The organism is Streptomyces adelaidensis (assembly GCF_016598475.1).
Lineage (GTDB): Bacteria > Actinomycetota > Actinomycetes > Streptomycetales > Streptomycetaceae > Streptomyces > Streptomyces adelaidensis.
Genome location: NZ_JAEMUX010000009.1, coordinates 1 through 178,050 on the forward strand (window position 1 = coordinate 1; position 178,050 = coordinate 178,050).

General features: G+C 70.8%; 139 protein-coding genes and 9 pseudogenes. 79 read left to right on the plus strand and 69 right to left on the minus strand.

Annotated elements, in window-relative coordinates:
- Nucleotides 1-280: 280 nt before the first annotated feature.
- From I8N67_RS07025 to I8N67_RS43760, 5 genes and pseudogenes are all read left to right on the plus strand, one after another.
- Nucleotides 281-1,096: an oxidoreductase gene (locus tag I8N67_RS07025; protein ID WP_200301716.1), complete on the plus strand. Its 816-nt coding sequence runs from the start codon at nt 281-283 to the stop codon at nt 1,094-1,096.
- A gap of 64 nt (nt 1,097-1,160) precedes the next feature.
- Nucleotides 1,161-2,213, plus strand: coding sequence for an NmrA family NAD(P)-binding protein (locus I8N67_RS07030; protein WP_234045251.1), 1,053 nt, complete (start codon nt 1,161-1,163; stop codon nt 2,211-2,213).
- Nucleotides 2,214-2,444: 231 nt separating this feature from the next.
- On the plus strand, nt 2,445-3,209 hold the full coding sequence (locus I8N67_RS07035; RefSeq protein WP_200301717.1) for a GAF and ANTAR domain-containing protein: 765 nt from the start codon (nt 2,445-2,447) through the stop codon (nt 3,207-3,209).
- Nucleotides 3,210-3,465: 256 nt separating this feature from the next.
- Nucleotides 3,466-3,720, plus strand: a pseudogene (locus tag I8N67_RS43755) (GAF domain-containing protein); the annotation flags it as partial.
- A 12-nt stretch (nt 3,721-3,732) separates the two neighbouring features.
- Entirely contained in the window at nt 3,733-3,987 is a 255-nt protein-coding gene (locus I8N67_RS43760; RefSeq protein WP_267912681.1) for an ANTAR domain-containing protein, read from the plus strand.
- Nucleotides 3,988-4,061: 74 nt separating this feature from the next.
- On the opposite strand, the gene I8N67_RS07045 is transcribed toward I8N67_RS43760, so the two are convergent.
- From I8N67_RS07045 to I8N67_RS07060, 4 genes are all read right to left on the minus strand, one after another.
- Nucleotides 4,062-6,179 (minus strand): SpoIIE family protein phosphatase, encoded by a 2,118-nt coding sequence (locus I8N67_RS07045; RefSeq protein WP_200301719.1) that lies wholly within the window; start codon nt 6,177-6,179, stop codon nt 4,062-4,064.
- A 97-nt stretch (nt 6,180-6,276) separates the two neighbouring features.
- Nucleotides 6,277-6,723: a hypothetical protein gene (locus I8N67_RS07050; protein ID WP_200301720.1), complete on the minus strand. Its 447-nt coding sequence runs from the start codon at nt 6,721-6,723 to the stop codon at nt 6,277-6,279.
- On the minus strand, nt 6,720-9,224 hold the full coding sequence (locus I8N67_RS07055; RefSeq protein ID WP_200301721.1) for a molybdopterin oxidoreductase family protein: 2,505 nt from the start codon (nt 9,222-9,224) through the stop codon (nt 6,720-6,722). Before I8N67_RS07055 ends, I8N67_RS07050 begins: the two co-directional genes overlap by 4 nt.
- Before the next feature lie 40 nt (nt 9,225-9,264).
- Nucleotides 9,265-10,479 (minus strand): baeRF2 domain-containing protein, encoded by a 1,215-nt coding sequence (locus I8N67_RS07060; RefSeq protein WP_200301722.1) that lies wholly within the window; start codon nt 10,477-10,479, stop codon nt 9,265-9,267.
- A gap of 250 nt (nt 10,480-10,729) precedes the next feature.
- Between I8N67_RS07060 and I8N67_RS07065 the strand changes: the two genes are divergently transcribed.
- A complete protein-coding gene (locus tag I8N67_RS07065; protein WP_200301723.1) occupies nt 10,730-11,290 on the plus strand; it encodes a hemerythrin domain-containing protein in 561 nt (186 codons plus the stop codon).
- 170 nt (nt 11,291-11,460) lie between these two features.
- On the opposite strand, the gene I8N67_RS07070 is transcribed toward I8N67_RS07065, so the two are convergent.
- The gene (locus I8N67_RS07070; RefSeq protein ID WP_200301724.1) at nt 11,461-11,880 is read right to left on the minus strand and encodes a CBS domain-containing protein; all 420 of its coding nucleotides are present in this window, start codon (nt 11,878-11,880) and stop codon (nt 11,461-11,463) included.
- 197 nt (nt 11,881-12,077) lie between these two features.
- Here I8N67_RS07070 and I8N67_RS07075 point away from each other — a divergent pair, with 197 nt between their 5' ends.
- The 3 genes from I8N67_RS07075 to I8N67_RS07085 all read left to right on the plus strand — a co-directional run bounded on the left by I8N67_RS07075 (nt 12,078) and on the right by I8N67_RS07085 (nt 18,149).
- On the plus strand, nt 12,078-15,236 hold the full coding sequence (locus I8N67_RS07075) for an FAD-binding and (Fe-S)-binding domain-containing protein (protein ID WP_372443655.1): 3,159 nt from the start codon (nt 12,078-12,080) through the stop codon (nt 15,234-15,236).
- 2 nt (nt 15,237-15,238) lie between these two features.
- Nucleotides 15,239-17,041 (plus strand): thiamine pyrophosphate-requiring protein, encoded by a 1,803-nt coding sequence (locus tag I8N67_RS07080; protein ID WP_200301725.1) that lies wholly within the window; start codon nt 15,239-15,241, stop codon nt 17,039-17,041.
- A 76-nt stretch (nt 17,042-17,117) separates the two neighbouring features.
- Nucleotides 17,118-18,149, plus strand: coding sequence for an SDR family oxidoreductase (locus I8N67_RS07085; RefSeq protein ID WP_200301726.1), 1,032 nt, complete (start codon nt 17,118-17,120; stop codon nt 18,147-18,149).
- Nucleotides 18,150-18,222: 73 nt separating this feature from the next.
- On the opposite strand, the gene I8N67_RS07090 is transcribed toward I8N67_RS07085, so the two are convergent.
- Entirely contained in the window at nt 18,223-18,930 is a 708-nt protein-coding gene (locus I8N67_RS07090; protein WP_200301727.1) for an ANTAR domain-containing protein, read from the minus strand.
- Between the two features lie 127 nt (nt 18,931-19,057).
- On the opposite strand from I8N67_RS07090, the gene I8N67_RS07095 reads away from it, so the two are divergent.
- The gene (locus I8N67_RS07095; RefSeq protein ID WP_200301728.1) at nt 19,058-19,384 is read left to right on the plus strand and encodes a MarR family transcriptional regulator; all 327 of its coding nucleotides are present in this window, start codon (nt 19,058-19,060) and stop codon (nt 19,382-19,384) included.
- A 369-nt stretch (nt 19,385-19,753) separates the two neighbouring features.
- Nucleotides 19,754-21,319: a serine/threonine-protein kinase gene (locus tag I8N67_RS07100; RefSeq protein WP_200301729.1), complete on the plus strand. Its 1,566-nt coding sequence runs from the start codon at nt 19,754-19,756 to the stop codon at nt 21,317-21,319.
- A 23-nt stretch (nt 21,320-21,342) separates the two neighbouring features.
- Here the strand turns inward: I8N67_RS07100 and I8N67_RS07105 are convergent, their stop codons facing one another.
- The 7 genes from I8N67_RS07105 to I8N67_RS07135 all read right to left on the minus strand — a co-directional run bounded on the left by I8N67_RS07105 (nt 21,343) and on the right by I8N67_RS07135 (nt 28,176).
- Nucleotides 21,343-22,011 (minus strand): potassium-transporting ATPase subunit C, encoded by a 669-nt coding sequence (locus tag I8N67_RS07105; RefSeq protein WP_200301730.1) that lies wholly within the window; start codon nt 22,009-22,011, stop codon nt 21,343-21,345.
- Nucleotides 22,012-22,045: 34 nt separating this feature from the next.
- On the minus strand, nt 22,046-24,175 hold the full coding sequence (kdpB, locus tag I8N67_RS07110) for a potassium-transporting ATPase subunit KdpB (RefSeq protein ID WP_200301731.1): 2,130 nt from the start codon (nt 24,173-24,175) through the stop codon (nt 22,046-22,048).
- Nucleotides 24,172-25,836, minus strand: coding sequence for a potassium-transporting ATPase subunit KdpA (gene kdpA / locus I8N67_RS07115; protein ID WP_200301732.1), 1,665 nt, complete (start codon nt 25,834-25,836; stop codon nt 24,172-24,174). The genes kdpB and kdpA overlap by 4 nt, the downstream gene beginning before the upstream one ends.
- A 7-nt stretch (nt 25,837-25,843) precedes the next feature.
- Entirely contained in the window at nt 25,844-25,933 is a 90-nt protein-coding gene (gene kdpF, locus I8N67_RS07120) for a K(+)-transporting ATPase subunit F (RefSeq protein ID WP_189422075.1), read from the minus strand.
- Nucleotides 25,930-26,118: a hypothetical protein gene (locus tag I8N67_RS07125; protein WP_200301851.1), complete on the minus strand. Its 189-nt coding sequence runs from the start codon at nt 26,116-26,118 to the stop codon at nt 25,930-25,932. Before I8N67_RS07125 ends, kdpF begins: the two co-directional genes overlap by 4 nt.
- An 893-nt stretch (nt 26,119-27,011) precedes the next feature.
- Nucleotides 27,012-27,335, minus strand: coding sequence for a hypothetical protein (locus tag I8N67_RS07130; protein WP_200301733.1), 324 nt, complete (start codon nt 27,333-27,335; stop codon nt 27,012-27,014).
- A 19-nt stretch (nt 27,336-27,354) separates the two neighbouring features.
- A complete protein-coding gene (locus I8N67_RS07135) occupies nt 27,355-28,176 on the minus strand; it encodes a VOC family protein (RefSeq protein WP_200301734.1) in 822 nt (273 codons plus the stop codon).
- 146 nt (nt 28,177-28,322) lie between these two features.
- Here I8N67_RS07135 and I8N67_RS07140 point away from each other — a divergent pair, with 146 nt between their 5' ends.
- Nucleotides 28,323-29,192: a PaaX family transcriptional regulator gene (locus I8N67_RS07140; protein WP_307835170.1), complete on the plus strand. Its 870-nt coding sequence runs from the start codon at nt 28,323-28,325 to the stop codon at nt 29,190-29,192.
- An 85-nt stretch (nt 29,193-29,277) separates the two neighbouring features.
- Here I8N67_RS07140 and I8N67_RS42370 read toward each other — a convergent pair whose 3' ends face one another.
- From I8N67_RS42370 to I8N67_RS07155, 3 genes are all read right to left on the minus strand, one after another.
- A complete protein-coding gene (locus I8N67_RS42370) occupies nt 29,278-29,454 on the minus strand; it encodes a hypothetical protein (protein ID WP_234045253.1) in 177 nt (58 codons plus the stop codon).
- Nucleotides 29,455-29,670: 216 nt separating this feature from the next.
- Nucleotides 29,671-31,866 (minus strand): SpoIIE family protein phosphatase, encoded by a 2,196-nt coding sequence (locus I8N67_RS07150; protein ID WP_200301735.1) that lies wholly within the window; start codon nt 31,864-31,866, stop codon nt 29,671-29,673.
- A gap of 114 nt (nt 31,867-31,980) precedes the next feature.
- Nucleotides 31,981-32,667: a TetR/AcrR family transcriptional regulator gene (locus I8N67_RS07155; RefSeq protein ID WP_200301736.1), complete on the minus strand. Its 687-nt coding sequence runs from the start codon at nt 32,665-32,667 to the stop codon at nt 31,981-31,983.
- A 64-nt stretch (nt 32,668-32,731) separates the two neighbouring features.
- On the opposite strand from I8N67_RS07155, the gene I8N67_RS07160 reads away from it, so the two are divergent.
- From I8N67_RS07160 to I8N67_RS07170, 3 genes and pseudogenes are all read left to right on the plus strand, one after another.
- Nucleotides 32,732-33,700 (plus strand): alpha/beta fold hydrolase, encoded by a 969-nt coding sequence (locus I8N67_RS07160; RefSeq protein ID WP_200301737.1) that lies wholly within the window; start codon nt 32,732-32,734, stop codon nt 33,698-33,700.
- A 69-nt stretch (nt 33,701-33,769) separates the two neighbouring features.
- Nucleotides 33,770-34,129 (plus strand): annotated as a pseudogene (locus I8N67_RS07165) (MerR family transcriptional regulator); the annotation flags it as partial.
- A gap of 148 nt (nt 34,130-34,277) precedes the next feature.
- Nucleotides 34,278-36,410, plus strand: coding sequence for an ATP-binding protein (locus tag I8N67_RS07170; protein ID WP_200301739.1), 2,133 nt, complete (start codon nt 34,278-34,280; stop codon nt 36,408-36,410).
- Between the two features lie 26 nt (nt 36,411-36,436).
- On the opposite strand, the gene I8N67_RS07175 is transcribed toward I8N67_RS07170, so the two are convergent.
- Genes I8N67_RS07175 through I8N67_RS07185 form a run of 3 tightly spaced genes read right to left on the minus strand, consistent with a single transcriptional unit; the run spans nt 36,437 to nt 37,412 of the window.
- Nucleotides 36,437-36,847, minus strand: a complete 411-nt coding sequence (locus I8N67_RS07175; RefSeq protein WP_200301740.1) for a hypothetical protein — start codon at nt 36,845-36,847, stop codon at nt 36,437-36,439.
- Nucleotides 36,844-37,050: a hypothetical protein gene (locus I8N67_RS07180; protein ID WP_200301741.1), complete on the minus strand. Its 207-nt coding sequence runs from the start codon at nt 37,048-37,050 to the stop codon at nt 36,844-36,846. Before I8N67_RS07180 ends, I8N67_RS07175 begins: the two co-directional genes overlap by 4 nt.
- Nucleotides 37,047-37,412: an alpha/beta fold hydrolase gene (locus I8N67_RS07185; protein ID WP_200301742.1), complete on the minus strand. Its 366-nt coding sequence runs from the start codon at nt 37,410-37,412 to the stop codon at nt 37,047-37,049. The genes I8N67_RS07180 and I8N67_RS07185 overlap by 4 nt, the downstream gene beginning before the upstream one ends.
- Nucleotides 37,413-37,682: 270 nt before the next feature.
- Between I8N67_RS07185 and I8N67_RS07190 the strand changes: the two genes are divergently transcribed.
- Nucleotides 37,683-39,323, plus strand: coding sequence for a serine/threonine-protein kinase (locus I8N67_RS07190; RefSeq protein ID WP_200301743.1), 1,641 nt, complete (start codon nt 37,683-37,685; stop codon nt 39,321-39,323).
- Between the two features lie 32 nt (nt 39,324-39,355).
- Here I8N67_RS07190 and I8N67_RS07195 read toward each other — a convergent pair whose 3' ends face one another.
- Complete coding sequence (locus I8N67_RS07195; RefSeq protein WP_200301744.1) at nt 39,356-40,831, minus strand: hypothetical protein; 1,476 nt, start codon at nt 40,829-40,831, stop codon at nt 39,356-39,358.
- Between the two features lie 349 nt (nt 40,832-41,180).
- Here I8N67_RS07195 and I8N67_RS07200 point away from each other — a divergent pair.
- A pseudogene (locus I8N67_RS07200) lies at nt 41,181-42,107 on the plus strand (alpha/beta fold hydrolase); the annotation flags it as partial.
- 123 nt (nt 42,108-42,230) lie between these two features.
- Here I8N67_RS07200 and fxsT read toward each other — a convergent pair.
- The 8 genes from fxsT to I8N67_RS07240 all read right to left on the minus strand — a co-directional run bounded on the left by fxsT (nt 42,231) and on the right by I8N67_RS07240 (nt 54,405).
- Complete coding sequence (fxsT, locus tag I8N67_RS07205) at nt 42,231-46,223, minus strand: FxSxx-COOH system tetratricopeptide repeat protein (RefSeq protein WP_200301745.1); 3,993 nt, start codon at nt 46,221-46,223, stop codon at nt 42,231-42,233.
- The gene (gene fsxC, locus I8N67_RS07210; RefSeq protein WP_200301746.1) at nt 46,220-47,557 is read right to left on the minus strand and encodes an FxsC protein; all 1,338 of its coding nucleotides are present in this window, start codon (nt 47,555-47,557) and stop codon (nt 46,220-46,222) included. Before fsxC ends, fxsT begins: the two co-directional genes overlap by 4 nt.
- Nucleotides 47,558-47,561: 4 nt before the next feature.
- The gene (locus tag I8N67_RS07215; RefSeq protein ID WP_200301747.1) at nt 47,562-48,227 is read right to left on the minus strand and encodes a TIR-like protein FxsC; all 666 of its coding nucleotides are present in this window, start codon (nt 48,225-48,227) and stop codon (nt 47,562-47,564) included.
- 172 nt (nt 48,228-48,399) lie between these two features.
- Complete coding sequence (locus I8N67_RS44155) at nt 48,400-50,775, minus strand: FxsB family cyclophane-forming radical SAM/SPASM peptide maturase (RefSeq protein ID WP_200301748.1); 2,376 nt, start codon at nt 50,773-50,775, stop codon at nt 48,400-48,402.
- 34 nt (nt 50,776-50,809) lie between these two features.
- Nucleotides 50,810-50,965 carry an FxSxx-COOH cyclophane-containing RiPP peptide gene (gene fxsA / locus I8N67_RS07225; RefSeq protein WP_200301749.1) on the minus strand — a complete coding sequence of 52 codons (156 nt, stop codon included), beginning with the start codon at nt 50,963-50,965 and terminating at the stop codon, nt 50,810-50,812.
- A 416-nt stretch (nt 50,966-51,381) separates the two neighbouring features.
- Entirely contained in the window at nt 51,382-52,293 is a 912-nt protein-coding gene (locus tag I8N67_RS07230) for an ATP-binding cassette domain-containing protein (protein WP_200301750.1), read from the minus strand.
- An 8-nt stretch (nt 52,294-52,301) separates the two neighbouring features.
- A complete protein-coding gene (locus I8N67_RS07235; RefSeq protein WP_200301751.1) occupies nt 52,302-53,378 on the minus strand; it encodes an ABC transporter permease in 1,077 nt (358 codons plus the stop codon).
- A 7-nt stretch (nt 53,379-53,385) separates the two neighbouring features.
- On the minus strand, nt 53,386-54,405 hold the full coding sequence (locus I8N67_RS07240) for a sugar ABC transporter substrate-binding protein (RefSeq protein WP_200301752.1): 1,020 nt from the start codon (nt 54,403-54,405) through the stop codon (nt 53,386-53,388).
- Nucleotides 54,406-54,736: 331 nt separating this feature from the next.
- Between I8N67_RS07240 and iolC the strand changes: the two are divergent.
- From iolC to I8N67_RS07260, 4 genes and pseudogenes are all read left to right on the plus strand, one after another.
- A pseudogene (gene iolC / locus I8N67_RS07245) lies at nt 54,737-55,709 on the plus strand (5-dehydro-2-deoxygluconokinase).
- Nucleotides 55,710-55,926: 217 nt separating this feature from the next.
- The gene (locus I8N67_RS07250; protein WP_200301753.1) at nt 55,927-56,805 is read left to right on the plus strand and encodes a Cgl0159 family (beta/alpha)8-fold protein; all 879 of its coding nucleotides are present in this window, start codon (nt 55,927-55,929) and stop codon (nt 56,803-56,805) included.
- A gap of 71 nt (nt 56,806-56,876) precedes the next feature.
- Nucleotides 56,877-58,754: a 3D-(3,5/4)-trihydroxycyclohexane-1,2-dione acylhydrolase (decyclizing) gene (gene iolD, locus I8N67_RS07255; RefSeq protein WP_200301754.1), complete on the plus strand. Its 1,878-nt coding sequence runs from the start codon at nt 56,877-56,879 to the stop codon at nt 58,752-58,754.
- A gap of 81 nt (nt 58,755-58,835) precedes the next feature.
- Nucleotides 58,836-59,606: a GntR family transcriptional regulator gene (locus I8N67_RS07260; protein WP_200301755.1), complete on the plus strand. Its 771-nt coding sequence runs from the start codon at nt 58,836-58,838 to the stop codon at nt 59,604-59,606.
- A 50-nt stretch (nt 59,607-59,656) separates the two neighbouring features.
- On the opposite strand, the gene I8N67_RS07265 is transcribed toward I8N67_RS07260, so the two are convergent.
- Nucleotides 59,657-60,808 (minus strand): Gfo/Idh/MocA family protein, encoded by a 1,152-nt coding sequence (locus I8N67_RS07265; RefSeq protein ID WP_200301756.1) that lies wholly within the window; start codon nt 60,806-60,808, stop codon nt 59,657-59,659.
- A gap of 143 nt (nt 60,809-60,951) precedes the next feature.
- Here I8N67_RS07265 and I8N67_RS07270 point away from each other — a divergent pair, with 143 nt between their 5' ends.
- The gene (locus tag I8N67_RS07270; RefSeq protein WP_200301757.1) at nt 60,952-61,956 is read left to right on the plus strand and encodes a LacI family DNA-binding transcriptional regulator; all 1,005 of its coding nucleotides are present in this window, start codon (nt 60,952-60,954) and stop codon (nt 61,954-61,956) included.
- Between the two features lie 274 nt (nt 61,957-62,230).
- Here the strand turns inward: I8N67_RS07270 and I8N67_RS07280 are convergent, their stop codons facing one another.
- On the minus strand, nt 62,231-63,454 hold the full coding sequence (locus I8N67_RS07280; RefSeq protein WP_200301758.1) for an RNA-guided endonuclease InsQ/TnpB family protein: 1,224 nt from the start codon (nt 63,452-63,454) through the stop codon (nt 62,231-62,233).
- 25 nt (nt 63,455-63,479) lie between these two features.
- Here I8N67_RS07280 and tnpA point away from each other — a divergent pair, with 25 nt between their 5' ends.
- Nucleotides 63,480-63,896, plus strand: a complete 417-nt coding sequence (gene tnpA / locus I8N67_RS07285; protein ID WP_200301759.1) for an IS200/IS605 family transposase — start codon at nt 63,480-63,482, stop codon at nt 63,894-63,896.
- A 102-nt stretch (nt 63,897-63,998) separates the two neighbouring features.
- Here the strand turns inward: tnpA and I8N67_RS07290 are convergent.
- From I8N67_RS07290 to I8N67_RS07295, 3 genes and pseudogenes are all read right to left on the minus strand, one after another.
- Nucleotides 63,999-64,295: pseudogene (locus I8N67_RS07290) on the minus strand (transposase); the annotation flags it as partial.
- 90 nt (nt 64,296-64,385) lie between these two features.
- A pseudogene (locus I8N67_RS44980) lies at nt 64,386-64,487 on the minus strand (MarR family transcriptional regulator); the annotation flags it as partial.
- A gap of 16 nt (nt 64,488-64,503) precedes the next feature.
- Complete coding sequence (locus tag I8N67_RS07295) at nt 64,504-65,784, minus strand: cytochrome P450 (protein WP_200301760.1); 1,281 nt, start codon at nt 65,782-65,784, stop codon at nt 64,504-64,506.
- A gap of 252 nt (nt 65,785-66,036) precedes the next feature.
- Between I8N67_RS07295 and I8N67_RS07300 the strand changes: the two genes are divergently transcribed.
- A complete protein-coding gene (locus I8N67_RS07300) occupies nt 66,037-66,498 on the plus strand; it encodes an SRPBCC family protein (RefSeq protein WP_200301761.1) in 462 nt (153 codons plus the stop codon).
- Nucleotides 66,499-66,536: 38 nt separating this feature from the next.
- Nucleotides 66,537-67,184, plus strand: a complete 648-nt coding sequence (locus I8N67_RS07305) for a class I SAM-dependent DNA methyltransferase (RefSeq protein WP_200301762.1) — start codon at nt 66,537-66,539, stop codon at nt 67,182-67,184.
- 30 nt (nt 67,185-67,214) lie between these two features.
- Here the strand turns inward: I8N67_RS07305 and I8N67_RS07310 are convergent, their stop codons facing one another.
- The 6 genes from I8N67_RS07310 to I8N67_RS07335 all read right to left on the minus strand — a co-directional run bounded on the left by I8N67_RS07310 (nt 67,215) and on the right by I8N67_RS07335 (nt 74,998).
- On the minus strand, nt 67,215-67,976 hold the full coding sequence (locus I8N67_RS07310) for a hypothetical protein (RefSeq protein WP_234045255.1): 762 nt from the start codon (nt 67,974-67,976) through the stop codon (nt 67,215-67,217).
- A gap of 74 nt (nt 67,977-68,050) precedes the next feature.
- Nucleotides 68,051-69,205 (minus strand): XdhC family protein, encoded by a 1,155-nt coding sequence (locus I8N67_RS07315; RefSeq protein WP_200301763.1) that lies wholly within the window; start codon nt 69,203-69,205, stop codon nt 68,051-68,053.
- Between the two features lie 54 nt (nt 69,206-69,259).
- Nucleotides 69,260-70,735 carry an NCS2 family permease gene (locus I8N67_RS07320; RefSeq protein ID WP_200301764.1) on the minus strand — a complete coding sequence of 492 codons (1,476 nt, stop codon included), beginning with the start codon at nt 70,733-70,735 and terminating at the stop codon, nt 69,260-69,262.
- A gap of 371 nt (nt 70,736-71,106) precedes the next feature.
- Nucleotides 71,107-73,494: a xanthine dehydrogenase family protein molybdopterin-binding subunit gene (locus I8N67_RS07325; protein WP_200301765.1), complete on the minus strand. Its 2,388-nt coding sequence runs from the start codon at nt 73,492-73,494 to the stop codon at nt 71,107-71,109.
- Between the two features lie 2 nt (nt 73,495-73,496).
- Nucleotides 73,497-74,099: a (2Fe-2S)-binding protein gene (locus tag I8N67_RS07330; RefSeq protein ID WP_200301766.1), complete on the minus strand. Its 603-nt coding sequence runs from the start codon at nt 74,097-74,099 to the stop codon at nt 73,497-73,499.
- The gene (locus I8N67_RS07335) at nt 74,099-74,998 is read right to left on the minus strand and encodes an FAD binding domain-containing protein (protein ID WP_200301767.1); all 900 of its coding nucleotides are present in this window, start codon (nt 74,996-74,998) and stop codon (nt 74,099-74,101) included. Before I8N67_RS07335 ends, I8N67_RS07330 begins: the two co-directional genes overlap by 1 nt.
- Before the next feature lie 399 nt (nt 74,999-75,397).
- On the opposite strand from I8N67_RS07335, the gene I8N67_RS07340 reads away from it, so the two are divergent.
- Nucleotides 75,398-77,080, plus strand: a complete 1,683-nt coding sequence (locus I8N67_RS07340) for a PucR family transcriptional regulator (RefSeq protein WP_200301768.1) — start codon at nt 75,398-75,400, stop codon at nt 77,078-77,080.
- Between the two features lie 150 nt (nt 77,081-77,230).
- Nucleotides 77,231-77,995: a hypothetical protein gene (locus tag I8N67_RS07345; RefSeq protein ID WP_200301769.1), complete on the plus strand. Its 765-nt coding sequence runs from the start codon at nt 77,231-77,233 to the stop codon at nt 77,993-77,995.
- A gap of 154 nt (nt 77,996-78,149) precedes the next feature.
- Here the strand turns inward: I8N67_RS07345 and I8N67_RS07350 are convergent, their stop codons facing one another.
- Nucleotides 78,150-79,004: a GntR family transcriptional regulator gene (locus I8N67_RS07350; RefSeq protein WP_200301770.1), complete on the minus strand. Its 855-nt coding sequence runs from the start codon at nt 79,002-79,004 to the stop codon at nt 78,150-78,152.
- Nucleotides 79,005-79,216: 212 nt separating this feature from the next.
- On the opposite strand from I8N67_RS07350, the gene I8N67_RS07355 reads away from it, so the two are divergent.
- Nucleotides 79,217-80,083, plus strand: a complete 867-nt coding sequence (locus I8N67_RS07355) for a (2Fe-2S)-binding protein (protein WP_200301771.1) — start codon at nt 79,217-79,219, stop codon at nt 80,081-80,083.
- Between the two features lie 301 nt (nt 80,084-80,384).
- Nucleotides 80,385-81,437 (plus strand): DUF2637 domain-containing protein, encoded by a 1,053-nt coding sequence (locus I8N67_RS07360; protein ID WP_200301772.1) that lies wholly within the window; start codon nt 80,385-80,387, stop codon nt 81,435-81,437.
- Between the two features lie 144 nt (nt 81,438-81,581).
- Here the strand turns inward: I8N67_RS07360 and I8N67_RS07365 are convergent, their stop codons facing one another.
- Together I8N67_RS07365 and I8N67_RS07370 are read right to left on the minus strand one after the other, a co-directional pair.
- Nucleotides 81,582-82,034, minus strand: coding sequence for an ATP-binding protein (locus tag I8N67_RS07365; RefSeq protein WP_234045258.1), 453 nt, complete (start codon nt 82,032-82,034; stop codon nt 81,582-81,584).
- Nucleotides 82,035-82,507: 473 nt separating this feature from the next.
- Nucleotides 82,508-84,199, minus strand: a complete 1,692-nt coding sequence (locus I8N67_RS07370; RefSeq protein WP_200301774.1) for a protein phosphatase 2C domain-containing protein — start codon at nt 84,197-84,199, stop codon at nt 82,508-82,510.
- 505 nt (nt 84,200-84,704) lie between these two features.
- Here I8N67_RS07370 and I8N67_RS07375 point away from each other — a divergent pair.
- Complete coding sequence (locus I8N67_RS07375) at nt 84,705-85,697, plus strand: helix-turn-helix transcriptional regulator (RefSeq protein WP_200301775.1); 993 nt, start codon at nt 84,705-84,707, stop codon at nt 85,695-85,697.
- A 36-nt stretch (nt 85,698-85,733) separates the two neighbouring features.
- Nucleotides 85,734-86,216, plus strand: coding sequence for a DUF456 domain-containing protein (locus I8N67_RS07380; RefSeq protein ID WP_200301776.1), 483 nt, complete (start codon nt 85,734-85,736; stop codon nt 86,214-86,216).
- Between the two features lie 58 nt (nt 86,217-86,274).
- Here I8N67_RS07380 and I8N67_RS07385 read toward each other — a convergent pair whose 3' ends face one another.
- The 3 genes from I8N67_RS07385 to rsgA form a co-directional block, all read right to left on the minus strand.
- Nucleotides 86,275-86,787, minus strand: a complete 513-nt coding sequence (locus I8N67_RS07385; protein WP_200301777.1) for a methylated-DNA--[protein]-cysteine S-methyltransferase — start codon at nt 86,785-86,787, stop codon at nt 86,275-86,277.
- 37 nt (nt 86,788-86,824) lie between these two features.
- Nucleotides 86,825-88,297, minus strand: coding sequence for an AlkA N-terminal domain-containing protein (locus tag I8N67_RS07390; RefSeq protein ID WP_200301778.1), 1,473 nt, complete (start codon nt 88,295-88,297; stop codon nt 86,825-86,827).
- 169 nt (nt 88,298-88,466) lie between these two features.
- The gene (gene rsgA / locus I8N67_RS07395) at nt 88,467-89,576 is read right to left on the minus strand and encodes a ribosome small subunit-dependent GTPase A (RefSeq protein ID WP_200301779.1); all 1,110 of its coding nucleotides are present in this window, start codon (nt 89,574-89,576) and stop codon (nt 88,467-88,469) included.
- 227 nt (nt 89,577-89,803) lie between these two features.
- On the opposite strand from rsgA, the gene I8N67_RS07400 reads away from it, so the two are divergent.
- The 6 genes and pseudogenes from I8N67_RS07400 to I8N67_RS07425 all read left to right on the plus strand — a co-directional run.
- On the plus strand, nt 89,804-90,022 hold the full coding sequence (locus I8N67_RS07400) for a hypothetical protein (protein ID WP_200301780.1): 219 nt from the start codon (nt 89,804-89,806) through the stop codon (nt 90,020-90,022).
- A complete protein-coding gene (locus I8N67_RS07405; RefSeq protein WP_200301781.1) occupies nt 90,009-90,626 on the plus strand; it encodes an NUDIX domain-containing protein in 618 nt (205 codons plus the stop codon). The genes I8N67_RS07400 and I8N67_RS07405 overlap by 14 nt, the downstream gene beginning before the upstream one ends.
- A gap of 181 nt (nt 90,627-90,807) precedes the next feature.
- On the plus strand, nt 90,808-91,536 hold the full coding sequence (locus tag I8N67_RS07410) for an SDR family oxidoreductase (protein WP_200301782.1): 729 nt from the start codon (nt 90,808-90,810) through the stop codon (nt 91,534-91,536).
- Between the two features lie 58 nt (nt 91,537-91,594).
- Nucleotides 91,595-91,726 (plus strand): annotated as a pseudogene (locus I8N67_RS43775) (helix-turn-helix domain-containing protein); the annotation flags it as partial.
- A 19-nt stretch (nt 91,727-91,745) separates the two neighbouring features.
- Nucleotides 91,746-92,057 (plus strand): hypothetical protein, encoded by a 312-nt coding sequence (locus tag I8N67_RS07420; protein ID WP_200301783.1) that lies wholly within the window; start codon nt 91,746-91,748, stop codon nt 92,055-92,057.
- Between the two features lie 180 nt (nt 92,058-92,237).
- A pseudogene (locus I8N67_RS07425) lies at nt 92,238-92,711 on the plus strand (dioxygenase family protein); the annotation flags it as partial.
- A gap of 15 nt (nt 92,712-92,726) precedes the next feature.
- Here I8N67_RS07425 and I8N67_RS07430 read toward each other — a convergent pair.
- The 3 genes from I8N67_RS07430 to I8N67_RS07440 all read right to left on the minus strand — a co-directional run bounded on the left by I8N67_RS07430 (nt 92,727) and on the right by I8N67_RS07440 (nt 97,075).
- The gene (locus I8N67_RS07430) at nt 92,727-94,265 is read right to left on the minus strand and encodes a cellulose-binding domain-containing protein (protein ID WP_200301784.1); all 1,539 of its coding nucleotides are present in this window, start codon (nt 94,263-94,265) and stop codon (nt 92,727-92,729) included.
- 227 nt (nt 94,266-94,492) lie between these two features.
- Nucleotides 94,493-95,839: a radical SAM protein gene (locus I8N67_RS07435; protein ID WP_200301785.1), complete on the minus strand. Its 1,347-nt coding sequence runs from the start codon at nt 95,837-95,839 to the stop codon at nt 94,493-94,495.
- 228 nt (nt 95,840-96,067) lie between these two features.
- Nucleotides 96,068-97,075, minus strand: a complete 1,008-nt coding sequence (locus I8N67_RS07440; protein ID WP_200301786.1) for a hydroxyacid dehydrogenase — start codon at nt 97,073-97,075, stop codon at nt 96,068-96,070.
- 190 nt (nt 97,076-97,265) lie between these two features.
- On the opposite strand from I8N67_RS07440, the gene I8N67_RS07445 reads away from it, so the two are divergent.
- The 11 genes from I8N67_RS07445 (at nt 97,266) to I8N67_RS07495 (ending at nt 111,363) form a co-directional block, all read left to right on the plus strand.
- Nucleotides 97,266-98,513, plus strand: a complete 1,248-nt coding sequence (locus I8N67_RS07445; RefSeq protein WP_200301787.1) for a D-arabinono-1,4-lactone oxidase — start codon at nt 97,266-97,268, stop codon at nt 98,511-98,513.
- Between the two features lie 194 nt (nt 98,514-98,707).
- The gene (locus I8N67_RS07450) at nt 98,708-99,961 is read left to right on the plus strand and encodes an ROK family transcriptional regulator (protein ID WP_234045259.1); all 1,254 of its coding nucleotides are present in this window, start codon (nt 98,708-98,710) and stop codon (nt 99,959-99,961) included.
- Nucleotides 99,958-100,158 (plus strand): hypothetical protein, encoded by a 201-nt coding sequence (locus I8N67_RS07455; RefSeq protein ID WP_200301789.1) that lies wholly within the window; start codon nt 99,958-99,960, stop codon nt 100,156-100,158. The genes I8N67_RS07450 and I8N67_RS07455 overlap by 4 nt, the downstream gene beginning before the upstream one ends.
- A 257-nt stretch (nt 100,159-100,415) precedes the next feature.
- Entirely contained in the window at nt 100,416-101,681 is a 1,266-nt protein-coding gene (locus I8N67_RS07460) for an ABC transporter substrate-binding protein (protein ID WP_200301790.1), read from the plus strand.
- Nucleotides 101,682-101,701: 20 nt separating this feature from the next.
- The gene (locus I8N67_RS07465) at nt 101,702-102,667 is read left to right on the plus strand and encodes a carbohydrate ABC transporter permease (RefSeq protein ID WP_200301791.1); all 966 of its coding nucleotides are present in this window, start codon (nt 101,702-101,704) and stop codon (nt 102,665-102,667) included.
- The gene (locus tag I8N67_RS07470; RefSeq protein ID WP_307835172.1) at nt 102,664-103,563 is read left to right on the plus strand and encodes a carbohydrate ABC transporter permease; all 900 of its coding nucleotides are present in this window, start codon (nt 102,664-102,666) and stop codon (nt 103,561-103,563) included. The genes I8N67_RS07465 and I8N67_RS07470 overlap by 4 nt, the downstream gene beginning before the upstream one ends.
- Before the next feature lie 18 nt (nt 103,564-103,581).
- Nucleotides 103,582-106,458, plus strand: coding sequence for a glycoside hydrolase family 2 TIM barrel-domain containing protein (locus tag I8N67_RS07475; RefSeq protein ID WP_200301792.1), 2,877 nt, complete (start codon nt 103,582-103,584; stop codon nt 106,456-106,458).
- Nucleotides 106,459-106,611: 153 nt separating this feature from the next.
- A complete protein-coding gene (locus I8N67_RS07480; RefSeq protein ID WP_200301793.1) occupies nt 106,612-107,697 on the plus strand; it encodes a glycoside hydrolase family 10 protein in 1,086 nt (361 codons plus the stop codon).
- A 204-nt stretch (nt 107,698-107,901) separates the two neighbouring features.
- Complete coding sequence (locus I8N67_RS07485; protein ID WP_200301794.1) at nt 107,902-109,221, plus strand: jacalin-like lectin; 1,320 nt, start codon at nt 107,902-107,904, stop codon at nt 109,219-109,221.
- An 86-nt stretch (nt 109,222-109,307) separates the two neighbouring features.
- Complete coding sequence (locus I8N67_RS07490; RefSeq protein WP_200301795.1) at nt 109,308-109,889, plus strand: TetR/AcrR family transcriptional regulator; 582 nt, start codon at nt 109,308-109,310, stop codon at nt 109,887-109,889.
- 70 nt (nt 109,890-109,959) lie between these two features.
- Entirely contained in the window at nt 109,960-111,363 is a 1,404-nt protein-coding gene (locus I8N67_RS07495) for a hypothetical protein (RefSeq protein ID WP_200301796.1), read from the plus strand.
- On the opposite strand, the gene I8N67_RS07500 is transcribed toward I8N67_RS07495, so the two are convergent.
- Nucleotides 111,308-113,083, minus strand: coding sequence for a DUF2264 domain-containing protein (locus tag I8N67_RS07500; protein ID WP_200301797.1), 1,776 nt, complete (start codon nt 113,081-113,083; stop codon nt 111,308-111,310). The genes I8N67_RS07495 and I8N67_RS07500 overlap by 56 nt on opposite strands.
- Before the next feature lie 75 nt (nt 113,084-113,158).
- Nucleotides 113,159-114,202 carry a rhamnogalacturonan acetylesterase gene (locus I8N67_RS07505; RefSeq protein WP_200301798.1) on the minus strand — a complete coding sequence of 348 codons (1,044 nt, stop codon included), beginning with the start codon at nt 114,200-114,202 and terminating at the stop codon, nt 113,159-113,161.
- Nucleotides 114,203-114,392: 190 nt separating this feature from the next.
- Between I8N67_RS07505 and I8N67_RS07510 the strand changes: the two genes are divergently transcribed.
- Nucleotides 114,393-116,108 carry a rhamnogalacturonan lyase B N-terminal domain-containing protein gene (locus tag I8N67_RS07510; protein ID WP_372443658.1) on the plus strand — a complete coding sequence of 572 codons (1,716 nt, stop codon included), beginning with the start codon at nt 114,393-114,395 and terminating at the stop codon, nt 116,106-116,108.
- A gap of 15 nt (nt 116,109-116,123) precedes the next feature.
- Here the strand turns inward: I8N67_RS07510 and I8N67_RS07515 are convergent.
- Nucleotides 116,124-116,240, minus strand: a pseudogene (locus tag I8N67_RS07515) (RICIN domain-containing protein); the annotation flags it as partial.
- Between the two features lie 173 nt (nt 116,241-116,413).
- On the opposite strand from I8N67_RS07515, the gene I8N67_RS07520 reads away from it, so the two are divergent.
- The 4 genes from I8N67_RS07520 to I8N67_RS07535 all read left to right on the plus strand — a co-directional run bounded on the left by I8N67_RS07520 (nt 116,414) and on the right by I8N67_RS07535 (nt 119,963).
- Nucleotides 116,414-117,493: a tyrosine-type recombinase/integrase gene (locus tag I8N67_RS07520; protein ID WP_200301799.1), complete on the plus strand. Its 1,080-nt coding sequence runs from the start codon at nt 116,414-116,416 to the stop codon at nt 117,491-117,493.
- Nucleotides 117,490-117,819, plus strand: coding sequence for a helix-turn-helix domain-containing protein (locus I8N67_RS07525; RefSeq protein WP_200301800.1), 330 nt, complete (start codon nt 117,490-117,492; stop codon nt 117,817-117,819). Before I8N67_RS07520 ends, I8N67_RS07525 begins: the two co-directional genes overlap by 4 nt.
- A gap of 973 nt (nt 117,820-118,792) precedes the next feature.
- The gene (locus tag I8N67_RS42380; RefSeq protein ID WP_234045262.1) at nt 118,793-119,434 is read left to right on the plus strand and encodes a hypothetical protein; all 642 of its coding nucleotides are present in this window, start codon (nt 118,793-118,795) and stop codon (nt 119,432-119,434) included.
- A 13-nt stretch (nt 119,435-119,447) separates the two neighbouring features.
- Entirely contained in the window at nt 119,448-119,963 is a 516-nt protein-coding gene (locus I8N67_RS07535) for a GNAT family N-acetyltransferase (protein WP_234045264.1), read from the plus strand.
- A 219-nt stretch (nt 119,964-120,182) separates the two neighbouring features.
- Here the strand turns inward: I8N67_RS07535 and I8N67_RS07540 are convergent, their stop codons facing one another.
- From I8N67_RS07540 to I8N67_RS07550, 3 genes are all read right to left on the minus strand, one after another.
- Nucleotides 120,183-121,349: an IS630 family transposase gene (locus I8N67_RS07540; RefSeq protein ID WP_307835173.1), complete on the minus strand. Its 1,167-nt coding sequence runs from the start codon at nt 121,347-121,349 to the stop codon at nt 120,183-120,185.
- A 208-nt stretch (nt 121,350-121,557) separates the two neighbouring features.
- Nucleotides 121,558-122,211, minus strand: a complete 654-nt coding sequence (locus I8N67_RS07545; RefSeq protein WP_307835174.1) for a hypothetical protein — start codon at nt 122,209-122,211, stop codon at nt 121,558-121,560.
- 40 nt (nt 122,212-122,251) lie between these two features.
- Complete coding sequence (locus tag I8N67_RS07550; protein WP_200301801.1) at nt 122,252-123,325, minus strand: DNA polymerase III subunit beta family protein; 1,074 nt, start codon at nt 123,323-123,325, stop codon at nt 122,252-122,254.
- A 322-nt stretch (nt 123,326-123,647) separates the two neighbouring features.
- Here I8N67_RS07550 and I8N67_RS07555 point away from each other — a divergent pair, with 322 nt between their 5' ends.
- Nucleotides 123,648-124,064 (plus strand): hypothetical protein, encoded by a 417-nt coding sequence (locus I8N67_RS07555; RefSeq protein WP_200301802.1) that lies wholly within the window; start codon nt 123,648-123,650, stop codon nt 124,062-124,064.
- 196 nt (nt 124,065-124,260) lie between these two features.
- Here I8N67_RS07555 and I8N67_RS07560 read toward each other — a convergent pair whose 3' ends face one another.
- Entirely contained in the window at nt 124,261-124,482 is a 222-nt protein-coding gene (locus tag I8N67_RS07560; protein ID WP_200301803.1) for a DUF397 domain-containing protein, read from the minus strand.
- Nucleotides 124,479-125,342: a DUF5753 domain-containing protein gene (locus I8N67_RS07565; RefSeq protein ID WP_200301804.1), complete on the minus strand. Its 864-nt coding sequence runs from the start codon at nt 125,340-125,342 to the stop codon at nt 124,479-124,481. The genes I8N67_RS07560 and I8N67_RS07565 overlap by 4 nt, the downstream gene beginning before the upstream one ends.
- Before the next feature lie 243 nt (nt 125,343-125,585).
- Between I8N67_RS07565 and I8N67_RS07570 the strand changes: the two genes are divergently transcribed.
- The 3 genes from I8N67_RS07570 (at nt 125,586) to I8N67_RS07580 (ending at nt 126,932) form a co-directional block, all read left to right on the plus strand.
- Nucleotides 125,586-126,035, plus strand: coding sequence for an ATP-binding protein (locus I8N67_RS07570; protein ID WP_200301805.1), 450 nt, complete (start codon nt 125,586-125,588; stop codon nt 126,033-126,035).
- Nucleotides 126,032-126,496 carry a hypothetical protein gene (locus I8N67_RS07575; RefSeq protein WP_200301806.1) on the plus strand — a complete coding sequence of 155 codons (465 nt, stop codon included), beginning with the start codon at nt 126,032-126,034 and terminating at the stop codon, nt 126,494-126,496. Before I8N67_RS07570 ends, I8N67_RS07575 begins: the two co-directional genes overlap by 4 nt.
- A gap of 220 nt (nt 126,497-126,716) precedes the next feature.
- Nucleotides 126,717-126,932: a hypothetical protein gene (locus I8N67_RS07580; RefSeq protein ID WP_200301852.1), complete on the plus strand. Its 216-nt coding sequence runs from the start codon at nt 126,717-126,719 to the stop codon at nt 126,930-126,932.
- 15 nt (nt 126,933-126,947) lie between these two features.
- Here the strand turns inward: I8N67_RS07580 and I8N67_RS07585 are convergent, their stop codons facing one another.
- Nucleotides 126,948-128,360: an RICIN domain-containing protein gene (locus tag I8N67_RS07585; RefSeq protein WP_200301807.1), complete on the minus strand. Its 1,413-nt coding sequence runs from the start codon at nt 128,358-128,360 to the stop codon at nt 126,948-126,950.
- Between the two features lies 1 nt (nt 128,361).
- On the minus strand, nt 128,362-129,471 hold the full coding sequence (locus I8N67_RS07590) for a glycoside hydrolase family 43 protein (protein ID WP_200301808.1): 1,110 nt from the start codon (nt 129,469-129,471) through the stop codon (nt 128,362-128,364).
- A 233-nt stretch (nt 129,472-129,704) separates the two neighbouring features.
- On the opposite strand from I8N67_RS07590, the gene I8N67_RS07595 reads away from it, so the two are divergent.
- The gene (locus tag I8N67_RS07595; protein ID WP_200301809.1) at nt 129,705-131,831 is read left to right on the plus strand and encodes an autotransporter; all 2,127 of its coding nucleotides are present in this window, start codon (nt 129,705-129,707) and stop codon (nt 131,829-131,831) included.
- Nucleotides 131,832-131,942: 111 nt separating this feature from the next.
- Here the strand turns inward: I8N67_RS07595 and I8N67_RS07600 are convergent, their stop codons facing one another.
- The gene (locus I8N67_RS07600) at nt 131,943-133,406 is read right to left on the minus strand and encodes an amino acid permease (RefSeq protein ID WP_200301810.1); all 1,464 of its coding nucleotides are present in this window, start codon (nt 133,404-133,406) and stop codon (nt 131,943-131,945) included.
- A gap of 139 nt (nt 133,407-133,545) precedes the next feature.
- On the opposite strand from I8N67_RS07600, the gene mmuM reads away from it, so the two are divergent.
- Both mmuM and I8N67_RS07610 read left to right on the plus strand, forming a co-directional pair.
- Complete coding sequence (gene mmuM / locus I8N67_RS07605) at nt 133,546-134,499, plus strand: homocysteine S-methyltransferase (protein ID WP_200301811.1); 954 nt, start codon at nt 133,546-133,548, stop codon at nt 134,497-134,499.
- Nucleotides 134,500-134,625: 126 nt separating this feature from the next.
- On the plus strand, nt 134,626-135,711 hold the full coding sequence (locus tag I8N67_RS07610; protein WP_200301812.1) for a LacI family DNA-binding transcriptional regulator: 1,086 nt from the start codon (nt 134,626-134,628) through the stop codon (nt 135,709-135,711).
- Nucleotides 135,712-135,725: 14 nt separating this feature from the next.
- On the opposite strand, the gene I8N67_RS07615 is transcribed toward I8N67_RS07610, so the two are convergent.
- The 7 genes from I8N67_RS07615 to I8N67_RS07645 form a co-directional block, all read right to left on the minus strand.
- Complete coding sequence (locus I8N67_RS07615; RefSeq protein WP_200301813.1) at nt 135,726-137,309, minus strand: carboxylesterase/lipase family protein; 1,584 nt, start codon at nt 137,307-137,309, stop codon at nt 135,726-135,728.
- Between the two features lie 149 nt (nt 137,310-137,458).
- Nucleotides 137,459-138,739 carry an alginate lyase family protein gene (locus I8N67_RS07620; RefSeq protein ID WP_200301814.1) on the minus strand — a complete coding sequence of 427 codons (1,281 nt, stop codon included), beginning with the start codon at nt 138,737-138,739 and terminating at the stop codon, nt 137,459-137,461.
- A gap of 26 nt (nt 138,740-138,765) precedes the next feature.
- Nucleotides 138,766-142,095, minus strand: a complete 3,330-nt coding sequence (locus tag I8N67_RS07625; protein WP_200301815.1) for an alginate lyase family protein — start codon at nt 142,093-142,095, stop codon at nt 138,766-138,768.
- A gap of 15 nt (nt 142,096-142,110) precedes the next feature.
- A complete protein-coding gene (locus I8N67_RS07630; RefSeq protein WP_200301816.1) occupies nt 142,111-143,907 on the minus strand; it encodes an Ig domain-containing protein in 1,797 nt (598 codons plus the stop codon).
- 57 nt (nt 143,908-143,964) lie between these two features.
- Nucleotides 143,965-144,825, minus strand: a complete 861-nt coding sequence (locus I8N67_RS07635) for a carbohydrate ABC transporter permease (protein WP_307835175.1) — start codon at nt 144,823-144,825, stop codon at nt 143,965-143,967.
- Between the two features lie 68 nt (nt 144,826-144,893).
- Entirely contained in the window at nt 144,894-145,886 is a 993-nt protein-coding gene (locus tag I8N67_RS07640; protein WP_200301818.1) for a carbohydrate ABC transporter permease, read from the minus strand.
- Entirely contained in the window at nt 145,883-147,241 is a 1,359-nt protein-coding gene (locus I8N67_RS07645) for an extracellular solute-binding protein (RefSeq protein WP_200301819.1), read from the minus strand. Before I8N67_RS07645 ends, I8N67_RS07640 begins: the two co-directional genes overlap by 4 nt.
- 638 nt (nt 147,242-147,879) lie before the next feature.
- Here I8N67_RS07645 and I8N67_RS07650 point away from each other — a divergent pair.
- The 9 genes from I8N67_RS07650 (at nt 147,880) to I8N67_RS07690 (ending at nt 160,993) form a co-directional block, all read left to right on the plus strand.
- Nucleotides 147,880-148,893 (plus strand): hydroxyacid dehydrogenase, encoded by a 1,014-nt coding sequence (locus I8N67_RS07650; RefSeq protein ID WP_200301820.1) that lies wholly within the window; start codon nt 147,880-147,882, stop codon nt 148,891-148,893.
- A gap of 181 nt (nt 148,894-149,074) precedes the next feature.
- Nucleotides 149,075-150,154, plus strand: a complete 1,080-nt coding sequence (locus tag I8N67_RS07655; protein ID WP_200301821.1) for a LacI family DNA-binding transcriptional regulator — start codon at nt 149,075-149,077, stop codon at nt 150,152-150,154.
- A 68-nt stretch (nt 150,155-150,222) separates the two neighbouring features.
- Nucleotides 150,223-152,295, plus strand: a complete 2,073-nt coding sequence (locus I8N67_RS07660) for an NAD(+) synthase (RefSeq protein WP_200301822.1) — start codon at nt 150,223-150,225, stop codon at nt 152,293-152,295.
- Nucleotides 152,296-152,689: 394 nt separating this feature from the next.
- The gene (locus I8N67_RS07665) at nt 152,690-154,030 is read left to right on the plus strand and encodes an ABC transporter substrate-binding protein (RefSeq protein WP_200301823.1); all 1,341 of its coding nucleotides are present in this window, start codon (nt 152,690-152,692) and stop codon (nt 154,028-154,030) included.
- An 11-nt stretch (nt 154,031-154,041) separates the two neighbouring features.
- Complete coding sequence (locus I8N67_RS07670) at nt 154,042-154,926, plus strand: carbohydrate ABC transporter permease (protein WP_200301824.1); 885 nt, start codon at nt 154,042-154,044, stop codon at nt 154,924-154,926.
- Nucleotides 154,926-155,852 carry a carbohydrate ABC transporter permease gene (locus I8N67_RS07675; RefSeq protein WP_200301825.1) on the plus strand — a complete coding sequence of 309 codons (927 nt, stop codon included), beginning with the start codon at nt 154,926-154,928 and terminating at the stop codon, nt 155,850-155,852. The genes I8N67_RS07670 and I8N67_RS07675 overlap by 1 nt, the downstream gene beginning before the upstream one ends.
- Before the next feature lie 31 nt (nt 155,853-155,883).
- Entirely contained in the window at nt 155,884-157,569 is a 1,686-nt protein-coding gene (locus I8N67_RS07680; protein WP_200301826.1) for a glycoside hydrolase family 43 protein, read from the plus strand.
- A 263-nt stretch (nt 157,570-157,832) separates the two neighbouring features.
- Nucleotides 157,833-158,873, plus strand: a complete 1,041-nt coding sequence (locus I8N67_RS07685; RefSeq protein ID WP_200301827.1) for a LacI family DNA-binding transcriptional regulator — start codon at nt 157,833-157,835, stop codon at nt 158,871-158,873.
- 191 nt (nt 158,874-159,064) lie between these two features.
- On the plus strand, nt 159,065-160,993 hold the full coding sequence (locus I8N67_RS07690) for an alkaline phosphatase family protein (RefSeq protein WP_200301828.1): 1,929 nt from the start codon (nt 159,065-159,067) through the stop codon (nt 160,991-160,993).
- A 4-nt stretch (nt 160,994-160,997) separates the two neighbouring features.
- Here the strand turns inward: I8N67_RS07690 and I8N67_RS07695 are convergent, their stop codons facing one another.
- Nucleotides 160,998-161,657 carry a hypothetical protein gene (locus I8N67_RS07695; RefSeq protein WP_200301829.1) on the minus strand — a complete coding sequence of 220 codons (660 nt, stop codon included), beginning with the start codon at nt 161,655-161,657 and terminating at the stop codon, nt 160,998-161,000.
- Nucleotides 161,658-161,886: 229 nt separating this feature from the next.
- On the opposite strand from I8N67_RS07695, the gene I8N67_RS07700 reads away from it, so the two are divergent.
- Nucleotides 161,887-163,581, plus strand: a complete 1,695-nt coding sequence (locus I8N67_RS07700) for a serine/threonine-protein kinase (protein ID WP_200301830.1) — start codon at nt 161,887-161,889, stop codon at nt 163,579-163,581.
- 89 nt (nt 163,582-163,670) lie between these two features.
- Nucleotides 163,671-164,072 (plus strand): VOC family protein, encoded by a 402-nt coding sequence (locus I8N67_RS07705; RefSeq protein WP_234045265.1) that lies wholly within the window; start codon nt 163,671-163,673, stop codon nt 164,070-164,072.
- Here I8N67_RS07705 and I8N67_RS07710 read toward each other — a convergent pair.
- Together I8N67_RS07710 and I8N67_RS07715 are read right to left on the minus strand one after the other, a co-directional pair.
- On the minus strand, nt 164,052-164,741 hold the full coding sequence (locus I8N67_RS07710) for a helix-turn-helix domain-containing protein (protein ID WP_200301832.1): 690 nt from the start codon (nt 164,739-164,741) through the stop codon (nt 164,052-164,054). The two genes, I8N67_RS07705 and I8N67_RS07710, sit on opposite strands and share 21 nt — an antisense overlap.
- A gap of 100 nt (nt 164,742-164,841) precedes the next feature.
- On the minus strand, nt 164,842-165,966 hold the full coding sequence (locus I8N67_RS07715) for a YihY/virulence factor BrkB family protein (RefSeq protein WP_200301833.1): 1,125 nt from the start codon (nt 165,964-165,966) through the stop codon (nt 164,842-164,844).
- A 557-nt stretch (nt 165,967-166,523) separates the two neighbouring features.
- Between I8N67_RS07715 and I8N67_RS07720 the strand changes: the two genes are divergently transcribed.
- The 8 genes from I8N67_RS07720 (at nt 166,524) to I8N67_RS07755 (ending at nt 177,688) form a co-directional block, all read left to right on the plus strand.
- On the plus strand, nt 166,524-169,031 hold the full coding sequence (locus I8N67_RS07720; RefSeq protein ID WP_200301834.1) for a Pls/PosA family non-ribosomal peptide synthetase: 2,508 nt from the start codon (nt 166,524-166,526) through the stop codon (nt 169,029-169,031).
- A 13-nt stretch (nt 169,032-169,044) separates the two neighbouring features.
- Nucleotides 169,045-171,510: a non-ribosomal peptide synthetase gene (locus I8N67_RS07725; RefSeq protein WP_200301835.1), complete on the plus strand. Its 2,466-nt coding sequence runs from the start codon at nt 169,045-169,047 to the stop codon at nt 171,508-171,510.
- Nucleotides 171,507-172,661 carry a TauD/TfdA family dioxygenase gene (locus I8N67_RS07730; protein ID WP_200301836.1) on the plus strand — a complete coding sequence of 385 codons (1,155 nt, stop codon included), beginning with the start codon at nt 171,507-171,509 and terminating at the stop codon, nt 172,659-172,661. Before I8N67_RS07725 ends, I8N67_RS07730 begins: the two co-directional genes overlap by 4 nt.
- Nucleotides 172,658-173,698 carry a 2,3-diaminopropionate biosynthesis protein SbnB gene (sbnB, locus tag I8N67_RS07735; RefSeq protein ID WP_200301837.1) on the plus strand — a complete coding sequence of 347 codons (1,041 nt, stop codon included), beginning with the start codon at nt 172,658-172,660 and terminating at the stop codon, nt 173,696-173,698. Before I8N67_RS07730 ends, sbnB begins: the two co-directional genes overlap by 4 nt.
- A 46-nt stretch (nt 173,699-173,744) precedes the next feature.
- Nucleotides 173,745-174,755 (plus strand): 2,3-diaminopropionate biosynthesis protein SbnA, encoded by a 1,011-nt coding sequence (gene sbnA / locus I8N67_RS07740; protein ID WP_200301838.1) that lies wholly within the window; start codon nt 173,745-173,747, stop codon nt 174,753-174,755.
- 56 nt (nt 174,756-174,811) lie between these two features.
- Nucleotides 174,812-175,162, plus strand: coding sequence for a hypothetical protein (locus I8N67_RS07745; RefSeq protein WP_200301839.1), 351 nt, complete (start codon nt 174,812-174,814; stop codon nt 175,160-175,162).
- A 192-nt stretch (nt 175,163-175,354) separates the two neighbouring features.
- Complete coding sequence (locus I8N67_RS07750; RefSeq protein WP_200301840.1) at nt 175,355-176,566, plus strand: IS4 family transposase; 1,212 nt, start codon at nt 175,355-175,357, stop codon at nt 176,564-176,566.
- Between the two features lie 546 nt (nt 176,567-177,112).
- Nucleotides 177,113-177,688, plus strand: a complete 576-nt coding sequence (locus I8N67_RS07755) for a P-loop nucleotide/nucleoside kinase family protein (protein ID WP_200301841.1) — start codon at nt 177,113-177,115, stop codon at nt 177,686-177,688.
- Nucleotides 177,689-178,050: the final 362 nt, after the last annotated feature.

A 178,050-nucleotide genomic window follows, 5' to 3' on the forward strand; every position in this document is an offset into this window, starting at 1 on the left:
TCTCGCGTTCTCGCGTTCTCGCGTTCTCGCGCTTCACGCTTTCGAACGGGCCCGGCGCCCAATGCGCGCCCCGGATCGACACACGCCTGCCCAGCGCCTCGTCCGGCCGCCCCGGACCCCTTCGAGCGCCTCGGGGTGCGCCGAGAGCAGCCGCGCGCAGGCACGGACGACGCTACGGCTCCCCCTCCGCACCGTTCCCCACTCGGACTTGCGCCCGGAAACCGATCGGTTTACGCTGATGGAAACCGATCGGTTTCTCGATGAGCCCAGGAGGTCCGCGATGACCACATACCGACCGACCGCACTCGTGACGGGCGCGTCCTGCGGCATCGGCGAAGAAACCGCGCTCGCGCTGGTCGCGGCGGGTTTCGACGTGGTCGGCACAAGCCGCGACACCTCGCGCGTCACCCCGGTCAGCGGTGTGACGTTCATCGACCTCGACGTGGCCAGTGACACCTCGGTGACCGCCGCGGTCCAGGAGGTGATCGAACGGTTCGGACGGATCGACGTCCTGGTCAACAACGCCGGCGTCGGCTCGATGGGCGCGGCCGAGGAAACCTCCGTCGCGCAGGCCCAGAGCGTCTTCGACACCAACGTCTTCGGCGTCATGCGCATGGTGACGGAGGTCCTCCCGTACATGCGCGGTCAGGGACGCGGACGCATCATCAACATCTCGTCCGTACTCGGGTTCATGCCCCAGCCCTACATGGCCGTCTACGCCGCGTCCAAGCATGCGATCGAGGGCTACTCGGAATCCCTGGACCACGAGGTCCGTGAGCACGGCGTCCGGTCGCTTCTCGTGGAACCCGCCTACACCAGGACCGGATTCGAGGCGAACAGCGCGAAGCCCGACATGCCCCTGCGTGCCTACGAGAAGCAGCGGCACATCGTCGACGGCGTGCTGGCGGAGGCGGTCAGGGACGGCGACGCCCCCGCCGTCGTCGCCAAGGCGATCGTCGCGGCAGCGACCGACGCGAAGCCGAAGCTGCGCTACACCGCAGGCCCCACGGCCGGACGGGTCAGCACACTGCGCCGCCTCGTACCGGCCCAGGCCTTCGACAAGCAGATCCGCAAGATCAACCGCCTGGCCGGCTGACGCGCACGCACCCCCTGCGCTTTGCGAACAGCTGACCTGCCCCCACCAGACAGAGGACACCTTGATGCCCGAGCGCAACCCCATCCTGATCACCGGTGCCGCCGGTGAAATCGGTGGTGTGAGCCGAACGATGGTCGACATGCTGCTCGGACAAGGGCACCCGGTGCGCGCGTTCGTGCGCCAGGACGACCAACGCGCGCACTCGCTCCGCCAGGCCGGGGCCGAGGTCTTCGTCGGTGACCTGCTCACCATCGCCGACGTGAGCGCCGCGCTGAAGGGCGTCCGGCGCATCTACTTCAGCATGAGCCTGTCGCCGTACTACACCGACGCCGTCAGCCTGATGGCCGCGGCGGCGCGGGCCCAGGGCGACATCGAGGTCTTCGTCAACATCTCCGAGTACGAGCAGTCGTTCATGACGTTCGACAAGATGACCGCACCGGAGGAGGAGCGGCGTGCGTGGCTCGGTGGACTCGTCGCGAACTGGTCGCCGCAGCAACGGGCCCACTGGATCGCCGAGCAGGTGCTCGACTGGTCCGGCCTCCCGACCGTCAACATCCGGGGGGCCATGTTCGTCGAGAACCCCCTGATGACCTGGCTGGCGCTGGAGCCGCTGAGCCGCGGTGAACTGCGCCTGCCCTTCGGCGACCACCCGCTCGCGCCCATCGCGGGTCACGACGTGGCGGAGCTGTGCGTGAAGATCCTGCTCGACCCGGCGCCGCACCTCTCGAAGTCCTACGACCTCAACGGCCCGGAACTGAAGGACATGCACGGGTTCGCGGAGGACTACACGGCCGTACTGGGACGCCCGGTCACCTACGTTCCCGAAGACGTCGAAACCTGGAACGAGACCTACGTGGACACGGCCCTGGCCGCGTTTCCGCACACCGCCGAGCATCTGAAGACCCTGACCCGGCTGATGGGCGGCGGCGGGTACCGCGGCGCGACCGACCAGCTGGAAACCCTGCTCGGGCGCCCGCCGAAGACCGTGCGATGGGCGCTGGAGAACCACCCGCGCATCCAGAAGCCGGCGTCCGCCCTTCGGGGCGGCCACGTTTCCCGGCAACACCCAGGGGAAACTCGGGGCGGTGACAGGGTGAACCGACGAGCCGGGCTGTGACGGGCCCGGTGCAGAGAGAAGTTGAGGCGCGGTGATCACCGAGGCCGAGAAGAGGACTGCTTCCCTGTCAGGGCGGGGCCGTCGCGCCTCGCCGGACCCGGCACCGCTCAGTCGCCGACAGCCGGGCCGCCCGCGTGGGGGCGTGGTACGGCCGTGGCCGCTCCGGCTCCCCGTTGTGCCAAGATCGAGTACCGCTCGTTTGTTCAGGTCGACCGTGGGGAGGTGACGCTCATGGCCGGGGACGACGTGTTGGGCGGCGGGGACGCCGAGCAGGAGACGGAATTCGAGCGTGCCCGCATCGCCCACGAACTCATCTCCGCGGTCCGCGGGACACCCCCCTCCGAGGTGCCCGACGCGCTGGGCCACGCCTGTATCTCCCTGCTCCCGGCGGCCTCGGGACTGTCCGTGTCGGTCCTCGGTGACGGCTCGGACATGGGAGTCGTACTGTGCGCGAGCGACAGCGTCGCCGCGCGGCTGGCGGAAATCCAGTACACCCTCGGCGAAGGCCCCTGCATGGAAGCCGTCCGGCTGCACGCCCCGGTGTTCGCCACCGACCTGACCCGCCCCCCGGCCACCCGCCGCTGGCCCCTGTTCGCCATGCAGGCCGCCAAGGCCGGCGCCGAGGCGGCCTTCTCCCTGCCGCTGGCGGGCGCCGGAAACTCCCTGGGCACCCTCGACCTGTACCGCGAACGGGCCGGATCACTGAGCGGCGACCACATCCGCACCGCCCTGCTGGTCGCCGACGCCGTCACGCTCGCCGTCATCGCCCTTGATCACGCTTCCCCCCACCCCGAAGGAGTCGTAACGTGGCTGGCAGGAGCGGAGGCGGACCGGGAGGAGGTGCACCAGGCCACCGGGATGATCATGGTACGGCTGGGAGTGAGCGCCGAGGAGGCGCTGCTGCGCCTGCGCGCGCGGGCCTTCGCCCAGGGCCGCACCTCCACCCAAGTCGCCCGCGACATCATCGACCGCGTCATGGACCTGGGCGATGACTGAACGGCCGGTAGCAGCAATGACGGTGTCCGGGAGGCGGGCATGAACCGCGAGCGACAGCTGGCGCAGGCGTTCGTCGCCCTTTCCGACACCTACGCGGTGGCATTCGACCCGCTGCAGCTCTTCCAGCGCCTGGTCCACACCTGCCAGGAACTGCTCGACGTCGACGCGGCGGCCGTGATGATCGCCGACGCCCGGGGCAGCCTGAAGACGATGGCCGCGACCGACGAGGACGCCGCCTTCGCCGAACTGCTCGCAGGTCCAGTACGGCCAGGGCCCCTGCATGGAGTGCTACCGCACCGGCGAGCCGGCGAGCGTCTTCGACATCTCCGCCGAGTACGAGCGCTGGCCCAGGCTGGCCACGGCCATGGTCGAAACCGGGTACGACTGTCTCCAGGCGGTCCCGCTGCGCCTGCGCGACCGCCCCCTGGGCACCCTCACCCTGCTGCGCAGGCGGGCGGGACATCTGCCGGAGGACGACGTCCATGTCGCCCAGGCCCTCGCCGACTCCGCGACCCTCGCCCTGATGCACTGGTCGACCGAACCCGCCCGCGGCGACGACGTCATCACCCGCGTGCAGAGTGTCATCGCCGCCAAAGCCACCCTGGAGATCGCCAAAGGCATGGTCGCCCAGCACACCGGGCTCACCGTCGGAGAGGCCGCCCGGCTGCTCAGCGCCTACGCGATCCGCCGCCGCGTACGCCTCACCGAGACCGCCTACTCCCTCGTCACCCGCGGCCTGGAACCGGCCGCCGTCGTCGACGGACAGCCCCTGCACTGACCCGGCCCCCCGCAGCAGCGACGGCACGCCGACCGCCACCGCCACCGTCTCCGTCTCCGCCTCGCTCTCGCTCGTCAGGTCGCTTCGGTGCGGAGCACGAGCAGCGCTATGTCGTCGAGCCGCTGCGAAGTGGAGCCGACCTGCTCCAGCAGCTCATCGATGAGCAGGTCCAGGTCGTGGTCGTCCGCGCGGGCGAGATGGTGGGCGAGGTCGGCCATGGAGTCCTCCAGGTCGATTCCCGGTCTTTCGATGAGGCCGTCGGTGTAGAAGGCGAGCATCACCCCCGTGGTGAGCGGGATCTCGGTCACCGGGAAGACGGCCTCGGCGGTGATTCCCAGGAGCGGTCCTGGCTGGACGTCGACGGGACGGGTGTCGTGGTCGGGGAGGCGTCGCAGGGGCGGCGGGTGCCCGGCGCTGGCCAGGGTCGCGCGGCCGTCGGCGAAGTCGAGGTGGGCGTACAGGCAGCTGGTGAACAGGTCGGGGCTCAGATCGGTGAGGAGCCGGTTGGTTCTGGAGAGGATCTCGTCGGGGGGCGTACTGAGGGTCGCGTGGGCGTGGACAGCGGTCCGGACCTGCCCCATCAGCGCGGCGGCGGCCACGTTGTGGCCCTGGACGTCGCCGATGACGGCCGCGACCGCGCTGTCGCCGAGGCGGATCAGGTCGTAGAAGTCCCCGCCGATCTCCATGCCCCGGGTGGCGGGCAGATAGCGGGCGGCGACCCGCAGCCCGGTGACGGCGGGCAGGGTGCGGGGGAGCAGCGCCTGCTGGAGGCCCTGGGAGAGCTCGTGTTTGGTGTCGTACAGGCGTGCGCGGTCGAGAGCCTGGGCGATGAGCCCGGCGAGCGACGTCATGACGGCGCGTTCCTCGGCCGGGAACTCGTGGGGGCTCTCGTAGGACAGGACGCAGCAGCCGACGGGCCGGCCGGAAATGATCAATGGCAGGAAGGCCCAGGCCTGTTTGCCGCTGATCAGCGGGGCCTCCAGGTAGATCCGCTTCATGTCCTGCGGGTGGGAGAAGAAGGCGGGGATGCCGCTGCTGAGGGCGCGCCCGGCCGGGGTGAAGCGGGTGTCGAGGGGCAGGCCGTCGAGGCGGTCGATGGTGCGGGAGTCGTAGCCGCGGTGCCCGATGATCCGCAGCCGGCCCGCCTCGGCGGTGGACAGGACCAGGCCCTGTGCTTCGAAGGCGGGCATGATCTGGTCGGCGACAAGGTCGATGACGTCCTCGACGCCGACGACCTCGGTCAGCGCGGCGGCCAGGTGCGTGAGCTGGTAGAGCTGGCCGGCGCGGGCGGCTGTGGTGGTCCGCGCGGGTTGGCGGGGCGCCGGGGAGGGCGGGCCCGGTGCGCCGCTGGGAACGATACGGACGCTGATGCCGCTGGCGTCCGGGTAGAGATGGAACTCCAGCCACTGGTCGGGGGGTCGGCACGCGACGAAGGAGACGGGCTCGCGGCTGATCACCGCGGCACGGTAGCGGTCCTCGTAGGTGGGGTCGTCGAGCCAGCGCACGGACTGCCACGGCAGTGTGCCCAACAGCCGGTCGGCGTCGATGCCCAGCAGGTCGCGGGCCCCGGAGCTGACGTAGGTGACACGTCCTTCCAGGTCCAGGGCGCAGCTGCCGCCGGGCAGGCGCTCGACGAAGTCGGCCGCGGCCATCGCCGGACGCGCGGGCCTGCGGCCGGTCGCGACGGGGAGTACGTGGGGCCGGTCACCACGGCCGGGGGGTCTGCCGGACCGGACCGCCTCCTCGATCAGCCCGGCCAGCCGTCGGCAACTGGACACGATGTGGCTCTGCTCCCGCCGGGTCGAGTACGGCGGTCGGGTGGCCGGCCACATGAGGAGCAGGGCACCCCACCGCCGGACGCCGACGACCGGCGCGGCGACCAGCACCAGCGGGTAGGGAAGGACCATGGCGGTGCGCGGGTAGGAGTGGGCCATCTCCTCCTGGCTGCCCACCCACACCACGCGTTCCTCGCGGACCGCGTCGGCCATCGGCGCCGGAGCGGCCAGCGGGACCCTCGCCCAGGGGGCGGCGAACTCGGCCGGCGCCCCGTACAGCGCGTGCAGCCGCAGCAGTTGTTCGTCCGGTGTGAGCACATAGAGGGCGCCGATGGACGCCCCGGTCCGGCGCACCGTCTCCGCGAACGCGGTATCCAGCTCGTCGATATCGGTGGCCGGTTCACCCGTGCTGGTCACGAGGGACCTCCAGCGTTCCGCCCGACGTGGTGGGCTTCACCCCTACCGCGACGTTACGCCGCCGTGGAGCGGCCGGCAGGCCGTCGGCCCGTCCTCGTCACAGGCTCGTCAGCGCCTGGGGCGAGAGGTTCTTGATCATGGTGTTGGTCCAGCGCATCTGCCGCAGGGTCTGTGGGTGGCAGGCGGAGGCCAGGGCGAGGAGTGCGTCGTCCCGGGTGGCCTGTGCGACCTGCGCGAGCATCTCCCAGTGGAGCGAGTTCCGCGCGGCCCGGAGGTGGAGGTCCCGCAGGTCGTACAGGAGGAGCAGCGGGGCGGGCTCCGGCGGATCGTCGAGGGGCGCCGGGCGATCGTCGAGGTTCAGGCCCCGGTCGTGGGCGGTGTCGGCCAGGCGCCGGGTGTGTTCGTGGGACCAGTGGGCGAGGTCGGTGGCGACGTGGTGGACCTCGTGGTCGGCACGGTGGCGGTCGGCCACGGCCGTCAGCTCGTCGGCCAGGCGGCTCTCGCCGTGGTGGAGGGCGCGGAGGACGAGATCGATGCCGTTCATCGGGCGTCCTCCCCGTGGCTTCGGCTGTCCCCGGTCGCGTCGGGCGACTCAGGCGACTCGGTGGCGAGGGCGGAGGGGCCGCCCGTGGTGGCCGGTGCGGCGTCTGCGCGGGCGGGGGCGGATGCGGTGGTGGTCGGCGCCGGGGCGTATCGGCCGTCGCCCCGCTCCACCCGGCGCAAGACGGCCGCGGCCGTCTTGAACAGGGGCTGCTTGGAGGCCGGGTCCCAGTCGGTGGTCGTCGTCTCGTTCGCGGCGCGGCCGGGTGTGTCGCCGTCGGGGCCGTGGCCGGCCTCGGTGTCCCAGTAGCCGTAGTGGAAGGGCACGAACAGCAGTCCCGGGCGAATGTCGGTCACGCGCAGCCGGCCGCGCATGGCGCCGCGCGGGGTGGTCACCTCCACCAGGTCCCCTTCGTCGAGTCCGAGGGCTGCCGCGTCGGAGGCGGAGGCCTCGACCCAGACGTCGGGGGCGGCGGCGTTGAGCTGGGGTGCCCGCGCGGTCTTCGTACGGGTGTGGAAGTGGTAGAGGGTGCGGCCGGTCGTCAGCTGGAACGGGTGGTCGTCGTCGGGTGCCTCGTGGGGCGGCAGGTATCCGGCTGCCTTGATCACGGCCTTGCCGTCGGGGTTGAGGGAGCGGTACTCGACGACGTCGTCCGTCGCGCCGGTGATCAGGTCCTTGCCGTAGCTCTCGCAGAGGTCCGGGTGGGCCCAGGTGATGCCATCGGTGTAGAGGCGTTCCGTGCCGTCCGGGGACTGTTCGGTGCAGGGCCACTGGATGCCGCTGCCGCCGCGCAGCCGGTCGTAGGTGAGGCCGGTGTAGTCGCAGGGGCGGCCCGCGCTGCACCGTTTCCACGCCTCGAACGCGGACTCCGGGTCGTGCCAGGTGATCAGCGGGCCGCCGTCCTTGTCGCGGAAGTCCATGCGGGCCGCGTAGTCGAGGAAGATCTCCAGGTCCGGTTTCGCCTCGCCGGGCGGGTCGACGGCCTGGTCGGACAGATGGACCGTGCGGTCGGCGTTGGTGAACGTACCCGTCTTCTCACCCCAGGTGGCGGCGGGCAGCACCACGTCGGCCAGCTGGGCGGTCTCGGTGAGGAACAGGTCCTGTACGACGACGAAGAGGCGGTCCTGGGCGAGGATCGAGCGGATGCGGGACAGCTCGGGCAGGGAGACCGCGGGGTTGGTGCCGCTGATCCAGAGCATGCGGATCGAGCCCTGCTCGGCGTAGCGGAACATCTGCATGGCGTGGGTGGGCGGGGCGTAGTGCGGGATCGTGCTCGGGTCGACGTTCCAGACCTTCGCCAGGTCGGCGACATGGCTGTCGTTCTGCCAGTTCCGGAAGCCGGGCAGGTCGCCGTCGGCGCCGCACTCGCGGGTGTTCTGAGCGGTGGGCTGCCCGTTCATCTGCAGGACGCCGGCGCCCGGCCGCCCGAGCATGCCGCGGATCAGGTGCAGGTTGTTGACCTGTACGGCGGCGGCCGTGGCCTGGTGGGACTGGTAGACCCCTTGCAGCACCGTGGACAGCAGCCGCTCGGCCGTGCCGAGGATCTCGGCGGCCTCGCGGAGGAGAGCGGCCGGTACGTCGCAGATGCCGGCCGCCCACTCGGGGGTGGAGTCCTTCACCCGGGTCGCCAGCTCCTCGAAGCCGACGGTGTGGGCCTCGATGTAGTCGTGGTCGACGCGGTCGGTGCGGATGATCTCGTGGAGGAGGGCGTTGAGCAGCGCGAGGTTCGTGCCGGGGCGCGGCGCCAGGTGGACGGTCGCCCGGCGGGCCACCGGTGTGGGGCGGGGGTCGACGCACACGATGCGGGGCTGGTCGGCGCCTTCCAGCCGGTCGAGGATCCGCATCCACTGCACGGGCTGGGTCTCGGCGATGTTGTGTCCGAACAGCGCGATCGCGTCGGCGTGGTCGAGGTCGTCGTAACTGCCGGGCTGCCCGTCGCAGCCGAAGGACTCCTTCAGCGCCTCGGCGGCGGTGGCGGTGCACAGCCGGGTGTTGCCATCCAGGTGGCTGGTGCCGATCCCGGCCCGGGCCAGCACCGCGAGTGTGTAGTACTCCTCCAGGAACAGCTGGCCCGTGGTGTAGAAGCCGATCGACCCCGGACCGCGCTCGTCCAGCAGCTCCCGGGAGCGGGCCGCGATCCGCTCCGTCGCGGTGGCCCAGTCGCACTCCACGAGGCGCCCGCCTTCGCGGACCAGCGGCCTCGTCAGCCGGTCCGCGGAGGCGTTCGCCTGCCAGCCGAAGAGGTCCTTCGGGCCCAGTCGGCCATGGTTGACCCGGTCCCCCGCGCGGCCCCGGACGCCCGCCATGCGCCCGTCCACGACCGCGATGTCCATCGCGTCCCCGTCCGAGTGCAGGACCGACGCGGTCTGCACCCAGCGCCGCACCGCCGCCGGGTCGACGCCGGCCGCCAGGAAGGTGTCCACGCGGACGGGCCACGGCTCGTGGCGGCCGTAAGGGGTACGGCCGCCCCATGGCCGCGCGATCCGATCCACCGACGCGTCCATGTGCGCCTCCGCGAGTTGTCGGGTGGGGCCGGGGCCGCTGTTACGCCGGGGCCGGTTCGTAGGTCCAGCGCAGCAGGGCTCCCATGCCCCCTGTCGGGATGTCCCAGTTGGTCTCGTCCGACGGAGGTGACGGGTCCGACGGGTCCGACGGGTCCGAGGAGTCCGAGGGGTCCGAGGGGTCCGAGGGGTCCGGCGGAGGGACGACCAGCACGTCGGCGGCTGTGGCGGCGGCAGCGCGCAGCAGCGCGTCGTCCGCGCGTACCGGGGCCGGATCGCTCTCGCCGAGGGTCTGCGCGTCGGTCCGGCGCACCGCCACCTGATCGGGTCGGGCGCCCACCCACGTCTCCCGGCCGAGTTCTCGTCCGCCGGGACGGACGAGCAGGGTGCCGATGCGGTGTTCGCGTGCCGCCTCCACCAGGGCCGGGATGCCTTCCACCGCGTCGGTGGGCCGGTCGCCGCCCACGCGTCCGGCGCGGAAACGGTCGAGTGCCTCGTCGATACGACGGCGGGTGTACGCCTGCCGGGCATGCTCGATGGCCTCTTCCAGGGCGGGGGAGGAGGAGCCGGCCGCGCGACCGCCGTGCTCGGTCTCCACGGTGACCTCACGGAGGGCCGCCGGGAGCTTCTCGTGTACGGCCGGGCGCTCGCGGAGGTCTCCGACCAGCACCACCAGGTCGGCGCCGAGTTCCTCGTACGCCCTGCTGAGCGCCTCGGCGATCTCGCCGGCGTTGCGCTCCCAGGTGTTCTCCACCTTGAGCTGGAAGTGCCGCTCGGACCAGTCCGACGACGTCGTGCGGTGAACGGGATACCGTTTCCCCTCGACCTGCCCCGCGGTCTGCGGGCCGACCGCCCCACGGAGCTGGAAGTCGGCGCCGGTCCGGTCGATGTACGCCACGATGCAGACCGGGTCCTGGCCCGACAGTTCCAGCAGCGGCGTCAGGCGGGGCAGCGGGCCCCAGCAGGTGATCAGGCGCTGCGGTGGGCGGGACAGCCGGTGGCTGAGCACCACCTCGCCGCGGGCGGCGAAGACCACTCGGCCCGCCGGGTCCTCCACAGGCCGGATCCGCGTGAGCGCGTCACGTACCGCTTCCGTGGTCGCGCGGTCGGCGCTTTCCCGCTCCAGCGTCCGGCAGGCCTCGCGTACGGACAGTTCGTGCTGCTTGGCACCCGACTCGTCGTTCCGCGCCGGGCCGAAGTACACGGTGGCCCACGGTCCCGGGCGGTCGAAGAGCGGTTCCAGGAATGACAGCCGCACGTCTTCCTCCTTCCTCGTCCCCGTTGTCGTTCGTCCCCGTTGTCGTTCGTCCCCGTTGTCGTTCGTCCCCGTTGTCGTTCGTCCCCGTTGTCCGCCGAGTGCCCGATGGGCGGCGAGAGACACACGGTGGGCGTGACGCGCGCGCCGACCACCCACGCACTGTTTGCGCCCATGGGGCCAGGGATACACGTTCATCGCATTCCGGCCGCCACAGGACTGTTCCGGTCGTCACGGGAAGGAGATACGCCCCATGGGACATGGTGGAGATGTCATCGCGGAGCTGACCACCGATCACCGCGAGGTCGAGGAGCTGTTCGGACGGATCGAGGCACTGGCTCCGGGGGACAGGCAGCGCGAGGTGTACGCCGAGCAGGCCGTGATCGAGCTGGTGAGGCACTCGGTGGCCGAGGAGGAGTACCTCTACCCGGCTGTGCGGGAGTTCCTGTCGGACGGTGACAGCGTCGCGGACAAGGAGATCGAGGACCACGCCGAGGCCGAACGGACGATGAAGGAACTCGAAGCCGTGGACGCCGACGACCCACGCTTCGACCGGCTCGTCGGCGAGCTGATGACGGAGATCCGCGCGCATGTCCGCGACGAGGAGGACACCCTTTTCCCCCGGCTGCGGAACATGGCCTCCGGGGACGTCCTGATGAAGCTGGGCGACAAGGTCCGCCGGGCGAAGAAGACCGCGCCGACCCGACCGCACCCGTCGGCCCCGGACACCCCGCCGGCCAACAAGTTGCTGGCCCCCGGCGCGGGCATGGTCGACCGTCTCAGGGACACGTTGACGGGACGCGGCAAGGACTGAGGAGGCAGGGCCCGCCGCCGGACCGCCCGGACCGACAGCCCGGACGGACAGCCGGCACGGACAGCCAGGACAGCTCGCTCGGAAAGTGCGCCCGTCGGCCGTAGCCCCGGCCGACGGGCGCACCCGCGCGTCGGGCCCGGTGCGCCGGAGGGTGAACCCCACCTATTCGACTACTTGTTCGACCGTGCCGCGCTGATGTCCCCGAGCGCCGATTCGGGATCGCGTTCCATGGCCAGGTCGCCGAGTGCGACGATGCCGACCGGCGTGTCGCCGTCGACGACGGGCAGGCGGCGTACGGCGTGCTCGCGCATCACCTGTACCGCGCGGCCGAGTTCTTCGTCGGCGCCGACGGTGACGAGTTCGGCGCTGCACACCTGGGCCACGGTCGTCTGGCCTGGGTCCGCGCCCTCCGCGAGCGCGCGGACGACGAGGTCGCGGTCGCTCACCAGACCACGCAGGTGGTCGTGGTCCGTCACCAGGACCGCGCCGATGTCCTGGTCCCTCATGAGCCGGGCGACCGCGGTGACGGACGCCTGTGGTCCGACGGTCACGGGGGACCCGGTCATGATGTCGCGTACATGCTGAGGCATCTGTCGCTCCCATGGTCGCGGCGGTGCCGTTCACCGCTTCACGGCCGCCGGGTACCCGCCCCGCACCCACCTGCACACGGCCCGCGCCAGGAGCCTCGCCGCGCCCCGGGGCGCGCTTCCGGCCGGCGAACATTTACCCGCGCGATGCGGGGGTACCCGGGGCGCGGACACGGTCAGCCGCACTCCATGGGAGGCCCTTGGTGAGCACCGCGCCGACGGAACGCGCGGCCGAAGTCGACGTGACCGGCCTGGCGGCGGCCCTGCGTGAGGAGGCCGACGCCGAGGTCCGCTTCGATCGCGGCAGCAGGGGCGCGTACGCCACCGACGGCTCCAACTACCGGCAGCTGCCGCTCGGGGTCGTCGTGCCCCGGAGTGTGGAGGCCGGGGCGCGTGCCGTTCACGTGTGTACGCGCTTCGGCGCACCCCTCCTGTCGCGGGGCGGCGGCACCAGTCTCGCCGGGCAGGCGACCAACACGGCCGTCGTCATCGACTGGACCAAGTACTGCCACGCCCTGGTCTCCGTCGACGCCGGCGCCCGGACCTGTGTCGTGGAACCCGGAATCGTCCTGGACGAGCTGAACCGGCGGCTGTCCGGCCACTCCCTCCAGTTCGGCCCCAAGCCGTCCACGCACAGCCACTGCGCGCTCGGCGGCATGATCGGCAACAACTCGTGCGGCGCCTCCGCGCAGGCGTACGGCAAGACGGTGGACAACGTGCGCCGGCTGGAGGTCCTGACCTACGACGGGACCCGCATGTGGGTGGGCCCCGCCTCCCGGGCCGAGCGAGCCGGGATCGCCGCCGAGGGTGGGCGCCGGGCCGAGATCTACGACGGGCTGGACCGGATCGTCGCCGAGTACCTCGGGGACATCCGGCGCGGCTACCCGAAGATCCCGCGCCGGGTCTCCGGCTACAACCTCGACTCGCTGCTCCCGGAGAACGGCTTCGACCTCGCCAAGGCCCTGGTCGGCAGCGAGGGCACCCTGGTGACCGTCCTGCGCGCCGAACTGGACCTCGTCCCCCTCTCCCCGTTCCAGTCGCTGCTGGTCCTCGGCTACGGCGACATCTGCCGGGCCGCCGACGACGTGCCTCGCCTGCTGGAGCACTGTTCGCCCAGCCAGTTGGAGGCGCTGGACGGGCGGATGGCCCAGCTGATGCGGGAGGAGCATGTGCACCTCGACTCGCTCAGCACGCTGCCCGCGGGGGAGAGCTGGCTGCTGCTGCAGTTCGCCGGTGACAGCCAGGAGGACGTGGACGAGCAGGCCCACGCGCTGCTGAACGCGCTCGGCCGCACCACGCAGGACCCCGCCGTCGCGTTCTCGGACGACCCCGGCCGCGAGCAGCGGATGCTCTGGGCCCGGGAGGCGGGTCTCGGTGTGACCGCGCGTCCGCCGGACGGCCGGGACACCTGGGAGGGCTGGGAGGACTCTGCCGTGCCGCCCGAGCGGCTGGGCGACTATCTGCGCGATCTGAAGGGTCTGTTCGCCGAGTTCGGCTACGGCCGTCCCTCCCTGTACGGCCACTTCGGGCAGGGGTGTGTGCACACCCGTATCCCCTTCGGGATGCGGACCGCCGACGGCGTGGCGGACTTCCGCCGCTTCCTGGAGCGGGCCGCGGACCTCGTGGCCTCCCACGGCGGCTCGCTGTCCGGCGAGCACGGTGACGGGCAGGCGCGGGGCGAACTGCTGACCCGGATGTTCGGCGAGCGGCTGGTGACCGCGTTCGGCGAGCTGAAAGCCCTGTTCGACCCGGACGACCGGATGAACCCGGGCAAGATCGTCGGCCCGAACCCGGTCGACGGACAGCTCCGGCTCGGCCCCGCCTGGCGTCCCGCCACCTCCGGCACCCACTTCGGCTACCCGAAGGACGAGCACTCCTTCAGCCGCGCGGTGCTGCGCTGCGTGGGGATCGGCAACTGCCGTACTGAGCGGGGCGGGGTGATGTGCCCCTCGTACCGGGCCACGCGGGAGGAGGAGCACTCCACCCGGGGCCGGGCCCGGCTGCTGTTCGAGATGCTCGACGGGCACCCCGACTCGGCGGTCGGCGACGGCTGGCGCTCGACCGAGGTGCGCGACGCGCTCGATCTGTGCCTGGCCTGCAAGGGCTGCAAGTCGGAGTGCCCGACGGGCGTCGACATGGCCACGTACAAGGCGGAGTTCCTCGCCCACCACTACGCCGGGCGGCCCCGTCCGGCCGCGCACTACTCGATGGGCCGGCTGCCTGTGTGGGCCCGGTTGTCCCAGGTCGCGCCGGGATGGGTCAACAGCGTGCTGCACGCCCCCGGGCTCGCCCGGGTGGGCAAGCGGCTGGCCGGAGTGGACGGCGCGCGGACGGCCCCGCTGTTCGCCGGGGAATCCTTCCCACGGTGGTGGCGTGCTCATGGAAGGGGACAGCCGGACCCGGCGGATCCGGCCACCGTCGTGCTGTGGCCGGACACCTTCAGCAGCTACTTCCACCCGTCGGTGGCGATCTCGGCCGTACGGGTCCTCAAGGACGCCGGCTTCAAGGTCGCCGTGCCCGAGGCGCCCGTGTGCTGCGGGCTGACGTGGATCTCCACCGGACAACTGGCCGTCGCCAAGAGGGTTCTGCGCCGTACCCTGCGCGTCCTGCGTCCCTACCTGGACGCGGGCACCCCGGTCATCGGCCTGGAACCGTCCTGCACCGCCGTCCTCCGCTCCGACGCCCCCGAACTCCTCTCCGGCGACGGCGACGGCGACAGTGACAGTGACAGTGACAGTGACGGCAACGGCAACGGCGACGAGGACGTGGCGCGGCTCGCGCGGCAGGTCCGCACCCTCGCCGAGCATCTCGTCGAGCACACCCCCGAGACATGGCGGCCACCCCGGCTGGACCGGAACGCCACGGTGCAGACGCACTGCCACCAGCACGCGGTCCTGAAGTTCGACGCCGACCGCGAACTCATGCGCCGCGCCCACCTCGACGCCGACGTCCTCGACGAGGGCTGCTGCGGGCTGGCCGGCGACTTCGGATACACACACGGGCACCACGAGGTGTCGATGGCCGTCGGGGAACTCGGCGTCCTGCCCGCCGTCCGCGCGGCGGCCCGCGACCGGCTGGTGCTGGCCGACGGCTTCAGCTGCCGTACCCAGATCGAACAGGGCGGCACCGGCCGACAGGCCGTGCACCTGGCCGAGGCACTGGCCCTCGGACTCGACGGCCCGCTGCCCGGCGGACGCCCCGAGCGCCTGGTCCGGCGCCCCGAGGTCCCCTCACGCGCGGCCCGGTGGACGGCCTTGGTCGGCGCCGCCGCCCTCACGACCGCCGTCGGACTCCGCGCCGCGCGGCACTTGACGCATCGGCCGAACAGCCGTGCCCGCCCCACTCAGGAAAGGTTCTGAACATGTCCACGAAGGTCTCCGATCACGTCCTGCGGCGGTTGCGCGAATGGGGCGTGGACCATGTCTTCGCCTACCCCGGGGACGGCATCAACGGTCTCCTCTCGGCCTGGGGCCGGGCGGAGAACCAGCCCCGGTTCATCCAGTCGCGCCACGAGGAGATGTCCGCCTTCGAGGCCGTCGGCTACGCCAAGTTCTCCGGCCGGGTCGGCGTCTGCGCCGCGACCTCCGGCCCCGGCGCCATCCACCTCCTCAACGGCCTGTACGACGCGAAGCTCGACCATGTGCCGGTCGTCGCGATCGTCGGGCAGACCAACCGCAGCGCCATGGGCGGCTCGTACCAGCAGGAGGTCGACCTGCTGAGCCTGTACAAGGACGTCGCCTCGGACTTCTGCGAGATGGTCACCGTCCCCGAGCAGCTCCCGAACGTCCTCGACCGGGCCTTTCGCACCGCGCTGGCACGCCGCTCGGTGACCGCCGTGATCATCCCGGCCGACGTCCAGGAACTCGACTACTCCCCGCCCGAGCACGCCTTCAAGATGGTCCCCTCCAGCCTCGGCCTGTCGCACTACGCGCCGGTTCCGGGCGACGACGACCTGCGGCGGGCCGCCGACGTTCTCAACTCCGGTAAAAAGACCGCCATGTTGATCGGTCAGGGCGCGCGGGGCGCCCGGGCGGAGGTGACGGAGGTCGCCGACCGGCTGGGTGCGGGCGTGGCCAAGGCACTCCTCGGCAAGGACGCCCTCGACGACGACCTGCCCTTCGTCACCGGCTCCATCGGCCTGCTGGGCACCCGGCCGTCGTACGAGATGATGCGGGACTGCGACACCCTGCTCGTCGTCGGTTCGTCCTTCCCCTACACGCAGTTCCTGCCCGAGTTCGGCGAGGCGCGGGCCGTGCAGATCGACATCGACCCGCACATGGTGGGGCTGCGCTATCCCTTCGAGGTCAACCTCGTCGGCGACGCCGCCACGACACTGCGCCGGCTGCTGCCGCTGCTGGAACCGAACGGGGACCCGGCCTGGCGCGAGCGGATCGAGGGCAATGTGGCGCGCTGGGCGGAGGTCATGGAACGGCGGGCCGCCGTCGACGCCGATCCGATCAACCCGGAGTACGTCGCCCACGCCCTCAGCGGTCTGCTGCCGGACAACGTGATCCTGGCCGCCGACTCCGGTTCGGCCGCGAACTGGTACGCCCGTCATCTGACGCTGCGCGGCGACATGCGCGGCTCGCTGTCGGGCACCCTGGCGACCATGGGGCCGGGCGTGCCGTACGCCATCGGCGCCAAGTTCGCGCACGGCGACCGGCCGGCGATCGCCCTGGTGGGTGACGGGGCGATGCAGATGAACGGCATGGCCGAGCTGATCACCGTCGCCAAGTACTGGCAGGACTGGGACGATCCGCGGCTGATCGTCGCCGTCCTCAACAACCAGGACCTCAACCAGGTCACCTGGGAGATGCGGGCCATGTCGGGCGCCCCGCAGTTCCTGCCCTCGCAGTCGATCCCCGACGTCGCCTACGCCGACTTCGCCCGCTCCCTCGGCCTGGCCGGCGTACGGGTAGAGAAGCCGGACGAGGTGCTGGGTGCCTGGGAGAGCGCGCTCGCCGCCGACCGGCCGTGTGTGCTGGACTTCGTGACCGACCCGGCCGTACCGCCCATCCCGCCGCACGCCACCCTGGACCAGATCGAGGCCGCCGCGGCCTCCGTCCTCAAGGGCGACAGCGACCGCGCCGCCATGGTGCGCCAGGGCTTCAAGGCCAAGGTCCAGGAGTTCCTGCCGCACCGCCACCACGCGGGCCGGCGGTGACGGTGACGGACCGGCCCGTCGTGGAACGGGTGGACAGCGACGCCGGGCGTGCTCGGCCTTTCCGGAGGAAATGACCATGACCGAGACCGTCGTCATCACCGGAGCGAGCGCCGGGATCGGCCGGGCCGCGGCCCTGCTCTACGCCCGGCGCGGCGCCCAGGTCGTCCTGATCGCCCGGGGCCGGGCGGGACTCGAGGCAGCGGCCAAGGAGGTGCGGAGGCTGGGCGGCCAGGCCCTCGTACAGGTGGCGGACACCGCCGACGGGCGGCAGGTGGAGCGCGCCGCCGATGCCGCCGAGGAGGCGTTCGGCCCCATCGACGTATGGATCAACTCCGCGTTCACCAGCGTGTTCGCGCCCTTCGACCGGATCACGCCCGAGGAGTACGGGCGGGTGACCGAGGTGACCTACCTCGGCTTCGTCAACGGCACCCGGGCCGCCCTGCGGCGGATGCTCCCCCGCGACCGGGGCACCGTCGTCCAGGTCGGCTCGGCCCTCGGTGAGCGTGCCATCCCGCTCCAGTCCGCGTACTGCGGAGCCAAGCACGCCATCAACGGCTTCACGTCCTCGGTGCGGGTCGAACTGCTCCACCGGGGCAGCCGCGTACACATCACCGTCGCCCAGCTGCCCGCCGTCAACACGCCCCAGTTCTCCTGGGTCCGCTCCCGGCTCCCACGCCGCCCCCGGCCCGTACCGCCGATCTACCAGCCCGAGGTGGCCGCGCGGGGTGTCCTGCATGCCGCCGACCACCCCGGGCGCAAGCAGTACTACGTCGGGGCCACCACCCTGGCCACCGTGTGGGCCAACCGGCTCGCGCCTGCCCTGCTCGACCGCTACCTGGCCCGCACCGGATTCGACGCCCAGCAGACCGACGATCCCGCCGAGCCCGGCCCCGACAACCTCCATGCCCCGCTCGACGCCGCGGCGGGCACCGACCACGGCGCCCACGGCACGTTCGACGACATCTCCCACGCCCGCTCCTGGCAGGCCGCCCTCGCCCGCCACCCGGTCGCCACCGCCGCCACGACCGCGGCGGGCGCGGGTCTGGCCGCGGTCGCGGCGGGTGCCCGTCGGCGGATACGGGCCGATCAGCCAGCCGGGAAGAGGTGAGGCGTACAAAGGGGCAAGGGGTAAGGAGGGGTAAGGGGTAAGGCGTAAGGCGTACAGGCCGTCGGGATACGCGTCAGCCGGAAGCGGCGTCGCCGTCGCGGAGCGCGCCCACCGCCGCGGCCAGCTGGATGCGCATCGCGTCGGGCAGTGGTTCACCGTGCACGGTCGTCAGGACCACGTCGGCGATGCGATGCAGCTTGGTGTTGGTGTTCTGGGAGACCGCGACCAGCACGGTCCAGGCGTCCTCCGGGCTGAGCGAGAACGTGGCCATCAGGATGCCGGTGGCCTGGTCGATGGCCGGGCGCGTGCGCATGGCACGGCGCAGCTGGGTGACCTCCGTCTGCAGTTTTTCCTCGTCCTCGCTCAGGGCGTCCCCCGTCGGCCGGGTGACCGCGAACAGCGGCCACGTATCCGTATTGACCAGGAGTGTCTTCGCCGCTGGGCTGACCGCCCGCACGGTGAGGGTCTTGCCGTGTCCCACCGCGTGCCGCCGCGCGGCCAGCAGTGCGTTCAGCCCGGAGCAGTCGCAGAACGTGACCCGGCTCAGGTCCAGCTCCACGTGGTCCACGGACCGGCTGACGGCGTCCTTCAAGGCTCGCCTCAGCGGTCGCTCGCTGACCACGTCCAACTCGCCGCAGAGCTCGACGGTCACATTGCCGTCCCGCGCCGACGTGCAGACCACCGGCTCGGACGGCGGGGCCGCCCACGGGAGTGGTGACCCATCGGCCGCCGCTGTGTCCGCGGTGTTGTCGGCACGGTGCCGGATCCGTAGCTGTTGCATGGCCGCCTCCACACCGTCGCACGGGCTCTCCCTCAGAGTCCTCCGTCCCACCATTGCACGTCAATAGATACCGGAAATGCAATTCAGGCTTTGAAATGCGCGAATGACGTGTCGTACCCTAGGTCGTATGGGACAAGTGCCTGAGCCGCACAGCGGCTGGACGTTTCTCACCAACCACGCCCGCGTGCTGGCGGCCATCGCGGGCAACCACTCCACCCGCATCCGCGACATCGCGGCGGGCTGCCGGCTCACCGAGCGAGCCGTGCAGAAGATCATCGCCGACCTGGAGGCCGACGGCTATCTCGCCCACACCCGTGAGGGCAGAGCCAACGCCTACCACATCAAGTCGGAGACCATCCTCCGGCACCCGGCCGAAGCCGGCCTCACCGTCGCCGAGTTGCTCGTCTTCCTGCTTCAGCACGACGCCGGCCGCAGCGAACAGGCATCCATCTGAGTCCCTGCTCGGCTCGGGCTCGACTCGACGCTCGGCTGCGGCCACCTGATGCACCCGCGAGGTCCTTGGCCGGCGCTCGGGGGCGGGGCGGCGTGGGCGGGGTGGGTGGCGTGGGCGGGGTGGCGTGGGCGGGGTGGGTGGCGTGGGCGGGGTGGGCGGGGTGCGGTGGTCGGGCACGAGGCGCTGGGCGCGGAAGGCGTCCAGTCCCCGGGGAACGCCTCGTCGGCAGTCCCCGTCAAACTCCGTCCCGCGCACGGTAGTTGACGACCTGCCATCACGAGGTGCTCCGCTATGCTCGGCCCCGTTCGGATCGATGATCTGTTCGAACGAACGACGGCTGGTGGGCGCCCAGTCCGCCGAGAAGGAAACGTGAGAGAGCTCGTGATATCCGGAGATGGCGATCACCAGGCGGCGACACACGCGGGACGCGGCTCGGAACGGCTGATCGCCGGTCGGTATCTGCTCCACGGCGTGCTCGGCAGGGGCGGCATGGGCACCGTCTGGCGTGCCCGGGACCAGCTGCTGGACCGTCCGGTCGCCGTCAAGGAACTGCACATCCTGCCCCACGGCGACGAGGAGCAGCGCATCCGTGTGCGCCGCGCCATCCGTGAGGCGCGCGCGGTCGCCCGGGTGCCGCACCCGCACGCGGTCGGCATCCACGACCTGGTCGAGGCCGAGGACCGGCTGTGGATCGTCATGGAACTCGTCGAGGGCCCCTCGCTGGCGCACCGGATCGCCGAGACCGGGCCGCTCGCACCGCGGCACGCGGCCACCTTCGGTCTGCAACTGCTCGACGCGCTGGAGGCCGTGCACGCCGCCGGCACCCTGCATCGCGACGTCAAGCCCGCCAACGTCCTGCTGCGCCCGGGCGGCGACGCCGTCCTCACCGACTTCGGCATCGCGGCCCTGGACGACGGCGAGTTCCTGACGACCACCGGTGAACTGGTCGGTTCGCTGGAGTTCATGGCGCCGGAGCGGGTGATGGGAGCGGAGGTCGGTCCGGCCTCCGACCTGTGGTCGCTGGGCGCGACCCTCGCCACGGTCTGCGGCGGGCAGTCCCCGTTCCGCAGACCGGCGCGGCCCGCGACGCTGCACGCGGTGGCGTACGAGGCCCCCGTCCTGCCGGACCGGCTCGGCCCGCTGCGTCCGGTGGTCGAGGCGCTGCTGCGCAAGTCCCCGGACGAGCGCCCCTCGGCGGCCGGTACGCGTGCCGCGCTGCGGCGGGTCGCGGCGGGAGAGGCGGACGCCGGGCCGCTGCCGTCGGCGACCGAGCGCGTGCTGCGGCCGTCGGCGCCGGTGGCCGACGCGGACACGGTGACCAGCGGCCCGGGGCGGCTCGTCCCGGCCGGTGGGACCGTGCCGACGGCGTCGCACACCACGTCACTCAGGCCGTGCCCCGGGCAGCCGTCCCGTCCGGCGGGTCCGCGGCGAGTGCTGTGGGCACTGGCCGGTACGGCCGTCCTCGCGGCGGGCGTCGTGGGCGGCCTCTTCCTCGGCGGGGTACTGCCGCTCAAGGCGGACCCGAAGACGACGACCGCCGGCCGGACCGTCGAGTCGGCGACCGGTTGGCAGCCGGTGAGCGGAGTCTCCGTCCAGCAGGGAGACAAGGTCACCGTGCGGTTCCTCTCGGGCGAGTGGACCGCCGACCACCGGAACATGCCCATGACCGGGCCGGCCGGTTACGACGCCGACACCGACCGGTTGCTGGACGGGGCGAAGGACTGCAAGGTCAAGCCCGCGGCCCCGTTCGGCACCCTGCTGGCGCACCTCGTGGGCGAGCGGGACTTCCCCGTCCACTCCGTCGGCCGGAAGCTCACCTTCCGGGCTGCCGGGGACGGCACCCTGCACCTGGGCATGAACGACGCCGCCGGCTCCTGTTCCGAGGACAACAAGGGCACGATGACCGTGCGGGTGAGCGTCACGCATCAGCCTTGATCACCGCTCCCTCCCAAAAGCCGTCAGCTCCCGGCCACGAGTTCCCTGAGCGCGATGTTGAGCTCCAGGACGTTCACCCGGGGCTCTCCGATGAAACCGAGGGTGCGGCCCTCGGTGTGGTCCTTGACCAGCTTCTCCACCCGGGTCGCCGAGAGGCCGTTCCTCTCGGCGACCCGGTGGACCTGGATCTCCGCGTACTGCGGGGAGATGTCCGGGTCCAGGCCGGAGCCGGAGGATGTCACCGCGTCGGCGGGCACCTCGGACGCCCTGACCGTGTAGCCGGTCACCGAGTTGTCCTTGACGACGGCGGCCTTGGCGTCCTTCACCCACCGGATCAGCTCGGCGTTGTCACCGGAGCGGTTGGTCGCGCCGGAGAGGATCAGCTTGTACCGGGTGTTGACGCTGTTGGTGCCGAGGCCGTTGCGCGGTCGGCCCTGGAACCACTTCAGGTCGGGCTCGGGGGTCTCCTGGCCCTTCTTCAGCGGCAGGTCGTACGACTGCCCGATCAGCGACGAGCCGACGACCTCGCCGTCCGCCTCGATCTCCGAGCCGTTCGCCTTGCCGCTGAACAGGGCCTGGGCGACGCCGGTGACGGCGAGCGGGTAGAGGACGCCGGTCACCAGGGTCAGTACGAGCAGTGCGCGCAGGGCCGCCCCCAGCAACCGGGCCGTGTTCGATACCGAGTTGTTCATGGTCGATCAACACGCTTTCGTAGGGCTACCAGGGCTACAGCCCGGGGGCGAGGGCGATGAACAGGTCGATGAGCTTGATGCCGATGAACGGGGCGATCAGTCCGCCGAGGCCGTAGATCCCGAGGTTGCGCCGGAGCAGCCGGTCCGCGCTCACCGGCCGGTACCGCACGCCCCGCAGCGCGAGCGGCACCAGCGCGATGATGATCAGCGCGTTGAAGACGACGGCGGAGAGGATGGCGGAGTCCGGCGAGGACAGCCGCATGATGTTCAGCCTGTCCAGGCCCGGATGGACCGCCGCGAACAGCGCCGGGATGATCGCGAAGTACTTGGCCACGTCGTTGGCGATGGAGAACGTCGTCAACGCGCCCCGGGTGATCAGGAGTTGCTTGCCGATCTCGACGATCTCGATGAGCTTGGTGGGGTCGGAGTCGAGATCCACCATGTTCCCGGCCTCCTTGGCGGCCGAGGTGCCGGTGTTCATGGCGACGCCGACGTCCGCCTGGGCGAGCGCGGGCGCGTCGTTCGTGCCGTCGCCGGTCATCGCGACGAGCTTGCCGCCGGCCTGCTCCCGCTTGATGAGAGCCATCTTGTCCTCGGGGGTGGCCTCGGCGAGGAAGTCGTCGACGCCCGCCTCCTCGGCGATCGCCCTGGCGGTCAGCGGGTTGTCGCCCGTGATCATGACGGTTCTGATGCCCATGCGCCGCAGTTCCTCGAACCGCTCCCGCATGCCGTCCTTGACGACGTCCTTGAGGTGGATGACGCCCAGTACGCGGGCCCCGTCCACGTCGTCGACCGCCACCAGCAGCGGCGTACCGCCCGCCTCGGAGATCCGGTTCGCGAGTGCCTCGGCGTCCTCGGCGACGGTGCCGCCCTGCTCCCGCACCCAGGCGACGACCGAACCGGCCGCGCCCTTACGGATCCTGCGCCCGTCGACGTCCACGCCCGACATCCGGGTCTGCGCGGTGAACTCGATCCACCCGGCACCCGTCAGCTCCCCCTGGTGCCGCTCCCGCAGCCCGTACCTCTCCTTGGCGAGTACGACGACGGAGCGGCCCTCTGGGGTCTCGTCGGCCAGCGAGGAGAGCTGGGCGGCGTCCGCGACCTCGGCCTCGGTCGTACCGCCCACCGACAGGAACTCCGACGCCCGGCGGTTGCCGAGGGTGATCGTGCCCGTCTTGTCCAGCAGGAGGGTCGACACGTCACCGGCGGCCTCCACGGCCCGCCCGGACATGGCGAGGACGTTCCGCTGGACCAGGCGGTCCATGCCCGCGATGCCGATGGCCGACAGCAGGGCCCCGATGGTGGTCGGGATCAGACAGACCAGGAGGGCGACCAGGACGACCAGGGTCAGATGGGTGCCCGCGTAGTCCGCGAACGGCGGCAGGGTCGCCACCGCGAGCAGGAACACGATGGTCAGCGACGCGAGCAGGATGTTGAGCGCGATCTCGTTCGGTGTCTTCTGCCGGGCCGCGCCCTCGACCAGGTTGATCATCCGGTCGATGAAGGTCTCTCCCGGCTTCGTCGTGATCTTGATGACGACGCGGTCGGAGAGGACCTTCGTGCCCCCGGTGACGGCGGACCGGTCGCCGCCGGACTCGCGGATGACGGGCGCCGACTCACCGGTGATCGCCGACTCGTCGACGGACGCGACGCCCTCGACGACGTCACCGTCGCCGGGGATGATGTCGCCGGCCTCACAGACGACGAGGTCGCCGACGCGCAGCTCGGTGCCGGGGACGCGTTCCTCGGCGGAGCCGTCGAGGCGCCGCGCCACGGTGTCGGTCTTGGCCCTGCGCAGGGTGTCGGCCTGCGCCTTGCCGCGCCCTTCGGCGACCGCCTCCGCCAGGTTGGCGAAGATCACGGTCAGCCAGAGCCAGGCACTGATCGTCCACCCGAACGGGTCGCCCGGGTCCCGGAAGGAGAAGAGCGTCGTCAGGACGGACCCGACGAGCACGACGAACATGACCGGTGACTTGATCATCACCCGTGGGTCGAGCTTGCGGAACGCGTCCGGCAGGGACTTCACGAGCTGTTTGGCGTCGAACAGGCCCGCGCCGACACGGCCTTCGGCGGGTTTCTGACCGGTGGGCGGGTCGCTGTGCGGCGCCCGGGCCGGGGTGGCTGCGGACATCGAGTCCTCTTGCTTCGTCACGTCGGTTGTCATGCCGCCAGCCCCTCGGCGAGCGGGCCCAGCGCCAGCGCCGGGAAGTAGGTGAGGCCGGTGATGATCAGGATCGCGCCCACCAGCAACCCGGTGAACAGCGGCTTCTCGGTCCGCAGCGTGCCCGCTGTGACCGGCACCGGGCGCTGCTCCGCGAGCGACCCGGCGAGGGCCAGCACGAAGATCATCGGCAGGAACCGTCCGAGCAGCATCGCGATGCCGAGCGTGCTGTTGAACCACGGTGTGTCGGCGTTCAGCCCGGCGAAGGCCGAGCCGTTGTTGTTGGACGCGGACGTGTAGGCGTACAGGATCTCGGAGAATCCGTGGGCCCCGGAGTTCGTCATCGAGTGGCCGGGGGTGTGCAGGGCCATGGCGGTGGCGGTGAGGACGAGGACCAGCGCCGGGGTGATGAGGAGGTAGCAGGCGGCGAGCTTGATCTCACGGATGCCGATCTTCTTGCCCAGGTACTCGGGCGTCCGGCCGACCATCAGTCCGGCGATGAACACCGCGATGACCGCCATGATCAGCATGCCGTAGAGGCCGGAACCGGTGCCGCCGGGCGCGATCTCGCCGAGCATCATGCCGAGCATGGTGATGCCGCCGCCGAGACCGGTGTAGGAGGAGTGGAAGGAGTCGACCGCGCCGGTCGAGGTGAGGGTGGTCGACACCGCGAAGATCGACGAGGCGCCGACGCCGAAGCGGACCTCCTTGCCCTCCGTCGCCCCGCCCGCGATCTCGAAAGCCGGGCCGTGGTGCGCGAACTCGGTCCACATCATCAGCGCCACGAACCCGACCCAGATGGTGGCCATGGTGGCGAGGATCGCGTAGCCCTGCCGCACGTTGCCGACCATGACCCCGAAGGTCCGCGTCAGCGAGAACGGGATCACCAGGAGCAGAAAGATCTCGAAGAGGTTGGTGAACGGGGTCGGGTTCTCGAACGGGTGCGCGGAGTTGGCGTTGAAAACGCCGCCGCCGTTGGTGCCGATCTCCTTGATGGCCTCCGTCGAGGCGACGGCGCCGCCGTTCCACTGCTGCGAGCCGCCCATGAACTGGCCGACCTCGTGGATCCCGGAGAAGTTCTGGATCGCGCCGCACGCGAGGAGCACGACGGCCGCGATCACCGACAGCGGCAGCAGGACGCGGGTGACACCGCGGACCATGTCGGCCCAGAAGTTGCCCAGTTCACCGGTCCGCGAGCGGGCGAAGCCCCGTACGAGGGCGACGGCCACCGCCATGCCGACGGCCGCGGAGACGAAGTTCTGCACGGCCAGACCGGCGACCTGCACCACATGCCCCATGGTCTGTTCGCCGTAGTACGACTGCCAGTTGGTGTTCGTCACGAACGACGCGGCCGTGTTGAACGCCTGGTCCGGGTCGACGGAGGCGAAGCCCAGCGAGCCGGGCAGGACGCCCTGCAGCCGCTGGAGCAGATACAGGAACAGCACCCCGACGACCGAGAAGGCGAGCACTCCGCGCAGATACGCGGGCCAGCGCATCCCGGCGTCCGGGTTGGCGCCGATGCCCTTGTAGAGCCACTTCTCCACCCGCCAGTGCCGGTCGGTGGAGTAGACCCCGGCCATGTGGTCGCCGAGGGGGCGGTAGGCGAGCGCCAGCGCCGCGATGAGCGCGAGCAGCTGGAGCACGCCCGCGAGTACGGGTCCCATCCGGCTCTCAGAACCTCTCCGGGAAGATCAGGGCGAGGACGAGACAGCCCAGCAGGGCCACGGCCACGACAAGGCCGACGACATTCTCGGCGGTCACAGCCGCGTCACCCCCTTGGCGACGAGAGCCACCACCGCGAACACCGCGATCGTGACGACGACGAAGGCCACATCGGCCATCGTGAGCTCCTGGATGAGATTCGAAAGACGTACGGATGAATCGAGGAAAGCGCCTTTCCCGCCGGATGCGAGCGGCGTTGACGGCTCCCTTACGGCGAGCGACACACCCTTGACGCACCTTTGACGCGGGGTCCCTGCCGGGGGCTCGACGGACCTCAGCGCTCGGCCACGACGGGCGGCCCCGCCTCGTGGGGTACGACGGACGGCCCCCGCCTCGTGGGGTACGACGGGCGGCCCCGCCTCGTGGGGTACGACGGACGGCCCCCGCCTCGTGGGGTACGACGGACGGCCCCCGCCTCGTGGGGTACGACGGACGATCACCGCCTCGTGGCGGTACGGCGGACGATCACCGCCTCGTGGCGGTACGGCGGACGATCACCGCGTACGTGGCCCGGCAGGAGGCATCGGCAGACGCGATCACCGCGCCGCGCCGCGCGGCTCCGGCGACAGGCACTTTCCGCGGTCGGCCGAGCGCGGCACGGTGACACGCCTGCCGGGACCGGCACCGGCCCTCGCGGGCGCCGGCGGTCGGCGGTCGGCGTGGCCCGCCACCCGACCGGAGCGCCGAACGGGCCACACCGGCTCGACAGCCGCCGCTACCCCAAGGGGGTCGGCGCCGGCGTGGCCCGCCACCCGACCGGAGTGCCGGGAGGCGCCGGCGGCGCACGGCCTTGTTGTGGGCGGTGGTGCTCGTCTGCGGCGTTCAGCTCGACGTCGGTCGGCGGTCAGCTCGACGTCGGTCGGCGGTCAGCTCGACGTCGGTCGGCGGTCGGCGGTCGGCGGTCGGCGGTCGGCGGTCGGCGGGTGCCCGTTACGTCCGCCGGCTCGGTGGCGCGTTCGCCGTGCTGCCGCTCGGGAGTGCCGACGAGATCGGTCCGTCCGCGTGGAGCGCAGCACGAGCACGGTGGTGGTGTTGACGGCGTTGAGGTCCTGGGTGTCGGCGCCGGGTGACCAGCGGGGTCAGCCGGGCCTCCGCGCACCGGGGGCAGGGCCGCCGATCACCACGACACGTCCGGGTCGGCGGCCGGCCGGGCGGCCGCCTCTGCGGAGCCCGCCGCAGTGCCGTGGTCGTCGGCGGTGCGCAGCAACACGAGGTCGACGGTGCGGCGGAGTCGTGGTTGTGCTACTCGGCGAGGCGGGCGCCGCGCGCTCCTGGGGCGCGTGGAGGGGGCGTCCGGGCTGCCGAGCAGCACGATCACGCGCCCGGAACGGGGGGCGGACCCGGTGTTCGGGGACGCATCGGGGCTGCCCCACCGCCACCACGCGCCCGCCCCGGCCGTGGCGGTGGCGGTGACACCGAGCGCGGCCCCCGCGACGAGCACGCGCCGCCGGGCAGACGGGTCAGCTCTGGGCCGGGGTGAGGAGTACGAAGTCCGCGTTCGACGGGTCGAGGCAGACGGCCAGCCGGCCCACACCTTCCGCGTCCTCCGGCCCCATCTGCACGCTGCCGCCGTTCTCGGTGACCTTGGCGACCGCGGCGTCGCAGTCGGTGACGGCGAAGACCGGGTGCCAGTAGGGCCGCCCGTTCGCCAGGGCGAGGTCCTGCTCGCGGAGCTCCATGAGCCCGCCCTGCATACGCTCCTCGCCGAGTCCGGCGGGCGTGATGAGGCTGTACGCGCCCCCGCCGCCCGGCAGCGCCATGTCGGCGAACTGCCAGCCGAAGACACCGCCGTAGAACTTCTTCGCGGCCGCGGCGTCGGTCGTGTACAGCTCGGTCCAGGACAGCGAGCCCGGCGCGTCCGCCACCTCGAAGCCCTTGTTCTTCCCCGGCTGCCAGGCGGCGAACTGGCCGCCGAGCGGGTCGCTGTACTGCGCCATCCGCCCCCAGTCGCCCAGATCCCTCGGCGCCACCCGCACAGTGCCGCCCGCGCTCTCCACGGCCCGGGTCGTGGCGTCCGCGTCGGTGACGCTGTAGTAGATCATCCAGGCCGAACGCGCACCCTCCTCGGTGAGCCGGCCGAGCCCGGCGACGATCTTGCCGTCCTTCCGGAACGCCCCGCCCTCACCTTCTTGGTCGCCTTCCGCGCCCTCCCCCTCGCCCTCGCCCATGGCCTCGTACTCCCAGCCGAGCACCGCGCCGTAGAAGGACGCCGCGGCACCGACGTCGGGGGCGCCCAGGTCGAGCCAGCAGGGGGAGCCGGGGGTGAGATCAGTGGTGATCACAGGGATTCCCTTTCGCAGGTTCCGGGCTTTCAGCGTGACATCGGACGCCGACGGGCGCGCGTCGGCGCGTGCGACGAGGGAGCGGGGACGAGGGCGGCGACCACCCCCTACCTGCGCCCTTGGGCTCTCGCCGTACTCTTGCCCCTGTGGCGGACCACGACATCCTGGACACCCCGGACAACGACGCTTCGGACGGCCCGCAGCCGCGCCCGCAGTCGCTCATGCTCGCGTTCTTCGGCAATCACGTGCTGGAGGAGGACGACCGTGACGTGTGTGTCTACTCGGGCAGCATCATCGACGTACTCGGCCGCGTCGGGGTCGGCGAACAGGCCGTGCGCTCCACGCTGACCCGCATGGTCAACCGGGGCCTGCTGCGGCGCCGGCGCGAGGGCCGCCGGATGTACTTCGGTCTCACCCCGCAGGCGACGCGCGTCCTGTGGGACGGCCGCACCCGCATCTGGAAACAGGGCGCCGTGAACGACGACTGGGACGGCACCTGGACCCTCCTCGGCTTCTCCCTCCCCGACTCCTGGAAGCGGCAGCGTCACGATCTGCGCTCCCGGCTCAACTGGTCGGGCTTCGGCGCCCTGTACAGCGGACTGTGGATCGCCCCCGGAAACGTCGACATCACCGGCGTCGTCGCGGAACTAGGGCTCACCGACCACGTCAAGGTCTTCCACGCCCAGGCCGACGTGGCCACCGACATCGAGCTGATGATCCGCGACACCTGGGACCTGGAGAGCATCGCCGCCCGCTACGTCACCTTCGACAAGCGCTGGACCGCCCAGCTGGGCGCCGGCTCCGGGGACGACCCCATCGGCACCCGGCTGCGGCTGGTCAGCGAATGGCTCTGGACCATCCGCACCGACCCCCGGCTCCCCGCCCGCCACCTTCCCCCGGCCTGGCCGGCCCGCGCCGCCGAGGAGACCTTCCGGCAGGTCGCCGAAGAGACCGCAGCCCCCGCACGGGACCTGGCCCGCCGGCTCCTGGACACCGTTCCGGGACAACCGGCCTAGTCTCGGGGCCCGTTGAGCGGGGAGCCCGTCGAGGGCACCGGCACCATGGCGTCGACGAAGAAGCTCGCCCGACTCACCTACCCAGCTACCAGGTACTCCGTCCAGGGGTGCAGGCGCCGGCCCCGTCAGGAGACGGCGGCGGGGCCCGCCCCAGCGGCCCGTTCAGCCCCGGCGCCGCCAGGGACTCGGCCGTCGCCGTGATCTGTTCCGGTGAGGCGGGCCAGGGCCTGCCGAGCCGGCGGGCGAGGGGCACGTCCAGCATTCCGGAGACGGGAGGGACGAAACCCCGCCGTCCTCGCCCACTCCGGCCTGGAGGCCCACTCCACCGCCTACGGGTGGTCCGCCGCCTTCTTCGTCGCGGGCCTGGCCATCAGCTTCCTGCTCTACCGACGCGGGGCTCCCGTCCACAGCCCGGACGCGGCAACCGTGGTGCACAGGTGAGGTGAGGGCTGCAGAAGGACGGTGGCCCCGGGAGCGCTCAGCTCTCCAAGTGGGCGGCGGAGTCGTTCAGTTCGGCCCAGACCGTCTTGCCCTGCCGGGCCCGGCGGGTTCCCCAGTGCTCGGCGAGCTGGGCGACGAGGAGGAGCCCGCGGCCGCCCTCGTCGAAGACCCGGGCCCGGCGCAGATGCGGGGTGGTGGCGCTGGTGTCGGACACCTCGCACATGAGGGCGCGGTCGTGGATGAGGCGCAACCGGATGGGCGGCCGGCCGTAGCGGATGGCGTTGGTGACCAGTTCGCTGACGACCAGCTCGGCGGTGAACTCCAGCTCCTCCAGGTCCCATTCGCCCAGCTGCCGCGACACGTTCGCCCTCGCCCGGGCGACGGCCGCGGGTTCGGCCGCCAGGTCCCAGGTCACGACCTGGCCCGCGCCGAGGGCCCGCGTCCGGGCCAGGAGCAGCGCGACGTCGTCGGGCGGTCTGGCGGGCAGCAGCGCTTCGAGTACGGCGTCGCAGGTGGCCTCCAGGGAGGGGGCGGGCCGGGCGAGCACGTCGCGGAGTCTGCCGAGGCCCGCCCCGATGTCGTGGTCCCGCGCCTCGATCAGGCCGTCGGTGTAGAGCGCGAGCAGGCTCCCCTCGGGCAGCTCGAACTCCGCCGCCTCGAACGGCAGCCCGCCCAGGCCGAGCGGCGGACCCGGCGGCAGATCGAGAATCTCGATGGCTCCGTCCCGCGCCACCAGGGCAGGCGGCACATGCCCCGCCCGAGCCAGCGTGCAACGACGCGAGACGGGGTCGTACACGGCATAGAGACAGGTGGCGCCCAGGTCTCCGGCGCTCGCGGCGGCATCGGCGGCATCGCCCGCTTCAGGCAGGTCGGGCAGGTCGGGCACGTCAGACACTTCGGCTTCCGGCAGCTCAGGCGCCTCCCACGACTCCACCGACTCGGCGGCCAGGCGGATCACGACGTCGTCCAGGTGCGTGAGGAGCTCGTCCGGCGGCAGGTCGATGTCGGCGAGGGTGCGTACGGCGGTTCGCAGGCGGCCCATCGTGGCGGCGGCGTGGATGCCGTGTCCGACGACGTCGCCGACGACGAGGGCGACCCGGGCTCCGGAGAGCGGAATGACGTCGTACCAGTCACCGCCCACCCCGCCGTGGGCGTCGGCCGGCAGATAGCGGAAGGCGACGTCGACGGCGGACTGGCGCGGCGTACGGCGCGGGAGCAGGCTGCGTTGCAGGGTGAGGGCGGTGGCGCGGGCGTGGGTGTAGCGGCGGGCGTTGTCGACGGCCACCGCCGCCCGCGCCGCGATCTCCTGGGCGAGGAGCAGATCCTCGTCGTCGAACGCGTCCGGATCACGGTGCCGGCTGAACTGCGCGACGCCCAGCGTGGCGCCCCGGGCCCGCAGCGGCACCACCAGCGCGGAGTGGACCGGGTTGGCGTCGGCGGGGCGGTGCCGGCACGGCTGCCCCGTGGCGAGGGCGCGGGCCGGCGGTGATCCGGCCGGAAAGGTGTGCGGCTGCCGCGCTGCGGACGTGGCGGCCGGGTCGGGTTCGACGACCGACCGCTGGGCGGCCCGGCGCAGTACGAGCGGTACGGGCGGGTCGTCCGGCGGGGGGTCGTGACCGGCGAGCGCGGAGTCCAGCAGATCGACGGTGGCGAGGTCGGCGAAGTGCTCGGTGGCGAAGTCGGCCAGCTCCTGGGTGGTGCGGGCCACGTCCAGGGTGGTGCCGATGCGCATGCTCGCCTCGTTCACCATCGACAGCCGCCACCGCAGCCGGCGGTCCCGTTCCTCCTCGTACGCCACGGCTCCCTGCTCGAAGCTGCGCTCCACGTACCCGGTCGCCGCCGCGATCAGGCCGCGCGCGGCCTCGCTGATCAGCTCCGCGTCGTCGGTGCACCGGGGCATCTCTTCGAGCAGCCGGTCGAGGATGACGCTCTCGCCGAGCCGGAAGGCCCGCAGCACCGAGCTGACGGGGATGCCGTGCCGGGCCAGTCGGCGGGCGCCCGCCAGTTCGGAGGCCGGAATCTCCATGCCGTCCGGATCGACACCGTGTTCGAGGCCGGACAGTACGGTGATCACGTGCTCGGTGACGTGCTCCGTGGCCATGGCGTCCGGGTGCTCCCACAGCTCCGGCATCTCGCGCCGCAGGCTCCGCACCACCTCGGCGACCAGCTCGTCCGCTCTCGAAGCGAGCTCACGCGCGACGCGGGACACAAGACCGTCAGCGGTGGGGTCCACAGTCACGACGGTACGCCGAACAGCCGCGCACGCCCCACCGCGCGGCCCGCGACGCGGCCTCCATGGACCACCCCCCGCAGCCCCCGCAGCCCTCGCCGCTTCCCGCCGCCCCCGTCAGGTCCGGAAGACGCGGTTCAGGCAGTGGTCCAGCGCCGCCACGGCGGACTCCTGGCTGCGCTGGCCGACCAGAACGCTCGTACCGAGCCCCGCCGACATGGCGAGCAGGCCGATCGCGTCCAGCCGGGGATCCGCGCCCGGCCGCAGCAGATCCGCGTCCCGCGCCTGCCGGAGAAGTCCGGCCAGGGCCTCCTCGGCGGCGTCGGGCCGCTTGATGAAGGGCTGGGCCGCGAGCGAGGGATCGGTCACGGCGAGGACGGCGTACGAGGTGTAGAGGTGGTGGAAGGTGCGGCTCTCGTCATCGGTCGGCAGGGCCGCCAGAAGCAGCGCCTCGACCGTCGCACGCGGACCGGTGCGGCCGCCGGTGCCACCGCCCGGGCCACCGCCGCTGCCGCCGCCGGGGCCGCCGCCGGGGCCGGGGTCGGGGCCGCTGCCACTGGCGTCCCCGGCCGCCCGCAGGCGCTCGGAGACCCGCTCCCCGAACCTCTCGGTCAGCTGCTCCAGCACGAAGAGCAGCAGCTTCTCCTTGGTCTCGAAGTAGTACTGCACGAGCCGCAGCGAAACGCCCGCCTCCGCCGCCACCTCGCGCATCCCCACCGCATGCAGCCCCCGCCGCCCGGCGACCCTGACGAGCGCCTCGGCGATCTCGGTACGCCGTTGTGTGTGATCCACCCGTCGGGGCATCGGCCCGTTCTCCGCTCTCGTAGTCCGTGACGCCGATTTTTGATGGTACAGCCGTACCAACATCATGGTACGTTCGTATCACGAAAACGAGAGCCCGGAGGTGTTCGTGTCCACGACCGTTACCCGCACCCCTGCCGATGTAGGCCGCTATGCGAGCGATGCCTTGCGCGACGATCACTTCGCGGCCTGTGACGCGGTCTACGCGCTGGGCGCGACCGCCCTGGCGGAACAGGACGTGGACACCTCGTTCGGGACCACGCATGTCTACCGCTACGGCCCGGCCTCCCCTGCGGCCCGGTCCCGGACCCCCATCGTGCTGGTCCACGGAGCGGGCTCCTGTTCCGCCATGTGGTACCCGAACACCCCCGACCTCAGCGCCGAACGGCCCGTCTACGCCCTCGACACCCCCGGCGACCCCGGGCGCAGCGTCCACCGCGCCCCGCTCCACCGGCCCGAGGACGCCGCCCGATGGCTGGAGGAGACACTCGACGGGCTCGGGCTCGACCGTGTCCATCTCGTCGGCGCCTCCTACGGCGGCTGGCTCGCCCTGAACCAGGCGCACCGCGCCCCCGGCCGCCTCGCCTCGGTCACCCTGCTCGACCCCGGCGGACTGGAGAAGGTGGGGCTGCGCTTCTTCGTGTGGATCTTCGCGAGCCTCTTCGCGACCTACGCCCCCAAGTCGATGCGCCCGCGGCTGGCCGCCTGGCTGGAACAGCCGGTCCTCGTCGTGCCGGAGCTGCGCACGATGATCAGAACGGCCGTCCGCGCGTATCGCGTCCGCCGCCCGGCCCCGCTGCCCCTGACCGACGACGAGCTGTCCACCCTGCGCACCCCGCTCTACCTGGCGCTCGGCAAGCGCAGCCTCCTCGTGCACGCCCAGCGGCAGTTGGAGCGTGTGCCGCGTCTGGTACCGGGCGCCCGGGCCGAGATCTTCACCTCCACGGGCCACGCCCCGTGGATGGACCACGCCCGTGAGATGAACCGCCGGATGCTGGACTTCATGACCACCGCCGAGTCGGACGCCGCCAGTTGATCGTGCCCTCACACGCGGCCATGCGAAAATCATCGGCCTTCACATCGGTCCGAAGGTCGAGGAGTGGCCATGCTGATCGGGGAGTTGAGCCGGCGGACCTCGGTCGCCGCGCATCTGCTGCGGTACTACGAGGCACAGGGGCTGCTGCGGCCCGCTCGCAGCGCCGGCGGCTACCACGAGTACACCGACGACGCCGTCCTCACGGTGACGCAGATAAGAAAGCTGCTCGAAGCCGGGCTCTCCACACAGGAGATCGCCTTCACCCTGCCGTGTGCGACCGGCACGGCCCCCGAGTTGGAGGGCTGCCCCGAACTGCTGGACGTCCTGCGGGCCCGGCTGGGCGAGCTGGACGAACGCATCGACACGCTGACGCACTCCCGCCGGGCCCTCCACGACTACATCGACGCCACCGAGCGCCGGGCGGATCGCGATCCGGCCTGCCCGGACTCGTCGCGGGCCATCTCCCCTACCGCGGAAGGCGGTTGCGCCGTCGGGGCGGGCAGAAATGACGCGGGACGAGGTGAACCCACGCGCGTAACCGGACCATCTGGAGGGGCACAGCCCAACGGAGGTTCGGATGAGTGTTCGTAGCGAACGGCGTGAGCGGCATGAACGGCGTGAAGTGATCGAGGACGGACAGCGCGAAGGCGGCTGGGGCGGCGGCCGGGGACCGGTGATCGGACAGGTCCTGGCCGTCGGCCGGGATCAGGCGTTCGTGGGCCGGCAGGAGGAACTCGCCCTGTTCCGGGCGGCGTTGGCCCGGGACCCGGTGGGCGGGGTCGTGCACTGTCTGCACGGTCCTGGCGGCATCGGCAAGTCCATGCTGCTGCGCCGCTTCGCACACGAGGCCCGTACGGGCGGCCGTACGGTCGTCGAGGTGGACGGCCGGACGATCACGCCGACGCCGGAGGAGTTCGCGCGGTCGGCGGGCCGGGCCGCGGACGAGCCGGGGACCGTGCTGCTCGTGGACACCTTCGAGCACTGTCAGGGGCTGGAGGGCTGGCTGCGGGAGCGGTTCCTGCCCGCCCTGCCGGTCGGTGGCATCGTTGTCATAGCGGGCCGGACCGCCCCCGACCCCCTGTGGCCCGCCGACCCGGGCTGGGCCGATCTGCTGCGGGTCACCGCGCTGCGCAATCTGGACCCCCACGACGCCGCCGCGTTCCTGCGGGCCCGCAGCGTGCCCGGCAGCGCCCACAAGGCCCTGCTGTCCTTCACCGGAGGCAACCCGCTGGCCCTCGCCCTCGCCGCCGCCGTGGCGGTACGGGACGAGGCGGCCGCCCCGGGCTGGAAGCCCAGCCAGGACGTCATCGCGACCCTGCTGCCGCAGCTCGTCGGGGACACCCCGAGCCCCCTGCACCGCCGGGCCCTGGAGATCTGCGCCCACGCGAACGTCACCTCGGAGTCGCTGCTGCGCGCCATGCAGGGCGACGACGCCCCCGAACTGTTCTCCTGGCTGCGCCGCCAGCCCTTCATCGAGTCGACCGCCGCCGGGCTCTTCCCGCACGACGCGGTCCGTGCGGCGCTGGAGGCGGACCTCCGCTGGCGGGACCCGGAAGGGTTCGCCGCCATGCACCAGGAGATGCGCGACCATCTGCTCGAACGGGTCTCCTCGGCGCCGGAACAGGCCATGCTCCAGGCCACCGCGGAACTCACCAGTCTCTACCGGACCGACGGACGCATGGCCCACTTCTTCGACTGGCGCGAGGCGGGCCTGGTACGGGAGCAGCCGTACGTGACGGCCGAACGGGAGCGGGTGCTGGAGCTGATCCGGGAGGCCGAGGGTGACCGGTCGGCGGAGATCGCCGCGTTCTGGCTCGACCGGCAGCCCGAGGCGTTCTCGCTGCACCGCTCCACCCGGACCGGCGAGGTCGTCGCCTGCGCCGCGTGGCTCCGGCTGACCGGGCCGGAGGGCACCGACGTCGATCCCGTCGTCGCCACGGCCTGGGAGCACGCCCGCTCGCACGGACCGCTGCGGCGCGAGGAGTACCTGGGGCCGGCCCGTTTCGCCGTACATCCCGAGGCGTACCAGCGCCCTTCGGCACCGATGACGATCATGCAGTGGCGGGCCGTCGGGGAGTGGATCCGCGACCCGCTGCTGGCCTGGTCCTACCTGGTGATGCGCGACGACGGCTTCTGGGACGACCACCTGCGGCACAACGGGATGCCGGCCATCGGGGCCGGCCCGCGGGTCGGTGACCACGCCTACGCGCTGTTCGGCCGCGACTGGCGGGTGGGACCGGCCGACCAGTGGCTGCAGGCCAAGAGCACCGCGCTGCTCACCGGCGCCTGCGACCCCGACACACCGCGGCCGGGCCGCACCGACCTGTCCACCCTGGCCGTGCTGTCCCGCCCCGAGTTCGACACCGCGGTCCGCGAGGCGCTGCGCGCGGTACGGCGCCCCGACCGACTCGCGCGGAACCCGCTGAGCCGCAGCCGGCTGGTCGTCGAGAGCGGCCAGGGGCTGGCCGACGTGCTCGAAGGGGCCGCCCGCGCGCTCCTCGACGAGCGCGGCGGCGACAAGCGGCACCGCGCCGTCGTCGTCTCCTACTTCAAGGGCGCCCCCACCCAGGAGGCCACCGCCCAACGCCTCGGCCTCCCCTTCAGCACCTACCGCCGCCACCTCACCACCGGCATCGAGCGCATGTGCGAGCTGCTGTGGCAGCGGGAGCTGAAGGGTACGGTCGCAGGCGGCGCCGAACCGCCGGGTTGACCGGCACCCCCCGCCTTCGGCTCCGGCTACTCCCCCGCCTGCGGCTGTTCCTCCGGCACGCCCGCCGCCGCGAGCAGTTCGGCCCGGGTCGGGCCCGGCCCGGTGTAGAGCGGGACGCCGGCGCCGAGTCGTACGACGCGTTCCACCAGGCCGGTCCGGATGAGGGCCTCGTCCAGGCCGGTCCGGATGAGGGCCTCGTCGGCGGTGCGCGGCACGGAGGCGACGTCGCCCACGGCGCGGAGCACCTGGGGGGCGCGCAGCCGGACGGCGTCCAGTGTGTTGCGCAGATGCCAGTTCTCGTCGTCGGTGGTGTACGTCCGGCCCTGCTTCTCCTCCTCGATCTCGGCGAGCCGGTGCCGGTCCCAGGCGTTGCTGGCCTCCCACAGCGGCACGAGGGTCTCCTCGGTGGCCTGGTCGTGAGCGAGCACGAGCTTCACCGGGTCGTCCGTGCCCGTCCCGCGCAGCTGGTCGCGGAGGAGTACGCCCTGCTTCCCGCTGGAGGCCACGCCGCCGGGTGCCCGTGCCGCCGGGTGCCCGTGCCGCCGATGACACTCACCCCGGCGAGCGCTTCTCCCCCGAGCCAGTCGGCGAGCTGCGGATACAGGGCGGCCGCCCGGTCCCAGGCGTCGGTCTCGGTCATGAAGGACTCACCGTCGCCGGGCGACTGCCACAGCCGGCCAGGTCGTGCCAGACGTAGGACTCGTCGAGGATGTCGGCGACATCCGCGGCCCAGCTGCGCAGCGGCACGTCGAACACGGTGGCCACCCGGTAGGTGAGCAGCGCGCCCCAGTCGTGGCCGACGAGGTCGACCGGGCCGGGCACGGAACGCAGCCGCTCCACGAGCCAGGCGACGTGGTCGTCCTTCCCGCCGCCGAACCCGGGCGGCACCGGAGCCCCGAACCCCGGGAGGCTCAGCGCGACGCTGTCCCGGTCGAGGTTCTCACGCAGCCTGTCCCAGACCCTCGCGGTCTCGGGCACACCATGGACGAGGACGACCGTCATGACTCTTTCTCCCCCAGCGACGCGGTTGGGCCATGGCAGTAGGTTCATCGGCGGATGTCACCGGTTGGGTTTCACCGACCCGCACACCGTGGCTCCGCGCACTGCTCACTTACCAGTCCGATCGGCTGTTCAACGCGGCCGCCGACTGCTCACCGCCTGCCCCGTACCGGGCCGAGGGGCCCGGCAGGCATGATCCGCCCGACGGCCTGCGACCCGGGCCGGTTATTGTGACGAGGCGAATCGAACGTATGCAGGGCTGGCGGAGGGCACGTGGTGTCGGACGTAGGGCGGCTCGTCGCCGGGCGCTACCGGCTCACGGAGCAGATAGGCCGCGGCGGCATGGGCACGGTGTGGCGGGCGGAGGACGAGGTCCTCGACCGCCAGGTCGCGCTGAAGCAGCTGCACGTACAGCCGCACCTGTCCCCCGAGGACCTCGCCACCCTGTACGAGCGCACCCGCCGCGAGGCGCGCAGCGCGGCCCGGATCGCGCATCCCAATGTGGTCGTCGTCCATGACGTGGTGGACGACGATCACGTGGAGGGCGCCGACGGCACCGGGGGCGGCCGGCCCTGCATCGTCATGGAGTACGTCCCGGCGCCCACCCTCGCCGATCGCCTCACGGACGGCCGGACCCTCTCGCCCGAGGAGGCGGCCCGTATCGGCCTGGGCATGATCGCCGCGCTGCGCGCCGCGCACACCGCCGGCGTACTGCACCGGGACGTCAAGCCCGGCAACGTACTGCTCGGTGCCGAGGGCCGCGTCGTCCTCACCGACTTCGGCATCGCGATGACCGCCGACGCGTCGACGCTCACCAAGACCGGCGAGATGGTCGGCTCCATCCACTACATGGCCCCGGAGCGGATCCGCGGCCAGAAGCCCGGCCCCGCCTCGGATCTGTGGGCCCTGGGCGCCACGCTGTACCAGGCGGTGGAGGGCCGTCCGCCGTTCCGGCGTCTCACCGCGATGGAGGCCGCGTACGCCATCGCGGTGGACCCCCTGGAGCCCATGAAGCGGGGCGGCGCCCTGGAACCCCTCGTCGAGGCCCTCCTCACCAAGGACCCCGCCGACCGCCCCACCACCGAGCAGACGGAACGGGCACTGCGCGCCGTGGTCTCCGGAGCGGCGACGGCGGCGCTGCCGACGTCGGCCACCGGGGGCGCGGCCGGCGGGTGGGAGACCAACGGGTCGAAGACCGGCGGGAACGCGGCCCGGGAGCCGGGAGCGAACGGGGACACCGGCAGCGGAACGGGCGGAGAAGGTGGCAACCGCGGCCGCACCGCCCCAGCGGCGGACCGCCCCTCCCGCCGTGCCCGGGGAAAGCGTCGCCGTCGCGTCCTCGTTCCGCCGGCCCTCGCCGTGACCGTGGCCGCCACCGTCGTCGGAGCGGTGCTCTACACGTCGAACCCCGACGGTGATTCCTCGCGGAAAAGCGGCGCGGCCACCCCGGCCTACTCGCCCTCCCCCGTCCCCGCCGGCTACCACCTGGTCACGGAGCGGAGCCTCGGCGTCTCCTTCCCCGTCCCGGACGGCTGGACGCGCGACACGCGGACGGCCGAGCAGGTCACCTACACCGACGAGACGAAACGGGTCGGCATCACGATCGGCATCGTGGACCCCGCCGGCTCGCACCCCATGGCCCACTTCAAGGACATCGAGGCGAACACCAAGCTCAACTACTCCACGTACCGGAAGCTGCGCATGCAGAAGACCACCTTCCGGGGACAGCCCGCGGCCATCTGGGATTTCACCTTCCAAGGACGGGCCCGCACCTACCGCGCCATCGACCTCGGCTACGGCCGGGCAGGCGAACGGGAGTACGACATCTACCTCTCGGCCCCGGAGGCCGACTGGGACACCTACCGGCCCGTCTTCGACAAGGTCAGGGACGGGTTCATCACCGACACCTCCTGAGCCCAGGGCGCGTCGACGCCGGCGCCTCGCGCTCACCGAGCCACGACCGGCGCCACATGCAGCCGGAACCCGGCCGCCCGGTGGGCGGGCCAGTCCCGGGCGAAGCCGGGTGGGCCGCCGCCGGGGGCGACGAGGGCGGCGACCGGGATGTGTTCGGCGGTCCGCAGGATGTCCTCCCGGGTGGTGTTGGCGTTGTTGCCGTGGGTGTGGGCGGAGGCGCAGCCGGCGTAGTACGCGATGGGGATGGCGTAGTCGCCGGTCAGCAGGCAGGGCGGTCGCACCCCCAGCCGCCGCAGTTCGGCGGCGGTGCGCTCCCAGTCGCGATGGAACGCGGTGGTGCGCTCGACGACGCGCGCCAGCACCGCGTACTGCACCGCCAGATGCCCCACGAGCCCGAGCACCACCACCGCCCCGACGACCGGCCGCCAGGCCCCGCCCGGCCCCGTGACAAGGCCGAGCAACGCGTCGGCGACGGGGAGCGCGAGGAGGGCGTACGCGGGAAGCAGGAACCGTGGCGCGGCGTATCCGATGAGGAAGAGGTACGGAACGGCGGCCGTCGCCGCGCAGACCAGCAGCACCGCGGTGGGCGTCCCGCGCCCGGCTCTGAGTGCGACGGCCAGCCCGAGCGCGGCCAGCACCGGCAGCACGAACCACCACGCCATGACCGCCACGTGCGGCAGATCACCGGTGCACGGACGGCACAACGTACGCCCCACCAGACCGCGCAGCTGGTCGTCGACGGCGAAGTTCCAGCCCAGCCCGCCCTGAACCCGGGACGCCTCGGCCAGCCGCCGCGCCAGACCGCCGTACTGGGCGTACGCCTCCAGGACCCACGCCCCCGCCCCGGTGCCGAGCCCGGCCGCCATCGCCACCAGCAGCCGCGGCCGCCGCCACCCCCGTACGCCCACCAGCAGCGCGAACAGCGGCAGGGTCACCCACACCGTGTCGGTGGGCCGCATCCACGCCATCAGGGCGGTACCGGCGGCGGCTCCCCACAATGCCGTCCGGTCGGCGGAGCCGTCCCGCGCGCGCAGGAAGCACCCCACGACGACGAGCGCGCCGACCGCGACCCAGTAGTTGGGCATGGCCTGCGGGCCGTAGAAGAGGGTCATCCACAGCGACGCGAACAGCGCGCCCCCGAGCACCAGTACACGCACCGGGAACAGCCCCCGCCAGGCGCGCAGCGCGAGGTACAGCCCCACCCCGGACAGCACCGCCAGATAGACCCGCAGCACCACGGTGGACGACGACCACACGGCGACCGGCGCGACCAGCAGCGGCACACCTCGGGCCCGCGGCGCGCTGAAGAAGGCCGCCGGCGCATGCGGGCTGACCTGACTGACATACACCGACTCGTCCCAGCCGAGCCCCATCCACGGCGGCACGAGCAGGAGTTGGGCCAGCGTGAACAGGCCCGCCAGCACGGCGAGGGGGGTGAGGGCCGACGCGGCGGCCGAGACGGCGACGGGCACGGCGGGCGGAGCGGCGACGTTCGAACTGATGCGCATGAGCCATCCCGGAAAATAGGGAGAAAAGCCGCTAAATAGACAAGAGCATGAGCCCTTCCCTCCCGGTCGGAAGACACGGCACACCGACCCGAGCGCCCTCCTTCACCCACCCGGCCCACTTCCTCCCCTCGCTCGCGTCACTGGGTCACCACGAATTCGCCCCTCCACCGGCGGCCCGTGTGCGGGTGCACTACCTTGGGGCGTGAACAGCCGAGCGGCCCACGTTTACCCAGTTCTTGCCACATGAAGCCAGAACGGCTGAGCACCTACTAGGAGCGGGACCTCCCATGCGCGATGCTGGGAGGTCCCGCGCTCCAGACCACAGCCGCTGGCAACGGGAAGGCATCGGGTGGTTAAGACAGTGCCGTACGGCGGGCGGACGATCGCCTACGAGACATGGGGCGATCCGGACGCACACCCGGTGTTTCTGCTGCACGGAACTCCCGGAAGCCGACTCGGGCCCCGCCTGCGCACCTTCGATCTGCACAAACTCGGCGTACGCCTCATCGCCTACGACCGACCGGGGTACGGCGGCTCCAGTCGCCACCCGAAGCGCCGAGTCGTCGACGCCGCCGAGGACATCAACGCCATCGCCGAGGCCCTGGATCTCAAGAAGTACTCCGTGGTGGGCAGATCCGGCGGCGCACCGCATGCCCTGGCCTGCGCGGCACGGAATCTCGGCAGCCAGGTGGCGAGTGTCGCCGCGTTGGTCTCGCTCGCCCCGCCCAACGCCGACGACGACGGGCTCGACTGGCACCGGGGCATGTCCGAGTCCAATGTGTCGACGTACGACCTGCTCGACCGGCACGCCCCCGACGTGACCGAGCTCGGTGCGCTGCTGGCCCGCAACGCCGAGACCATCCGGCGCGATCCCACCCTGTTCCTCGCGGCCCTCCGTGACGAGATGCCGAGCGTGGACCGGGTGATCGTGGAGGACGCCGGAATCCGCCGGCTCCTCCTCGTCAACTACCTCTCCGCGGTGGGCCGGGCCGAGCAGGGCGCGGGTGCGACGGTCGATCCGCGTGCGCCGATGGGCTGGGTGGACGACCTGGTCGCGTTCCGCTCACCCTGGGGGTTCGATCTCAAGGCCATCGACCGCTCGGTACCGGTGATGCTCTGGCACGGAGAGCACGACGTCTTCGCCCCGGTCGCCCATTTCCGCTGGCTGGCCAGGAAGATCCCCAGCGCCAAGGCCGTACTACAGCCGTCCGCCGCCCACTTCGCGGCATTGCCGGCCCTGCCGCAGGTGCTCGCCTGGGTGCGCGACCAGGCCGGGCTGACCACAACTGCCGTGACGCCTCCGGCCGTTGCCGAGACCGGCGACGGCCGCACCAACTGGCTCACCACACTCAAGCACAGCCAGGCTCACCACGGTCAGGCACAGCCCGGCTCGCGTCGGTCAGATCGGGTGCGGCTCCAGGTCGAGACAGCTGAGGTCCCACTCCTGGAGGGCCAGCACCCGGGGGTGCTCCCTGCCGATGCGCTTGCTCAGCGCGGCTAGCGTGTCGTGATGCCTGGTCCGGGCCTCGTCGGCCCGGCCCAGCCGGCTCAGGATGACGGCGAGGTTCCCCGCACAGGTCAGCGTCGACGGATGAGTGGGCTCAAGGACCTCGTCGAGCAGCTCGCACGCCTCGACGCTGGTCCTGCGGGCTTCCTCCCACTCACCGAGCGCCGCCTCGGCGACGGCCAGGTTCGCCCGGCAGATGAGTACATAGGGATGGCGGTCGCCGTTGAGGTCGCAGAACCTCCGCTCGGCCAGGCGCAGCAACTCCCCTGCCTCGGCGGCGGCTTCGGGACGGATGGTCTTGATGTCGTCGAGCAGCAGAACCGCGGTGTTGACCGAGCAGGCCACGGTCTGGGAGTGGCCCTCGCCCAGGCTGTCCCTCAGGTCCTCCTGCACCTTGCGCATCATGCTCAGCGCCTCGACGACACGGCCCTGGGCGGCCATGTCGCCGGCCAGGCTCATCTCCAGCAACAGCCGCTCCGAGGACGACTGCTTCTCCCCGTCGGGAGTGCTGCGCAGCACATGGCGGACGAGTTCCTCGGCCTCCACGGCCCGGCCGGCCCGGCGCAGTGAACCGGCCAGCCCCTTGGCCGTGTTGAGCACGGTCGGCGACCCCTGGGTGAGACGCGGGTTGCGCAGGCAGCGCTCGTAGGCGCGCTTCAGCAGGGTGACGGACTCCTCGTAGTCTCCGCAGTCCCGCAGGTCACGGCCCAGGTTCACCGCCGACTCGATGGTCAGAGGATGGTCGTGGAGCTGGATCTCCTCACGCAGTTCCAGCGTCCTGCGGTCCAGTTCGCGGGCTTTGTAGTAGTCGCCGGAGAGCCGCAGGGCGACGGCTAGGTTGTTGGCCGCGCTGAGGGTGCGCGCGTTGTCCTCACCGTAGATCAGCTCGTACCTCTGGTACGTCTCCTGGTCGTACCGCAGTGCCTCCGTCAGCCGGCCGAGCCCTCGCAGGTCGGCCGCGATGCTGCTGGTGGTCATGAGGATGTGCTGGTCGTCGATGTCGTCGAGTACGGCGAGCTGCCGCTCCAGGACCTCCTGGTCGAGGGCGAGCGACTCCTCGTACCTGCCCTGGGCGCGCAGGATGTTGGCGATCTGGAAGCGCATGTGCAGCGTCCAGCGTTCGTCCGGCTCGCCTTCGGCGGACCAGGTGGCCACCCGCCGGTTGCTGTAGTCCATGGCCTGGGTCAGCTCGCCCCGGCGGCGCAGCTGGCGGACCCGGTCCGCGAAGAGTTCCTTGATGCCTTCGTCGGGAGCGGTCTCGGCCCACGGGGTACCGAGGTGCGGCCAGATGATGCGGTACTTCTCCCAGGTGTTGGGGTTCTCGGGGTCGTCCCCGCTGGGCCTGGCGGCGACCAGTGAGCGGTAGACGACCTCCTGCGCAGCCTCTCGCTCCGCTTCGGTCATCTCCTCGCGCATGGCGATCTGCATCATCCGGTGCACCGTCACGCTGCGGGCCTTGCGGTCCACCGAGACCAGTGAGAACCGGCTCAGCTCCTTGTACGCCCGGGAGACCGTGCGGACCCCGCCCAGTGCTCTGGAGACCTCGAAGCCCTCCAGCAGGTCCATCGAGATGGGCTCGGGACTGTAGTACGAGCAGATCTGCAGAAGCTGCACCGCCGGCGGGAACTTCTCCCTCAGTTGCCCGAGGGCGAACTCCCAGGTGTGGGTGCTCGACTTGACGACTTCGCCCACCGTGTTGTCGGCCGGGGCGCCGGTGGCATGGGGCTGGAGCTGCTTGATGTAGCTGCGGACGTCGACTCTGGTCTGCTCGATGTAGGCGGCGGCCCGTTCGATCGCGATCGGCAGGTCGCCCAGGGCCTCCGCGATCTGGTCGGCCTCGGGCCAGCCGCAGTCGGGCAGCCGGCTGTGCAGGTGGGCGATGCTCTCGCTCCGTTCGAACACCGGGACGTCGACGATGTCCACGAAGCGTCCCCAGCCCTCGGAGCGCTGGCTGGTGATCAGGATGTGGCCGGCCCGGCCGTCCATCATGAACTCGGGGAGGTTGTCGGCCTCCGTGACGTTGTCCAGGATCAGTAGCCAACTGCCGTACGGCTCGCCCTGGTTGAGGGTGCGGTACACGGTGTTGGCGGTGTCGGTCGGATTGGTCCGCTCCGGCAGACCGAGCGATTCGGCCATGCCCGCGTACTGCTCGACCGCCAGGATCTTCTGCTCGGCCTGGATGTGCCAGATGAGGTCGTAGTCGCTCTTGTACCGGTACGCGAACTCCTGGGCCAGCAAGGTCTTTCCGACCCCGCCCATGCCCTTGAGCACGAGCGCACGGGTGTCGTCCTTCCACAGTTGCTCCCGGATGCCTTCCAGGAGTTCCGTACGGCCGGTGAAGGACGCCGTACGGATCGGGACCGAGAAGACCGGAGGCTCGGCACCGGGGTAGCGGGGCAGTTTCTGCTCGCCACCGGTGAAGTGACTGCGCGTGAGCGACTCCGCCGACCGGCCGAAGCTGCTCAGCAGGGCCTCCCGGCCCGCTTCCGCGGTGTCGCAGTGGGTCATGTCGGCGAGCTGTTCCGTGAAGGGAGCGTCCAGGGACAGCTTGCGGTCGATCTGCATCGAGACCAGTTGATGCGAGCGCCGGTCGCCCTCGGCGTAGACCGCCTCCCAGGTCGTGCGGAAGCGGGACGACCTGAGGTAGGCCTCGGAGAAGATGACCAGGGTGTGCGAGGCGGACTCGACGCCGCGTTCGATCTCGTCCCTGCGCTGCGCGCCCTCGACCGTGCCCTCCTGCGCCAGATGCACCTTGAAACCGGCGTGCTCCAGGACCGCGCCCGCCCAGTTGGCCCAACTCCGGTCCTGCGGAACGAAGCTGACGTAGACATCGGAGATCCGTGGCGGGCGGTGGCGGGTGTACCGGTCGAGGGTCTTGCGGCGCAGCGGCTCGTCGATGCGCGGCATCGACTCGACCTGTCCGTCGGTGATGACCTTGGTCAGTCGTTCGTAGGCGGAGAGCAGGCTCTTGGGGTCCCCTGGCTGCTCGCGGAACGGCGCCAGCGTCTCCTCGTAGGAGTAGATCGGCCGGTAGGGGATCTCCACGCTGCCCCAGTAGTCCTCCGGATCCTGGTCGGTGATGTGCTTGCGCACGATCCGGTCGAAGCGGTACTGGATCTGCCCGCGGGCGGCGTCCAGCCGGTCCGCCTCGGCGTTCTCGACCCGCATGGGGACGGGCAGGATGCGGATGTCCCGGTTGCGGTACAGCATCCCGTCGATGCGCTCGGCGACCCCGGCCGCGCCCTCGATGCTCTGGCTGCTCGGCGTGAAGCAGGTGACCAGGGTGTGCGGCAGATTGACGGTGCAGATGTCGGAGATGTCGTTGAGTCCGGTACGGCTGTCGATGAGGACATAGTCGAAGTTCTCGACGAACTCCCGCTTGAGTCCTTCCAGGAACCTGGTCGCCAGCGGCCCGTCCATGAAGGGCTTCCAGTCGAACTGCGAGAACGCCGAGAGGTAGCCCTTGTTCTTCGTGCCGGCCGGGAGGTAATAGAGCTGGCCGCCCGAGGGAAAGGCCCAGTCGACCTGGATGAGGCAGCTGTTGAGGGAGATGCCGTCGGCGGCCCAGCTGTCGGCCATCGCCGACAGTTCGGAATCCAGCTCGTCCTGATGCGTCTGCTCCGCGATGTGCGAGGCCTGGAGCATCAACTCGGTGGAGCGGCTGACCAGTTCGAGCACGCCGGGAGTGGTGCGCAGTTGACTTTCACTCAGGAAGGGGTGCAGGAAACGATCCAGGCCCGGGGCGTCGAGATCCCAGTCGACCACCAGGACACTCTTGCCCGAAGAGGCCAGGATCCATGCCGTGTTGGCGAGCGCCATCGTCCGTCCCGTACCGCCCTTGTACGAGTAGAACGTGATGATCCTGCCAGCATCCTCGCCGGTCATGGCCTGCCCTCCACGCGACGTCCGTCGCTCGATGCCCCGTTGTCCCGGCCGGCGTCGGGCCGTCGGGACAGGTCCGCACCGGATTCCGGAACATCCCGGACGCCACTTCCACTCCGGGACAATTGCGAATGAATGTACCGCAAGAAGCGGATCTTGGTTGCCTCGGCCAGCTCGCCGAACCAGCGGGTGAAGACGTCCGCTCCGGCCAGGCCGCGCACCGCCTCCTGCTCTCCCGCCCGGCCCTCGGTGAGGAAACGGGGGAAGTTCGCGGTCAGCAGTCCGCGCAGCCGGTCGGACTGCTCCTTGGTCTGCAGATCGTCCCCCGCCAGAGTACTCAGCACCGCCGTCCATGGACGGCGGGCCCTGTCGAACTCCCTTGCCTGACCCGCCATTTGGGGATTCTCCAGCGCCCAGGGATCCACCACCAGGATCCACGGCGCGGACGGGAGTTCGGTTCCCCTCAGCTCCGTCTGGGTCTTGTGGAACGGCAGCACGGTGGGAGCGAAGCCGAGATTGCGGGCCAGTGCCTCCATCTGCTCGACCAGCGGTCCCACCGCCTGGCCGTAGGGGCGCCAGTCGTCGACGCGCGGTCCGTAGCGGGTGTTGTCGCGGCCTACCGGTAACTGTTCCTCGGTGGGGGCGAGCACCGTGATGTGCAGCGGGGAGGCGAAGGGCGGGTCGGCGAAGGCGTCGTCCAGCCCGGCCAGCGTCACCGGCGCCGTCTCCGGCTCCGTCGCCCTCCCCGAGCCGGAGGGTCGCCTCGACGGCCCGGTCGCCTTGGCCGCCTGGTCGACGATGCGTTTGGCGAGCCAGTCGGTCACCTGGGCGACCTGGGCGGCCACGTCCTCGTCCTCCGGGTCCGTCCCCTCGGTCAGGTCGAGCATCTGGTCGAGCAGCCGGAGCAGTCCCATGGAGGCGTAGCTCTCGGCCGCTTCGCCGATGCCCTTCGGCACCTCGGGGTACGCCTTGACCTTCTTGGGGAGCGAGGTGGGCGAATGCGGAGTCCACAGCACCGGGACGATGCCCGGCCCTGCGCCCTGCGCGGCCCGCTGGGTGACGGCGGTCCACTGGCGCCCGCACTGCGGGTTGCTGAAGTACCGTTTCGAGTACAGCGGAACGAAGACCTCGGACCCGTAGAGGGCCTTGATCGACTTCTCTCCCGGTGTGCCGGGGCGCTCGACGAAACCCGCCTCCTCGCGGGGCACTCGTGCGTGGCGTGCCACTTTCCCGCACAGTTCGTCGAAGAACTGGAAGACCAGGCGATTGGGATCCTGCGAGGCGTCCCGGTGTCGGGGAGCAGGGACCCGCGCATAGCTCATGAAGAACATCGGCATCCTGCTATTCCCCCTCGTCGAAGACGTTCCGGAGGTCTTTGAACAGCTCCACGTCGCACGGTTCCAGGCTGGTCTGCTGAGCCACTTTGACAATCATCTGGGCGAGCGCCCATACGGAGCTGCGGTACTTGAGATGGCGTCCGGCCTGCTTCAGCCCGTAGAGACCGGACTGCAGGTACTCCTTACCCAGATCGGGGTGGGAGTACTGCACCTTCCCCGCGACCTGCGGCAATGGCAGCGTCAGATGCTGCGGCCCGACCCAGAGGACGGGGACGATCGCGTTACCCGTGTACGGCCGGGTGCGGAGCTGTTCCTCCTGACGCCGCGCGAAGGCGTCCCATTCCTTTCCGCACCATTCTCTTCTGAAGTACCGGCTGTTGTAGATCGGTACGAAGACCCGGCAGGTGGCCAGGGCGTGTTTGAGTCTGTTCTCCCAGTCGGCGCCGACGCCCATTCTCTGGTCGAGGAATCCGGGCGATTCCTCGCCGTCATGGTCGGTCAACTGCATGATGTCGCTGCATAACTGGGCATGGAACTGTTCCAGTGCCATATCCGACGCGTCTTTCTTCGCCCGCCCTCCCGTCATCGGGGTCCGGGCATAGCTCATGAAAAACACGTACGGATCGGAGGAAACCGTCGACCGGGTCGCTTGAGAAGCCGGATGAATCATGGACTCGCCTTTCCCCTCCCCCGTCGCCCACCTCGGGCCTCCCAGGCCCCGAGCATCGCGGCTGGATCTCCTCCAGGATCCATTGGAACGCGAAAACTACTGCCGGTGCCAGGGGTTGGCCGGAGCAAGTTGTACCGGACACCGTTACGAAAGAGCGGGAGTTGGCCCACCATTACACCGCGAGGGGGCCGCTTTCGGCCACTCCGCCCAGGGTTTCCGCCTCGTCCCGGAGTCCGCGCACGAAACGGCGGCCCAGGGCGGTCAGTGAGCCGGCTCCCGCCACGGTGTCCAGGGCGTCGAGCACCGCCGTACGCCACTTGCCCGCCTCGGCGAGGGAGCGTTCGTGCAGCGTGGCGCCGACGTCCGCCGCCCCGCGCCGGACCCTGAGCCGCCAGATGTCGGCGACCGCGAGGTGGGCGTAGGCGCCCTGGACGATGGCGTCGAGGGGCCTGGGATCGGGTCGCCAGAGCACCGGGTAGCGGCGCTCGTCGAGGCCGTCGAGCAGGTCGAACATATCGAGCATCGCGCCCAGTTTGACGTGCTGGAACTCGTGGACGATCAGCAGCGCCAGGTCCTCGGCGGAGCGGGGCAGCGCGATGCCGACCGCTGCGAAGGCGTGCCGGGAGGTGGCGCTGACGTCGTCGCCGGAGGGCTCGGGCGCGAGCGGGGTCACCGCGGTCAGGCCGGCGGCGATGCCCTGCGCGTAGTCGGGGTACTCGGCGCGGATCAGCTGCCAGGCCTCGCCGAACATGGCCTCCCACTGCCGGAATTCGGCCTCGGGCAGCCGGGGCAGCGGTTGGTACCCGTAGCAGTCCCGGGAGGGGTCCACATCGTCCAGGACCACGGCCAGGCCCTCCGCGGACAGCCGCCGCAATGGCTGCCAGACCATGCCGTCGGGCGGCCGCTCCCGGCCCAGGGTCCGCCCTTCCACGGTGATCGCGGCATCGGAGGCCGTCACGGTGACGGTCCCGGACCGCCGGTCGCGGCTCCCGGCGCCCAGCAACAGCCGCCCCATGCCGGGCAGATGGATCGCCGAGCCCTCGGGTCCGTGCCGCAGCGGGACGGGCAGGGTCAGCTGCCCGCCGGTGCGCGCGACGGCCGACAGCGCGGCCTCCGCCGGGTGGCCCTCGGCCCGCCGCCGCACCGACTGCCCGCAGGCGAGGGCCCACACGCGGAGATAGGGGTCGGCCAGCAGCACGTCCAGCGCGGCGGTGGGCAGGGCGAGGATCGCCTCCCAGCCGGGTGCCGAGTCCGCCGAGCCGAGAGGGGCCGGGGAGTCCGCGCGGCGGGCGGCGGCCAGCAGCGCGCGGCGCTGGCTGCTCTGGGCCGCGGCGAGCGACCGGACGGCCGCGGTGCTGCCGTGGCCGGCGGCCAGTTCGTCGAAGTGGGTCCAGGACAGGCCGTGCCAGCCGTGCCGGACGTCGATGTCGTCGCGTTCCGTGCCCTGGACGTACTCGATGATCTTCAGCAGGTCCGTGCAGTAGACGGACGGGTTGTCGAAGCCGTTGGCCTCGCGGTGGCGGTGCCCGTACAGGCCGCCGCCGCAGACCGAGACGACGGGGCATGCCCTGCACTGCGCGCTCAGCCCGTCCAGCCCGGCGCGGCGGGCCTGGATGCCCCGGTGTTCGGCGGCCTCCTCCAAGCGGTGGGTGGCGATGTGCAGGCCGGTCTCCGGGGCTCCCGGATAGGCCGTCTTGAGCCAGTCCGCCTGTTCGACGGCGCCGTCGGTCTCCACCACCAGCAGGTCCGAACTGCCCAGCCCCAGCGCCTCGGTGAGGCTGCCCCGGCCTCGGGTCAGCCGGCTGATCGACTCGAACATGCGGATCCGCATCGGCATGCCGTCCGCGGTCCACCGCTTGTGCACGGCGATCAGCCAGTCTGCGTAGTCGGAGCCGGTCCCGCCGTCGGGGCGGGGCGGCGGATACTCCCAGGTGGCGTGCGGCAGCAGGAAGTCGACGGCGGGCGGGCGCAGTGCGGCGAGCGACCGGTAGACCTCCACCGGGTCGTTCTCCACGTCGATCGTGCAGAGCAGTCCGCCGAAGGCGCTCCGGTGGGCGGGGGCGCCCAGGTGGCCCACGGCGGCCACCACGTCCCGGTAGGAGCCCGAGCCGTCCCGTCTGATCCGGTGGCGGTCGTTGGACGCCTCGTCGCCGTCGAGCGAGATGCTGGTGACGATGGACTCCTGCGCGAGCATCGCGCAGAACGCGTCGTCCAGCCGCAGCCCGTTGGTCTGCATCCGCAGATCGAGTTCGGCCACGCCGTGCAGCGCGGAACGCAGTGCCCGCGCGAAGCCGCGCAGCCGCTCCCGGCCGGCGAGCAGGGGTTCGCCACCGTGCAGGACGACGTGTACGCGGGTGAGCCGGTGCGCGGCGGCGTGCTCGGCGATCCGGTCCGCCGTACGACGGAACGTCTCCTCCGACATGGTCACGGGACGGCCGCGCCAGCTCTGGTCGGCGTGCTGGTACACATAGCAGTGGTCACAGGCCAGGTCGCAACGGCTGTGCACTTTGATCACGAACTGGCGGAAGGGCCGCGTCGCCGCGATCACCGGTACCGTTCCCCTGAGGTTCCGGCCGGCCTGGTCAGAGCGACGACTGGAAGGCGGCCACCGGTTCTCCGCCCCCCGCGAGCATCCTTGCCAGAGCCGATTCCTGAGCGGACTGAGGTACCTCGTCAAGCGAGGTGTCGTGCAAGTCCCTGACGACGCTCGTGGCGAAGGGCTGCTCGTAGCTGTCCATAGGCGTCTCCTCGGCGTACGGCTCCGGGCGGCAATCCTCATGGTGACGGCCCGGTAACCGAACAGCAAGGCGATCGCCAGCCAAGTCCGGTCCAAGGAGCTGTCGTCGAGCGCCGTTGTCCCGGCGGGGCGGCAGGCCGCTCGATCGTCTTCTACTTCAGCACGCGCGACACAGAGGCCGAGTCAAGCACCTTGAAAACTAGGGAACTTGGGGTGACTCCGGCTTTTCCGGCCGTACCCGGAGGGGACGGGGGGCAGGAAAGGGAGGATCCCAACGGGGTGCGCGGGGGCCGAAATTGACTGTCCTTCAACATGTTCGGCATGGCCCCCGCCGAGACGACGTGACCGCCCGCGAAGACGACGTGGCCGCCCGGAGAGGCGGCCACCTTCATCGTGCGGTCCCGACGGCCGCGTCGGTCACGCAGCCCCGTCCTTCGTCGCTGTCGCTGTCGCGGTTGCGGTTGCGGTGAGGTCTTCGGCTTCGGGGAGTTCTTCGACGTCGACTCCGCGTACTTGTGCGAGTTCGTGTTTGAGGGCGGCGAGTTCGGTGCCGCCGGCCATGTGGTTGGTGAGTTCTTCGAGGCTGACCTGGTCGCGGGCGGCGGAGAGTTCGAGGGTGCCCAGGCGCAGGACGCTGAAGTGGTCGCCGACCATGTAGGCGTGGTGGGGGTTGTGGGTGATGAAGATGACGCCGAGGCCGCGGTCGCGGGCGGCGGCGATGTATTTGAGGACGACGCCGGACTGTTTGACGCCGAGGGCGGCGGTGGGCTCGTCGAGGATGAGGACGCGGGCGCCGAAGTAGACGGCGCGGGCGATGGCGACGCACTGGCGCTGGCCGCCGGAGAGGGTGCCGATGGGCTGGTCGAGGTCGTCCAGGACGATACCCATGTTGCGCAGTTCCTGTCCGGCGGTCTCCTTCATCTTCTCGATGTCGAGGCGGCGCAGGGGCCAGGGGCCTTTGGTGATCTCGGAGCCGAGGAAGAAGTTGCGCCAGACCGGCATGAGGGGCACGGTCGCCAGGTCCTGGTAGACGGTGGCGATGCCGGCGTCCAGGGCCTCGCGGGGGGTGTTGAAGCGGACGGGGCGGCCGTCGACGAGGAATTCGCCTTCGGTGTGCTGGTGCAGTCCGGAGATGATTTTGATGAGGGTGGACTTGCCGGCGCCGTTGTCGCCCAGGACGCAGGTGACCTTGCCGGGGTGGACGCTCAGGCTCACGCCGTGCAGGGCGCGGATGTTGCCGTAGGCCTTGCCCGCGTTGTCCAGCTCGACGACGGGGGCACCGTCACTGACGGCGGTGCCGCTGACGGCGGCTTCGCTGGTGTTGGTCATGGGGTCATTCACCTCCGGGTCGCTTGGCTGCGGACCCACAGATTGACGAGGGCGGCGATCAGGAGCATCACGCCGAGGAAGGCCTTGAACCAGTCGGGGTTCCAGTTGGCGTAGACGATGCCCTGGTTGACCATGCCGAAGATGAAGGCGCCGATGACCGGGCCGATCGCGGAGCCGTAGCCGCCGGTGAGCAGGCAGCCGCCGATCACGGCCGCGATGATGTAGAGGAACTCGTTGCCGACGCCCTCGTTGGACTGCACCGTGTTGAAGGAGAACAGCAGGTGCATGCCGACGAACCAGGCGCCGACGCCGACGCCCATGAACAGGGCGATCTTGGTGAAGGCGACGGGGACACCGACCGCGCGGGCGCTGTCCTTGTTGCCGCCGACGGCGAAGATCCAGTTGCCGAACTTGGTGCGCAGCAGCAGCCAGGTGGCGATGGCGGCGAAGACCAGCCAGTAGAAGATGGTGATCTTGAAGTCGACGCCGGCGAGGGTGACCTCCGAGGCGAAGACGCTCTTGGCCTGCTCGAAGCCGTCCATGTCCGCGATCGAGTCACTGGCCACGTTCTCGGTGAAGATCTTCGTGATCGCCAGGTTGGAGCCCTGCAGGATCAGGAACGAGCCCAGGGTGACCAGGAAGCTGGGCAGGCCGGTCCTGATCAGCAGCCAGCCGTTGAACGCCCCCACCGCCAGGGAGACGATCAGCGCGACGAACACGCCCGTCCACACGTTCACGGTGAGCTGGAAGCTGATGATCGCGGCGGTCAGCGCGGAGGTGGTGACCGCGACGCCGGCGGACAGGTCGAACTCCCCGCCGATCATCAGCAGCGCCACCGGCAGGGCCATGATGCCCATCACCGACGCCTGGTAGAGCACGGTCGACAGCGAGCCCAGCTCCCGGAAGGAAGGGGCGACGGAGAAGAAGAACAGGTACACGCCGATGGCGGCGATGAGCGCGCCGACCTCCGGGCGGGCCAGCAGCCGCCGGCCCAGGGAACGCTGCGCGGTGCGGCCGTCCTTCTGGGCGGCCGGCGGAGCCGGCAGCGAGGAGGAACTCGCCGCCGGTGCCGTTGCTTGGGTCATGATCAGATCACCGGGTGCCCTTCGCGGCGTACTCGGCGACCGCGTCGACGTTGTCCTTGTCCACGAACGCGGGACCGGTCAGCACCGGCTCCTCGCCACCACCGCTGTAGTTGCCGTTGTTCTTGTAGAGCCACAGCGAGTCCACCGCCAGGTAACCCTGGAGGTAGGGCTGCTGGTCGACGGCGAACTCGATGTCACCCGCCTTGATCGCGTCCGTCAGCTCCTTGTTCAGGTCGAACGTCGCCACCTTCGCCTCGCTGCCCGCGTCGTCCACGGACTGCACGGAGGTCAGGGCGATCGGCGCGCCGAGCGTGATGACCTCGTCGATGGAGGTGTCCTGCTTGAGCTTGGCCGTGACGGTGGACTTCACCGAGGGCATGTCCGTGCCGTTGACGTAGAGGTTCTCGGTCTCGCCCTTGAAGGTCTTCTTCACGCCGGCGCAGCGCGCCTCCAGCGAGACGTTGCCCTGCTCGTGGATGACGCAGACCGCGTGCTTGGCGCCGGTCTCGTTGAGCTTCTTGCCGAAGGCCTCGCCGGAGACCGCCTCGTCCTGACCGAAGAAGGAGAGCAGACCCTCCTCCTGCCAGACGTCCATACCGGAGTTCAGACCGACGACGGGGATGCCGGCCTTCTCCGCCTTGGCGATGACGTCCTTCATCGCGTCGGGCTTGGCGAGGGTGACCGCGATGCCGTCGACCTTCTGGTCGATCGCGTTCTGGACGAGGTTGGCCTGGTTGGCCGCGTTCGGGTCGTTCGAGTAGACCAGCTTGACGTTGTCCTTGGCGGCGGCTGTCTGCGCGCCCTTGCGGACGATGTCCCAGAAGGTGTCGCCCTGGCCGGCGTGGGTCACCATCGCGACCGTCATCTGGGGGGTGTCGGCCTTGCCCGCAGAGGCGCTCGACCCACTCTCCTCGGCCTCCTTGCCACCGGAGTCGCTGGAGCAGCCGGCTATCAACAGCGCGGACGCCGCGGCCATGACGAAGAAGGGGGCCACTCTGCGCGAGCGGGGGTGAAACGTGCGGTCCATCTTTCCTGCACCTCACTGTGCGACGGGGGGAAAGGGAACGGGACAGCGTCGGGCGGAGTGCCCGCGCGGGCCCGGACATCGAAGTCCGGATCATTGTGCCGGTAGGCCGACTGCGCTGTTTCGTTGGGACGGGATACAACTCCTGACAAACCCGCCTGTCAAGACTTTGTTAAGACATCATTTCACAAGCAGGTCCGAATGTCCGTACAAATCCTTGACAGAGGGCCGTCTCGGGTCCTACACCTGGGACACATCCGGACCCGTGTGCTCGCATCCCCCGCGTGCAGTGGGTCTCCGGTGGCCCGCATCCCCCACCCGAGGAGCGACGCGCATGCCCGAGTCCGCCGATTCCTTCGACGTGATCACCATGGGCCGTATCGGAATCGATCTCTATCCGTTGCAGACCGGCGTCCCCCTCGCCCGCGTCGAGACCTTCGGGAAGTTCCTCGGCGGGTCGGCGGCCAATGTCGCGGTGGCGGCCGCGCGGCTGGGCAACGCCTCCGCCGTGATCACCCGGACCGGCGACGACCCCTTCGGCACCTTCCTGCACGAGGCCCTCAAGGAGTTCGGCGTCGACGACCGGTTCGTCACCCCGGTCGCCACCTGCCCGACCCCGGTCACGTTCTGCGAGATCTTCCCGCCGGACGACTTCCCGCTGTACTTCTACCGCCGCCCCAAGGCCCCCGACCTGGAGATCCACACCGACGAGCTGGACTTCTTCGCCATCCGCGCGGCACGCGTCTTCTGGATCACCGGCACGGGACTGAGCGAGGAACCCAGCCGCTCGGCCACCCTCGCCGCCCTCAAGGCCCGCGACAGATCCGGCATCACCGTCTTCGACCTCGACTGGCGCCCGGCGCTTTGGAACGACGCGGCCTGGGCGGACCCCGAGGCGGCCCGCCCGTACTACGCCGAGGCCCTGCGGCACGCCACCGTGGCCGTCGGCAACCTCGACGAGTGCGAGATCGCCACCGGCGTACGCGAACCCCGGGCCTGCGCGGAGGCCCTGCTGGAGGGCGGGGGTGGAGCTGGCCGTCGTCAAACAGGGACCCAAGGGTGTCCTCGCGGTCCATCGCGACGGCACGGTCGCCGAGGTACCGCCCGTGCCGGTGGAGGTCGTCAACGGCCTCGGCGCGGGCGACGCGTTCGGCGGCGCCCTCTGCCATGGGCTGCTGCGCGGCTGGGAGCTGGAGCGCACCATGCGGTACGCCAACGCCGCGGGCGCGATCGTCGCGTCCCGGCTGGCCTGCTCGTCGGCGATGCCGACGGAAGGGGAAGTGGCGGAACTGGTGGCGGGCGCGTGACGGTGCGTTGCCGGGTGCGGGTTCGGTGGGGGCTGGTCGCGCAGTCCCCCGCGCCCCTGAAAAGCAGGGGCTGCGCCCCATGCTTTTCGCCTTTGGGGGCGCGGGGGACTGCGCGAGCGACCACAACGCACCCGCACCCGCCACACCCACCTCACCACCCGATCCCTGACGCGCCGACCGGGGTCGAAGGGGCAGCGCCCCTGGAACGGAGCCCAGCTTGACCATCCGCATCCCCGACCTCACCACCGTCCGCGCCCGCCACCCCGAGGCCATCGCCGAGGCGGCAGCCCACCGCGTACGGCGCCCCCTGATCGGCGACAGCGGCCGGCTGATGATCGTGGCCGCCGACCACCCCGCCCGCGGCGCCCTCGGCATCGGCGACCGCCCCCTCGCCATGGCGGACCGCGCCGATCTCCTCGAACGGCTCTGTGTCGCGCTGTCCCGCCCCGGCGTCGACGGCGTGCTCGCCACCGCCGACATCCTGGAGGACCTGCTGCTCCTCGGCGCCCTCGACGACAAGGTCGTCATGGGCTCCCTCAACCGCGGCGGGCTCGCCGGCGCCTCCTTCGAGATGGACGACCGTTTCACCGGCCACCGCCCGCAGGACATCGAGCGGCTCCGCTTCGACGCGGGCAAGCTGCTGCTGCGCATCGACTACGACGACCCGGGTTCCCTGCGGACCCTGTACTCCACGGCCAGGGCGGTAGACGACATGGCGGCGCGCCGACTGCCGCTGTTCGTCGAACCGTTCATCTCCCGCCGCGTGGACGGCAAGGTCCGCAACGACCTGAGCGCCGAGGCCGTCACCCGCTCCATCGCCATCACGGCCGGGCTCGGCGGCACCTCCGCCCACACCTGGCTGAAGCTCCCCGTCACCGACGACCCCGACGCCATGGCCGAGGTCCTGGAGACGTCCACCCTGCCCGCGGTGCTCCTCGGCGGCGAAGTGGGCAAGGATCAGGAGGGCGCCTACGAGAAGTGGCGCAAGGCCCTGCGACTGCCCACCGTCCAGGGCCTGGTCGTCGGGCGCTCACTGCTCTACCCCGCCGAGGGCAGCGTGGAGACGGCGGTGGACACCGCGGTCGGGCTGCTCTGAAGCCCCGAACAGCACCGAACCCGTAATCACCACCCGCAATCACCGAACTTCTTCGCCCCAGTGAGGTCCCGATGTCCCAGTCCCCCACCCGCCGTCTGACCGTCGCCCAGGCGCTGGTGCGGTTCCTGTCCGCGCAGTACACCGAGCGTGACGGCGTACGCCACCGGCTGATCGCCGGGACCTGGGGCATCTTCGGCCACGGCAATGTCGCGGGCCTCGGCCAGGCCCTGCTGGAGGCCGGCGAGGAGTCGATGCCGTTCCACCAGGGCCGCAACGAGCAGTCCATGGTGCACGCCGCCGTCGGCTACGCCCGCCAGCTGAACCGCCTCTCCGCGCAGGCCGTCACCACCTCCATCGGCCCCGGCGCCACCAACCTGGTCACCGGCGCCGCCCTGGCCACCGTCAACCGGCTGCCCGTACTGCTCCTGCCCGGCGACTACTTCGCGACCCGCGCCGCCGACCCGCTGCTCCAGCAGCTGGAGCACCCGACCGAGGCCGATGTGTCGGTCAACGACACCCTGCGCCCGGTCTCCCGCTACTTCGACCGGATCACCCGCCCCGAGGCGCTGATCCCGGCCGCCCTGAACGCCATGCGGGTCCTCGCCGACCCGGCCGACACCGGCGCCGTCACCCTCGCCCTGCCGCAGGACGTCCAGGCGGAGGCGTACGACTGGCCGGAGGAGTTCTTCGCCGAACGCGTCTGGCGCGTACGGCGTCCCGTGCCCGACCCGGTGGAACTGGCGGAGGCCGTACGCGCCATCCGTGGCGCGCGCAGGCCGCTGATCGTCGCCGGCGGCGGTATCCACCACAGCGAGGCCGAGGAGGCGCTGAAGGCGCTGGTCGACGCCACGGGCATCCCGGTCGCGTCCACCCAGGCGGGCAAGGGCTCCCTGCGCCACGACCACCCGGGTGACCTCGGCGGCATCGGACACACCGGCACGGCGGTCTGCGACGACCTCGCCCGCACCGCCGACCTGATCGTCGGCGTCGGCACCCGCTACACCGACTTCACCACCGCCTCGAACACCCTCTTCCAGGCCCCCGACGTCCGCTTCGTCAACCTCAACATCGCCGCCTTCGACGCCCACAAGCTGGCGGCCCGCACGGTGGTCTGCGACGCGAAGGCCGGCCTCACCGCGCTCACCGAGGCGCTCGCCGGCCACCGGGTGAGCGAGGCGTACGAGGCCGAGTACCAGGTCGGCAAGGAGCGCTGGGAGCGGGTCGTCGAGGCCGCCTACAGCGCGGCCGACGAGCACGCGGTCCCCACCCAGAGCCAGTTGCTCGGCGCCCTGGACTCGGTCGTCGGTGACGAGGACGTCGTCATCAACGCGGCCGGTTCGCTCCCCGGCGACCTGCACAAGCTGTGGCGGGCCCGCAGCCCCCGCCAATACCACCTGGAGTACGGCTACTCCTGTATGGGCTACGAGATCCCGGCCGCGATCGGTGTCCAGCAGGCGGCCCCCGGCACGGCCGTCTGGTCGCTGGTCGGGGACGGCACGTATCTGATGATGCCGACGGAGATCGTGACTGCCGTCCAGGAGGGCCTGCCCGTCAACCTGGTCCTCATCCAGAACCACGGATACGCCTCCATCGGCGGGCTGTCCGAGTCGGTGGGCGGCGAGCGCTTCGGCACCGCCTACCGCTACCGCGCCGCCGACGGCACCTTCTCGGGCGCCCCGCTCCCGGTGGACCTGGCGGCCAACGCGGCCAGCCTCGGCATGGACGTCATCCGCGCCAAGACCGTACGGGAGCTGCGCGACGCCCTGGCCGCGGCCCGCGCCTCGGACCGGCCGACCTGCGTGTACGTGGAGACCGACCCGACCCCCACCGCTCCCCCGGCCGAGGCCTGGTGGGACGTGCCGGTCGCGGCGACCGCCTCCCGCCCGGCCGCCGTCGAGGCGCGCGTGACCTACGACCGCGAGGTGGCCAACCGCCGCCGTCACCTCTGAGCGAAGGCCTCTCATCGGGACGGTCATGTAAGGACAATGCGATGACAGGGGTTCCTGTCATCCGAACGGACGGATACCCTCATGGGCGTGACCAGCGCGACTACGGGGAGTACAGGGAGTCTCGGCCTCAGTGTCGACCGGAGCAGCCCGGTGCCGCTGTACTACCAGCTTGCCCGGCAGCTGGAGTCGGCGATCGAGCACGGTGCGCTCGGCCCGGGCAGTCTGCTGGGCAACGAGATCGAGCTCGCGGGCCGTCTCGGCCTGTCCCGGCCGACCGTCCGGCAGGCCATCCAGTCGCTCGTCGACAAGGGCCTGCTCGTACGCCGCCGGGGCGTCGGCACCCAGGTGGTGCACAGCCAGGTCAAACGGCCGCTGGAGCTGAGCAGCCTGTACGACGACCTGGAGGCGGCCGGTCAGCAGCCCACGACCCGGGTACTGCTGAGCGAGCTGCGGACGGCGTCCGCCGAGGTCGCGGCCGCCCTGGGCATCGCCGAGGGCGCCGACGTCCACCTGTTCGAGCGGCTGCGCCTGACCCACGCCCAGCCGGTGGCGTTCCTGTCCAACTACGTCCCGGCCGGGCTGCTGAACCTCGACACCGAACGCCTGGAGTCGACGGGCCTCTACCGGATGATGCGCAACGCCGGCATCACCCTGCACAGCGCCCACCAGAGCGTCGGCGCCCGCCTCGCCACCCCCGAGGAGGCCGAGCGCCTCGACGAGCCCGAGGGTGCCGCACTGCTCACCATGCAGCGCACGGCGTACGACGACACCGGGCGCGCGGTCGAGTACGGCACCCATGTCTACCGGGCGTCGCGCTACTCCTTCGACTTCCAGCTGCTCGTCCGCAACTGACCTCCGGCCGGGGGCTGTTCAGGGCCTGGACCGGTTCACGGGGTCAGAGGTCAGAGGTTCACCCATGCCCCGGTCTCGGCCGAGCGGCTCATCGCGTCCAGTGCGGTGGCGCTGTGCACGGCGTCGTCCAGGGTGGCGCCGTGCGGGGTGCCCTCGGCGATCGAGCGCAAAAAGTTGTACGCCTCGACGACCTTGAGGTCGTCGTAGCCCATGGCGTTGGCGGCGCCCGGCTGGAAGGCGGCGAACGCGCCGTGGCCGGGGCCGACGAAGAGGGTGCTGACGGACTGGTCCTGGTAGGCGTCGCCCTTGCTGACGCCCAGTTCACCCATGCGGCGGAAGTCCCAGAAGACCGCGCCCTTGGTGCCGTGGATCTCGAAGCCGTAGTTGTTCTGCTCGCCGACGGAGACCCGGCAGGCCTCCAGTACACCGCGGGCGCCGGAGGCGAAGCGGAGCAGGCAGTTGACGTAGTCCTCGTTCTCCACGGGGCCGAGGTCGCCGCCCGAGGCACGGGTGTGGCCGGCGGTGGCGCCGGTGGGCCGGGCCCGCTCGGGGACGAAGACCGCGGTGTCGGCGGTGAGGGAGGCGATGTCGCCGAGCAGGTGACGGGCCAGGTCGACGCCGTGCGAGGCGAGGTCGCCGAGGACCCCGCTGCCGCCGCGCTCACGCTCGTACCGCCAGGTCAGAGCGGATTCGGGATGGGCGGCATAGTCACTGAAGAGGCGGATGCGGACGTGGGTGACCGTGCCGATCTCACCGGCGGCGATCAGCTCGCGGGCGGCGGCGACGGCGGGCGCGTTGCGGTAGTTGAAGCCGACGGCGCCCTGGACGCCGGCCTTGGCGACCGCGTCGGCGACCGCGCGGGCGTCCCCGGCGGTGAGCCCGACCGGCTTCTCGATCCAGATGTGCTTGCCGGCCTCGGCCATGGCGACACCGATCTCCCGGTGCAGGAAGTTCGGCGCGGTGATGCTGACCGCCTGGACCCGGGGGTCGGCGGCCACCTCACGCCAGTCGCGGGCGGTCGCGGCGAACCCGAACCGCTCGGCGGCCTCCTCGGCGCGTCCGGGCACCTCCTCGACGACGGTGACCAGCTCAGGCCGTACGGACAGCTGCGGGAAGTGGTGCGGCACCCGGGCGTACGCCTGGGTGTGCACCCGTCCCATCCAGCCGAACCCCACGACGGCGACACCGAGCGCACCCACCATGACTGCCCTTCCTCGGACCCTCACTGGAATCACCGGACCGCTTTTGGACCGTTCCAGAACGTACGCCGCTCACCATGAAGGCACGTCTTCACCGCTGTCAACCCCTTTGACAACCGCGCCGGGGCTGTGGAACGGTCCACGCCATGAGACCTCCGACGATCCGCGATGTCGCCGAGCGGGCCGGCGTGTCGAAGTCACTGGTCTCCCTGGTACTGCGCGGTTCCGACCAGGTGCGCGCCGCGAAGCGGGAGGCCGTGCTGACGGCCGTGGACGAGCTGGGCTACCGGCCGAACGCCGCCGCGCGCAGCCTGAGCGAGCGCCGCACCCGCACGGTCGGCGTCCTCCTCAACGACATGCGCAACCCCTGGTTCGTCGACCTGCTCGACGGTCTCAACTCCCGTCTGCACGACAACGGCCTGCGCACACTGCTGGCCGACGGCCATCTCAACCGGCGGCTCGGCGAGGATCTCACCCGCACCTTCACCGAGCTGCGGGTCGACGGGCTGATCGCGGTCGGCACCCTGCCGCCGTCCGAGGCCCTGCGCACGGCGGCGGGTCGTATCCCGACCGTGGTCGCGGGCGCCCGCGAGCCCACCCTTCCCCATGTGGACGTCGTCGCGGGCGACGACCAGCACGGGGCCCGCCTCGCCACCGAGCATCTGATCGGCCTCGGGCACCGGCGGATCGCGCACATCGCGGGGGACGGCGTGGTCGGCGCGCTGCGCCGCCGCAGCTTCGAGACGGTGATGCGCGAGCACGGACTGTCCGACACGGCGGCCGTCGAGCGCGGCGACCTGACCGAGGAGGGCGGCTACCGCGCCACGGTCCGGTTGCTGGGCATCCCCGAACGCCCCACCGCCATCCTGGCGTTCAACGACATGGCCTGTGTGGGCGCGCTCTCCGCCGCCGAGGAACTGGGCCTGAAGGTGCCGCGCGACCTCTCCCTCGTCGGCTACGACAACACCTACGTCTCACGCCTGCGCCACCTCTGGCTCACTACCGTGGACAACGCGAGCCACGACGTCGGCCGCCGCGCCGCCCAGTGCCTCCTCGACCGCATCGCCGAGCCGACCCGCCCCGGCCAGGTCGTCCTCATCACCCCGACCCTGGAGATCCGCGGCACCACCGGCCCGCCGCCGGGCCACTGAGACTCTCCGCGCAGCGAGCGAGCCGTCAGTTCGGCGGCAGCAGACAGCGGTCCTCCGGCGCGACGGTCTGCCAGATACGCCGCCCGATGTCCCGCAACTGCCGCTGCTGGGTCTTGCTGAGCGCGTCGAACACACAGCGCCGTACGGCGTCGGCGTGGCCCGGCGCGCTCTCGACGGCCTTGGCGTGGCCGGCGTCCGTGAGGATGGCCAGCGTTTGACTTGCTCCTCGGGCTGAAGCCTGAGGATTCTGGCCTTCTCGATCGTTGCTGTGCCGCTACGCGGCACGGGCTTGGGTCGGGAATCCGTGGCTTCCTGTTTCTTCGCGCTGTGCCGGGATTGCTCCTGGTCTTACCGGCGCTCCGCAGGCCGATACCGCCAGTCCGGCGGCCGTCTTCACGTTGATCGCGGCGTTGGTGTCCCGGTCGTGGACGGTGCCGCAGGCGGTACAGGTCCATTCCCGGATGTTCAAGGGTTTGGGTCCGTCCTTGAGGCCGCAGGTCGAGCAGATTTGGGAGGTCGGTGTGAACCGGCCGATCTTGACCAGGGTGCGGCCGTACCGGGCCGCTTTGTACTCCAGCATGCTGATGAACGAGGACCATCCGGCGTCGTGCACGGACTTGGCCAGCTTCGTGCGGGCCAGTCCCGCCACCGACAGGTCCTCCACAGCGATCCCTTGGTTCTCGGAGATCAGCCTGGTGGAGAGCTGGTGGTGGAACTCATGACGGGCGTCGGTGACCTTGGCGTGGGCGCGGGCGACCTTCAGGCGGGTCTTTTCGCGGTTCTTGCTTCCCTTCTGCTTGCGGGACAGCTCCCGTTGGGCCTTCTTCAGCTTCTTCTCCGCGCGCCGCAGGAAGCGCGGGGAGTCGATCTTCGTGCCGTCGGACAGGACCGCGAAGTGGGTCAGGCCGAGGTCGATGCCGATGGTGCGGTCGTTTTCGGGCATCCGGGCCTGGTCGGCGGCGGGGTCGGTGTCGATGACGAAGGAGGCGAAGTACCGCCCGGCCGCGTCCTTGATGACGGTGACGGAGCTGGGGGTGGCGGGCAGGGTCCGGGACCATTTCACCTTCACCTTGCCGATCTTCGGCAGGTTCAGACGGCCGCTGTCGGTGATGTTCCAGCGGGCGTTGGCGGTGAACCGGATCGACTGCCTGGCATCCTTACGGGACTTGAACCGTGGTGCTCCCACCTTCGGTCCCTTGCGATCGCCCTTGAGGGAGGCGAAGAAGTTGCGGTACGCGGTCTCGACGTCCCGCAGGGACTGCTGGAGCACCACCGCGGATACCTCACCCAGCCAGGACCGCTCCACCGTCTGCTTCGCCTCGGTAATCAACCTCTTCGACAGCTCTGCGGCCTTGGGGAACGGCTGCTCGGCCTTTCGGGCGTCTTCACGGGCTCGGACCGCGTCGTTGAACACGACTCGGGCGCACCCGAACTCCCTCGCCAACGCCCTCTGTTGGCCGGTGTCCGGGTACAACCTGAAGGAGTACCGGAGCTGCATGGCCATCACGATACATACTTGGGTTATGGGCGACATGCAGAAGATCAGAACTGGTAGGCACTGCGTTTTCGTGATGCATGTTCACTTGGTCTTCGTGACCAAGTTCCGGCACGAGGTGTTCACCGATGCCCACTTGAGGCGCATGGAAGAGATCATGCGGTCGGTGTGTACGGACTTCGAATGCGAGCTGGTGGAGTTCAACGGCGAGAACAGCCACGTCCACCTGCTGGTGAACTTCCCGCCCAAGGTCGCCGTGACCAAACTGGTCAACTCCCTCAAGGGCGTCTCCTCCCGCCGCCTACGCCAGGAGTTCCCCGACCTGGTACGCCACTACTGGCGGGCCAACAAGCTCTGGTCCGGGTCCTACTTCGCCGGAACCGTCGGAGGCGCCCCGCTCAGCGCGGTCAGGCAGTACGTCGAACAGCAGAACCGGCCCGTATGAGCACCACCCGGCTCCGCCGGGAGAAGCCCTCGCGACGCTCCGCGCCGCAGGCAAAGAATTGCGGTGTCCGGCTCCGCCGGACCTGAATCCGCGACGCTCCGCGTCTTCCAGCTCCAGGCCGAGCAGAAACTTCCAGTCCATCCGGGCCCGCACCTGGTCAGCGGCCTGCCGATCGGTCAGCCCCTCCGCATACTGCAACACCGACACCAGCGCCAACGCCCCAGGTGAAACGGCAGGACGCCCCCGGGCAGGAAACGCCCCGGCAACCGCCTCGTCCTCAAACAACGGGCCCAACGCCTCCCGGATCCGCACCGCGAACGTCCCCTTGGGAAACGCCGCCCGCACCACCCGCGCCGTCAGCTCCGGCACTCCCTGACCAGCCCGCCACTCCAGCGACATCCTTCCCGGCCCTCCCGCCCACGACCACGACCACGACCACGACCACCATGGAGGACCATCGACACAGACCCTGCTCGAATCACGCTTTTCTCAGCAGAGTCCTGAAGGCCGATGCACTGCAAGTGAATTCCGGTAGCGCCCGTCGGAGGGGTCCGGCGTACGGCGCACCCAGCCGCTCTTCTCCAGCCGCTTCCGGGACGGGAGAGAGTCACCAGGCGAGTTCGAGGCGCTCCGGGGAGCGGTGGATCAGTGTCGGGCGCATCGTGATCTGTTGGCCCTCCGCGAGCCGTAGGCCAGGAAGGCGGCTGGTCAGGAGTTCCAGGGTGATGCGAAGTTGTTCGCGGGCGAGTTGGGAGCCGGGGCAGGTGTGGACGCCGAAGCCGAAGGAGAGGTGGCGGCCGGTGGGGTGGCGGGTGATGTCGAAGTCGTCGGGGCGCGGGTGGCGTGCCTCGTCGCGGTTGGCGCCACCGAAGGCGAGGAACACCTGTGCCCCGGCCGGGAGTTCGGTGCCGGCGAGGGTGACCCGGCGGGTCGTGATCCGGCGGAAGCCCTGCAACGCGGTGTCGTAGCGGGCGGCTTCCTCGATGGCGGCCGGGATGCGCTCCGGTTCGGCGCAGAGCAGTTCCCACTGCCTGCGGTCGCGCAGGAGGTGCAGGAAGGTGGTCCCGATGAGGGCCGTCGTGGTCAGGTGCCCGGCGATGAGCAGGTTCTGCAAGTGGCCGACGACCTGGTGTCGGTGATCGAGTGTCAGCTCGTCCTCGTCCGGGCCCGTGACGGACGCGATGAGTTCGCTGCCCAGATCCTCGCGCGGGTCCGCGTGCCGGGCGCGGACGAACGCGTCGAGACGGTGGGCCGTGGCGACCACGTCCTCGGCCGTCGCGATCTGTTCGGCCTCCGTCATGGGCCGGAAGAGCAGTTGCTCGGCGCGGTGGCCGCCGTCGACCAGCGCCGGTACGTCGTCCGGGTCGAAGCCGACGAGGCGCCCGATGACATCCCCCGGCAGCCGGCCGGCGTAGGCGGACATCAGCTCGACCCGGCCGCCCTCGCCGTCCGGTACGCCCGGTCCGTCCTCGCCGTCCTCCTTGTGCCGCGCGCCGTCCTTGATGAAGCCGTCGATCAGGGCGGTCGCCCGCTCCGTGGCGTACGGCACGACGGCCGCGACCCTCGCCGGAGACAGGCCCCGCACGATGGGGGCCCGAAGCTCCTGATGCAGGGTCCCGTCGGCGGAGACCACGACGGGGCGGCCGCCGAAGCCGCCGGCGAGGACGGCCAGGGCGGCGGGGGCGGGCAGTACGTCCGGGCGCAGTGCGTTGGCGGACGAGAAGTCCTCCGGGCGCCGTAACACCTCTCGTACGTCGGCGTCCCGGGCGACCAGCCAGGAGTCCAGCTCGGGGACATGGGTCAGGCCGTCCGCCGCCCGGGCCCGCGCGTAGTGCGGGTACGGGTCCCGCTGCAACTCGTCGAGCTTGTCGTGCGGTTCGGAGTCCACGGGAGCACCTTCCGGCCGGCGGAGCGCGGGGCGTGCGGTCGCGCTCATGGTGCCGTATGGCGAGGTGGCGCGGTAGAGGATCCGCCGCGGAACGGCCCGGCGGGTCGGCCGTCCGGGGCGGGACGGTCAGAACACCACGGTCGAGCCTTCGCGGCCGGTCGCGGGTGCCGAGTTGGGCGCCGTCGGTGAAGGGGTCGGACGACGCTCTCGGGGCGCCCGTACCGTCCATAATTGTTCGCTTACGATCACCCTGTGGTTCTCATCCTCCTCGAACGCCTCCCCCGGCTCCCCGCCGACCGCGCCTGGCAGCGCCTCACCGACTGGCACCGGCACGCCGAGGTCGTCCCGCTGACGCGCGTCACCGTGAGCACGCCTGCGCCGACCGGCGCGGGCACCGTGTTCGTGGCCCGTAGCGGCCTCGGCCCGCTCGCCTTCGACGACCCGATGGAGGTCGCGGTCTGGCAGCCGCCGGAGGGTGCGGTCGCGGGGAGGTGCCGCCTCGTCAAACATGGTTCGTTCGTGACCGGGTGGGCGGAGATCGAGGTCCATCCCCGCGGCGACGGCGCGTCCCGCGTGGTGTGGCGCGAGGACCTGCGGGTGCGGTGGCTGCCGGGGCTCTTCGACCGGCCGCTGGGGTGGCTGGCCCGGCAGATGTTCGGGCGGGCGATGGACGGGCTGCTGAGGACTCCGGAAGGGCGTCCCCTCGGCCGGTGACCGCGTCATTGTCAGACCCTCCGGCTAGCGTCCCGACCATGACCACTCACCATCCGCACGCCACCCGAGACTCGTACGACACCGTCGCCGCCGACTACGAGAAGCTGCTGAGAGACGAGTTGGCGAACAGCCCGTTCGAGCGGGCCATTCTGGGGGTGTTCGCCGAGCGGGTGCTGGGCGCCGGGGGCGGACGCGTCGCGGACCTGGGGTGCGGTCCGGGGCGGGTCACCGGGCATCTGGCCTCGCTGGGGCTCGACATCTGCGGGATCGACCTCTCACCGGAGATGGTGGCCGTGGCCCGCTGGGCCCACCCCGGGCTGCGGTTCGACGTGGGCACGATGACCGCGCTCGACTTCGAGGACGGCTCCCTCGCCGGCGCCCTCGCCTGGTACTCCACGGTGCACACCCCGCCTGCCGAACTCCCGGTGATGTTCGCCGAGTTCCACCGTGTCCTTGCCCCGGGCGGCCTCCTCGCCCTGGCCTACAAGGTCGGCGACGAGTCCGTACACCTGTCGCACGCGTACGGCCACGCCCTCGACCTCGACGTCTACCGCTTCCCACCGGAACGGATCGCCGAACTGCTGGGGGACGCCGGGCTGGTCGAGTCGGCGCGGCTGGTGCGGGAGGCCGACGGGCCGACGGCGAATACCCCGCAGGCGTATGTGCTGGCGCGCAAGCCGGAGTGAACTGTCGGGAGCCCGGCGGACGGGGCCGGGTCAGGAGGCGCTCGGGTCCCCGTTCCGGCCGGCGGCCAGGCCGTCCCGGCGATCGCGGTCGCCGTCGCCCGTGGTGCTGAGGAGGGTGTCGCAGATCTCGCGGAGCTTGTCGGTGGCCTGCTTGGAGAAGAGTCCGCAGAGCCCGGCGATGCCGGAGAAGCCGTACGGGTTGGTCGCGCCGGCGCCGGAGCTGCCGGCGAACAGGCCGCCGCGCAGCAGGAGATAGACGAGGAGGGCCAGGGCCACGCCGATGCCCGCGCGCAGCAGGTACCACCACAGCCAGCTCGCGTACAGGCGCCGGTTGCCGACGTAGGTCGCGAACGAGGTCGCCGCGTGGACGAAGCTGCCGAGCGCGCTGCACACGACCACGGCGAGCAGCATCGCGGTGTCGGCGGTCAGCGACCACTCGCCGAGGCCGAAGGGCGACCATCGCGCGGTGGCCGTGACGCCGGCCCCGGGCTCGACCGTCGTGAGCACGACCGGCCAGAGGGTGACGAGGGCGCCGCAGACGAAGACGACATCGGCCAGGAGGAAGAGCCCCAGCACGGTCGTCGCCGTCGTCGACAGCCGCCTGTCCCGGGTGCCGCCACCCTCGGCGCCGCCGTCGGCACCGGCCTCGGTCGAACCGTTGTCCGCGCCCGAGCCGGAGCCCGAGCCGCCGTCCTCGCCGTGCGGGCCCTCCGGCCCCCTACCGCCCTCCGGACCGTCCGGGCCCTCGTCCATGTCCCCGCTCGTGCCCCGCTCGATGCTCGTCGTGCTCAAGTGTCCGCCCCCGATGTGCTGTTGCCGTATCGCAAACGGTCGACCCTGCCGCCCCGGCGGTCAAGTCACGAGTCTCAGGAGACCCGCAGACTCGGCAGTTCCACGACGCCGGGAGGGCCGTCGTGGTGGATCGGTGTGTGCGCGCCGGTCAGTGGCACTCCGCTGCCGCCACGCCGGTCGGCGACGATCTCGGCGGCGATGGACAGGGCCGTCTCCTCCGGTGTGCGGGCGCCGAGGTCGAGGCCGATGGGGGACCTGAGCCGCGCCAACTCCAGCTCGGTGACGCCGACTTGGCGCAGCCGGGCGTTGCGGTCGAGGTGGGTGCGGCGGGAGCCCATGGCGCCGACGTAGGCGACGGGGAGCCGCAGGGCGAGCCGGAGGAGGGGTATGTCGAACTTGGCGTCGTGGGTGAGGACGCAGAGGACCGTGCGGGCGTCCACCGCTGTCCGCTCCAGGTATGTGTGGGGCCACTCGACGACGATCTCGTCGGCCTCCGGGAAGCGGGTGCGGGTGGCGAAGACGGGGCGGGCGTCGCAGACGGTCACGTGATGGCCGAGGAACTTGCCGACCCGGACCAGCGCGGAGGCGAAGTCGATCGCACCGAAGACGATCATGCGGGGCGGTGGGACGGACGACTCGACCAGCACGGTGAGCGGTGCTCCGCAGCGTGAGCCCTGCTCTCCGATCTCCAGGGTGCCGGTGCGGCCGGCGTCGAGGAGGGCACGGGCCTCGGCGGCGACCGTGCGGTCCAGTTCGGGGTGCGCGCCGAACCCGCCGTCGTACGAGCCGTCCGGGCGGACCACCAGGGCGAGGCCCCCGAGGTCCGCCGGGCCGGACACGATCCGGGCCAGCGCGGCGGCCTCCCCGCGCACGGCGGCCGCGAGCGCGGTGGCGACCACCGGGCGGACGGGGTCGCCGACGCGCACCGGGGTGACGAGGATGTCGATGACGCCGCCGCAGGTCAGGCCGACGGCGAAGGCGTCCTCGTCGCTGTAGCCGAACCGTTCGAGGACCGGCTCGCCGTCCGCCAGCGCCTGCCCGCACAGCTCGTGGACGGCGCCCTCCACACAGCCGCCGGAGACCGAGCCGATCGCCGTGCCGTCGGCGTCCACCGCGAGAGCGGCGCCCGGCAGGCGGGGCGCGCTGCCGCTGACGGCCACCACGGTGGCCACGGCGAAGTCACGTCCCTGCTCGACCCACCGGTGCAGCTCCTCGGCGATGTCCAGCATCTCTCGGTCTCCTTAAGCGCGGTTGTTGCGTGGACGGTACTTGGCGGGCGGCCTCTAGTGGACGCCCAGCCAGCCCTCGATCGGGTTGAGGGCGAAGAAGACGAGGAAGACCGCCGTCAGGCCCCACATGAAGGCGCCGATCTCCCGCGCCCGGCCCTGGGCGAGTTTGATGGCGACGTAGGAGATGACCCCGGCCGCGACGCCCGCGGTGATCGAGTACGTGAACGGCATGATCACGACGGTCAGGAAGACCGGGATCGCGGTGGCCCGGTCGGACCAGTCGACGTGCCGGGCGTTCATCATCATCATGGCGCCGATGACGACGAGGGCGGCGGCCGCGACCTCGCCGGGGACGATCGCCGTGAGCGGGGTGAAAAACAGACAGGCCGCGAAGAACAGGCCGGTGACGACCGAGGAGAGGCCCGTACGGGCGCCCTCGCCGACCCCGGTCGCCGACTCGACGAACACCGTCTGGCCCGAGCCGCCGGCCACGCCGCCGATCGCGCCGCCCGCGCCGTCGATGAACAGCGCCTTGGACAGGCCCGGCATCCGGCCCTTGTCGTCGGCCAGTCCGGCTTCCGTCCCTACGCCGATGATGGTGGCCATCGCGTCGAAGAACCCGGCGAGTACGAGGGTGAAGACGATCATGCCGACCGTCATCGCGCCCACGTCGCCCCAGCCGCCGAACTCGACGTGGCCGAGGAGCGAGAAGTCCGGCATCGAGACCGCGCTGCCGTGCAACTCCGGTGCACCGCCCGCCCATTGCTCGGGATCGATGACGTCGAGGGCGTTGAGGAGCACGGCGAGGAGCGTGCCGCCGACGATGCCGAGCAGGATCGCGCCGGGGACGCCGCGCGCCTGGAGCATGAAGATCGCGAGGAGGGTGACCGCGAAGAGGAGGACCGGCCAGCCGGCGAGTTCGCCGTTCGGGCCGAGGGCGACCGGGGTCGCCTTGCCCTGGTGCACGAAACCGGCCTTGTAGAAGCCGATCAGGGCGACGAACAGGCCGATGCCCATGGTGATCGCGTGCTTCAGCGCCAGCGGGATGGCGTTCATGATCAGCTCGCGGAGGCCGGTGACGACCAGGAGCATGATGACCACGCCGTACATCACGCACATGCCCATCGCCTGCGGCCAGGTCATCCGCGGGGCGACCTGCGAGGCGATGACACCGGAGACGGAGAGCCCGGCGGCGAGGGCGAGCGGCACCCTGCCGACGAAGCCCATCAGGAGCGTGGTGACGGCCGCCGCGAGCGCGGTCGCCGTGATCAGGGCCTTCTGGCCGAGGGTGGCGCCGGCCGCGTCCGGGCCGGACAGGATGAGCGGGTTGAGCAGGTTGAGCAGGTTGAGCAGGAGGATGTACGCCATCGCCATGAAGGTGGTGACGCCGCCGCGGACCTCGCGGGCGACGGAGGATCCTCGGTGGGTGATGTGGAAGTACCGGTCGAGCCAGGGCCTGCCGGCCGGGGGGCGGGGTTCTGTGGCCGCGTCCCCGGCGGCGGGGGTTGGTTTCAGTGACTGCTGGGTCATGTGGGCCTTCTCCCAAGGTTCACAGGGGCACCCGGCGTCGCACTTGGCGTTGGCCGGGATTTGGGAAGGTGCACGACCCGGGGGACGGCCCGAGACGAACGTGGTGCCTGCGGTGCTTGACCGGCATTGGGGTGGCCGGGGGGGGACTGTTGCCCGGCGGTGGGGTTGGGGTGCTATGAGCTCGGGGGTTCGGATTCGTCGGCGGGTGCGGGTGCGATGTGGTTGCTCGCGCAGTTCCCCGCGCCCCTTAAAAGCGCCGGGCGAGCCCCATGCCGTCCAGGGGCGCGGGGAACTGCGCGAGCGGCCCCCACCCACCCGCACCCGCCGACGAACCGCGCCGCCCGAGCTCAAACGCGCCGCGCCCGGACCGACTACGCCGTGCCCGTGAGGTGTTCCGGGCGTACCGGCGTCCTGTTGAGGTCCAGTCCCGTCGCGTCGCGGATCGCCGCGAGGACGGCTGGGGTCGATGACAGGGTCGGGGCCTCGCCGACGCCGCGCAGCCCGTACGGCGCGTGGTCGTCGGCGAGTTCGAGCACGTCGACGGGGATGGTCGGCGTGTCGAGGATCGTGGGGATGAGGTAGTCCGTGAAGGACGGGTTGCGGACCTTCGCGGTCTTCGGGTCGACGACGATCTCCTCCATGACCGCGATGCCGAGGCCCTGGACGGTGCCGCCCTGGATCTGCCCGAGGACGGAGAGCGGGTTGAGGGCCTTGCCGACGTCCTGGGCGCAGGCCAGTTCGATGACCTTGACCAGGCCCAGCTCGGTGTCGACCTCGACGACCGCCCGGTGCGCGGCGAAGGTGTACTGGACGTGGCCGAAGCCCTGCCCGGTACGGAGGTCGAAGGGTTCGGTCGGCCGGTGCCGCCACTCCGCCTCGACCTCGACGGCCTCGTCGCCGAGTACGTCCACCAGGTCGGCGAGGACCTCGCCGGCGTCGGTGACGACCTTGCCGCCCTCCAGGAGCAGCTCGGCGGTCGCCCAGGCGGGGTGGTACGTACCGAACTTGCGGCGGCCGATCTCCAGGACCTTCTCGCGGACCAGCTCGCAGCTGTTCCTGACCGCGCCACCCGTGACGTACGTCTGCCGGGACGCGGACGTGGAACCGGCCGAACCCACCTGTGTGTCGGCCGGGTTGATCGTCACCTGGGTGACGCCCAGCTCGGTGCGGGCGATCTGCGCGTGCACGGTGATGCCGCCCTGGCCGACCTCCGCCATGGCCGTGTGGACGGTGGCGACGGGCTCGCCGCCGACGACCTCCATACGGACGCGGGCGGTCGAGTAGTCGTCGAAGCCCTCGGAGAAGCCGACGTTCTTGATGCCGACCGCGTAGCCGATGCCCCGGACGACGCCCTCGCCGTGCGTGGTGTTGGACAGGCCGCCCGGCAGCTGTCGTACGTCCGGCGCCTCGCCCGCCGTGAGCCACTGCTGCTCGGGCGGCAGGGGCATCGCCTTGACGCGGCGCAGGAGTTCGGCGACCGGGGCCGGGGAGTCGACGGCCTGGCCGGTGGGCAGCAGCGTGCCCTGCTCCATGGCGTTGAGCTGCCGGAGCTGCACCGGGTCCATGCCGAGCTTCGCCGCCAGTTTGTCCATCTGCGCCTCGTACGCGAAGCACGCTTGGACCGCGCCGAAGCCTCGCATGGCGCCGCAGGGCGGGTTGTTGGTGTAGAGGGCGATGGCCTCGATGTCCACGTCGTCGATGACGTACGGGCCGGCGCCGAGCGAGGAGGCGTTGCCGACGACCGCCGGGGAGGCGGAGGCGTAGGCGCCGCCGTCGAGAACGATGCGGGCCTTGAGGTGGGTGAGCTTGCCGTCGCTGGTCGCCCCGTGCTCGTAGTACAGCTTCGCGGGGTGGCGGTGGACATGGCCGAAGAAGGACTCGAAGCGGTTGTAGACGATCTTCACCGGCTTGCCGGTGCGCAGCGCCAGCAGGCAGGCGTGGATCTGCATCGACAGGTCCTCGCGCCCGCCGAAGGCGCCGCCGACACCGGCCAGCGTCATGCGGACCTTGTCCTCGGGCAGGCCGAGGACGGGCGCGATCTGGCGGAGGTCGGAGTGCAGCCACTGGGTGGCGATGTAGAGGTCGACGCCGCCGTCCTCGGCGGGCACGGCGAGGCCGGACTCGGGGCCGAGGAAGGCCTGGTCCTGCATGCCGAAGACGTACTCGCCCTCGACGATCACATCGGCGCGTTCCCGGGCCGCCGCGACGTCGCCGCGGACGATCGGCTGACGGTGGACGATGTTCGGGTGCGCGACATGGCCGATGTGGTGGTCGGTGCGGCCCTCGTGGACGTGGATCGCGTCCGGCGCGGTGGCGGAGGCCTCGTCGGTGATGACCGGCAGTTCGCGGTACTCCACCTTGATCTTGGCGGCGGCGCGGCGCGCGGTCTCCGGGTGGTCGGCGGCGACGATCGCGACGGGCTCGCCGTGGTGGCGGACCTTGCCGTGGGCGAGGACCGGGGTGTCCTGGATCTCCAGGCCGTAGTGCTTCACCTCGGTCGGCAGGTCGTCGTACGTCATGACGGCGTAGACGCCGGGGGTGGCGAGGGCCTCGGCCGTGTCGATGGAGAGGATCTCGGCGTGGGCGACCGTGGAGCGCAGGATCTGGCCCCACAGCATGTCCTCGTGCCACATGTCGGACGAGTACGCGAACTCGCCGGTGACCTTGAGGACGCCGTCCGGGCGGAGCGTGGACTCGCCGATGCCGCCCTTGGTGCGGGAGCCCTGGGTGAGGTTGGTGGGCAGGCCGGTGGTTCCCATGATCAGACCTCTTCGGACTGCCGGGCGGCCGCGAGGCGGACCGCGTCCATGATCTTCTCGTAGCCGGTGCAGCGGCACAGGTTGCCCGACAGGGCCTCGCGGATGTCCGCGTCGCTCGGGTTCGGGTGGCGCTCCAGCATCTCGTCGGCGGCGACGAGCAGCCCCGGTGTGCAGAAGCCGCACTGCACCGCGCCTGCGTCGATGAACGCCTGCTGGACCGGGGAGAGTTCGCCTCCTTCGCCGGTCTGGGAGTCGATGCCCCGGGCGGCCCACCGCTTGGCCTCGTCGAGTGAGGTCCCGGCCGTTCTGGAGGAGTTGCAGGAGTCCGTCCCGCAACCGCCGTGCTCCGACCGCTGCTTGGCGTATTCCGCCAGCCCCTCCACCGTGACGACCTCGCGGCCCTCCACCTGTCCGGCGGCGACCAGACACGAACACACCGGTTCGCCGTCCAGGCGGACGGTGCAGGAGCCGCACTCGCCCTGCTCGCAGGCGTTCTTCGAGCCGGGCAGGCCGAGGCGCTCGCGCAGCATGTACAGCAGGGACTCGCCCTCCCATACGTCGTCGGCCTCCTGCGGCCGGCCGTTGACCGTGAAATTGACGCGCATTACGCGGCGCCTCCCATCCGACGTGCGGCGCGGTCGGTGCCGCGGTACGACTCCCAGGTCCACATGAGCGTGCGCCGGGCCATGACGCCGACCGCGTGGCGGCGGTAGCTCGCGGTGCCCCGGACGTCGTCGATCGGGTTGCAGGCGCCGGCGCACAGGTCGGCGAACTGTTTGGCGACCGACGGGGTGATGATCCGCCCGTTGTCCCAGAAGCCGCCCTCGTCGAGCGCCGCGTTCAGGAACTCCTCGGCGGCCTTGGCCCGGACGGGGGTCGGCGCGGCCGAGCCGATGCCGGTGCGGACGGTCCGCGTCCCGGGGTGCAGGGCCAGGCCGAACGCGCACACGGCGATGACCATGGCGTTGCGCGTGCCGACCTTCGAGTACTGCTGCGGCCCGTCCGCCTTGTCGATGTGCACGGCGCGGATCAGCTCGTCCGGCGCGAGGGCATTGCGCTTCACGCCGGTGTAGAAGTCGTCGATCGGGATGAGCCGGGAGCCCCGTACGGACTCGGCCTCGACCTGGGCGCCCGCCGCGAGGAGGGCCGGGTGGGCGTCACCGGCCGGGGAGGCGGTGCCGAGGTTGCCGCCGACGCCGCCGCGGTTGCGGATCTGCGGAGAGGCGACCGTGTGCGAGGCCAGGGCGAGGCCCGGCAGCTCGGGACGGAGGTTCTCCATGATCCGCGTGTACGGGACGGAGGCACCCAGGCGAACCGTTTCCTCGCCGACCTCCCACTCGGACAGTTCGCCGACGCGGTTCAGGTCGAGCAGGTACTCGGGCCGTCGGTGGTCGAAGTTGATCTCGACCATCACATCGGTGCCGCCGGCGATCGGCACAGCGGTGGGGTGCTCGGCCTTCGCGGCGAGCGCCTCCTCCCAGCTGGCGGGGCGAAGGAAGTCCATCTGACCGGCTCTCTTCTTCGTCTTGTGTCGTTCCGTTCGAGCCAGATCGGGTGCGGCGGGCCCGGCTCTCCCAGGTGCTGTTCACCTGGATCGAACTCAGTACACAGCGCCCTCCACCAGACCGGTCAGTCACGGAAAACATGAAGGAGTTGGCTGGCCAGGGGGCGCATCTTGTAGATTCGTATGAACGGGGGCCATCAGCAACCTCCGCGTTTTCCTCCGGAAACATCCGGAACACATCTGGGGTGCTGCCAGCCGAATCCGAAAACCCCAGGCCACGCCCTGGATCCGCCCGCCGCCTCCGAGAACACCATCCTCCGGAAGCCGGGGGCGCGCCCCCGGAGCGAACCGAACGTTGATTTCTGGACACACGACGACACAAGAACGGCGGCGACGAGAATGCGCCTGCGCGCACTGCTGGACACCGACGCGCTGGGTCTGCGGCTGCTCGGTGGCGAGGACGAGCTGGACCGCACCGTGCGCGGTGTGATGACCACCGATCTCAGGGACCCCAGCCGCTACCTCTCCGGCGGCGAGCTGGTCCTCACCGGCCTCGCCTGGCGCCGCGGCGCCGCCGACTCCGAGCCCTTCGTGCGGCTCCTGGCCGGCGCCGGGGTGACCGCCCTGGCCGCGGGCGAGGCCGAGCTGGGGGCCGTCCCGGAGGACCTGATCGTGGCCTGCGCGCGGCACCGGCTGCCGCTGTTCGCGGTGAACGAGTCGGTGGCCTTCGCGACGATCACCGAGCACGTCGTACGGCAGGTCTCCGGCGAACGCGCCGGGGACCTGGCGGCCGTGGTGGACCGCCACCGCCGGATGATGACCTCCGGCCCGGCGGGCGGCGGCCCGGACGTCGTCCTGGACCTGCTCGGCTCCGACCTGGACCTCGGCGCGTGGGTGCTCTCCTCCACCGGCCGGCTCATCGCCGGGCCCGGGGCCACCGGGCCCGCCCTCCCCGCCGAGCTGTGCGCCCGGCTGGCCGCCGAACACCTGGCGGCGGCGCGTACGGGACGGCGCGGGCCGCACCGGGTGGCCGCCGGCTCCACGACGTACTCGCTCTTCCCGATCAGTTCCACGGGCCGCGGCCCGGGTCCCACCGGCGGCGCCGGTGACGTGCGCCGGACCGTGCTGTCCGACTGGCTCCTCGCGGTCGAGGCCGACGCCGGCGACTGGCCCGCCGAGCGGCTCGACCTGCTGTACGGCGTCACCCAGCTGATCGCCGTCGAGCGGGACCGCCGCGACGCGGCCCGTACGGTACGGCGGCGGCTCGCCCAGGAGGTGCTGGAGCTGGTGCAGGCCGGGGCGGCCCCCGCCGAGATCGCCGCCCGGCTGCGGGTCGCCGCGCCGGTGCTGCTGCCGGGCCTCGGCGCGGCACCGCACTGGCAGATCGTCGTGGCCCGGGTCGAGTGGGACGGCGGTGAGGTGGACTCCGGCCCGGCCGCCCAGTCGCTCCTGGAGGAGATCCTCGTCGATCCGCTGGCGACGGGCCCCGAGCCCTCGGACCGTATCGCCGTCGCCCACACGGGTGAGGAGGCCATCGCCCTGGTCCCCCTCCCGGCGGTCTCCACCGAGCACGACGGCTCCGAGTCCGGCATCCACGCAGACACGCTCCTCGCGGCCGTACGCGGCCCGCTGACGGCCGGCCTCGACGACGACGGACGGCTCACCCTCGGCGTCAGCGCGGCCGTGCACTCTGCCGAGGGCCTGCGCGGCGCCCTGGAGGAGGCCCGGCACGCGCGTCGGGTGGCGGCGGCGCGCGCCGGCCGGGTGTGCGCGGCCGGCCATCAGGAGCTGGCGTCGCACGTTCTGCTGCTGCCCTTCGTCCCCGACGACGTACGCCGCGCCTTCACCGCCCGTCTCCTCGACCCCCTCCGTGACTACGACCGCCGCCACCGCGCCGAACTGATCCCCACCCTGGAGGCGTTCCTGGACTGCGACGGCTCCTGGACGCGCTGCGCCACCCGCCTCCACCTGCACGTCAACACGCTGCGCTACCGGGTGGGCCGTATCGAGCAGTTGACGAGCCGGGACCTCTCACGCCTCGAGGACAAGCTCGACTTCTTCCTGGCACTGCGCATGAGCTGAGGTCATGGGGTTGTGGGCGAAGGTCCAAGTGCGCCGTCCGCACCCCATGACTTTGTGAATTCCTTCACCCACCCCCTTGGCCGGGCCCCGGAATCCGTGCTGAGATGCCGCAACCACTCAAAGCTCAAAGGCGTGCTCGGGGAGGGCAACGTGGCGCATACCGCCATGTCTGGTAATGGAACGACCGCTGGTGACGATCCCCTCCAGACCGCGGTGTGGCGGCTGCGCTCACGCGCCTGCTGGGTCGACGCGGCCGCCCTCATCCAACCCGTCACCCCACAGTCCTCGCTCCAGCGGACCGCGCTGCTCGTGGAGCGCTGTCTCTACACCGAGCAGGGCTGGGAGGAGGCCGAGGACGCGCTGCGCACGGCCGAGGCGCAGGCCCGGAGCGACGAAGAGCGCGGCGCGGCGGCCTGTGAGCGCGGCCAACTGGCGTACGCGGCCACCGTGCTCGGCGTTCGGGACCGCGCCGACGAGGCGCGGGCCGCGCTCGGCCGGGCGGCGGCCCTGATCGCTCCCGGCGCGCCCGGCCGGGCTCTCCTGGACTTCCGCCGGGGTGTCCTCGCCGAGAACCTCGCCCACTCCCCGCAGTCCGCCCGCGCCGCGTATCGCCGCGCCCACGCCGGCGCGACCGCCCACGGCGACCTGCTCCTGCAGTCGTTCACCTGGCGCCACCTCGCCGGACTCGCCCTGCGTGACGGCGAGGTGGCCGAGGCCCGCCACGGCTTCGCCGAATCCCTCCGCATCCGCGAGGAGTTGGGCTACCTCGTCGGCACGGCCCCCGCCCTCGCCTCCCTGGCCGACACCGAACCCGAGCCCGAGGCCTCCCACCTCCGCGAGGAGGCCCGCCGCCTCTTCCGCCTCCTGGGCGGCGTCCCGACCTGGCTGGCGAGGCAGTTGGCCCCGGCGGCGTGAGTACTTAGGGGTCACTGGCAACCGCCGGACGACGACAGCGCCCTGAAGGGGCGCGGGGAACCGCGCGACCAGCCACAACGGACCCGCGGCGACAAACACTCCGCGCCCCCGACGGCGCTGAATCCGCCACGCACGCCGCGCCTACACGCCGCGCCTACACGCCGAAGTGCTTCTCCACCAGACAGCAAGCGGCGTCCAGATCCTCCGCCACCAACGCGTCCACCAACGCGAGATGCTCCGCCGCGTCAGCCATCAACTCGGTACGCCCGCCACTGCCCGCCCCGCCCAAGTGGCCGACGTTCCGTGGCAGTTGCGTACGCCGGTGCAGATCGTCCGCGATCTGCGTCAGCTGCTCGTTCCCGGCCAGCCCCAGCATCCCCCGGTGAAAGGCCCGGTCGGCCTCCCCGTACGTGGCCCGGCACCCGGCGGACGCGGCCCGCGCCGACTCCTCGGCGAGCGGCCGCAGTTCGGCCCAGTGACCGGCCGGCACCGTACGCGCGAGCCGCAGGATCACCGGCACCTGGAGCAGCGCCCGCACCTCCGCGAGCTCGGCCAGCTCCCGGGCGCCCCGCCGCACGACACGGAACCCGCGGTTGGGTACGACCTCGACCGCGCCCTCGATGGCCAGTTGCTGCATCGCCTCGCGCACAGGGGTCGCGGAGACCCCGAACCGCTCGCCGAGCACGGGCGCCGAGTACACCTCCCCCGGCGTCAGCTCACCGCCCGCGAGAGCGGCCCGCAGGGCGTCGAGGATCTGGCCGCGTACGGAGGCTCGCTGAAGGACCGGGCGCTCGTGTGCACGGGGCAGCGGGATCGGCGTCTCGCTGTGCGTGTGCTCGCCGCGGGCCGCGTCGGCGACGGGGCCGCCGTCCATCGCGATGCCCCGCGCCCGGTCCACGTCCGCGACCGCGAGCTGCGCGGGCACGCGGTAGGCCGTCGCCGCACGGGCGGCGGCGTCCGGCGCACTCGCGGCAGCGGCCTGGCGCGAGTGCGGTCCGGCCTGCTCCACGGGTCCTCCTCCGAGCCGGTCGTGTGGTCCAGTCGTGCGTCGGGTCGTACGCCGAGTGGTGCGGCCGACCGGTACAGGGGGGCGCTTAGGTCACTACTGGGGTTGTTACCGGTCGTAAAGCACCATAGGCGCACATGCCCTCAGTTCAAACCTCGACCACCTTGGGTAAGGTGAGCCTTACTTGGCAGCGATGGTGAAACGGCGGTCTCCGTATGCCTCACTCAGCACCGGCACCGACCCTGGTCTCGCGCACGTCGCCGGTCACGGCCGCCTACGCCCGCCTGACCGAGGTCCTGCCGGTGATGAGCGTGACAGAACTCTCCCGCACCGATCCATTGCCCGATGGTGAGGGGTGGGTCTCGGCCGCCGGGCTCGCGGCCGCCGGAGCGGAGCTGGACGCGTTCCTCGCCTGGGACGAGGCGCAGATACTGCGGGACCACGGCCACCCGGGCCGCCCGGACGTCGTGGCGACCTTCGGACTGCACCGGTACTCCTGGTACGCCTGTCTGCTCTTCACGGTCCCCTGGTTCCTGCAGCGCCGGGTGCCGCGGTTCCCCGCCGGGCAGGTCGCCTTCCAGCGCGAGCGGAGTCGGCTGGTGGTGCGAGGCGAAACGTTCAGCTGCCTGCCGGGCGATCCGGCGGCCGGCGAGCCGGGCGCCCGGGTGGTCCCGGACGAGGAGGCGCTGCGGGCCGAGGTACGGGCGGCGTTCGCCGAGCACATCGAACCGGTCCTCGGCGGCTTCGGTCCGCGTATGCGGCGGCGCGGGCGCGCGCTGTGGGGCATGGCGACCGACGAGATCGTCGAGGGGATCTGGTACATCGCCGAACTCCTCGGCGCGGACGAGCAGGAGCGCTGCCGACGCGAACTGGAGCTGCTGCTGCCGGGCGCGACCCGCCCGTACGTCGGCGCCGCGGGCTTCCGTGAACTGAGCGGACCCGGCGGCGAGTCGATCCCCACCCGGGACCGGGCGAGCTGCTGCATGTTCTACACGCTGGCCCCCAAGGACACCTGCGTCACCTGCCCGCGCACCTGTGAGACGGAGCGGATCGCCAAACTGACGGCCGCCGCCACCACTTGACGACCCCCCGGACGGCCTCCGGGGCAGGTGCCGTAAGATCAACTCCGGGTGGGACCCTCGTTGGGTTACAGGTGGTTCACAAATTCCTCACTTGTCGCAGGAACTTTCCGTGGAACCACCCGAACAGGTAATCTCACTCGCACTCAACTCCCGTCCCTCGCGCGGTAGTTCGAGCAGAATGCCGCCTTGCGTCACTCAATGCACTTCTTTGGCGGTCTCTTGCCCCGAAACCCCCTGAGGGCCGTGAGGATTGGGCCACTATGGCGGGCGTTACGCCCTATCCCAATGCAAGGGACCCCTGATGAGATTGACCGACATATCGCTGAACTGGCTGCTTCCGGGCGCCGTACTGCTCCTGGGCATGCTGGCGGCGGTTGCGGTGCTCGCGCGCGGCAAGCGCTCCGGGGAGCATGCGAAGACCGAGGACTCGTGGGAGCGCAGCGAGGAACGCCGCAGGCGCAAGGAGGCCCTGTACGGCACGGCCTCCTACATCCTGCTCTTCTGCTGTGCCGCGGTCGCCGCCGCGCTCTCCTTCCGCGGCCTGGTCGGCTTCGGCGAACAGAACCTGGGCCTCACCAACGGCTGGCAGTACCTGGTTCCGTTCGGCCTTGACGGTGCCGCCATGTTCTGCTCGGTGCTCGCGGTGCGCGAGGCCAGCCACGGTGACGCGGCGCTCGGCTCGCGCATACTCGTGTGGACGTTCGCCGGTGCGGCGGCCTGGTTCAACTGGGTGCACGCGCCCCGTGGCCTCGGCCACGACGGCGCCCCCCAGTTCTTCGCGGGCATGTCGATGTCCGCCGCGGTGCTGTTCGACCGTGCGCTCAAGCAGACCCGCCGTGCCGCCCTGCGCGAGCAGGGCCTGGTGCCGCGTCCGCTGCCGCAGATCCGCGTCGTCCGCTGGATGCGGGCCCCGCGCGAGACGTACAGGGCCTGGTCGCTGATGCTCCTCGAGGGCGTGCGCAGCCTGGACGAGGCCGTGGACGAGGTACGCGAGGACAAGCGCATCAAGCAGGAGAGCCGCTCGCGCAAGCGTGAGCAGGAGCGTCTGGAGCGCGCCCACCTCAAGGCGATCAGTCGCGGCCACCGGGGTCTGCCCGGTCGTGGCGGCGGTGGCGGTGGCGGACGCCAGGTGGACACCACGGTGGAGCGGGTGCCTGCCGCCCAGGTCGCCTCGGAGCCTGCCATATCGGCGGCGGAGCTGCCCGTGCGCAGTCGGCCCTCCCTCCAGCCCGTCCGTAACGGCGCGGACAAGTCGTTCACCGTCGACCTCACCGCGGAGGACGACACAATGGCCCTGCCGCGACTCGACTCGCTGGAGCGCAAGCTCAAGGACCTTGAGCAGCAGTTCGGCTGATCGACGAACCACACAGCACACACCGGACAGGGGCGCGGCTCAGGCCGCGCCCCTGTCCGTTGCGCGTCGCCCGCCCTACGTCATCCGCCCTACGTCATCCGCCATCCGCCACGTCCGGCGTCCCCACGCCGACGGGCCGGGTCGCTACGTCAGCCCGCCGTCCAGGTCGAACCACACCGCCTTGCCCACCCCGTGCGCCCGTACCCCCCAGGCGTCGGCGAGGGACTGGACCAGGAGGAGGCCGCGTCCATGGATGCCGTCGTCGGCGTTCGGCAGCCGCGGTTTGGGCCTGCGACCCACGAAGTCCCGTACCTCCACATGGAGTCCGCGCGGTGAGACGGTGGCGGTCAGCACCGCGTCGTGGTCGGTGTGGATGAGCGCGTTGGTGACCAGTTCACTCGTCAGCAGCTCCGCTATCTCCGATCTTCCCGGCCGCCCCCATTGCCGTAGCAGCTCCCGCAGGGCTCTGCGGGCCTCGGGAACGGCCCGCAGATCCGCCCGCCCGAGTCTGCGCCTGAGTTCCCCGGCACCGGACCGGTCCGTCGCGTCGCCGGTCGCTTCCTCCACCACCTCTGCCGAGAAGGCCCCGACCGCCATGGGACCGCCCCCTCGCGCCTGCCTCTTCATGACCCCCGCCCACACGCCGATGCCGATTCCCCTCCTGCTCGAACACGTTCACGGAGATCCATGCCCCGTCCGGAACGCGGCACTCATGTCGAATCGTCAACGACCCTCCGTACGCTTTCAAACGCACAGGGTCAAGCCAGCTACCGGCACCGTGTGAGAGCGCTTCCTCCCCGGGAAAACCCCCACACACGCCGCCGATCCCGACGTCTCGCACCACCCGGGCCCCTCGGCCCGGCCACGGCCGCCGGGCGCAACCGCCCATGCGGGACGGCCGATCCGGCCGTACGCCCAGGGGACACGGCTGCCCTACGCACCCGGCGCGCCCGCCCGGGATCGCCCGCTCGGCGCGATGATGTCCATTGGCCGGAATCCTGCGCTGGTACAGGCCAACTCGCGGCCGAGTCCAGCCGGTTGACACCCGTCGTGATCCGTCGGGTCGGGGATCAGGCCTCCCAGACGGCGGCGGCCGTACGGTCGTCGGCGTAGCCCTTGACCCTGACCTGGGCGTCGGCGAGGAAGGCGGCGAGGCCGGGCGGCTCGGCGACTCCCCAGCGGACGGCCAGATGCTCGGCGAGCGGGGCCTCTCCGCGCAGCGGCTCGGCGAGGCCGCCGGTGCACAGGAGCAGCACGTCCTCCTCGCGGGCCACGGAGGCACGGAAGCGGAAGGGTTCGCGGGGCGGCGCGGGGGCGGGTTCGTACGGGCTCGGGGGTGTCGTGATGCCGAGGTCCATGGTGAGGCGGTCGCCGTCAGGGGTCTCGTGCGGCAGCGAGCCGAAGCCGACCACCGGCGCGCCCGCCGTGTCGGCGACCCGGGGCTCTATGTCCTGCCACTCGCCACCCCGCAGCCGGAACAGTCCGCCGGCCCCGACCCCGAAGAACACGCGCGTACGGCACCGGGGGTCGGCCGGGAGCAGCAGACAGCGCAGGCTCGCCGTGTACTCCTCCGGGTCGAGCCCCTGCTCGACGGCGCTCGCGCGCAGCTTGCCCAGGCTGCGGTCGGTGAGCCGGTGCAGCCCGGACTTGAGGTCGCCGCGCCGGGCCGCCCGGATGTCCTCCACCAGCCGCGCGTGGCTGCGCCCGACGGCCTGCCCGATCCACCGGCATGCCTCGGCCGCCGCCCGATGCGCCCCCGGCGTGGCCCGGGCGCCCGTCGCCATGGCCACCAGCACGAGCGCCTGCTCGCCCACACCGAAGCGTGCGGTCAGCAGGGAGTCCCGGCGCTGCTCGCCCCGGTAGCGCGACGAGTCCCCGCGCATGGAGGCGGCGCGCAGCGTGCACGCGCCGTAACGCGCCCCGTCCAGCACCGTGTCCGCGACCAGATCACCCAGGTCGTCCGGGTCCGCCGGCGACAGCGCGGTCGGCTCGGCGTCGTACGTGGGCGGCCCGGACCCCACGTGGTCGACCCGCTCCCGCGCCTGCCGGCCGCTGCCCGTGACCAGGGTGATCTCCTGCGCCTGAAGGGTGGGGAGGTCGCGGTGGGTGGGGGGCCGGGCGTCGGAGGGTGCGGCATCCGCCGGGGCGGGCGGGACGGCGTCGGCGGGCTGCCGGGCCGCGGAGGGGCGCGCCCACGGGCTCGCCGGCGCGCCCTGGCCGGGCGTACGGCGCCGGGAGGCCGCCGCGCGGAAGCCCGGCGGAGTGGGCCCGGGCGGGAAGGTCGAGGGGGCCGACGGCTGGGCGGACGGTGGTTCCCAAGGGGCCGGCTGCGGGGTGAGGCCGCTGCGGCGCAGGGCATCGGTGGTGGGGTCGGGGGGCGGGGGGTCGCTGGGTCGGCCGCCTGGTCCGCCTGGTCCGCCTGGTCCGCCTGGTCCGCCTCGGCTGCCGGGTCCGCCCGGCGGGCCTTGGGCGGGCACCCTGTCCGAGAGGGCGCCCGGGGAGTCCCGCACGGGGCGCGGTCCGCCCTGCGTACCCGGCGTACCCGGCGGAGTTTCCGGAGTCGACGGTGTTATCGGAGTCCCCGAAGCCGTCGGAGTCGTCGGAGTCCTCGGCGGCTTCCCGACCGTTCCCGCCGCCGAGGCGAAGCGGTCGTCGAGGGAATCGGCCGCGACCGAGGGGCCCGTGTCCCCGTTGGTGTCGTCGTACAGCTGTCGCCACCAGTCGTCCTCGTGACCGGTCGGCCTCTCCCCCTGCTGGCTCATGCCCCTAATTGTCCACCTCAGGAGCCGTATGAAAACGGGGCATCCGGAAAATCAGCCCACCGGACCGACGAGTCCACGGCGTGTCGGACTACATGTCGAACTCCGGTGCGGGACAAGGGAGTCGGGAGATATCGGGAGGGAGCGGAGGATTCTGCCGGGGCTCGGGGTGGCTCCGGGGGGCGGCTCGGGGTGGCCCGGGATGGCTCGGGGTGGTTCGAGGGTGGCTCGCGACGGGATCTCTCGGGGACGGCCGAACAAGACCGCCGGGCGGCGCCACCCCCCACAGGAGAAACCGCCCGGCGGCGCCGGGGTGACCGGTGTGTGCTGCGTGGTGCGGTGCGCATGGGCCGGTGGCCCGAGTGTGGGGCATGTTCCTTGGATTCGGCTGTGCGACCCCGCCCTGTCGGTCGGAGGTGCGGTGCGGTGATGATATGCCGAGGCGGATGGGGCGCGCGGGGGCGCGGGTCCGCCGGGAACAGCACAGCGAGGGGAGGGACGTCGCCGCATGCTGGGAGCGATCGGTCTCGACGAGACGCACGAGTCGGCGTACCGGGCGCTGGTGTCCGTGGGCGCCGCCGATGTGCCGGATCTGGCGCGCCGGCTCACGCTCGGGGAGCACGACACCGAGCGCGCGCTGCGCCGCCTTGAGCGGCACGGTCTCGCGGCGCAGTCCTCCGCGCGCCCGGGCCGCTGGGTGGCCGCGCCGCCCGGGGTCGCCCTGGGGGCGCTGCTCACCCAGCAGCGGCACGAGCTGGAGAAGGCGGAGCTGGCGGCGGCGATCCTCGCCGAGGAGTACCGGGCGAGCGCGACCGAGCCCGCCGCGCACGACCTGGTCGAGGTGGTGATCGGGGCGGCCGCCATAGCGCAGCGCTTCCTCCAGCTCCAGCTGGGCGCCACGGAAGAGGTCTGCGCCATGGTCACCGGCGCGCCGATCGCGGTGTCGGGTCCGGAGAACAACCCCGCCGAGGAGCAGGCCACCGGCCGCGGGGTCGGCTATCGGGTGGTGGTCGAGCGGGCCGACCTGGACGAGGACAGCGGGCTCACCGAGCTGACCGCGGCGCTGGGCCGGGAGGAGCGGGTGCGGGTGATGGACGGCGTGCCGACGAAGCTGGTCATCGCCGACCGGACGCTCGCGATGGTCCCGCTCACCACGCACACCGCCGAGCCCGCCGCGCTCGTCGTGCACGCGAGCGGTCTGCTGGAGCTGCTGTCCGGCCTGTTCGAGTCGGCGTGGCGGCAGGCCCTGCCGCTGCGGCTGAGCGCCGGCCATGTCGCCGAGGGCGAACCGGACGGCCCCGACGACACCGATCTGGAGATCCTCTCCCTGCTGCTGGCCGGCATGACCGACGCCAGCGTCGCCAAACAGCTCGACCTGGGCCTGAGGACCGTACAGCGCCGGGTGAAACGCCTGATGGAGCTGACCGGTGTGACGACCCGGCTGCAGCTGGGCTGGCACGCGTACGAGCGCGCCTGGGTGACCCGGGACGGTCAGCACTGACCTGCGCTTCCCGGTCCCGTCCTGCACTCTGGGCAGATGGGAGCGTGGGAACTCCTGCTGGTCGGTGTGGTCCTGCTGCTCGGCCTGTGCGGAGTGCTGGTGCCCGGGGTGCCGGGGTCCTGGCTCGTGTGGGCCGGGGTGATGTGGTGGGCGCTGGAGGAGCCGCGGCCGATCGCCTGGTGGGTGCTCGTGGGCGCCACCGTCGTCCTGCTCCTCTCCCGGGCGATCCGCTGGGGCCTGCCACCCCGGCGCGTGCGGGAGAGCGGTGCGACCCCCCGAATGGCCGTCTACGCCGGTGTCGGCGCCTTCCTGGGGTTCGTCCTGCTTCCCGTGCTGGGCGCGATCCCCGGCTTCATCGGCGGCATCTACCTCTCCGAACGCCTGCGCCTCGGCCGCCACGGCGAGGCCGCGGCCGCGGTGCGTACGGCGATGCGCTCGGGCGGGTCGAGCGTGCTGGCGGAGCTGTTCGCGTGCCTGCTGGTCACGGGGGCGTGGGTGGGGGTGGTGTTCGGGGGCTGAGACGGACGTGGGCGGGGCGGACCCTCCCGCACCGTCGGTCGCGTCCGGTCCGCGCTCTCTACGGCTCCGCGTGAAGCCGGAGCACGCCCTCCAGGCCGAGGAGGTGTCGCTTGCGGTCGAGGCCGCCGGCGTATCCCGTGAGGGAGCCGTCCGCGCCGATCACGCGGTGGCAGGGGCGGAGGATGAGGAGCGGGTTGGCGCCGATCGCGCCGCCCACGGCCCGGACGGCGGCGCGGGGCGCGCCGATGCGGGCGGCGATGGCACCGTAGGTGGTGGTCGCGCCGTACGGCACGTCGTCGAGCGCGGCCCAGACCCGCTGCCGGAAGTCGGTGCCCTCGCCGCGCAACTCAAGCCGGAACTCCTTGAGTTCACCCGCGAAGTAGGCGGCGAGCTGTTGCTCGGCCACCCGGAAGGGCGCCGGGTCGGCCCGCCAGTCCGCCAGTGGGACCCGGCCGCCCTTCTGCTCCGGCACGGAGAGGGAGGTGACAGAACCCGACGCGTCGGCGGTCAGAAGGAGCTGCCCGAGGGGGCTGTCGACTGTGGCGTAGTAGATCCGCTGTGCGGTGGTCACGACTGAACTCCCTGTGCGTGTACGTGTAGGTCCAGGCCTACGAGTGCGGCCATGTCGGCCGTGTCGGCCGTGTCGGCCGTTTGTCGGGGTATGGCTCCGACCCGCCCGCTGTCCTGAGGTGCTGGAGGGCGTACGACCGCCATGGCCGCCAGGCGTCCGGTACGGCCTCGTCCGGCGGTGCCACGTCCGGGTCACCGAGAGCGCGGGTGCGGATCGCGGCGACGGTCCGGGTGTCCATGCCCGGCAGCGCGAGCAGCGCGGCCTCGGCGTCGTCCCGGTCGGCGCCCGCGTCGAGGCGTACGGTGCCGTCGGCGAGGGCGGTGGCGAGGGGGCCGAGGGGTCTGTCCGCTCCGGCCAGCGCGGACGGTTCCGGGAAGAGGTGCGTCAGCGTCCCGTGCGGGGCGTCCAGCGCCTTCCCGTACGCCCGCGCCAACCGCTCCGCCGCGCCGCGCCCGACGAGCGCGCGCACGGCGTACTCCTCGGGATCGGCCGCTCCGGGCGACCGCAGCCCCGGCCTGGCGGCGACCAGCGGAGCGAGCCGCGCATCCCTGCCGAGGCGCTCGTCCACGGCGTACGGGTCCGCGTCGAGATCGAAGAGCCGGCGCAGTCGCTGCACGGCGGTGGTGAGGTCGCGGGGGTCGGTGAGATGGAGGCGGGCGTCGAGCCAGCCGCCGGGGTGTCGGGCGGGGACGTGGACCCGCGTGCGCCCCCGGAGGTCCCCCGGTACTTCGTCGACCTCTGCGATTCCGGTGCCGTACGGCAGGCGCAGGGTGCGCCGGTAGGTGCGGTGGCCGCGCTCGCCGGTCAGGTCGTCGATGCCGGGGACGGCCTCGGCGGCGAGGACGTCGAAGAGGGCGGTGGACCGGTACGGGCCCCGGTACGCGAGCCGCAGGGGGATGCCGGCGGTGGGTGTGCCCGCTCCCCCGCCGGTCGGCATGCCGGTGGTCCGCCGGGGTGTCGCCGCGCGCAGCCCCGTGGGCGTCATGGCGTAGACCGCCCGGATCGTGTCGTTGAACTGGCGGACGCTGGCGAAGCCGGCCGCGAAGGCGATCTCGGTGACCGGCAGCCCCGTGGTCTGCAGGAGGACGCGTGCGGTGTGGGCCCGCTGGGCGCGGGCCAGCGCGACGGGGCCGGCGCCGACCTCGGCGCTGAGCTGCCGCTGGACCTGGCGTGCGCTGTATCCCAGCCGCACGGCCAGTCCCGCGACGCCCTCCCGGTCGACGACGCCGTCCCCGATCAGCCGCATGGCCCGGCCCACGGCGTCCGCGCGCACGTTCCACTCGGCCGAGCCCGGCACGGCGTCCGGCCGGCACCGCCGGCAGGCCCGGAACCCGGCGCCCTGGGCGGCGGCGGCGCTCGCGTGGAACTGGACGTTCTCCCGTTTCGGCGTCACCGCCGGGCAGCTCGGCCGGCAGTAGACCCCGGTCGTCTCGACGGCGAAGAAGAACTCCCCGTCGAACCGGCCGTCCCTGCTCCGCACGGCCTCGTACCTGGTGTCCTCGTCCTTCATGTCATCCAGTGTCGACCACGGGGGCGGCTCCGGCCGGCGGGAATCGGACGCGACGCTGCGCCCCCGGGAAGCAGGGGCGCAGCCCCGCTTTCCCAGGGGCACGGGGCTGTACCGATATGCGGCTACGCCGCGTGGGCGCGACAAGCCACGGACGCCCCGCAGCCGAAGGTCAGCGCAGACCACCCCGCTTCGCCTCCATCGCCGCGCGCCCCACCGCACCCTTCCGCTTCCACTCCTTCCGGATCTCGGCCCGCATCCGCGCGTCGCTCTTCGCCACGATCCGCTGGTTCTCGCGGAGCAGCTTCCGGTAGCTGTCGAGCCGTCGCTCGGGCAGTTCGCCGGACTCGACCGCGCCGAGGACCGCGCAGCCCGGTTCGGCGATGTGCGCGCAGTCGTGGAAACGGCAGTTCGCGGCCAGTTCCTCGATCTCGGCGAAGACCTGCCCGACCCCGCTCTCGGCGTCCCAGAGGCCGACGCCGCGCAGGCCGGGTGTGTCGATGAGGACCCCACCGCCGGGCAGCGCGAGGAGGTTGCGGGTGGTGGTGGTGTGCCGTCCTTTGCCGTCCACGTCACGGATGGCCTGGACGTCCATGACGTCCTCGCCGAGCAGCGCGTTGGCGAGGGTCGACTTGCCGGCGCCGGACTGCCCGAGCAGTACGGAGGTGCCGCCGGAGAGCACCGCGGCGAGGACGTCGAGGCCCTCCCCGCGGGCGGAGCTGACCGGCAGCACGGGCACACCGGGCGCGACGGTCTCCACGTCCTGCACCAGGTGCGCCATTGTCGCCGCGTCCGGCACGAGGTCGGCCTTGGAGAGCACGACCACCGGCTGGGCACCGGATTCCCAGGCCAGCGCCAGGAACCGTTCGACGCGGCCGAGGTCGAGTTCCAGGGCGAGCGACACCGCGACGACGGCGTAGTCGACGTTGGCGGCGAGGATCTGGCCCTCGGAGCGCTTGGACGAGGTCGAGCGTACGAAGGCCGTACGGCGCGGGAGGAGTGTCCGCACGTAGCGCGGGTCGCTGCCCTCAGGGTCGACGGCGACCCAGTCCCCCGTGCACACGACCTTCATCGGGTCGCGGGGAACGACGAACTCGGTGTCGGCGCGGACGGTACCGGCCGGGGTGATGACGTCGCACAGGCCGCGGTCGACCCGGACGACACGACCGGGCAGGAGACCCTGCTCGGCGTACCGAGCGAACTCCGACTCCCAGTCCGCATCCCAGCCATACGGGGCGAGCGGGTGTGACGAAGCCGGACTCGAAAGAGAAGAGGAAGACAAGGGGTGACCCTTCACATGGGTGGCCCCGGCACCGCGTACTCGGACGCGGAAAGAAACAGGTGAGGTCAGCCGGCGGCCACAGAGGTGGACTTGACGAACTTCCGGATGCGGGCAACGCCCATCGCAACGACAGTCATCGGTCAACACCTCCCAGGTCGGACGCGGCGAACAGCGGCGGCACGGAGCAGCCGCAGGAACGAACACGACCCTAGCCACCCTCCCCGACGATGCACCAGCGATTTTTCAGCGCTGCTGGGCGACCCCAGCGCACGGACCTTCCGCTGGCTTTGCTCGCCGAGGCCGTCATCGGCCAGCCGGTAGTGGGCGACGACGGCATGTTCGGCGTCGGTTTCTCTTCTGCGTCGGCCATCCGGGAAACGCTCCCATCCGGGGCCGGCATCGCCTGTCAGCGCCTCCTGCCAGGATGCGCGGATGACCTCAACTGACCGCCCGCTCACCTACCATGACGATCAGCCGCGTGCCCACCTTCTTGAGTTGGTCGGTGCCATCGAACCCTGCGACGACCTGGAGCGCATCCACCTGAAGACCGCCACGCAGTGGATCGCCGGCGGAGCCCCGCTCTACCGGGTGCGCAAGCCGGATGTTCCCGCAATGCACCTGGTGAGCTACTTCGCCGTCCTCGACGACACGCGCGGGCAGCAGCTGCTCGTCGCACACCGCAAGGCGGGCCTGTGGCTGCCGGCCGGCGGACACGTCGAGCCAGGTGAGGACCCGTGGGCCGCAGTGATCCGCGAATGCCGCGAGGAACTGGGGATCGAGGCCATGGCATCGTCGATCACCGGCGAGCTCCCCCTCTTCCTCACCGTCACCCGAACTCGGGGGCAGGGCGCACACACCGACGTCTCGCTCTGGTACCTCCTCAACGCCGACGCTGACACCATCACCTCCTACGACCAAGGCGAGTTCGAAGCGATCCGGTGGCTGACCGATGAGCAGGTGCTCGAGGAGTCGGACAAGCTGCTCGACCCCCACATGCACCGCTTCACCCACAAGCTGCGGCATGCCCGGGCCAGAAGGCATTGCGGGTAGCTCGCCACCGAGCTGCCCGCCGCGGTCCTCGCTCGCACCCTCGGCATCTACATCGACATCACCGTCACCGTCGCCGTCGCCGTCGAATGGCATCGAGCCGCCGGAGACTGGGCCGCCTACGCCGCCGATGTCAGCCGCCGCGAGCACCGCACCAACCGATCCACGATCCAGGAGCGACACCATGAGTTGGGACAACCACCGCGTCGTCATCACGGCCGCCGGCCGTGACTTCGGGCGAACCCTGGCCATCCGCCTCGCGGACCTCGGCGCCGAGGTCTTCCTCTCTGCACGCGAACTCGCCGCCGCTCAACGAGTCCGCGACGAGATTCGCGACCGCGGCCACCAACGGGTGCACGCCTTCGCATGCGATCTGACGGACCCCGCCTCGATCCGCGACTTCGCTTCCAGCGTCGCGGAACACACGGACCGCGTCGACGTACTCATCAACAACGGCTCTCGCTACCTCGCGGGGCCGGACCTGCTGTCCGCACCCGACACCGACGTTGTCGACACCATCGCCTCCGGCGCCACCGGCACCGTCCTGACCACGAAAAGCTTCCTCCCCCTCCTGCTCAACTCGGAGATGCCAGATGTCGTGACGATGGTCTCCGCCTGCGGAACACCGGGCCACCACCGGTCGGGCGCGCACGACGCTTTCTACGCAGCCAAGAGCGCCCAGGCAGGATTCACCGAGATCCTCTCCAAGCGCCTGCGTCCTCAAGGGGTCCGGGTGATCTCCCTCTACCCGCCCGACTTCGACAACGCCGACCCGCTCTCCGAGCAGTGGGAGACCACCTCGCGCGAAGCCAAGGACGCCCTCACCGCGCACTCGCTCGTGGAGTGCGTCCTCTTCGCCGTCGCCCAGCCTCGCGACTGCTTCATCAAAGCGTTCCACTTCGAACAGGTCTGACCAGTGCCCTCGCACGTCGACGCACGACGGCTGATGCCAGGTCCGGCGAGCCACCGCCGGGATGTCCACCACCAGCGAGCTTGCCCCGCCACTCGCCGAACGCGGCATCAACCTCTCCCTCTCGCAGGTCCACCGCCTGGTCACCGGCACTTGCGAGCGGCTGTCCCTGCCGGTGCCGGCCGCGCTCTGCGACATCTTCGACCGCACGCATGAGTCGCACCCGCGTCCGCGCCGAAGTCCTGTTCTGCGCGGGCTGCTACGCCCAGGCCCTGGAGCCCTACGGAACCTGCACAGGCTGCGGCGTCGAACGGCTCACCCCGGGCCTCGCGCCGGACGGCGGCAAGCTCCGCACCGACTGCGCCGGTGGCCTGATCCAGCACGAGGACGGCGAAGTCCTCGTCCGGCTCGGCGATCCACCGTCGCCCGTTCCCGCCCAGTTCGACGCGCTGCTGCTCCACTACCTGGGGCAGCGACCGGACACCAAGAACGCCAACTCGTCCTCCAAGACCCAGCCCCAGTGATCGTTCGGATGCTCGGCTACAACGGCGACCACACCACCCGGCTCACCGAAGAAGCCGGAGGAACCTGGAAACGCGATGCCTCCGGAGATCACACACGGTGCCCCGCGCTCAGCGACGGATACGGGAAGCCGGTCACGCACGACGTTCGTCGCCCCGCAGGTACGCTCCCGCGCGCGCCGCACGGACACCGACGGCACCCCGGTCGCCGGGGCGCGTGTGGAGGTGTGGGAGGCCGACGACGACGGGATGTACGACGTCCAGTACGACAACGGTGCCGGCGCAGGCGCGCCCGCCGGACGCGCGCACCTGTTCACCGACGCGGAGGGCGGCTACCGCTTCTGGGGGCTCACCCCGACGCCGTACCCGATCCCGGACGACGGTCCCGTCGGCCGGCTCCTCCAGCACGCCGGCCGCTCCCCGATGCGGGCACCCCACCTGCACTTCAAGGTGACGGCCCCCGGCTTCCACCCGCTCATCACCCACATCTTCGTCGCGGGCGATCCCTGGCTGGACCGTGACTCGGTGTTCGGCGTGAAGGAGTCACTGATCCGCCCCTTCGACCGCCATACGGCCGGAACCCCGGCGCCGGACGGCCGACAACTCGACGGCCCGTGGACGTCGGCGGCCTTCGACATCGTCCTGCGGAAGGAGTAGTCCTCCGGTCCGTCCTCAGTCCGCCTGCTCGCAGGTCTTCCCGTTGAGGGTGAAGTCGTCGGGGGCCGGGTTGTCGTCGCCCTGCCAGGTGCCGAGGAAGCCGACGCCGAAGGTGCCGCCGGCGGTGACGGTCTTGTTGTAGTCGGCGGCGGTGGCGGTGACCTGGGAGCCCTCCTGGTCGAAGGCTCCGTCCCACATCTGGGTGACGCGCTGGTCGTCCTCGTAGGACCAGCCGATGCTCCAGCCGTTCAGGGCCTTGGTGGAGGTGACGGTGACGGCTGCCTGGAAGCCGCCGGGCCATTCGTTGACGACCTGGTAGCGGATGCGGCAGGTGGTTCCGGAGGACTTGCCGGGGTCGACCGGCTCGTGGGAGACGCGGGCGGGCGTCGAGGAGTCGCCCTGCGGCTCCTCGTTGCTGTTGCTGTTGCTGTTGCTGTTGCTGTTGCTGTTGCTGTTGCCGCTGCCGTCGGGGCCGGTCGCCTCGGGCCGCGACGTGCTCTGCAGCTCGGACGACTCACCGGACGGGGACTGGGGTACCGGGAACCGGGAGTCCTGCTGCACGACCGACGACTCACCCGCGGACGCGCCCTCGGCCGTGGTCTCGTCGTCGCCGGCGGGCATGAGGGTGACGGCGAGCGCCAGCACGGAGACGAGGCCGGCGCCGGCGAGCACTGCGTTGCGGCCGAGCCGGGGCCTCGGCTCCCTGCCCGGGGAGAATCCCCGGTCGGTGCCGGTGGAGTCCGCGCGCCCGGGAAGCAGTCCCGCCTCGGCCGCGCGGCGGCGGCGCTCCAGATAGGCGAGTCCGCCCCAGCCGATCACGCCGCCGGCGAGCGCGGAGGGCAGGCCACCGCCGTGCAGGCCGAGGCAGGCGGCGGCCTCGGCACACCCGACGCAGGTGGCGAGGTGCCGCGACAGGTCCTCGGGGGTGTCGGTGCCGGGCGAGCGGGTGACCGCGTCGAGCAGCCGGGCGTAGCCGCGGCAGTCGGGGTGCATCGGCGCGTCGAGCTGGGTGCGGTGGCAGCGGTCCCTGAACAGGCCCCGGACCTGGTCGAGTTCGGCCTTGGCGACCGAGGGGTCGTGGCCGAGGCGGCGGGCCACCGAGCCCAGCGGCAGTGACTCGACCTCGGCCAGCCAGAGCAGGTCCGCGTCGGGTTCCAGCATGTCCCGCAGGGCCCGCATGGCGAGGGGGCGGTGCAGCGGCGGCCCGGTGTAGCGCGCGGCCCTCTCCGAGTTGAGCCAGAGGCGCAGTTCGGGGTCGAGCCGGTGGCCCTGCCCGTTTGCCTCCCAGGCCGCGGCGGTGGTCCTGACCCAGGTCAGCAGGAAGGGTATTCGGGGCAGCCGTAAGGCACGCCGTCCGGCGCCGCGGCCGGCTGCTCCCGCGTCGATCTCCAGGGCGCGGGATTCGTGAATGCCACCGGTGAAGGCCTCGGTGGCCAGTTGGGTCGCCGCGGTCGAGCCGGACGTGCACAGATCGGCGTACGACAAAACCGCGTCCCAGCATTCCGAGAACATCGCGGCCTCGGTGGCGTCCTGGGGCTTCGGCAGGTCAGGCATGGGTCTCCTGCATCCACGGAGCGAGGGGGGAAGGCCACGAAAGTGGTCAACTACCCTCTGGCTCAAGGGAGTTGGGGGGGGGACCACCTTGCGGCGGCCCCGAGCTTTTCACGGTTCCCGCACAACTGACAAGCTGCGTCTTCAAATGCCGTTACCACTGGTCACACTGTGAAGTTGTACGTACGCCGACCCCAATTGCCTCAACCGCCACAGGAGTTATTCAACGGTTACTCGGCGGCAGCCTCCGCGCCGACCTCCCCGGCGCTCTCCTCGACGGCCGGAAGGCTGTCCATGAACGAGCTGACGGAGAAGACGGCGCGGCCGGGTCCGGGCGGGCCGTATCCGGGCGGGGACGACAGCCCGAACTCGTCCATCGTGGCCCGGTACGCCTCAAGAAGGCGGATGTGGTACTCCAGCGGCGCGCCCTGCGGGTTGGCCTTGCCGAGCGGGGTCGTCGGCTCCGGGCACCAGGTCGTGAAGCGGGGCGTGATGCCCTGCGACATGAAGAAGCGCAGGCCCTCGGTGGTGGACGCGATGGCCTCGTCGACCGTGGTGAACCCGAACGGCTCGGCCATCTCCACGCCCGCCACGAAATTGGGGATCACGTTGCGCGCGCCGAAGACTCCCGCCGAGTCGAGGATGCGCTTGTGCCACTCGTCGCGGCCGACGTAGCGCTCCTTGCCGGGGCAGTACATCTTGAAGAGGTACTCGTCCCACACCTCGTAGTTGGGGTGGTAGATCTTCACGCCGTGGTCGTGGAAGCGCTTGACGTCGTCCAGGGGCAGCGCCTGGGCGACGACCTTGCCGATCCAGCGGTCCGGGAAGCGCTCCTCGATGGCCTTGGCGTAGTGGCCGTAGAAGTCGGCCTCGTCCCGGCCGGCCACCGTCTTGGTGATCGCGCCGCCGGTGAGCGTGTACGCGGTGGAGGTCTTCGCCGTGTCGTACCGGTCGATGATCTCCAGCGCCTCCAGGACCTCGTCGACGTCCTTCACACCCGTGTACGGCCGCCCCGCCGCCTTGTGCTGGCGCCAGTTGTGGTTGATGTCGCAGTACTGGCACTCCTCCTTCGCCCCGAAGTACTGGCAGACGCGGAAGACGGTGAGGTAGATCAGGTAGCCCCACTGGATGGTCGGGGCCACCTCCATCACGGACTTCCCGTTGGAGAGGGTGTGCCGGTAGTACTCGGGCATGGGCGGGGCGCCGACGTCCGCGATGCGCGCGCCGTCGAGATAGAGGCCGAGGAGGCCGTCCTCGCCGGCGGCCACGCGGTAGGGCGAGGACGGGTTGACCCGTACGGAGACGACTGTGCGCCGCAGGTCGTAGGGGCCGCCGGTGAGGATGATCTCCTCCGGCGGGCGGCGCAGGGCGGCTTCGCCGAGTTCCGGGAGGGTGCCGTGGTCGAAGGAGAAGATGAAGTACGACTTCGGCTTGACCTCGCCCTTCTCGTTGTCGCTGAGGGCGGAGGCGTCGAAGGCCATGCCGCCCCTGAGCAGGTCCTCCTTGAAGACGGCTTCCCGGGGCACATGGGGGAACCTCTCCATCAGGTCCTCCACCAGTGCGGTGCGGCTGCCCATCCCGTTCTCCTTGCTCCCGACGTCATGTCGTCCGTCGTGCGGGGGTCGTGTTCAGCTCCTCACGGTATGCCTCCGGCGGCTGGGGGGTGGGAGCGGGTCCCATCCCCCAGGGGCTGAGCCCCTTCGGACCCCCTCTAGCGCCTTATAGCTCGGGGGGTTCTGTTTTATGGCGGGTGCGGGTGCTTCGTGGTTGATCGCGCCGTTCCCCGCGCCCCTTGAGGGGCGCGGTCATGCCGTGTGTCGCAGTGTGGCGTGGTCGAGGATGTGGGCCAGTGGGCGGCCGGTGGCCAGGCGCTCGGCTTCCTCGGTCACGGCCAGGCCCAGGCGGGCCACCTCGTTGCCCTGGGAGCCGGCCAGGTGGGGGGTGACGAAGGCGTTCGGGAGGTCGAGGAGTGGGGAGTCGGCCGGGAGCGGCTCGGGGTCGGTGACGTCGAGGATCGCGGAGAGGCGGCCGGCGCGCAGTTCGTCGGTCAGGGCGTCGTGGTCGACGAGCGCGCCGCGCGCGGTGTTGATGAGGACCGCCCCGTCGGGCATGAGGGCGAGGGCGCGGCGGTCGATCAGCCGGTGGGTCTCAGGGGTGTCCGGGGCGTGGACGGTGACGATGTCGGAGGTGCGCAGGAGGTCGTCGAGCGGCAGCAGGGAGACGCCGAGGGCGGCGGCACCGGCCTCGTCGACGTAGGGGTCGGTGAGGCTCACCCGCAGGTCGAAGGGGTGCAGCAGCTCGATGACCCGGCGGCCGATGCGGGAGGCGCCGATGACTCCGACGCGGCGGCCGTGGTTGCCGATGCCGGGGACGACCTCCCAGCCGGACGACACCCGCTCGGCCCGCAGGCGGTCACGGCGGCCGAGGATGTCCTTGCCGGCGAGCAGGATCATGGCGAGCGTGTACTCGGCGACGGGCAGGGCGTTCGCGGCGGCCGCCGTGGAGACGGCGATGCCGCGCTCCCAGACGGCGGGGGCGACGAACCCCTTCACCGAGCCCGCCGCGTGCAGGACCGCGCGCAGCTTCGGCGCCGCGTCCAGGACACTCTCGTCGATGCGGGGGCAGCCCCACCCGGTGACCAGCACCTCGACCTCGGCCAGCGCCTCCCGGACCCGGGGATCGGTGAAGTCCTCGGCGATCAGGCCGGGATCGATCTCCACGGTCTCTCGCAGGCGGGACAGCACGTCCGGCGGGAAGATCTGGGGAACGTTCTCGGCAGTCATGGCGAACAGTGCGCGGGGACGCTCGGGCAAGGAAGGGCCTTCCGGCTGGACGGGGCGGTCGGGGCGGTCGGGCGCGAGCCGGCCGACAGTAACCGCTCTCCACGGTAGGCAGCGCCTCGCCCGGGGGTCAATGGAACGGGTGGGACGTGGAGGATGGCCCCACACAGCACACGGCACACAGCACACAGCTACGGCTCGCGGATCGTGGAGGACATCAGGCATGACGGCCGAGACCCTGACCAACTGGGCCCGGAACATCACCTACACCGCCAAGGAGCTGCAGCGGCCGCACTCCGTCGACGCGCTGCGTGCGCTGGTCGCGGGCGGCGAGAAGGTGCGGGTGCTCGGCAGCGGGCACTCCTTCAACGAGATCGCCGAGCCCGGCCCCGAGGGCACACTCCTCTCCCTGGCGGGGTTGCCGCCGGTGATGGAGGTGGACACCGCGGCCCGTACGGTACGGGTCGGGGGCGGTGTCCGGTACGCGGAACTCGCCCGCGCGGTGCACGCCCACGGCCTGGCCCTGCACAACATGGCCTCGCTCCCGCACATCTCCGTGGCGGGCTCGGTGGCCACCGGTACGCACGGCTCGGGCGACGCCAACGGGCCGCTCGCGGCGGCCGTGCGCGAGGTCGAGCTGGTCACGGCCGACGGCACGACCCTGGCCCTCGGGCGCGGCGACGACCGCTTCGGCGGGGCGGTCACCTCGCTCGGTGCCCTCGGCGTGGTCACCGCGCTCATCCTCGACCTGGAGCCGGCCTTCGAGGTGCGCCAGCGGGTCTACGGCCAACTCCCCCTGGCCGGGCTGGACTTCGCCGCCGTGTCGGCGGCGGCGTACAGCGTGAGCCTCTTCACCCGCTGGCGCCACTCCGGGTTCGACCAGGCCTGGGTCAAGGGGCGCGCCGACCGGCCGGTGCCGGACTTCCCGTGGGCCGTCCCGGCGGCCGAGGCGATGCATCCGGTGCCGGGGATGCCGGCGGAGAACTGCACCGAGCAGTTCGGGGTGCCCGGTCCGTGGCACGAGCGGCTGCCGCACTTCCGGGCGGAGTTCACGCCGAGCAGCGGAGAGGAGCTGCAGTCGGAGTATCTGCTGCCGCGCGAGCACGCCGGGGCGGCGCTGCGCGAGCTGGACGCGATCCGGGACGCGGTGGCGCCGGTGCTCCAGGTCTGCGAGGTACGCACGGTGGCCGCCGACGAGCAGTGGCTCAGCCCCTCCTACGGGCGGGACACGGTCGCGCTGCACTTCACCTGGCTCGCGGACACGGCGGCCGTACTGCCCGTGGTGCGGCGGGTCGAGGAGGCGCTGGCTCCCTTCGCGGCCCGGCCGCACTGGGGCAAGGTCTTCACGGCCTCGGCGACCGTGCTGCGCGAGCTGTACCCCCGACTGGCTGATTTCCGGGCGCTGGCGAAGGAGCTGGATCCGGCGGGGAAGTTCCGCAACGCGTTCGTACGGGATGTGCTGGGAGACTGACCGCCGGCGGGCGGCCGGGGCTCTCACCTGGGAACCCGGTCCGCCGCCGGTCTCCGGCCACGGAGCGTCACCCGTCGGGGGGACTTCGTAAACCCCCTTTCCTAACCCCTTGTCGAAAGTCCCCGCGCGCCATAGCCTTGCGCCGCGCCGGGGCAACAGGCCTCGTCACGGCCTGGAGGGATCGAGGAAGACCCATGTCGGTGAAGCGCACATCACGCGACATTCGCACCGCGAACCGCTACGAGGTGCTGCGCCAGATCATCGCCGAGTCTCCCACCTCCCGGCAGGAGCTGGCGGCGGCCACGGGCCTCAGTCTGGCCACGGTCGCCACGCTGGTCGGCGAGCTGCTCGAACTGCGCATGATCACGGAGGTCGGGTTCGAGGACTCGGCGGGCGGGCGCCCCCGGGGGCTCGTCGCGGTCAACGCGTCGGGGGGCGCGCTGATCGGCGTCGACATCGCGGAGACGTACGTCCATGTCGAGCTGTTCGATCTCGCGCTGAACGTCCTGGCCCGCGCCGAGGAGGACGTACGCCCCGGCGAGAGCCTGCCCGGGCAGATGGTCAGCCATGTCGCCGCCACCGTCGGCTCGGTGGTCACGCAGGCCGGGATCGAGGGCGCGCGGGTGCTCGGCGTCGGAGTGAGCGTGCCGGGACAGGTGGACCGCGCCACCGGCATCTCGGAGTACGCGCCCAACTGGGACTGGCACGACGTGCCGCTCCTCGACCTGCTCACCGAACACATCGCCTACCCCCTCTACCTGGACAACCCCTTGCGCGCCGGCGCGGTGGCCGAGCTGTGGTTCGGGGCCGCGCGCGGGCGCGGGGACGCCGTGGTGGTCAACCTCGGGACCGGCGTGGGCGCCGGGCTCATCCTGGGCGGCGGACTGCACCGGGGCGTCAGCAACAGCGCCGGCGAGTGGGGCCACAACACGATCGTGCTGGACGGGCGGCTGTGCCGCTGCGGCAACCACGGCTGTGTGGAGACGTACGTCGGCGCGCCCGGGATCATGCTGAACCTGCGGGAGTCGAGCCCCGGCAGCACGCTGCTGCATCCGGAGGACCAGACGGCGACCATCGCCGCGCTGGCCCAGGGGATGCTCAGGCAGGACCCGGTGGCGATCAAGGTGGTCCGTGACACCGCCCGCTATCTCGGCGCCGGCATCGCCGACCTGGTCAATCTGTTCAACCCCGAAGTGGTCGTGCTGAGCAGCTGGGTCGCGGCGGCCCTCGGCGAACCGCTGCTCGCCGAGGTGCGCGAGGCCGTCGCCCGGCACGCGCTGCCCCGGCCGATGGCCGCCACCGAGATCGTCCTCTCCACGATTCCCACCGACCCGGCGTGTCTGGGCGCGGCGACCTTCGCGCTCGAAGGGGCGCTGCAGTCCGTCGGTCAGAAGTCGGGGAAGAAACGGACCACCACCGTCAAGAACCGCATGGCACCGACCTCATGACGACGCAAGGGATGCGGGTGACCCACCCCCGCCGCAGGAGATCGGGCGCCCCGACCGACGCCCGCGCGCCCGGTGCCGCGCTGCGCCGGTCGTACGGCGCCGGGAGCGCCTCAAGGAGCCGGAAGTCCAGCGGCCGGATCGGCGAGGCGTCCGGCACCTTCCCGGACCTGGCCGGACAGGCCTGGTCACCGCAGTAGTACCCCATGATCCGAGGGCCGCCGGACCCTGACCCGGCGGCCCTCTCCGGCCTGCTCCAAACCCGTTGCACCGCTTGGACGTTCGGGAAGCCGAACCGAATACAACGCTTCGAACAGACTTCGTCCAACCCCTTGCCGAAGCCTTAGCCGAAGGTTAACGTCCCGCACCGCAAGCCCCTTTGAGCCAACTGGCACTGAGCCGCAGAGCCATCAAGAGGCGCAGAGCCGCAGCCGTACTACAAGACAAGGACGTCACTATGTCGGCATTGAGCAACAGCAACTGGGACCGCCGCTCCGTCATGCGCGCCGCCATGGGCCTGGCCGCCGCCGGCGGACTCGCCGCGTGCGGCGGCAACACCGGAAGAAGCAACGCGTCCGGTTCGGGCGTGAACCTCACCCAGTACTTCCACGCGTACGGCGAGGCCGGGACCGAGCAGGCCATCAAGAAGTACGCGAAGGCCTACGACAAGGCCAACGTGACCACACAGTGGATCACCAGCGCCGACTTCGAGAGCAAGCTCTTCGCGACGCTGCTCACCGACAACGCGCCCGACCTCTTCGAGTTCCACCCGCAGATCCAGATGATCAGGAGCGGCCAGGTGGCGGACCTGACCGACATCGTCGAGCCGGTCAAGGACGACTTCAACCCGGCGGACATCCAGTCGCACACGGTGGACGGGAAGATATACGGCGTCCGGATGATCGACGACCCGCAGTTCTTCTTCTACCGCAAGTCGATGTTCGAGAAGGCGGGCGTCGAGGTCCCGACCACGCTGGACGAGCTGATGGAGGCCGCCGCCAAGCTCACCACCAGCAAGGTCAAGGGCCTGTACCTGGGCAACGACCTGCACAACGTCATCCACCCGATGATCTGGTCGGCGGGCGCCGACACCCTGAACGAGAAGAACGAGATCGCCTACCACACGGACGGCGTCATCGAGGGCATCAAGAAGATGCGCAAGCTGTTCACCAGCGGCGACCTTCTCCTCGGCGCCCCGACCGAATCCTGGGACCCCTCCTCGCTCAACCAGGGCCTGTGTGCCATCCAGTTCTGCGGAATGTGGGCGATGCCGGGGATCCAGGACGCGCTCGGCGACGACTGGGGGGTCTTCCCCTTCCCGAAGACCATCGACTCCGGCAAGCAGTCGGTCTACAACGGCGGCTGGTCGATGTTCGTCAACGCCAAGAGCGAGAACGTCGAGGCGGCCAAGGAGTACGTGAAGTGGCTGTGGATCGACCAGAAGGAGTACCAGGAGGACTGGGCCACCTCCTACGGCTTCCACATCCCGCCGCGCACCTCGCTCGCCGAGTCCGCGACCAAGCTCAAGTCGGGCAACGCCGCTGAGGGCGTCAGGCTCTTCAACGAGTTCGGGCACTTCGACAACATCGGCTGGACCCAGGCCATGATCACCTCCCTCGAGGACGTCTTCGCCAACTCCGTCCGCAAGGACATGGACCCCGAGGCCGCCCTCGACAAGGCCGACGCGGCCGTCAACCGCGAGCTCAAGAAGCTGTTCGGATAGATCGCAGGACGGACCGCGACATGTCGACGACCAAGACGCGCGACCTCGCGCGCCCCGCCCCGGCGAAGGCCTCACCGGCCAAGCCGCGGCGGGGTCTGCGGGGCAGCCCCACCTTCAACTTCTGGCTCTTCACCGGGCCGTTCCTCATCGGCCTGACGATCTTCGTCTACGCCCCGATCCTCTGGAGCCTCTGGCTCAGCTTCTTCGAGGCCCGCTTCACCGTCACTCCCGACAAGTTCGTCGGGTTCGAGAACTACACGTACATGCTGACGAACGACGACTTCGTCGGCTCGCTCGTCACCTTCACCGTCTTCGCCGCGTTCATCGTGCCGACCACCTGGGCGCTCTCGCTGGGCCTGGCGCTGCTGGTGAACCGGCTGCGCTTCATGCGGGCGTTCTTCCGTTCGGTGTTCTTCCTGCCCACCGCGTGCAGTTATGTGGCCGCCTCGCTGATCTGGAAGATGTCCATCTTCAGCGGGGTCCGCTTCGGCCTGATGAACACGGTCCTGGGCTGGTTCGGGATCGAGAACATCGCCTGGCTGGCCGACCCCAATCCGCCCTGGTACTGGCTGGTCATCGTGACCGCCCGGCTGTGGCTGCAGGCCGGCTTCTACATGATCCTGTTCATAGCCGCGCTGCAGAACATCCCGGACGAGCTGTACGAGGCCGCCTCCATCGACGGCGCCAAGCCGGGCTGGCAGACCTTCTGGTACATCACCCTGCCGCAGCTGCGAGCCACCTCCACCGCGGTGATCCTGCTGCTACTCGTCGCCGCTTATCAGGCCTTCGACGAGTTCTTCAACCTCTTGTCGAAGACCACGTGGGGGCGCCCGCCCCTCGTCGAGCTGTACTACAAGGCACTGGGCGAGAGCCAGGACTACGGCGCCGGCAGCGCGGGTGCCGTGATCCTGACCGTATTGATCTGTGCCGTGACACTGCTCCAGGGCAAGATCATGGGCTTCGGAAGGGGGGAGGAGTCCAAGTGACCACCACCATGCCCGAGGTGCGGGAATCCGCACCTCCGTCAGGCAAGCCAGTCCGCGTCAAGCGCGGCGGCGGGGGCGTGATGAGCTCCACCGGGCTCTACATCGCCACCGGTGTCGCCACCTTCCTCTTCCTGGTCCCGTTCTACCTGCTGGTCCGCAACGCCCTCTCCACGGACGCCGAGATCACCGGAGAGAACTGGAAGTTCTTCCCCACCGACATCCAGTGGGGCAACATCGGCGAGCTGTTCAGCGACGAGACGGTGCCCTTCGCCCAGTCCCTGTGGAACTCGGCGGTCGTGGCCACCCTGCACACCGTGGGCGTCCTGCTGGTGTGCTCCCTCGCGGGCTACGGTCTCGCCCGCATCCCGTACAAGCACGCCAACAAGGTGTTCTACGCCGTTCTGGGCACCCTGATGGTCCCGACCGCCGTCACCTTCGTGCCGAGCTTCGTGCTGGTCTCGTCGCTCGGCTGGGTGGACACCTACCGGGGTCTCATCATTCCGGGCCTCTTCAGTGGTTTCACCTGCTTCCTCTTCCGGCAGTACTTCCTGGGGTTCCCCAAGGAGCTGGAGGAGGCGGCGCGCGTGGACGGACTGGGCTACTGGGGCGCGTACTGGCGCATCGTGGTGCCCAACTCGCTGAACTTCTTCGCGGCGATGGCGACGATCACCTTCATCCAGGGCTGGAACTCCTTCCTGTGGCCGCTGGTCATCGGTCAGGACCCGGGCTCGTGGACCGTCCAGGTCGCGCTCTCCAACTACATGACCAACCAGACCGTCGTCTTCCACATGATCTTCATGGCCACCGCCTTTTCGATCCTGCCCCTGGTGTTCGTGTTCCTGTTCCTCCAGCGCTGGCTGGTGCAGGGCATCGCGCAGACTGGCATCAAGGGCTAGGAACCAGCAAGGAGACCGATGTCTTTCCGCACCACAACGGCCACCGACTACGTCGAGGACGTCTCGCCGGGCAGCGGGGCTCTGCCACCCCGCGCCTGGTACGCGTCCTCCGACGCCAAGTCCCTGTCGCTGAACGGCAGCTGGCGTTTCCGGCTGTCCCCCACCGCCGACGCCGAGGACGACTCGTTCGCGGCCGAGGGGTACGACGCCGGGGGCTGGGCCGAGGTGGCCGTGCCGGGGCACTGGGTGCTGCAGGGCGACGGCGCCTTCGGGGCGCCGATCTACACCAACCACCTGTACCCGTTCCCGGTGGACCCGCCCCGGGTGCCGACGGAGAACCCGACCGGCGACCATCTGCGGTACTTCGACCTGCCGGACGCCTGGCCCGCCCTTTCCGAGGGCGGGGCGGTGCTGCGCTTCGACGGCGTGGAGAGTTGCGCCCGGGTGTGGCTGAACGGCACGGAGATCGGCGAGTTCAAGGGCTCCCGGCTGCCGCACGAGTTCGCGGTCGGGCAGCTGCTGAAGCCGGCCGGGAACGTGCTCGCGGTCCGGGTCCACCAGTGGTCGGCGGGCTCCTACCTGGAGGACCAGGACCAGTGGTGGCTGCCCGGCATCTTCCGGGACGTCACCCTGCTGCACCGCCCGGCGGACAGCGCCCTCGACTTCTTCGTGCACGCCTCGTACGACCATGTCGGCGGTGTCGGGACCCTGCGCGTCGACTCCGATGTCGACGGGCGGGTCCTCATGCCCGCCCTGGACATCGATGTCGCGACGGGCGAGCCGGTGACCGTGCCGGTCGAGCCGTGGACGGCCGAGACCCCTCGGCTGTACGACGGTGAGCTGGTCACGGCGGGCGAGCGGGTCCCGCTGCGGATCGGCTTCCGCACGGTCGTGCTTCAGGACGGCCTGCTGAAGGTCAACGGCAAGGCGATCCTCTTCAAGGGCGTCAACCGCCACGAGTGGCACCCTACGATGGGCCGCGCCCTCGACCTGGAGACCATGCGCGCGGACGTGCTGCTGATGAAGCGGCACAACCTCAACGCGGTGCGCACCTCGCACTACCCGCCGCACCCCGCCTTCCTCGACCTGTGCGACGAGTACGGCCTCTGGGTGATCGACGAGTGCGACCTGGAGACCCACGGCTTCACCGAGCAGAACTGGCGGGACAACCCCGTCGACGACGACCGCTGGACCCCGGCCCTCCTGGACCGCGCGGCCCGCATGGTCGAGCGCGACAAGAACCACCCCTCGGTGGTCATCTGGTCCCTCGGCAACGAGGCCGGCACCGGCCGCGGCCTGACCGCCATGGCCGAGTGGATCCACGGCCGCGACAGCTCCCGCCTCGTCCACTACGAGGGCGACTGGGACTGCCGCGACACCGACATCTACTCCCGTATGTACGCCGACCACGCCGAGACCGAGCGCATCGGCCAGGGCCTGGACGGCGGCACCCACAAGCGGCGCGCGCTGCCCTTCATCCAGTGCGAGTACGGCCACGCCATGGGCAACGGCCCCGGCGGGATCGCCGACTACCAGCGGATCTTCGAGGCGCACGACCGCATCCAGGGCGGCTTCATCTGGGAGTGGATCGACCACGGCGTCACCCACCCCGAGCTGGGCTACGCCTACGGCGGCGACTTCGGCGAGGAGCTGCACGACGGCAACTTCGTCTGCGACGGCCTGATCTTCCCGGACCGGACGCCCTCCCCCGGCCTGATCGAGTTCAAGAAGGTCATCGAGCCGGTCCGCATCGACGGCGACGGCTCGGCCGGGACCGTACGGGTGCGCAACGCGTACGACTTCGCCGACCTCTCCGCGCTCGCCTTCGAGTGGTCCTACCAGGTCGACGGCGAGACCATCGAGGCGGGCACCCTGTCGGTGCCCGCGCTGAAGCCCGGCGAGTCGGCCGAGCTGAAGCTGCCGCAGCCGCCGTCCGGCGGACCGGCCGGCGAGGCGCTGTGGACCGTACGGGCGCTGCTGGCCGAGGACACGGCGTGGGGCAAGAAGGACCATGTGGTGGCATGGGGCCAACTGCCGGTGTTGGAGCGGCCGTTGCCGACCGTCGTCCCGGGTGACGGGCCGACGGCGAGCGAGAAGCTGATCCACCTCGGCCCGGCCTCCTTCGACATCCGCACGGGCGCGTTGAAGACCATCGGTGGCGTCGACGTGACCGGGCTGCGCCTGGATGCGTGGCGGGCGCCGACCGACAACGACGACGGCGCGTCCTGGCAGGACGACACGCGCTACGGCGTGCTGTGGCGCAAGTACGGCCTCCACCGTATGCAACACCGCCTGGACGGCGTGGAGTTGGGCGAGGACGCGCTGACCGTACGGACCCGGGTGGCGCCGGCCGCCTGGGAGGTCGGCCTCAGCACCGTGTATCGGTGGACCTCCGACGGGACCCGGCTCAAGCTGACCGTGTCCGTGACCCCGGAGGGCGACTGGACCGTCCCGCTGCCCCGGCTCGGCATCCGCTTCGGGCTGCCGTCCGCGGACGAGGTGAAGTGGTACGGCGGCGGCCCCGGCGAGGGCTACCCGGACACCAGGTCGGCGTCCATGGTGAGCCGTTGGCACTCCACGGTCGACGAGCTGCAGACCCCCTACGTCCGGCCGCAGGAGAACGGGGCGCGGCCCGACGTCCGCTGGGCGGAGCTCGGCGGGCTGCGCGTCGACGGCGACCCGGAGTTCTGGTTCACCGCGCGGCGCTGGACGAGCGAACAGCTCGACGCCGCCGCGCATCTGACGGACCTTCAGGCCGGGGACACGGTGTGGGTCAACCTCGACCACGGGCAGATGGGCATCGGCTCCCAGTCCTGCGGACCGGGCGCCCTGCCGCAGTACCACCTGCTCGCCGGGCCGGCGGAGTTCTCGTTCGTGTTCTCGGCGACCGGCTGACGGGCCACGGGTGACGCGCTGACGGGTTGACGCGCCGACCGACCGGGCGCGCGAGGGTTGTCGTACGGCAACCCTCGCGCGCCCGGCGGCGACGGAGGGGTGAGACACCGCATCCGCACCCACCCCCACCCCTTCGCCTCGCGAGGAGTCGCCGTGCTGAACCGCACCCCCCACCCGTCGCGTCACCGCCGCCGTCGCGCCCCGCGTCCGCTTCTCGCCGCCGCCGCACTGCTGGCCGCCGGAGTCGTGGCGCTCCCCCAGCTCACCCCCGACGCCGAGGCGGCGACCACGCTGCGCGGTTACGCCGACGGGCGTGGCGTGAGGATAGGCGCGGCGGTCGCCGACGGGCCGTTGCAGAGCGAGTCGGCGTACACGACCGTGCTGGACCGGGAGTTCAACTCGGTCACCGCCGAGAACGCGATGAAGTGGGACGCGCTGGAGCCGAGCCGGGGCTCGTACAACTGGGCCGCGGCGGACCGGCTGGTCAACCACGCGACCTCGCACAGCCAGGGCGTACGCGGCCACACGCTCACCTGGTACGCGCAGCTGCCGTCCTGGCTGAAGAACGGCAACTTCACGGCGGCCCAGCTGAACACGATCCTGCAGAACCACATCAACACGACGGTCGGCCGCTACAAGGGCCGGATCTACGCGTGGGACGTCGTCAACGAGGCGTTCGACGAGGACGGTTCGATGCGCGCCTCGCTGTGGCAGAACGGTCTCGGCACCGCCCATATCGCCAACTCGCTGCGCTGGGCGCACGCGGCCGACCCGAGCGCCAAGCTGTACATCAACGACTACAACATCGAGGCGGACAACGCCAAGAGCGACGCCCTGTACGCCCTGGCCCAGCAACTCCTCGCCCAGGGCGTGCCGTTGCACGGCATCGGCTTCCAGTCCCACTTCGTTCTGGGCGGGGTGCCCAGCACGATGAAGGCCAACCTGAAGCGCTTCTCCGACCTCGGCCTCGAGGTCTCCCTCACCGAGCTGGACATCCGCGTCCCGCTCCCCGCCTCCACCGCCGAACTGGCCCAGCAGTCCACGGACTACAAGACGGCCAGCGAGAACTGTCTGGGCGTCCCGCGCTGCGCCGGGGTCACCACCTGGGGGCTCACGGACAAGCACTCGTGGGTGCCGGGCACATTCAGCGGATACGGGGCCGCCCTGCCGTACAACGAGAGCTATGCGGCGAAGCCGGCGTACACGGGGTTGTCGAACGGGCTGAACCCGAACGCCTGACCGGGCCGCAGAGCCGATTCCCGAGCCGTGTCCGCGAGCACCACGCGGGCACGGCTCCTCTCGTGCGCAACCTCGATCGAACGACCTCTGCATTCACTGTTTCCCCAGCTGACCTTTCCCGTCACACTGGTTGCCACAGGACATGAGCACTGTTCAATTCCCCCTGGTTTTCCCTTCGTTCCCCTCCCCCGACCGGAGACCCCCATGAGAAGACTCCTCGGCACCCTCGCGGCCGGCGCGCTGGCCGTCACCGGCCTCGCCACCACCGGCGCGACGCCCGCGGCGGCCGCCACCAGCGGCACGTTCAACGTGCTGACGTACAACGTCGCGGGCCTCCCGGAGGGGCTGAGCTCCGGCAACCCGGAGACGAACACCCCGCTGATATCGCCGCGCCTCGGGGCGTACGACATCATCAATGTGCAGGAGGACTTCAACTACCACGCGGCGCTGTACGCGGGCGACAACCACGCGTACCGCACGGCGACCAGCGGTGGTGTGCCCTTCGGGGACGGTCTCAACACGCTGTCGGACTACGCGTTCGAGGACTTCGAGCGGGTGAAGTGGAACGACTGCACCGGCACCAACTGCCTCACCCCGAAGGGCTTCTCGCTGGCCCGGGTCCGGCTCGACGAGGGCGTCTTCGTCGACCTCTACAACGTGCACACCAACGCCGACTCGGACGACGCGGCGCTGGCCGCCCGGCGCGCCAACGTCGAGCAGCTCTCGGACTTCATCCAGGCGAACTCCGCGGGCAACGCGGTGATCGTCATGGGTGACACCAACACCCGCTACACACGCACCGGCGACAACATCCGCACGCTCGTCGACGAGAACGGCCTCACGGACCCGTGGGTGCAGCTGATCAAGGGCGGCACCGCGCCGGCCCTCGGCAGCGACGCGCTGGTGTGCCCGACGACGGCCCCGACCAACGACTGCGAGGTCGTGGACAAGGTCTTCTACCGGGACAGCAAGGTGGTGGACCTGACCGGCAGCCGTTACAACAACGAGTGGGCGAAATTCCTCGACTCGGCGGGCGCCAACCTCTCCGACCACTTCCCGCACACTGTCGACTTCTCCTGGAAGCTCGACTCGGGGCTCCGGGCCAGCGACTTCTTCGGCGGCCCGCACGGCACGGCGTACAACGACGCGGACAACCTCCCCTCGACGGTGTCACCCCGCACCCTGACCCTGCGCGGCGCCTCCCGCCTCGACGCGGTCTCGCTCACCCACGACGGCGGTACGACGCTGACCCACGGCGGTACGGGCGGCACGGCGGCCTCCCTCACCCTGGCCTCCGGCGAGCACCTCACCTCCGTGAAGCTGACCCAGGGCCAGAAGGACAGCCGCACCCGGATCTTCTCCGCGTCCTTCGCCACCGACAAGGGCCGCACCCTCTCCTCCGGCACCGCCACCTCCGACACCAAGACGTTTACCGCCCCGTCCGGCTGGCAGATCGTCGGGTTCACCGGCCGCGCGGGCGACGAGATCGACAAGCTGGGCGTGGTGTACGCGCCGATCGGCTGACCTGCGGTCACACGGCCTGGCGGACCTTTGATCACCGGGCGGTAGCCTGGTCACTCGGGGTCTCAGAGGTGAAGAAGGTGGTCTCCATGGCCCGTGCCGGGCTCACCGTCGACCGGGTCGTGGAGGGCGGGGCCGAGCTCGCGGACGAGATCGGGTTCGAGAAGGTCACCCTGTCCGCGCTGGCGCGGCGTTTCGGGGTGAAGGACGCGAGTCTGTACTCGCACGTCAAAAACCTCCAGGACCTGCGGACGCGGGTCGCGCTGCTGGCGGGCGGCGAGCTGATCGACCGGATCGCGGAGGCCGTGGCCGGCCGGGCGGGCAAGGACGCGCTGATCGCCTTCGCCGGTGCCTACCGGGCGTACGCCCTGGAGCGGCCCGGCCGGTACGCGGCCACGCAGATCCGTATCGACCAGGACCTCGTCGCCGGCTCCCCCGGCTTCCGCCGCACCGCCGAGATCACCTACGGCATGCTCCGCGCCTACGGCCTGGAGGAACCCGACCTCACCGATGCCGTACGCCTGCTGCGCGGCACCTTCCACGGCTACTGCGTGCTGGAGGCGGCGGGCGGCTTCGGCGCGTCGCGGGACGTGGGGGCGTCCTGGGACCGGGCGGTGGAGGCCCTGCATGTGGCGTTGGAGCACTGGCCCCGGGCCGAGCCCTCGAAGTGAGTGGTGGCTGAGCCTGAGTGAGTGAGGAGCTCGGCGGCAACCTTTCCCCCACCTGTGGCAACCACAGGACATGACATCCGCAACACCCCCTTCCTCGGCCCCTTCCGCCCCCTCCAGACACCGTCGGCGACACCTCGCGCGTAAGCCCGTCGTGGGTTCGCTCGTGGCGGCGTCCCTGTTGGCGGGCGCCTGGTACGCGACCGCCGGGGCGGCGCCCACGACCACCGCGGCCGCCGCGCTGAGCGTCACGAACACGACGGTGAGCCTGGCCGCGAAGTTCCCCTATCTCTCGGCGGGTTACAACAACAGCCGGGAGTGGACGCGGACGGCGACAGCCGTGGCCCCGAACGGCACGCTGCGGGTCGCCTGGCCCGCCTCGGACGGCATCCACGTCACCCCGCTGACCTCGGCCGGGAAGCGGTCCGGCGCCGACACGGTCGTCAAGGGGACGAAGGAGGTCGGTGGTCTTGTCGCGCACAACGACGGGTTCGCGCTGCTGACCCGGGTCGCCGACACGAACAAGTGGAAGGAGACCGCCGCCGCGATCGTCCGCTACCAGAACGGCAAGCAGACCTGGCGGACCAAGCTCACCGGCACCTCCTCGAACGACACGGCGCCGCTGCTCGACGGCCAGCTGGCCTGGAACGGCAAGAAGTACGGCGCCTACTTCGTCGTGCACGGTGCGGGCGGCTTCGCCGACGGCCACTTCGGCGACAAGCTGTCGTACGTCGATCCCAAGGGCAAGAAGCTCGGCGGCGGCTGGGGCTGGGGCTGCTCCCACAACGAGGGCATCGCGCTGCGCGCCGAGACCAGCGGGAACTTCACCTCCCTCTGCTTCGACGACTGGCGTTCGGGGCTCTTCGTCTCGACCGGCATAGCCGCCCCCGACAACGCGCCCGTCGTGCAGCGCGAGCAGTGCTGGGCGGGCTACTGCGGCGGCACCTTCGCGGGCCGCACCGGCGACCTCGTGAAGTCGTCCACCGGCCGCTACGCCACCGCGTTCGCCTCGCGCGGTGCCGCCTCCGCCAAGAAGAACCCGGACGACTCCAGCGGCCGGGGCTGGACGGTCAAGCCGAAGACGAGCACCCACCAGGTCGCCGTCGCGTTCCTCAAGAACCGCGACACGCCGTCGGGCAAGCCGGTCTACCTGACCAGCGCCAAGGGCACCGAGCACGTCAACGTCCGCGTCGCCCCGTACGGCAAGAACCGGCTCCTCGTCTCCTACGAGACCTTGAAGAACGCCAAGTGCGCCAGCGGCACCTGCACCGGCACCCACTTCCGCCTCGTCGACTGGAACGGCAAGCTCCAGGGCGCCGACAAGGTCGTCGAGGCCCGCATCAGCGGTGACATCGCGGTCCTGAAGGACGGGACGCTGACCTGGGCCTACGCGCCGGTGACCCCGTCGTACACGACCGCCCTCAACGGGGCGTCGCCGACGACGAAGACGCTGAAGATCGCCCGGCTGACGCCCTGAGGTCCACCGAGTCGAGCCCTCCGTCCGTGAGCCGGACCCGCACCTCGGGCCCACCGGTCCAGTGGACGTGGAGTTCGCCGCTCGCCTCCAGCGTTACGGACACCGCCTCCTCCAGGGGGACGGTGTCCGGCTCGGCGGTGAGGCGGGCGAGGGCGACGAAGAGCGCGCCCTCGGACGTCGTTCCGCAGAGGGCACCCTCGGGTGCCGCTCCGGTGTGCTCGTCGGTGAGACCGACCGCCGGCCGGAGTTCGGCCCGGACGCCGTCCCGCGCCGCCCATCCGGTCACCCGCACCGGGGTGCCGGGCTCCGCGCCGGTCACGAGATGCGCCCGCACCTCCGCCGCGCCGTGCGCGAGCACGAGGCTCGTCACCCGCACTCCCCCGCCCGCCGTGTGGCGGGACGCCACCCACCCCTCGCCCACCCCCAGCGGCTCGATGTCGGTACGGCTCGCGTCGCCGTCGACGATCACGCTGTTGTCGTACGACTGAGGGGCCTCCGCCAGGGGCACGGGCTCCGTCACCGTCGAGTAGGCGAGCCGGGTGTAGAAGGGGTCGTAGCGGACGTCCTCGCTGCCGTGGTTGTGGAGGCGGACGACGCCGTCCGAACTCGTCGACTGGAGAAGCCAGTTGGGAGGTCCGACCGGGCGCAACTCGTCGCCCCGCTCCACCGGCGCCGGCTCTTCCGTCGCCGTCCACACCTCGTGGTCCGGCGGCAGCAACAGGCCGAGGAAGCCCTTGCTGGCCCAGTAGGGGGAGGCCGGGCCCGAATAGCCCTGCAGGACGGCGGGGTTCGGGCCGTGCCAGCCGAGGGACAGCAGGCCCCGGCCGTCGACCGCGCCCCGGTCGAGGAAGTACTTGAGCGCGCCCGACGCCAGCCGCCTCGTCTCGCCCGGCGACAGTGGCGTACGGCCGGTGAGGGCGCCCAGCCACAGCGGGACCGTGGTCGCGAAGCGGTAGGTGAGGGAGCGGCCCTGGTGCAGGGGGGCGCCGTCGCCGCCGAACAGGCGGGCGTAGTCAGCGAGATGGGTCGAGAGCCGGCCGCCGTAGAGGTCCAGCAGGCGTTCGTCGTCGGCCAGCCAGGCGTGCAGCACCGGATAGAGGTGCATGGCCCAGCCGTTGTAGTAGTCGAACTTGCGGCCGTCGCCGTCGGTGTACCAGCCGTCGCCCACGTACCACTGCTCGATACGGTCGAGGCGCTGGTCGATCACCCGGCGCGCCAACTCCGGTTCGTGGCCGATCGCTTCGAGGAAACCGCCGACCGTCACCGGGAACAACTCCCAGTTGCAGGGCCAGGGTTCGGCGGTGAGCGCGTCGCCGAGCCAGACCGCCGCGCGCTGGCGGACGCCGTCGTCAAGCCGGTCCCAGAGCGCTTCCCGGGTCACGCGGAGCGCGAAGGCGATCGACGCGGCCTCCACCAGTGGCTGGCTGCGGTCCTCGATGCGGGGCCAGACGCCCGAGACACCGGCCGCGAGGCCGTCGGCGTAGCGCGCGAGCGCCTTCTCGTCGCGGCGGAAGGCGGCCAGCAGCAGCGTACGGGCGTATCCCTCCAGTCCGTCCGAGACCGTGCCCGACCAGCTCGCGCGGTCGCCGGGCAGGTGGTACAGGGCGCCGTCGGCGGTGGCGTACGGCTCCACGGCGGCCAGCAGCGAGTCCGCGGCGGCCTCCCAGTGGGCGCGGGTGTAGCCGGTGTACGGGCTGAGGGTGCGGTCCTCGGGGGGCATGCCGTAACGCTCTCTGTCTCGTCGATGTGGTTCGAACCTGGGGCGCCCCGGTTCCGGTCGGGGCGCCCCAGGGGCTCATCCCACCCTGGTCCTGCCCTCCGGCACCAGACCCTGGGCGACGAGTTCGTCGCGGACGAGGCCGGCGTAGACGGTCGCGCCGTGCACGGAGGTGTGGGTGTTGTCGCGCTTCTCGTTGTAGAGGTAGAGCGCCTTGGAGCCCTCGGTGCCCAGGGACTCGACCAGTGCCTTCGTCCGGGCAGTGAGGTCGATCAGGGGCACGTCGTGGGCGGCGGCGACCGAGCGGGTGACCGCCGGGTGGTCGACGCCGAGACCGTTGACCAGGAGGGCCGTGTTGTTGTTCAGGGTGCCGTCCGCGTTGAACCAGCGGCGGACGATCGGGGTGACCAGGACCGGCTTCCCGCGCTTCTCCCGGACGCCCGCGACCAGCGCTTCGAGGTTGGCGCGGTAGGTCGCCTCGTCGGTCTGCTTGTCGTTGTGGGCCAGCTGGATCAGGACCAGGTCGCCGGGGTGGATCTTCGGCTGGACGGTGGCCCACAGCCGGGCGTCGGCGAGGTAGGACACCGTGCTCTCGCCGGAGTCGGCGTGATTGGCGACCGAGACGCCCTTGCGGAGGTACTGCGGGAGCTGCTGGCCCCAGCCGGAGTAAGGGTCGCCGGGCTGGTCGCAGACCGTGGAGTCGCCGACGAGGAGGATCTGCCGGGCCCGCTTCGCGAGGGTCACGCGGATGTCGGCGAGGGCGGGCGCCGAGCCGCCTATGGCGAGGTCGAGGCCGGGGGTGCCGTCGGCGGCGGTCGGCTCGCCCTCGGGGGTGCGGACGTCGACGGTGAAGCTGCGGGAGACGGGCGCGCCCGCCGCTGTGACCGTCTCGGGCAGGAGTGTGCGGCGCGTCTCGCCGGTGATCGCGGTGCTCCCGGCCGTCTCGCCGCCGAGGCGGACGGTCACGTCGTACGTGCCGACGGGGACGTCGAAGTGGCAGGCGTTCGCGGCGCAGTTCTCCAGACCGAGCGCGGGGCGGCCCTGGTGGGCCTGGGCCGGTACGGCCGACAGCACGGTGCCCAGGGTCGCCGCCGTCAGCACGGCGACGGTGAAACGTCTCATTGCGGCTACCTCCCGAGGATGACAAGACCCGGCGGCAGGACCGTACATCGTTTGGCAAGCGCTTTCTAGATGTCGGATCACTTTCACAAGATTGCCAACTTCCCCCCACCGAAAGCCCTTTCGCGAAATCGATTCAACTGTCACCCTTCCGAATCACCCGCACTCCCCCCACATCCCGAGGAGGACCCCCATGTCCGAATCCATCGACAGACCGGCCGTGCCGGCCACACCCGCCATGCCCTCGGTGCCGGCCCTGGGCCGTCGTGGCTTCGTCGTCGGCACCGCGGCCACCGCCGTGGGCGCCGCCCTCGCCGGGCCGCTGGCCGGCACGGCCCGCGCCGCCGCGTTCGGCTACAGCGACGACGGCACCAACTACGTGATCGACACCGGCGCGAACCTCGTCTTCAAGGTCAAAAAGAGCAACGGCGACCTGTCCTCGATCGTCTACCGGGGCACGGAGTACCAGGGCTACGGCGGCATGAACTCGCACATCGAGTCCGGCCTCGGCAGCTCCACCGTCACCATCAGGCAGTCCGGCTCGACGATCCTCGTCTCCGTCACCTACGGCACGCTCAGGCACTACTACGCGGCCCGCAGCGGCGAGAACAACATCTACGTGTGGACCAACAAGGCCGACACCTCGGTCTCGGCGACCCGCTTCATCCTGCGGGTGAAGGCCGGCCTGTTCCTCAACGACGAGCCCGACTCGTACACGTACACGAACAGCACCATCGAGGCCTCGGACGTGTTCAGGAAGTCCGACGGCCAGACCCGCTCCAAGCACTACTCGAAGCTGCGGGTCATGGACTACAACTACGTCGGCTGGTCGGCGAACGGCGTCGGCCTGTGGGTGGTGCGCAGCAACCACGAGAAGGCCTCCGGCGGCCCCTTCTACCGCTCCCTGCTGCGCCACCAGAGCGCCGACGGCGGCGGCCTCTACGAGATCCTGTACTACGGCCAGAACCAGACCGAGGCGCAGCGGTTCGGCCTCCAGGGCCCGTACGTCATCGCCCTCACGGACGGCGGGGCGCCCTCCTCGTCGCTGTTCCCGGGCACGCTGACCACCGCGTGGGCGGACTCGCTCGGCCTGTCCGGGTACGTCGCCGCGGGCGGCCGGGGCCGGGTCGCGGGCGTCGGGATCACCGGCCGCAACACGTCGTACGCGTACACGGTGGGGCTCGCCAACTCGGCGGCCCAGTACTGGGGTTCGGCACGTTCGTCGGACGGCTACTTCTCCATCTCGGGGGTGCTTCCGGGGTCGTACACGCTGACCGTCTTCAAGGGCGAGCTGGCGGTGTACACGACCTCGGTGACGGTCACGGCGGGCGGTACGACGACGCTCAACTCGATCGCGATCCCGTCGTCGAACGACCCGTCCAACGCGGGCGTGATCTGGCGGATCAACGACTGGAACGGCACACCGAGCGGCTTCAAGAACGCCGACCTGATGACGTACGCGCATCCGTCGGACGCCCGGGCCGCCTCCTGGACCGGCAATGTGGTGATCGGCAGTGGCACCGAGACCTCCGCCTTCCCCTGCTACCTCTGGAAGGACGTCAACAGCGGTCTGCTGGTCTACTTCCGGCTGACCGCGGCGCAGGCCGCCGCCGCGCACACCCTGCGGATCGGTGTGACGACGGCCTACGCCAACGGCCGGCCGCAGGTCGCCGTCAACAGCTGGACCTCGGCCATCCCCTCCCCGCCCACCCAGCCGAACACCCGGTCACTGACCAACGGGTCCTACCGGGGCAACAACCACACGTTCACCTACAGCGTCCCGGCGTCCGCCTGGCTGACGGACACCAGTCAGTACAACGTGCTGAGGATCGACGTGGTGAGCGGGTCGGGGGCGGCCTCCTATCTCAGTGCGGGTACGGCGATCGACGCTATCGATTTGCTGCCGTGACGAGCTGAATGTGCGTCAGGTTTCGTGTGTCCACTGCTGGTTCGTACCGCTGTTGCACGTGTACGTGATGACGGCGGCACCCTCGGCGGTGGACGCGCCGTTCACGTCCAGGCACTCGCCGGTCGCGCGGGAGTGTGCGACATCCCGTGAGTTCCCCTGAGCTCTGCTGACTCCCTGGGCCCGTGGCCGGGGGGTTCTTCCTCCTTCGTGTGCTCTGGTGGCCTGTGACGTAACTTCGGGATTCCTGAAGCGTTCTCATCTCGTCCGACCGATCTGCCGTCGGACCGAAGGCGAGGAGGCTCGGGTTGGCGGCACTGGCAGTCGTACGGGACCTGCGTGAGCACTGGGCGCCCGCGTCGGCGGAGGAACTGGAGCGGTTCGAGACCGACGTGCTGTCCGGGTTCGTTCTCGCGCGGGCCTCGGCAGGGCTGGCGGACGGCACGATCCGCGGGGACGTCGGGCATCTGGAGCAGATCAGGTCCTGGTTCGGCCGGCCGCTGTGGGACATGGAGCCCGCCGACGCGGACGTGTACTTCGGGAAGGTGCTGCGGCACTCGCCCAGCGGCACCCGGCTGGGCCGGTCGCAGGCGCTGAGCACGTACTTCATGTTCCTGGAGTTGCGGCACAAGGTCGAGCTCCACCGGATGACCGGCCGGGTCGTCGAGTGCCCGGTCGACGAGATGAACCGGCCGCGCGGGGCCAAGGATGCCCAGTTGCGGATCCCTCCGAGTGAGGCGGAGATCGGGACGCTGTTCACGGGCTGGGGCGGCGAGCTGGCGACCTGCCGGAAGTTCGCCCCCACCGCCCGTAACTACACCGCCTCGAAGCTGATGTCCCAGGTCGGCCTGCGGGTGAGCGAGGCATGCGGCCTCGACCTGGACGACATCAAGTGGGACCTGGGCCGCTTCGGCAAGCTCCACGTCCGCCACGGCAAAGGCGCCCGCGGCTCGGGGCCGCGCGAGCGGATGGTGCCGCTGATCAACGGCGCCGACCGGACACTGCGGTGGTTCATCGAGGACGTGTGGGGCCAGTTCGACGACGACCACACCCGGCCCGGTGCCCCGCTGTTCCCGAGCGAGCGGAAGAACACCGATGGCTCCGCCCGCCGGGTCGGCGACGACGCCCTGCGCAACGGTCTCGACAACGCCGTCGAGGCTCATCTGCCGGGCTGGACGGACAAGTTGACGCCGCACGTCCTGCGGCATTTCTGCGCGTCCCAGCTCTATGGGAACGGGCTGGACCTGCTCGCGATCCAGGAGGTTTTGGGACATTCCTGGATTGCCACCACGATGCGGTATATCCACGTGCAGCAGACCCGGGTCGAGGACGCCTGGGTCGCCGGGATGGAACGGGCCGCGAAGCGGCTGGAAGGACTGGCCCGATGAGGTGGAACCTGCGGCTGACCGCCGCGAACAAGGGTATCTGGAAGGCGTCCGAGCTCCAGCGGAGCCTGGCCGAGCACGGCTTGGTGATCTCGGCTGGGAAGATGTCCGGGCTGTGGTCCGGCCAGCCGGTCTCCCTCAAGTTGGACGACCTGGACGTCATCTGCGTCGTGCTGGGCTGCGAGATCGGCGACCTGCTGATCCCGGAACCGCAGAAGGTCACCCGCCCCGGCGAGGAGAACACCAGCCGGACCGCTGTCGGTGCCGCCGCACCGGTTCCGGCGGTGGTGCCCAAGCGTCGCGACGGCCGGTCGCTGCCGCCTGCATGAGCCGGTATCCGAAGGGCTACTACAAGCCCACCGACTCCTGCGACGGCTGCCTGGCCTGGGGCGACTTCAGCGGACGGCTCTGCCCGACCTGCTACATGTTCGGCCGCAGCCACGCGACGGCCGTCTGCGCCGGCTGCCGCCGTGTCCAGCCGCTGAAGTGGGATTTCTGTCGTCTGTGCTGGTGCCAGGCCCGGCTGGGCGCCCAGGCCGCTGTCGACCGGCTGGCCGCGGAGGCCGATGTGAGGGCCCGCCTCAACGCGGTCCGGCACCATCAGCTGTTCTTCATGGGCATGCACCACCGCAACGGATCGGCACTCGCCCCTCGGCGGCGCGGCGGACGGCGGGGCGCCCCTCGCAAGCCACCGCCCGCGCCGGCCTGGCGGCCGAATGCCGATTGGAGACAGCTGCCGCTGTTCGGACAGGTCCCGCGCGACTACGGCCGCCTCGACCCCTCCGGCGTTGACTTGACCAGCCCCTGGCTGACCTGGGCGAAGTACCTCGCTCACCGGTTCGCCGAGGCACGGGGCTGGGGACGCAACATCCGCTTCGCCGTCAACCGCGGCCTGGCCCTTGTCCTCACCGGGTACGTCGAGGGCGACGCCATCCGGCACAGCGAGATCTTCACCCCGCTCCGGTCCCGCGACCTCCCGGTCGGCCACGTCATCACGGTCCTGGAGGAGATGGCAATCTTCGAGGACGACAGCGAACCCTCCTTCGAGGGCTGGCTCGCCGAGCGTCTGGAGGGTCTCGCACCCGGCATCCGCTCGGAGGCCGAGCGCTGGACCCGCGTCCTGCGTGACGGTGGCCCCCGCAGCCTCCCGCGACGGGAAGGCACGGTCTGGCTCTACCTCAACCGTGTCCGGCCGGCCCTGCTGGAATGGTCGGACCGCTATGACCACCTGCGGGAAGTGACCCGCGACGACGTCCGGCCTACATCAAGACACTGCACGGCCACCAGCGGCGTGACCAACTCGTGGCCCTGCGCTCGCTGTTCTCCTGGGCCAAGCGGAATGGGCTGCTTTTCCGCAACCCGACCAGCCGGATCAAGGTCGGCCAGTACGAGTACGGCGTGCTCCAGCCGCTGGTCCCCGCCCAGGTCGGCCGGTCCGTCGCGGCGGCCACCACCCCGGCAACACGACTCATCCTCGCCCTCGCCGCGGTGCACGCCGCCCGGGTCGCCCAGATCGGCATGCTCATGCTCGACGACGTCGACCTCGGCAACCGACGGCTGACCATCGCCGGACGCGTCCGCCCGCTCGACGACCTCACCCTGAAACTGCTGCTGGACTGGCTCGGCCACCGGCGAGACCGGTGGCCGAGCACCGCGAACCTCCATCTGCTGATCAACAACCAGACCGCCACCAAGACCAGCCGCGCCAGCAACCACTGGATCAGCGCCTCGATGCGCGGCCAGGACGCGACACTGGAGCGGCTCCGCGTCGACCGGCAACTCGAAGAGGCCCTGACCCACGGGCCCGATCCGCTTCACCTCGCCGAGGTGTTCGGGCTCGACGAGAAGACCGCAATGCGCTACGCGGACTCCGCACGGGCACTACTGGAACAGGCAGCCGAGCACTCGGCATCGCCCTCGGGAAAAGAACTTGGCCCGGATTGAAGGGACTTGAAGAATGACGGCCATGCAGACTCGACAGGCATGGCCTGATGACGCATCAGCGGTAGCCGGTGTTTACGTGCGCTCCTGGCAGGCGGCCTTTGCCGGTCTTGTCCCCCAGCACTACCTCGACGCCATGGACCCAAGCCGCGAAGAGTCCGAGTGGAAGACACGCATCGCGGAGACACGATGGCCGTTGTCGGGAGTACTGGTAGCCGAAACCGAGGCGGGGATCGTCGGATTCGCAGGTTTCGGCCCGTCTCAGGAGACCCCTGCCGTCGCGGAAATCGGCACGCTTTACGCGATGCCCGAGGTCTGGGGCACTGGGATCGGGAAGCACTTGATGCTGGCCACGTTGACGACTCTCCGACAGGCCGAGTACACGCAAGCCACCTTGTGGGTCCTGGAAGACAATCGTCGCGCCCGGCGCTTCTACGAAGCTGCCGGCTGGCGCGCAGACGGCGCAGCCGTTGAAGACACCACCGGTGGGGCTTCTCTCAACAAGTTGCGCTACCGCCGCCCTCTTGGCTAACCCGCTCGGCGTCTTGCCCGTCCAGGGGACCAGGAACGGCAAGGTCGCGAGTTGGCCTCGAACCCACGGAAGCAACTCCGCAGAACACGACGACGGACCCTTGAGTTCCCACCGAGAACCCTTCAGTTTGCGTGAACTCACGGGACTCACGAGGGCTGAGGAACATCCGTGTCAGATCGTGCGCTAAGTGGTCTGCGCCGTAAGTCCTTCGGGGGTTGATCATGCTTCCGGGGTGGCGGAGGATTCTTCTGGGTGATCGGCGGTGTGCCGGTCGAGTCTGGCCAGCAGATCGTCCAGGTCGGAGGTGGTGAACTTCCACTGGAACGGCTGTGCCGTGGCGTTGTAGCGGTCTTCGAAGGCTCGGAGCCGGTCCCCGACCTGGGCGAGGTCGGTGAAGTCGTTGGGCGAGACGACCTTGCGCTGGACGACGGAGAAGTAGATCTCCACTTGGTTCAACCACGAGGCGTGGACCGGGGTGTGGACCATGACCGCGTTCGGGAACGCACTGGTCAGCCGGTCGGCAGCCTTCTTGCCGCGGTGGGAGGAGCCGTTGTCGACGATCCAGAACACGCGTTCCGCGCTGGCGTACGGCTCCTGGGTCATGACCTGGGCGACCAGGTTCATGAACGGGTCGATGCCGGTCTTGGGTTCGGTGCGGCCGAACACTTTCGCGTGGTGGACGTCGTAGGCGGCGAGGTAGGCCAGGGCGCCGCCGCGGCCGTAGGTGTGGTTGACGCGCATAGCCCGGGCCTGGCCGGGGGCGAGGGTGGGGTGACAGCGGCAGCGGGCCTGGATGGAGGTCTTCTCGTCCGCGCTGATGACGTACTCGTCCGCGCCGAGCGGGACACCCTCGAACGTGCGGGCGTACAGGTCCAGAACACGCTGGGTCTTGACGCGGAAGTCCGGGTCGCGGATGAAGATCCAGGACCGGTACTGCCAGGGCTTGAGCGCGTCCTCGCGCAACCAGCGGCGCACCGTGGACGCGGAGACGGTCTCGGTGATCCCGCGCGCGGTCAGCTCGGCAGCCAACTCCGGGCACGACCAGCGCGCCAGCGGCACGCCGGTCTCGGCGGGTAACTGGCAGGCCAACGCTTTGGCCTCGGCGACCTGCACGGGGGTGAAACGGGCGGGGCGCCCGGAGCGCTTGCGGTCAGCCAGGGCCGGCAGCCCGCCGTAGGCGAACCGGCCGCGCCAGGTCCGGACCGTGTCCACGTGCAGGTGGGTCTCGGCGGCGATCCTGGCATTACTCCGGCCACGTGCCGCAAGGAGGACGACTGCGGCACGCTGCCGGGCTTGGTGTGGAGTCTTGTGCCCGTAAGCCATCTTCTTCAGCCGGTGGCGCTCGGCGGCGGTCAGCACCACCGCCACGGCAGCGCGTATGGCCACGTACCTGTCCCCCGGATCCTGCGGCAGGCTGATAAGCCTGAATGATTTCGACTGCCCCCGCTCTTCCTTCCACCTCGTTGGATCTACAAGGAGGCGGAAGGAAGAGAGGTAGTGACGGCCATCGTGATCGTTGAAGGTTCGTCGGCGCCCAGGAAGGCGGCCGGTGGCCTACGCTCGTGTCTCGCGTGTCACCGAGGATCGGGGGCGCTCACGCGGCGGACCGGACCTTGATCGCGTGGCTGAGGGCTGCCTGCTCTTCGTCGGGAAGGCGACGCTCGGCATGGAGCATGCGCAGGGCGGTGGTGACGCGTTCCTCGTCCTCGGATGTGCCGAGGCTGCCCATGTACGGGGGCAACAGCAGACTCAGGGCTTCGAGGTCCGTGCGTGCGCAGAGCGTGGTGAGGAGTTCACCGACAGGGTCTTCGTGCTGCTGTGGTGCGGGCCGGGCGGTGGCACGCAGTCCTGCGGCGATACGGTAGCGGAGCCATTGCTGGTGGGGGCCGGCTGGGACGTCGTCGATGTGCGTGGCGGCGGACTCGAAGTGTTCGCGGGCCTGTTCGATCTGGCCGAGGTCCCGGTGGGCCCGGGCCATGTTGCCGTGAAGTGAGGCGTAGAAGCCGCGGACACGATCGTCGCCGACCTTGTCGGCCCGGGTCAGGCACTCCTGGTTCCACCGCAGAGTCTCCTGCGGGGTCGGCTGGTGCCGGGCGAGGTAGTGCGCGGCGATGCAGGCGTCGTAGTCGTCCTCGGCCGCTTCCCAGGCTTGAAGGAACAGGTCCCGTGCTCGGGCATCTCGTCCTTCGGTCTCGGCCTGCATACCCTGCGCGCACAGCTGCACGACGATGTTCTCGGGGTCGGTCACGGTTCTCCTGAGGTGATGAGAGTGCGATGTTGAGGAAGAGTCAGCTGGAGGTGTCGAGGGCGACGGGCATGATCAGCGTGGTGAAGCTGCCCTGGTCTGCGGAACGCACCACGACAGGCCGATCTACGGCGGAAATCTCCAACAGAACGTCGGGCCCGACACTGGCCTCCAGCGCGGGGCCCAGGACGGCGGGGTCGAAACCGATCCGCTGGGGCAGGTCTCCATGGCAGACCGCCGGCAGGGTGACGGCGTCGGAGTGATCGGCAAGCGAGACGACCAGCTCGTCGTCCGCGAAACTCAGAGCGATGCGTGCAGCGTCTGCGTGGCTGTTGACCGCGTCACGCAGAGCCAGGCGATCCACGATCACGCGGTATTCCGGCGGGGCCAGAGCCGAGAGCATCTCGCGGTAGGCAGGGAACAGGTCATCGGTCGTCACCAGGACACGGCACTCTGCCGTACTGCGTGCGCGGGCGCCGTCCGGTCCGACCTGGATGGTGACCTCGTGGACTCGCGCCGCCCATTGCCCGAACTCGATCAGGTCAGCCGCGTGCACCAGCAGGCGGCAGGGCCCTCCGTCGAGTGCCGCCGGCCTCAGAACGCGCATCGACAGGCGATAGCGATCGGTAGCCACCAGACGCACCTCGCCGTCATCGATCTCGATGAGGACGCAACCCAGCGCAGGGAGTTCCACGTCGGAGGCCGCGGCCGGCACCACCTGGCGTACCGCACTGGCCAACTCCACGCCGCCGATCCGCGCTTCCGTCATGCTGCCGGCAGTCGAGAGGGAACGTAGAACCACGGCGATGGCGGCCTCGGCCGTTTGCGTCTGGTCCCGCATCCTCTCCAAGTGCCGTTCCAGCACCTCTCGGCCCTCGCGCTCGGGCCCGTCGAGCACCACGGTGACCTCAGCCAGTGGCAGTCCCGCTTCTCGCAGACTGCGCAGGAGGGCGGCACGGGCCTCCTGCGCAGGACTGTAGAAGCGGTATCCCGTCGCCCCATCAACCCACGCCGGCCGCAGAACGCGGCAGTCGTCGTAGAAACGCAGGGCGCTCGGAGCGAGACCGACCCGCCGCGCGAAGGCGCTGATGCTCAGTAGTTCCGTGGTGCCGTCCATGGCCCCGATTGTCGACGTTCATCCAACTTGAAGGTCAACTCGCCCTTCGGCCGGGTTCCGCGCCACCACTTGGCACGGGAGCTGCCTCAGCGTCAACCCCCGAAGGACTTCGAGAGCCGACCACTAAGCGTCCGTCAGCCCTGGTGGGCGGCTGACGGGACGTCGGCCGCGGGGCCGGTGTGAAGTTTTTTCACAGATATGTACCTGTCTTTGAAGTCCCCCGGTGGTGGATTCGCTTGGCTCAGATTCGAACGGACACCCATCGAGCTGGGTGCGATGGCTTCTGTAGCCTGCTGCCAGCTGTGTGTCGGGGGGAGCTGGCGTGGTGAACATCCTGTCTGTGGCCATCGGGGCTGGTTTCGGCCTCATAGGGGCCGTGTTCGGGTCTTGGTTCACTGCGCGCCGGCAGGACCGCATGTGGCTGCGCGAACAGAAGTTGAAAGCCGGGGTCGGCTTCAACACCGCCGTGGTCCAGCTCATCGACTACCTTCGGGAAACACGGCTGAGTGACGACGGTGCCGGGGCCAACGAACTCGCGGGCCGGATGCAGGAAGCCCGGTCAGCCCTCTACCTACTGTGCGCCGACGACACCGTCGATCTCGCCGACGCTCTCGCGCGTCGGGTCTGGAGCTCCCTGCCCAGCGAGGGCAGGGACGATCGCAGGACTGAGCACAGGGAAACGGAGGATCTGCTCCGCCGCTTCACCCACCAGCTCCGGCAAGAGATCGCCAGGACGTAGTCTCAGCCGGTTCTTCAACGGGAAGATCGGTGCAGACAGTGCGGTTTGAGCCGGTGCTGGCCGAGGAGATGACGCTGTCAGCGAGGACGATCAGTCCCGTGCGGCTTCTCGGGATTCGGGCCGGCCGCTCCGGCGGGCCGCACGACGGCGGCTCGCCCCCGAATGCCGCGGGGCGAGCCGTCGTTGCAGAGTTCCCCTACTCAAGACCGCCGAATCGACCCTCAGCCGCAGTGGAGACGAACGCGGAAAGCTGCCCACGGTTCACCAACAGCGCCGGTCCGTGCGGCCTCTTGCTGTCCCGTACAGCCACCGTCTCGGCATCGACGATGCCGCACTCGACGCACTGCGCCCCCGTGTCACTGTACGAGGACTTCCACCACGTCACGGGGAGGGCGGACGCGTCGCCAACAGAGTTCATGCGGTCTTCCTTATTGTCGTGACCAGTTCCGCCGACTCCTCGACCGAGAGCGCGGCAGATGTCAGCCGTTGCCAGGCGTCCCGGTGAGCGGCGACCCCGTTGCCGTCCTCGACGTACAGCGCCGAGGCCAACCCCTCGGTATGGACGACGTCGAGGTCAGCATGCGGGCCGAAACCCAGAATCGTGAAGCTGCCCAACTGGCCGACGTGAAGGGGTGCGTCCGAGGGGAGCACCTGAATGTTGACGTTCGGACGTTTCGCCATGGTGAGCAACCGGCCCAACTGCTCGTTCATCAGGCCCTCAGTCTTCGATGACGACCGTAGGGCGCCCTCGGCGATGATCGCCCACAGCGTGAGTGGGTCCTCGCGGGTGAGCACTGCCTGACGAGCGAGGCGCACCTCGACCAAGGCATCGACCCGCGCCTCAACCGCCTCAGACATCGCCGTGGCCCGGATGATCTCGCGGGCGTACTCAGCTGTGTGCAACAGGCCGGGAATCGCCCCTAGTTGCCACGACGAGACCGATTCGGCCTCGGCCTCAAGACTGATCAGATCCTCGTACACAGGGTTGAGGACGCCCCGATACGAGTGCCACCAACCACGCTGCGCACCCTCTTTGGTGAGGGTGAGCAGCGCGGCCCGTAGTTCGTCGCTCACCTCCCGGCCCAGCTCGATGTACAGATCGAGCAGAGCATCGACGTCCTTCTCTTTGGCCGGGCTCTTGGCCGTCTCGATCCTCGACAACTTCGAGGAGACGAACCGCCCTTCGGACTTCTCCGCGACCTCTTCGAGGGTGAGTTCACCCCGAAGTGCCTTCAGCTTGGCACCGAGGCGTCGGCGGCGCACTGTAGGCGCACTCACGTTCGTTCCCTCCCCTTCGACGATCCACGCAACAGTCTGCCGTGCCCCACATTCGCTGTCACCTGCCCACTCATCGCTCCACACCCCATCCCACTATCGTGTGCAATTTTCTATGCAATGACGACATGGCTTGCGCTGAAGAGAGTTGGGGGAGCAATCTGGTCGTGCTGAAATGCGAATGCGGCCGCAGGCATGCCGAGAGAGGCAGTGTGCGCTGCGGCGCTTACCCGTGAGGGGACGTGCATGATCGAACGACGGGCCACCGTGCCCGCCCGCTGCACACCAACCGTCGGCCCGCCTTCCATTCTGTTACTGCATGGCGTGCCTCAATCCGCCAGACATGCCCGCGAGTTCGTACGTGAGTTCATCGCGTACCACGTTCCGGGGGCGTCCGAGGACCACGTCGAGAACGCCATCCTGGCCGCCTCAGAGATGGTCACCAATGCCATCCGGTACGGCACCGAACCCGGCGACTCCCTTCGGGTGGAGATTCACGCCGACGACGTCCGGACGCGCATCGAGGTACACGACCCCGTTCGCCGCCGTCCCCGCTCCCTCCCCAAGTCGGACGAACGGGATCGCGGCCGGGGCTTGATCATCCTCGACGCCCTGTGCGGCCCCCACGGCGCAGGGTGGGGAGTCAAAGACATCCCACTCGGCAAAGCCGTGTGGGCGGAGGTCAAGGCGTCATGACCATACCCATCACCCCGGCGCCCCCCGGCGCCGGATTCGTCGCCGGGATCCGTCTCGCAACCGGCATCCACCAAACCGACGCGTTCACCGTGGCCAACCTGCTCGCGTTCCACGCTCCGCCCCGCCTGGCACACGAGACTGACGAGAGCATCCGCGAGAGCATGCGGTCCTTCGCCGCCGCGATGCACCTCGGTCCACACGACAACGAACCGCCGCACATCGGTCACCGCGTCCGCATACGGCGCGGTATGCCGTGGCTCAACTACGGCGACGACGAGTACCGCCTACGCGTACCCGCGGCGCGGTCGTGGCTCGACGTGGCCGCAAATGGCGGACCAATCCGCGTCCTGGTCCTGTTCGAACCCCTCACCCCCGGAGCCAACCAGCACCAGACCGCGGAACACTTGCGCGACTGCTACCAACACGGCGCGATGCGTTGGGGGACGACGTACCACGCCTGACTGAACAGCGAACGGGTCGCCCCGGGTTGACCGTCGGCATCGAGCCTGCAGGTCACCATCCGACACCACGGAACTGATCCGCGCTGCGACGCCAGACGGCCCTGATCCCTCGTGGTGAGGGATCAGGGCCGCTCATTGCTGCCGGTTTGCCACGGGCGCACAAGGGCCACACGGGTCCTCCCGGGGCGACAACCACAGCTTCACCCAGGTTTGCCTCGCGATGTCAGCGCCGGTCACGCCGGCCGACCTGCTCTTCTGCTGGGGGTCCGGGGGTTATCCCCCGGGAAGACACAGTACCTACAGCGTCCCGGCGTCCGCCTGGCTGACGGACACCAGTCAGTACAACGTGCTGAGGATCGACGTGGTGAGCGGTTCGGGGACGACCTCCTATCTCAGCGCCGGCACCTCGATCGACGCGATCGACCTGCTGGCCTGATGAATTGAGTGACCGTCAGGTTCCGCGCGTCCACTGCTGGTTCGTACCGTTGTTGCACGTGTACGTGATGACGGCGGCGCCGTCGGCGGTGGACGCGCCGTTCACGTCCAGGCATTTGCCGGACGCGCGGGACTTGATGTTGACGTAGGAACCGGTGGTGGTCAGGGACCACTGCTGGTTGGTGGCCGAGGAGTTGCAGTTCTCCTGGGTGACGGTGTTGGCGTTCTCCTGGACGCACAGGGAGCTGTGCCGGGTCACGAGCTGGTAGTAGCCGCTGCCCACGGACTTGAACCAGTACTTCTGGTTGTTGCCGCTGTTGCAGGTGTACTGCTTGATCTGGGTGGCCGCCCACTGCGACTGACTCGTGACATCGGCGCACTTGGACGAGTGCCGGGCGATCAGCGTGTTGTAGGTGGCGCTGGTCGCGCTGATCGTGCCGGTCGCCGTGTCGACGGTGACCTCGGGGGACCAGGACATGGACATCGTGGTGGAGGTCGGGAAGGTCAGCGGGAGCCACACGTAGCGGGAGTCGTTGACCGTGCCGCCGAGGGCGTTGCCCCAGCGGTCGCCCATGTAGAGGTACGAGGTGGTCGACGTGCCCTGCAAGGGGAGGACGTACGCGGTCTGCGAGCCGAAGGTCGTGGAGTCGCCGACGTTGGCCATGGCGGTCCAGGGGCCCGCGATGCTGGTGGCGGTCGCGTACTGCTGCTGGTTGGGGTTCCAGCCGGTCGCGCCCGAAGTGAGCATGAAGTAGACGCCGTTGCGCTTGAACAGGGCCGGGGCCTCGCGGTGGCCGCCGTGCCACGGGTCGGCGACGAGGGCGGCTATGCCGGTGTAGTCGGCGGTGAGCCGGTAGATCTGGAGGTCGTAGTTCTCGCGGGCCGCCGAGATCATGTAACCGGTGCCGTCGGTGTCCACGAAGACCGTGATGTCACGGGACATGTGGGTGCCCAGCGGACGGAAGCTGCCCTGCCAGGTGTAGTTCCCGTCGACGGTGTCGGAGACGGCGACGGCCGCGCGGGCCTCGCTGTAGTCGACGCCGTTCTCCTTGTGCATCCACATCACGAACTTGCCGGTGGCCGCGTTGTACATGACCTTCGGCCGCTCGATGTTGGCGGTGGCCAGCTCGGGGTCGGTGGCCTCGGTCAGGACGTTGTTGCGGAACTCCCAGTTCTTCAGGTCCGTGGAGCGGTAGGCCGACACGTACCGGAAGGTGTTGTCGGAGTTCCGGTTCTCGCCGAACCAGTAGTAGTACGAGCCGACCTTGATGACCCCGCCGCCGTGGGCGTGCAGGGCGTTGCCACTGCTGTCGGTGAACTGGGTGCCGTTGGGGACGGTCTGCGCGGCCGCCTGGGCCGGGCCGGCGGTGACGAGGGCGCCTGCCAGCGCCAGACAGAGCGCGAGGAGCATCACGTACGCACGTCTCATCTCAGCTCTCCTTACGGGTGTCAGTGGTGATCGGGGTGGAGGTGTCGGCGACGGGGACGCCGAAGTCGGGGGTGCCGTCGGGCTTCCAGCCGAGGCGCTGGACGCGGGTGTGGCGGTTGGGGTCGTTGAGTGGGTCACCGACGATGTCCTTGTACTGGCGGGCGTGGTAGACGAGGACGTCGGTACGGCCGTCCTCGGCGACGGTGAAGCTGTTGTGGCCCGGCCCGTACTGCTTGGTGGTGTCGTTGCTGGTGAACACCGGCGTCGGGGACTTCGACCAGTTCGCGGGGTTCATCAGGTCGGCGCCGGCGTCGATCGTCAGCAGGCCCATGCAGTAGTTGAAGTCGGTCGCGCTCGCCGAGTACGTCATGAAGAGTCGGCCGTTGCGCTTGATGACCGACGGGCCCTCATTGACCTTGTAGCCGATGACCTCCCAGTCCAACTCCGGTGTGGTGAGCCGAACCTGAGGTCCCGTCAGGGTGATCGGGTCGGCCATCCTCGACAGCCAGACCGCGGTGTTGTTGTCCATGCCGGGCTCGTGCTGCGCCCACGCGAGGTAGCGGCTGCCGCGGTGGGTGAAGGTGGTGGCGTCGAGAGAGAAGGTCTCCCAGGCGGTCTTCAGCTGACCGCGCTCGACCCAGGTGCCCCTGAACGGGTTGGGGTGGGAGTTCTCCAGCACCCAGATCCGGATCGCCCAGATGTCCTCGGCGGGCGCGGAGGCGAAGTAGATGTACCACTTGCCGTCGATGCGGTGGATCTCCGGCGCCCAGATGTGCGCGCCCATCACGCCCGTCTCGTGCTTGCGCCAGATCACGGACTCGTCGGCCGCCGACAGGCCGCGCAGGGTGCGGGATCTGCGCAGGATGATCCGGTCGTACTCGGGCGAGGTCGCCGTGAAGTAGTAGTGACCGTCGGTGTGCCGGTTGATGTGCGGGTCGGCACGGTTGCGGACCAGCGGGTTGACGTACGACGCCGCCCGGGAGCCGGCGGCCTGGGTGCTCGCCGCCTGGGCGACGGTGGCGGGCATCGCGGTGAGGGCGCCCGCGGCCAGGGCGCCCTTCAGGAGCAGCCTGCGGCCCGGGGGATCGGGGAGTTCGTGCTCGCGGCTCATGCGGTCTGCCTCTCTGCAGATGGCTGCACGTGGGGGGACACAAAAGAAAACAGAATCGTTCGACATTTCGCACAAGATCAGTCATTCCGAACGGCTGAAAGGTAAGGGTGTGTTACGTCGAGGTCAACGGGTCGGGCGAGACGAACACAAGCTCACAGGAACGAACTCATACGTCGGACCCGGACATCGCGAAGTTTCTGTTATCCGGGTGAGCCCGGACCGTCTCCGATGACGTGCGCAGCCAAACCCACAAGACAGCGGCAGCCGCCGGAGCCCTGGCGGTCACCGCCCTGATGCTCGGCGCCCCGACCGCGACCGCCGCCGGCCCCCGCGATGTGACCGCCGACGTACTGGCCGGTCGGAACGTCACGCTCACCGGCGACACGGTGGTGACCGTGCCGGCCGGAACGACCAAGTACGGCGGTGTGTTCGGCGGCACCGGCACACTCACCGTGCGCGGCACCGGCACGCTGATCCTCACCAAGGACAGCGACTTCACCCTGCCGGAGTCCCGGCAGCGGCAGACCGTGAAGACGCTCGGCGGCAACCACCCGTACGTCACCGTCACCGACCCGGACCCGCCGGCCGTGACCGTGGCGAAGGGCGCGACCCTCCAGTACGGCGACAGCGGCTCGACCGGGGTGATCGGCCACTACCCGTACGGCACCCCCGCGTTCCGGCTCAACCAGAACAACATCAAGGTCGACGGCACCCTGCGGCTGTCGTTGAAGAACGTCGCCTACAACCTGGGCACCATCAGCGGCTCCGGCCTGGTCACCCAGCCGCGGTTCCTCTGGGCGACCTGGGACCTGTCGGGGACCCACCCCTTCACCGGAGTCATCGACAACGGCACCGGGGTGAACGCCGGACGCCCGGAGTTCGCGACCTCGCTGCCCAGTGCGCGCAAGGTCCTCAACCAGGGCACCTGGACCGTGGACACCCCGCTGGGCCAGACCGTCACCCAGGGCATGGACTTCTACCAGCGCGAGTACGGCAGCGACATCAACGTCCAGTCGCGGCCCGGCAGCAAGGTGATCCTCACCGGCCAGTACAGCTGGTCGAACCAGGGCGGCGACACCGATCCCTCGCTCAGCGACCCCGCCCTGAACTGGACGCCCGCACGCAAGAACGTCAACAAGCGCGGCACCAACATCAAGGGTGCGAACGTCCAGTGGGGCGACGGCACCACGAACAAGATCTTCATGCCGGGAACCGCCGAGACCGTCTACATCAACCTCCTCGCCGCCCGCTCCCGTTCACTGCTCACCTTCGACTACAACGGGCCGGTGACGCTGGGCGCCCCGATCGGCGGCGGCCGGTTCCACGACACGCTGGCCGCGCCCGGCGCCGGGGACATCGTCATCAAGGGGACGAAGGGCAACGACGTCACCTTCGCCGCCGTCCAGTACTACAACGGCTCGACGACGGTCGAGAAGGGCGCGGTGCTGCGGCTGGGCAGCGGCAGGTCGGGCGGCGACGGCGGGCTGTACACCAAGGGCGACCTCTACAAGGTGGTCAACAACGGTTCGCTGATCGTCCGGAACGTCGCCAAGCCCGTGACCCTGTCGCGCGTCGGCGGCAGCGGCTCGCTCACCCAGTCGGGCGCGGCCACGACGACGCTGACCGGCGGCGCGGTGACGTACACCGGGAAGACGACCGTCACCAAGGGCACGCTGGCGCTCCGCGGCGGGGCGACTCTCGCACGCAGCGGCACGATCCGGCTCACCACGGCCGGGGCGAAGCTCGACGTCGGCACGGCCGGGCTGAAGGTGACCAGGTCGCTGTCCGGCAAGGGCACGGTGAAGGGCTCGGTGAGCAACGCCGGTGTGGTGGTGGCCGGCCTCACGGTCACCGGCGGCTACAGCCAGAGCGCCAAGGGCGAACTGGTGCTGCGGGAGAAGCCGCTGAAGGTGAGCGGGGCCGTGAAGCTGGCCGGTGAGCTGGACTTCGCCGCCCTCGGCGCGGTCGGCGGGCCCGCCGAGAAGATCACCGTGATCGACCACAAGGGCAAGGGCAAGAACACCGGTACGTTCACCGGGCTGCGCGAGGGCGCGAAGGTGAAGCTCGCCGACACCCGGTACAAGATCAGCTACAAGGGCGGCGACGGCAACGACGTCGTCCTGACCACGGCGAAGGCGAGCGCGTCACCTGCTGCCAAGGCCGCCACCGGCACCGACTCCGACACCGGCACCGGCGCCGAGGCCCCCCGTACGCAGAACGCGAGCGCCTCCGCCGACAGCGGGCTCGGCTGGTGGCCGTACGCGCTGGCCCTCGGCATGCTGTCCGGCCTGCTGGTACCGGTGAGCAGGCGCCGCAAGAACAACCGCCGCCGGGGCGGACGGCACGCCGCCACGAGCTGAGACCGGCGTATCGCAAGGTGAGACCAGGGCGGGCGGTCGCTGTACGGGGGTCAGCGGCCGCCCGCCCGTTGGCAACGTTCGCCCCGTCGGCAAACGTTGCCTGCCGCAGCACTAGACGGCGGCTCCCGCGTCGGCTCCCGCCTCGGTTTCGGCCTCGGGCGCCTCCGCCTCCGGTGCTTCCTGACGCCCCCGGAGCCAGACGTACACCGGGATGCCGGCGAAGAGGAACAGGACGCCCTGGTAGACGGCCGCGTAGCCGGCGCCGGCGATCAGCCAGAAGGAGAAGGCGAAGGAGAGGGCGGCGACGATGAGGTCGCGGACCAGGCCGGCGGGGCGGACGCGTTCGCGGGTGCCGCGGGCGAGCCAGTAGAGCTGGGCGGCGGCGGAGAGCAGGTAGGGGACGCAGCCGGTGAACGTGGTGATGAGGACCAGGACGCGGAAGGCGGTGTCCGGGTCGTCCGCGTAGTTCACCACGATGAGGAGCGTGCCGAGGACGGCGGTGGCGAGGACGCCGAAGGCGGGGACTCCGCCCTTGCCGACGCGGCCGAAGGGCTTCGGGAAGAGGCCGTCGCGGGCGGCGGCGTACGGCATCTGGGCGCTCAGCAGGACCCAGCCGTTCAGGCAGCCGACGATCGAGGCGACGGCGACCAGCGCGATCACCGTGCCGCCCCAGCTGCCGCCGGCCATCGAGTTCACGGCGTCGGCGAAGGGTGCCCCGGACTCGACGAGTTCCTCGTGCGGGACCAGGCCGAAGACGGCGACCGTGCCGAGCAGGTAGACGATCGCGGAGGCGACCGTGCCGAAGACGCTGGCGCGGCCCACGTTGCGCTCCGGGTCGCGGACCTCGCCGGCGCTGACGGCGGCCGACTCGACACCCAGGAAGGTGTAGAGGAGCAGCGCGGCAGCGGCGGCGACCGCGCCGGGGACGCTCTCGCCGGAGGCGTTGAAGGGGCCGTAGTTGTCGGTGTCGATGAAGAACAGGCCGATGGTGGCGACCAGCAGCAGCGGCACGAACTTCAGCACCGTCGACACGATCTGCACGGCGCCGACATAGCGGGTGCCCGCGAAGTTCGCGGCGGCCGGCAGCCACAGGGCGGCCAGCGCCACCAGGGCGAGGACGGCCTTGCTGTCGCCCAGGGGTATCAGCACGTCGACGTAGCCGACGACACCGACGGCGAGCGCGGCGATGCTGACCCAGCACATCGTCCAGTACGACCAGGCCGACAGGAAGCCGGCGAAGGGGCCGAAGGCGTCGCGCGGGTACACGTACAGGCCGCCGGTGACCGGGCTGCGCTTGGCCAGCCGGCCGAAGAGCAGGGCCAGCAGCACGGCGGCCACGGAGAGGACGACGAAGGCGAGCAGACTGACCGTGCCGTACGGGGCGACGGCGGCGGGGAGGGTGAAGATGCCGCCGCCGATGATGTTGCCCATGACGAGGGCGGTGGCCGCGGTCAGGCCGAACCTGCGGCCCGGTGAGGCCGCCTTCGCGTCCGCATCGGATGCCGGGGTCGCCTCCGGCCCGGACGCCGGGTTCGGCTCGGGCTCGGTGGCCTCGGGGGTGCTGGTGGTGGTCATGGCGGTTCCCGGGTGCTGGGGAGGGGTGGGGACGGGGAGAGCGTGATCGTAGCGCCGCGTTCCACATGGTGGTCGATCTGTTCATTCACCGGACACAATCGGATGTGGCCGGCCGCCCGGCTCGACTACCGTCGTCGGCATGACCAGCAACCCGCCCGGTACGTTCCCCGGCATCCCCGGCCCCCGCTCCACCCCCTTCGCCGACGCCCTCGCCGCCGATGTCCTCGTCCTCGACGGCGGGATGTCCAACCAGCTCGAATCGGCCGGGCACGACCTGAGCGACGAGCTGTGGTCGGCGCGGCTGCTCGCGGAGCGGCCGGAGGCGATCACCGAGGCCCATCTCGCCTACTTCGAGGCGGGCGCGAACGTGGCGATCACCGCCAGCTACCAGGCCACCTTCGAGGGCTTCGCCAGACGCCGGATACGGCGCCAGAAGGCGATCGAACTCATGGCCCTGAGCGTCGAGTTGGCCGTGGACGCGGCGATGGAGACCAAGGCGAACGGCAGCAGGCGTCCGCTGCTGGTGGCCGCCTCGGCGGGCCCGTACGGGGCCATGTTCGCGGACGGCTCCGAGTACCGCGGCCGGTACGGGCTGAGCGTGGCCGAGCTGGAGCGGTTCCACCGGCCCCGGCTGGAGGTGCTGGCCGCCGCCTACCCCGATGTGCTGGCGCTGGAGACCATCCCGGACACCGACGAGGCCGAGGCGCTGCTGCGGGCGATCCGCGGTCTGGGGGTGCCCGCCTGGCTGTCGTACACCGTCGCCGGCGACCGCACCCGCGCCGGGCAGCCGCTGGAGGAGGCCTTCGCCCTGGCCGCCGGCGCCGAGGAGATCGTCGCCGTGGGCGTGAACTGCTGCTCGCCCGACGACGTGGACGGGGCGATCGAGACGGCCGTCCGGGTCACCGGCAAACCGGTCGTCGTGTACCCGAACAGCGGGGAGACGTGGGACGCGTCGGCGCGGGCCTGGACCGGGGAGTCCACGTTCACCACCGAGCAGGTGGCGGGGTGGCGGGCGGCCGGCGCCCGGCTGATCGGGGGGTGCTGCCGGGTGGGGCCGACGGCGATCGCGGGGATCGCGAAGACGCTGAGCTGACGGCCGGGAGACGCCGGGCCGGCGAACAGCCGACGAACAGGGTGCGGTCCGCTCCCCCGCTGCTAGCCTCCGTTCCGGGGGAAACCGGTTACTGAGGTGTTGCGCGGAAGCGGGGGCGAGGCGGGTATGACGAGGAAGAGCGCCGACGGCGGCGGGGGCCGCAGCACGATCCGGGACGTGGCCGCCCGCGCCGGCGTCTCGGCGGCGACGGTGTCGCGGGTCCTCGGCGGGGTCTACCCGGTGAGCGCGACGACCCGCACCCGGGTGCTGCGGGCCGTCCGCGACCTGGACTACGTCGCCGACGCCCGCGCCAAGGCGATCGCCGGCGTCGGCACGCCCACCCTCGGGTTCGTCCTCGACGACATCACCGGGCCCTCGTTCGCGCTGATGGCGCACGGTGTGGAGCGTGAGGCGACCCGGCTCGGCCATCTCTGTCTGGTGTGCAGCACCGACGGTGACGCCGAGCACGAGCTGGCCTTCATCGAGACGATGCGGGCGCAGCGGGCCGCCGCGGTCATCCTGGTCGGCGGGAGCGCGGACACCCCCGAGTACCGTGCCCGCACCGGCCGGGTCGCCGACGCGCTGGCGGCCGCCGGGTCCCGGCTCGTGCTGTGCGGGCGGCCGCCGCTGGATCCCGGCGCGCCGGTCAGCGTCGTCGAGTACGACAACGAGGGCGGCGCGTACGCCCTGTGCGCGCATGTCCTGTCCCGGGGGCACCGGCGGATCCTCTACCTCGGCGGCAAGCCGGAGCACACGACAGCGCAGGGGCGTGAGCGGGGGTATCTCGCCGCCCACCGCGCCCGGGGCGTCGAGCCGGACCCCGTGCTACGGCTGGCCGGTGACTTCACCCGGGACTCCGGGTACCGCTCGATGCGGCGGGCGCTGGAGGTGGGCCTGGAGTTCACGGCGGTGATGGCGGCGACCGACATGGTGGCGGCGGGCGCGCTCACCGCGCTGCACGAGGCGGGGCTGGCCGTACCCGGCGACATCTCTCTCGTCGGCTACGACGACATCCCCTTCGCCCGGGACCTGCATCCGGCGCTCACGACCGTGCATGTGCCGTACGAGGAGCTGGGGCGGCTCGCCGTGCGTACGGCGCTGGAGTGGGGGCGCAAACGGGGGCCGGAGGCGTCCGACGAGCATTTGCTGTTGGGGACGCACGTGGTCGTGCGGGATTCGGTGGGGGCGCTGGTGACCTCGTCCGCCGGGTGAGGTGCGGCCCTGTGCTACGGGGCCCGGCGGAAGCGGCGCAGGGCCGGCAGGGGGCCGCCGCCGGTGGTGCTGAAGGTGCCGGCGCCCTGGGCTCTTCGGGGGCGCCGTGCGTCGGCCTCCCAGAGGGCCAGTTCGGGGTCGTAGGGGCCGTAGGCGATGCGCTCGTCGTCCGGGTCCTCGAAGACGCGGACCGGGTGGGTGGTGTTCCAGGCGGGCCAGCCGGGGTCGCCGTCGGTGGCGAAGCGGGCCCAGGCGGTGTGGAGGATGGCGGCGAGGGTGTCCGGGGTGTCCTCGCCCGCGAGCTTGGCGGCCGCCGGGGTGTGCCCGGTGTCGAAGACGAAGCCGAGTTCGAGGGCGTGGCAGGAGCCGAGGGCGGGGAGCCGGGAGGGCCAGGCGAACTCGTAGACGTAGGACCGGGCTTCGCCGAGGCGGGCGTCGGCCACGCGGTGCAGGGGGACGCGGAGGAGGTGGTCGGTGACCAGCCGGCCGACCAGGTCGACGGTGTCCTTCTCCGGGTGGAGGTCGCGGTAGGCGCGGGGGAGCTCGGGGCCGCAGTGGCAGCGGGCGCGGGCACCGGCCAGGGCGACCGTGCCGAGGCGGTCGACGCGCTCGTGGAGGCCGCCGGGGACGAGCCAGAGGCGGTGCTCGTCGCGGGTCCAGCCCATGAGGAGGTCGACGCCCGGGGCCGCGCCCTGCCCGGTCAGGGCCTGGAGGGGGTCGGTGGGCAGCAGGTCGCCGTCGACGACGAGGCCGAAGGCGGGGCCGCCCAGGACCGGGCTGCTGAGGCGGCCCGCCTCGGCCTGCGCCTCGACGAGCATGGAACGGTCCACGGCGGCGAAGGCCTCCGCGGTGGCCGGGATCTTCAGCCTGATCGCCATCCGGCGGACCATGCGCCGCACTTTGTCCCGGTCCAAGGCCTCGGGCGGCCCGCTCTGCAGTACGGCCCGCCGGAACAGGCCTCGCGCGCGAGGGGCGGCCAGCAGCGCGCCGATGCTGATGGCGCCCGCGGACTGGCCGAAGACGGTCACCCGGTCCGGGTCACCGCCGAACCCGGCGATCGACTCCCGCACCCACTCCAGCGCGGCCAGTTGGTCACGTAGGCCCAGGTTGGCCGGGGCGTCCGGGAAGAGGCCGTAACCCTCCACGCCCAGGCGGTAGTTGAGGGACACCAGCACCACGCCGTCGCGGGCGAAGCGGCTGCCGTCGTAGACCGGGACCGCCGACGAGCCCCGGGTGAGTGCCCCGCCGTGGATCCACACCATGACCGGCAGCCGGGCCGCGCGGCCCGGCTCCGGTGTCCACACATTGAGGTTGAGGCAGTCGTCCCCCGGCACGACGGGGTCCGACAGATAGCGGGCGAACGCCTCCGAGTACGGCGGTTTCGCAGGCGTCGGCCCGAAGACGACGGCGTCACGCACACCCGCCCAGGGCGCGGGCGGGACCGGCGGCCGGAACCGGCGAGGGCCGAAGGGCGGGGCCGCGTACGGGATGCCGCGGAAGACCGCGATCCCGTCCGGGTGGCCGGCCCCGTACTCGTAGGTGCCTCGTACGTCCCCGTACGGCGTCCTCGCCACGGGGGCCCGCCGGTCCGCCGTCATCCGCCACCAGCTCCTCACTCCCGCTCGCCGGTCCGCCGGCACGTGAACCGTCGTTCACCTCAGAGCACCACATCCTTCCGGGGTATTCCGCTCGTACCGGGTCTTTGACGCCCGTTCGGTGTACTGGGCGGCCGTTCGGGGGACGGCGGCTACTTGGCGTACATCAGGGTGCCGAAGCCGAGCTGGTCGAAGCCGCCGCTGGCCGTGCCGTAGTCACCGCCGCCGCCCTCGGGGCGGACCCGCTCGGCCATGGCCGTTATGTAGGGGACGGACAGGCCCCGGCGCCGTGCGTAGTGGTAGTGGAGGATGTCCCACACCGGGCGGAGCTGCCCCCGGCTGGCCGAGGAGACGACGGTGTGGGTCTGCTGGGCGCAGTTCTGGCCGGTGCCCCAGGTGTAGGTGGTGAAGGGCACGTCCTGGCCCAGGTTGTACTTGGCGACGTACTGGGCGCCCTTCATGAACCGGTTGCTGTCGTAGCCGTAGAGGTCGTCACCCTGCGACCAGGCCGTCTCGCAGAAGGCACCCATCAGGCCGATGCCCATGACGGCGTGCCCCTGGTCGCGGCCCGCCTCCTGCCACTGGCCGAGGGCGTAGCCCGCGGAGTCGGTGTGGAGGTAGGGGACGGCGTGGGTGATGGAGCCGTTCCCCGCGCCGGTCTTGAAGTAGTTGACGGCCTGGTCGTACTTGGCGCCGTCGTCGCACAGGATCCCGATCGCGAGGATCGAGTTCATGTTGCACAGGTCCCAGTTGGCCCAGTAGTTGGTGATGCAGGCGTCGTTGTGGCTGTTCAGGAACTGGTTGTTGAGCGGGTAGAAGACGTTGAGCATCATCGTCTTGAACCGGTCCAGGTCGAAGCCGCCGTAGCCGCGCATGAGTTCGGCGGCGTTGGCGAACTGGTAGCCGTAGATCCCGGCGGCCAGGAACCGGTCGGCGTTGCCGGTGACGCTGGTGAGCGTCGACGACCAGGCGTTGAGGATGCGGACCGCCGCGTCGCCGTTGGCGGTGGTGCCGGCGACCTTCCAGCGCAGCGCGTTCTGGTAGGCCGCGTGGATGTCGTTGTAGAGGATGCCGTAGTTCTGGCCCGTGCCGCCGCGGATGATCGTGGCCTGCGGGTTGGGCGTCCAGGTGCTCGCGGAGTGGGAGTTGGCCGTCAGGCGGTTCCAGCCGGACAGCCAGGGGTTCTCGCCGGCGGCCACCCGCACCTTCGCGCGGTTGAGTTCGCCGTAGGCGTGCAGCATGCCGGGGTGGGTGAAGGTGGCCGGGGCCGCCTCCGCCGTGGCGGCGAGGGAGGCGGCGGTCGCGGTGCCCAGGGCGAGGGCGGCGGTGAGACCGCCGGCGGTCCGGAGCAGACCGCGGCGGCTCAACTCACCTTCGTGCCCACGCCCGTCGGGGCTCGTGTCGGGGTTGTTGTGGGGGGATGTGCGGCTCATCGGTGCGTCTCCAATCCATGGAGGATCTAGAGGGGGGTGATGCTCACCTCGCTGAATCGCGCGGTGCCGTGGGCCAGCGGACTGCGGGAGCAGACCACCAGGCCCACGTGATAAGGGGCGTCACCGAAGCCGGGGATCTCTCCCTCGGCGAGGGGGGTGAAGGTGACGCCCCCGTCTGTGGAGACCGCTGCGGCGAAGACCGTTCCGGTCCTCTTCAGCCGCAGCAGACAGGGGGCGGTGACCGTGCCGTTGCCCGTGAAGGCCGACTTCCCGGCCACGGTCGTGCGCAGCATCAGCTGCGCGGAGGTCCCGCCGGTGACGATCGCCCCGGCGGCCTGGTCGAACGGCGACAGCGACTTGGCCATCAGCAGCCCGACCCGGTCGGCGCTCGCCCCTGCGCGGGAGTCCAGCCGGACGGTGACCTCGCAGTCACCGCTGACGGGCCGCCGTACGAACTGGCCCGTCATTCCCTGGTTGTTGACGGTCAGGTCGGTCCCGGCACCCCGTACGACGAAGGTCCCGTCGTCCTCGTACGCGGTGCTGCCGGGGGTCGTGACGGCCACCACGCCGAGGGTGGCGAACTCCCGCTCGTCGAGGACCACGTCGCCGAGGTCGCCGTAGGTCCAGGGGGCGGGCGGCGGTGTGCCGATCGTGAGCCCCAGCGTGCCGGTGGCGTCGCCGGCGGCGTTGCCCGCGGTGGTGGTGACGGTGAACTCGCCGGTGGCGGTGGGGGTTCCGGAGATGACACCGGTGCGCTTGTCGAGGCGGAGGCCGTCGGGCAGTTGGGCGGCGGTGAACCGTACGGGCTCGTGTGTGGCCCGCAGCAGGTGCCGGAAGGCGTCACCCTGGTTGGCGAACACCGTGGTCCTGGAGGTGAGTTCCGGCGCCGAGGGCGTCGGCATCGTCGCGGCGGCGGGCCGCGACAGGAGACCACGGCCACCGCGGTCGGACTTGGCGACGACGTAGTGGTACGTCCGGCCGGGTGTGCCCGTCGCGTCCGTGTACCGGATGCGGGTGCCGAACCCGAGGGGGCCGACTCCGGTCGCGAGCGTCATATACGGGCCGTCCGGGTCGGTGGCCCTCGACACCTGGTACCGGGCCGAGAGATCTGGATCGGTCCAAGCCAGCTCCACGGCGTCGGCGCCGGCCCTCGCCCGGACGTCGGTCGCGGTGTACCGGGGGCGCGGGGTGCTCCACACCTCGCCGTGGGCCGACGACGTCACGGTGACGTTGTCGAAGGCGCCGGTGCCGGTCTCGGCGTACTCCTCGTCGACGCCGAGGCAGGAGGTCAGGAGCAGTCCCGCGTACGCGGTGCGCCCCAGGTCCACCTCGGTGGTGCCGACCTCGGTCCAGTGGACGCCGTCCGGTGAGACGGCCCCGGTGCAGCGGCGGCCCTTGCGGGTCACCCGCACCCAGTACGGGGCCCGCAGCCGGTAGCCGTCGCCCGCGCCCTCGACGTACGGGGCCTCAAGCGGGGTCGCCGACTCGGGCAGGGTGCCGAGGTCGGAGATCGGGAAGGACGCGGCGGTCGTGATGGCCTGCCGCTGGGTGGGCGGCACGGGGGTGCTGCCGGTGGCGGAGATCCGGGCCCCGGCCGACGGGCGGACGCTCCACACGCCGCTCCAGGTGTGCAGGGGCAGTCCCTGGATCAGCATCGACGCGTGCGGGGCGGTCGCGTCGAGGGAGTCGCGGAGGGTCACCCCGATCTTGGAGTACTGCGAGCTGAGCGGGAACACGATCCGCGCGCTGACCGCCCCGTCGCCGCGCAGCGGCACATACGCCGTTCGGTACGTGTCCGCCGTACCGCTCGCCTCCAGCACGAACCGGGTGCCGTCGAAGGTGGCGGAGCCGGCCCACTTCACGTCCCCGAGGTCCTGGGTGGACCAGGGTTCGGGCAGGCCGGCGGCGGCCGCCGCCCAGCCTGAACTGTCGCTCTCGCCACGGGAGTTGGCAGCGGTGACCCGGTAGTAGTACGTCCGTCCCGGGCGGACGCTCCTGTCGGTGTACGCCGGCTCGCCGACCCCGGAGGCGATCGTCCCGTACGGGCCGTCGGGGCGGTCGGCCCGTTCGACGGTGTACTCGGCCGCCCACGCGGAGGGGAGCCAGCCGATGGTGACGGTCTTGCCCTCCCCGACGGCGGTGACGCCCGCCGGCGCTGCGGGCACGGTGGGCGTGGACGCGGCGGCCCCGGCGTAGGCGAAGGTGCCGAAGCCCGGCAGGTCGTCGTTGGAGCCCTCGACGACCCGGGCGCCGGCGGTGCCCCGGAAGACGGCCGCCTTCGTGTAGGGGGTGTCGAGGCCGCGCACGCCCGCGTAGTGGGCGTAGTACATCTCGTAGATCGGCGGCAGTGTGCCGCGGACCTTGTCGGAGACGGTGGTCTTGACGTACTTGCCGGTGCGGTCCAGGTCGGGAGCGAAGGGGACGTCACCGCCGAGGTTGTAGCGGGCGGTGTACTCGGCGTTGGCGAGGATCCGGTTGCCGTCGAAGCCCCACAGGTCCACGCCCTGGTTCCAGGCCACCTGCGCGGCGGCGCCCATCAGGCCGACGGCCAGCTGCTCGTGGCCCTGGTCGCGGCCGGACTCCTGGCCCTGCCCGTTGCCGGCGACGACCCGGTTGCCCACGCTGCCGTTGCCCGCGCCGGCCGCCGTGAACCGCAGCGCGTCCTCGAAGAGCACGGGCTCCTCGCAGAACACACCGATGGCCAGGATGGTTTGACTGGCCGTCAGGTCCCAGTTGCCGTTCGCGTAGAGCATGTAGCCCGACACGGCCGGATACCAGACGTCCAGGAACGACCGCTCACAGCGCGCGATGTCCGCGTCCGCCCAGCCGTCGTAGCCGCTGTGCCGGAGCAGTTCCGCGGCGTTGACGAACTTGAACGCCTGCAGGCCCGCGCCGAGCGGACCGTCGGCACCGGTGATCATCGTGAGCGACGCCGACCAGGCGTCGAGGATGTCCCGCGCCTTGTCCGCGTGCGCCCGCTCGCCCGTCACGCACCACATCAGCGCGTTCTGGTAGGCGGCGGCCGAGTCCGCGACCGCCTGGTTCTGGAAGTTCGTGGGGCCGCGGCCCCAGGACGTGATCTGGCCGGTGTTCTGGATCGCGTACGTCGACTTCGACCGGGCGTGTGCCGCGAACGTGAGGTAGCCGTCGTAGATCGGCGACTCCTTGGCGGCGACCGCGGACTTCAACCGGTCCAGGTCGGCGGCGGTGTGCAGAAGTCCGGGGTGTCTGAACGTGAAGGCCGCTTCGGCGCTCCGGGCCCAGGCGGCCGTGGCGGAGGCGGACAGCAGTCCGGCTCCGGCCACGGCCGTGAGGCCCGTCGCGCCGAGGAACGACCGTCGGCTGAGGGGAAGCACAGGTGTCTCCTGGTCCTACGGGTGCTGCACGGTGAGCTTGAGGGACTGGGTGGCCGTACCGGCGCTGTTGGTGGCCGAGACGGTGACCGTGCAGGAGCCGGGGACGGACGGGACGCCGGAGATCAGGCCCGTCTTCGTGTCGAAGCTCAGGCCCTTGGGCAGGCCCTCGGCGGCGAACGACGTGGGCAGGGCGCTCGCCGTGACGAGATGGTTGAAGACCCGCTTCTTCGTGGCCGTGACCTCGGCTGAGCTGGTGATCTCCGGAGCCGTGGTCGCGGCGGCCGTGTCGGCGTCCAGGAAGCGGAGGTTCTGGACGTGCTCGTTGGCGAACATCGGGACCATGTCGGTGGTCAGATACCAGCCGGGCTTCTTCATCTTGTCGTGCACGACCGTGCCGTTGACCGACAGGTTCTGGAACGTGAGGTTCTTGATCGGGCGGTCCGCGTCGTAGCCGGTCAGGATGGCCATGGAGGCGTGCGTGCCGTCGTACGTGAGGTTGCGGACGTACACGTCCTCGATGCCCCGGCCGGGTGAGGCGTTGTACCGGTTGGCCATCACGCGCATGTTGAGCAGCTGGCCCCAGGTGAAGTCCTCCACCCGGACGTCCTGGATACGGATGTTCCGGATGAGGTTGCTGTCGCCGGGGTTGAGGGCGAAGCAGCCCTGGTAGAGGACCTGCGGTTCGCGGTGCTGGAGGACGTCGATGTTGCTGAAGACGATGTTCTCGATGACCTCGGGCTTCTCGGGGTTGCCGTGGGTGCCCATGTTCACCGGGTGCGCGACGTCGGCCCAGAGGGTGGAGTTCCGGACGGTGACGTTGCGGCAGTCGCCGTAGTAGTCCCAGCGGTGGGCGTAGATGGCGATGCAGTCGTCGCTGTTGCGCATGAAGACACCCTCGATGAGGACGTCCTCGCTGCTGAACACGTCGATGCCGTCGCCCCACTGGCCGAAGCTGTAGGAGTGCAGGTTACGGACGGTGACCTGCTTCGACTGGCCGATCGTGCAGGAGTAGCCGGTCTTGGGGTTGAGGGCGAGGATGCCGTCGATCTCGATGTTCTTGGAGAACGCCACCAGGGTCGCGGCGTCCGAGTCGTAGATGATGCCCCGGCCGAGCAGACGGGCGTTCTCCACGCCTGTGAACTCCACCCGGGCCTTGAGCACCGCGCCGCCGGCCAGGTACACGGTCTTCCCGCTGGGTACCTTCACCACGTTGTCGGTGACGGTGTGGATGCCCGGGCCGAAGTAGATGACGTCCGGGTCGTCCTCCTCGGGCCGCCACTTCTCGATCGGGTTGGCGTGCAGCTGAAGGTTGTCGTAGAGGTCGAACGCGCCGCCGTCGGCGTCGCCGATCTCGATGGACAGGTTGCGCGGCTCGGTGAGGCTGAAGGTGATGCTGTCGCCACTCACCTCGTGGGCGATGTCGTACGACTGGGGGCGGATCCGCGCCGAGGGAACGGCGCCCTTCGAGGAGGTGACCCGGACTTCCACGGTGCCGGTGAAGTCGAGGTTGGCGACCGAGGAGCTGCGGACGATGCCCGAGCCGGTCTTCTCGTTGATGGTCTTCGTACGGGCCCGCAGGACGGGCACCGGCTGCCATTCGCCGCCGGGCGTACGGGCCTTGACGGAGAAGCTGGCGTTCAGCGGCAGCCCGGTCGGGACCGGGTACACCACCAGCCGGTCGGCGGCCTCGGGTCTGTCGTCCGCGCTCGCGGTTCCGGTGGCCGCGCCGAGCAGCGTGTACGCGGCGGCCGTGGCGCCGGCGGCCTGGAGGAGGGAGCGCCGGGACAGGCCGGTGCCCTGGGAGTCGGTCATGAGGAACTTCCTTACGTGCAAAGAGAGTTGAGGGTGATCACTGGCGACTTCGTAGCGCTACTTGAGGCCGGAGGTGGACATCCCGGCGACGAAGCCGCGCTGGGCGACGAGGAAGATCAGCAGAATGGGCACGACGTACATCACCGAGGCGGCGGCCTGGAGGTTGGTGACGGGTGTCCCGGCCGTGGTGACATAGGTGGACATCACGGCGACGGCGAGTGTGGACCGGTCCGTGGACAGCAGGAGCTGGGGTGCGATGTAGTCGCCCCACGTCCAGGTGAAGGCGATCACGAAGCTCGCGGAGAGTACCGGCCAGGACTGCGGCAGGAAGATCCGCCAGAAGATCGTCGCGTATCCGCAGCCGTCGACGATCGCGGCCTCCTCCAGCTCACGCGGCAGCCCGGCGAAGAACTGCCGGAAGAGGAAGACGAGATAGGGCGTCGCCGCCAGGCCCCACAGCACCCACGGCCAGTAGGTGTCGACCATGCCGAGCCTGGCGAAGATCAGATAGGTCGGCAGGAGCGTGATCATCTGGGGCAGCATCATCGAGCCGAGCAGGACGCCGAAGAGCGTCTTCCGGCCGGGCGCGTCCAACCGGGCGAAGCCGTAACCGACCCAGGCCGAGCTGAGGGTGACCAGGGTGGCGTAGACGAAGGCGATGATCAGGGAGTTGCGGGCGTAGCCGAGGAAGTCGATCAGGTTGAAGGCGTCCGCGAAGTTGTGCCACTGGAAGTCGCCGGGCAGCCAGCGCACCGGGGCCGCGGCCGTCTCGGCGGAGGTCTTCAGACCGGTGAGGATCAGCCAGCCGAAGGGGCCGAGGAACAGCCCGGTGATGACGACGAGCACCGTGTAGAGCACGAGCCGGCCGGTGCGTACCCGAGTGCGGGCCGGCGCCCCCGGGGACTTGGAACGGTGCACGGACCGACCGGTGGCGGTGCCCCCGCGGGTGGCGGTGGCGTGGCTGCCGGCGGTGTCGCTCGTGACGGTCACTTCTTCGCCTCCGGGTCGACGTTGTAGAACACCACTCCGGACGTGAATTTGAAGATGAGTCCGGTGACGATGAGGATCAGGACGAAGAGCACCCACAGCAGCGCGGAGGCGTAGCCGTAGCGGCCGAGCGCGAAGTACTCGGCGAACACATGCATCATGTACATGTAGTTGGACTGCGGGATCGCGGTGACGCCGCCCGTGGTCGGTTCGGCGGCGAGCAGCAGCGGCATGATGGTCTGCACCGAGGCGATCACCCCGGTCACCGTCTGGAAGAGCAGCACCGGCGACAGCAGCGGCACGGTGATGCTGCGGAACGTCCGCCAGGCGCCCGCCCCGTCGATCCGGGCCGCCTCGTGCAGCTCACGCGGCACGTCCTGGAGCCCGGCCAACGAGATGATCATGACGTTGCCCGCGGCCCACAGCACCGTCATCAGCAGCACATAGCGGGCGTACGGATCGGCGAGCCAGCCGAGGGCGTCGATGCCGAAGATGTTCAACACCCCGTTGGCGGCACCGGAGTTCTGGTCGAACAGCGACTTGAAGGCGAGGCCCGCGCCCACCGGCGGCACCACCGCCGGCAGGTAGAGCAGGGTACGGAACAGCCCCCTGGCCCTGATCGGCCGGTTCACCAGGACGGCGAGCCCGAGCCCCGCCACGATCGACAGCGGCACCGAGGTCACCGCGAACAGCCCCGCCCGGCCCAGCGCGTCCCAGGTCACCGAATCGGCGAACAGCTCACGGTAGTTGGCGAGCCCGATGAACCGCCAGTGCGGCGAGATCCCGTCGTACGTGGTGAGGCTCAGCCACAGCGCGTACGCCATCGGGACGATCGTCAGCAGCAGGAATCCGATGATCCAGGGCGAGGCGAACATGTAGAACGCCCGGTGCCTGCGGGTGGTCATCGAGGTGCGGGGCCGGTCGCCGCCGGCCCTTCCGCCACGGCCGGGCGCGGTCGCGCCCGCCGGGGCGGGGATCTGATCCACCGTCATCCCACCTGCTCCTTACCGCGCTCGAGCTGCTCGTTGATGGTCGAGTTCAGGCGCCTGGCGAGGGTGTCGACGGAGATCTCACCCTTCATCGCCGCGGGCGCGACCTGGTTGAACAGGGCCTTGAAGCCGTCCGCCGTGATGTACGGGGTGAAGGAGATGACCGAGAAGTGCGCCAGCTCGGCCTCCTGCGCCCTCAGCACCCGCCGCTGGTAGTCCTGCTCGGCCGGCATCAGCGGGCGCAGCGACTTCAGGCTCGGGATGCCCCAGCCGCCGCCCGCCCGGGCCTTGGCCGGAGCCTCGCCGAAGAACCACTCGAAGACCCGCCAGGCGGCGTCCTTGTTCCGCGCCTTCCTGGGCATCCAGAAACCGGTGCCGCCCTGACAGGGGCTGACCCGGGGACCGCCCTCGAAGACCGGGGCGGGGGCCAGCCGGGACGCCTTCGCCAGCTTCTCGTCGGTGTTGATCATTCCGCCGAGCCAGTAGCCGCTGTTGGTCATGGCCATCCGGCTCGCCTGATAGGTGGGCCCGTCCCAGGCGTTGGGGTCGGGCTGGATCACGCTGGGGCCGACCTTGGTCCGGCAGTACTCGATGTACCAGCCCAGCGCCTTGCGAGCCGCCGGGGCGGTGAAGTCGATCCGGGAGAGGTCGTCGCTGAAGAGACTGCCGCCGGCGGCCGCCGTCAGCGTCGAGAGGTTGGTGGCCTCGTAGAGACCGTTGTAGCTGCCGCCGAAGACGATCGTCTGCCCGTTCTTCCGCCGCGTCAGCCGCTTGGCACGCTCCAACCACTCCTCGTACGTGACCGGCTCGGACTCGGACGGATAGTCGAGGCCCACCTCGTCGAAGTGCGCGGTGTTGTACCAGTACATGGAGTCCTGGGAGAAGTCCTTCACCATGCCGTAGCGCGGGCCCTTGCCCTGGGTCCGGCCGTCATAGCGCCACAGGTCGTTGACCGGGTCGAGGTCGTCGGCGGTCAGCACGCTGCTTTTCGCGAAGTACGGGTCCAGGTTCTCGGCGACGTCCCGCGCCGCGAAGTACGCCGTGTCGACGGCGCCGACGCCACGCACCAGGTCCGGCGGGTTTCCGCTGGTCAGCATCGCGATCAGCTTGGTGATGTCGTGCTTCACCGTGACGATCCGGACGCCGGTGTCCCGCTGCGCCTGCTTGATCAGCTCCGGGGAGATGTCCTCGGCCTTGGCCATCACCGTGACGGTCTCACCTCCGCCGCCGACCCCGGTGGACACCGGAAGGGCACAGCCGCTCAGCGCCGTACCGCCGACCGCGGCACCGCCCGCGGAGAGCGCGGAGACGGTGAGGAATCGACGGCGGCTCATCGGGCCACCGGCATGGGCATGCATGGACAGCTCACCTCCAGGTGCAGCAACCGGTTTCTACCGGCCATCGGGGCAGAGCTTGTTCCTGACCGCAAAGCACGTCAAGAGGCTTGACCGGTTTTCGAAAACTCCGCGTAACCCCTGGGACATGCCCGGATGCCCCGCCAGATCCCGGAATCGGCCACGCGGCGGATGCGAACATGCCAGGTCAGAAGCCAATTCCAGCCAGCGCACAGGACGGAATCGCCGCCCTCGATCCGGTCGCTTCGGGAACCGGTTTCCTCGCCGGTCGCCGGGGCGGCCGCGCGGGGGTTTCACCGAGCACACATCCGCGGGCCCAGGTTTCGACGGTCACCGCCGAGGGGTAACCGATTACGCCAGAGCGCGGATTCTCCACGATCCCGCCGAGGCGCGGCCGTCACTCCCTCACCGACAAGCCTCGGCGAAACCCCGAAAGCTCCACCCCACCGCACTGCGCCGCCCGCCTCGGTGCCCGTGCGACCTGCGCCTTCCCGGACCACGCTCAGCGGGGATCCGAGACAGACACCCGATCACGACGATTGACCGCCCGTCCGGCTCGGATCTACGGTAGAAGACGTTTTCTGAAAATGTTCCCGGACCCGACCCGTCCGTGCGTCCACCCCCATCGCTCCAGGAGAGTCATGCCCAGCGCCCAATCGACGCGAGCCGTGTTCGCCATGGATCCGGTGCATCTGCCGCTGCTCTTTCCGCCGCCGCTCATGGCACGGCTGCGGCAGGTGGTCGAGATCGACCCCGAGTTCGTCGTACGGGACTTCGCCGATCCGGCCGCCGCCCCGGCGCTGGCCGGGGCCGAGGTGCTGATCACCGGCTGGGGCTGCCCGCACCTCGACGCGGGGGTGCTGACGGCGGCACCCCGGCTGCGCACCGTGCTGCACGCCGCGGGCTCGGTCCGCGCGCTGGTCGGCGAGGCCCTCTGGCAGAGCGGGGTCAGCGTCTGCAGCGCGGTGGCGGGCAACGCGCTGCCGGTCGCCGAGTACACGCTCGCGATGATCCTGCTGGCCGGCAAGGACACCTTCGACCAGCGCGAACGCTTCCGGCAGACCCACACCTACCCCTCCCCCGCCGAGACCTCGGCGATCGGCAACGTCGGCCGCCGGGTCGGGGTCATCGGGGCCTCGCGCGTCGGCCGCCGGCTCCTCGAACTGCTGAAGCCGTTCGACTTCGCCGTCTCGCTCTACGACCCGTACGTCGACACCGCCGGGGCCGCCGCGCTGGGTGCCGAACCGATGGCGCTGGACGACCTGTTGCGCACCAGCGACATCGTCAGCCTGCACGCCCCCGACATCCCCGAGACCTACCGCATGCTCGACCGCGGCAGACTCTCGCTCATCAAGGACGGCGGCGTGCTCATCAACACCTCCCGGGGCGCCCTGGTCGACCCCGAGGCGCTCACCGACGAGCTGCTCTCCGGCCGGCTGAGCGCGATCCTGGACGTCACCGAACCCGAGCCGCTGCCCGCCGGCTCACCGCTCTACAACCTCCCCAACGTCTTCCTCACCCCGCACATCGCCGGCTCCCTCGGCAACGAGCTGGAGCGCCTCGGCCGTACCGTCGTCGAGGAGCTGGAACGCCTCGCCTCGGGCCTGCCACCGGCCCACGAGGTACGGCACACGGACCTGGCCCGGGTCGCCTGAACCACCTCACCGTGCCGCCGGGCCCGCTCCCCGCGTCCCTGCCTTCGCCCCGCACACTCGTCGCCGTATCCGGGCCGGAAACACGCCGGGAAACAATGGGATACGGTTCCCCCACCCATGGCGCGGACCCGGCCCGTACGGGCGTCCGGCGGGGGAGACTCGATGCTGAAGGAGCCGCACGGTGAGTCAACGCAAGGCGTCGGGCGAGCCCGGCCGGGCGACCATCCGGGACGTGGCGCAGCGGGCCGGGGTCTCGGTGGCCAGCGTGTCGCGTGTGCTGTCCGGCAACTACCCGGTGTCGGAAGAGCTGCGCCGCCGGGTGATGAAGGTGGTCCGGGACCTGGACTACGTCACCAACGCCCACGCCCGCTCCCTCGCCGGCGGCGGCACCCCGACGGTGGCCATCCTCATCAACAACATCACCGGCGCCGCCTTCACCCATGTGGCCAAGGGTGTGGAGAGCGCGGCGTCGCTGCGCGGCTGGCTCACGCTGGTCGGCACCACCGGGGACGACCCGGAGCGTGAGCTGGCGCTGGTGAACCTCATGCGCCAGCAGGGTGTGGCCGCGGTGATCCTGCTCGGCGGCGCGTACGACTACGACGAGTACCAGCTGCGCATGGCCCGGTTCGCCCGCTCCCTGGACGCGGCCGACTCCCATCTCGTCCTGGTGGGCAGGCCGCCGCTGGAGGGCGAGGTCCCGGCGACCACGGTCGACTACGACAACGAGGGCGGCGCCTACGCCATGGCGAGCCATCTGCTGTCGGCCGGCCACCGCCGGGTCCTGGTACTGCCGGGCCATGCCGAACTCACCACCGCGCAGGGCCGGTTGAAGGGCGCGCGACGGGCGTTCGAGGCGTACGGCGTGCCCTTCGACTCCGGCCTGGTGCGGCACGGCCCCTACGACTACGAGCACGGGTACGACGCCGTGAAGGAGAGCCTGCGGGAAGGGGCGGCCTTCACGGCGGTCCTCGCGGGCACCGACGTGGTCGCCGCCGGCGCCGCCCAGGCCCTGCGCGCGGCCGGCCTGCGCGTCCCGGAGGACGTCTCGGTCGTCGGCTACGACGACATCCCCCTCGCCTCGCAGCTCACCCCGCAGCTCACCACCGTGCACGTCCCCTACGAGGAGATGGGCCGCGCCGCCTTCCGCGCCGTCGCCGACCGCCGCGAGGGGGGCGGCCGCCGCCGCGGCCCGGACGCCGACCACCTGGTGCTGGGCACGCATGTGGTCGTACGGCAGTCCGTGCGGCCGCCCGCCCAGTGAGGCGCCGCCACCTCTTATGGTGCGACGGTGGTACTGCAGACGTTCTTCGAAAGGCCGGGCCGCACATCGTGAACTTCCAGTCGATCTATCAGCACGGCTTCGCGCGGGTCGCCGCGTGCACCGGCCACGCGGCGATCGCCGACCCGCCCGCCAACGCGGCGGCGGTCCTGCGGCAGGCGCGGCGCTGCGCGCAGGAGGGGGTCGCCGTAGCGGTGTTCCCCGAGCTCTGTCTGTCCGGCTACTCGATCGAGGACCTGCTGCTGCAGGACGCGCTGCTCGACGAGGTCGAGGCGGCGCTCCGGAGCGTGGTGGCCGGGTCGGCCGAGCTGCTGCCGGTGCTCGCCGTCGGTGCCCCGCTGCGCCATCGCAACCGGATCTACAACTGCGCGGTGCTCGTGCACCGCGGGCGGATCCTCGGCGTCGCGCCCAAGTCGTATCTGCCGAACTACCGCGAGTTCTACGAGCGCCGGCAGATCGCCGCGGGTGACGACGAGCGCGGCGGGACGATCCGGATCGGCGGCGCGGACGTGCCGTTCGGCACGGACCTGCTCTTCGCGGCGCAGGACGTCCCCGGTCTGGTGCTGCACGCGGAGATCTGCGAGGACATGTGGGTGCCGGTGCCCCCGAGCGCGGAGGCGGCGCTGGCCGGCGCGACCGTCCTGCTCAACCTTTCCGGCAGCCCGATCACGGTCGGGCGGGCCGAGGACCGGCGGCTGCTGTGCCGGTCGGCGTCCGCGCGCTGTCTCGCCGCCTACGTCTACGCGGCGGCCGGTCTCGGCGAGTCGACGACCGACCTGTCGTGGGACGGCCAGACGATGATCTACGAGAACGGTGTCCTGCTGGCCGAGACCGACCGGTTCCCGCAGGGCGACCAGTACGCGGTGGCCGACCTCGATCTCGACCTGCTGCGCCAGGCCCGTACGCGGATGGGCACGTTCGACGACAACCGCCGGACCCACGCGGCGCGCACCGGCGGCTACCGGCAGGTGCCGTTCCGGCTCGACGCGCCCTCGGCCGACCTGGGACTGCGGCGCCGGCTCGAGCGGTTCCCGTTCGTGCCCGCCGATCCCGCCCGGCTCGCCCAGGACTGCTACGAGGCGTACAACATCCAGGTGGCGGGCCTCCAGCAGCGGATGGCGGCGATCGGCGGCCCGAAGATCGTGATCGGGGTGTCGGGGGGCCTGGACTCCACGCACGCGCTGATCGTCGCCGCGCGGGCCATGGACCGGGCGGGCCGTCCCCGCAGCGACATCCTGGCGTTCACGCTGCCCGGTTTCGCGACCGGCGAGCACACCAAGGGCAACGCCCACAAGCTGATGCGTTCGCTGGGCGTCACCGCGGCCGAGCTGGACATCACGCCGACCGCCCGGCTGATGCTCCAGGAGATCGGCCACCCGTTCTCGTCCGGCGAGCCGGTCTACGACGTGACCTTCGAGAACGTGCAGGCCGGGCTGCGCACCGACTATCTGTTCCGGCTGGCCAACCAGCGCGGCGGGATCGTGCTCGGCACCGGTGATCTGTCCGAGCTGGCGCTCGGCTGGTGCACGTACGGCGTCGGCGACCAGATGAGCCACTACAACGTCAACTCCGGGGTCCCGAAGACGCTCATCCAGCACCTCATCCGCTGGGTCATCAGCAGTGGCCAGTTCGGGGAGGAGACCAACGAGACGCTGGCCGCGATCCTCGACACGGAGATCAGCCCGGAGCTCGTACCGGGCGAGGAGCTCCAGTCCACCGAGTCCAGGATCGGCCCGTACGCGCTGCACGACTTCACTCTCTTCCATGTGCTGCGCCATGGTTTCCGGCCGTCGAAGATCGGTTTTCTGGCCTGGCACGCCTGGCGGGACCAGGAGGCGGGCGCGTGGCCGCCGGGGTTCCCGGAGGCCGATCGGACGGCGTACGACCTGCCGGAGATCTGGCACTGGCTGGACAGCTTCTGCCGCCGTTTCTTCGGGTTCTCGCAGTTCAAGCGCTCGGCGATGCCCAACGGGCCGAAGGTCCTGGCCGGCGGCTCCCTGTCGCCGCGGGGCGACTGGCGGGCCCCGTCCGACGGCTCGGCGGACGCCTGGCTGCGGGACATGGCCCGCTGGGACCTGCCGGGCGCCGGAGAGCAGCCGGGGCTCCGGTCCACTCCCCGCTGACGACCGGCGACGACCTGCCGACAACCTCCTGACAACCTGCCCATGAGTAGCGTTACGTAAGCGTTTTCATCCCTTGAGGCCGTCGCGGACCATGCTTCCGCGGCGGCCTCCGCCGCGCCGGACACCCTCTTGACCTGGGCTTCCATCGTCACAGTCCGAAACCGCGCGACGTGTCTCCGCGCAACCCCACGGACAATCCCGCGTAACAATTTCCCGTCGCACTCTTGCGTGAGCCGATCAGGAGACCTACGTTTCACAGCAACCGTTTACTACACGTTCCGCAGGGGTCCCGAGACACGAGCTGACGGTCCGCCTCGCTCGCCGTCGCCCCCACCGAGCCGCCCCTCGCTCCCCCGCTTCCGCGATCGTCTACGTCTCGAAGGATGACCGTACGATGAACTCCACCAGCTCCCGGAGAAGGTTCGCCCGCATCGCCGTCGCGAGTGTGGCGCTTACAGGTCTGCTCGCCGCGTGCGGCGGCTCGGACTCCGGCGACGACGGCTCCTCAGGAGCCTCCGGTCCGGTCACCCTCCCCTTCTGGGGCTGGGCCAACGGCCAGGAGACCCTCGTCAAAGCGTTCAACGCCTCGCACAAGGACGTCCAGCTCAAGTACACCAAGGTCACCGACCAGCTGACCATGCAGAAGCAGCTCAGCAACGCGGTGAAGGCGGGCAACGCCCCGTGCCTGCTCCAGAACACCGCCGAGTATGTGACCACCTGGGTGTCGCAGGGCGCGCTCGCCGACATCACCGAGTACGTCGAGCCGAGCAAGGACAAGTTCAACGCCGGCGCCTGGGCCGGTGTCCAGGTGCAGGGCAAGGTCTACGGCGTACCCACCAGCTCGGCGCCCGCGTTCACGATCTATCGCACCGACCTCTTCAAGAAGTACGGCCTCAAGGCGCCCGCGACCTGGGACGACTTCATCGCCGCGGGCAAGGTGCTGAAGAAGCACGACATCCACATCACCAACTACGCCGGTGAGGACCCGAGCACCCTGGAGGTGCTGGCCATGCAGGCCGGGGCCCACTGGTACGCGATCGACGGGGACTCCTGGAGGGTGGACTTCCAGGACGAGGGCACCCTGAAGGCGGCCGCGGTGATCCAGGAGATCATCGACAACGACCTGAACTCCAAGCTCTCCTTCGCCGACTACGCCGCCGTGCAGCGCAACTACGACAAGGGCGGCACGGCCACCCGCCAGATCTCCACCTGGCAGATGTCCGGCATGGTGCAGAACTTCACCGACTCCTTCGGCGACTGGGCGCTCACGTCGTGGCCGACGTACAAGGGCGAGGCGGCCAAGACCCCGGCCGGAACCAACCAGAGCGGTGGCATGAACCTGGTCACCGAGCAGTGCAAGTACAAGAAGCAGGCGGCCGAGGCGGCCCTGTGGCTGTCCACGGACGCGGGCGCGGTCAAGTCCCTGGCGAGCCCGGAGACGGGCAGCGGTGTCATGCCGGCTCTGGCCGACAGCGACTCCTTCGTCGCCGAGGCGATCTCCGAGAAGCTGCTCGGTGACAACTACGAGCCGGCCAAGAAGATCGTCACGGACAGCCTGGGCACCGTCACCACCGACTGGGTCTACGGCCCGAACTGGACCGCCATGTTCACCGAGCTGCAGAGCGAGTGGGGCAAGGTCGTCAGCAAGGAACAGAAGGTCACCGACCTGCTCGCGCACATGCAGGAGTGGACGGTAAAGGACCTGAAGTCCCGCGGTATCAACGTCAAGGGCTGAGGCATCGTTCGATGATTCGCTCCCAGCGCTGGAAGGGTGCCGCGTTCACGGTGCCCTTCCAGCTCGGATTCGTCTTCCTCTATCTGCTGCCCATCGGGTACGCGGTCTACGAGTCGCTGTTCCAGGAGAAGCAGTCCGGGCTCGGCCTCGGCGGTGCGACCCGGGAGTTCGCAGGTTTCGACAACTACCAGCTGGGGCTGACCGACTCGGCGTTCATGGGCTCCATCCTGCGGGTGGTGCTGTTCGCCTGCGTGCAGATCCCGTTCATGCTGCTGGTCAGCCTGGTCCTGGCGCTGTTCCTGGACGCGGTCACCTCCAAGGCCGCGAACCGGTTCCGGATCGTGCTGCTGGTCCCGTACATGATCCCGGGCGTCGTCGCGGCGATCGTGTGGGTCAACCTCTACAGCCCCGCGGTGGGTCCGCTGACCCCGCTCGGCGACCTCTTCGGGTTCGACTGGAACTTCTTCGCGCCCTCCATGGTGTGGCCGTCCATCGGCAACCTGCTCACCTGGCACGGCATCGGCTACAACATGGTGATCATCTACTCGGCGCTCCAGGGCGTGCCCCGCGAACTGTTCGAGGCCGCCCGGCTCGACGGCGCCTCCGAGTCCCGGATCGCCCTGAGCATCAAGATCCCGTTCGTCCGCGGGGCCCTGGTCCTGACCGGGCTGCTGTCGATCATCCAGATGCTGCAGATCTTCAACGAGCCGGCGCTGTTCCGGAGAATCACCCCGGAGACGGTCGACGACAGTTTCACCCCGATCATGATCATCTACAACCAGGCGTTCAACGCGGGCAACTACCACTACGCCGCCGCCCTGTCGGTGCTCCTCGCCCTGATCCTCGGCGTCGCCTCCTTCCTGTTCTTCCGCCTGACCTCGAAGGAGGTCGACTGATGGCCACGACGACCACCGACTCCCCCAAGAAGTCCGGAAGGTCCGGCATGCCTCCCGTACAGCGGATCACCAGGCCCGACACCGCATCCCGCGGCCGCGGCGGCCAGCGCTTCATCCTGCTCGGCCTGATCCTGGCCAGCGCCTACAGCCTCTTCCCCGTGTGGTGGCTGATCGTCGCCGCCACCAAGGACCGGGTGGGGCTGTACCAGAGCAACGGCATGTGGTTCTCCGGCATGCACCTGTGGGACAACCTGCACCAGCTGTTCACCTACGAGGACGGCATCTTCCTGCGCTGGACCGCCAACTCGTTCCTGTACGCCGGTGTCGGCTCCCTCGGCGGCACCCTCATCGCGCTGGCAACCGGTTACGGCCTGGCGCGCTTCGACTTCCCGGGCCGGGGTGTGGTGTTCGCGTGCGTGGTGGGCTCCTTCCTGATCCCGATCGCCCTGCTCACGCTGCCGCTGTACCTGATGTTCTCGGAGATCGGCCTGGTCGACACCCCGTGGGCGATGCTGATTCCCTGCCTCATCAATCCCTTCAGCGTGTATCTGGCGAAGGTGTACACCGAGGCGACGATCCCCTTCGAACTCCTTGAGGCGGCCCGTATCGACGGCGCCGGTGAGCTGCGGATCTTCTTCAGCATCGTGCTGCGGATGATGACCACGGGCGGCGCGACGGTCTTCCTGCTGGCCTTCGTCAACACCTGGAACGCCTTCTTCCTCCCCCTCACCGTCCTGCGGGGCGAGGAGAACTGGACCCTCAACATCGGCCTGTACAACTGGACAGGCAAGACGCTGGAGTCCGGCATCGACGTGACCAGCCTCGTCCTGACCGGCGCCCTGCTCTCCATCGTCCCGCTGGCGATCATGATGACCGCGATGCGCCGCTACTGGCGGTCCGGCGTCACGATGGGAGCCCTCAAATGACCGTCGACTCCGGAACATCGGAAGCCCGCTCGTGACCGTGGCCCACAACCCCGTCATCCGGGGCTTCGCACCCGACCCCTCCCTGATCCGGGTCGGCGAGTGGTACTACGTGGCAACCAGTTCGTTCGAGTGGTTCCCGACGATCCCGATCCACCGCTCGCGGGACCTGGCGCACTGGGAGTACGCCGGCCATGTCCGCGGCGCGGCCCCGGGCGGCTCGCTGGCCGGCGTCCCCGACTCGGGCGGCGTCTGGGCGCCGTCCCTGAGCTGGGACGGCGAGCGTTTCTGGGTGGTCTACACGATCGTGCGGTCCATCGGCACGCGGTACTTCGACCTGGACACCTACGTCAGCACGGCCATGGCGGTGGACGGGGAGTGGACCGCTCCAAGGCGGGTCGCGAGCCATGGCTTCGACCCCGCCCTGTTCCACCACGAGGGCCGGCTGTGGCTGCTCAACATGCAGAGCGACCACCGGCCGGGCGGCAAGCGCTTCGCCGGGATCGTATTGACGGAGTTGGACCGTTCCACGCTGCGTCCCGTCGGCGGGACCCGGCTCCTGCTCCAGCACGACCAGCTGATCGAGGGCCCCAAGCTGCTGGTCCGCGACGGCTGGTACTACCTGGTCCTCGCCGAGGGCGGCACCGGCTTCGAGCACGGGGTGCGGGTGGCCCGCAGCCGCGCCCTGACCGGCCCGTACGAGCTGGACGGCGTGCCCCTGCTGACGACCCGGGACGACCCGAAGGTGCCCTTGCAGAAGGCCGGGCACGCCGAGCTGGTCGAGACACCGGCCGGTGACTGGTTCCTCAGCCATCTCACCGCCCGCCCGCTGCACACCGAGCACGGCATGCGGTGCCCGCTGGGCCGGGAGACGGCCGTCCAAGCGGTGGTGTGGGACGCGGAGGGCTGGCCCAGGCTCCGGCAGGGGGGCTGGCATCCGGAGGTGGAGGTGGAGGTTCCGAGTGCGGGGGCGGCCACCCGGCAGCCCGGGGCCACGCCCGCCGGGCGCGAGGACGGGTCGACCGGGTTGGCCGGGTTGGCCGGGTTGGCCGGGTTGGCCGGGTTGGCCGGGTCGACCGGGTCGACCGGGTTGGCCGGGTTGGCCTGGCCGTGGAGCAGCCCGCGCGCGGAGCCGGACGCGTCCTGGGCCGACACGGCCGCGCGCCCCGGCTGGATCCGGCTGCGTGGCCGGCAGGGGCCCGAGTCACTCTGGGAGCAGAGCCTGTTGGCCCAGCGGATCACCGAGCACCGGGCGGAGGTGGAGGTCACCGTCGAGGCACGGCCACGCACCTTCGGGGAGGCCGCCGGGCTGACCCTCCGCTACAACACCGCCTCCTACCTCTCCCTCGACCTGACCTGGTCCGAGCCCGAGGGCGAGCCACAGCGCGGCCAGCAGTGGCGGGGCGCGGGCCGCACCGTCCTCAGCCTCCTCGAACGCGACGAGGACGAGGCCCGCCGGCTTGCCCTCGTCGAGGTCGAGACGGGGCAGCCGATCACCCTGGGCGCGAACACCGACGGCACCGAGGCCCGCTTCTGGTACCTCCGCGACGGCGTGCGCACCCCTGTTGGACCGGTCCTGGACTTCAGCCGCCTCTCCGACGACTACGGCTCCAAGCTGCGCTTCACCGGTGCGCTCGCGGGTATCCACGCCCAGGACCTCGTCGGCGCGGAGTTCACAGCGGACTTCTCGGGGTTCCGGCTGGTGTGCGGGGCGGAGTGAAGGACCCACCCCCATCGCCACCACCCATCGCCACCACCCATCGCCCTCCCGCCATCCCCACCCCACTCCACCCCACCCCACGTGTTCGAAGTTTCGAAAGTTTTGACTGGGGCGGTCCTGCGAATCCCCGCTTCTTCCCGCCGTGTTGAGTTGGGCTTAACGTAGGAAGCGCTTGCTACGCGGGTCGGGTCTCCGCCGCGCGAGCGAGGCTGTTCGAAAATTTCACCGGCCCTCGGGACAGGGCCCTGAAGGGTGGAGTCGCGATGGTGCGTGGCGGGAGCGCGACGGCCGGGCCGACGCTGGCGGTGGTGGCGCGCGAGGCCGGGGTGTCCGTGCCGACGGCCTCGAAGGTGGTCAACGGCCGCGAGGACGTGGCCCCCGAGACCAGGCGCCGGGTCACCGAGGCGCTGGACCGGCTCGGCTATGTCCGCAGACCCCGGTTCGAGGCGTCGAAGTCACCGCGCATGGTCGACCTGGTGGTGCACTCGCTGGAGAACTCCTGGTCGGGCGCCGTCCTGCACGGCGTCGAACAGGCCGCCCACGACGCCGGCCTGGAGCTGGTGGTCTCGGCCGGGCTGACCCGCACCCGGGGCGCCCGCCCCGAACGCGGCTGGTTCGACAAGGTGGCCACCCGGGGCTCCGCGGGCGTGCTGTTCAACCTGGCCGAGCTGTCCCCCGCCCAGTACTCCTGGCTCACCCAGCACCAGATCCCGTTCGTGCTGATCGACCCGGTCCTCGAACCGCCGCCGGGCGTCATCTCGGTGGGCGCGGCCAACTGGCGGGGCGGGATGACCGCCACCGAGCATCTGCTGGCCCTGGGGCACGAGCGGATCGCCGTGATCGCCGGGTACCGGCGCAAGATGTGCAGCAGCGCCCGGGTCTCGGGCTACCGCTCGGCGCTGACGGCCGCCGGCCTCCCGTACCGGCCGGAGTACGTCCGCTACGGCAACTTCATGGAGACGACCGCCCGCCACCGTATGCTCCAGCTGCTCGATCTTCCCCAGCCGCCGACCGCCGTCTTCGTCTGCTCGGACAAGATGGCCCTCGGCACGTACGAGGCGCTGGGTGAGCGGGGGCTGCGGGTCCCGGACGACCTCAGTGTGGTCGGTTTCGACGACCTTCCCGAGGCCCGCTGGGCCACTCCCGCCCTGACCACCGTCCGCCAGCCGCTCTCCGAGATGGCCTCGACCGCGCTACGGCTGCTCGTGCGGATGATGGAGGGCGACCAACCGGAGGGCACGCGCACCGAGTTGTCGACGCGACTGGTGGAACGGGCGAGCACGGGGGCGCCGCGCTCGTCCTGAACGGGGGGTGGGATGGTGTCGGGGTTCGGACGAGATGGTTGCGGAGCACCCGCGTTCGGGTGAACGGTGGGCGTCGTCGGACCGTACGCATAGTGATGGGCGTACGGGTGTGATGGCGGTGCCGCCGTCCCCGGCCCACTCCGCTCCACCAGCACTGAGCTCCACATGCTCCACAGGGAAGGACCTTCGGGTTGTCGCACACACGCTCTCCGCAGCTTCCGGAACCGACACCGGCACCGGATGACGACAAGGCCCCGGAGGACGCCGGCCCTCCGGAACCGGAAGCGGTTACGGAGACCGAGGCAGAGGCAGAGGCAGAGGCAGAGGCAGAGGCAGAGGCAGAGGCCAAGCCAAAGGTCGAGGCCGAGGAGGACGGCGAGGCAGAGGTCGAGGCCGAGGAGGACGTCGAAATCCAGGCCGAGGCGGACGTAGAGGCCGAGGCCGAGCGCCCCTCACCCCCCTCCGGCCGGCGCGTCAAGCACCCCCGGGCCGCGCGCGCCGTCGCCTGGACGGTCACCGGGCTCGCCCTCGCACTCGTCGTGTTCGCGCTGCTCGTGCCGAACGACGTCACCGACCTCGGGTTCGGCCGTTTCCTGCGGATCCCTGCGGAGGGAATCCTCGTGGCGGCGCTGCTGCTCGTGCTGCCGCCGAAGGCGCGCCGCGTGGGAGTGGTGGTCGTCGGTGTGGTGCTCGGGCTGCTGGTGATCGTCAAGGTGCTGGACATGGGGTCGTACTGGACCCTCGACCGGCCGTTCGACCTGGTGCTGGACTGGATCCTGCTGGACGACGCGCAGTCGTTCATGAAGGACTCGCTGGGCGGCGCGGTCGCGCAGGCGGCCACGATCGGGGTGATCGCGCTGGCGCTCGCGCTGCCGGTGCTCATGACACTGGCGGTCGTGCGGATCAGCCGGCTGATGGTGCGCAACCGGCACACGGCGAGCCGTACGCTGCTCGTCCTGGGGACGGTCTGGATCACCTGCTCGACGCTGACGCTGGAGATCGCCGATGTGCCGGTGGCCTCGCACAGCGCGGCGACGCTCGTGGAGAACCGGATCGAGTCGGTGAGCGACGGGCTGAAGGACGGGGAGGCGTTCAAGAAGGAGGCGGCGGTGGACGCCTTCGCCGACGTACCGCCGGACCAGCTGCTGACGGGGCTGCGCGGCAAGGACGTACTGATCACGTTCATCGAGAGCTACGGCCGCTCCGCGATCGACGACCCGCAGATGGGCGAACCGCTCGGCGAGACGCTCACGCAGAAGACGCGGGAGCTGGAGGAGGCCGGGTACGCGTCGCAGAGCGGCTGGCTGCGCTCCCCCATCACGGGCGCCGGCAGCTGGCTGGGCCACTCCACGTTCCTGTCCGGCCTGTGGATCAAGAACCAGCAGCGTTACCGCAACCTCGTCTCCGGTGACCGTCTCACCCTCACCGAGGCGTTCCGCCGCACCGGTGCCTGGCGCACGGTCGGCATTGTGCCGGGCACCCAGAAGGCCTGGCCGGAGGGCAAGTACTTCGGTCTGGACCACATCTACGACTCCGACCAGCTCGGCTACCAGGGCCCGAAGTTCAGCTGGTCGACCATGCCCGACCAGTACACGCTGAAGGCGTTCGAGGAGCTGGAGCACGGCAAGAAGGACCGCGAGCCGATGATGGCGGAGATCATCCTGACCTCCAGCCACAACCCGTGGGCGCCCATCCCGAGCACGATCCCCGAGGACCAGGTCGGTGACGGCTCGGTCTACGACTCGCTCCAGAAGGCGGAGGGCAAGGACCCCAAGGAGGTCTGGCAGAACCCCTCCGACGTCCGTGACGAGTACCGCAAGTCCATCCAGTACTCGGTGTCCAGCATCGTCGACTACGTCGCGAAGTACGGCTCCAAGGACACCGTCCTGATCTTCCTCGGCGACCACCAGCCCAACAAGACGGTCACCGGTGACAACCCCAGCCACGACGTGCCCGTCTCGATCGTCGCACAGGACCCCGAGGTGCTGGAGAAGATCTCCGACTGGGGCTGGACGGACGGCCTCAAGCCGGCCGAGGACACCCCGGTATGGCGGATGGACAAGTTCCGCGACCGCTTCATGACGGCCTTCGGCCCGCAGCAGGCGGGCAGTACGTCCTAGCAGCTCAACCGGACGTCCCCGCCTGGTTGTTCGGGGCTCCGTCGCCCCTCGGCGGCAGGTCGCCGCGTTCGATCGGCATGCCGCCGGGCGGGCGCGGATGCTTGCCGTCGTGGCGGGGCGGGAGGATGAAGGCCAGTTCGGCGTCGGTGGGGCGGTGGGCGGCGAGGGCGGCGGCGCGCAGGACGTCGCGGTCCACGGTCGCCGTGGCGGCGCTGATCCGGACGACGTGGCCGTCCTCCGGCACGGCGTACTCGTGCTCCCCCGCCGAGGTGCGGTACCAGGTCTCCCCGTCGCGTTCACAGGTGACCGACGTGCCCGTGCCCTGGCCGAGGGGCTGGTCCGGGCAGTTCTCGGCGTCCATCGTGCCGTGGTCGACGAGGATGAGGAGCTGGGCGCTGTTCTTCCACGACCAGTAGGCGGCGGCGAAGCCGTCGTCGCCGTACACGCCGACCGACTGACGGGCGAGCGTGAATCCGGGGGACTCGGTGACATAGACGAATCCGGGCGTGAGGCCCAGCGCCTCGGCCCGGGCGTGGAGTTCGGCCCGGTCGGGGGCCGACATGAGGGGCTCCCGGCCCACGACCACGGCTTTCTCGTTCCCGCAGGCGGTGAGCAGCAACGGCAGCAACGCCAGGGGCAGCAGAACACGCGCGGTACGGGGCATGCCCTATATCCTGCCGCACAGTTGTTCCACAGGTGAGCCAAAGGGTCCGTTCTCACGAGAGGCTCGCCTCGATCAATTCCGAACACGGGTTCACAGGACACCCTTTAGGCTGCTGCCGTTGGTCATTTCATCAGGCCGACAGATCCAGGGGATCAGCGGATCAGGGGATGAGGGAGCCAGAGGATCTGGCGACCCGGCATCACGGGGACGGGGACGGGGACGGGGATCGTTGAACAACGCGACTGAGGTGTTCCAGCCACTACAGGCGGACGATCCGGTCCAGGTGGCCGGTTATCGCCTCGCCGCCCGGCTCGGCGCGGGTGGCATGGGCCGGGTCTATCTGTCGCACACCCAGGGCGGCCGACCGGTGGCGATCAAGGTGATCCGCCCGGAGCTGGCCGACGACCCGGTCTTCCGGCGGCGGTTCCACCGGGAGATCAAGGCGGCCCAGCGGGTCCGGGGCGCGTACACCGCCGAGCTGATCGACGCCGACGCGGACGGTGTACCACCCTGGCTGGCCACGCTCTACGTACCCGGGCCCTCCCTCGCGGAGGCCGTCGCCCGGCACGGACCGCTGCCGGTGCCGGCGGTGCTGTGGCTGATGGCCGGGGTGGCCGAGGCGCTCCAGGCCATCCACGGCGCGGGCATCGTGCACCGTGACCTGAAGCCGTCGAACGTGCTGCTGGCCGCCGACGGGCCCCGGGTGATCGACTTCGGTATCTCGCTGGCCTCCGGCATCACCTCGCACACGGCCACGGGCACGGCCGCCGGCACGCCCCAGTTCATGGCGCCCGAGCAGGCGACCGGGGGTGAGGTCACGGCGGCGACCGATGCATTCGCGCTCGGCCAGACGGCGGCCTTCGCGGCCCTGGGTGAGCCGCTGTACGGGGACGGCCCGTCGGTCAGTGTGCTGTACCGGATCGTGCACTCGGAACCCGACCTGTCCCGGCTGCCCGCACAGCTACGCCCCCTGCTCGCCCGGTGCCTGGCCGCCGATCCGGCGCAGCGGGCCACCCTCGCGGAGGTCGTCGAATGGTGCCGGCAGCGGCTGGGCCGGGACGCCGACGCGGGCGGCGGACCCGCCGTGTGGCGGGAGGTCGCCGGCCCGCAGGTGACGGTTCCGTCCCCGGTCCCGGCGCCGACCCCGGTACACCCGATGCCGCTGATCGCGCCGGTACGCCCTATGGGGGCGACGAGGCCCATGGGTCCGACAGGGCTGATGGGGCCCGCCGGGCTGACGGGCCCGGAGCGCCCGATGGACCCGGAGGAGCGGCGGGCCCGCCGGCGCCGTACCGCGTTGATCACGGCCGTCGCCGTGACCACGGGTGCGCTGCTGGTGACGGGCCTGGCGTGGACCGTCCTGGAGGGAGCGAACCGGCTCCTCAACCGGGACTCCTCCTCGTCCTCCTCCTCGTCCTCCTCCTCGACGCCCGGCCCGACAGCGTCCGGACGGTCGTCGGGGTCCTCATCAGGTTCCTCGTCGGCCGGCGGCGCCGACCGAACACCGGAGGGAGCGAGCCCCTCCCCGACCGAGCCCGAGCAGCCCCGGCCCACCGCGTACCCCCAACGGTTCCTGAACGAGAAGAACTCCCTGGGCATCAGGAAGCCGATCGACCGCGAGGACCGCAAGGGGGACATCCGTTTCAGCTGCGAGGAGCCGAGCTGCGCGCTGGAGAGCGACACCAGCGTGATCACCATGCTGTTCGCCGATCCGGGCGCCGGCCTCGACACCTGCCGTATCGCCCTCACCGGCGCCACGAGCCACAGCTTCACCCTGGCCGCGGCGGCGGCCGGCAGCGAGTTCTGCGTCAAGCACCCGTCCGGGGACATCGCGCTGCTCGTGATCCAGACGAAGTCGACCGCGCTGCCCGACAGCGGTGTCAGCTTCGTGAGCGCGGACATGACGGTCTGGCGGGCGGAGTAGGCACTGTCCGGAGCCCTGCCCGGAGGCCGCCCGGCGACGTGTCCGATTCCTTCAAGACCCACCACCCCCGCCCCTCCTACGGTGGCCGCATGACTCCACGACTGGATGCGATCGGGATGGTGGCCTCGGACATGGCCGCCTCCGTCACCTTCTACCGCAGGCTCGGCTTCGACTTCCCCGAGGGGGCCGAGGACCTGCCGCACGCCGAGGCGCGACTCCCCGGCGGGCTGCGGCTGTTGCTCGACACCGAGGAGACCGTGCGTTCCTTCCACCCCCAGTACGTCCCGGGGAAGGGCGGCGGCGCCGGGCTGGCCCTGCTGTGCGACAGTCCCGCCGAAGTGGACGCGGTGTACGAGGAGTTGGTGGGCGCCGGGTACCAGGGCGAGCTGAAGCCGTGGGACGCGGTGTGGGGCCAGCGGTACGCCGTGATCCTCGACCCCGACGGCAACGGGGTGGACCTCTTCGCGCCGCTACCGTCCGCCGCCGAGTAGCTCTCCGAGCGGCAGGCCCGCCAACTCGCGTACATCACGCGCCAGATGGGCCTGGTCGGCGTATCCGGTCCGGGCCGCCGTCTCGGCGTACGGCACGCCGGTGCGGGCCAGGACGAGCGCCCGCTGCAGTCGCAGCACCCGGGCCAGTGTCTTGGGCCCGTATCCGAACGCGGCGAGGGACCTGCGGTGCAACTGCCGGGCTCCGAGGCCGAGTTCGTCGGCGGTCGCCGCGACCGGGCGGCCCGCGTCGAGGGCGGCGACGACCCGGCGCAGCAGCGGATCGGGGCGGCCGGCATCGGCCGCCCGCTCCAGGGCCACTTCTTCGAGCCCGCTCGCCGGATCGGCCGCCGCGTTCACCCGGGCGGTGAACCGTCGTACGACGGCGGCGGGCCACAGCTCGGCCAGCTCCACGCGCCGGTCGCGCAGTTCGTGCGCGGGCACACCGAGGTAGGTGGGCGCGGTGCCGGGGTAGAAGCGCAGGCCGGCCCAGGGACCGGGTGCGTCTTCGGTGACGTGCGCCCGGGTGTCGGGCCCGGCGACCGACAGCCCGCCGTCGTTCCACAACAGGTCCATGCACCCGTCGGGCAGGACGAGCCCCGCACCGCCGCCGGACGGCGCATTGGTCCACACCACCGCCCCGGCGAGCCGGGAAGCCCTTTCGACGTACACACCGACGAGGCTACGCCCGCGGCCCTGCCGGTCTCAGGGGAAGGTGTGACCGCCGGCCCCGAGCGATGCGGGGCGGCGGCGGGGACGTTGGTCGTCCCCCTTAGTCCTCCCCCTTCTTCACAGGTGACCGCAGCCTCGACGTCACGTCCTCCGGCGGCAGGAAGCGCGACCAGCGCTCGGGGAACTCCGAGGGCATGTCCGGGTCCTCGGGGTCGTAGGAGCGGGCCGCGGCGGCACGGGCGACGTACTCGGCGGCCTGTTCCTCGCGGAGGCGCTCGTTGGCGGCGCGGGCCGCGGCGGTGGCGGCGGCGGGCCACACGCGGTCGATGGCGGCGTTGACGGCGGCGCCGACCAGTACCGCGAAGGCGCCCACGCCGATCCACAGGAGCACCGCGACGGCGGCGGCCAGGGAGCCGTAGATCGTCGCTCCCTCGACCGTGTTGCTGAGGTAGATACGGAGCAGGAAACTGCCGAGCACCCACATGCCGAGGGCCACGAGGGCGCCCGGCACGTCCTCGACCCAGGGCGAGCGGACCGGCACCGACACGTGGTACAGGGTCGTCAGGAAGACGATGGACAGGAGGATCACCACGGGCCAGTAGAGGACCTGGACGACGGTCGCCGACCACGGGACGATCCGGACGACGGCGTCGGGCCCGGCGACCATCAGGGGCAGGGCGACGGAGCCGATCAGCAGCGCCACGAGGAAGAGCAGGAAGGCCATGAGGCGGGTCTTGACGATGCCGCGGACGCCGTCGAGGCCGTACATGACGGTGATGGTGTCGATGAAGACGTTCACCGCCCGCGAGCCGGACCACAGGGCGAACAGGAAGCCTATGGAGATGACGTCGGGGCGGCCGCCCTTCATCACGTCGTCCAGGATCGGCTGCGCGATCTCGGCGACGCCCTTGTCGGACAGGATGGTGCGCGAGGCCTCCAGGAGGTTGAGCTCCAGGCTGGCGATGGTGTCGGCGCCGGTCCAGTCGTCGACGTAGCCGAGCAGGCCGATCATGCTGAGCAGCAGCGGCGGCACGGAGAGCAGCGTGAAGAACGCCGCCTCGGCCGCGAGGCCCAGGATGCGGTACTCGATGCAGGAGTTGACGGTGTCCTTCAGGAGCAGCCAGGCGGTCCTGCGCTTGGAGACGTCCCGGTAGAGGGCACGCGCGCGGTGGAGACGCCCATGGGGGCTCTCGGGTGTTCGAGGTGACTGACTTGCTGGCTGCACGCCCTAAAGGTATCCGGCCGGGCGCGCCGCCCTCACCTCCTGGTGCCGTCGACCGGGCAGGGCCCCGCGTGCGGCGCACCCTTCCCTCGGGTCGCGTCACGGGGCAGCAATCGAAGGGAAACCCAGCAGAAAACAAAAGGTGATTCCGAATCGCCTTTTCTGTCATGCACGTGCTGGCCGAATCAATGGGGCGTCAGAAGTGGAACGTTCGAGCGTGTTTGTACCCACACTTTGGAAAGTTCCCCGCTGAAGCACCCTTTCGGGCCCGGTCCGACAGGTCGGAAGAGATCAGGAAAGGGGCGGGAAAGCGTCAATTACCCGACCTCTCTTGACCTGTTCCGAATGTACCGAAAGAATCCGGATTGCATTCCGTTGCACCCTCCTGGACCAGGCCCGGGCGCAGCGCACCTCGGGGGATTCGCGCAGGCTGCGACCAGGCCTGATCAATTCCGCCACATCCGTCACCGCTCCATCCCCTCCCTCCTTCTGTCATTCCGCGCGCCGTCCCGTTCACCCCCGGGCGCCTTCCATCGCAATACCTGTCGCGGAGAAATCAAATGACATTGCCAGCGCCACGACACGTGGTGGAAAAAATCAGTGAGGTCGAGGCGGCCGAGCCGTACGCGGCGGAATCGCACACCGCCACCGAGCGACTGCTCGCCGAAGTTCTGGCCGACGTCGCACACCTCGAACATGTGCCCGCAGAAAGCCATTTCTTCGACGACCTCGGCGCCAACTCCCTGACGATGGCCCATTTCTGTGCCCGCGTCAGGAAGCATCCCGATCTGCCGTCGGTGTCCATCCGGGACGTCTACGGCCACCCGACGGTCCGGCGTCTCGCGGCCGCGCTCGCCGAGGCACCGCCATCGCCGGCCGCCCCGCCGGTACCCGCCGAGGTCACACCGCCGGGCAGCACCTTCCGGTACGTCCTGTGCGGGGCCCTGCAGTTGCTCCTCTTCGCCGGCTACTGCCTGCTGGCCGCGCTCGGCTCCGTACAGGGGTACGAGTGGGTAGCGGACGGTTCCGGTGTCGTCGAGGTCTATCTGCGGTCGGCCGGCTTCGGCGCTCTCGCCCTCCTCGCGCTCTGCACACTCCCGGTCGCCGCCAAGTGGCTGCTGATCGGGCGATGGAAGCCCACCGAGTTCCCCGTCTGGGGTCCGGCCTATCTGCGGTTCTGGATCGTCAAGGCGCTGCTGCACACCAGCCCGATGCTGCTGTTCGTCGGCAACCCGCTGTACGTGCTGTACCTGCGGGCCCTCGGCGCCCGGATCGGACCCGGCGTCACGATCCTGAGCCACACCGTCCCGGTCTGCACCGACCTGCTGACGATCGGCGCGGACTCGGTGATCCGCAAGAACGCCTACTTCCTTTGCTACCGGGCACGCGCCGGGCGGATCCGCACCGGCCCGGTGACCCTCGGCCGTGACGTCTTCGTCGGCGAGCACACCGTGCTCGACATCGGCACCGTCATGGGCGACGGCTCCCAGCTCGGCCACTCCTCCGCACTCCACGCCGGCCAGGCGGTCCCGGCCGGGCAGCGTCGGCACGGCTCCCCCGCCCGGCGCACGGAGGTGGACCACATCCGGGTCGCCCCGGCCCCCTGCGGCACACTCCGGCGGGCCGGGTACGGGCTCGCCGCCCTGCTCCAGACGCTGGCGCTGTATCTGCCGCTGACCGTCGGCGGCGCGTATCTGCTGCTCACCACCGCGCCCGAGCTGGAGACCCTGCTCGACCCGGCGGCACAGCACATCACCTCGGCGCGCTTCTACATCGAGGCGCTGGCCCTGTCCCTCGCGCTGTTCGCCGGCTCCGTCGTCGTCGCAGTGGTGGCCGTGTTCGCCGTCCCGCGCCTGCTGCGCCCGCTCGTCCGGCCGGACCGCACCTATCCGCTGTACGGCTTCCACTACTCGGTGCACCGCGCGATCACCCGCCTGACCAACCTCAAGTTCTTCAAGTGGCTCTGCGGCGACAGCTCCTACATCGTCCCGTACCTCAAGGCCCTCGGATACGACCTCTCGCTCGTCGAGCAGACCGGGTCCAACTTCGGCACGGAGGTACAGCACGAGACGCCGTACCTGGTGCGGGTCGGCAGCGGCACGATGGTCGCGGACGGGCTGTCGGTGATGAACGCGGACTACTCCGCCACGTCCTTCCGGGTCTCCCGGACCGAGATCGGCGGGCACAACTTCCTGGGCAACGCCATCGCCTACCCGGTCGGCGGCCGGACCGGCGAGAACTGTCTGCTGGCCACGAAGGTGCTGGTCCCGCTCGACGGCGAGATCCGCGAAGGGGTCGGGCTGCTCGGCTCGCCGCCCTTCGAGATCCCCCGCTCGGTGGAGCGCGACAGCCGCTTCGACCATCTGCGCGAGGGCGAGGAGCTGCACCGCCGGCTCGCCGCGAAGAACCGCTTCAACCTGCGCTCGATGGGCCTGTTCCTGTTCCTGCGCTGGCTGCACACCTTCGCGCTCATCCTGCTCGGCTTCGCGGCCTACGACCTGTACGGGCAGTACGGCACCGCCGGGCTGCTCGCGCTCGCCGCGACGCCGATCGCCGCCCTCGTCCTCACGACCGGGTACTACGTGCTGGTGGAGCGCTGCCTCACCCGTTTCCGGCCGCTCCAACCGCGGCTGTGCTCCATCTACGACCCCGTCTTCTGGCGGCAGGAACGGCTGTGGAAGCTGCCGGACACCTATCTGACCGTGCTCAACGGCACCCCGTACAAGAACCTCGTCTGGCGGCTGATGGGGGTCCGGATCGGGCGGCGGGTCTTCGACGACGGGGTGTACATCACCGAGCGGACGCTGACGGAGATCGGGGACGACTGCACGCTGGCCGCGGGCACCAAGATCCAGGCCCATTCGCAGGAGGACGGCACCTTCAAGTCCGACCACGTGGTGATCGGCGCGAACTGCACGCTGGAGGTCCAGGCCTTCATCCACTACGGCGTGACGCTGGGCGAGGGTGCCGTACTCGCCCCCGACTCCTTCCTGATGAAGGGCGAGGAGGTGCCGCCGCACGCGCGCTGGGGCGGCAACCCGGCGACGGAAACCACCGGAGAACGGTGAATCGGGGGAAACGATGGATCAGTCGGAGCCGGGCGGCGCTGCCCGGAAGTACTGGCAGGAAGTGCTCACCGCCGGGGGGCGGACCGTGGTGCCACGGTGGAGCACCGATCCGGTGAAGGGGGTCGCCGTGTACGAAGTGGCGCTTCCGGAGGGGCTGTTGGCCTCTTCGGACGGTACGACGGCGCTGCTCGCGGCCCATGCCAAGGTGCTCGCCGTGCTGTCGGGCGAGTGCGAGGTCACCACCGGCTGGATGGAGGACGGACGTCTGCTGCCGTGCCGGCTCGCGACCGCGCCCGGCGGCACCTGGCGCGAGCTGCTGCGGCACACCCATGACGTCACCGCGGAGCTGCTGACCCACGCCGGCTTCCCGGTCGACGCCCTGCGGCACGAACTCGGGCTCGCCGAGCCGCCGTTCGAGACCGTGCTCGACCCGAGCGGCGCGGACGGCGACCTCGACGAGGACGTGGTCCTGCGGGTGGGTCTGGTGCACCGCGACGACGGTCCGGCGCTGCGGCTGCGGTACCGCACCGAGGTGCTCGACGAGGACGGCGCGGCCCGGGTCGCCGGGTACCACGTCACCGCGCTCACCCGGCTGACGGGTGAGCCGGACGCCGAGCACGGGCGGCGGGGCCTGCTGTCGGGCGAGGAACTCCGCTTCCAGCTCGACGGGTTGGCCGGACCGCACCGCGAACTGCCCGACTGCCGGGTGCACGAGTTGTTCGAGCAGCGGGTCGTGTCACACCCGGACGCGGTCGCCGCCGTCCACGGCGACCGGCGGTGGACGTTCCGCGAGCTCAACTCCCGTGCCAACCAGCTCAGTCGGGCCCTGCTGGTCCGGGGCCTCGGCCGCGAGGGAGTCGTCGCGGTGGTGACCGAGCGGAACCTGGACTGGATGGCGGCCGTCCTCGCCGTGTTCAAGGCGGGCGGCGCCTATCTGCCCGTCGAGCCGCACTTCCCCGCCGAACGCGTCGCCACCACCCTCGCCCGCGCCGGCTGCGAGCTGGTGCTCACCGAGCGGGGCAGCACGGCCACGCTGGACAAGGCCCTGCCCGCACTGCCCGGGGTGCGGCGCCTGCTCGTCGAGGACGCGTACGACGAAGCCCATGCCGACTCCGACCTCGGTATGGAGATCGCGCCGGAGCGGCTCGCCTACATCTACTTCACCTCGGGCTCCACGGGCGAACCCAAGGGCGCGATGTGCGAGCACGCCGGGATGCTCAACCATCTCCACGCCAAGCTCGACGACCTCGGCATCGGCGACGGGGACGTGGTCGCGCAGACCGCGCCCCAGTGCTTCGACATCTCCCTGTGGCAACTGCTGGCCGGACCCCTCACCGGTGGGCGGACCCTCCTTGTGGAGCAGGAGGTGATCCTGGACGTCGAACGGTTCGTCGACCGGATCGCGGACGGCCGGGTCAATGTGCTCCAGGTGGTGCCGTCGTACCTCGAAGCCGTCCTCGCCCACCTGGAGCAGCACCCGCGCGAACTGCCGGACCTGCGCCGGGTGTCGGTGACCGGGGAGGCGCTGAAGAAGGAGCTGGCGGAGCGCTGGTTCGCCACCGAGCCGGGGATACCGCTGGTCAACGCCTACGGGCTCACGGAGACCTCGGACGACACCAACCACGAGGTGATGGACCGGGCTCCGGAAGGGGGCCGGGTGCCGCTGGGCCGTCCGGTCGGCAACGTCCGGGTGTACGTCGTCGACGAACATCTCTCCCTCGTCCCGCTGGGCGCGCCGGGGGAGATCGTCTTCTCCGGGGTGTGCGTCGGGCGCGGCTACGTCAACGATCCCGAGCGCACCCGGCGGGCCTTCACCACCGACCCGTACCGCCCCGGCGAGCGGCTCTACCGCAGCGGTGACCACGGGCGCTGGCGGCCGGACGGGAAGCTGGAGTTCCTGGGCCGCCGGGACACCCAGGTCAAGGTGCGGGGCTTCCGTATCGAGATCGGCGAGGTGGAGAACGCGCTGCTGCGGGTGGCGGGCGTGCGGGACGGCGCGGTGGTGGTCGCCAAGGGCGCGCACCTGGTCGCCTTCCACTCCGGCCTGCCGCTCGCGGCCGAGGTGCTGCGGGACCGGCTGGCGGTCTCGCTGCCGGAGTACATGGTGCCGTCGGTCTTCCACTGGCGGGAGAGTCTGCCGCTGACCGCCAACGGCAAGACCGACCGGCGGACGCTGACGACGCTGGCCGAGCAGCTCGACGCCGCCGAGGGCGGGTCGGGGGAGGCGCCGGCCACACCGACGGAGGAGCGGCTGGCCGGCGCCTGGGCCGAGGTGCTCGGGGTGCCACGGGCCCGGATCGGCCGCCGCGACCACTTCTTCGACCGGGGCGGCACCTCGCTGTCCGCGGTGAAACTCGCCGTCGCCCTGGACCGGGCGGTGTCCCCCAAGGACGTGACCGGGCATCCGGTCCTGTCCGACCTGGCCGGGCTGATCGACACGAGGGCCGGCGCGCACACCGTGAGGGAGAAGTCGTCATGAGTTTCCTGAGCCGACGCGGCTCGGCGAGCCGCCGCCGCAAGAACACGGACATATCCCCGTCCTCCTCAACTCCCTTGCTCCTACCGGACATCGAGCTGTCGACCGACAGGCCCGCGCTACTCACCGTCTCCCCCGCCGATCCCGCCGCCCACTGGGCGGCCGGCCACCGCGGCGCCCTGCGCGCCGCGGTCACCGAGCACGGCTCGGTGCTCGTGCGCGGTCTCGGACTGCGGGACGCGGCCGAAGTGGGCGCGGTCTTCGAGGCGTTGGCCGATTCGCTGATGAGTGACAGGGAGGCCTTCGCGTCCCGGCGGACGTACGCGGACGGCGTGTACTCCTCGACGGCCTGGCCGCCGAACCAACCGATGTGCATGCACCACGAGGCGAGCTACCGGCGGGAGTTCCCCGGCCTCCTGCTCTTCGCCTGTCTCGAAGCCCCGGAGCGGGGCGGGGCGACCGGGGTCGCCGACGCCGAGTCCGTACTCGCCGCGCTGCCGCCCGAGTTGACCAAGCGGTTCGAGCGGGACGGCTGGCTGCTGACCCGTTCCTACAACAACGAGATCGGCGCGTCGGTGGCCGAGGCCTTCGGCACCGACGGCCGGACGGCCGTCGAGGCGTACTGCCGGGCACACGCCATCCGGTTCGCCTGGCAGCCCGACGGCTCCCTGCTCACCCGGCAGCGGCGCGCCGCCGTGCTCCGCCATCCGGTGACCGGACGGCGCTGCTGGTTCAACCAGATCGCGTTCCTCAGCGAGTGGACCATGGACCCGGAGGTGCGCGAGTACCTGGTGGACATGTACGGGCCCGACGGTCTGCCCTTCAACACCCGTTACGGCGACGGCGATCCGATCGGCGCCGACGTCATCGAGACGCTCAACGAGGTCTACGAGGCACACACCGTCCGCGAACCGTGGCGCCCCGGCGACCTCCTGCTCGTCGACAACATCCGCTCCGCCCACAGCCGTGAGCCCTTCGAGGGCCCGCGCGAGGTGCTGGTGGGCATGGCGGATCCGGTACGGCCGGCCGACCTCGACACACGGGACTCCGGCACAGGGGACTCCGGCACAGGGGACTCCGGCACAGGGGACTCCGGCACAGGGGACTCCGGCACGCAGGACTCCGACTCGAAGGACGAGGTGAGCTTCACATGACCGAGGTTCCGGGTTTCGCCGTGATCTCCGGCGCTCAGGTGCGGCAGGCCCTGCGGGGCCGGGAGCGGGAGATCGTCGAACTGATCGAGTCCGCCTATCTGTTGCACGGAGCCGGGGACACCGGCGACACGGTCAATCCGCCGTCGTACTTCCTCCGCTTCCCCGACCGGCCGTCCTCTCGGATCATCGCGCTGCCCGCCTCGCTGGGCGGGAAGTTCCAGGTGGACGGGTTGAAGTGGGTCTCCAGTTTCCCGGAGAACACGGCGTCCGGGCTGCCGCGCGCGTCCGCCGTGCTGATCCTCAACGACCACGCCACCGGCTATCCGTTCGCGTGTCTGGAGGCCTCGATCATCAGCGCGTCCCGGACGGCGGCGTCGGCGGCGCTGGCGGCCGACCGGCTGAGCGCGCGCCGGGGGGCGCCGCGCCCGGTCCGGGTCGGTTTCCTCGGCACGGGCCTGATCGCCCGGTACATCCACACCTTCCTCGCGGCGACCGGGTGGTCGTTCGAGGAGGTCGGGGTGCACGACCTGTCCGCCGACAGCGCCGCCGGGTTCCGGGGGTATTTGGAACGGTCCAAGGCGAGCGGACGGGTGACCGTGCACGAGAGCGCGGAGGACGTGATCCGGGCGAGCGACCTGGTGGTCTTCGCGACGGTCACGGGCGAACCGCACATCCACGAACCGAAGTGGTTCGCCCACAACCCGCTCGTCCTGCATGTGTCCCTGCGCGATCTCGCGCCGGAGGTGCTGCTCACGTCGGCGAACTTCGTCGACGACGTCGAGCACTGCCTCAAGGCCGGCACCTCACCGCATCTGACCGAACAGCTCACCGGAGCGCGGGACTTCCTCGACGGAACGCTCCATGACGTGCTCACCGGCCGGGCGACCGTGCCGGCGGACCGTCCGGTGATCTTCTCGCCCTTCGGCCTCGGGGTCCTGGACCTCGCGGTCGGCGGTTATGTCCACGACGAAGTGACCCGCTCCGGCGGACTACGGGTCGTGGACGACTTCTTCCACGAGCTGCGCCGGTACGGCTGACCGGCCGCACGCAGCAGTACGACATTGCACAACCAGGGGGGCCGCAGTGCCAGTCATATCCGTTCCCACGGACTTCAACGAGGAGGAGCTGTACGTCGATCTGCGACAGGTCGTCGGACACAAGCTCTTCCTGAAGTGCGAGGGGTTCAACTTCGCCGGCTCGATCAAGCTCAAGGCCGCGACAGAGATGGTCCGGGCCGCCGAACGGGACGGGCGGCTCAGGCCGGGCGCGACGCTCGTCGAGTCGTCGTCCGGCAATCTGGGCGTCGCGCTGAGCATGATCGCGGCGAGCCGGGGCTATCGGTTTCTGTGTGTGACCGACTCCCGGTGCAATCCGCAGACCCGGCGCGTGATCGAGGCGCTGGGCAGCCGGGTGCACATCATCTCCGAGCCGGACCCGCACGGCGGTTTCCTCGGCGCCCGGATCTCGTACGTCCGCGCGCTGTGCGCCGCCGACCAGCGGTATGTGTGGCTCGACCAGTACACCAATCAGGCGAACCGGCGGGCGCACTACCGCACCACCGCGCCGGCCATCGCCCGGCAGTTCCCGCGTCTGGACGTGCTGTTCGTGGGGGTCGGCACCTCCGGGACGCTGATGGGCTGCGCCCAGTGGTTCTGGGAGCGGCGGCGCCGGGTGCGGATCGTCGCCGTCGACAGCGTGGGCTCGGTCGCCTTCGGCGGCGCGCCGGGCCGCCGGATGATCCCGGGCCTCGGCACCAGCGTGACTCCGGCGCTGCTCGACGCGTCCTACGTCGACGACGTCGTACGGGTCGAGGAGATCGACACCGTACGGGCCTGCCACCGCATGGCCCGGCGCGGCTTCCTCTTCGGCGGCTCCACCGGCACGGTCGTCAGCGGCGCCACCGAATGGCTGAACCACAACGGCACACCGGACACGACGGCGGTGGCCATCGCCCCCGACCTCGGCGAACGCTACCTCGACACCGTCTACCGGCCGGGCTGGCCGCTGGAGCAGTACGGGGAGGACGTACTGGACCCGGAGGAGGAATTCGGCACGGGCGAACTGGGGACGGGCGAGCTGGCGGCGCCGGTCTGAGCCGGGCCCCCGCCCGCGTGGTCACAACGGATGGACCGACCGGAAAGGACGCGGATATGGCAAGGCGACGAAACCCCGGAACGAGGCTGGTCAGGTCGGTGCTGGCGATATTCACCCTGGTGACCGTCGCCCTCGGTGCCGGTGCCGGTGCCCCGGCCGGTGCCGGGGCGCAGCGGGCGTCGGCGAGCGAGGCGGCACCCGTCGAGGGCGTCGAGGCGCAGATCGAGGCGGTGCTCGCCGGATCTCCCGGCGGTCAGCGGATCGGCGTGAACCAGATCTCCTGGTCGGGCGCGACGGTGGTGCTCACCGTCCCGGGGCCAGGCGAACGGACCGCCCGCGGCCCGGACGAACCGGTGACGGCACAGGGTTCACCGAACTGCCCGCACCTGTGCTTCCCTGATGATTGAGTAAGTTCAAGGGGCTCACAGGGGTGGTGGATGGACGAGTGGTGGTTGGTGTTCGTACCGGATCCGGAACGATGGGGGCCGCTGCCGACGGAGGGGGTGCTGGGGGTCCGCGACCTACCAGCTGCCCTCGACGAGGTGGGGCTTGAGCCAACGTCGCTTCCTTGCAGGGTGATCGGCTAGTCTCCCGGACTTGTGGCTCGTGATCATGTGGTGGGGAACGGCTACCCGGAGCGGATACGCCTGGGTGTCCTGACGCGGACGTTCAGTGCGGAGTTGGTGGACTTCGCGATCGAGGAGGCCGGAGCTCGGGAGCGTGCGGTCAGGTCGTTGCCGGCCCGGCTGGTCGTCTACTTCACGCTGGCGATGTGGCTGTTCACCTCGGTCGGGTACGGCGGTGTGCTGCGGGAGCTGGTGGAACACTGGCCGCTTGGGCGATCTGAGCGGTGGCGGGTGGCCTCGACGGGTTCGCTGACCAAGGCCCGTGCCCGGCTGGGTGCTTCGGCGCTGCGGGTGCTGTTCGACCGGGTGCGAGGGGTGCAGGGGACGGCGGCCACGCCGGGGGTGTTCTGGCGCGGGCTGCGCGTCACTTCGCTGGACGGCACGGTCTTCGATGTGCCCGACAGCGCGGCGAACGCCGCCGCTTACAGCCGCCCGGCCACGAAGAACAGGCGGGGCCCCTACCCGCAGGTACGGCTGCTCGCCCTGGTCGAGTGCGGCACCCTGGCCGTGATCGGTGCCATCTTCGACTCCCTCGCGGTCGGTGAACGCACCCTGGCGAAGCGGCTGCTACCGCTCGTTGAGCGAGGCACCCTGCTGCTGGCCGACCGCGGCTTTCCCTCCTTCGGCCTCTTCACGGCCGCCGCCGCGCAGGGTGCCGAGCTGCTGTGGCGGGCCGGCGCGTCGTTCACCCTGCCCGTGGACCAGGTCCTCGCCGACGGGACCTACCTGTCCCATCTCAACGGGCCGCGTGGGGCACGCGTCACGGTGCGGGTCATTGAATACACCGTGCACGCCACCTGCGAGGGCGGACCGGATCCCACCGCGACGAGCTCCGAGCTGTTCTGCCTGATCACGACCTTGCTCGATCCCGAAGCGGCCCCCGCCGAAGAGCTCGCCGAACTGTATGCACGACGCTGGACCAGCGAAACGACCTACCGGTCGATCAAGGTCGAGCAGCGCGGCGGACGCACCGCGACCCTGCGTTCGAACAGCCCCGCCATGGTCGAGCAGGAGCTCTGGGCGATGCTCTGCGTCTACCAGGCCGTCCGCGACCTGGCCACTGACAGCGCGGCCGACGCCGGCATCCCTCCCGCCCGGATCAGCTTCAAGCACACCCTGCACGCCGCCCAGCGCACCATCGGGGCGGACTTTCCCCCCTCGACGCCTGGCCGCCAAGATCCGTGACATCGGCGCCGACCTCATCCGCACCGCCAACACGCCTCGCCCCGGCCGCCGTTCACCCCGCGCAACCAAAGGCAGACACGTTAACCGGCCCACGCTTCAGGCCGATCAGCCCGCCACCGAACGCATCGCGTACACCATCCAGATGCACCGACTCACCCCACGGCCGAAGCCACCCTGACGCGATCAAGGAAGCGACGTCGGGGCGTGCCCTGGAGAGCGGCGACAAGAAGGGACTTGCAGGCATACAAGAAATGGCGCCTCGATTTGTCGTTGCCCCCGCTGAGCGGGCTCTTCTCCCAGACGACCTCGGAGAAGTCCAGCTCGGCGGGGTTGGGCTTGGCGCACCGCCAGCGGCTTCGTCATCGAACACCTGGAGGAACACCGCCCCGACCCGCAGATGGCCCACCACCATCCCCATGAATACGCGAAACTGTCCCGCGAGCCGGGATTCATCGCCTTCCGGCTCGCCAAGAACACCCTGCTCACCCCGCGACCGACGACCGACACGAACAGGTAGTTCGCTGTGCTGACCTGCGAGAACACGCCATGACCCCCACACTCGCCGTCGTGAGCGGCGGCCCCGGCACGGGCAAGACCACGCTCGCCCACGCCCTCGCCAACGAACTCGGATGCCCCGCCATCATCCGGGACGAGATCAAACAAGGCATGGTCATGTCCACCCCCGGATACCAGAGCGGCGGGGACGACCCCCTCAACTACCCGACCCTGGATGCCTTCTTCGGCGTCCTGAAGGTCCTCCTCCAGGCCGGGGTGACGGTCGTGGCCGAAGCCGCCTTCCAAGACCGGCTGTGGCGACCGAACCTGCAACCGCTCGCGGACCTCGCCCAGATCCGCGTCATCCGCTGCGCCACGCCGGCCGCGATCGCTCACGACCGCATCGTCCAACGCGCCGAGGAGAACGGCCACCGGTCCGCGCACGGAGACCACGACCTGCTCGAAGCGATCGCCGCAGGAGACCATTCACTGGAGTCCTTCGTCCCGATCTCCATGGACGTTCCCACCCTGACCGTGGACACCTCCAACGGCTACGCCCCGGACATCAAGCACATCTCCGCCTTCGTGCGGACTGCCACGGCAGAGGAAGCCCCCAGCCCCAGCTGACGGGCTGCGACCGCACGGCCGCCCCACCAGCGGGGCACAGCTCCGGCTCTGTGCGGCGGCCGGCAGCCGTTCACTGCACGCAAACGCCTCCGTCAACTTGCCCCCTCCCTGACCTGACCACGAGTGCCAGCAGCTTCCCGACCATGAAAGCGTTGGCACCTGATGACCTCAATCTTCGCTTCGCGCACGGGAGATACCTCATGACCACCACGCCCGCCCCAGCCCTCGACGGCCAGGGAGCTGAAGAAGCCGCGGAACGTTTCGGCGGCTGCCTCTGCGGTCGCATCCGCTTCACCACTCAAGGGCCTGCAACTTTTGCCCACACCTGTGAGTGCCGGCACTGCCAGAAACTCGGCGGCACC

Bases quoted from the DNA above. Each gene is read 5' to 3' on its own strand.
- I8N67_RS07580 (WP_200301852.1), top strand. From the start codon at position 126,717: ATGTCAGCGCCGGTCACGCCGGCCGACCTGCTCTTCTGCTGGGGGTCC.
- I8N67_RS07235 (WP_200301751.1), bottom strand. From the start codon at position 53,378: ATGACCCAAGCAACGGCACCGGCGGCGAGTTCCTCCTCGCTGCCGGCT.
- I8N67_RS07160 (WP_200301737.1), top strand. From the start codon at position 32,732: ATGGTACGTTCGTATCACGAAAACGAGAGCCCGGAGGTGTTCGTGTCC.
- I8N67_RS07065 (WP_200301723.1), top strand. From the start codon at position 10,730: ATGGGACATGGTGGAGATGTCATCGCGGAGCTGACCACCGATCACCGC.
- I8N67_RS07375 (WP_200301775.1), top strand. From the start codon at position 84,705: ATGCTGGGAGCGATCGGTCTCGACGAGACGCACGAGTCGGCGTACCGG.
- I8N67_RS07560 (WP_200301803.1), bottom strand. From the start codon at position 124,482: ATGAACTCTGTTGGCGACGCGTCCGCCCTCCCCGTGACGTGGTGGAAG.
- iolD (WP_200301754.1), top strand. From the start codon at position 56,877: ATGTCCCAGTCCCCCACCCGCCGTCTGACCGTCGCCCAGGCGCTGGTG.
- kdpA (WP_200301732.1), bottom strand. From the start codon at position 25,836: ATGGGACCCGTACTCGCGGGCGTGCTCCAGCTGCTCGCGCTCATCGCG.
- I8N67_RS07095 (WP_200301728.1), top strand. From the start codon at position 19,058: ATGGGACAAGTGCCTGAGCCGCACAGCGGCTGGACGTTTCTCACCAAC.
- I8N67_RS07475 (WP_200301792.1), top strand. From the start codon at position 103,582: ATGTCTTTCCGCACCACAACGGCCACCGACTACGTCGAGGACGTCTCG.
- I8N67_RS07590 (WP_200301808.1), bottom strand. From the start codon at position 129,471: ATGAGCCGCGAGCACGAACTCCCCGATCCCCCGGGCCGCAGGCTGCTC.
- I8N67_RS07080 (WP_200301725.1), top strand. From the start codon at position 15,239: ATGTCCACGAAGGTCTCCGATCACGTCCTGCGGCGGTTGCGCGAATGG.
- I8N67_RS07500 (WP_200301797.1), bottom strand. From the start codon at position 113,083: ATGCCCCCCGAGGACCGCACCCTCAGCCCGTACACCGGCTACACCCGC.
- I8N67_RS07360 (WP_200301772.1), top strand. From the start codon at position 80,385: ATGAGATTGACCGACATATCGCTGAACTGGCTGCTTCCGGGCGCCGTA.
- I8N67_RS07320 (WP_200301764.1), bottom strand. From the start codon at position 70,735: ATGACCCAGCAGTCACTGAAACCAACCCCCGCCGCCGGGGACGCGGCC.
- I8N67_RS07230 (WP_200301750.1), bottom strand. From the start codon at position 52,293: ATGACCAACACCAGCGAAGCCGCCGTCAGCGGCACCGCCGTCAGTGAC.
- I8N67_RS07050 (WP_200301720.1), bottom strand. From the start codon at position 6,723: ATGAACGGCATCGATCTCGTCCTCCGCGCCCTCCACCACGGCGAGAGC.
- I8N67_RS07265 (WP_200301756.1), bottom strand. From the start codon at position 60,808: ATGGTGGGTGCGCTCGGTGTCGCCGTCGTGGGGTTCGGCTGGATGGGA.
- I8N67_RS07600 (WP_200301810.1), bottom strand. From the start codon at position 133,406: ATGACCACCACCAGCACCCCCGAGGCCACCGAGCCCGAGCCGAACCCG.
- I8N67_RS07325 (WP_200301765.1), bottom strand. From the start codon at position 73,494: ATGGGAACCACCGGCCTGCCCACCAACCTCACCCAGGGCTCCCGCACC.
- I8N67_RS07575 (WP_200301806.1), top strand. From the start codon at position 126,032: ATGACCATACCCATCACCCCGGCGCCCCCCGGCGCCGGATTCGTCGCC.
- I8N67_RS07030 (WP_234045251.1), top strand. From the start codon at position 1,161: ATGCCCGAGCGCAACCCCATCCTGATCACCGGTGCCGCCGGTGAAATC.
- I8N67_RS07705 (WP_234045265.1), top strand. From the start codon at position 163,671: ATGACTCCACGACTGGATGCGATCGGGATGGTGGCCTCGGACATGGCC.
- I8N67_RS07180 (WP_200301741.1), bottom strand. From the start codon at position 37,050: ATGACCGAGACCGACGCCTGGGACCGGGCGGCCGCCCTGTATCCGCAG.
- I8N67_RS07315 (WP_200301763.1), bottom strand. From the start codon at position 69,205: ATGCTGGACATCGCCGAGGAGCTGCACCGGTGGGTCGAGCAGGGACGT.
- I8N67_RS07390 (WP_200301778.1), bottom strand. From the start codon at position 88,297: ATGAAGGACGAGGACACCAGGTACGAGGCCGTGCGGAGCAGGGACGGC.
- I8N67_RS07025 (WP_200301716.1), top strand. From the start codon at position 281: ATGACCACATACCGACCGACCGCACTCGTGACGGGCGCGTCCTGCGGC.
- I8N67_RS07380 (WP_200301776.1), top strand. From the start codon at position 85,734: ATGGGAGCGTGGGAACTCCTGCTGGTCGGTGTGGTCCTGCTGCTCGGC.
- I8N67_RS07105 (WP_200301730.1), bottom strand. From the start codon at position 22,011: ATGAACAACTCGGTATCGAACACGGCCCGGTTGCTGGGGGCGGCCCTG.
- I8N67_RS07055 (WP_200301721.1), bottom strand. From the start codon at position 9,224: ATGGACGCGTCGGTGGATCGGATCGCGCGGCCATGGGGCGGCCGTACC.
- I8N67_RS07645 (WP_200301819.1), bottom strand. From the start codon at position 147,241: ATGCATGCCCATGCCGGTGGCCCGATGAGCCGCCGTCGATTCCTCACC.
- I8N67_RS42370 (WP_234045253.1), bottom strand. From the start codon at position 29,454: ATGCTGGACGTGCCCCTCGCCCGCCGGCTCGGCAGGCCCTGGCCCGCC.
- I8N67_RS07570 (WP_200301805.1), top strand. From the start codon at position 125,586: ATGATCGAACGACGGGCCACCGTGCCCGCCCGCTGCACACCAACCGTC.
- kdpB (WP_200301731.1), bottom strand. From the start codon at position 24,175: ATGACAACCGACGTGACGAAGCAAGAGGACTCGATGTCCGCAGCCACC.
- I8N67_RS07615 (WP_200301813.1), bottom strand. From the start codon at position 137,309: ATGACGGCGGACCGGCGGGCCCCCGTGGCGAGGACGCCGTACGGGGAC.
- I8N67_RS07090 (WP_200301727.1), bottom strand. From the start codon at position 18,930: ATGCAACAGCTACGGATCCGGCACCGTGCCGACAACACCGCGGACACA.
- I8N67_RS07305 (WP_200301762.1), top strand. From the start codon at position 66,537: ATGACCACTCACCATCCGCACGCCACCCGAGACTCGTACGACACCGTC.
- I8N67_RS07725 (WP_200301835.1), top strand. From the start codon at position 169,045: ATGGATCAGTCGGAGCCGGGCGGCGCTGCCCGGAAGTACTGGCAGGAA.
- fsxC (WP_200301746.1), bottom strand. From the start codon at position 47,557: ATGCCGATGTTCTTCATGAGCTATGCGCGGGTCCCTGCTCCCCGACAC.
- I8N67_RS07430 (WP_200301784.1), bottom strand. From the start codon at position 94,265: ATGCCTGACCTGCCGAAGCCCCAGGACGCCACCGAGGCCGCGATGTTC.
- I8N67_RS07730 (WP_200301836.1), top strand. From the start codon at position 171,507: ATGAGTTTCCTGAGCCGACGCGGCTCGGCGAGCCGCCGCCGCAAGAAC.
- I8N67_RS07195 (WP_200301744.1), bottom strand. From the start codon at position 40,831: ATGCGCATCAGTTCGAACGTCGCCGCTCCGCCCGCCGTGCCCGTCGCC.
- I8N67_RS07445 (WP_200301787.1), top strand. From the start codon at position 97,266: ATGACGGCCGAGACCCTGACCAACTGGGCCCGGAACATCACCTACACC.
- I8N67_RS07455 (WP_200301789.1), top strand. From the start codon at position 99,958: ATGACGACGCAAGGGATGCGGGTGACCCACCCCCGCCGCAGGAGATCG.
- I8N67_RS07450 (WP_234045259.1), top strand. From the start codon at position 98,708: ATGTCGGTGAAGCGCACATCACGCGACATTCGCACCGCGAACCGCTAC.
- I8N67_RS07280 (WP_200301758.1), bottom strand. From the start codon at position 63,454: ATGCAGCTCCGGTACTCCTTCAGGTTGTACCCGGACACCGGCCAACAG.
- I8N67_RS07485 (WP_200301794.1), top strand. From the start codon at position 107,902: ATGAGAAGACTCCTCGGCACCCTCGCGGCCGGCGCGCTGGCCGTCACC.
- I8N67_RS07665 (WP_200301823.1), top strand. From the start codon at position 152,690: ATGAACTCCACCAGCTCCCGGAGAAGGTTCGCCCGCATCGCCGTCGCG.
- tnpA (WP_200301759.1), top strand. From the start codon at position 63,480: ATGGGCGACATGCAGAAGATCAGAACTGGTAGGCACTGCGTTTTCGTG.
- I8N67_RS07670 (WP_200301824.1), top strand. From the start codon at position 154,042: ATGATTCGCTCCCAGCGCTGGAAGGGTGCCGCGTTCACGGTGCCCTTC.
- I8N67_RS07460 (WP_200301790.1), top strand. From the start codon at position 100,416: ATGTCGGCATTGAGCAACAGCAACTGGGACCGCCGCTCCGTCATGCGC.
- I8N67_RS07355 (WP_200301771.1), top strand. From the start codon at position 79,217: ATGCCTCACTCAGCACCGGCACCGACCCTGGTCTCGCGCACGTCGCCG.
- I8N67_RS07260 (WP_200301755.1), top strand. From the start codon at position 58,836: ATGGGCGTGACCAGCGCGACTACGGGGAGTACAGGGAGTCTCGGCCTC.
- I8N67_RS07070 (WP_200301724.1), bottom strand. From the start codon at position 11,880: ATGCCTCAGCATGTACGCGACATCATGACCGGGTCCCCCGTGACCGTC.
- I8N67_RS07620 (WP_200301814.1), bottom strand. From the start codon at position 138,739: ATGAGCCGCACATCCCCCCACAACAACCCCGACACGAGCCCCGACGGG.
- I8N67_RS07535 (WP_234045264.1), top strand. From the start codon at position 119,448: ATGACGGCCATGCAGACTCGACAGGCATGGCCTGATGACGCATCAGCG.
- I8N67_RS07155 (WP_200301736.1), bottom strand. From the start codon at position 32,667: ATGCCCCGACGGGTGGATCACACACAACGGCGTACCGAGATCGCCGAG.
- I8N67_RS07340 (WP_200301768.1), top strand. From the start codon at position 75,398: ATGCGCCTGCGCGCACTGCTGGACACCGACGCGCTGGGTCTGCGGCTG.
- I8N67_RS07365 (WP_234045258.1), bottom strand. From the start codon at position 82,034: ATGGCGGTCGGGGCCTTCTCGGCAGAGGTGGTGGAGGAAGCGACCGGC.
- I8N67_RS07330 (WP_200301766.1), bottom strand. From the start codon at position 74,099: ATGCGCGTCAATTTCACGGTCAACGGCCGGCCGCAGGAGGCCGACGAC.
- I8N67_RS07215 (WP_200301747.1), bottom strand. From the start codon at position 48,227: ATGATTCATCCGGCTTCTCAAGCGACCCGGTCGACGGTTTCCTCCGAT.
- I8N67_RS07240 (WP_200301752.1), bottom strand. From the start codon at position 54,405: ATGGACCGCACGTTTCACCCCCGCTCGCGCAGAGTGGCCCCCTTCTTC.
- I8N67_RS07490 (WP_200301795.1), top strand. From the start codon at position 109,308: ATGGCCCGTGCCGGGCTCACCGTCGACCGGGTCGTGGAGGGCGGGGCC.
- I8N67_RS43760 (WP_267912681.1), top strand. From the start codon at position 3,733: ATGCACTGGTCGACCGAACCCGCCCGCGGCGACGACGTCATCACCCGC.
- I8N67_RS07495 (WP_200301796.1), top strand. From the start codon at position 109,960: ATGACATCCGCAACACCCCCTTCCTCGGCCCCTTCCGCCCCCTCCAGA.
- I8N67_RS07630 (WP_200301816.1), bottom strand. From the start codon at position 143,907: ATGACCGACTCCCAGGGCACCGGCCTGTCCCGGCGCTCCCTCCTCCAG.
- I8N67_RS07585 (WP_200301807.1), bottom strand. From the start codon at position 128,360: ATGAGACGTGCGTACGTGATGCTCCTCGCGCTCTGTCTGGCGCTGGCA.
- I8N67_RS07410 (WP_200301782.1), top strand. From the start codon at position 90,808: ATGAGTTGGGACAACCACCGCGTCGTCATCACGGCCGCCGGCCGTGAC.
- I8N67_RS07035 (WP_200301717.1), top strand. From the start codon at position 2,445: ATGGCCGGGGACGACGTGTTGGGCGGCGGGGACGCCGAGCAGGAGACG.
- I8N67_RS07185 (WP_200301742.1), bottom strand. From the start codon at position 37,412: ATGACGGTCGTCCTCGTCCATGGTGTGCCCGAGACCGCGAGGGTCTGG.
- sbnB (WP_200301837.1), top strand. From the start codon at position 172,658: ATGACCGAGGTTCCGGGTTTCGCCGTGATCTCCGGCGCTCAGGTGCGG.
- I8N67_RS07400 (WP_200301780.1), top strand. From the start codon at position 89,804: ATGCACCAGCGATTTTTCAGCGCTGCTGGGCGACCCCAGCGCACGGAC.
- I8N67_RS07550 (WP_200301801.1), bottom strand. From the start codon at position 123,325: ATGGACGGCACCACGGAACTACTGAGCATCAGCGCCTTCGCGCGGCGG.
- I8N67_RS07465 (WP_200301791.1), top strand. From the start codon at position 101,702: ATGTCGACGACCAAGACGCGCGACCTCGCGCGCCCCGCCCCGGCGAAG.
- I8N67_RS07695 (WP_200301829.1), bottom strand. From the start codon at position 161,657: ATGCCCCGTACCGCGCGTGTTCTGCTGCCCCTGGCGTTGCTGCCGTTG.
- I8N67_RS07435 (WP_200301785.1), bottom strand. From the start codon at position 95,839: ATGGGCAGCCGCACCGCACTGGTGGAGGACCTGATGGAGAGGTTCCCC.
- I8N67_RS07525 (WP_200301800.1), top strand. From the start codon at position 117,490: ATGAGGTGGAACCTGCGGCTGACCGCCGCGAACAAGGGTATCTGGAAG.
- I8N67_RS07505 (WP_200301798.1), bottom strand. From the start codon at position 114,202: ATGAGACGTTTCACCGTCGCCGTGCTGACGGCGGCGACCCTGGGCACC.
- fxsA (WP_200301749.1), bottom strand. From the start codon at position 50,965: ATGGACAGCTACGAGCAGCCCTTCGCCACGAGCGTCGTCAGGGACTTG.
- I8N67_RS07755 (WP_200301841.1), top strand. From the start codon at position 177,113: ATGACCCCCACACTCGCCGTCGTGAGCGGCGGCCCCGGCACGGGCAAG.
- I8N67_RS07675 (WP_200301825.1), top strand. From the start codon at position 154,926: ATGGCCACGACGACCACCGACTCCCCCAAGAAGTCCGGAAGGTCCGGC.
- fxsT (WP_200301745.1), bottom strand. From the start codon at position 46,223: ATGACCGGCGAGGATGCTGGCAGGATCATCACGTTCTACTCGTACAAG.
- I8N67_RS07405 (WP_200301781.1), top strand. From the start codon at position 90,009: ATGACCTCAACTGACCGCCCGCTCACCTACCATGACGATCAGCCGCGT.
- I8N67_RS07720 (WP_200301834.1), top strand. From the start codon at position 166,524: ATGACATTGCCAGCGCCACGACACGTGGTGGAAAAAATCAGTGAGGTC.
- I8N67_RS07335 (WP_200301767.1), bottom strand. From the start codon at position 74,998: ATGGACTTCCTTCGCCCCGCCAGCTGGGAGGAGGCGCTCGCCGCGAAG.
- I8N67_RS07270 (WP_200301757.1), top strand. From the start codon at position 60,952: ATGAGACCTCCGACGATCCGCGATGTCGCCGAGCGGGCCGGCGTGTCG.
- I8N67_RS07745 (WP_200301839.1), top strand. From the start codon at position 174,812: ATGGCAAGGCGACGAAACCCCGGAACGAGGCTGGTCAGGTCGGTGCTG.
- I8N67_RS07640 (WP_200301818.1), bottom strand. From the start codon at position 145,886: ATGACGGTGGATCAGATCCCCGCCCCGGCGGGCGCGACCGCGCCCGGC.
- I8N67_RS07610 (WP_200301812.1), top strand. From the start codon at position 134,626: ATGACGAGGAAGAGCGCCGACGGCGGCGGGGGCCGCAGCACGATCCGG.
- I8N67_RS07170 (WP_200301739.1), top strand. From the start codon at position 34,278: ATGAGTGTTCGTAGCGAACGGCGTGAGCGGCATGAACGGCGTGAAGTG.
- I8N67_RS07085 (WP_200301726.1), top strand. From the start codon at position 17,118: ATGACCGAGACCGTCGTCATCACCGGAGCGAGCGCCGGGATCGGCCGG.
- I8N67_RS07420 (WP_200301783.1), top strand. From the start codon at position 91,746: ATGAGTCGCACCCGCGTCCGCGCCGAAGTCCTGTTCTGCGCGGGCTGC.
- I8N67_RS07650 (WP_200301820.1), top strand. From the start codon at position 147,880: ATGCCCAGCGCCCAATCGACGCGAGCCGTGTTCGCCATGGATCCGGTG.
- I8N67_RS07685 (WP_200301827.1), top strand. From the start codon at position 157,833: ATGGTGCGTGGCGGGAGCGCGACGGCCGGGCCGACGCTGGCGGTGGTG.
- I8N67_RS07510 (WP_372443658.1), top strand. From the start codon at position 114,393: ATGTCCGAATCCATCGACAGACCGGCCGTGCCGGCCACACCCGCCATG.
- I8N67_RS07370 (WP_200301774.1), bottom strand. From the start codon at position 84,199: ATGAGCCAGCAGGGGGAGAGGCCGACCGGTCACGAGGACGACTGGTGG.
- mmuM (WP_200301811.1), top strand. From the start codon at position 133,546: ATGACCAGCAACCCGCCCGGTACGTTCCCCGGCATCCCCGGCCCCCGC.